The organism is Methylocystis sp. (assembly GCF_051061225.1).
In the GTDB taxonomy this organism is placed as follows: domain Bacteria; phylum Pseudomonadota; class Alphaproteobacteria; order Rhizobiales; family Beijerinckiaceae; genus Methylocystis.
Genome location: NZ_JBPFEB010000021.1, coordinates 1 through 194,333 on the forward strand (window position 1 = coordinate 1; position 194,333 = coordinate 194,333).

The 194,333-nt window shown below is 66.5% G+C and carries 171 protein-coding genes, 1 tRNA gene, 1 other RNA gene and 2 pseudogenes; 85 read left to right on the plus strand and 90 right to left on the minus strand.

The annotated features are described in order from the left end of the window. The 11 genes from ACR652_RS04020 to ACR652_RS04070 all read right to left on the minus strand — a co-directional run. Positions 1 to 2,229, minus strand: a 2,229-nt coding sequence (locus ACR652_RS04020; RefSeq protein ID WP_434505233.1) for an efflux RND transporter permease subunit, incomplete at its 3' end; no start/stop codon positions are given. Further along, on the minus strand, positions 2,226 to 5,360 hold the full coding sequence (locus tag ACR652_RS04025) for an efflux RND transporter permease subunit (RefSeq protein WP_434505234.1): 3,135 nt from the start codon (positions 5,358 to 5,360) through the stop codon (positions 2,226 to 2,228). The genes ACR652_RS04025 and ACR652_RS04020, both read right to left, overlap by 4 nt. 11 nt (positions 5,361 to 5,371) lie before the next feature. Continuing rightward, a complete protein-coding gene (locus ACR652_RS04030) occupies positions 5,372 to 6,640 on the minus strand; it encodes an efflux RND transporter periplasmic adaptor subunit (RefSeq protein ID WP_434505235.1) in 1,269 nt (422 codons plus the stop codon). After that, complete coding sequence (locus ACR652_RS04035) at positions 6,637 to 8,202, minus strand: efflux transporter outer membrane subunit (RefSeq protein ID WP_434505236.1); 1,566 nt, start codon at positions 8,200 to 8,202, stop codon at positions 6,637 to 6,639. The genes ACR652_RS04030 and ACR652_RS04035 overlap by 4 nt, the downstream gene beginning before the upstream one ends. 202 nt (positions 8,203 to 8,404) lie before the next feature. Next, a complete protein-coding gene (locus ACR652_RS04040; protein ID WP_434505237.1) occupies positions 8,405 to 9,058 on the minus strand; it encodes a DUF2147 domain-containing protein in 654 nt (217 codons plus the stop codon). A gap of 76 nt (positions 9,059 to 9,134) precedes the next feature. Further along, positions 9,135 to 11,714, minus strand: coding sequence for an MMPL family transporter (locus tag ACR652_RS04045; RefSeq protein ID WP_434505238.1), 2,580 nt, complete (start codon positions 11,712 to 11,714; stop codon positions 9,135 to 9,137). 145 nt (positions 11,715 to 11,859) lie between these two features. Beyond that, positions 11,860 to 13,038 carry a DUF1624 domain-containing protein gene (locus tag ACR652_RS04050; protein ID WP_434505239.1) on the minus strand — a complete coding sequence of 393 codons (1,179 nt, stop codon included), beginning with the start codon at positions 13,036 to 13,038 and terminating at the stop codon, positions 11,860 to 11,862. Next, positions 13,035 to 13,766: a cytochrome c biogenesis CcdA family protein gene (locus tag ACR652_RS04055; RefSeq protein WP_434505240.1), complete on the minus strand. Its 732-nt coding sequence runs from the start codon at positions 13,764 to 13,766 to the stop codon at positions 13,035 to 13,037. Before ACR652_RS04055 ends, ACR652_RS04050 begins: the two co-directional genes overlap by 4 nt. Before the next feature lie 400 nt (positions 13,767 to 14,166). Continuing rightward, positions 14,167 to 15,279, minus strand: a complete 1,113-nt coding sequence (locus tag ACR652_RS04060) for an acyltransferase family protein (RefSeq protein ID WP_434505241.1) — start codon at positions 15,277 to 15,279, stop codon at positions 14,167 to 14,169. A gap of 84 nt (positions 15,280 to 15,363) precedes the next feature. Then, complete coding sequence (locus ACR652_RS04065) at positions 15,364 to 16,605, minus strand: NAD(P)/FAD-dependent oxidoreductase (RefSeq protein ID WP_434505242.1); 1,242 nt, start codon at positions 16,603 to 16,605, stop codon at positions 15,364 to 15,366. A 39-nt stretch (positions 16,606 to 16,644) separates the two neighbouring features. After that, positions 16,645 to 17,364, minus strand: a complete 720-nt coding sequence (locus tag ACR652_RS04070; RefSeq protein WP_434505395.1) for a VIT1/CCC1 transporter family protein — start codon at positions 17,362 to 17,364, stop codon at positions 16,645 to 16,647. 678 nt (positions 17,365 to 18,042) lie between these two features. On the opposite strand from ACR652_RS04070, the gene purB reads away from it, so the two are divergent. Next, entirely contained in the window at positions 18,043 to 19,347 is a 1,305-nt protein-coding gene (gene purB / locus ACR652_RS04075) for an adenylosuccinate lyase (RefSeq protein WP_434505243.1), read from the plus strand. On the opposite strand, the gene ACR652_RS04080 is transcribed toward purB, so the two are convergent. Further along, entirely contained in the window at positions 19,304 to 19,777 is a 474-nt protein-coding gene (locus tag ACR652_RS04080; protein ID WP_434505244.1) for a DUF2721 domain-containing protein, read from the minus strand. The genes purB and ACR652_RS04080 overlap by 44 nt on opposite strands. Before the next feature lie 142 nt (positions 19,778 to 19,919). Here ACR652_RS04080 and ccmI point away from each other — a divergent pair, with 142 nt between their 5' ends. From ccmI to ACR652_RS04125, 9 genes are all read left to right on the plus strand, one after another. Beyond that, entirely contained in the window at positions 19,920 to 21,041 is a 1,122-nt protein-coding gene (gene ccmI, locus ACR652_RS04085) for a c-type cytochrome biogenesis protein CcmI (RefSeq protein ID WP_434505245.1), read from the plus strand. Positions 21,042 to 21,173: 132 nt separating this feature from the next. Then, positions 21,174 to 21,611 carry a cytochrome c maturation protein CcmE gene (ccmE, locus tag ACR652_RS04090; RefSeq protein ID WP_434505246.1) on the plus strand — a complete coding sequence of 146 codons (438 nt, stop codon included), beginning with the start codon at positions 21,174 to 21,176 and terminating at the stop codon, positions 21,609 to 21,611. Beyond that, positions 21,608 to 23,578, plus strand: a complete 1,971-nt coding sequence (locus ACR652_RS04095) for a heme lyase CcmF/NrfE family subunit (RefSeq protein ID WP_434505247.1) — start codon at positions 21,608 to 21,610, stop codon at positions 23,576 to 23,578. Before ccmE ends, ACR652_RS04095 begins: the two co-directional genes overlap by 4 nt. A 158-nt stretch (positions 23,579 to 23,736) precedes the next feature. Continuing rightward, positions 23,737 to 24,198, plus strand: a complete 462-nt coding sequence (locus tag ACR652_RS04100) for a cytochrome c-type biogenesis protein (RefSeq protein ID WP_434505248.1) — start codon at positions 23,737 to 23,739, stop codon at positions 24,196 to 24,198. Positions 24,199 to 24,310: 112 nt separating this feature from the next. Next, positions 24,311 to 24,556: a zinc-finger domain-containing protein gene (locus ACR652_RS04105; protein ID WP_434505249.1), complete on the plus strand. Its 246-nt coding sequence runs from the start codon at positions 24,311 to 24,313 to the stop codon at positions 24,554 to 24,556. Positions 24,557 to 24,572: 16 nt separating this feature from the next. Beyond that, the gene (locus ACR652_RS04110) at positions 24,573 to 25,757 is read left to right on the plus strand and encodes an FAD-dependent monooxygenase (RefSeq protein WP_434505250.1); all 1,185 of its coding nucleotides are present in this window, start codon (positions 24,573 to 24,575) and stop codon (positions 25,755 to 25,757) included. A 147-nt stretch (positions 25,758 to 25,904) separates the two neighbouring features. Further along, entirely contained in the window at positions 25,905 to 26,729 is an 825-nt protein-coding gene (locus ACR652_RS04115; protein WP_434505251.1) for a MipA/OmpV family protein, read from the plus strand. A 345-nt stretch (positions 26,730 to 27,074) separates the two neighbouring features. Further along, a complete protein-coding gene (locus tag ACR652_RS04120; protein ID WP_434505252.1) occupies positions 27,075 to 27,698 on the plus strand; it encodes a transglutaminase-like cysteine peptidase in 624 nt (207 codons plus the stop codon). Between the two features lie 189 nt (positions 27,699 to 27,887). After that, a complete protein-coding gene (locus ACR652_RS04125; protein ID WP_434505253.1) occupies positions 27,888 to 28,514 on the plus strand; it encodes a transglutaminase-like cysteine peptidase in 627 nt (208 codons plus the stop codon). A gap of 25 nt (positions 28,515 to 28,539) precedes the next feature. Here the strand turns inward: ACR652_RS04125 and ACR652_RS04130 are convergent, their stop codons facing one another. Beyond that, complete coding sequence (locus ACR652_RS04130; RefSeq protein WP_434505254.1) at positions 28,540 to 29,067, minus strand: gamma carbonic anhydrase family protein; 528 nt, start codon at positions 29,065 to 29,067, stop codon at positions 28,540 to 28,542. 224 nt (positions 29,068 to 29,291) lie between these two features. Between ACR652_RS04130 and ACR652_RS04135 the strand changes: the two genes are divergently transcribed. The 6 genes from ACR652_RS04135 to ACR652_RS04160 all read left to right on the plus strand — a co-directional run bounded on the left by ACR652_RS04135 (position 29,292) and on the right by ACR652_RS04160 (position 37,924). Further along, positions 29,292 to 30,962: a heparinase II/III family protein gene (locus ACR652_RS04135; RefSeq protein WP_434505255.1), complete on the plus strand. Its 1,671-nt coding sequence runs from the start codon at positions 29,292 to 29,294 to the stop codon at positions 30,960 to 30,962. Positions 30,963 to 31,029: 67 nt separating this feature from the next. After that, positions 31,030 to 32,622 (plus strand): bifunctional phosphoribosylaminoimidazolecarboxamide formyltransferase/IMP cyclohydrolase, encoded by a 1,593-nt coding sequence (purH, locus tag ACR652_RS04140; protein WP_434505256.1) that lies wholly within the window; start codon positions 31,030 to 31,032, stop codon positions 32,620 to 32,622. Between the two features lie 58 nt (positions 32,623 to 32,680). Next, complete coding sequence (locus ACR652_RS04145; protein ID WP_434505257.1) at positions 32,681 to 32,989, plus strand: cellulose-binding protein; 309 nt, start codon at positions 32,681 to 32,683, stop codon at positions 32,987 to 32,989. Between the two features lie 78 nt (positions 32,990 to 33,067). After that, positions 33,068 to 34,336: an N-acetylmuramoyl-L-alanine amidase gene (locus tag ACR652_RS04150; protein ID WP_434505258.1), complete on the plus strand. Its 1,269-nt coding sequence runs from the start codon at positions 33,068 to 33,070 to the stop codon at positions 34,334 to 34,336. 322 nt (positions 34,337 to 34,658) lie between these two features. Beyond that, positions 34,659 to 37,058, plus strand: a complete 2,400-nt coding sequence (locus ACR652_RS04155; RefSeq protein WP_434505259.1) for a penicillin-binding protein 1A — start codon at positions 34,659 to 34,661, stop codon at positions 37,056 to 37,058. Positions 37,059 to 37,126: 68 nt separating this feature from the next. Then, positions 37,127 to 37,924 (plus strand): enoyl-CoA hydratase, encoded by a 798-nt coding sequence (locus tag ACR652_RS04160; protein ID WP_434505260.1) that lies wholly within the window; start codon positions 37,127 to 37,129, stop codon positions 37,922 to 37,924. A 207-nt stretch (positions 37,925 to 38,131) separates the two neighbouring features. Here ACR652_RS04160 and ccmB read toward each other — a convergent pair whose 3' ends face one another. Both ccmB and ccmA read right to left on the minus strand, forming a co-directional pair. Beyond that, entirely contained in the window at positions 38,132 to 38,803 is a 672-nt protein-coding gene (gene ccmB / locus ACR652_RS04165; protein ID WP_434505261.1) for a heme exporter protein CcmB, read from the minus strand. Then, positions 38,800 to 39,468, minus strand: coding sequence for a heme ABC exporter ATP-binding protein CcmA (gene ccmA / locus ACR652_RS04170; RefSeq protein ID WP_434505396.1), 669 nt, complete (start codon positions 39,466 to 39,468; stop codon positions 38,800 to 38,802). Before ccmA ends, ccmB begins: the two co-directional genes overlap by 4 nt. Before the next feature lie 227 nt (positions 39,469 to 39,695). Here ccmA and ACR652_RS04175 point away from each other — a divergent pair, with 227 nt between their 5' ends. The 4 genes from ACR652_RS04175 (at position 39,696) to ACR652_RS04190 (ending at position 43,809) form a co-directional block, all read left to right on the plus strand. Beyond that, positions 39,696 to 40,940: an aminotransferase class I/II-fold pyridoxal phosphate-dependent enzyme gene (locus tag ACR652_RS04175; protein ID WP_434505262.1), complete on the plus strand. Its 1,245-nt coding sequence runs from the start codon at positions 39,696 to 39,698 to the stop codon at positions 40,938 to 40,940. Positions 40,941 to 41,013: 73 nt separating this feature from the next. Then, the gene (locus ACR652_RS04180; protein WP_434505263.1) at positions 41,014 to 42,162 is read left to right on the plus strand and encodes a hypothetical protein; all 1,149 of its coding nucleotides are present in this window, start codon (positions 41,014 to 41,016) and stop codon (positions 42,160 to 42,162) included. Then, complete coding sequence (locus ACR652_RS04185) at positions 42,162 to 43,157, plus strand: fatty acid desaturase (RefSeq protein ID WP_434505264.1); 996 nt, start codon at positions 42,162 to 42,164, stop codon at positions 43,155 to 43,157. The genes ACR652_RS04180 and ACR652_RS04185 overlap by 1 nt, the downstream gene beginning before the upstream one ends. A 4-nt stretch (positions 43,158 to 43,161) precedes the next feature. Next, positions 43,162 to 43,809, plus strand: coding sequence for a sterol desaturase family protein (locus tag ACR652_RS04190; protein ID WP_434505265.1), 648 nt, complete (start codon positions 43,162 to 43,164; stop codon positions 43,807 to 43,809). Positions 43,810 to 43,873: 64 nt separating this feature from the next. On the opposite strand, the gene ligA is transcribed toward ACR652_RS04190, so the two are convergent. Next, complete coding sequence (ligA, locus tag ACR652_RS04195) at positions 43,874 to 45,985, minus strand: NAD-dependent DNA ligase LigA (protein ID WP_434505266.1); 2,112 nt, start codon at positions 45,983 to 45,985, stop codon at positions 43,874 to 43,876. Positions 45,986 to 46,245: 260 nt separating this feature from the next. Continuing rightward, complete coding sequence (locus tag ACR652_RS04200) at positions 46,246 to 49,116, minus strand: EAL domain-containing protein (protein ID WP_434505267.1); 2,871 nt, start codon at positions 49,114 to 49,116, stop codon at positions 46,246 to 46,248. A gap of 421 nt (positions 49,117 to 49,537) precedes the next feature. Between ACR652_RS04200 and ptsP the strand changes: the two genes are divergently transcribed. The 4 genes from ptsP to ACR652_RS04220 all read left to right on the plus strand — a co-directional run bounded on the left by ptsP (position 49,538) and on the right by ACR652_RS04220 (position 57,024). Further along, positions 49,538 to 51,802, plus strand: a complete 2,265-nt coding sequence (ptsP, locus tag ACR652_RS04205; RefSeq protein WP_434505268.1) for a phosphoenolpyruvate--protein phosphotransferase — start codon at positions 49,538 to 49,540, stop codon at positions 51,800 to 51,802. Between the two features lie 81 nt (positions 51,803 to 51,883). Then, a complete protein-coding gene (gene prfA / locus ACR652_RS04210) occupies positions 51,884 to 52,954 on the plus strand; it encodes a peptide chain release factor 1 (protein ID WP_434505269.1) in 1,071 nt (356 codons plus the stop codon). Between the two features lie 122 nt (positions 52,955 to 53,076). Continuing rightward, positions 53,077 to 53,349 carry a hypothetical protein gene (locus ACR652_RS04215; RefSeq protein WP_434505270.1) on the plus strand — a complete coding sequence of 91 codons (273 nt, stop codon included), beginning with the start codon at positions 53,077 to 53,079 and terminating at the stop codon, positions 53,347 to 53,349. Between the two features lie 639 nt (positions 53,350 to 53,988). Beyond that, on the plus strand, positions 53,989 to 57,024 hold the full coding sequence (locus tag ACR652_RS04220) for an Rne/Rng family ribonuclease (protein ID WP_434505271.1): 3,036 nt from the start codon (positions 53,989 to 53,991) through the stop codon (positions 57,022 to 57,024). A 125-nt stretch (positions 57,025 to 57,149) separates the two neighbouring features. Here ACR652_RS04220 and ACR652_RS04225 read toward each other — a convergent pair whose 3' ends face one another. Continuing rightward, entirely contained in the window at positions 57,150 to 58,322 is a 1,173-nt protein-coding gene (locus ACR652_RS04225) for a pyridoxal phosphate-dependent aminotransferase (RefSeq protein WP_434505272.1), read from the minus strand. Between the two features lie 117 nt (positions 58,323 to 58,439). Here ACR652_RS04225 and ACR652_RS04230 point away from each other — a divergent pair, with 117 nt between their 5' ends. Further along, positions 58,440 to 59,738 carry an MgtC/SapB family protein gene (locus ACR652_RS04230; protein WP_434505273.1) on the plus strand — a complete coding sequence of 433 codons (1,299 nt, stop codon included), beginning with the start codon at positions 58,440 to 58,442 and terminating at the stop codon, positions 59,736 to 59,738. A gap of 310 nt (positions 59,739 to 60,048) precedes the next feature. On the opposite strand, the gene ACR652_RS04235 is transcribed toward ACR652_RS04230, so the two are convergent. The 13 genes from ACR652_RS04235 to ACR652_RS04295 form a co-directional block, all read right to left on the minus strand. Beyond that, positions 60,049 to 60,915, minus strand: a complete 867-nt coding sequence (locus ACR652_RS04235) for a hypothetical protein (protein WP_434505274.1) — start codon at positions 60,913 to 60,915, stop codon at positions 60,049 to 60,051. 178 nt (positions 60,916 to 61,093) lie between these two features. Beyond that, the gene (locus ACR652_RS04240; RefSeq protein ID WP_434505275.1) at positions 61,094 to 61,426 is read right to left on the minus strand and encodes a hypothetical protein; all 333 of its coding nucleotides are present in this window, start codon (positions 61,424 to 61,426) and stop codon (positions 61,094 to 61,096) included. A 108-nt stretch (positions 61,427 to 61,534) separates the two neighbouring features. After that, complete coding sequence (gene modC / locus ACR652_RS04245) at positions 61,535 to 62,614, minus strand: molybdenum ABC transporter ATP-binding protein (protein ID WP_434505276.1); 1,080 nt, start codon at positions 62,612 to 62,614, stop codon at positions 61,535 to 61,537. Next, on the minus strand, positions 62,611 to 63,297 hold the full coding sequence (modB, locus tag ACR652_RS04250) for a molybdate ABC transporter permease subunit (protein WP_434505277.1): 687 nt from the start codon (positions 63,295 to 63,297) through the stop codon (positions 62,611 to 62,613). The genes modC and modB overlap by 4 nt, the downstream gene beginning before the upstream one ends. 60 nt (positions 63,298 to 63,357) lie before the next feature. Then, positions 63,358 to 63,678: a thioredoxin gene (trxA, locus tag ACR652_RS04255; protein ID WP_434505278.1), complete on the minus strand. Its 321-nt coding sequence runs from the start codon at positions 63,676 to 63,678 to the stop codon at positions 63,358 to 63,360. Between the two features lie 693 nt (positions 63,679 to 64,371). Next, the gene (locus tag ACR652_RS04260; protein ID WP_434505279.1) at positions 64,372 to 65,907 is read right to left on the minus strand and encodes an acyl-CoA carboxylase subunit beta; all 1,536 of its coding nucleotides are present in this window, start codon (positions 65,905 to 65,907) and stop codon (positions 64,372 to 64,374) included. A gap of 73 nt (positions 65,908 to 65,980) precedes the next feature. Beyond that, complete coding sequence (locus ACR652_RS04265) at positions 65,981 to 66,658, minus strand: hypothetical protein (protein WP_434505280.1); 678 nt, start codon at positions 66,656 to 66,658, stop codon at positions 65,981 to 65,983. 89 nt (positions 66,659 to 66,747) lie between these two features. Next, positions 66,748 to 66,823, minus strand: a tRNA-Val gene (locus ACR652_RS04270). Between the two features lie 202 nt (positions 66,824 to 67,025). Further along, a complete protein-coding gene (locus ACR652_RS04275; RefSeq protein WP_434505281.1) occupies positions 67,026 to 67,307 on the minus strand; it encodes an HU family DNA-binding protein in 282 nt (93 codons plus the stop codon). Positions 67,308 to 67,644: 337 nt separating this feature from the next. After that, on the minus strand, positions 67,645 to 70,071 hold the full coding sequence (lon, locus tag ACR652_RS04280) for an endopeptidase La (RefSeq protein WP_434505282.1): 2,427 nt from the start codon (positions 70,069 to 70,071) through the stop codon (positions 67,645 to 67,647). Between the two features lie 303 nt (positions 70,072 to 70,374). Continuing rightward, on the minus strand, positions 70,375 to 71,640 hold the full coding sequence (gene clpX / locus ACR652_RS04285; RefSeq protein ID WP_434505283.1) for an ATP-dependent Clp protease ATP-binding subunit ClpX: 1,266 nt from the start codon (positions 71,638 to 71,640) through the stop codon (positions 70,375 to 70,377). A gap of 300 nt (positions 71,641 to 71,940) precedes the next feature. Continuing rightward, positions 71,941 to 73,158, minus strand: a complete 1,218-nt coding sequence (locus ACR652_RS04290) for a 6-phosphofructokinase (protein ID WP_434505284.1) — start codon at positions 73,156 to 73,158, stop codon at positions 71,941 to 71,943. A 226-nt stretch (positions 73,159 to 73,384) separates the two neighbouring features. After that, positions 73,385 to 73,858 (minus strand): helix-turn-helix domain-containing protein, encoded by a 474-nt coding sequence (locus ACR652_RS04295; protein ID WP_434505285.1) that lies wholly within the window; start codon positions 73,856 to 73,858, stop codon positions 73,385 to 73,387. A gap of 263 nt (positions 73,859 to 74,121) precedes the next feature. Here ACR652_RS04295 and ACR652_RS04300 point away from each other — a divergent pair, with 263 nt between their 5' ends. Then, positions 74,122 to 75,648 carry a malonate--CoA ligase gene (locus tag ACR652_RS04300; RefSeq protein ID WP_434505286.1) on the plus strand — a complete coding sequence of 509 codons (1,527 nt, stop codon included), beginning with the start codon at positions 74,122 to 74,124 and terminating at the stop codon, positions 75,646 to 75,648. Between the two features lie 83 nt (positions 75,649 to 75,731). Here ACR652_RS04300 and secA read toward each other — a convergent pair whose 3' ends face one another. Both secA and ACR652_RS04310 read right to left on the minus strand, forming a co-directional pair. Then, positions 75,732 to 78,563: a preprotein translocase subunit SecA gene (gene secA, locus ACR652_RS04305; protein WP_434505287.1), complete on the minus strand. Its 2,832-nt coding sequence runs from the start codon at positions 78,561 to 78,563 to the stop codon at positions 75,732 to 75,734. A gap of 214 nt (positions 78,564 to 78,777) precedes the next feature. Beyond that, positions 78,778 to 79,746: a polysaccharide deacetylase family protein gene (locus ACR652_RS04310; RefSeq protein ID WP_434505288.1), complete on the minus strand. Its 969-nt coding sequence runs from the start codon at positions 79,744 to 79,746 to the stop codon at positions 78,778 to 78,780. A 7-nt stretch (positions 79,747 to 79,753) separates the two neighbouring features. Here ACR652_RS04310 and ACR652_RS04315 point away from each other — a divergent pair, with 7 nt between their 5' ends. Both ACR652_RS04315 and ACR652_RS04320 read left to right on the plus strand, forming a co-directional pair. Beyond that, the gene (locus ACR652_RS04315) at positions 79,754 to 80,203 is read left to right on the plus strand and encodes a GNAT family N-acetyltransferase (RefSeq protein ID WP_434505289.1); all 450 of its coding nucleotides are present in this window, start codon (positions 79,754 to 79,756) and stop codon (positions 80,201 to 80,203) included. A gap of 63 nt (positions 80,204 to 80,266) precedes the next feature. Next, the gene (locus ACR652_RS04320) at positions 80,267 to 81,250 is read left to right on the plus strand and encodes a zinc-dependent alcohol dehydrogenase family protein (protein WP_434505397.1); all 984 of its coding nucleotides are present in this window, start codon (positions 80,267 to 80,269) and stop codon (positions 81,248 to 81,250) included. Here the strand turns inward: ACR652_RS04320 and ACR652_RS04325 are convergent. Further along, positions 81,240 to 82,760, minus strand: a complete 1,521-nt coding sequence (locus tag ACR652_RS04325; RefSeq protein ID WP_434505290.1) for an AAA family ATPase — start codon at positions 82,758 to 82,760, stop codon at positions 81,240 to 81,242. The two genes, ACR652_RS04320 and ACR652_RS04325, sit on opposite strands and share 11 nt — an antisense overlap. Next, on the minus strand, positions 82,757 to 85,345 hold the full coding sequence (gene mgtA, locus ACR652_RS04330) for a magnesium-translocating P-type ATPase (RefSeq protein ID WP_434505291.1): 2,589 nt from the start codon (positions 85,343 to 85,345) through the stop codon (positions 82,757 to 82,759). The genes ACR652_RS04325 and mgtA overlap by 4 nt, the downstream gene beginning before the upstream one ends. An 80-nt stretch (positions 85,346 to 85,425) precedes the next feature. On the opposite strand from mgtA, the gene ACR652_RS04335 reads away from it, so the two are divergent. The 3 genes from ACR652_RS04335 to ACR652_RS04345 are packed head-to-tail and all read left to right on the plus strand — an operon-like array spanning position 85,426 to position 88,296. Continuing rightward, positions 85,426 to 86,208 carry a class I SAM-dependent methyltransferase gene (locus ACR652_RS04335; RefSeq protein ID WP_434505292.1) on the plus strand — a complete coding sequence of 261 codons (783 nt, stop codon included), beginning with the start codon at positions 85,426 to 85,428 and terminating at the stop codon, positions 86,206 to 86,208. Between the two features lies 1 nt (position 86,209). Further along, the gene (locus ACR652_RS04340; RefSeq protein ID WP_434505293.1) at positions 86,210 to 87,439 is read left to right on the plus strand and encodes a glycosyltransferase family 4 protein; all 1,230 of its coding nucleotides are present in this window, start codon (positions 86,210 to 86,212) and stop codon (positions 87,437 to 87,439) included. Next, complete coding sequence (locus ACR652_RS04345; RefSeq protein WP_434505294.1) at positions 87,436 to 88,296, plus strand: glycosyltransferase family 2 protein; 861 nt, start codon at positions 87,436 to 87,438, stop codon at positions 88,294 to 88,296. Before ACR652_RS04340 ends, ACR652_RS04345 begins: the two co-directional genes overlap by 4 nt. On the opposite strand, the gene ACR652_RS04350 is transcribed toward ACR652_RS04345, so the two are convergent. The 3 genes from ACR652_RS04350 to ACR652_RS04360 all read right to left on the minus strand — a co-directional run bounded on the left by ACR652_RS04350 (position 88,293) and on the right by ACR652_RS04360 (position 91,771). Continuing rightward, a complete protein-coding gene (locus ACR652_RS04350) occupies positions 88,293 to 89,729 on the minus strand; it encodes a lipopolysaccharide biosynthesis protein (RefSeq protein WP_434505295.1) in 1,437 nt (478 codons plus the stop codon). The two genes, ACR652_RS04345 and ACR652_RS04350, sit on opposite strands and share 4 nt — an antisense overlap. 34 nt (positions 89,730 to 89,763) lie before the next feature. Beyond that, entirely contained in the window at positions 89,764 to 91,440 is a 1,677-nt protein-coding gene (locus ACR652_RS04355; protein ID WP_434505296.1) for an outer membrane beta-barrel protein, read from the minus strand. Positions 91,441 to 91,528: 88 nt separating this feature from the next. Then, the gene (locus ACR652_RS04360) at positions 91,529 to 91,771 is read right to left on the minus strand and encodes a DUF2312 domain-containing protein (protein ID WP_434505297.1); all 243 of its coding nucleotides are present in this window, start codon (positions 91,769 to 91,771) and stop codon (positions 91,529 to 91,531) included. Between the two features lie 242 nt (positions 91,772 to 92,013). Between ACR652_RS04360 and ACR652_RS04365 the strand changes: the two genes are divergently transcribed. The 4 genes from ACR652_RS04365 (at position 92,014) to ACR652_RS04380 (ending at position 95,453) form a co-directional block, all read left to right on the plus strand. Further along, the gene (locus ACR652_RS04365; protein WP_434505298.1) at positions 92,014 to 92,502 is read left to right on the plus strand and encodes an RDD family protein; all 489 of its coding nucleotides are present in this window, start codon (positions 92,014 to 92,016) and stop codon (positions 92,500 to 92,502) included. Between the two features lie 71 nt (positions 92,503 to 92,573). Further along, positions 92,574 to 93,311 (plus strand): arginyltransferase, encoded by a 738-nt coding sequence (locus ACR652_RS04370; RefSeq protein ID WP_434505299.1) that lies wholly within the window; start codon positions 92,574 to 92,576, stop codon positions 93,309 to 93,311. A 101-nt stretch (positions 93,312 to 93,412) separates the two neighbouring features. Continuing rightward, the gene (locus ACR652_RS04375; RefSeq protein ID WP_434505300.1) at positions 93,413 to 93,961 is read left to right on the plus strand and encodes a LemA family protein; all 549 of its coding nucleotides are present in this window, start codon (positions 93,413 to 93,415) and stop codon (positions 93,959 to 93,961) included. Positions 93,962 to 94,109: 148 nt separating this feature from the next. Beyond that, on the plus strand, positions 94,110 to 95,453 hold the full coding sequence (locus tag ACR652_RS04380; protein WP_434505301.1) for a L,D-transpeptidase family protein: 1,344 nt from the start codon (positions 94,110 to 94,112) through the stop codon (positions 95,451 to 95,453). A gap of 72 nt (positions 95,454 to 95,525) precedes the next feature. On the opposite strand, the gene ACR652_RS04385 is transcribed toward ACR652_RS04380, so the two are convergent. The 3 genes and pseudogenes from ACR652_RS04385 to ACR652_RS04395 all read right to left on the minus strand — a co-directional run bounded on the left by ACR652_RS04385 (position 95,526) and on the right by ACR652_RS04395 (position 100,309). After that, on the minus strand, positions 95,526 to 97,715 hold the full coding sequence (locus ACR652_RS04385) for a TonB-dependent receptor (RefSeq protein WP_434505398.1): 2,190 nt from the start codon (positions 97,713 to 97,715) through the stop codon (positions 95,526 to 95,528). 271 nt (positions 97,716 to 97,986) lie between these two features. Then, positions 97,987 to 98,712, minus strand: a complete 726-nt coding sequence (queC, locus tag ACR652_RS04390) for a 7-cyano-7-deazaguanine synthase QueC (RefSeq protein ID WP_434505302.1) — start codon at positions 98,710 to 98,712, stop codon at positions 97,987 to 97,989. A 55-nt stretch (positions 98,713 to 98,767) separates the two neighbouring features. Continuing rightward, positions 98,768 to 100,309 (minus strand): annotated as a pseudogene (locus ACR652_RS04395) (sensor histidine kinase). A gap of 125 nt (positions 100,310 to 100,434) precedes the next feature. On the opposite strand from ACR652_RS04395, the gene ACR652_RS04400 reads away from it, so the two are divergent. The 3 genes from ACR652_RS04400 (at position 100,435) to ACR652_RS04410 (ending at position 102,222) form a co-directional block, all read left to right on the plus strand. After that, complete coding sequence (locus tag ACR652_RS04400; RefSeq protein WP_434505303.1) at positions 100,435 to 101,052, plus strand: glutathione S-transferase family protein; 618 nt, start codon at positions 100,435 to 100,437, stop codon at positions 101,050 to 101,052. Next, on the plus strand, positions 101,049 to 101,678 hold the full coding sequence (locus ACR652_RS04405; protein WP_434505304.1) for a uracil-DNA glycosylase family protein: 630 nt from the start codon (positions 101,049 to 101,051) through the stop codon (positions 101,676 to 101,678). The genes ACR652_RS04400 and ACR652_RS04405 overlap by 4 nt, the downstream gene beginning before the upstream one ends. A gap of 70 nt (positions 101,679 to 101,748) precedes the next feature. Next, the gene (locus tag ACR652_RS04410; RefSeq protein WP_434505305.1) at positions 101,749 to 102,222 is read left to right on the plus strand and encodes an adenylyl-sulfate kinase; all 474 of its coding nucleotides are present in this window, start codon (positions 101,749 to 101,751) and stop codon (positions 102,220 to 102,222) included. Here the strand turns inward: ACR652_RS04410 and ACR652_RS04415 are convergent, their stop codons facing one another. The 3 genes from ACR652_RS04415 to ACR652_RS04425 all read right to left on the minus strand — a co-directional run bounded on the left by ACR652_RS04415 (position 102,223) and on the right by ACR652_RS04425 (position 103,963). Beyond that, the gene (locus ACR652_RS04415; protein WP_434505306.1) at positions 102,223 to 102,444 is read right to left on the minus strand and encodes a hypothetical protein; all 222 of its coding nucleotides are present in this window, start codon (positions 102,442 to 102,444) and stop codon (positions 102,223 to 102,225) included. A 246-nt stretch (positions 102,445 to 102,690) separates the two neighbouring features. Beyond that, on the minus strand, positions 102,691 to 103,152 hold the full coding sequence (gene queF / locus ACR652_RS04420; RefSeq protein WP_434505307.1) for a preQ(1) synthase: 462 nt from the start codon (positions 103,150 to 103,152) through the stop codon (positions 102,691 to 102,693). A gap of 40 nt (positions 103,153 to 103,192) precedes the next feature. Beyond that, the gene (locus tag ACR652_RS04425) at positions 103,193 to 103,963 is read right to left on the minus strand and encodes a hypothetical protein (RefSeq protein ID WP_434505308.1); all 771 of its coding nucleotides are present in this window, start codon (positions 103,961 to 103,963) and stop codon (positions 103,193 to 103,195) included. A 232-nt stretch (positions 103,964 to 104,195) separates the two neighbouring features. Between ACR652_RS04425 and eno the strand changes: the two genes are divergently transcribed. After that, complete coding sequence (gene eno, locus ACR652_RS04430) at positions 104,196 to 105,479, plus strand: phosphopyruvate hydratase (protein WP_434505309.1); 1,284 nt, start codon at positions 104,196 to 104,198, stop codon at positions 105,477 to 105,479. Between the two features lie 187 nt (positions 105,480 to 105,666). Continuing rightward, positions 105,667 to 108,378 (plus strand): valine--tRNA ligase, encoded by a 2,712-nt coding sequence (locus ACR652_RS04435; RefSeq protein WP_434505310.1) that lies wholly within the window; start codon positions 105,667 to 105,669, stop codon positions 108,376 to 108,378. Positions 108,379 to 108,473: 95 nt separating this feature from the next. Here the strand turns inward: ACR652_RS04435 and ACR652_RS04440 are convergent, their stop codons facing one another. Continuing rightward, positions 108,474 to 109,280 carry a protein-disulfide reductase DsbD domain-containing protein gene (locus tag ACR652_RS04440; protein ID WP_434505311.1) on the minus strand — a complete coding sequence of 269 codons (807 nt, stop codon included), beginning with the start codon at positions 109,278 to 109,280 and terminating at the stop codon, positions 108,474 to 108,476. A gap of 86 nt (positions 109,281 to 109,366) precedes the next feature. On the opposite strand from ACR652_RS04440, the gene ACR652_RS04445 reads away from it, so the two are divergent. Beyond that, positions 109,367 to 110,008 carry a YqgE/AlgH family protein gene (locus ACR652_RS04445; protein ID WP_434505312.1) on the plus strand — a complete coding sequence of 214 codons (642 nt, stop codon included), beginning with the start codon at positions 109,367 to 109,369 and terminating at the stop codon, positions 110,006 to 110,008. Positions 110,009 to 110,033: 25 nt separating this feature from the next. On the opposite strand, the gene polA is transcribed toward ACR652_RS04445, so the two are convergent. From polA to ACR652_RS04485, 8 genes are all read right to left on the minus strand, one after another. Then, positions 110,034 to 113,033, minus strand: coding sequence for a DNA polymerase I (gene polA, locus ACR652_RS04450; protein ID WP_434505313.1), 3,000 nt, complete (start codon positions 113,031 to 113,033; stop codon positions 110,034 to 110,036). Between the two features lie 96 nt (positions 113,034 to 113,129). Further along, positions 113,130 to 114,440, minus strand: a complete 1,311-nt coding sequence (locus ACR652_RS04455; protein ID WP_434505314.1) for a glycosyltransferase family 2 protein — start codon at positions 114,438 to 114,440, stop codon at positions 113,130 to 113,132. 5 nt (positions 114,441 to 114,445) lie between these two features. Further along, positions 114,446 to 115,606 carry a glycosyltransferase gene (locus ACR652_RS04460; RefSeq protein ID WP_434505315.1) on the minus strand — a complete coding sequence of 387 codons (1,161 nt, stop codon included), beginning with the start codon at positions 115,604 to 115,606 and terminating at the stop codon, positions 114,446 to 114,448. Next, positions 115,603 to 116,394: an SDR family NAD(P)-dependent oxidoreductase gene (locus ACR652_RS04465; protein WP_434505316.1), complete on the minus strand. Its 792-nt coding sequence runs from the start codon at positions 116,392 to 116,394 to the stop codon at positions 115,603 to 115,605. The genes ACR652_RS04460 and ACR652_RS04465 overlap by 4 nt, the downstream gene beginning before the upstream one ends. A 157-nt stretch (positions 116,395 to 116,551) precedes the next feature. Next, the gene (locus tag ACR652_RS04470) at positions 116,552 to 116,956 is read right to left on the minus strand and encodes a MaoC family dehydratase (RefSeq protein WP_434505317.1); all 405 of its coding nucleotides are present in this window, start codon (positions 116,954 to 116,956) and stop codon (positions 116,552 to 116,554) included. Further along, a complete protein-coding gene (locus ACR652_RS04475) occupies positions 116,953 to 117,342 on the minus strand; it encodes a hypothetical protein (RefSeq protein WP_434505318.1) in 390 nt (129 codons plus the stop codon). The genes ACR652_RS04470 and ACR652_RS04475 overlap by 4 nt, the downstream gene beginning before the upstream one ends. Then, the gene (locus ACR652_RS04480; RefSeq protein WP_434505319.1) at positions 117,335 to 118,564 is read right to left on the minus strand and encodes a beta-ketoacyl-[acyl-carrier-protein] synthase family protein; all 1,230 of its coding nucleotides are present in this window, start codon (positions 118,562 to 118,564) and stop codon (positions 117,335 to 117,337) included. Before ACR652_RS04480 ends, ACR652_RS04475 begins: the two co-directional genes overlap by 8 nt. Then, entirely contained in the window at positions 118,565 to 118,840 is a 276-nt protein-coding gene (locus tag ACR652_RS04485) for an acyl carrier protein (protein ID WP_434505320.1), read from the minus strand. Positions 118,841 to 119,091: 251 nt separating this feature from the next. On the opposite strand from ACR652_RS04485, the gene ACR652_RS04490 reads away from it, so the two are divergent. From ACR652_RS04490 to ykgO, 4 genes are all read left to right on the plus strand, one after another. Further along, entirely contained in the window at positions 119,092 to 120,975 is a 1,884-nt protein-coding gene (locus ACR652_RS04490) for a methylmalonyl-CoA mutase family protein (RefSeq protein ID WP_434505321.1), read from the plus strand. Further along, positions 120,972 to 121,382 carry a hypothetical protein gene (locus ACR652_RS04495; RefSeq protein WP_434505322.1) on the plus strand — a complete coding sequence of 137 codons (411 nt, stop codon included), beginning with the start codon at positions 120,972 to 120,974 and terminating at the stop codon, positions 121,380 to 121,382. Before ACR652_RS04490 ends, ACR652_RS04495 begins: the two co-directional genes overlap by 4 nt. Positions 121,383 to 121,469: 87 nt before the next feature. Beyond that, complete coding sequence (locus ACR652_RS04500) at positions 121,470 to 122,732, plus strand: NAD(P)/FAD-dependent oxidoreductase (RefSeq protein ID WP_434505323.1); 1,263 nt, start codon at positions 121,470 to 121,472, stop codon at positions 122,730 to 122,732. Positions 122,733 to 122,874: 142 nt separating this feature from the next. Further along, positions 122,875 to 123,000, plus strand: coding sequence for a type B 50S ribosomal protein L36 (gene ykgO, locus ACR652_RS04505; protein ID WP_036283477.1), 126 nt, complete (start codon positions 122,875 to 122,877; stop codon positions 122,998 to 123,000). An 81-nt stretch (positions 123,001 to 123,081) separates the two neighbouring features. Here ykgO and ACR652_RS04510 read toward each other — a convergent pair whose 3' ends face one another. After that, positions 123,082 to 124,011 carry a histone deacetylase family protein gene (locus ACR652_RS04510; protein WP_434505324.1) on the minus strand — a complete coding sequence of 310 codons (930 nt, stop codon included), beginning with the start codon at positions 124,009 to 124,011 and terminating at the stop codon, positions 123,082 to 123,084. A 256-nt stretch (positions 124,012 to 124,267) separates the two neighbouring features. Here ACR652_RS04510 and ACR652_RS04515 point away from each other — a divergent pair, with 256 nt between their 5' ends. Together ACR652_RS04515 and ACR652_RS04520 are read left to right on the plus strand one after the other, a co-directional pair. After that, a complete protein-coding gene (locus ACR652_RS04515) occupies positions 124,268 to 124,873 on the plus strand; it encodes a L,D-transpeptidase (RefSeq protein ID WP_434505325.1) in 606 nt (201 codons plus the stop codon). Positions 124,874 to 125,089: 216 nt separating this feature from the next. After that, positions 125,090 to 125,218: a hypothetical protein gene (locus ACR652_RS04520; RefSeq protein WP_434505326.1), complete on the plus strand. Its 129-nt coding sequence runs from the start codon at positions 125,090 to 125,092 to the stop codon at positions 125,216 to 125,218. A gap of 102 nt (positions 125,219 to 125,320) precedes the next feature. Here the strand turns inward: ACR652_RS04520 and cysN are convergent, their stop codons facing one another. The 7 genes from cysN to ACR652_RS04555 are packed head-to-tail and all read right to left on the minus strand — an operon-like array spanning position 125,321 to position 131,510. Continuing rightward, positions 125,321 to 126,946: a sulfate adenylyltransferase subunit CysN gene (gene cysN, locus ACR652_RS04525; RefSeq protein WP_434505327.1), complete on the minus strand. Its 1,626-nt coding sequence runs from the start codon at positions 126,944 to 126,946 to the stop codon at positions 125,321 to 125,323. A 1-nt stretch (position 126,947) separates the two neighbouring features. After that, a complete protein-coding gene (gene cysD / locus ACR652_RS04530) occupies positions 126,948 to 127,865 on the minus strand; it encodes a sulfate adenylyltransferase subunit CysD (protein WP_434505328.1) in 918 nt (305 codons plus the stop codon). Next, positions 127,862 to 128,620 carry a phosphoadenylyl-sulfate reductase gene (locus tag ACR652_RS04535; protein WP_434505329.1) on the minus strand — a complete coding sequence of 253 codons (759 nt, stop codon included), beginning with the start codon at positions 128,618 to 128,620 and terminating at the stop codon, positions 127,862 to 127,864. The genes cysD and ACR652_RS04535 overlap by 4 nt, the downstream gene beginning before the upstream one ends. Continuing rightward, positions 128,617 to 129,123, minus strand: coding sequence for a DUF934 domain-containing protein (locus ACR652_RS04540; RefSeq protein WP_434505330.1), 507 nt, complete (start codon positions 129,121 to 129,123; stop codon positions 128,617 to 128,619). Before ACR652_RS04540 ends, ACR652_RS04535 begins: the two co-directional genes overlap by 4 nt. Continuing rightward, positions 129,107 to 130,828: a nitrite/sulfite reductase gene (locus ACR652_RS04545; protein ID WP_434505399.1), complete on the minus strand. Its 1,722-nt coding sequence runs from the start codon at positions 130,826 to 130,828 to the stop codon at positions 129,107 to 129,109. Before ACR652_RS04545 ends, ACR652_RS04540 begins: the two co-directional genes overlap by 17 nt. Beyond that, positions 130,828 to 131,142 (minus strand): DUF2849 domain-containing protein, encoded by a 315-nt coding sequence (locus tag ACR652_RS04550; RefSeq protein WP_434505331.1) that lies wholly within the window; start codon positions 131,140 to 131,142, stop codon positions 130,828 to 130,830. The genes ACR652_RS04545 and ACR652_RS04550 overlap by 1 nt, the downstream gene beginning before the upstream one ends. After that, on the minus strand, positions 131,142 to 131,510 hold the full coding sequence (locus ACR652_RS04555) for a 2Fe-2S iron-sulfur cluster-binding protein (RefSeq protein ID WP_434505332.1): 369 nt from the start codon (positions 131,508 to 131,510) through the stop codon (positions 131,142 to 131,144). The genes ACR652_RS04550 and ACR652_RS04555 overlap by 1 nt, the downstream gene beginning before the upstream one ends. A 258-nt stretch (positions 131,511 to 131,768) precedes the next feature. Between ACR652_RS04555 and ACR652_RS04560 the strand changes: the two genes are divergently transcribed. Genes ACR652_RS04560 through ACR652_RS04570 form a run of 3 tightly spaced genes read left to right on the plus strand, consistent with a single transcriptional unit; the run spans position 131,769 to position 134,415 of the window. Beyond that, the gene (locus ACR652_RS04560; RefSeq protein ID WP_434505333.1) at positions 131,769 to 132,608 is read left to right on the plus strand and encodes a hypothetical protein; all 840 of its coding nucleotides are present in this window, start codon (positions 131,769 to 131,771) and stop codon (positions 132,606 to 132,608) included. 32 nt (positions 132,609 to 132,640) lie between these two features. Further along, on the plus strand, positions 132,641 to 133,354 hold the full coding sequence (locus tag ACR652_RS04565) for a hypothetical protein (protein WP_434505334.1): 714 nt from the start codon (positions 132,641 to 132,643) through the stop codon (positions 133,352 to 133,354). An 11-nt stretch (positions 133,355 to 133,365) separates the two neighbouring features. Then, the gene (locus ACR652_RS04570) at positions 133,366 to 134,415 is read left to right on the plus strand and encodes an aldo/keto reductase (RefSeq protein WP_434505335.1); all 1,050 of its coding nucleotides are present in this window, start codon (positions 133,366 to 133,368) and stop codon (positions 134,413 to 134,415) included. Positions 134,416 to 134,460: 45 nt separating this feature from the next. Here ACR652_RS04570 and lpdA read toward each other — a convergent pair whose 3' ends face one another. The 3 genes from lpdA to ACR652_RS04585 form a co-directional block, all read right to left on the minus strand. After that, complete coding sequence (lpdA, locus tag ACR652_RS04575) at positions 134,461 to 135,873, minus strand: dihydrolipoyl dehydrogenase (RefSeq protein ID WP_434505336.1); 1,413 nt, start codon at positions 135,871 to 135,873, stop codon at positions 134,461 to 134,463. 100 nt (positions 135,874 to 135,973) lie between these two features. Next, the gene (locus ACR652_RS04580) at positions 135,974 to 136,402 is read right to left on the minus strand and encodes a DUF1772 domain-containing protein (protein WP_434505337.1); all 429 of its coding nucleotides are present in this window, start codon (positions 136,400 to 136,402) and stop codon (positions 135,974 to 135,976) included. A gap of 50 nt (positions 136,403 to 136,452) precedes the next feature. Next, a complete protein-coding gene (locus ACR652_RS04585; protein WP_434505338.1) occupies positions 136,453 to 137,517 on the minus strand; it encodes a GSCFA domain-containing protein in 1,065 nt (354 codons plus the stop codon). 164 nt (positions 137,518 to 137,681) lie between these two features. Here ACR652_RS04585 and ACR652_RS04590 point away from each other — a divergent pair, with 164 nt between their 5' ends. Next, positions 137,682 to 138,740, plus strand: coding sequence for a WcbI family polysaccharide biosynthesis putative acetyltransferase (locus ACR652_RS04590; RefSeq protein ID WP_434505339.1), 1,059 nt, complete (start codon positions 137,682 to 137,684; stop codon positions 138,738 to 138,740). Between the two features lie 160 nt (positions 138,741 to 138,900). Here ACR652_RS04590 and ACR652_RS04595 read toward each other — a convergent pair whose 3' ends face one another. The 3 genes from ACR652_RS04595 to ACR652_RS04605 form a co-directional block, all read right to left on the minus strand. Further along, entirely contained in the window at positions 138,901 to 140,157 is a 1,257-nt protein-coding gene (locus ACR652_RS04595; protein WP_434505340.1) for a polyhydroxyalkanoate depolymerase, read from the minus strand. A gap of 173 nt (positions 140,158 to 140,330) precedes the next feature. Beyond that, entirely contained in the window at positions 140,331 to 141,290 is a 960-nt protein-coding gene (cbiB, locus tag ACR652_RS04600; RefSeq protein WP_434505341.1) for an adenosylcobinamide-phosphate synthase CbiB, read from the minus strand. Between the two features lie 250 nt (positions 141,291 to 141,540). Beyond that, a complete protein-coding gene (locus tag ACR652_RS04605) occupies positions 141,541 to 142,098 on the minus strand; it encodes a YbhB/YbcL family Raf kinase inhibitor-like protein (protein ID WP_434505342.1) in 558 nt (185 codons plus the stop codon). 90 nt (positions 142,099 to 142,188) lie between these two features. Between ACR652_RS04605 and ACR652_RS04610 the strand changes: the two genes are divergently transcribed. Then, on the plus strand, positions 142,189 to 143,301 hold the full coding sequence (locus tag ACR652_RS04610) for a cobalt-precorrin-5B (C(1))-methyltransferase (protein ID WP_434505343.1): 1,113 nt from the start codon (positions 142,189 to 142,191) through the stop codon (positions 143,299 to 143,301). Next, positions 143,298 to 143,813, plus strand: coding sequence for a bifunctional adenosylcobinamide kinase/adenosylcobinamide-phosphate guanylyltransferase (gene cobU, locus ACR652_RS04615; RefSeq protein ID WP_434505344.1), 516 nt, complete (start codon positions 143,298 to 143,300; stop codon positions 143,811 to 143,813). Before ACR652_RS04610 ends, cobU begins: the two co-directional genes overlap by 4 nt. Positions 143,814 to 143,939: 126 nt before the next feature. Here cobU and ACR652_RS04620 read toward each other — a convergent pair whose 3' ends face one another. After that, complete coding sequence (locus tag ACR652_RS04620; protein WP_434505345.1) at positions 143,940 to 145,238, minus strand: O-acetylhomoserine aminocarboxypropyltransferase/cysteine synthase family protein; 1,299 nt, start codon at positions 145,236 to 145,238, stop codon at positions 143,940 to 143,942. 200 nt (positions 145,239 to 145,438) lie between these two features. Between ACR652_RS04620 and ACR652_RS04625 the strand changes: the two genes are divergently transcribed. Then, positions 145,439 to 145,915 carry a hypothetical protein gene (locus tag ACR652_RS04625; RefSeq protein ID WP_434505346.1) on the plus strand — a complete coding sequence of 159 codons (477 nt, stop codon included), beginning with the start codon at positions 145,439 to 145,441 and terminating at the stop codon, positions 145,913 to 145,915. A 236-nt stretch (positions 145,916 to 146,151) separates the two neighbouring features. Then, the gene (locus tag ACR652_RS04630; RefSeq protein ID WP_434505347.1) at positions 146,152 to 146,601 is read left to right on the plus strand and encodes a hypothetical protein; all 450 of its coding nucleotides are present in this window, start codon (positions 146,152 to 146,154) and stop codon (positions 146,599 to 146,601) included. Positions 146,602 to 146,736: 135 nt separating this feature from the next. On the opposite strand, the gene ACR652_RS04635 is transcribed toward ACR652_RS04630, so the two are convergent. From ACR652_RS04635 to ACR652_RS04645, 3 genes are all read right to left on the minus strand, one after another. Beyond that, the gene (locus ACR652_RS04635) at positions 146,737 to 147,912 is read right to left on the minus strand and encodes a hypothetical protein (RefSeq protein ID WP_434505348.1); all 1,176 of its coding nucleotides are present in this window, start codon (positions 147,910 to 147,912) and stop codon (positions 146,737 to 146,739) included. Between the two features lie 17 nt (positions 147,913 to 147,929). Beyond that, the gene (locus ACR652_RS04640) at positions 147,930 to 148,817 is read right to left on the minus strand and encodes a hypothetical protein (RefSeq protein WP_434505349.1); all 888 of its coding nucleotides are present in this window, start codon (positions 148,815 to 148,817) and stop codon (positions 147,930 to 147,932) included. A 110-nt stretch (positions 148,818 to 148,927) separates the two neighbouring features. After that, positions 148,928 to 151,048, minus strand: a complete 2,121-nt coding sequence (locus ACR652_RS04645) for a S9 family peptidase (protein WP_434505350.1) — start codon at positions 151,046 to 151,048, stop codon at positions 148,928 to 148,930. 112 nt (positions 151,049 to 151,160) lie between these two features. On the opposite strand from ACR652_RS04645, the gene ACR652_RS04650 reads away from it, so the two are divergent. Together ACR652_RS04650 and ACR652_RS04655 are read left to right on the plus strand one after the other, a co-directional pair. Then, positions 151,161 to 151,340, plus strand: a complete 180-nt coding sequence (locus ACR652_RS04650; protein WP_434505351.1) for a hypothetical protein — start codon at positions 151,161 to 151,163, stop codon at positions 151,338 to 151,340. Positions 151,341 to 151,495: 155 nt separating this feature from the next. Continuing rightward, positions 151,496 to 151,792 (plus strand): PsiF family protein, encoded by a 297-nt coding sequence (locus ACR652_RS04655; RefSeq protein WP_434505352.1) that lies wholly within the window; start codon positions 151,496 to 151,498, stop codon positions 151,790 to 151,792. Positions 151,793 to 151,898: 106 nt separating this feature from the next. Here ACR652_RS04655 and ACR652_RS04660 read toward each other — a convergent pair whose 3' ends face one another. Next, positions 151,899 to 152,909 (minus strand): polyprenyl synthetase family protein, encoded by a 1,011-nt coding sequence (locus ACR652_RS04660; RefSeq protein WP_434505353.1) that lies wholly within the window; start codon positions 152,907 to 152,909, stop codon positions 151,899 to 151,901. 193 nt (positions 152,910 to 153,102) lie between these two features. Between ACR652_RS04660 and ACR652_RS04665 the strand changes: the two genes are divergently transcribed. Together ACR652_RS04665 and ACR652_RS04670 are read left to right on the plus strand one after the other, a co-directional pair. After that, positions 153,103 to 153,798: a tRNA1(Val) (adenine(37)-N6)-methyltransferase gene (locus ACR652_RS04665; RefSeq protein WP_434505354.1), complete on the plus strand. Its 696-nt coding sequence runs from the start codon at positions 153,103 to 153,105 to the stop codon at positions 153,796 to 153,798. A gap of 386 nt (positions 153,799 to 154,184) precedes the next feature. Further along, the gene (locus ACR652_RS04670; protein WP_434505355.1) at positions 154,185 to 154,907 is read left to right on the plus strand and encodes a response regulator transcription factor; all 723 of its coding nucleotides are present in this window, start codon (positions 154,185 to 154,187) and stop codon (positions 154,905 to 154,907) included. 78 nt (positions 154,908 to 154,985) lie between these two features. Here the strand turns inward: ACR652_RS04670 and ACR652_RS04675 are convergent, their stop codons facing one another. From ACR652_RS04675 to ACR652_RS04685, 3 genes are all read right to left on the minus strand, one after another. Next, complete coding sequence (locus ACR652_RS04675) at positions 154,986 to 155,405, minus strand: L,D-transpeptidase (protein WP_434505356.1); 420 nt, start codon at positions 155,403 to 155,405, stop codon at positions 154,986 to 154,988. Between the two features lie 99 nt (positions 155,406 to 155,504). Further along, positions 155,505 to 156,593 carry a tlde1 domain-containing protein gene (locus ACR652_RS04680; protein ID WP_434505357.1) on the minus strand — a complete coding sequence of 363 codons (1,089 nt, stop codon included), beginning with the start codon at positions 156,591 to 156,593 and terminating at the stop codon, positions 155,505 to 155,507. 339 nt (positions 156,594 to 156,932) lie between these two features. Continuing rightward, positions 156,933 to 158,072, minus strand: coding sequence for a DUF2778 domain-containing protein (locus ACR652_RS04685; RefSeq protein WP_434505358.1), 1,140 nt, complete (start codon positions 158,070 to 158,072; stop codon positions 156,933 to 156,935). 149 nt (positions 158,073 to 158,221) lie between these two features. Here ACR652_RS04685 and ACR652_RS04690 point away from each other — a divergent pair, with 149 nt between their 5' ends. Together ACR652_RS04690 and ACR652_RS04695 are read left to right on the plus strand one after the other, a co-directional pair. Then, positions 158,222 to 159,154 (plus strand): glycine--tRNA ligase subunit alpha, encoded by a 933-nt coding sequence (locus tag ACR652_RS04690; protein WP_434505359.1) that lies wholly within the window; start codon positions 158,222 to 158,224, stop codon positions 159,152 to 159,154. A gap of 356 nt (positions 159,155 to 159,510) precedes the next feature. Further along, a complete protein-coding gene (locus ACR652_RS04695; RefSeq protein WP_434505360.1) occupies positions 159,511 to 159,894 on the plus strand; it encodes a hypothetical protein in 384 nt (127 codons plus the stop codon). Positions 159,895 to 160,103: 209 nt separating this feature from the next. Here the strand turns inward: ACR652_RS04695 and ACR652_RS04700 are convergent, their stop codons facing one another. After that, positions 160,104 to 160,667, minus strand: coding sequence for a gamma-glutamylcyclotransferase (locus ACR652_RS04700; protein WP_434505400.1), 564 nt, complete (start codon positions 160,665 to 160,667; stop codon positions 160,104 to 160,106). A gap of 206 nt (positions 160,668 to 160,873) precedes the next feature. Here ACR652_RS04700 and smc point away from each other — a divergent pair, with 206 nt between their 5' ends. Further along, positions 160,874 to 164,329 (plus strand): chromosome segregation protein SMC, encoded by a 3,456-nt coding sequence (smc, locus tag ACR652_RS04705; RefSeq protein ID WP_434505361.1) that lies wholly within the window; start codon positions 160,874 to 160,876, stop codon positions 164,327 to 164,329. Here the strand turns inward: smc and ACR652_RS04710 are convergent, their stop codons facing one another. Then, the gene (locus tag ACR652_RS04710; protein WP_434505362.1) at positions 164,330 to 164,839 is read right to left on the minus strand and encodes a DUF305 domain-containing protein; all 510 of its coding nucleotides are present in this window, start codon (positions 164,837 to 164,839) and stop codon (positions 164,330 to 164,332) included. A 376-nt stretch (positions 164,840 to 165,215) separates the two neighbouring features. Here ACR652_RS04710 and ACR652_RS04715 point away from each other — a divergent pair, with 376 nt between their 5' ends. From ACR652_RS04715 to ACR652_RS04735, 5 genes are all read left to right on the plus strand, one after another. Beyond that, positions 165,216 to 165,539, plus strand: a complete 324-nt coding sequence (locus ACR652_RS04715) for an AtpZ/AtpI family protein (protein WP_434505363.1) — start codon at positions 165,216 to 165,218, stop codon at positions 165,537 to 165,539. Between the two features lie 80 nt (positions 165,540 to 165,619). After that, the gene (locus ACR652_RS04720) at positions 165,620 to 166,387 is read left to right on the plus strand and encodes a F0F1 ATP synthase subunit A (protein ID WP_434505364.1); all 768 of its coding nucleotides are present in this window, start codon (positions 165,620 to 165,622) and stop codon (positions 166,385 to 166,387) included. 62 nt (positions 166,388 to 166,449) lie between these two features. Next, entirely contained in the window at positions 166,450 to 166,662 is a 213-nt protein-coding gene (locus ACR652_RS04725; RefSeq protein WP_434505365.1) for a F0F1 ATP synthase subunit C, read from the plus strand. Positions 166,663 to 166,781: 119 nt separating this feature from the next. Continuing rightward, positions 166,782 to 167,360 (plus strand): F0F1 ATP synthase subunit B family protein, encoded by a 579-nt coding sequence (locus tag ACR652_RS04730; protein WP_434505366.1) that lies wholly within the window; start codon positions 166,782 to 166,784, stop codon positions 167,358 to 167,360. A 13-nt stretch (positions 167,361 to 167,373) separates the two neighbouring features. Next, positions 167,374 to 167,871: a F0F1 ATP synthase subunit B family protein gene (locus ACR652_RS04735; RefSeq protein WP_434505367.1), complete on the plus strand. Its 498-nt coding sequence runs from the start codon at positions 167,374 to 167,376 to the stop codon at positions 167,869 to 167,871. Between the two features lie 36 nt (positions 167,872 to 167,907). Here ACR652_RS04735 and ACR652_RS04740 read toward each other — a convergent pair whose 3' ends face one another. Together ACR652_RS04740 and ACR652_RS04745 are read right to left on the minus strand one after the other, a co-directional pair. Continuing rightward, positions 167,908 to 168,507 carry a hypothetical protein gene (locus ACR652_RS04740; RefSeq protein WP_434505368.1) on the minus strand — a complete coding sequence of 200 codons (600 nt, stop codon included), beginning with the start codon at positions 168,505 to 168,507 and terminating at the stop codon, positions 167,908 to 167,910. 115 nt (positions 168,508 to 168,622) lie between these two features. Continuing rightward, on the minus strand, positions 168,623 to 169,153 hold the full coding sequence (locus ACR652_RS04745; RefSeq protein ID WP_434505369.1) for an invasion associated locus B family protein: 531 nt from the start codon (positions 169,151 to 169,153) through the stop codon (positions 168,623 to 168,625). Positions 169,154 to 169,519: 366 nt separating this feature from the next. On the opposite strand from ACR652_RS04745, the gene coxB reads away from it, so the two are divergent. The 12 genes from coxB (at position 169,520) to ACR652_RS04805 (ending at position 179,339) form a co-directional block, all read left to right on the plus strand. Next, positions 169,520 to 170,389, plus strand: a complete 870-nt coding sequence (gene coxB / locus ACR652_RS04750; protein WP_434505370.1) for a cytochrome c oxidase subunit II — start codon at positions 169,520 to 169,522, stop codon at positions 170,387 to 170,389. Between the two features lie 39 nt (positions 170,390 to 170,428). Next, the gene (gene ctaD / locus ACR652_RS04755) at positions 170,429 to 172,090 is read left to right on the plus strand and encodes a cytochrome c oxidase subunit I (RefSeq protein WP_434505371.1); all 1,662 of its coding nucleotides are present in this window, start codon (positions 170,429 to 170,431) and stop codon (positions 172,088 to 172,090) included. Between the two features lie 79 nt (positions 172,091 to 172,169). Beyond that, positions 172,170 to 173,102, plus strand: a complete 933-nt coding sequence (locus ACR652_RS04760) for a heme o synthase (RefSeq protein WP_434505372.1) — start codon at positions 172,170 to 172,172, stop codon at positions 173,100 to 173,102. A 22-nt stretch (positions 173,103 to 173,124) separates the two neighbouring features. Further along, the gene (locus ACR652_RS04765) at positions 173,125 to 173,316 is read left to right on the plus strand and encodes a hypothetical protein (protein ID WP_434505373.1); all 192 of its coding nucleotides are present in this window, start codon (positions 173,125 to 173,127) and stop codon (positions 173,314 to 173,316) included. A gap of 1 nt (position 173,317) precedes the next feature. Beyond that, positions 173,318 to 173,911, plus strand: a complete 594-nt coding sequence (locus tag ACR652_RS04770; protein WP_434505374.1) for a cytochrome c oxidase assembly protein — start codon at positions 173,318 to 173,320, stop codon at positions 173,909 to 173,911. 74 nt (positions 173,912 to 173,985) lie between these two features. After that, complete coding sequence (locus ACR652_RS04775; RefSeq protein ID WP_434505375.1) at positions 173,986 to 174,876, plus strand: cytochrome c oxidase subunit 3; 891 nt, start codon at positions 173,986 to 173,988, stop codon at positions 174,874 to 174,876. Positions 174,877 to 174,957: 81 nt separating this feature from the next. Next, positions 174,958 to 175,335: a DUF983 domain-containing protein gene (locus ACR652_RS04780; RefSeq protein ID WP_434505376.1), complete on the plus strand. Its 378-nt coding sequence runs from the start codon at positions 174,958 to 174,960 to the stop codon at positions 175,333 to 175,335. Then, a complete protein-coding gene (locus ACR652_RS04785) occupies positions 175,332 to 176,069 on the plus strand; it encodes an SURF1 family protein (RefSeq protein WP_434505377.1) in 738 nt (245 codons plus the stop codon). The genes ACR652_RS04780 and ACR652_RS04785 overlap by 4 nt, the downstream gene beginning before the upstream one ends. Positions 176,070 to 176,162: 93 nt before the next feature. After that, positions 176,163 to 177,569, plus strand: coding sequence for a threonine synthase (thrC, locus tag ACR652_RS04790; RefSeq protein WP_434505378.1), 1,407 nt, complete (start codon positions 176,163 to 176,165; stop codon positions 177,567 to 177,569). A gap of 14 nt (positions 177,570 to 177,583) precedes the next feature. After that, positions 177,584 to 178,192, plus strand: a complete 609-nt coding sequence (locus ACR652_RS04795; RefSeq protein WP_434505401.1) for a GNAT family N-acetyltransferase — start codon at positions 177,584 to 177,586, stop codon at positions 178,190 to 178,192. A 78-nt stretch (positions 178,193 to 178,270) separates the two neighbouring features. Further along, a complete protein-coding gene (locus ACR652_RS04800) occupies positions 178,271 to 179,032 on the plus strand; it encodes a WecB/TagA/CpsF family glycosyltransferase (RefSeq protein ID WP_434505379.1) in 762 nt (253 codons plus the stop codon). Between the two features lies 1 nt (position 179,033). Beyond that, positions 179,034 to 179,339, plus strand: coding sequence for a hypothetical protein (locus tag ACR652_RS04805; RefSeq protein ID WP_434505380.1), 306 nt, complete (start codon positions 179,034 to 179,036; stop codon positions 179,337 to 179,339). Between the two features lie 21 nt (positions 179,340 to 179,360). Here the strand turns inward: ACR652_RS04805 and hisG are convergent, their stop codons facing one another. From hisG to ACR652_RS04835, 6 genes and pseudogenes are all read right to left on the minus strand, one after another. Continuing rightward, positions 179,361 to 180,323: an ATP phosphoribosyltransferase gene (hisG, locus tag ACR652_RS04810; RefSeq protein WP_434505381.1), complete on the minus strand. Its 963-nt coding sequence runs from the start codon at positions 180,321 to 180,323 to the stop codon at positions 179,361 to 179,363. After that, positions 180,320 to 181,480 carry an ATP phosphoribosyltransferase regulatory subunit gene (locus ACR652_RS04815; RefSeq protein WP_434505402.1) on the minus strand — a complete coding sequence of 387 codons (1,161 nt, stop codon included), beginning with the start codon at positions 181,478 to 181,480 and terminating at the stop codon, positions 180,320 to 180,322. The genes hisG and ACR652_RS04815 overlap by 4 nt, the downstream gene beginning before the upstream one ends. Positions 181,481 to 181,644: 164 nt before the next feature. Next, the gene (locus tag ACR652_RS04820; RefSeq protein ID WP_434505382.1) at positions 181,645 to 182,658 is read right to left on the minus strand and encodes a hemerythrin domain-containing protein; all 1,014 of its coding nucleotides are present in this window, start codon (positions 182,656 to 182,658) and stop codon (positions 181,645 to 181,647) included. A 134-nt stretch (positions 182,659 to 182,792) separates the two neighbouring features. Beyond that, entirely contained in the window at positions 182,793 to 183,575 is a 783-nt protein-coding gene (locus ACR652_RS04825) for a hypothetical protein (RefSeq protein WP_434505383.1), read from the minus strand. Between the two features lie 133 nt (positions 183,576 to 183,708). Further along, a complete protein-coding gene (locus ACR652_RS04830) occupies positions 183,709 to 184,242 on the minus strand; it encodes an FkbM family methyltransferase (protein ID WP_434505384.1) in 534 nt (177 codons plus the stop codon). Then, positions 184,136 to 184,888: pseudogene (locus ACR652_RS04835) on the minus strand (FkbM family methyltransferase); the annotation flags it as partial. The gene ACR652_RS04830 and the pseudogene ACR652_RS04835, both read right to left, overlap by 107 nt. A 7-nt stretch (positions 184,889 to 184,895) precedes the next feature. On the opposite strand from ACR652_RS04835, the gene ffs reads away from it, so the two are divergent. The 4 genes from ffs to recR all read left to right on the plus strand — a co-directional run bounded on the left by ffs (position 184,896) and on the right by recR (position 187,932). Next, an RNA gene (gene ffs, locus ACR652_RS04840) (signal recognition particle sRNA small type) lies at positions 184,896 to 184,992 on the plus strand. 104 nt (positions 184,993 to 185,096) lie between these two features. Next, positions 185,097 to 186,935 (plus strand): DNA polymerase III subunit gamma/tau, encoded by a 1,839-nt coding sequence (locus tag ACR652_RS04845; RefSeq protein WP_434505385.1) that lies wholly within the window; start codon positions 185,097 to 185,099, stop codon positions 186,933 to 186,935. 12 nt (positions 186,936 to 186,947) lie between these two features. After that, positions 186,948 to 187,271 (plus strand): YbaB/EbfC family nucleoid-associated protein, encoded by a 324-nt coding sequence (locus ACR652_RS04850; protein WP_434505386.1) that lies wholly within the window; start codon positions 186,948 to 186,950, stop codon positions 187,269 to 187,271. A gap of 55 nt (positions 187,272 to 187,326) precedes the next feature. After that, positions 187,327 to 187,932: a recombination mediator RecR gene (gene recR, locus ACR652_RS04855; protein ID WP_434505387.1), complete on the plus strand. Its 606-nt coding sequence runs from the start codon at positions 187,327 to 187,329 to the stop codon at positions 187,930 to 187,932. A gap of 177 nt (positions 187,933 to 188,109) precedes the next feature. Here recR and ACR652_RS04860 read toward each other — a convergent pair whose 3' ends face one another. The 5 genes from ACR652_RS04860 to ACR652_RS04880 all read right to left on the minus strand — a co-directional run bounded on the left by ACR652_RS04860 (position 188,110) and on the right by ACR652_RS04880 (position 191,606). Then, positions 188,110 to 188,766, minus strand: coding sequence for a DsbA family protein (locus ACR652_RS04860; protein WP_434505388.1), 657 nt, complete (start codon positions 188,764 to 188,766; stop codon positions 188,110 to 188,112). Positions 188,767 to 188,846: 80 nt separating this feature from the next. Then, on the minus strand, positions 188,847 to 189,071 hold the full coding sequence (locus tag ACR652_RS04865; RefSeq protein WP_434505389.1) for a hypothetical protein: 225 nt from the start codon (positions 189,069 to 189,071) through the stop codon (positions 188,847 to 188,849). A 74-nt stretch (positions 189,072 to 189,145) separates the two neighbouring features. Continuing rightward, positions 189,146 to 189,961: a hypothetical protein gene (locus ACR652_RS04870; RefSeq protein ID WP_434505390.1), complete on the minus strand. Its 816-nt coding sequence runs from the start codon at positions 189,959 to 189,961 to the stop codon at positions 189,146 to 189,148. Positions 189,962 to 190,001: 40 nt separating this feature from the next. Beyond that, positions 190,002 to 190,211 (minus strand): hypothetical protein, encoded by a 210-nt coding sequence (locus ACR652_RS04875; RefSeq protein ID WP_434505391.1) that lies wholly within the window; start codon positions 190,209 to 190,211, stop codon positions 190,002 to 190,004. Between the two features lie 126 nt (positions 190,212 to 190,337). Further along, positions 190,338 to 191,606, minus strand: coding sequence for a NupC/NupG family nucleoside CNT transporter (locus ACR652_RS04880; RefSeq protein WP_434505392.1), 1,269 nt, complete (start codon positions 191,604 to 191,606; stop codon positions 190,338 to 190,340). Positions 191,607 to 191,777: 171 nt separating this feature from the next. Here ACR652_RS04880 and ACR652_RS04885 point away from each other — a divergent pair, with 171 nt between their 5' ends. Beyond that, positions 191,778 to 193,418, plus strand: a complete 1,641-nt coding sequence (locus tag ACR652_RS04885) for a formylmethanofuran dehydrogenase subunit A (protein WP_434505393.1) — start codon at positions 191,778 to 191,780, stop codon at positions 193,416 to 193,418. 570 nt (positions 193,419 to 193,988) lie between these two features. Further along, complete coding sequence (locus ACR652_RS04890; protein ID WP_434505394.1) at positions 193,989 to 194,198, plus strand: hypothetical protein; 210 nt, start codon at positions 193,989 to 193,991, stop codon at positions 194,196 to 194,198. Positions 194,199 to 194,333 lie beyond the last annotated feature (135 nt).

Sequence of the window (194,333 nt, forward strand, 5' to 3'; positions counted from 1 at the left end):
CCGGAACTCGCGGGTCCCGGCTACGAAGGCGCTGTTGAGCGCGTTGTCGATGGCCGAAATCGGCACATTCATGCGGGAGGCGGCGTTGCGATCGATGATGAGCTGGGCGCGCAGCCCGCCCTGCTCCTTGTCGGAGGACACGTCGACGAGCTGCGGAAGCCGCTTGAGGCGATCGAAAATCTTGCCGCGCCATTCCTCCAGCTCGTCGAGCGAAGCGTCGGACAAGGTGAACTGGTATTGCGCCTTGCTCACGCGCCCGCCGGAGCGCAGGTCCTGAGACGGCACCATGATGACGCTTACGCCCGGTATCTTCGTAAAGGACTTGCGCAATCTGGCGATGACTTCCTTGCTCGTGGCCTTTCGCTCGCCCATGGGTTTGAGCGCGACGAAGACGCGTCCCTGATTGCCCGAGGCGGTCAGGTTGCCTGCGCCGATGAAGGAGCCGACATTGACGACGTCGGGATCGGCCAAAAGAGCGTCGTTCACCAGCCTTTGCAGCCGCAACATTTCTTCGAACGAGACGTCGGTGGCGGCCTCCGTCGTGCCGTTGATGAGCCCGATGTCGTCCTGAGGCAGATTTCCCTTCGGGATCGTGGTGTAGAGCTGCACCGTCCAAACCACGACGCCGAGGATGGCGGCGAGCGTGATCCAGGGATGATCCACCACGGGCCGCAGCGTGCGCGCGTAAAAGGAGACGATAGCGTCGAGCCCGCTCTCCACCACGCGATCGAAACGCGTCTCTCCCCGCGCCTTTGGCGCCGGCAGCCATGCGCAGACCATTGGCGTGACGGTGAGCGAAACGACGGTCGAAATCAGGATGGCGAAGGTGAGGGTGAGCGAAAATTCACGCAGCAAGCGCCCCATCACGCCCTCCATAAAGAGCAGCGGGATGAAAACGGCGATGAGCGACAGGCTGATAGAGAGGACCGTGAAGCTGATTTGCTTTGAGCCTTCGAGCGCCGCCTGCATTCGGCTCAGACCGCGCTCCCTGTAGCTCTCGATATTTTCAATCATCACGATTGCGTCGTCGACGACGAAGCCCACGGCGATCGTCAGCGCCATGAGCGAAAGGTTGTCGATCGAGAAACCGGCGAGCCACATGGCTGCGCAGGTGCCGACGAGCGAGAGGGGCACTGTGACGCCGGCCGCGATGACAGGCGTCGCGCGGCGGAGAAAGACGAACACCACCATCATCACCAGCGCCACCGAGATGATGAGCGTGATTTGAATGTCGTGGATGCTGGCGCGGATCGTCTGTGTGCGGTCCGCGAGGACGCTGATCTTGATGCCCGAAGGAATCCATTGGCGCAATTGCGGCAGCAACGCCTTTACGTGATCGACGGTCTCGATCACATTGGCGTCGGGTTGCTTGGTGACGATGACGAGCACCGCGGGCTTGCCATTGAACCAACCGGCAGACCGGCGATTGCGCACCCCTTGATCCACCGTCGCCACGTCGCCGAGCTTCACCACGGCGCCGTTGCGGGAGGTGACGACGATGTTGCGATAATCCTCCGGCGTCGAAAGCTCATCGGTCGTATCGAGCGTGATTTCCTGCGTCGTTCCGGAGAGCGCGCCGACCGCGGCATGAGCGTTGGCCAAGAAAAGCGCGCGGCCGACTTCGTTGACGCCGAGATTCATCGCGGCGAGTCGCGCCGTGTCGACCTGCACGTGGATCGCCGGCTGCTCGGCGCCGGCAATGCGCGCTTCTGCAACGCCGGGCACTTGGGAGATGCGCTGTGCGATGACGGTGTCGGTCGCGTCGAAAATGGCGCTGGTCGGCATCGTGTCCGAGGTCATGGCCAGCACGAGAACCGGCATGGTCGATTGGCTGGCCTTGCGGAAGCTCGGAGCGGCTGGAAGATCGGTCGGGAGATCGACAAGCGAAGCGTTGATCGCGGCCTGAACGTCGCGCGCGGCCGAGTCGATATTCTTGTTGATGTCGAACTGGGTGATGATCTGCGTCGAGCCGAGCGAGCTCGTCGACGTGAGCTCGTTCAGTCCCGAAATGCCCGAAAGGCGCCGTTCCAGCGGCGCGGCGACGGAGGCCGCCATGGTTTCGGGATCGGCTCCCGGGCGTGAGGCGCTGATGCCGATGGCCGGAAAATCGACCGCCGGCAGGCTTGCAACGGGGAGGAAGAAATAGGCGACCGCGCCGATCAGAAAAAGGGCTGCGGCGAGAAGCGTCGTCCCGACCGGCCGGCGGATGAAAAGAGCGGAGACGTTCATTCGGCCGCTTCTCGCCTTGGCGGCGGTTCCTCGGCCGTTTCCTCCGGAATTTCTTCTTCCTCCTGGCTCAGCGGCTTCAGAAAGCGCCGGCGCAGGCGGTCGACCTGAAGATAGATCACGGGCGTCGTGTAGAGCGTCAGCGCCTGGCTCAAGAGGAGGCCGCCGATGATCGAGACGCCGAGCGGAATGCGCAGCTCGCTTCCCGCCCCATGCGCGAGCGCGAGCGGCAAGGCGCCAAAGAGCGCGGCCAGGGTCGTCATCATGATTGGGCGAAAACGCAAATGCGCGGCGCGCACGATGGAATCGCGCGGCGAAAGCCCCTCGTCGCGCTCCGCCTCGAGCGCGAAATCGATCATCATGATCGCGTTTTTCTTCACGATGCCCATGAGCAGCACAACGCCGATGAGCGCGACGACCGACATGTCGATGCCCAGCAGCATCAGCGCAAGGAACGCGCCGACGCCCGCCGAGGGCAGCGTCGTGAGCACGGTGAAGGGGTGGGCGAAGCTCTCATAGAGCACGCCGAGCACCACATAGATGGCGATGACGGCTGCGAGGATGAGCCAGGGCTCGCTCGCCAGCGATTTGTTGAATTCCGCCGCGTCGGCGCTGAAGACGCCGATGATGGATGACGGCATGCCGATGGCGGTCTGCGCCTGCGCGACCAGCTTGACGGCGTCGCCGAGCGCGAAGCCGTCGGCAAGATCGAAGCTGATGGTCGAGGCCGGGAACTGATCTTGATGCGCAACGGAGAGCGGCGCCGCTTTGTTCTCGATGCGCACGAAGGTGGCGAGCGGCGTCTGCGGTCCGCCTCCCACCGGGGCCACATAGAGCTTTTCGAGCGCCGACATATCCCGCAAATATTGCGGCGCGGCTTCCAGGATCACGCGGTATTGGTTCGATTGCGTGTAAATCGTCGAAATCTGCCGCTGCCCGAAGGCGTCGTTGAGCACATTGTCGACGTCCTGGGCCGAGATGCCGAGACGGCCGATCTTGTCGCGGTCGATTCTCATCTGCGCGCGCAGGCCGCCGTCCTGCGTCTCGGCGGCGACGTTTTTCAGCCCGGTCGTGCGGCGCAATTCGTCGAGGAGGCGATTTGACCAGTTGAGCAGCTCGCCCGCATCGGCGGCTGTGAGCGTATATTGATATTGCGAGCGGCTTGGCCGGGTCGTGATCTGAATATCCTGCACCGGCTCGATGAAGAGCGAGGCGCCGGCGACCTTCTCGCCGGCGATCTTCAGCCGGTCGGCGATCTTGTCCGCGCTCGTGTCGCGCACATCGTGGCTGCGAAGCGTCACGGTGAGCCGGCCGACATTGGTCGTCGCGTTGAGCGGGCCGACGCCCAGCACGGAAGTGACGCCCGTCACCTCGGGGTCCTTGCGAAACACCTCTGTCACCTGGGCCTGCAACGCTTTCATGCGCTCAAAGGAGGCGTCGGGCGAGGCCTCCATCACGACGCTCAGCACGCCGGTGTCCTGACGCGGCAGAAAACCCTTGGGGATGAAGATAAAGAGCGCGACCGTCAGCGCGAGCGCGCCTGCGGTCAGGAAGAGCATGAAGGGCTCGCGCTTCAGCGCCCAATCGAGCGAGCGGTAGTAAAGGCGGTCGAGCCAAAGCGACACGGCCTCCCATGCCGTGTGCTCGTTCGTCGGCGCGCTTTTGAGCAGCACGGCGCAGAGCATCGGCGTCAGCGTCAGCGAAATGACGGCTGAAATCACGACGGCGATGGAAAGCGTCAGCGCGAATTCGCGGAACATGCGCCCCACGATGCCGGTCATGAACAGGAGTGGAATGAAAACGGCGATGAGCGAGACCGTCAGCGAGATGACGGTGAAGCCGATCTCGCGGGCGCCGTCGAGCGCAGCTTGAACCGGTTTCTTGCCGAGCTCGATATTGCGGACGATGTTCTCGATCATCACGATGGCGTCGTCGACGATAAAGCCCGTGCCGATGGTGAGCGCCATCAGCGAGAGATTGTCGAGCGAGAAGCCCATTCCCCACATCGCGAAAAAAGTGGCGATGATCGAGAGGGGGAGGCTGACGCCGGCGATGAGCGTGGCGCGCCAGCTGCGCAGGAACATCAACACCACCGCGATCACGAGCCCCGCCGCGATGATGAGCGTCATCTGCACCTCGAAAATCGAGGCGCGGATCGTTTCGGTGCGATCATTGACGATGTCGAGGCCCACGCCAGCCGGCAGCTCGCCGCGCAGCTTCGGCAGCGCCTGCTTGATGAGCTCGACCGTCGAGATGATGTTGGCGCCGGGCTGGCGCATCACGTCGAGCACGACGGACTGTTCGCCATTGTACCAGCCGCCGACGCGGGCGTTCTCGAGCCCGTCCGTCACCGTGGCGACGTCGCGCAGCATGACGGGCGCATTATTCCGCCAGGCGACGATGATCGTCTCATATTGCTTGGCTTGCAGAATCTGGTCGTTGGCGTCGATCGTGTAGGCTTGACGCTTTCCGTCGAGCGAGCCCTTGGCGCCGGCGTTGTTGGCGGCGACGACGGCTTGCCGCAAATCCTCCATGCCGATCCGATTCGCGGCCAGACGCGCGAGATCCGCCTCGATGCGCACCGCTGGCCGCACGCCGCCTTGCACGGACACGCGGCCGACGCCGGAAATCTGCGCCAGCTGCGGCGCGATAAGCGTATCGGCAAGATCGCTCATGTCCCGCAACCCCGCGCTTTTCGAACGCAGGGTCAGCGTCAGCACCGGCGTATCGGCCGGATTCACCTTGGCGTAGACCGGCGGATAAGGGAGGTCGCGCGGCAGCGTCGACGCGGCGGCGTTGATCGCCGCCTGCACGTCTTGAGCTGCGGCGTCGATGTCGCGGCCGAGGTCGAACTGCAGCGTAATCTGGGACAGACCGAACGAACTCTGCGACGACATGCTGGTAAGCGAGGGAATTTGCCCGAACTGACGTTCGAGCGACGCCGTCACCAGGGAGGCGATCGTATCGGGATTGGCGCCGGGAAGCTGCGTCGTGACCTGAATGGTGGGGAAGTCGACCTGCGGCAGCGGCGAGATCGAGAGACGCACATAGCCCAGCAGGCCGAACAGCAGCACGGCGAAGGCCATGAGCGAGGTCGCCACCGGCCTCTTGATGAAGGGCGCCGAAACATTCATGCCGCGTCTGTTTACCTTCTGGGAGAGCCCTCTCCCCTTGCGCCGCGCTCGCGGCTGTTGGTCTTCGCTTTATTGACTTCCGCGGGAGCCGCCGCTTGGGGAGCCGCCGCTTGAAGAGGCTCCTCGACGTTGCTCACGCGCACCTTGCCGCCATCCGAGAGGCGCGAGAAGCCGCTTGTCACGATGCTCGTTCCCGGCTCCAGCCCCGACGTGATGACGACAATATTCTCGTCCTGGCGGCCGGTGACGACGCTTCTCATATGGGCGCGGCCGTCCTCCCCGAGAATATAGACGAAGGCGCCGTTCGGCCCGCGCTGCACGGCGGGGCTCGGCGTCACAATGGCGTTTCGGATCGTGTCGAGCATCAGCCGGACGTTGACGAACTGGCCGGGCCACAACCCGAGATCATTGTTGGGGAAAGTGGCTTTCAGCTTCAGCGTGCCGGTGAGCTGGTCGATCTGGTTGTCGAACACGCTGAGCTCGCCCGTCGCCAGCACCGTCGCATTGTCTGCGCCAAGCGCCCGGACCGTCGCGGGGCCGCGCGCCTGCGCCTTTTGAACCGAGGCGAGCGCCTGCTGAGGCAGGGTGAAAACGACATAGATCGGCTTAAGCTGGGTCACGACCACGATGCCAATCTGGTCCGAGGAATGGAGAATATTGCCGATGTCGACGAGGCGGATGCCGACGCGTCCCTCGATCGGCGAGCGGATCGTCGCATAGTCGAGCGTTGTCTTCGTGTTGTCGATCGCCGCCTGATCGGCGCGCACCTGCGCCTCCAGCTGCGAGACCTGCGCCTTCTGCGTCGAATATTGCTGCGCGGAGAGAAACTTCCCGGCGACGAGCTTCTCATAGCGGGTCAGGTCGACGCGGGCGTTGGCGAGATTGGCCTCGTCCTGCGCCTTCTTGGCGACCGCCTGATCATAAAGGGCCTTGTAGAGAGACGGGTCGATTTCGGCGAGAACGTCGCCCTTCTTGACGTCCTGGCCTTCGGTGAAGGCCAGGTTGAGCAGCCGGCCGTCGACCTGGGTGCGGATCGTCACGGTATTGAGCGCCTGCACCGTGCCCACCGCGTCGATGGTCACGGGCATGTCCTGCACGCGCGTCTGCGCGGCCGCCACGCTGACGGCCTCGTCGCGCCGCTTGCCGTCCGGGCCAGCCGCTTCAGCGGCGGGCTTGTCGCCCGAGCCGAAGCGCAGCCCGCTCTGCCACGCCCAGCCGCCGGCGAGCGCCAACGCGAGCGCGCCGATCGCCATGAGGATGCGCCGGTCGGGGCGGATCATGGAAAGATGCCTTTGTCGGCCTCGTAGGCCGCGTTTGCCGATGCGATTTCGGCGTCTCTGGTGGTGGGAGACCAGCCGCCGCCGAGCGCCTGATATAGGCTCGTCGCAGCCTGAAAGTAAGTGAGCCGTGTCACCGCAAGCTGATCCTGCGCCTGAAAAAGCGTCGTCTGGGTCGTGGACAGGGTGATGATGTCGATCGTGCCCTCCTGAAGCCGCATCTCGGCCGCCGTCAGCGCCCGCTGCGCCGCCGCCGCCGCCGTCGTCTTCGCCTTGAGCGCCGCCTCGGTCTCCCTGAGCGCGATCAGCGCATTCTCCGTGTCCGACAGGGCGGTCAGGATCTGCTTGCGATAGAGCGCCGCAAGCTCCGCGAAGCGACCCTTTTGCTGTTCGTAATTGCCCTGGATGTTGAAGCCGTCGAAGATCGGCTGGGCAAGATTGGCCGCGGCTTGCCAGGCGATGGCCTCGGGGCGCAGGAGATTATGCAGCAGCGCGCTTTGCACGCCATACTGGCCGGTGAGCGTGAGAGACGGGAAGAAGGCGGCGCGCGCCTGCAAGACCGAGAATTCCTGAGAGGCGAGCCGCGCCTCGGCTTCGGCCACGTCGGGGCGGCGCAGCAGCACTTCCGACGGCAGGCCGGGCGCGACGCTCGGACGGGTCAGCTTCGTCAGCGAGCCGCCCTTGACGTCCACGCTTTCGGGCGTCTCTCCGATCAGCACGGCAAGCTGGTTCCTGGTCTGGCGCAGCGTTTGCTCCAGCGGCGGGATGGTGGCGCGCGCCTGCGCGAGCACGCTCTCCTGCTGAGCGATGTCGAGCGCGCTTGCGATGCCGACATCGAAGCGCGCCTGCACGGCGCGGAACACGCGTTCGGCGATGGCGACGTTGTTATGGGCGATGCGCAGCCGGTCCTGCGCCGTGAGCACCTGAAAATAGGCGTTCAGCACCGAGGCGACGGTCGAAATCTCCACCGTGTCGCGGTTGAAGCGGCTGGCGTTGGCGAGAAGGCGCGCCGCATAGGAGGCGTCCTCGTTCTTGCCCCAGAAGTCGATCTCGTAGCTTGCGGTGAGACCGAGCTGGAAGAAGCCGAATTCACGGGCGCGAAAGCCGGTGGCCGGCGTCTGCTGGGAGGAGCCGGTCGAGGTCGAGGCCGGCGTGATGTTGGAGCCCGCCGAGGCGACATTGGTGGTCGTGCCCGGCACACGGTTGGTGCGGGCGATGTCCTGCATCGCGATGTTCGGCCACAGCGCGGCGCTGGAGACGCGCGCCTGCGCGTCGGCCTGGGTGATGCGGGCGGCGGCGGCGGCGATGTCAAGATTCTCGCCAATCGCCGATTCGACGAGCTTGGTCAGCTCCTTCGAGCCGAATTTGACCGCGAAGTCCGGTCCGCGCGGAATGGGCCTGGCCGACGCGGGCTTGGCCTCGCGCAGTCGCTCCGGCGGCGGAACCGCGAGATCGGGCTTGTCCCATTCGAGATCGCAGCCGGACAGCAGCGCGGCCGTCCCCAGCAGCAGGCCAAGGCGCCGGCGAGGGCGGGAAAGAGTGGGAATTGCCACGCCGGCGGTCAACAGAAGCTCACTCCACTTTTGCCAGCGCGCCAGCCGCCCGCAAGGGGGTCGAAGAGCCTACAATGCCAATAGGGGTGGCCTGCCAGGCTGGCGCAGGCAGAGAGGCGGTCGCGCGCTTTGCACCTGAATCGTCGCCGACACGCTCGCCCGCCGTGCGGCAGGCGTCAAGTTACCTATCAGTAACTTTGCCGCCCAAATCGGGTCAGTTGGCCTCTTCCTCCACCGCTTTCGCGCGCGGGCGGGCGGCGGGCTTGCCTTCGGCGGGCCTGGCTTCCGTCGCCTTGCCTTCGGCGGCCTTGCCCTCGGCAGGCTTGGCGGGTTTGGCTCTGGCCTCGCCGGTCTTGGCCGGCGCTTTTTCGCCGCCCTTCTCGGTCGCCTTCGTCTCCGGGGGCTTGCCCTCGGCGTGCGCCTTTTCCTGAGACTTCTCCGTCGCCTTGTCCTCGGCCTTTGCCTCCGGCTTCGTTTCCGCCTTGGGCTTGGTGGGGCCGGAGATGCGCGTCCAGGTTTCGCTCTGGCACAGGAAGGCGACGAGGCAGCCCGAAAGCGTCAACTGGGTCGGCGAATCATATGTGATCTTGCCCGTGTAGGTCTTGCCGTCCTCGGGATTGAAGAGATCGCCCTTCCAACTGTTCGGCCCGGTCTTGGCGGCGGAGCGCAGCACGATCGGCGGCGGGCTGCCGTCGAGCATCGGGAGCACGCCCCTGGCGCAGAGCTTCCCCGAGCAGTCGTAGAATTCCAGCTTGTCCGTCGGATGGCCCTCGCGCACCCAGACGCCATAGATCGCGTCCGCCGCAAAGCTCGCGGCCGGCGCGCAGAGGGCCGTCGCGGCGACAATGCCCAGCAATGATCTCTTCATGACGCCGGATTCCCGATTTTTTGGCGTGAGGCCGCCGGTTTAGATGAAAACAGCGAAATGCGAACGCTTCTTTTCGTCAAGTCGCGTCCGGCTCCTGAGACGGATGGCGCGGCGGTCCGAGGAAGGCCGGAACGATGATGAAGGCGGCAAGCAGCGTGAAAAACAACGAGATGGTCAAAAGCTCGCCCATGCTCGCCGTTCCCGGATGGCTTGACAGGAACAGGCTGCCGAAGGCCGTGCCGGTGGTCAGCGAGCTGAAGAAGATCGCGCGCGTGAGGCTTGAGGCCAGCATGTCGACCACGCCCTTTCGCCAGGCGATCACATAATAGATGTGAAAGGCCACGCCCACGGCGAACATCAGCGGCAGGGCGATGATATTGGCGAAGTTCAAGGACACTCCCAGCAGTTCCGCCGCCTGAAGGCTCATGACGCCGGCGAGCAGGAGCGGCCCCAGCGTGAGCGCGACGTCGATTGCATTGCGCAAAGCTACGGCAAGAATAAGGAAGATCGCCACAAAGGCGAAAAGTCCGGCCTGCAGGAAGGCGCGGGTGACGGTCTTGCCCGCTTCCGAGATGATGATCGGCGCGCCGCTGGAGTCGGGCGCGACCGCCAGCATCGCGTCCGCGAAGGTGCGCATGACGACGCGGTCGTTGGGGTCGCCCTTCGGCGACGTTTCGAGCCGCACGAGGCCGTCCGACGAAATCCAGTCGGCGCGCAATTCCTCCGGCAGCGTGTCGGGCGTGACCTGCTGGGCCTGGAGCGCGTCCCGCAACTGGGCGATCAGCTTGTCGAAGCCGCCGAAAGCGGCGACACGCGCCTTTTCGCGAAGCTGAGGCGTCGCATTGGCGAGGTCGTCGAGCGTCGCCGCGAAACGCAGCACCGGCGGCGACAGTTTCTTGCCCATGCTGGCGCGCAGCGCCTTCGCCGCGGCTTTGAGCGCCTTGACGGTTTCGGCGTCGGTCGGCGCGGCTTTCACTCTGGGGGAGAGCGCGCCATGCAATTCGGTCGACGCGCGCTGGATGAGCGCCAGCTTCTCGTCCTGATCATTGGGGATGAGCGAGAACACCGAGTCGACGAGGTCGACCTCCGGCAAGGCGAGAATCTTCTCCTTGAGCGCCTTGGCCGCGTCGAGCGAAGGCGCGAGCGTCTCGATCTTGTTGGGGGCGGTCCTGGAGTCTTTGGAGAGGTCCAGGAACGTCGCGACCGACTCGACCTTCTGGTCGCGCAGGTTCATCGGATTGGAGTCGAAATGCAGGCGCATCAGCGCCGGCGTGCCGGCGAGCACGATGGCCGCCGTGCCCACCAGAACCAGCGGGCGATGATGCGCGATCCAGTGATCGATCGCGGCGAGCGAATGAGTCGCGATCGGCACATGCTCGGCCGGCGGATGCAGCAGCTTGATCGCGGCCGGCAGGAAGGTCAGCGTCGCAAAATAGGCGATGATCATGCCGACGCCGGCGATGAGCCCCAGCTCCGCGACCCCGAGGAAGGAGGTCGGCAGGAAGCAGAAGAAGCCGGCGAGCAGCGAGATCGCCGCGAGCGTCAGCGAGAAGCCGATGCCCTTCGTCGCATGCAGAAGCGCCCGCTCCAGATCGCCATGGCCATGGCGCTCCTCGCGGTAGCGCGTCGCGAACTGGATGCCGAAATCCACGCCCAGACCGATGAACAGGGCGGCGAAGGCGACGGAGATCAGGTTGAAGCGGCCGATGAGCAGAATGCCCGCGCCGGAGGTGACGCCCAGACCCGCGAGCAGCGTCACCAGCACGGCCAGAATGAGCTTGGGCGAGCGCAGCGCGGCGAAGAGAATGAAGGCGACGATGACGAGCGTGCCAACCGTATTGAACGCCATGTTCTCGGAGAGCGTGGCGAATTCCTCGTCCGCCAGGGGCACGTCGCCGGTGAGGCGGAAGGCGTAGCCGTTTTCCTTCGTGACGCCCAGTTCGGCGGCGGTCTTGCGAATGAGGTCGATGGCGTGGGCGCCGGGCTGCAACTCCGTGAAGTCGAGCACCGGATTGATCAGCACGATGCGGCGCTTGTCGAGCGGCGGACCGGGCGGCGCCTCCTCCTTGCCGCCCGACAGCAGCTTTTCCCAATTGACCTGGGTTGAATGGCCGGCGAGCGTGTCCTCGAAGGCCTGCGAGAACTGGTCGAGGCCGGCAAGATACATCTCCGTGGCGCGCGGGCTGCCGGCGGCGCGCTTCTGATTGGCCACCAGAACGCTGGAGAGCCCGCGCAGGGTCGGGTCTTCCGCCAGCGGGGTCAGAACGTCGCGCTGGCCGATCATCATGCCGACCGTATGCTCGACCTCGGGCAGGTCGAGATAGAGCAGCCCATTCTTCGTGAAATAGGCCGGATCGTCTGGGCGCCAGACCCGAAGCATCAGCGGCTTGCCCTTCAGCTCGGCGGTCAGCCGGGCGGCGGCGTCGTCCGCCGCCTGCCCATTGGGCGCGTCGATGACCGCGACGACCGAATTTTCGAGCTGCGGGAAGGCGCGGTAGAGCGCCATCTGGTTCTTGCGCCAGCTCATGTCCGGCGAGAACAGGTTTTGCGTGTCGGTGTCGATCGCGAAACGCTCGACGGTGAGGTAAACGCCGCCCCCGGTCAGCGCGAGGGTGAGAAGAACCACGGTCCAGGGCCAACGAAGACAGAAGGCCACCAGTTTTTCCAACATGTATCGAACCCCGGACCAGCGTTGAGACGTATCCCGACCAAAAATTGGTTCCTCTATACGCGGGGAGGCGGCGCGCACCAAGCCGCCGCAGGCCGGGGACCCCTTACAAATTGCAGGAATGCGTTAAGCGTTACAGGTAACTGAGCCACCACAGATCGGGGCGCCGGCGTTTCACCCCGGCAAACCAGCGGCAGACGGGATACAGAGCGGCGACCGCCGCGACCCAGGCGGCATAGGCCCCGGCGAGGCCGACGCCGAAGTCCGCCGGCGGCTGCTGGGACCTCAAAAATACCGAAATATCCGCAAAGCTGTAGCCCTGCGCCGCCGCCAGCGCCAGCGCCGCCGCGACGCCCAGATAGAGATGCGAGACATAAAACAGCAGCGGCGTGCGGCCGAAGACCGCCAGCACGCGCGCCGCCGCGCCCCGCAGCCGCTCCAGCGCCGGCAGGGCCAGCGCCGCGACGCCGAGCGTCAGCAGAAGATAGAGCGCGGAGGGCGGATATTTTGTGACATTGAGGAAGGAGAGCAGCGTCAGCAGGCCGTCCCGCTGCGTGGCCCAGGGATGGGGATCGCCATAGATCTGCGTCGCCCGCAGGAGAAGGAAGGCGGCGAGGGCGGCGAGGCCCACCCGGCGCAGGATGGGATCGCGCCGCGCCGGGTCCGCCTGAAGCAGGGGACCGAGGCCGAAGCCGAGCGCAACCACGCCGATCCAGGGCAGGGCGGGATAAAGCACGTCGCCCGCAATCCCGAAGGGCAGCGGCCCCTTTTCGTGCAGGAGCCGCCACAGCGGGCCGAAGACGCCGAGATCGGCGGAGCGGACGCCGTCCAGAAGATCATGCCCAAGAATGATGGCGGCCCCGACCACGAGGACGGCGCGCGCCGGGAGGCGGGAGAGAAGCGACAGCGAAACCAGGCCGCAGCCGATCGCCCAGAGCGTTCCGAGTTCGACATGGCCCGGCCCGCCCCAGACCGGGCTGATCGCCACCACGTCCAGCAGAATGAGCCAGAGGCCGCGCGTCGCCAGAAACAGGCTGAGCGTCCCGGGGCTGCGTCCGCGCGCGCCGTAGAACCAGGCGCCGGCCCCGGCCAGCAGCGCGAAGGTGGGCGCGCAAAAATGGGTGACGAAACGCGTCAGGAAGAGAAAGGGATAGGTGCGGTCGAGATCGGTCGGACTGAAGCGCAGGGCGTCGGCGTCGAAGAAGTCCCGCATATGGTCGAGCGCCATGAGGATCATCACGAGGCCGCGCAACCGGTCGATTTCCGGCAGGCGGGGATCCCTTTGCGGCGCCCAGCCATCCGCCGCGCTCATCCGAGCGTCGCCAGTCCGGGGAACATTTCGAGCAGCCAGAAGGACATTTCCTGCACCCCGCCGGTGAGGAAGGCGACGCCGGTAAAGATCAGCAGCACGCCGACGATCTTCTCCACCTTGCCGAAATGCTTGCGGAAACGCGCGACGAAGGCGAGGAACCGGCCGAGCGCGAAGCCGGCGCCGATGAAGGGCAGGCCGAGGCCGAGGGAATAGGTCGCGAGCAATGCGGCGCCCCGGGTGACGGTGTCCTGCGTCCCGGCGACGGCGAGGATGGCGGCGAGAATCGGTCCGATGCAGGGCGTCCAGCCGAAGGCGAAGGCGAGCCCCATCACATAGGAGCCGAAAAGGCCCATGGGTTTGGCGATCTCCGCGCGCTTCTCGCGATACATCAGCTCGAATTTGAGCAGGCCCACGAAGTGCAGGCCCATCAGGATGATCACCGCGCCCGCCACCCAGGAGAGGATGTGCAGATTGGCGCGAATCACCCCGCCGAAGGCGCTCGCCGTCGCTCCCAGCGCCACGAAGACGGTGGTGAAGCCCAGAACGAAGAGAATGGCGGAGAGCAGAACGTCGCGACGCGCCCGCGAGCGGGACTCGAATTCGAGGTCCTCCATCGAGACGCCGGCGAGATAGGTCAGATAGGGCGGCACCAGCGGCAGCACGCAGGGAGAAAGAAAGGACAGGAGTCCCGCCGCCGCCGCAGCCGGAAAGGTGACGTCCGCCGCCATGGTTGATCCTCTTTGGAATGCTTGACGCGGTTTCTGCCACAGGCCGGGCTGCGGCGCAAAGGAGCCGCTCCCCACATCACCGGGGAGACCAGGTCGCGCGAGATGCGTCGGACCAGTATTTGCCAAGCTTTTCGGTTCAAAATGAACGCGGTTGGACCGTCATCATTCGCCTGTACTGGTGCTTCAAATGAAGAAAACGCGCTTTAAGCTGCAAAGCCGACAGGGGAGAAACTGAGGAGCCCGAGCATGATCCAGCATAGCCGCGCGTCTATGGTCAAGGCGTCCATGTTTATTGCCGGAGGTCTGGCGTTTTTTCTTGTCGTCATGCATCAGGCGTCGCAACTCTTCCGATAGGGACGCCCATCCCCGGCGGACGCCCTCTCCCCGCCGCCGGGGATTTTCAGCACGCCGCCGGGTTTGCCGCGAGTTCGGCCCCGGGCGCTTGCGCCCCTTCCGCCGAACGGCGCCGGGCCGCCGCCCGCCCAAAGCCGACGAGCCGCTGTTCCAGCGGGAAGAGACACAGGCAGAACAGCAGCATGGCGCCCATCAGGGCGAATTGCGGGAGGACGTCGAGGTCGTTGAAGACCGGCCCGTTGCAGAGTTGCTGCCAGAGATAGACCGAATAGCTGGCGCGGCCGAGCCAGGCGAGAACGCCGTTCGACAGCAGACCGTGAAGGATGGTCCCCGGCGCGCCGGTGAGCAGCACCAGGGTTGGGATGGCGCCGATATAGGCGAGCCTGTACCAGGCGATGAGCGCGCCCTTCATCTCCTCATCCGCGCCGAAGGAGGCGACCACGCTGCGCGGCATGAAGACGATCAGCGCGGCCCCCGCCAGCGCCGGATACCGCCAGCCGCCGAGGCGGGGCCAGCCGGCGCCGGCGCGCCTTGCGGCCAGATAGCCCAGAAAAAACAATGAATAGGCGATCAGGCAGCCGATCTTGCCGATCCACCAGATGGTGAAGACGAAGGGAACGGCGGCGAAAGCCAGGGCGGCCGAGGCGGGCCAGAGGCGGGGCGTCTTGCCCAGGGCCAGCCAGGAAAAGACCGCCGGAAACAGCCAGTAGAACTGCGTCTCGAAGGCGAGGCTCCAAGTGTGGCCGACATACCATTTGCAGGCGACGCCGGGCGCGGTCGAATTGCACAGATACAGCGCGCCGCTGAGGAAATCGTCCCAGCCGAACTCGATGGCGCCGCCGAGCCCGAGCGCCAGCAGCGCCGTGAGATAGAGCATCAAGGGCGGGACGATGCGAAAGAAGCGGCGGATATAGAAGGCTCTGGCCGAGAAGCCGCCGGTCCGCTCCGCCTCCTTCAGGCAGCCCAGGCTCACGACATAGCCGCTGATGAAGAAGAAGATGAAGACCCCGGTCTCGCCATATTGGGCGACGACGCCGAGCGGGCTTTTCTCGTAGAAGGCCGCGATGGCGTGGTTCATGCTGAAATGGTCCGCGAAAACCATGAGGATCGCGGCCACGCGCCATCCATCCAGATAGTCGAGTCGTTTCGGCGCGGGCATGATCGGTCCACTGGCGCCGTGCGGCGCGATTCGGGCTCAAGCCCGACAGTTTCAGATCATGAAGCTTTTGTGAAGCTTGCCGGCTCAGAAACGTGTGGCCGCATAGGGGCTTGGATCGGTGAAGGGCGTTTCGCCCGTCATCATCTCCGCCAGCAGCCGCCCGCTGACCGGCCCGAGCGTCAACCCGTGGTGGGCGTGGCCGAAGTCGAACCACAACCCCTTGTGGCGCGGCGCCTCGCCCAACACGGGCAACATGTCGGGAAAACAAGGCCGCGCGCCTTTCCACGGCTGCGCGTCGAGCGCCGCGCCGAGCGGGAACAGCAGGCGCGCGATCGGCTCGCAGCGCTCGATCTGCACCGGGGTGGGCGGCGCGTCGCGGGGGGCGAACTCCGCCCCGCTGGTAAGCCGGACGCCGCGCGCCATGGGCGCCAGCAGATAGCCATTGTCGGCGTCGAGGATCGGATGATGCAGCGTCGCGCCGGACTGGGGCGCGTAATGCATGTGATAGCCGCGCTTGAAGCCGAGCGGCATGTCATATCCATAGCGGCGGTAGATGAGGTCCGACCAGGGGCCGAGCGCGACAACCGCCGCGCGCGCGGCGATCCGGCCCTGCGGCCCCGCGACGCTCCAGCGGCCGTCCGGCTCCTGTTCGAGGGTCAGCGCGTCGGCGGCGACGAAGCGCCCGCCGCGCGCGGAAAACAGATCGGCGTAGGCCCTGGCGAGGGCGCCGGGGTCGTTGACGAAGGCCGTGTCGCGGTAATGGACGCCCCCCGCGACGCTCGCCAGATTGGGCTCGCGCTCGAACACCGCCCTGGCGTCGAGAATGTCGATGTGGAGATCATAGGCGCGCAGCTTCTCGGCGTCGGCGACGCCGGCGGCGAGCGTCTCCTCGCGGCGGAAGAGCTTGATCCAGCCGGGGCGACGCAGGAGCGCCCCGGCGCCGGCCTGCCGGATCAGCTCTTCGTGTTCGATGAGGCTGTGCTCGATGAGCGGGCGCCGCGCGGCGATGCTTCGTTTCACGCGCTCGGGCGCGCTCTCGCGCCAGTAGCGCATCAGCCAGGGGGCCACGGACGGCAGGGCGCCCAGGTGATAATGCGCCTCCGGGAGGAGGTTCAGCGCATATTTGACGAGCTTCGCCGGGTCGCGCGGGAACAGATAGGGGAAGATCGACGAGCGCTCGATCAGGCCGGCGTTGCCGAAGCTCGTTTCGAGCCCCGCCCCGCGCCGGTCGACGAGAACGACCTCGCGCCCGCGCGCCTGAAGATGCAGGGCGGCGGAGACGCCGACCATGCCCGCCCCGAGAACGATCACATCCGCCGTCCGCATGCCGCCTCCCATGATCGCTACATATGGCCCCGCAAAGCCTCATCCGAAAAGCGACGCCAGATAATAGGCCGCCCCCGCCGCCAGCCCGCCGACGAACAGGGTCTGCGCGCCGGATTTCAGCGGATCGACCCCCGTCATCCGCCCCTTCACGGCGCCGAACACCAGCAGCGCGACGCCCGTGAAGATCGCTGAATGCGCAAGCGCGCGCTTCACGTCGTCTTCGAGAATGTAGGGCGCGAGCGGGATCAGCCCGCCGACCGCATAGGCCGCCGCGATGGTCGCGGCGCTGACGGGCGCGCGCTTGGGGTCGGGCCGCTCCAGCCCCAGTTCGAAGCGCATCATGAAATCGACCCAGCGCGTCTTGTCGGCCGAGAGCGCGGCGACGACCGAGTCGAGCTCGGGCTTTTCAAGCCCGTATTGCGAGAAGATTTCCCTCAGCTCGTGCCGCTCCTGCTCGGGAAGCTTCTCGACTTCCAGATATTCGCGCTTTTCCTCGGAGTGGAAATGCTCCTGATCGCTGCGTGCGGCGAGATAGCCGCCGAGGCCCATGGCGGTGGCGCCCGCGACGATTTCCGCGAGCCCCGCCGTCACCACGACCCGGCTCGACGCGATCGCCGCCGAAATGCCCGCGGCCAGCGCAAACGGGACGGTGAGCCCGTCGGCCATGCCGATCACCACGTCGCGCACCGTCTCCGTGTTGAGAAAATGCCGCTCCACATGGTCGCCGGACCCGCCTTTCGGACGCCGGCCCCAGAGCAGGGCGTTCACCTCCTGGGGCCCGAGCACGCGTTCGAGCTCGACGAAGGCGAAGAAGGGGATCAGCCCGACGAAGACGATGATCGCCGTCATCAGGATCGCCTGGAGCGAGCCGTCGCCGATCGTGGGAACCGCCTCGGCGACCGTCTTGCCCCGCCAGACGCCGATCAGCGTCTCCTCTGCGATATGGAACAGGATGAGCAGCAGGGCGAAGAGCGCGGATTTGATCAGCGCCGGGCCAGCGACGGGAGCGTCGGCTCGGCTGTCGCCCAGCCTGAGCTGCTGGCCGATCAGCACCGCCTTGGCCAGGGCGAGCGCGTTCAACAGCGCGAAGCCCTGATGGTAAGTGAAGAGATCCTCGTTGAAAATGAAGGCCCTGTGGAGGGAGAACAGGGTGAGCAGCACCCAGAGATAAAGAAAGATCCCCAGAAAGCGCCGGCCTTCCTCGGCGGCGCCGGCCTTGAGGCGCGAGAGTTTGTCCTTGTCCATCGTCCAGCCTTCCCGGCGCGCTGCGCGCGATCGCGTTTTTTACCCCGCGTCGGCCTAAAGGAACATGACCGCAAGCAAGACCCGTGCGCCCGGTCGCTTTCGGCCCGGATTGACCGCGGCCTGCGAATTTGCGAACCGAAGACCCGAACCCCGGCGGCGTCCGGCCCGACCCTTAGCTTTTCCAGAGGCGCCATGATCCCCCGTTACTCCCGATCCGAGATGACGACCATCTGGGAGCCGCAGACGCGCTTTCGCATCTGGTTCGAGATCGAGGCCTATGCCTGCGACGCGCTCGCCGAACTCGGGGTGATCCCCAAGGAAAGCGCCAGGAACATATGGGACAAGGCGGATTTCGTGAAATTCGACGTCGCCCGCATCGACGAGATCGAGCGCGTCACCAAGCATGACGTCATCGCCTTTCTCACCCATCTCGCGGAATTTATCGGGCCGGACTCCCGCTTCGTGCATCAGGGCATGACGTCCTCGGACGTGCTCGACACCTGCCTCGCCGTGCAGCTTTCGCGCGCCGCCGACCTCCTGATCGCCGACGTCGACGCCTTGCTGGCCGCGATCCGGAAGCGCGCCCATGAGCACAAATTCACGCCGACCATCGGCCGCTCGCATGGCATTCACGCCGAGCCCGTGACCTTCGGCCTCAAGATGGCGCAGGCCTATGCGGAGTTCACCCGCGCCCGCGAGCGGCTGGTGACGGCCCGCAAGGAGGTCGCGACCTGCGCCATCTCCGGCGCCGTGGGGACCTTCGCCAACATCGACCCGCGCGTCGAGGAATATGTCGCCCACAAGATGGGCCTCGTTCCGGAGCCCGTCTCGACCCAGGTCATTCCGCGCGACCGCCATGCCGCCTTCTTCGCGACGCTGGGCGTCGTGGCGTCGTCGGTCGAGCGGCTGGCTGTCGAAATCCGTCATCTCCAGCGCACGGAAGTCCTGGAGGCGGAGGAATATTTCTCGGCCGGGCAGAAGGGCTCTTCCGCCATGCCGCACAAGCGCAATCCGGTGCTGACCGAAAATCTCACCGGCCTCGCCCGCCTCGTGCGCGGCATGGCGATCCCGGCGATGGAGAATGTGGCGCTCTGGCACGAGCGCGATATTTCCCACTCCTCGGTCGAGCGCATGATCGGCCCCGACGCCACGGTGACTCTGGATTTCGCGCTGGCGCGGCTGACCAACGTCATCGAAAATCTCGTCGTCTATCCCGAGAACATGAAGAAGAACCTCGACCGGCTCGGGGGGCTCGTCCATTCGCAGCGCGTGCTGCTGGCGCTCACCCAGAAGGGCGTGTCACGCGAGGACGCCTATGCGATGGTGCAGCGCAACGCCATGCCGGTCTGGCGGGGAGAAGGCGAGTTCCGCGCGCTTCTGGGCGCCGATCCCGACGTCAGCGCGAAGCTGTCGCCGGCGGAACTCGACGAATTGTTCGACCTTTCGTACCACTTCAAACATGTGGACACGATCTTTCGGCGCGTTTTCGGAGAATGAGCGTCGCGCGGTCGATTTCATAGGCGTTGAGGCGGACTTCCCGGCCGAAGGCGACCAGGGCGGCGGTGAAGAGCGCCATCGCCACGGCGAACAGGAAGCCGGCCCCATATTCGTGCCGGATGTGAAAGAAGGCGGCGAGGAAGCTGATGATGACGAGCATGCTCGTCACCACGCAGCTCGCCACGCCCCAATAGATCGCCTTGTGCATCAGCCGCGCGCGCTTCTCCAGAACCGGCAGCTCGTCGCTCAACTGCGCGCGGACGTCCTCGCTCTCCAGCGAGTCGAAGAGACGGGAGCGGTCGACGATGCGATCCAGCCGCGACACCAGCACGCTGAGAAGCTGCGCCTCCGCCGCGAGGAGGAAGGCGGGGCCTGTCACGAGCGAAATCACATTGGAAAGCTGCTGGACGGTGGGAGTTTCGAGGAGCATCGCAAGGTCGTCTCCGGGGCTGGTTGGCCATGATCTGCCCGGCCCCACCCCTTCGCGCAAATTCGCACGGAACTGGTCCGGCGTCCTGCGGCGATTCGCATTTTTCTTCCAAACCGCCCGCTAACGCCTTAAACAGCGGGCCATGATCTGGCTCATCTTCGCTCTTCTCACCGGCGCCGCCGTCATGGCGGTCCTCGCGCCGCTCGCCCTTCGTGGCGAGGCCAGGGACGCCAAGGCCGCCGACATCGCCTTTTTCGAGGAGCAGATCGCCGAGATCGACCGCGAGAAGGCGGAGGGCCGCCTCGACCCCGCCGAGGCCGAGGCCGCGAAAACGGAGGCCGCGCGCCGGCTGCTGCGGGCCGAGGCCGCGCCGGGAGCCGCCGCCGGCGGTTCGCGCAAGGCGGCGCTCGTCACCGCGCTTGCGGCGATCGTGATCGTCCCGGCGGTGTCCCTGCCGCTCTATCTGCGGCTGGGCAAGATGGAAATGCCCGACATGCCGCTGACGGCGCGGCTCGAATCCGCGCCGGAGCGGGGCGACCTCGCCGGCGCCGTCGCCCGCATCGAACAGCATTTGCGCGAGCACCCGGAGGACGGGCAGGGGTTCGAGGTCGTCGCGCCCTATTATCTGCGCACGGGGCGCAGCGAAGACGCGATCAACGCCTATGAGAAGGCGCTGAAGCTTCTCGGCCCCACCCCCCAGCGCCATGCGGCGCTCGGACAGGCGCGCATGATGGTCGCGCGCGGCCAGGTGACGGCGGAGGCGAAGAAGGAGTTCGAGGCCGCCCTGACCCTGGACCCCAGGGACGCCATGGCGCGATATTATCTCGCGCTCGCCGCCGAGCAGGCCGGCGAGAAGCAGACGGCCATCGGGATGTTCAGCGCGCTTGAAGCCGACACGCCCGCCGACGCGCCCTATCTCTCGGCCGTGAAGCAGCGGCTCGCTGAGCTGCGCGGCGAACCCGCGCCGGCGCCGCCCGTGGCGGAGAGGGGTCCGGGAAGCGAGCAGGGCAAGGCCATCGCCGCCATGCCGGCGCAGCAGCGCGACGCGGCGATCCGGGGCATGGTAGGCCGGCTCGCCGAGCGGCTCCAGTCCCAGGGCGACGACGTCGAGGGATGGCTGAAGCTCATTCGCGCCTATAGCGTGCTCGCCGAGCCCGATAAGGCCAAAAAGGCCGTGGGGGACGCCCGCAAGGCGCTCGCCGGCAAGGATGGCGAGGTCGCCCGCATCGAGGCGCTGGCGAAGGAATTGGATATCGGGGGGTGACCCCCTCCCTGTCCCTCCCCCGATTCTCGGGAGAGGCGACGCTCACGATCAGCTTTGCTGATGAAGGCCCGCACCTACTCCCTCTCCCGCGAAGCGGGGGAGGGTTGGGGAGGGGGTAAACCGGCGGAAGACATGACGCGCAAAGGCAAGAGACTCACGCTCATCATCGGCGCCCTCGCGGTTCTCGGCCTCGCAGCGGGGCTGATGCTGTTCGCGCTGCGCGATAATATCGTCTTCTTCTACACGCCGTCCGAACTGGCGCAGAAACAGGTCGCGCCCGGCGCGCGGCTGCGCATCGGCGGCCTCGTGAAGGAAGGCAGCGTGGTCAAGAGCGGCAAGGACGTGACATTCGCCGTCACCGACCGGACGAAGGACCTCCCGATCGCCTATACCGGCCTGCTCCCGGACCTCTTCCGCGAAGGGCAGGGCGTCGTGGTCGACGGCCAGCTCGGGACGGATGGAACGTTCAAGGCCGACAGCGTGCTCGCCAAGCACGACGAGCGTTACATGCCCAAGGATGTCGCCGACGCGCTCAAGAAACAGGGCGTGTGGCAGGGAGAGCAGAAGTGATCGTCGAAACCGGACATTACGCGCTCGTTCTCGCGCTCGCTCTGGCGCTGCTGCAATTCGCCATCCCCTTCGCCGGCGCGCGGATCAACGATCCGGCGCTGATGCGCGTCGCGCGGCCGACGGCTTTCGCGCAATTCCTGTTCGTCGCGCTGGCCTATGGCGCGCTGACCTACGCCCATGTCGTTTCCGACTTCTCGCTGGTCAACGTCATCGAGAATTCGCATTCGCTGAAGCCCTTCATCTATAAAATCTCCGGCGTGTGGGGAAACCACGAGGGCTCCATGCTGCTGTGGGTCCTCGTGCTGTCGCTGTGCGGCGCGCTGATCGCGGTCTTCTCGTCGACCATGCCGGACAGGCTGCGCGCTGACGCGCTCGCCGTTCAGGGCCTGCTCGGCGCGGCCTTCCTGCTGTTCATCCTGCTGACGTCGAACCCCTTCGCCCGCGTCGATCAGCCGCCGTGGGAAGGGCGCGACCTCAACCCGATCCTTCAGGACCCCGGCCTCGCGATCCATCCGCCGCTGCTCTATCTCGGCTATGTCGGCTTCTCGATCGTCTTTTCCTTCGCGGCGGCGGCGCTGATCGGCGGCCGCATCGACGCCGCCTGGGCGCGTTTCGCGCGGCCGTGGACGCTCTTCGCCTGGGTGGCGCTGACGCTCGGCATCGCCATGGGCCCCTACTGGGCCTATTACACGCTCGGCTGGGGCGGCTTCTGGTTCTGGGACCCGGTCGAAAACGCCTCGCTCATGCCCTGGCTCGCCGGCACGGCGCTGCTGCACAGCGCGGCGGTGATGGAGAAGCGCGAGGCGCTCAAGGTCTGGACGATCTTCCTCGCGATCCTCGCCTTCTCGCTGTCGCTGCTGGGAACCTTCCTCGTGCGCTCGGGCGTGCTCACCTCCGTGCACGCCTTCGCGAGCGACCCGGAGCGCGGCGTCTTCATCCTCGGCATTCTGATCTTCTTCATCGGCGGAGCGCTGGCGCTCTTCGCGATCCGCGCCGGGGCCTTGCCCGTCGGCGGCCTGTTCTCGCCCATTTCGCGCGAGGGCGCGCTGGTCGTGAACAACCTGCTGCTCTCGGTAAGCTGCGCGACCGTCGTCATCGGCACGCTCTATCCGCTGGCGCTGGTGGCGTTGACCGGGGTAAAGATCTCGGTCGGGGCGCCCTTCTTCAACACGGTGCTGATCCCCATCGCCCTGCCGCTCGCCCTGCTCATGCCCGTCGGCCAGATGCTGCCCTGGAAGCGGGGCGATCTCGGCGCGGCCCTGCAACGCCTGCGCGTCGCTTTCGGGGCGGGCGTGCTCGGCGCGGCGGCGCTCGGCGTGCTCTATGGAGCGCCCTTTCTCTCCATCGTCTCGGGCGGCGTCGCGGTCTATCTCGTGGTCGGCGCGGTGAGCGACATCGCCCAGCGGGCCGCCTTCCGCGCCTCGTCCGCGTCCACGATTCTCGCGCGCCTGCGCGGCCTGCCGCTGTCGACCTGGGGCACGTCCATTTCGCACGCCGGCATGGGGCTGACCCTGCTCGGCCTCGCGGCGACCGGCTGGGGCGTCGAGAGCATCCTCGCCATGAAGCCCGGCGATTTCTACGACGTCGGCCCCTATCGCATCGGCATCGAGGCGATCGACGCGCGCGAGGGGCCGAATTATTCGGAAATCTACGCTGTGATGGCGGTGCGTTCGGGCGGCGAGACGCTCGCGACCATCGAGCCCGCCAAGCGCAACTATCCCGCGCGGCGCATGCAGCGTTCCGAGGCCGGCATTGTGACGCTGGGTCTGGGGCAAGTCTATGCGGCCATCGGCGAGTCGCATCCCGAGGGAACCATCGACGCGCGTCTCTACTGGAAACCTTTCGTGACGCTGATCTGGATCGGCGCGCTGGTCATGGCCTTCGGCGGCGCCTGCTCGCTCGCCGATCGGCGGTTGAGGATCGGCGTCGCCCGCCGGGCGGCGGCTGTGCCGGAGGCCGCGGAATGAATTGGAAGACCCCCACCCCAACCCTCCCCCGCCAGAGGGTGTCCGTAAGGACGCCCGTCTCTCGACGGGCTTTGGCGGGAGAGGGGACGCCCACGAGCCGCACGGCCGATGAAGGCTCGCGCCTGACTCCCTCTCCCGCGAAGCGGGGGAGGGTTGGGGTGGGGGCCTTCGCCATCGTCGCCACCCTTCTGATATTTCCCGCCCACGCCGTCACCCCGGAGGAAAAGCTCCCCGACCCGGCGATGGAGGCGCGCGCGCGCGCCATCACCAGCGAATTGCGCTGCCTCGTCTGTCAGAATCAGTCGGTCGACGATTCCGACGCGTCGCTGGCGAAGGACCTGCGCGTGCTGGTGCGCGAGAAGCTCAAGGCCGGGCTCAGCGACGCGGAGGTGAAGGACTATGTCCACGCCCGCTACGGCGATTTTGTTCTGCTGCGGCCGCCGGTGAAGCTCGACACCCTTCTGCTGTGGACGGCGCCGCTGCTGGCGCTGCTGGCGGGGGCGGCCGCCGTCTGGACCGCCGCCCGCCGCCGCGCCGCCCCGGCCGGCCCGGCCGCTCTCACCGAGGACGAGCGGGCGCGGCTGAAGGCGCTGGGAGTCGGCAAGGACCTCGAGTCGTAAGGGCGCCCGCCCGTCCCGAAACGCCGCCCCCTGTTCAACCGCGACGCGCTGCAATATAGGGGGCGGGAGCGTTTTTGAGCCGCCCGCGCGGCGCAGCGAAGAGAAGCGGACCATGGCCGAGCATTCCACGCCCCATTTCCACAACACCTCCGGCGTCCCAGAGATTCGCGTGGGGGCGAAGGAGTTCATGTGCATCGGCGCGCTGCCGCCCTTCGATCACCCCCATGTCTATATCGACATGGGCGCGGAGTCGCAGGCGGTCTGCCCCTATTGCTCGACGCTCTATGTCTACGACGCGACGCTGCACGGCGGCGCCGAGCCCAAGGACTGCGTCTACCACGCCGAAGAACCGGCCTGACCCGGACCTGACCGGCGTGAGCGCGCCCATCGCCATTGCGGGCGCCGGAATCGGCGGCCTGACAGCGGCCCTCGCCATCGCCGGGGCGGGACGGCGCGTCCTGCTGCTGGAGCGCGCCCAGCGGATCGAGGAGGTCGGCGCGGGCTTCCAGATCGCCCCGAACGCCGGGCGGGCGCTCGCGCGGCTCGGGCTCGAAGAGGCGCTCGCGGCCGTCGCCCTTGAGCCGCGGGCGATCAACGTCCGGCGCGGTCGCGACGGCCAGGTGCTGGCGCGCCTCGACATTTCCGACTCCCGCGCGCAATGGGGCGCGCCGTTCCGCGTCTTTCACCGCGCCGACCTCCAGCAGGCGCTGTTGCAGGCGGCGCAGGCCAATCCCGAGATCGAGATCCGGACGGGGGCGCGCGTCGGCGAGTTCGACGACGCTGGCGGTCTCCTGCGCCTCTCCGTCCATGGCGCCGAGGGCGTCGCCGAAATCGAGGCGGCGGGGCTCGTCGGCGCCGACGGCCAGCGTTCGACCGTGCGCGCCCATCTGCTGCCGACCGAGCGCGACCTGCCGTTCTACTCTGGCCGCACCGCCTGGCGCGCGCTCGTCCCGGCCGAGCTGGCGCCGCCCGCGCTCCGCGCCCGCGAAAGCAATCTGTGGCTGATGCCGGGCGCCCATGTGGTTCATTATCCGCTGCGCGACGGGGCGATCATCAATGTCGTCGTCATCGTCTCGGAGCCGCCGCGCCACGCCGAGGGCGCGGCCATCCTCTCGCTCGACGGCTCCGAGCTGGCGCGCCTGCTCGACCGCCAGCGTCCGGCCCGGGATCTGGCCGCGCTGATCGAGGCGGGGGCGTCCTGGCGGCACTGGCCGCTCTTCGCCCGCCCGCCGCTCAAGCGCTGGAGCCGAGGCGCCGTCACGCTGCTGGGCGACGCCGCGCATCCCATGATGCCCTTTCTCGCGCAGGGGGCGGCGCAGGCGATCGAGGACGCAGAGGCGCTCGGCCGCGCCTTCGGGCAGCTCGGCGCGACCGTCGAGAGCGTTTTCGCCGCCTATGAGGCCGCCCGAATCGGTCGCGCCGCGCGTGTCGTGCGCGCGTCATGGCGGCAGGGTGAATATTTCCACATGGGCGGGCTCGGCGCCACGGCGCGCGATCTCGCGATCCGCACGCTGGGCGGGCGCGGAATGCTCGCGCGCAACGCCTGGCTGTATCGTTAACGGCGCGCTTGCGCCTGATATTGTGTCGAATACGCAACAAGCGTCGAGTTGCGAGGGATATGCGCGCGTCGACAGTGGCCAAGGCCCTTACGGCTTGTTAAGAAACCGTCAATATTGGCTAAGGGGTGGATTTCCTTGAGGCATGGCGTGACGAAACTTCTGCTGACTAGCGCCGCCGCGGCTTGCCTCGCAAACGCCTGCGCCGCAGCGGATCTGACGCCGCCGCCCAAGACGGACGCCAAGGGCTGGATCGTGACGGTCAGCGTCATCGGCGCCGTCAGGCCGAGCTTCCCCGGCTCGTCGCAGATGCGGCCCTATCCCTTTCCGGCGGTCTCGTTTCGCCGCGTGGGCGAGCCCGAAACCTTCTCCACGCCAGACGAGGGCTTCGGCCTCGACGTCCTGGACGTGGGCTATGTGAAGGCCGGGCCGGTCGCCAACTTCGTCTTTGAGCGCGGCCGCCGCCCGGAGCTCTTCGGCCTGCACACTGTCGGCCTGACGCATGAGATCGGCGGCTTCGTCGAAGCCTATCCGTTGGATCACTTCCGCGTGCGCGCCGAGATGCGTCAGGGCATCGACGGCCACAAGGGGTTCGTCGCGGCCTTCTACGCCGACGCCTACGAGACCCTGGGGGCGTTCCGGCTCTCGGTCGGCCCGAGGCTCAATTTCGGCGACAACACCTACGCCAACTCCTTTTTCTCGGTCACGCCGTTCGAGGCGCTGCTGAACGGCCGCCTCACGCCGTATCAGGCCACGGGCGGCTTCACCGCCGCCGGCGGCATGGCGACCGCGCGCTACGACATCAACGATCTGACCAGCGTGTCGGTCTATGGCGGCGGGCAGCGCCTGCTGGGCAGCGTCGGCTCCAGCCCGATTCCCAACATCGTCGGCTCTCGCAACCAGTTCAACGCCGGCCTTGCCGTTTCGCGCTCCTTCGTCGTGAACCCGGCGGCGTTCCTCCCCAACCTGTTCTGATCCGGCGACGGCTCCGCTGGCGCCATTTCGCCGCGCCCTCGCCACAGGAGTTGCGCTCGGGGCCGCCCGTTAACCCCATCGTCCCGCTTGCGTTAACCTTTGCCGCGCCCCTGCGCCTTCTGGCGGAAAAGGGCGGCTCTCACGCATGCCGGCGGTCCTGAAAAACGATCAGAAAATCAACCTCTTGCAGGCGATGCGTCGCATTTTACGCGATTTGGTCCAGAAGAATTATACTTACCACTGTTCAGACGAATTCTGAACGCATTCGCATAAAATGCCGCTGAATTACTTTGAGTGACTTCAAAACAAGAAACCTATTCTCGTCTCATCAGATGGAGACGGGACATGTTCGGGTTGATCGTCAAAACGGCTGCCACACTCGCTCTGGCGGGGGCGGCCCTGGCCGCATCGGCGACGGCGGGCGTCGCGGCGCCGGACACGGGGCGTTATGCGGTGGTCGGGGCGGAAACCAGCGTGCCGTACGGCTGGGTCGATTTCTGCCAGCGCTATGCGGGCGAGTGCCGCGATGAGACGAGCGCGCCGCGTGAGGTCGAGCTGACTCCGGCGGCCCAGCGCAAGATCGCCCGCATCAACGCCTGGGTGAACAAGAGCATCCAGCCCGTGACCGATCAGGAGCATTGGGCGGCGGTCGACGCCTGGGATTATCCCACGGACGGCAAGGGCGACTGCGAGGATTTCGCGCTGCTGAAGCGCCGCATGCTGATCGAGGAAGGCTTTCCGCGCGAGGCGCTGCTCATGACGGTCGTGAAGGAAAAGAACGGCGACGGCCATTCGATCCTGACCCTGCGCACCAACCGTGGCGATTACGTTCTGGACAATCTCACCGACGAGATGAAGCCCTGGACTCAGACCCCCTATCGCTTCGTGAAGCGCCAGTCCCAGGAGAATCAGAACGTCTGGGTGGCGATCGCCGAGCCGGCGGCGCGCCTCGCCTACGCCGGACAGTGAGGGCGCGCAGGCGGCGCTCAGGAACGAAGCCCTCGGGGCGCGGGTCTCCCGCGCTCCGGGGGCTTCGCGCGCGGGCAGGCGCGCCTGCGGTAACCATAAGTTAAAGAGACCTTAACGCCCATCTTGGCAAAGCCGCCACATTCGTTAAAGATTTGTTAACGGTGAGTTGCGGGTTAGGGTTGCGTTAAGATGTGTGTCACGCGTCGGATTTTGAAAGCTCTCGTGTTCGGCTTCGCCGCCCTGAGCCTGTCCAGTCTTCCCGCTGACGCGGGCGTGCGCCTTCCCGACTCCTCCCTGTCGCCGCTTGGTCCGGAAACCAGCGTCCCCTTTGGCTGGGTGGATTTCTGCCAGCGCTACGGCGGCGAATGCGACGAGGCGCCGGCCACGCCCGAGGCCATCGTGCTGACGCCCGCCGCCTTCCGCAAGATCGAGACCATCAACGTCGCCGTGAACGCCAAGGTCGATCCGGTCACCGACGCCGAACATGTCGGCGCGCCGGACGCCTGGGATATTCCGGCCGACGGCAAGGGCGACTGCGAGGATTATGCGCTGCTGAAGCGCCGCCTGCTGGTGGAGGCGGGCTTCCCGCGCGCGGCCCTGCTCATGACGGTGGTGAAGGACCAGCATGGCGACGGCCATTCCGTGCTGATGGTGCGCACGAGCCGCGGCGATTTCGTGCTCGACAATCTGATCGACGAGGTGAAGCCCTGGTCGCGCACGCCCTACCGTTTCGTGAAGCGCCAGTCGCAGGAAAACCAGAATGTGTGGGTGTCGATCGGCGCACCCACCAGCGCGCCGATGTATGTGGCGAAATGAGCGGATCGGCGGGCGCCGCTGGTTCCTAGATTTCCTTGAGGCCGTTCAGATAGCGGCGTCCGTTCTCGACATAGTGTCTGGCGGATTCGAGATGCGCCGCGCGCGAGTCCGCGCCGAGCTCCCGCACGACCTTCGCCGGCGAGCCGACGATCAGTGAATTGTCCGGATATTCCTTGCCGCCGGTCACCAGCGCATTGGCGCCGACCAGGCAGTTGCGGCCGATCTTCGCGCCGTTGAGAATGGTCGCGCCCATGCCGATCAGGCTGCCGTCGCCGATCGTGCAGCCATGCAGGATCACATTGTGGCCGATGGTGCAGTCCTCCCCGATCACGAGCGGATAGCCCATGTCCGTGTGCAGGACGCTGTTGTCCTGAATATTGGTGCGCGCGCCGATGGTGATCCATTCATTGTCGCCGCGCAGGACGCAGTTGAACCAGACATTGGCGTCCTCCATCAGCTCGACGCGGCCGATGAGCTGCGCGCCCGGCGCCACGAAACAGCGGCCTTCGGCCGGCAGGCGCGGCGCGACGCCGTCGAGCGTGTAAAGCGGCATGCGTGAATCTCCTTCCCTCGATGTGGTCGCGACTTTGCCATTTCGGCGCTGCGCCGCAAAGCGGCGCCTCGGCGCTGCGCCCCCTCCATTCGGCGCGGGCCGAAAAACGTGTATAAACAGTTGCAAGCGCTTCGCGTCGCGACGCGCGGCCTGTAAAACGCCGCGCACATCGGGGGATGTTGCGGATTCGCGGGCGAATCGGAGGACGGGATCTGAACGGCCAATTGCGCGACCGGATGCGGCTGGCGAGCGCCTTCGCGGCGAAGGCCTTGGCGCGGCGCGCGGCGGCTCCCTATCACCTCGTGAAATCCATGGCGATCGCGCCGCCGGAGCGGCTGAAGATCGCGCCGCCGGACATTCGCACGACCGATCCGACGGTCGCAGACGAAATCTACTCCGGTTATTTTTCTTTCGCCGGCAAGACGATGCAATGCCATGGCGGGTCGCCTTTCCTGCTGACGGCGCCGTCTCCCGGCTGGCGGCGCGCGCTCGCCGGCTTTTCCTGGCTGCGTCATTTGCGCGCCGCCGACAAGGCGCTGGGACAGGCCAATGCGCGCGCGCTCGTCGCCGATTTTCTTTCGCTCGGGAAACTGAGCCCGGACGATCCGGCGATGGAGCCGGCGGTGGCGGCGCGGCGCATGCTCTCCTTTTTCGCGCAGTCGCCGGCGCTGCTCGACGGCGCCGAGGCGGAGTTCTACGACGCCTTCATGTTCGCCCTCGCGCAGGGCGCCCGGTTCTTGTGGCGCGCGCTCGCGACGGGTCAGGCCGAGGGCGCCGATCGCCTGTTCTGCGCCATCGCGCTGGCCGAATTCGCGGTCTGCGCGGACACCGGGCGCAAGATCGCGCCGCAGGTGTCGCGCACCCTGTCGATGGAGCTCGACCGCCAGATTCTCCCCGATGGCGGCCACGTCAGCCGCAATCCACAGGTCGCGGTCGATCTGCTGCTCGATCTTTTGCCGCTGCGGCAGGTGCTGGCCGCGCGCGGTCTACAGACGCCGTCGGCGCTGATGCGCGCCTCCGACCGCATGATGCCGACCTTGCGCATGATGCAGCATGGCGACGGCTCGCTGGCGCTCTTCAACGGCATGGGCGCGACCGAGCTGGACCGCGTCGCCAATGTGCTCGCCAATGAGGACGCGCGCGGCGCGCCGCCGCTCAAGGCCCCTTATTTCGGTTATCAGCGGCTGTCGGCGGCGGAGGCGACCGTCATCGTGGACGCGGGCCCGCCGCCGCCGCCGGAATTTTCGCGCGGCGCCCATGCCGGCTGCCTGGCCTTCGAATTTTCGCTCGGCGTCGAGCGCGTCGTCGTCAATTGCGGCGCGCCGTCGCCGCCGCATGAGGAGCTGCGCGAGATGGCGCGGGCGACCGCCGCCCATTCCACCCTCGTCGTCGACGACCGCTCCTCGGCGCGGATTTCCGCGAGGGACTCCGGCGGCTGGCGCGCGGGGCTGGTGACCGAGGGGCCGCGCGCCGTCGCCGTCGAGCGGCGCGAGACCCCGGCCGAGACGACCCTGATCCTGTCCCACGACGGCTATGCCCGCGATTACGGCCTGATCCACGCCCGCGAGCTGGCGCTCGCCGCGGATGGCGCGTCGCTCTCGGGCGTCGACCGCCTGCTGGTCGTGGAGGGCGCGGCCAAGGCGCCGCCCGAGGTCGACTTCGCGCTGCGCTTTCACCTTCACCCTCGGGTGCGGGCGGCTCCGCTGGGCGACTCCATCGCCCTGGCGCTCGCCAATGGCGAGACGCTGTTGTTCGCCGCGGAGGGCGGCTTTCCGGAGGTCGAGGACAGCATATTTTTCGCGGGGCCGGCCGGGGCGCGCAAATGCGTCCAGCTCGTGCTGCGCGGAAAGGCCGCGCCCGGGGTGGAGCTGCGCTGGTCCTTCCAGCGGGTCTGAGCGGTTCCGCCGCTCCTTCAGGTATGATAAGCGCGGCGCGAATTTCAAAAAACAGGGATCAGCAATCATGCCGGTGGATCAGCGTAAAATCGCGCGGGCGCTCCTGTCCGTCTCCGACAAGACGGGGCTCGTGGACTTCGCGCGCGCGCTCGCCGGCCATGGCGTGGAGCTGGTCTCGACCGGCGGCACGCGCAAGGCGCTGGCGGACGCCGGGCTGCCGGTGCGCGACATCTCCGATCTGACGCAGTTCCCGGAGATGATGGACGGGCGGCTGAAGACGCTGCATCCCAAGGTGCATGGCGGCCTGCTCGCCATTCGCGAGAATCCCGAGCACGAAGCCGCGATGCTCGCCCACGATATCCGGCCGATCGATCTGCTCGTCGTCAACCTCTATCCCTTCGAGGCGACGCTGGCCAAGGGCGCGCCCTATGAGGAATGCGTCGAGAACATCGACATTGGCGGCCCCGCCATGATCCGCGCCGCCTCCAAGAATCACGACGACGTGGCCGTGGTGGTCGATCCGTCCGACTATGCCGCGCTCGTCGACGAGATGGCGGCGACGGGCGGCGCGACGCGGCTCGCCACGCGCCGGCGCCTCGCGCAAAAGGCCTTCGCCCGCACGGCGGCCTATGACGCGGCGATCTCCAACTGGCTGGCGGTCGAGCAGGGCGAGGCCGCGCCGCCGGTCCGCGCCTTCGGCGGCCGCCTCGCCGAGCCCATGCGCTACGGCGAGAATCCGCACCAGTCGGCGGGCTTCTATCTGACGGGAGAGAGGCGCCCCGGCGTCGCCACCGCGCGGCAGGCGCAGGGCAAGCAGCTCTCCTACAACAATGTCAACGACACCGACGCCGCTTTCGAATGCGTGGCCGAGTTCGACCCGGCGCGCACGGCGGCGGTCGTCATCGTCAAGCACGCCAATCCTTGCGGGGTCGCCGAGGGCGCCTCGCTGGAAGACGCCTATCGCAAGGCGCTGCGCTGCGATCCTGTGTCGGCCTTCGGCGGGATCGTCGCGCTGAACCGCAGACTCGACGCGCACGCGGCGCGCGAGATCGTCAAGGTCTTCACCGAAGTGATCATCGCGCCCGAGGCGGACGACGAGGCGATCGAGATCGTCGCCGCCAAGAAGAATCTGCGGCTGCTGTTGACCGGGGGGCTCCCGGACCCCCGCGCGAAGGGCCTCGCCTTTCGCAGCGTCGCCGGCGGATTTCTGGCCCAGTCCCGCGACAATGCGGTCGTCGACGACATGGACTTGAAAGTCGTGACGCAGCGCGCCCCGACGGCGCAGGAGCTCGCCGATCTGCAATTCGCCTATCGGGTCGTCAAGCATGTGAAGTCCAACGCCATCGTCTATGCGAAGGATCTGGCGACCGTCGGCATCGGCGCCGGGCAGATGTCGCGCGTCGACAGTTCGCGCACCGCCGCCCACAAGGCCGGCGAGGCGGCGCAGGCGGCCGGGCTGGCGGAAAGCCTCGCCAGGGGCTCGGTCGTGGCCTCGGACGCCTTCTTCCCCTTCCCCGACGGGCTCCTCGCGGCGGCGGCGGCGGGCGCCACGGCGGTGATCCAGCCGGGAGGCTCGATCAACGACAAGGACGTGATCGCCGCCGCCGACGAACAGGGACTCGCCATGGTCTTCACCGGCGTGCGGCACTTCCGGCACTAGCTTTGCCTGCTCCGCTTCTCTAGAGTCGCCCCCAAGCTTGTTTTTCGGGGAGTCTGACATGCGCCGCGCGTTATATCTGTCGCTGGGCCTCGCCCTTGCCCTGGGCCTCGTTTCCGGGGAGGCGCTGGCGAAGGCGCGCAAGCAGGCGCCGGCGGCTCAGGGGGCCGTGGCGCAGGACCCCAATGCGGTTCCGCTGCCCTCCAATCTGAAGACGAACAAGGACTGGCTCGACGACGGCGCCGGCAATCCGGCGACCGGCAACCTTCAGCCGGACGCGCAGAACAACGACAATTATTTCATTCAGCAGAGAGGCGGCTACGATCCGACCTGGTACACGGAGGCGGGCAGCATCTTCGACGGACGCTGAGGGGAAGGCGAGAGCCCGCCCGGCAAGCTGTGGAGCTTAACCTTGCGTTAAGGGACAGGCCGGGAGAATCGCATATATGTGTTGCGATCACCCATCGGCGGGCTTCCCGGCATGACGCACAAGTTTTCCAGCAGGAGAAAGGCCCGGCGGGGCCTGGTTCTGAGCGCGGCCGCCGTTCTGTCCAGCGCCGGCCTCGCCTGCGCGGGCGAGCCGGTCTCGGCCGTCTCGAGCCGCGTCGAAGCGACCCCGGACCGCTCGCGGCTGGTGTTCACCCTGACGGGCGGCGAGGTTTCGCCGCAGGCGCATGTGGCGGCCAATCCCCCGCGCGTCATCGTTGACCTGCCGGAGGTCGCGTTTCGAATCGACCCCAAGGAGGGGCGTTCGTCCGCAGGTTCGAAGCTCATCAAATCCTACCGCTACGGCCAGTTCGCGCCGGGCCGCTCCCGCGTCGTCGTCGATCTTCTGGCCCCCGCCCGCATCGTGAAGACGGCCTGCGCGGGGGGCCTCCTCGAGATCGAGCTGGCGCCGACGTCCGACGCCAGTTTCAGCGCCGCCGTCGCCACAAACGCGGCCGTCGCGCCTCCCGAGCCCGCCGCCGCGCCTGCGTCGCCTGCTGCGTCGCCTTCCGACAAGCCCGTGGTGGTCATCGACCCCGGTCACGGCGGCGTCGACATGGGCGCGACCGGGAAGCATGGCGAGCAGGAGAAGGCGATCGTCTTCGAATTCGCCCGCGCTCTGGCCGCGAAGATCGAGCAGGGCGGCCGTCTGAAGGCGGTGCTGACCCGCAACGAGGACGTGTTCCTGCCGCTCAGCGAGCGGGTGCGCATCGCCCATGCGGCCAACGCCGCGCTGTTTCTCTCGATCCACGCCGACACGCTGGCCGAGGGCCATGTGGCCGGCGCCACGGTCTATACGGTGTCCGCCAAGGCGTCCGACGCGGAGGCCGCGCGCATCGCCGAGAAGGAGAATCTCGCCGATCAGGCCGCGGGTCTCGAAAGCAAGGAGGCGGTCGAGGAGGTTGGAGACATTCTCTACGACCTCACCAAGCGTGAAACCCGCGCCTTCAGCGCGCAGTTTTCGCAGGCGCTGATCGCGCGCTGGAAGGAGGCGGGCAGCCTCAACAAGAACCCCGCCCGTTCGGCGGGCTTCGTCGTGCTGAAGTCCTACGACATCCCCTCCGCGCTGCTCGAGCTTGGCTATCTGTCGAGCGAGAAGGACCTCGCGCGGCTCATGTCGTCGGAGTGGCGCGATCAGGCCGCCGGCAAGACGGCGGAGGCGATCGACGCCTTTTTCACCGCCAGGTCGCGAGAGGCGCGGGCGCCGGAAAAGACCCAGCGCCCACAATAAAACACAAAAATTAGACATTCGGAGACGGCCGGAGTCAGGACGGGGGTCCTGGACCACGGCGCGAGCCGGCTTGCGGCGGGGGGCCAGAAGCCACTGGATTGGCGGGCGCGTGCAATGCTAAAGCATGGCGGCCCCGTTGAGAATGGACGGCGTTCGCCATTATTGCGCGTCACCAATCCAGACACGAGAGACCATGTGCGTGACGCGGAGCGGCGCGCGGCTGGCCCGCCGCCTGGCGACAGCTCCCTGAAAAAGGGAGCGGCCGACGCCATATAGGGGCGGCAGGCAAGGGCCCGACCGGCCCGCTGAGAGGAAGATTTTGATGCGACTTCTCGCAAGATTTCTGGGGTTTGTCTTCGCGACCGGCGCGATCGTCTTCCTGATCGGCGCCGTCGGCGCCGCCGGTCTGATCTACTACTACTCCAAGGATCTCCCGGACACGGCGGCGTTGCAGAACTACGAGCCCCCGGTCACGACGCGCCTGCACGCCAACGACGGCTCCATCCTCGCCGAATATTCGCGCGAGCGGCGCCTGTTCCTGCCGGGCTCGGCCATTCCGCCGCTCGTCAAGCAGGCCTTCATCTCGGCCGAAGACAAGAATTTCTACACGCACAACGGCGTGGACCCGGAAGGCGTGCTGCGCGCCGTCGGCGTGCTGCTCGAGGGCGGCCGCCACGTGCAGGGCGCCTCGACCATCACCCAGCAGGTCGCCAAGAACTTCCTCGTCGGCAATGAGCGCTCCATCGACCGCAAGGTTCGCGAGGCGATCATCTCCTTCCGCATCGAGGCGGCCTATTCCAAGGAGCGCATTCTCGAGCTCTATCTCAACGAGATCTATCTCGGGCTCGGCAATTATGGCGTCGCCGCCGCCGCGCTCAACTATTTCAACAAGTCGGTCAACGAGCTGACGCTGGCGGAGGCCGCCTATCTGGCGGCGCTGCCGAAGGGGCCGAACAACTACCATCCGTTCCAGCATCGCGAGCGCGCCATCGAACGCCGCAACTATGTCATCGACCGCATGGAGGCCGATGGCGTGGTGACGCACGAGGAGGCGACCAAGGCCAAGGCCGAGCCGCTGGGCGTCAACCCGCGCGCGCTATCGCCCAACACTTATGTGGCCGGCTATTTCGCCGAGGACGTGCGCCGCGAGCTGCTCGACCGCTACAAGGAAAAGGGCCTCTACGAGGGCGGCCTGTCGGTGCGCACCACGCTCGATCCGAAGATGCAGGCCTGGACCCGCAAGGCGCTGGCCGACGGCCTGGTGCGCTTCGACGAGGCGCATGGCTTCCGCGGTCCGATCAACCACATCGACGTGTCCTCGGACTGGGGCGCGCCGCTCGCCAATATTCCCGCGCTCGGCGACATCAAGCCGTGGCGCCTCGCCGTGGTGCTCGACCTGAACGACGCCGGCGCCCGCCTCGGCCTGCAACCGGGCCGCGAGGCGTCCGGCGAGGTCGCGCGCGAGCGCGAGACCGGCATGCTCACCGCCGAGGGCATGCGCTGGACGGGCCGCAGCCCGAAGAGCGCGCTCACCGTCGGCGACGTGGTCTATGCCGAACCCATGGCCGGCCAGCCCGGCCGCTACCGTCTGCGCCAGATTCCGGAAATCTCCGGCGCCATGGTGGCGATGGACCCCTATACGGGCCGCGTCTTCTCCATGGTCGGCGGCTTCTCCTTCGACCAATCGGAGTTCAACCGCGCGACTCAGGCGTTGCGCCAGCCGGGCTCGTCCTTCAAGCCCTTCGTCTATGCGACGGCGCTCGACAACGGCTACACGCCCTCGTCCTCCATCCTCGACGAGCCGATTTCGATTCAGCAGGCGGACGGCAGCTACTGGACGCCCGAAAACTTCGAGGGCGGCCACGGCACCGGCGCGCATCCGCTCGACTACGGCGTCGCGCATTCGAAGAACATGATGACCGTGCGTCTGGCCAAGGACGTCGGAATGCCGCTCATCGCCGAATACGCCAAGCGCTTCGGCATCTATGACGACATGGGCCCCTATCTGTCCCTGTCGCTCGGGGCGGGCGAGACCACGCTGCTCAAGATGGTCACCGGCTATTCGATGTTCGCTAATGGCGGCAAGCGCATCAAGCCGACGCTCATCGACCGCGTGCAGGACCGGTGGGGCAAGACCATCTTCCGCCACGACGAGCGCCAATGCCTCGGCTGTGACGCCGACAAATGGGACAATCAGAACGAGCCCAAGCTGATCGACAAGCGCGAGCAGGTGCTCGATCCGCTCACCGCCTATCAGATCACCACCATCATGGAGCATGTGGTCCAGCGCGGCACGGGCGTCTCGATCAAGGCCGTCGGCAAACATCTCGCGGGCAAGACCGGCACCACCAACGAGGCCAAGGACCTCTGGTTCGTCGGCTATTCGCCGGACCTCTGCGTCGGCGTCTATATCGGCTACGACCGGCCGCGCTCCATGGGCAGCCACGCCCAGGCCGCGCTCTTCGCCGCGCCGATCTTCCGCGACTTCATGATGGTCGCGCTGAAAGACAAGCCGGACACGCCGTTCCGCGTGCCGCCGGGCATCAAGCTCATCTCGGTCAATCCGGGCTCGGGCCTGCGCACGGCGAGCGGCGGCGAGCTCTGGCCGTTCAAGCCCGGCACGGCGCCGCCCGACTCCTATTCCGGCGGCGACGGCCCGCGCCAGGTGAATACGCAGGACGTCGATCAGCGCGTCGGCACCGGGACCGGCGGCCTTTACTGAATCACGGCGGCGGACGGAGCTCGTGCTCCGTCCGCCGTTGGTTTGGAAGCCTTTTCCGAAAGGCGAAGATGACAGACACCGCCCCGCCCGTTCACATCGAAACCGCCGATCACGTCGCCACTCTCACGCTGAGCCGGCCGAAGAGCCGCAACGCTTTGTCCCTGTCGATGATCGCCGCCTTGTCGGAGGCGCTGGACGTGATCGCCGCGCAGGAGGAGACCCGCGTCGTCATCCTGCAGGCCGAGGGTCCCGCCTTCTGCGCGGGTCACGACCTGAAGGAGCTGACCGCCCGGCGCAATGACTCCGACCGTGGAGAGGCCTTCTTCGACGAGACCATGCGCGCCTGCTCGGCGCTGATGGAGAAGATCGTCTCGCTCCACAAGCCGGTGATCGCCGCCGTCGATGAAATGGCTACCGCCGCCGGCTGCCAGCTCGTCGCCAGCTGCGATCTGGCGGTCGCCGGACCGCGCGCGCGGTTCTGCACGCCGGGCGTCGATATCGGCCTGTTCTGCTCGACTCCGGCCGTGGCGTTGTCCCGCGCCGTCGCGCCCAAACATGCGATGGAAATGCTGCTGACCGGCGCGCCGATCGACGCCGGGGCGGCGCTGCGCATCGGCCTCGTCAACCGCGTCTCCGTGGACGGCGCCCGGACCGGCGCGCGCGCCCTCGCCGCCCTCATCGCCGAAAAATCGCCGCAGGCCATCAGCTTCGGCAAACAGACCTTTTACGCCCAGCGCGAGCGGAACCTGACGGACGCCTATGTCCTTGCCAGCAGGGTGATGGTGGAGAATATGCTCGCGGCCGACGCCGTGGAGGGGATCGACGCCTTCCTGGGCAAGCGCCCGGCGGTCTGGCCGACGCCCTGAGCCGCCAGCCTTGGGGGGCGGCGCCCGGATGTTTTGGCCGGGGGGTCCGCACGCATAGGGGCACAAGCGCCGATATGTGAGGGCAGTCAACGCTTTCGGACGCCCCCCAGCGCCCGGGACAAGCTAACCTGTTTACAGTAGCACGCCGCATCCCCTTTGCAACGGCCCAAGGCGGCCAATTTGGCCTGGCCGGCGGATGGCGCGCGTCTACTCGCCGAGGTTGCGCAGCGCCGCCGCCGCGGCGAAGGGACAAAGCGCCAGCGCCGTCAAAGTGATGGCGCAAAGGATGGAGAAAGGCGACAGGAACGGCACGGTCCCGCCGGCCGCCGCCTCCGAGGCCGAGACGCCGAAGATCAGAACCGGGATCGTCAGCGGCAGGACCAGAAGCGCCATGAGCAATCCGCCGCGCCGCACGGTCACCGTGGCGGCGGCGCCGATGGCGCCGATCAGCGTCAGGGCCGGCGTTCCGACGAGGAGCGTCGCCACCACCCCGGCAAGCGCCGCCGCGTCCTGTTGCAGCATGAGCCCCAGAAACGGGGCGGCGACGATGAGCGGCAGGCCGGTCGCGGCCCAATGGGCGGCGCATTTGGTGAGCACCGCCAGCTCCAGAGGCGTGTCGCCGAGATGCAGCAGATCGAGAGAGCCGTCTTCGGCGTCGGCCTGAAACAGCCGGTCGAAGGCGAGAAGGCTCGCCAGCAGCGCGGCGATCCACAGGATCGCCGGGCCGATCCGGGACAGGAGATTGGGGTCCGGCCCGACCGCGAAGGGCACGATGGCGACGAGCGTGAGGAAGAACACCACGCCCATGGCGCCCGAGCCGCCGACGCGGCGGGCGATGCGCCATTCGCGCAGGAAAAGGGCCGACAGCGGCGTGTTCATTGCGGGGCCCCCAGCGCCAGTTCGCCGGCCTCTTCGAGGCCGAGCGGCTCGTGGGTGGCGGCGACGATCATGCCGCCCAGCGCGCAATGGTCGCGCATGGCGGCCGCGAATTTTTCGCGCGAGGCGCGATCCAGCGCCGTCAACGGCTCGTCGAGCAGCCAGACGGGGCGATGGGCGACCAGGAGCCGCGCCAGCGCCGCGCGCCGCTTCTGTCCGGCCGAGAGTGCGCCAAAGGGCGCCCTGAGGGCGTGGCCGAGGCCGACCACGGCGAGGGCGTCGGCGACCGGGCGGCTGCGCCGGTCCTCCGCCTCCGCCTGGCCGAGCCAGGCGGCCCAGAAGGCGAGGTTTTCCTCGACAGTCAGCGCCGCTTTCATGCCGTCGGCGTGGGCGAGGTAATGGGCCGCCTGGGCGAGGTCCGGGAGGTCTGGCGCGCCCTCGAGCGTCACGCTCCCGCCGGCGCGCGGCAGCAGCCCGGCCATCGCGCGCAGCAGGGTGGATTTGCCGACGCCATTGCGCCCGGTCACCACCAGCGCCTCCCCGCCGCGCAGGGTGAAGCTGACGCCGGTCAGCACGGGCCGGCCGCCGCGCGCGACGGCAAGCGCGTCGACGCTCAGCCGCAAGGCGGCGCGCAGATCGGCATGGGGGCGGTGCGGGCTGGTCTCCATGCGCACTGCCAATAGAGAAAGCCGCGTCAAAGCGCCATAGGCCCCGGCCGCCTGCGGCGCGACGGGCCGCAAGCGACCCTCTTGCGCGCCCCACAGGCGCACTGGCGCACGGGGGCCTTTCGGTGATAAGGGACGCGATCAATCTTCGGGCGCCGGCAGAGGCGCGCACAGATTCTTCGTGAAACAGTGCGCGCCGCGCGCCAGACCATTCAGGGACTGAGAATTCAGTGACGAGACACAGAAGCCTCCCGGATTATGCGTCGCGGCGATTCCGCCTCGCCGGCAACGCCCTCCTCGAATTCAACAACCCGTTCTTCGCCCAGATCGACAAGCTGAAAACGGAGTTCGAGGCGCAGGGAACACATTTCGTCAGCTTCGCGAACTACGATTATCTCGGCCTCGCCAACCATCCGCGCATCCGCGAGGAGGCCAAGCGCGAGGTCGACAATCTGGGCATCGGCGCGCTGGCCTCGCGGCTCGTGGGCGGCGAGCGCACCACGCACAAGCAGTTCGAGGCGGAAATCGCCCGATTCATCGGCATGGAGAGCGCGCTGGCGCTCGTCTCCGGCTATCTCGCCAATGTGACGACCATCGCCTATCTGATGAACGGCAAGCGCGACGCCATCTTCATCGACGAACTGGCCCACAACAGCATCGTCTACGGCGCCGAGGGCGCCCCGGCCCATGTGGTGAAGTTCCGCCACAACGACATGGACCATCTGGAGCATCTCCTGGCGCGGCATCGCGAGGAGTATCGCAATGTCCTCGTCGTGGTCGAAGGCGTCTACAGCATGGACGGCGACACGGCCGATCTGCCGCGCCTTCTGGACATCAAGGACAAGCACAAGATCTGGCTGATGGTCGACGAAGCTCATTCGCTGGGCGTGCTCGGCGAGACCGGCCGCGGCCTGGCCGAGCATCAGGGCGTCGATCCGCAGCGCATCGACCTGATCGTCGGCACGCTGTCAAAGAGCCTGGCCTCCTGCGGCGGCTATATCTGCGCGCGCAAGGAAGTGATCGAGTGGTTCCGCTTCACGCTGCCCGGTTTCGTCTATAGCGTGGGCTTCTCGCCCGTGGTGCTGGCGGCGGCGCGCACCGCCCTGCAGCTCATGCAGGAGGAGACCTGGCGCATCGACAAGCTCGCGAAAAACGCCGAGCTGTTCCGTCAGGTCGCGCATGAGAACGGCTTCTCGACCGGCCCCGCCATCGGGCGCGGCGTGGTGCCGATCCTCTTCGAGAGCGATCTCGAAACCATGTGGGCGGCGCGCCACCTGCTTGAAAAAGGCTATTACGTGCCGCCGGTGGTGCGCATCGGCGTGCCCAAGGACGGGCCGCGCCTGCGCTTCTTCTTCTCCGCCAATCACACCGAGGCGGAAATCCGCGGCGTCGTCGCGGCGCTGCGCGAGATTCCGCCGGTGTCCGAGGAGGCCCAGCGCATCGTCGCGGCGGCCATGTCGGGCGCGGCGGCCTGATCATCTTCCCACGCGCGGCCGCGTCACTGTGACGCTTTCCGCGCGTCTCATTTGCAGAATAGGAATTTAGGACATGGCGCGAATCGAAGTCGTACCGGTCGAAGGCCTCTCGCGTTTTACGACCTTTTGCAAACTGCCGCGCCTTCTCTACAAGGGCGCGCCGGGCTTCGCGCCGCCGCTCGACGTCGAGCGCTGGACCCTCTTCGCCCATCTGCTCAATCCGCATTACAAGCTGGTCGAGGACCAGAAATTTCTCGCCCGCCGGGACGGGGAATGGGTTGGGCGCATTTCCGCCCATGTCTACAAGCCGGGCGTCACCCCCGTCGGCGCGAGCCCGGCGCAGTTCGGCGCGCTCGACGCCGTCGACGACATCGAGGTGGTGCGGGCGCTGACGCAGGCCGCCGAGGAGTGGCTGAAGGCCAAGGGCGCGACGCGAATCAATGGCCCCTTCTCGCCGACGATCAACGGCGAATGCGGCATGCTGGTCGAGGGCTTCACGGCGACGCCGATGATCTTCATGCCCTGGCATCCGCCCTATCTGTCGCGCCATCTCGAGGCGCTCGGCTATGGCAAGGCGAAGGACCTCATCTCCTACCGCTTCGCCATCGATTCGGGGCTGCTCGGCGAGAAGCCGCGAATCACCAGCCGCACGGAATGGCAGGCGCGCCTCAAGCTGCGCCAGCTCGACATGGCGACGCTGAAGACCGGCGAGACGGCGCTGATGGAGGATCTGTTCAACGACGGCTGGCGCGACAACTGGGGCTTCGTGCCCTTCACCAAGGCCGAGTTCGACTCCACCGCCGATGCGCTGAAACTCGTCATGCCGCCCGAGTTCGGCGTGGTCGCCGAGCTCGACGGCAAGCCGGTGTCCTTCGTGATCGCGCTGCCGAACCTCTTCGAGATCGTCTCCGATTTCGACGGGCGCCTGTTCCCCTTCGGCCTGCCGAAGCTCATCTCGCGCATGCGCAATCACAAGTTCGACGCGGCGCGCATCGTGCTGCTCGGCACGCGCAAGGCGCTCCAGAACAGCGCCACGGGCGGCGCGGTGCTGCTCGGCATGATCGAGGAAATGCGCCGGCGCGGCGCCTCCGCCTCGGTCAAGCATCTCGAAGCAGGCTGGGTGCTGGAAGACAATATCGCCATGCGCCGGCCGATCGAAATGTTCGGCGGGCAGGTCGACAAGATTCACCGCATTTACGAAAAGCATCTCGGAGCATCGTGATGAACGGCATTTCGGTCACCGCCCAGGGCGCCGACCGCTCGCATGTCGAGCGGCGCCAGCAAATCCTCGAAAAATATCCGCAGGTGCGCGAGCTGTTCGGGAAAGACCCCGTCACCTTCAAGATCACGGCGGGGATTTTTGTCGGGCAGTTTCTGATCGCCGCCTGGCTCGGCTGGCTCGGGCTCTCTTACTGGTGGCTGTCGCTGCTCCTCGCCATTTGCGTGGGCGCCTTCGCCAACCACGCCAATTTCGTCATCATTCATGACGCGATTCACAATTGCGTGTTCGAGAATCCGCTGGCCAACAAATGGACGGCGATTCTGGCGGACCTGCCCAACGCCTTCCCGACCGCGATGGGCTTTCGCTGCTATCACATCAAGCACCATTCGCATCTCTCGGCCTATGATTACGACGCCGATATTCCGAGCGAGTGGGAAGTCGAGTGGGTCGGCAACAGCACGTGGCGCAAGGCGGCCTGGCTCTTCGGCTTCCCCGCGATCCAGCTTGCGCGTCTGGCGCGGCTGAAGGGGACCGTGCCGATCATGGGCAAATGGACCTATATCAACATCGCCGTCATCATCGCCTTCGATCTCTTCATGCTCTGGGCCTTCGGCCCCAACGCGCTGCTGTATCTCTTCTTCTCCTTCTGGTTTTCGGTGGGGGGGCTGCATCCGCTGAGCGCGCGCTGGCTTCAGGAGCATTTCGCCTTCGGACCCGATCAGGGCACCTTCGATTATTACGGGCCGCTCAACACGGTGGCGCTCAACATCGGCTATCACAACGAGCATCACGACTTTCACGAAATTCCGTGGTCCCGGCTGCCGCAACTGAAGGCCATGGCGCCGGAGTTCTACGATGATCTGCGCTGCCACCGCTCCTGGCTGGCGCTGCTCGTCACATTCGTGTTCGATCCCACCTGGTCGCTGGGGACGCGTTCGGAGAATGTCGTGCAGGCGGCCGGCAAAGGCGCGCCTGTCGCGGCGGCGGCGGAGTAGGGACATGACGCAGGAAAGCAGAACCGAAACGCTCGACGCCTCGCCGCGCCTCTTCGAGAGCGATCTTCTCGATAAGATGTCGCGCGTGCATCATCTCACGCCGGTGATCGTCTATACGCCGATCATTCTGGGGCTCATCTTCTATTCGCTGTCCCTCAACGGCGCGGCGCTGGCGCTGCTCGGCCTCGTGATCGGCTATCTCGCCTGGACGCTGACCGAATATTTCGGCCACCGCTATCTGTTCCACACGGTGTTTCCGCTGCCGTTCGGACTTGGGCCGCGCTTCCAGTTCCTGATCCACGGCGTGCATCACATCTACCCCAACGATCCGCTGCGGCTCGTCATGCCGCCGCTGCTCTCGGGTCCGATCATGCTGATCGCGCTGAGCATCATCCGGCTGATCTTCGGCGCGAGCTTCGCCTGGCCGGTGCTGGCGGGTTTCATGGCGGGCTATGTCATTTACGATTGCGTGCATTACTGGACCCATCACGGCCAGCCGACCTCCGAGCTGGGCAAGCTGGTGAAGCGCCTGCACATGCTCCACCACTTCCGCGACGCCGAGAAGGGCTTTGGCGTGCACGCCATCTGGTGGGATTACGTGTTCGGCACGGCCTATCAGAAGGGCGAGACGCCCGGCTCCAGGGCGGTGTGATCAGAGGCCCGGCCCCGCGCCGGGCTTTTTTTTCGCCCAATGCGCCGCGCCCGAGGGGGCAGGGCTATCCCTGCCCGGTTCGCCTGAACCACTCGTCTTCGCTGATCACCTCGATTCCGAGCTCCTGCGCCTTGGCGAGCTTCGAGCCGGCGCCGGGACCGGCCACCACAAGGTCGGTCTTCTTCGAGACAGACGCGGCCACTTTCGCGCCGAACCGATCGGCCTGCGCCTTGGCTTCGTCGCGTGTCAGACGCTCCAGCGAACCCGTGAAGACGACAGTCTTGCCGGCGACTGGCGAAGTTGACGCGATCTCGGGCATGGGCTCCAGGGTGACCTGCGCCAGAAGCGCGTCGAGTTCCTTCTCATTGTGCGGCTCGGCGAAGAAATCATGCAGCGCCTCGGCGACCGCCGGGCCGATCCCGTCGATGCAGTCGATGCGCGCGCGCGCTTCCGTGCCCGGCGCAGCCTCGCGCGCGGTCTCGCGCAATTGCTCGAAATCACCGAAATGGCGGGCGAGGCGGCGGGCGTTGGTCTCTCCGATATGGCGAATGCCGAGCGCGAACAGGAAACGGTTGATCGCGATGACCCGCCGCGCCTCGATCGCCGCGAAGAGATTGCGCGTCGAGGTTTCCCCGAAACCCTCGCGGTTCTTGATCTTTGTCAGGCTCTTGCGGTCGCGTTCCTCGAGCGTGAAAATATCCGAGGGGGTGCGGATCAGGCCCTGTTCGTAGAAATATTCGATCTGCTTATCGCCAAGCCCCTCGATGTCGAGGGCGTTGCGCGAGGCGAAATGCTTCAGCCGCTCCACCGCCTGCGCCGGGCAGATGAGCGAGCCGGTGCAGCGGCGCACGACATCGGCTTCGCCGGTCTTCTCGTCGATCTCGCGCAGCGCCGCCGAGCCGCAGACCGGGCAGACATGCGGGAACGAATAGGGCTTCGCGTGGGCGGGCCGCTTCCCGGCCACGACCTCCACGACCTGCGGAATGACGTCGCCCGCCCGCTGCACCACGACCGTGTCGCCGATGCGAATGTCCTTGCGCGCGATCTCGTCTTCGTTGTGCAGGGTGGCGTTGGAGACCACGACGCCGCCGACCGTCACCGGCTCCAGCCGCGCCACCGGCGTCAGCGCCCCGGTGCGGCCGACCTGAATCTCGATGTCGCGCAATATGGTCGTCGCGCGTTCGGCGGGGAATTTATGCGCCACCGCCCAGCGCGGCGCGCGCGAGACGAAGCCCAGCCGCTCCTGAAGGGCGATGTCGTCCACCTTGTAGACGACGCCGTCGATGTCATAGCCCAGCGTCGCGCGGTCGGCCTCGATGGCGTGATAATGCGCGAGCATCTCCGCGACGCTCGCGCAGAGCTTCGTGCGCGGATTTACCTTGAGCCCATAGGCCCTGAACGCCTCCAGCACGCCCCATTGCGTTTTCGCGGGCAAGGCGCTGACCTCGCCCCAGCCATAGGCGAAGAAATGCAGCGGCCGCGACGCCGTGATCGACGGATCGAGCTGGCGCAGCGAGCCGGCGGCGGCGTTGCGCGGATTGGCGAAGACCGGCTTGCCCGCCTCCTGCTGGCGCAGGTTGAGCGCGGCGAAATCGGCGTGGGTCATATAGACTTCGCCGCGCACCTCGAGCACGTCGGGCGCGCCGTCGTGCAGCCTTTGCGGAACTTCCTTCAGCGTGCGGATGTTGGCGGTGACGTCCTCGCCCTCGAACCCGTCGCCGCGCGTCGCCGCCTGCGCGAGCCGGCCCCTCTCATAGCGCAGCGAACAGGAGAGGCCGTCGATTTTCGGTTCGGCGGTGCAGGCGACAACCACGCTTTCGGAGAGTCCCAGAAACCGGCGCACGCGGCCGACGAAATCCTCGACCTCCTCCTCGTCAAAGACGTTGCCGAGCGAGAGCATCGGCACGGCGTGCCTGACCTTGGCGAATTTCTCGCTGGGCTTGGCCCCGACCTTTTTGGTGAGCGACTCAGGCGTCGCCAGTTCGGGGAAGGACTTTTCCAGCGCCTCGTAGCGGCGGCGCAGGGCGTCGTAGTCCGCGTCTGAGATGACGGGCGCGTCGTCCTGATAATAGCGACGGTCGTGGCTGGCGATCTCCTCGCCGAGCCGTGCATGTTCGGCGCGGGCGTCGGCGGGCGACAGGTCTTCAAGAGGGAGGGTTTTGGATCTTTTGGTCATGCGACAAGGAAGGCCCGAGCCGTCATGGAGAGAGCAAGCGCAATCTCGAAAGCCTGCGGCGGCTTGCCCCTCACCCCAGCCCTCTCCCCGCGCGCGGGGAGAGGGGGAAGCGGTTCATTCCCTCTCCCCGCTTGCGGGGAGAGGGTCAGGGTGAGGGGCAAGGCCGCGTCCATGACCTTCCGATCGGCTTGTCTCGCAAGTGACGACACAAAGAAAGCGAGGCGCGCAGCCTATCGCGTTCCGCCTGTCTCCGCGAGACCTCAGGCGGCCTCTGGCGCGGCTCCGACGAGTCTGCGGGCTTCCTGCGCGCTGATCGGCCGGCCGAAGGCGTAGCCCTGCGCATAGCTGCAACCGAGCTGATAGAGCTCGATGGCGTCGGCCTCCGTCTCGGCGCCCTCGGCGACGACGTCCATGCCGAGGTCCTGGGCCAAAGCGATCAGCGAGCGCAGGATCACCGGGCGCGCGCCCTTGCCGCTCTGCTTCACGAAAGCGCGGTCGATCTTGATCGTGTCGAAGGGGAAGCGCTGGAGATAGGCGAGCGAGGAATAGCCCGTGCCGAAATTGTCGATCACGAGGCCGGCGCCGAGCTCCTTCACGCGCGCCAGCATCTGCGCCGCATATTCCGGGTTCTCCATCACCAGCCCCTCGGACAGCTCCAGCTTGAGGCTGCCCTTGGTGACATTGTGGCGCAGCAGCACGCTCTTCACGTCGCGCAGCAGATCATGCCGCAGCAATTGCCGCGACGAGACATTGACCGAGGCGAAGATCGGCGGATCGACGGCGAGCGCCCGCTGCCAGGCGGCGAGTTCGCGGGCGGTGCGCTCCAGCGCCAGCAGGCCGAAATCGATGACGAGCCCCGTCTGCTCGGCGACCGGCATGAACTGCGCCGGCTCCAGACGGCCGAGACGCGGGTGATCCCAGCGCAGCAGCGACTCGAAGCCGGCGATGGTGCGATCCTCCAGCCGCACGATCGGCTGGAAGAAGACCTTCACCTCGCCGCGCTCCAGCGCCCGGCGCATGTCCGCCTCCAGCGTCACCCGGTCGGAGCGCTGCACGCGCATGGAGGGACGGAAGACCTCGATGCGGTTGCCGCCGGTGCGCTTGGCGAAACGCATGGCGATTTCGGCGTCCTCCAGCATGTCGGTCGCGCCGGGGTGCATCTGCTGGTCGTGGAGCGCGATGCCGATGGAGGCGAAGAGCGCGATTTCCCGGTCGGTGAAGCGTACGGGCGTCGCCAGCGAGCGGCGCACGGAATCCGCCAGCGAGATCACGTGATCGGGATGCGTTTCGGAAACAAGAATGATCGCGAAGGTGTCGCCGTTGAGCCGCGCCAGCGTGTCCTGCGGCTGCAGGAGGCGGGTGAGGCGGTGCGCCACCGTGAGCAGAATGCTGTCGCCCATGGCGATGCCGACCTGCTCGTTGATCTGCTTGAAGCGGTCGATGTCGATGACGAGCACGGTCGGGCGCACGTCCTTTTCCGTGCGCGCGAACACCAGAGCCGCCTCCAGCCGGTCGAAGAACAGCTCCCGGTTCGGCAGGCCGGTCAGATTGTCGTGGACGGCGTCATGCAGCAGCCGCTCCTGCGCGTTGCGCTCGTCGGTGACGTCGGTGAGCGTGCCGACGACGCGGATCACCTCGCCGTCCGGCCCCACCACAGGCCGCGCCCGAAGCCGGTAGCAGAGGTAATGCCCATCCGCGCCGCGCAGGCGGAACTCCTGATTGATCCGGCCCCGGCGCTGCTCGAGCAGCGCGTCGAGACAGGCGCGGTAGCGGTCCTGCTCGAAGGGATGAAGCAGGTCGAGCCAGGAGGAGGCCGCGCCCTCCAGCCCGCCGCGATCGAGTCCCAGCGCCGCCTCCGCCTCCGGGCTCACATAGATATGGTCGGCCGGAACGTCCCAGTCGAAAACGATCTCATTGGCGCCGGTCATGGCCAGCGCCTTGCGCTCCACGTCGCTGATCGCCCCATGTGACAGGCCGCCCGTCGCAAAGGCGTTCTGCATCACGGTAAAGCCGATCAGCATGACGATGAGCACCAGGCCGCCGACCAGCGCCGGCGAGACGAGATCGTTCGTCATCCAGCCCGCCACCGCGAAGCCCGCCGTCGCCACCCAGACGACCAGCAGGAACCAGGTGGGGATCAGCATGATCGCCCGCTCGAAGCCGTGCGAGGCGAGATAGAGCACCAGCACGAAGCCCACGACCGCGATGGTCGCGAGCGAGATGCGAGCGACGCCCGCCGCCACCGGGGCGTCGAACATGGCGAGGCCGATCAGATCGGCCAGAATGAACAGCCACAGCGCCGCCACATGCCAGGCGCGCACATGCCAGCGGTTGAGATTGAGATAGGCGAAGAGGAAGACGACCAGCGTCGCCGACAGAACGGTCTCGGCCCCCGCGCGCCAGATGCGGTCGGTATTGGCGTCCGAGCCGAAGATCTTGTCCCAGAAGCCGAAGTCGATGCAGACATAGGCGAGCACCGCCCAGGCCAGGGCGGCGGCGGCGGGGAAGATCACCGCCCCCTTGACCACGAAGACGATGGTGAGGAACAGCGCCAGCAGGCCGGCGATGCCGATGACGATGCCCTTGTAGAGGGTCAGGCTCGTCACCTTGTCCTTGTAGGCCTCCGGCTCCCACAGATAGAGCTGGGGGAGGTTCGGCGTGCGCAGCTCGGCGACATAGGTGACGGTCGTGCCGGGATCGAGGGTGAGGCGGAAGACGTCGGCGTCGGCGGAATCCTCCGCCTCGGGCGGAAAGCCCTGGCTGGCGGTGATGGCCGAGATGCGGGTGGAGCCGAGATCGGGCCAGATCACGCCCGAGCCCTGGAGCCGGAAATGCGGGGCGACGAGCAGACGCTCGATCTGTTCGTCGGTGTCGTTGGTGAGCGCGAAGACGATCCAGTTCGGGCGGCTGCCGGCCTCGCGGGCGCCGACTTCGATGCGCCGCACAATGCCGTCCGACCCCGGCGCCGTGGAGACCTGCAGCCTGTCGCTCTGGGACGAGTGGTTTTCGACGACATGGGTCAGATCGATCGCCCGGGCGCCCTGCGGCACGCGCACCGACTCCACGGAAAGCGCCGCGGTCGTCGAGACCAGAAGGGCGAAAAGGGCGATCAGAAGCTTCAGGAGACGCACATTCTCTTCTCGGCTGCGGGCCCAAACGGCGAGCGCTCTTCTCGGTCGAGCGGCTGTTCTCTATTGTCTGATCGCGGCCAGGGCGCGACGATCGCGGGGCAAAAAGTAAGCCCAAGGCGGGCCCGGAACCGGAACTCCTTGGTTATTCAGGCGAAACCCTGCCCATCAGGCGCGACGCCGGGCGAGCGGCGCTCTAGATCACTAGAGCTTCCCGGCCTGTTCTGCAAGCCGATTCAACTCGAGGCAAAATGCGGTATGGTCTTTGCGTCCGAAGGTCCGCAGCGCTTGCGAAGGGCAGGGGCCGCCAATATACGCTCTGGGATGTCAGTAGCGCGGCGCGCGCGGATTTCCGATAAGGGTGAACAGCGATTCTCGCGACGGCCCGATCGCGGGCGTCGCGGCGTGGATGGGAATGGATCGGATGCGTAGCGCCCTCGGCGGCCCCCGCCTTTTGCTGCGCCGCCTGCGCGAAATCAGCGCGGAGTCGGTGAGCGCGCAGGGGCGTCTCGACAAGATCGTGGTGCAGATCGCCGCCAATATGGTCGCGGAGGTCTGTTCGGTTTACGTTTTGCGCGCCGATCAGCGGCTCGAGCTCTACGCCACCGAAGGCCTCAACCGCGAGGCCGTCCATCAGACCACCATGCACGCCGGCGAGGGCCTCGTCGGCCTCATCGCCCGCAGCGCGGAGCCGCTCGCCCTCTCCGAGGCGCAGGACCACCCCGCCTTCGCCTACAAGCCGGAGACGGGCGAAGAGGCCTATCACTCCTTCCTCGGCGTGCCGATCCTGCGCGGCGGCTCGACGCTCGGCGTCCTCGTCGTTCAGAACAAGGTGCGCCGCGTCTATTCCGAGGAGGAGGTCGAGGCGCTCCAGACGACGGCGATGCTCCTCGCCGAACTCATCGCCTCGGGCGAATTGCAGGCGATCCAGGACCCGCGCGACCTCGCCCTCTACCGGCCCGCGATCCTCAAGGGGGCGCCCATGTGCGACGGCGTCGGGCTCGGCCATGTGCTGCTGCACGAGCCGCGCGTCGTCGTGAAGCAGCTCGTCGCCGAGGATCTCTCGCGCGAACTCACCCGCCTGGAGCAGGCGGTCGACGCCATGCGCGCCTCCATCGACGAGCTGGTCGCCCATGGCGACCGCATGGGCGCGGGCGAGCATCGCGACGTGCTCGAAACCGTCCGCATGGTCGCCTATGACCGGGGCTGGGTGCGCCGGCTGCGGGAGGCGGTGAAATCGGGTCTCACCGCCGAGGCCGCGGTGGAGCGCGTGCAGAGCGACGCCCGCGCGCGCATGCAGCGCCAGACCGACCCCTATCTGCGCGACCGGCTGCATGATCTCGACGACATCGCCAACCGGCTGCTGCATCAGCTCACTGGCCAGAGCTACGTGGCCGACCGCGACAGCGTGCCGGACAACGCCATCATCGTGGCCCGCACCATGGGTCCGGCGGCGCTGCTCGATTACGACCGCGCGCGGCTGCGCGGGCTGGTGCTGGAGGAAGGCGGGCCGTCGAGCCATGTCGCCATCGTGGCGCGCGCGCTCGGCATCGCCACGGTCGGCCTCGTGCCGGGCCTCATCGACGTCGTGGAGACGGGCGATCCGATCATCATCGACGGCTCGACCGGCGAGGTGCATGTGCGCCCGCAGCCGGACGTGCAGAACGCCTATGCCGAGAAGGCGCGGCTGCGCGCCCGCCGGCAGGAGCAATACGCAAGCCTGAAGGATGTGCCCGCCGTCACCAGGGACGGCGTCGAGATCGCATTGCACATGAACGCGGGGCTCGCCATCGACGTGCCGCATGTGCACGACACGGGCGCGGCGTCGATCGGCCTGTTCCGCACCGAGCTGCAATTCATGCTGGCGCCGCGCTTTCCGCGCATGGACGAGCAGTTTCGCTTCTACAGGGGCGTGTTCGACGCCGTGCCCAACCGGCCGGTGACCTTCCGCACGCTCGACATCGGCTCCGACAAGATCCTCCCCTACATGGCGAAGATCGACGAGGAAAATCCCGCGCTGGGCTGGCGCGCGATTCGCATCGGCCTCGACCGGCCGGGGCTGCTGCGCATGCAGCTTCGCGCCATGTTGAAGGCGGGCGCCGGGCGCGATTTGCGCATCATGTTCCCCATGATCGCCAATGTGTCGGAGTTCGAGGCGGCCAAGGCCATCGCCCTGCGCGAGCTGGAGCATCTGCGCCGGCACGCCTACGAGGAGCCGAAGACCCTGAAGCTCGGCGCGATGGTGGAGGTGCCGTCGCTCCTGTGGGAACTCGACCTCATCGCCGAGCGCGCGGACTTCCTCTCGGTCGGCTCCAACGACCTCGTGCAATACATGTATGCCGCGGACCGCGACAATACGCGCGTCTCCAAGCGCTACGACAATCTCTCTCCGCCCGTGCTGCGCGCGCTGCAGCGCGTCGCCGCCGCCGGCCGGCGCGCCGGCACGCCGGTCACGCTGTGCGGCGAGATGGGCGGTCGCCCGCTCGAGGCGCTCGGCCTGCTCGCCGTCGGCTATCGCTCGCTGTCGATGTCGCCCTCGTCGATCGGCCCTGTGAAGTCGATGATCCTCGGTCTCGATCTCGACGAAACGCAGGATTACATGGCCGAGCTGCTCGGGGCCAATGACGGCGCGCCGTCCATTCGCGAGAAGCTGCGCGACTTCGCGCTGGCGCGCGGCGTGCCGCTGTAGCGACGCCCTGCAAGAAATGCCCTGCAAGAAATCGCCTGCAAGAAACGCGCGCTCCCCCATCAGATTCCGACGAAGTCCACGATGTTCGCACAAGACAAGCTCGATCTCATTTTGCGTCGCTATGACGAAATCGGCGACAGGCTGTCGAGCGGCGCCGATGGGCAATCCTTCGTCGCGCTGTCGCGCGAACGCGCGACGCTCGACGAGGTGGTGGAGGCGATCCGCGCCTGGCGCCACGCCGAGCGCGAGGCGACGGACATCGACGCCATGCTCGCCGACGCCTCGCTCGACGCCGAGATGCGCGCGCTGGCCGAAGCCGAGGTCGGCGCGGCGCGGGAGCGGCTCGGCGCCGCTGAACAGGCGCTGCGGCTGGCCCTGCTGCCGAAGGACGAGGCCGACGAAAAGGGCGTCATTCTCGAAGTGCGCGCCGGGACGGGCGGCGACGAGGCGGCGCTGTTCGCGGGCGATCTCTTCCGCGCCTACCAGAAATACGCCGCGCTGAAAGGCTGGCGCGTCGAACTCGTCTCCGAGAGCCCCGGCGCGCTCGGCGGATTCAAGGAAATCGTCGCGGAAATTCAGGGGCGCGGCGTCTATGGGCGGCTCAAGTTCGAATCCGGCGTGCATCGCGTCCAGCGCGTGCCCGAGACGGAGACGCAGGGGCGCATTCACACCTCCGCCGCCACGGTCGCCGTGCTGCCGCAGGCCGAGGAGGTGGACGTCGACATCGACGACAAGGACCTCAACATCGAAACCATGCGCGCGGGCGGCGCGGGCGGGCAGCACGTCAACAAGACGGAATCGGCCATCCGCATCACCCATATTCCGTCCGGCATCGTCGTGATGATGCAGGAGGAGCGCTCCCAGCACCGCAACCGCGCGAAGGCGATGGCCGTGCTGCGCTCGCGCCTCTACGACGCCGAGCGCCAGCGTCTCGATCAGGAGCGCTCGGCCGACCGCAAGAGCCAGGTCGGCTCGGGCGACCGCTCGGAACGCATCCGCACCTATAATTTCCCGCAGGGGCGCGTCACGGATCACCGCATCAATCTGACGCTCTACAAGCTCGACCGCGTGATGGAGGGCGAATTCGACGAAATCATCGACGGCCTCCTCACCGACCATCAGCAGAAGCTGCTGGCGCAGAGCGACGCCTGACGCGCGCCCGGCCCGGACGCCGCAATGTGTCCGGGCGCACAAACAGCGTAGCTTAAGATCGGTAGTCTCTCCTCATTCGCTCACGGGCTGCCCGGGCGAACACACCAAAAGGAGAGACTGTCATGTCGAAGAAGATCGCCGCCGCCGCCGCTTTCGCCGCCGCCCTGTCGGGCGCCACGATCCTCGGCGCCGCCCCTGCCGCCGCCATGAGCGATGGCGAGACCGCCGCAATTGGCCTCGGCGCCTTCGCCGTGGGGGCGGTCGCGAGCGGCGCCATGTCGGGGGGCTACCACCAGCACGAGGTCGTTTACCGCGACTGCTATTCCGCCCGCCGTCCGGTCTATAACCACTGGGGCGATGTCGTCGGCTTCCGCCGTGTCCGCTATTGCGACTGACGCCGGCCATCGGGCGCCGCCGACGAACGGGCAGCGGCGGCGCTTGCGTGTTTCATGAGCGACCGCTATGAAGGAGCAGCGCTCCGTGGGAGTCCGCTGGCGCAGCCCCGTTCGGGGGCGCCACGCCAGTCGGGCCAGCGGCTTTCCAGGATGGGCTGACGTCTCTCACGTCGCCAGCGGCCCCAGGCCGGCTGCGACGCATACTCGCCGCCGCAAGGCGTCGCGAAAGGTTTTTTGACGATCTCATGGCCAAGCCCATGATCAGCGTAGCAACGACGGCCCCCGTCGCCCGGCGCCCCCGCGCGATGTGGTCCCGATTCGTCGCCGCGCGTCCGGGCGCGCGCCTTGGCGTTCGCGCCATTGGCGATCATCGCGTCACCGGCGATCATCGTTCCATGGACCGTCATCGTATCGGGCTCTCCACCCCGGCGTCGGGCTTCGGCCCGTCTCCGGCGTCAAGCCCAGCCTCTCTGTGGGCCGGCCCGCGCGCCGGCCAGAGCGTTACAGGCCTCCGGCCTTTCCCACTTTCTCCGACAACACGCGTTTGCGCCCCCAGGCCATGCCGATCCGCCGCCGCGTCCCCATGGGGACGGCGGCGCGCCCCGCCGGCCGCCGAGCGCACGCTCCAAAGAGTCCCACATGGCCAACAAAATGCTCATCGACGCCTCCCACCCGGAGGAAACCCGGGTGGTGGTGCTTCGCGGTAACCGCGTCCAGGAATTCGACTTCGAGGCGGCCGACAAGAAACCCCTGCGCGGCAATATCTATCTGGCCAAGGTCACGCGGGTGGAGCCCTCGTTGCAGGCCGCCTTCGTCGACTATGGCGGCAATCGCCACGGGTTTCTGGCCTTCGCCGAAATTCATCCCGATTACTATCAGATCCCCGTCGCCGACCGGCAGGCGCTGCTCGAGGAAGAGAGCCGCGCCCATCGTCAGGACGAGGAGGAGGAGCATCGTCCGCACGGCGGCCGCCGCCGCTCCCGCCGCCGCCAGCAGGAGGCCGCGGAAAAGCGCGCCAGCGGCGACGAGACGCTGACGAGCGAGGCGGTCGACATCGAGGCGCTGATCGAGGCCGCCGAGGGCATTCTGAGCGGCGAGGCTGAAGCCGCCGAAGCGCAGGCCGCCGAGGCGGTTGCGCCCGAGGACCTCGCGCCGACGGACGTCGAGGTGGAGGCCGAAGCGGTCGAGTCCGTCGCGGCCGACGAGGCGGAGGAACTCGGGACGCCGGCCGGGGAGGAGCCTCACCACACGATTTCGGTCGATCCCTCGGGCTTCGGCTCGGTGGAGGAGGGCGCGCCCGCGGAATTCGAGGATGAGACGCCCGCTCCCGACCATGAGCTGAAAGCGCGCCGTCAGGACGAGCGCGACGAGGAGCGCGAGCGCGCCCGCGAGGAGGCGGAAGAGGGGGCCGAGGCCGGCGCCCAGGACGCCGTCGAGGGCGAGGCCCTGGAGGCCCGCGCGCCGCGCGAGGAAAATGGCGAAGACGACCACGACGACGAAGAGCACGACGAGGAAGAGCACGTCGAGCACATCGGCGGCGACGCCATGGACGAGGCGCCCTTCCGCGTCTCCCGCCCGCGCCGTCAGTACAAGATTCAGGAAGTCATCAAGCGCCGTCAGGTTCTGCTGGTTCAGGTCGTCAAGGAGGAGCGCGGCAACAAGGGCGCGGCGCTGACCACCTATCTGTCCCTCGCCGGCCGCTATTCGGTGCTCATGCCCAATACGGCGCGCGGCGGGGGCATCTCCCGCAAGATCACCGACGGCGCCGATCGCAAGCGCCTCAAGGAGATCGTCCACGACCTCGAAGTGCCGGAGGGGATGGGCGTCATCCTGCGCACGGCGGGCGCGACGCGCACCAAGGCCGAGGTCAAGCGCGATTTCGAATATCTGCTGCGCCTGTGGGAGAGCGTGCGCGAGCTGACGCTGCGCTCCAGCGCGCCGATGCTCGTCTATGAAGAGGGCTCGCTGATCAAGCGCGCCATCCGCGATCTCTACGGCCGCGACGTGGAGGAGATCGTCGTTTCGGGCGACGACGCCTATCGCGAGGCCAAGGACTTCATGCGCATGCTCATGCCGAGCCATGCGAAAAACGTGAAGCTGCACCGCGAAGAGGCGCCGATCTTCGCTGAGTCCGGGGTCGAGGCCCAGCTCGACGCGATGTTCTCCAATCACGTCACGCTGAAGTCGGGCGGCTATCTCGTCATCAACCAGACCGAGGCGCTGGTCGCCATCGACGTGAACTCGGGCCGCTCCACCCGCGAGCACAATATCGAGGACACGGCGCTGCGCACCAATCTGGAGGCGGCGGACGAAGTCGCCCGCCAGTTGCGCCTGCGCGATCTCGCCGGCCTCATCGTGGTCGATTTCATCGACATGGAGGAGAGCCGCAACAATCGCGCCGTCGAGCGCCGGCTGAAGGACGCGCTGAAGAACGACCGCGCCCGCATCCAGGTTGGCCGCATCTCGCACTTCGGCCTGCTGGAAATGTCGCGTCAGCGCATCCGCGCCGGCGTCGTCGAAGGGTCGACCGTGCCCTGCCCGCATTGCGCGGGCGCCGGCCATGTGCGCTCCACCGCCTCCATCGCGCTGCATGTGCTGCGCGTGCTGGAGGAGGCGCTGATCAAGAGCGCGGCGCATGACGTCACCCTGCGCACGCGGGGCGTCGTCGCGCTCTACATCCTCAACCAGAAGCGCGCGCATCTCCATTCGCTGGAGACCCGCTTCGGCGTCCACATCACGGTGGCCGCCGACGACACGCTGACCGGCGCCAATTATCACGCGCTGGAGCGCGGCGAGCTGGCGAGCGGGCCGCGCGTGGCCACGGCCCCGGCGCCGCTGCGCGTCGATTCCATCCGCGCCGAGCCGCTCGACGAGGAGATCCTCGAAGAGGAGGCGCTGGAGGAGGAAGAGGCCGCCGCCGGCGGGGAGGAGCCGCGGGCCGAGAGGCGCCGCGAAGGCCGGGAGCCCCGCGAAGGCCGCGAGAGCCGCGAAGGCAGGGAGAGCCGCGAGCGCGCGGCCACGGCCGATGATGGCGATGAGGGCGCGTCGCGCTCGCGTCGCCGGCGTCGTCGGCGCGGCAGGGGCGGTTCGAATGGCGAGACGATTTTCGCGCCGGGCGCGGAGCAGCCCTCCGACGAGGGGCTCGCGCTGATGGCGGCGATCGAAGGGTCGCCCGCCCCCGTCGAGGGGCGCGAGGAGCGTCCGCCGCGCGGCCGTGGACGCGGACCCGGACGCTGGCGGCGTTCGGCGCCGCTGCCGGAGGAGTTCCGCGATCCGACCGCGCTGTTCCCGCTCGACGAGGGCGCCCAGGACGCGGCGGCGCATGTCTCGCCGCAGGAGGCGCATATGCCCGAGCCGGCGAGCCCCGCGCCCGCCGCCGAGGCTGGCGCGCCGGAGACGGCGCCTGAAGCGACCCCTGCGTTGCCCTTCGTCGTGACGGCGGAAGCGACGGCGCCGGAAGCCGCCGCGCCGGCCGAAGCGGCGCCCGCGCCGGTCGTCAGCGAGACGCCGGTGAGCGCCGAAGCAGCCATCGTCGCGCTGGAGCCCGACGTCGCCGAGCCCGAGGCCGCGACCGAGCCGCCGCAGGACTCGAGCGAGGTCGTCATCACCCGCGCCGATCCGGCCGCGCCGAAAAAGGGCGGCTGGTGGCAGCGCCGGGCGCCGTCGGGGGAGTGACCCCCTCCCCAACCCTCCCCCGCTTCGCGGGAGAGGGGACAGGCCACCGCCTTCATCCAGAGCGCTGATCGTGAACGTCCCCTCTCCCGCGCGAGCGGGGGAGGGACAGGGAGGGGCTGATTGGCTTACAGCCAGCGTCGAGAGGCGAGCCACGCCGCAAGCCGCGCCACGCCCTCCGCGACCTCTGACTCCGCGCCAGCGTAGGAGAAACGCACGGCGGTCCCGCCGCGCCGCGGGTCGAAATCCAGTCCCGGCGTCGCCGCGACGCCGGCCTCCGTCAGCAGCCTCTTGCAGAAATCCATCGAGTCCGCCGTGAAGGCCGAGACGTCCACATAAAAGTAAAACGCGCCGTCCGGCGGCGCGAAACGCTCCAGCCCCATCGCCGGCAACCGCTCGATCAGCAAGGCCCGGTTGCGCGCATAGGCCGCGCGGTTCTCTTCCAGTTCGTCGGTCGCGTCGAAGGCGGCGAGCGCCGCGCGCTGCGAAATCGTCGGGGCGCAGATGGCGAGCGACTGTTGCAGCCGTTCGAGCGGCCGCATCAACTCCTCGGGCGCGACGAGCCAGCCGAGCCGCCAGCCGGTCATGGCGTAATATTTCGAGAAGGAGTTCACCACGATCGCGTGCGGGGTGAAGGAGAGCGCCGTCTGCGCCGGCTCCGCATATTCGAGCCCGTGGTAAATCTCATCCGAGATGAAAACGACGCCCGTATCCTCGCAAAAGGCGCAGATGCGCGCGAATTCCTGCGCCCCGATCATCGCCCCGGTCGGATTGGCCGGGCTCATCAGCAGCGCGCCGTCGAGCGGTTTCTCGCGGTGGGCGGCTTCGAGCATGGCGGCGGTCGGGGCGAAGCGCGTCGCCTCGCCGATCGGCAGGGGCACGGCTTCGAGGCCCAGCGAGGAGAGGATATTGGCGTAGGCCGGATAGCCCGGCGCGGTGACTGCGATGCGCGCGCCGGGATCGAAGGCCACGATCAGCGCCAGCATGAAGCCGCCGGAGGAGCCGGTCGTGACGATCACGCGGTCGGGCGCGACGTCGACGCCATATCGCGCGCGGTAATGGCCGGCGATGCGCGCGCGCAGGGCGTGGTCGCCCAGCGCCTCGCCATAGCCGAGCGCGCCCGAGTCGAGCGCCGCCTCGGCGGCCTCCCGCACCCGCCGGGGAACAGGCGCGCCGGGCTCACCAAGCTCCATGTGCACGATATGGCGCCCGGCGCGCTCCAGCGCCCGCGCCTCGCGCAGAGCCTCCATGGCCATGAAGGGAGCGACGCCGGATCGGCGGGACGGGCGCAGGCGCGACATTTTGTGCCTTTCGGTTGCGGGACGCCGGATTGATAAGAGCGCGGCGTTCGCGCATGTCTCTACTGCGCCGCGCCGCTTTGCGCGAGCAGCGCATTTTTTTCGGGAAGGCCTTTCAACATGTTCGAAATGGGCGCGGCCGAACTGATCCGGCGCCTCGCTTACGCGCTGGCCATCGGCCTGCTGATCGGTCTCGAACGCGGCTGGGGCGCCCGCGCCGAGCAGGAGGGCGAGCGCACCGCGGGCGTGCGCACCCATGGGCTCGCCGCTCTGCTCGGCGGCGTCTGGGGCGCCGTCGCCGTGCAATATGCGCATGACGCCGGGGCGGTGGCGCTGGGGCTGTCCTTCGTGTTGTTCGGCGCGGTCATGTCGGCCTACCGCTACAGGGAGATCGAGCACGAGAAGACATTCGGCGCGACCTCGGTGGTCGCCATGATGCTCGCCTATGCGCTGGGGGCTTTCGCGGTCGCCGGCGACGAGGTCGCGGCGGCGGCGGCGGCCGTGGCCACGACGGCGCTGCTCGCCGCGAAGGGCTTCATGCACGACTGGGTGCAGAAGCTCACCTGGGACGAGTTGCGCTCCGGCCTCGTGCTGCTGGTCATGAGCTTCATCCTGCTGCCGATCCTGCCGGACCACCCGGTGGATCGCTGGGACTCGGTCAACCCTCACGAACTGTGGCTGCTGACGGTGCTGATCGCGACGATTTCCTTCGCCGGCCATGTGGCGGTGAAGACGGTCGGATACAGGCGCGGCGTCGCCGTCGCCGGCCTTGCCGGCGGCCTTGCCTCCTCCACCGCGACGACGGCGGCCATGTCGCGTCTGGCTTGCGAGCAGCCGGGGGATGTCGGCGTGCTCGCGGCGGGGGCGCTCTTCGCCAACGCCGTGATGGGTCCGCGCGTCCTCGCCGTGCTCGTCGTCGTCAATCCGGAATTCGGCCTTCGCCTCGCGGCGCCGCTGATCGCGGTCGGCGTCGTCTATCTGCTTGCCGGCTGGCTGGTCATCCGCCGCAGCGAGGCGCACAGCGACGACGACAGCAATCCGGCGACGGCGGGCAATCCGCTGGACCTCCCCGCCGTGCTGAAATTCGGCGCGCTGCTTGCGGCGGTGATGATCCTCTCCCGGATCCTCACCAGGATCGCCGGAAGCGCTGGCGTCTTCGCGCTCGCGGCGCTGTCCGGCCTCGCCGACGTCGACGCGATCTCCCTGTCCATGGCGCGGCATGGCGCGGCCGAGATTGGCGCGGCTGGCGCGGCGGTCGCGGTGCTCATCGCCATCGTCTCCAACACCATCGTCAAGGTGGCCATGGGGTGGGTCATGGCCGGCGCGGGGATGGGCGCGCGGCTCGCCATCGCCTCGGTTCTGGCGCTTGGCGCCGGCGTCGCGGCGCTTGCCTTGCTGCCGCTTCCGTCGGGATTCTAGCTGTCGCTTCTGATCAGGTTTTGCAATGTGGCCCGTCGCACTCTTCGCAGAGTTTGCCATGCTGCGGCTAAGCATTTTCGTATGGTAGGGCGCTAAAGCAAACCCCCCAGCGGCGCAGCTGGGGGGTCAATTACACATCAAGGACCCTGTATTCTTGATGCGACGTCACATCGCAATAACGATTGCGCCCGTGGTGCGAAAAGGGTCACGAGTGCGTTGCGCGCAATTTCGTGGACCCTTTGCGGTTAGCGGGCGCCATAGCAGCAGAGCGCCGTCACGCTGATAAAGCGAACGGCGCTCCGCGCTCTGATTAGTGACCGAGCTTGTTGCCATTGGCAGTGAGGGCCAGCGCGGTCGAGTCACCGACCGCAACGGCGTTGCCGTTGAACGAGTCGTTGATCTTGGTCACGTCAACGTTCGTGAAGTCCGCCGTGTTGAAGGAGCCCTCGACCAGTTTTCCGCCAGCGACGCCACCCTTGTCAGCAACGTTGACGGTCGAGTTGATGTCAATCTTGGAGACCGAGGTGTTGGAGATGTTGGTGTTGTTGGAGCCGATCGTGACGATGAAGGCCGCGCCATTGCCGCCATTGGCGTCGATGCCGTTGCCGATGCCAGACTGAGCGGCGCCCGCGACGGTGATGGACTTCTGGGAGGCGAGATTCCCCTGCACAGCGACAGCCGTTCCGGTCGCGTCGGCCGAGTTCCTGCCGACGCCAACGCCGGCGTTAACCGGAATGAAGTTGTGATTCGCGTCCTGCAGAGCAACGCCCTGGCCCGCAACCGCGACCGGGATCGCCACAGCCGCGGCGACGCCGCCCTGGTCGATGGAGTTATCCGACAGAGCCACGGCCGCGTTCACGGCAATCACGTGAACATCGCCGCCCGTGCCGCCGTTGCCGGAGCCCACGAGGCTGCCGATCGTGAAGGCGCCCGGGGCGATGTCAACGTGCGCATGCTCCTGGTTGATCGCACCCTGGTCGAGATGGACAGCGCCGCCGCCGACGACGCCAACGTTCTGGACGACCGCGCCGAGGTTGTTGATGCCGATGTTGGTGACGCTGCCAATATTCACGCCGTTGGCCTGGGAAAAGTTCGGGCCAACCGAAACGCCGACGTCGCCAGCAAAGGCCGGGGCCGCGAGGACCGTGACAATCGCAACAAGAGAGAGCTTTTTCATGGACAGATTCCCATCTGAAGATCGTATTTCGCTGGATGCGAAACCGATGGCGATTCGCGCCCGCCATCTACCGTGACAATTGGCTGGATAGGACCAGGCAAGTCCAGTGACAGAATGTTTCCGTTCCGTCTCTGGATAGGGCCGTGGTAAATTTGTCACTGCGCCAAAGGCTTGGATTTCACTTGAGGTTTTGCCAATGAGGATGCTCATTTTTCGTGAGACTCTGTGCTTTGACTTGTATCAAAATATCGCGCTTTCGCCTGTGACATCGATGCAAAAAGAGGAGTCGCCGCGCAAAAAGCCCGCGATCCGAGAAGTGATCAACGGGTGGTCTCTTGCGCTCAATGTTCAATCGTAACGCGCTGTGGCGGCGTAACTGGCGCTCTTCGGCGAGGGCAGGAAGCCCGAGGCGTTTATTCCAATGAACGATGGGCGCACAGGCCCCCTGACGATGAAAGCGCCGCCGCAGTCGGGTGCGAAGATCACGATGTCCGCGCGCATTGATGCGCATAAATGCCTGATCCTCTCGCTCATCGACGAGACTTGCGACATCACCCTGAAGGAGCTTCGCGGACACACCCCGGGAGCCATAAGGGCGCGGGAGTGCGCGCCGCGAGCCCTACACCGCCCGCTCATCCATCGCCACGGATTTGACCAGCGCAAAGGCCTCCGCGCCTGTCGTCAGGCCGAGTTCGTCGAGGGCCAGTCTGGTGACGGCGGCGACGAGCCGATCGCCGCCTGCGAGCGCGAGCGTGACAAAGGCCAGCGCGCCGCCATTGGTCTCGATCCTCTCGATGCGCCCGCGCAGGATCGTGCGCACGCTGGTGTCGGCCGGATATGACCGGGCGAGCGCCACATCGGTGGCCCGGATCGCCACGCGCGCCTCGCGCATGTCGGGAAAGCGCGCGGCGACGAGAATGTCGCCCGCCGGATGGGCGAGCCGCGTGACCCCATAGGACGCGTCAACCGAGGCGACGCGGGCGGTGAGCGAGCTGATGAGGCCGAAGCGGCCGCCCTCGATCAGCCGGCTGGCGCCCGGCAGGACGTCGAGCGGCGCCCCCTGTGCGGCGACCCGCCCGTGATCGATGACTACCGCCTCGTCAGCCAGCCGGGCGATTTCCCCGGCGGAATGGGACACCAGGATGATGGGCGTCCTGAACTCGTCGCGCAGCCGTTCGATCAGCGACATGATTTCCTGCCGCCGCGCATGATCCAGGGCGGCCATGGGCTCGTCCATGAGCAGCAGGCGCGGCGAGGAGAACAGGGCGCGGGCCAGCCCCACGCGCTGGCGCTCGCCGCCGGAAAGCGTCGCCGGGCGCCGCTCCAGCAGATGGCCGACGCCGAGCGTGTCGATGATCGCGTCATAGGGCGCGCGGCGCTCCCCCCGCGGCGTGAAGAAGCGGCCGAAGACAATATTCTGCCGCACGCTCAGATGCGGAAACAGCAGCGCGTCCTGAAAGACGACGCCGATGCGCCTCTTCTCCGGCGGCAGAAAAATCCCGCGCGCGGTATCGACGAGGTCGACGCCGTCGACGGCGATGCGGCCGGAGTCGGGGCGGGCCACGCCGGCGATGAGATTGGCCAGCGTCGATTTGCCGGCGCCGGAAGGGCCGTGCAGCGCCAGCACGCGCGCGTCGCTCGCGAAGGCGCAGGCGAGCGTGAAACCCTCGCGGGCGAGCCGCACGTCGAGCGCAATCATCGCGCCGCGCCCAGCCTGGATTGCAGCGCCTCGGAGGCGACCAGCGCGACGACGGCGATCGAGGCGGCGATCGCGGCGAGCCGCAGCGCCGAGGCGTCGCCGTCCGGCGCCTGCAACAGCGCGTAGATGGCGGCGGGAATGGTGCGGGTTTCGCCCGGGATGCTGGAGACGAAGGTGATGGTCGCGCCGAATTCTCCCAGCGCCTTGGCGAAGCCGAGGATCGCGCCGACGAGCACGCCATTGCCGGCCAGCGGCAGTTCAATGAGCGCGAAGGCCCAGAGGCGGCTGGCGCCGAGCGATCTGGCGGCGGCGGCGAGTCGGGGATCGACGCTTTCGAAGGCCAGCCGCACCGGACGCACCATGAGCGGAAAACTCATGACCGCCGCCGCGAGCGCAGCGCCGGTCCAGCGAAAGGCGAAGACGAGTCCGAAATGCTGCGCGAGGAAGGCGCCGATCGGTCCGTGCCGTCCGAACAGGAGCAGCAGGGCGAAGCCGGTGACGACCGGCGGAAGCACGAGGGGAAGGTGAACGGCGGCGTTGATCGCCGCATGGCCCGGAAAGCGCCAGCGCGCCAAGGCGTAACCCACGACGACCGCGACAGGGAGAGAGGCCGCGACCGCGACGGTCGCGACTTTCACGCTGAGCGCGATGGCGACGATGTCGTCCGTCGTCAGGTCGAGCACGTCGACGCCATCCGATTCGAGGGGCCTGCCATGTGCGTCAGGCCGCTCGCAAGAGTCATGTCAGACCGCGGCGGAGATCCAGCGCGACAGTTCGCCCTTGGGGGCGGCGCCGACCTTCTGCGCGGCGGCCTTGCCGTCCTTGAAGATGATCAGCGTGGGAATCGAGCGGATGCCGAGCTTGCTGGCGACGGTCGGATTCTCGTCGATGTTCAGCTTCACGACCTTGACCTTGCCCTGCATCTCCGCGGCGATCTCCTCCAGCGCCGGGGCGATCATGCGGCAGGGGCCACACCATTCGGCCCAGAAGTCGACGACGACCGGCTCGGCGGATTTCAGGACTTCCTGCTCGAAGGTGGCGTCGGTAATTTTTTGCGTGGACATGAGAGGCCTTTCGTTGCGGGCCGATGGAGGAATTCGGTCAGAACGTAGGAACGGGCCTTGCGGGCGTCAAGCAGCGCGTCCGGCTTCGATCTGGCTGCCGGCGTGTGCGATATGACCCGAGAGAGAACGTCTATAATGCCCCCTCAAACACAAAGAGCGGGGACGGCCGGGCCGTACCCCACTCTTTGGCACCCTGTCCTTTAACCGGATAAAACGCCTGGTCTCGAAGTCTTAAGCGCTCCGATAACCGCTCGCATCGGCTCGTTCTTCGAGCCAGTCGCGCGCTGCGTTCTCTCCGGCGTCCTCCCCGACTTGGACCGTTGCTGGGAATTAGAAAGCTAAACGCATTCAACGCTTAGACTTACCCAACCAACTTGGCGAGACGGACATTATGCGAAAACCGGGGGGCTGTCATCCCCAATTGTGCACTTTGCTGAAATTTCAGATGCTGCGCTCACTGGTAAGGCATGACGTATCAGAACGAAACAAAATAGGGCGCGACTTGTCGTCGCGCCCTTGGTTTCGTGACACATGTCAAAGGATGCCGCGCCCGTCGAGGGCGCGGCATCCTGCATTGTTCAGACGTCGTCCTGTTCGCTGCGACGGATGCAGAAAGCCCCCCATGCCGGAGCGGCGCCGAGGGCGGCGTTCGCGAGCAAGAGGGGCGATGCGTCTCGGTCCAAAAGAAGCGGATTACAACGGAATGTTGTCGTGCTTCTTCCAGGGATTTTCGAGTTCCTTGTGACGCAGCAGCGCAAGGGCGCGCGCGATTCGCCGGCGCGTCGAATGCGGCATGATCACTTCGTCGATATAGCCGCGCTCGGCGGCGACGAAGGGCGACAGGAAGCGATCCTCATATTCCTTCGTGCGCTGCGCGATCTTTCCTGGATCGCCAATGTCGGCGCGGAAGATGATCTCGACGGCGCCCTTGGCGCCCATGACAGCGATCTGCGCCGTCGGCCAGGCGTAATTGACGTCGCCGCGCAGATGCTTGGAGGACATGACGTCATAGGCGCCGCCGAAGGCCTTGCGCGTGATCACCGTCACCTTCGGCACCGTCGCTTCGGCATAGGCGAACAGCAGCTTCGCGCCATGCTTGATCAGGCCGCCATATTCCTGCGCCGTGCCGGGCAGGAAGCCCGGAACGTCCACGAAGGTGACGATCGGAATATTGAAGCAATCACAGAAGCGGACGAATCGCGCGGCTTTCTTCGAGGCGTCGATATCGAGCACGCCCGCGAGCACCATCGGCTGATTCGCGACGATGCCGACCGTGCGGCCCTCGACGCGGCCGAAGCCGACGACGATGTTCTTGGCGTGCGCCTCCTGAATCTCGAAGAAGTCGCCCTCGTCGACGATCTTCAGGATCATTTCCTTGATGTCGTACGGCTTGTTGGGATTGTCCGGGATGATCGTGTCGAGCGACATGTCGATACGGTCGACGTGGTCGAAGCTCGGCCACTCCGGCGCCTCTTCCGTATTGTTGGAAGGCAGGAAGTCGATGAGACGGCGCATCTGGAGCAGCGCCTCGACGTCATTGTCATAGGCGCGGTCGGCGATGGAGCTCTTGGTGGTATGCACCGAGGCGCCGCCGAGTTCTTCCGCCGTCACCGTCTCATTGGTGACGGTCTTCACCACATCCGGGCCGGTGACGAACATGTAGCTCGTGTCGCGCACCATGAAGATGAAGTCGGTCATCGACGGCGAATAGACGTCGCCGCCGGCGCAGGGGCCCATGATGACGGAGATCTGCGGGATGACGCCCGACGCCAGCACATTGCGCTGGAAGACTTCGCCATAGCCGCCGAGCGCCGCGACGCCCTCCTGGATGCGCGCGCCGCCGGCGTCGAAAATGCCGATGATCGGCGCGCGATTCTTCAGCGCCATGTCCTGAAGCTTGATGATCTTCTGCGCGTGGGTCTCGGAGAGCGAGCCGCCGAAGACGGTGAAGTCCTTGGCGAAGACGAAGACGGCGCGGCCGTTGACCGTGCCCCAGCCGGTGACGACGCCGTCGCCGGACGTTTTCTCGCCCTGGTCCATGCCGAAGTCCGTGCAGCGATGCGTCACGAACATGTCGAATTCCTCGAACGAGCCCTGATCGAGCAGCAGCTCGATGCGCTCGCGCGCCGTGAGCTTGCCGCGCGCATGTTGCGCGTCGATGCGCTTGTGACCGCCGCCGAGGCGAGCCGAGGCGCGGCGCTGTTCGAGCCCGTCGAGAATATGTTTCATGTCCAGCCCTGCTTCTTATGTGTTCTTTGCGCTCGTCGCGCTGCCTTGATCTTTCAGCCGCGCGAAAAGCGCGTCAAAGTTTGCGTGTGCCCAGCCGCCAGCGCGCAATATCCGCGCCGGTGAGCATGTAAAGCTGATCCGGCGAGGTGCGCTCGGCGAGAGTCACGAGATCCGAACTCACGCCCATGCCGCTGGCGTAACGCGCGAGCATCTGCCGCATGCCGCCGTCGTCGTAGTTTCGCTCCCGGACCAGCCCTTCGGAGAAGTCGAAGCTCGTTGAATAATTGAACATGCGGTGGATGCCAACGCGGCTTTGCGCCGGGATGACCCGCTTCTTGCCACCCATCAGCGCATAGACGCAGGCCGAATAGCAGCGTCCCGAGACCAGCGCCATGCCATCGCCGCCCGATTGCGCCGCCGGGCGGGCGACGATCACCGCCATGCCGAGCCGGCGGATCGCCTGGCCAAGCTCCATCGAGGCCACGACCTTACCGCCCGGCGAGTCGAGCAGCACGACCCCGTGCAGATTGCCGCTGCCCACGTTCTGGGCGATGAAGCTGACGAAAGCGTCCGGGGTGGCTTCGCCGATCTCGCCCTCGGCCGCGATCATCTGCGGGCAGCGCGCGCCGCAATTGCCGTTGACGCCGACGAGGCGGAAACTCATCTCCTCGGCGCGGACGGCGCCGAATGCCAGGGCCGCCTGCGCCGCGAGCCCGAGAGCGCATAAAACCCGTATCGTCCGTTTTCGCATCGTCGCCCGCACCTCGTGAATCCGACCAAAACAGCCTAATTCCTAATCAGCGAGCGGCAAAGGACTTTCGCACCGAAGCCGCAGGGATCTGGTGGGCGGTGACGGGATCGAACCGCCGACCCTCTCGGTGTAAACGAGATGCTCTGCCAGCTGAGCTAACCGCCCGGACCACCCGTGACGCGATCCGTGCGCGGCAGGGTTGTGAAGCCCCTGCCGCCCGCATGCGCACATGCGGGCCGAATGCGCCTGAAGGCGGCGGCAGGGTTTTAAAGACGGCCGTTGGCCGTGGCAAGCGTGAGGCGTCCCAAAAACTGGAACGGCCGCCGGATCGCCGGCGGCCGTGCCCGGAAAGGCGTCGCGGGGCGGCCTATTTGGTCTCGTTCAGCGCGTTCTTCAGCGAGGCGCCGGGCTTGAAGCGGGCGTTGGTCGAGGCGGGGATGGTGATCTCCTCGCCGGTGGCCGGATTGCGGCCCTTGCCCTCGGCGCGCTTCTTGATCGAGAAGGTGCCAAAGCCCACGAGACGCACTTCGTCCCCGCTCTTGAGCGCCTGGGTGATGGCGTCGAGCACCGCGTCGACCGCCGCCGCCGCCGCCGCCTTGGAGGTCTCCGTCTCGGACGCGACCTGCTCGACCAGTTCCAACTTATTCATGGCCTTTTCCTTTTTAGAAACGCACAAGGCCGGCGATCGAACGCTCTGGAGCGGCGGTCTCGAATCGTCAGCGCGAAGCGATGGGGAGTGTTGGTGCCGAATTGCCCTAAAAGCAAGGCAATGACGCCGGGGACATCGAAAATATCCCGGAAAACCGGGCGAAATTCGATGGTGCGATGCGCAGGGCCTTAAAAATGCGAGCTTTCTGTCAATTTCACGGCGCGCGCGCCGCGGAAACGCCTCGCTTCTCGTCTCTGGCCGAGCCGCTCCCGCCGCCCATGAAAAGAGCCCCGTCCGGCGGACGGGGCTCGCTAAAGTCATCCTGCCGCGTTCAGGCTCAATGCGCCCGAACGCCCGTGTCGTCCTCCGCCAGCGCGCCGGCGTGCTTGGCCAGCGCGGACGTGTCCTCCTCCCAGACGATGGGGGTCGGCTGCGAGATGAGCGCGTGCTGGAGAACCTCCTCCATGCGCGCCACCGGCACGATTTCGAGACCGTTCTTCACGGCGTCCGGAATCTCGGCCAGATCCTTGGCGTTTTCCTCCGGGATCAGCACCTTCTTGATGCCGCCGCGCAGCGCCGCGAGGAGCTTCTCCTTGAGGCCGCCGATCGGCAGCACCCGGCCGCGCAGCGTGATCTCGCCGGTCATGGCGATGTCCTTGCGCACCGGAATGCCGGTGACGATCGAGACGATGGCGGTCGCCATCGCCACGCCCGCCGAGGGGCCATCCTTCGGCGTCGCGCCTTCCGGCACGTGCACATGGATGTCGCGGCGGTCGAAGATCGGCGGCTCGACGCCGAAGTCCACCGCGCGCGAGCGCACATAGGACGCCGCCGCCGAAATCGACTCCTTCATCACGTCGCGCAGATTGCCCGTGACCGTCATCTTGCCCTTGCCGGGCATCATGACGCCTTCGATCGTCAGCAGCTCGCCGCCAACCTCTGTCCAGGCCAGGCCCGTGACGACGCCCACCTGATCCTCGAGCTCGGCCTGGCCGTAGCGGAACTTGGGCACGCCCAGATAGTCGGAGATGTTCTCGGCGGTGACGACGATCTTCTGCGTCTTCTTCAGCAGGATCTCCTTGACCGCCTTGCGGGCGAGATTGGAGACCTCGCGCTCGAGATTGCGGACGCCCGCCTCCCGCGTGTAGCGGCGGATGAGCTCCAGCAGGCCGTCATCCATCACCATCCACTCGTCCGGCGCCAGGCCGTGCTTGTGAACGGCGCTGGGAATCAGATGCTTGCGGGCGATCTCCAGCTTCTCGGCCTCGGTGTAGCCGGCGATGCGGATGATCTCCATGCGGTCCATCAGCGGCGCAGGGATATTCAGCGTGTTGGCCGTGGTGACGAACATCACATTCGACAGGTCGTAGTCGACCTCGAGGTAATGGTCGTTGAAGGTCTGGTTCTGCTCGGGGTCGAGCACCTCCAGCAGCGCCGAAGAGGGGTCGCCGCGGAAATCCATGCCCATCTTGTCGATCTCGTCGAGCAGGAAGAGCGGGTTCGACGACTTCGCCTTGCGCATCGACTGGATGATCTTGCCGGGCATCGAGCCGATATAGGTGCGCCGGTGGCCGCGGATCTCCGCCTCGTCGCGCACGCCGCCCAGCGACATGCGCACGAATTCGCGTCCCGTCGCCTTGGCGATGGACTTGCCGAGCGAGGTCTTGCCGACGCCGGGCGGGCCGACGAGGCACAGGATCGGGCCGGTCAGCTTGTTGGCGCGGCTCTGCACGGCGAGATATTCAAGGATGCGCTCCTTGACCTTCTCCAGGCCGAAATGCTCGGCGTCGAGCACGTCCTGGGCCTGCTGGAGATCGCGCTTCACCCGCGACCGCTTGCCCCACGGGATCGAGAGAATCCAGTCGAGGTAATTGCGCACGACAGTGGCTTCCGCCGACATGGGCGACATCTGGCGCAGCTTCTTGAATTCGGCGACCGCCTTGTCGCGGGCCTCCTTCGAGAGCTTGGTGTTCTTGATGCGCTCCTCCAGCTCGGCGAGATCGTCCTTGCCGTCCTCGTCGCCCAGCTCCTTCTGGATCGCCTTCATCTGTTCGTTGAGATAGTACTCGCGCTGGGTCTTCTCCATCTGGCGCTTGACGCGCGTGCGGATGCGCTTCTCGACCTGGAGGACCGAGATTTCGCTTTCCATCAGCGAGAGGCACTTTTCGAGGCGCCGCGCGATGTTCAGCGTCTCCAGCACATCCTGCTTGTCGGCGATCTTCACCGAGAGATGCGAGGCGACCGTGTCGGCGAGTTTCGACGGATCGTCGATCTGCGTCACCGCGCCGACGATCTCGGACGACACGCGCTTGTTGAGCTTCACATAGCTCTCGAATTCCGAAACGACCGAACGGCCCAGCGCTTCGACCTCGACGGGCGAGCCGGCGTCGTCGGCCAGCGCCTCGGCGTCGGCCTCGTAGAAATCGTCCGTGCGGGTGTAATTGCGCACGGCGGCGCGCGCGACGCCCTCGACCAGCACCTTCACGGAGCCGTCGGGCAACTTGAGAAGCTGCAGCACGGAGGCGAGCGAGCCGATCGGATAAATTGCGTCGGTCGCCGGATCGTCGTCGCCGGCGTTTTTCTGCGTGGCGAGCAGGATCAGGCGGTCGCTCTTGGTCACTTCCTCGAGCGCGCGGATCGATTTCTCACGCGCGACATAGAGCGGCACGATCATGTGCGGAAACACGACGATGTCGCGCAAGGGAAGGACGGGGTAGCTCTCGACAACGCCCGGCGTAATGGCTTCGCGCTTTTCGTTACTCATCTTCGTGTCCTGCTTTCGTTTGCGCATCCCGCCCGGCGGCAATGCGAAAATGCGAGCGATCCGTATTCGTCGAAACTAGCAAGACTTGGGCCTTTCAATAAATGCCCGGAACTCCCTAGCCAGACTTGGCCGCGCGGACGTTCGCTCATTTGTCCACACGCCAGACGAGAGGGCAGCGGCGTTCAAGCCCGAACGGCCCCGTTAACGCAGGAAATGGGATACACGAACGATCGATTCAAGGACGGCCAAATGTCGCCAGGCGTGTCGCCCGGTCCGTCCCGACAGTGCGCCGGCGCGCGCCGATCAGGCGCTGGCGCCGCTTTTCTCGTTGCGCTCCGCGTAGATATACAGAGGACGCGCTTTCCCTTCAACGACTTCCGGCCCGATGACGACCTGCTCGACCCCCTCGAGGCCCGGCAGTTCGAACATGGTGTCGAGGAGAATCCCCTCCATGATGGAGCGCAGGCCGCGCGCGCCGGTATGGCGCTCGATCGCCTTGCGGGCGACGGCGGTGAGCGCCTCGTCCTGGAAGGTCAGCTCGACATTCTCCATCTCGAACAGGCGCTGATACTGCTTGACCAGAGCGTTCTTGGGCTCGGTCAGAATCCTCTTGAGCGCTTCCTCGTCGAGATCCTCGAGCGTCGCCAGAACCGGCAGACGGCCGACGAATTCCGGGATCAGGCCGAATTTCAGCAGATCCTCGGGCTGCACCTGACGGAAAATGTCGCCGGTGCGGCGCTCGTCCGGCGCCTGAACGCTGGCGCCGAAGCCGATGGAGGTGCTGCGACCCCGCGCGGAAATGATCTTCTCGAGGCCGGCGAAGGCACCGCCGCAGATGAAGAGGATATTGGTCGTGTCGACCTGGAGGAACTCCTGCTGCGGATGCTTGCGCCCGCCCTGCGGCGGCACCGAAGCGACCGTGCCCTCCATGATCTTGAGCAGCGCCTGCTGGACGCCCTCGCCCGACACGTCCCGGGTGATGGAGGGATTGTCGCTTTTGCGCGAAATCTTGTCGATTTCGTCGACGTAGACGATGCCGCGCTGGGCGCGCTCGACATTGTAGTCGGACGCCTGCAACAGCTTCAGGATGATGTTCTCGACGTCCTCGCCGACATAGCCCGCCTCGGTCAGCGTGGTGGCGTCGGCCATGGTGAAGGGCACGTCCAGAATGCGCGCCAGCGTCTGCGCCAGCATGGTCTTGCCGACGCCGGTCGGGCCGATCAGCAGGATGTTGGATTTCGCCAGCTCGACGTCGCCGTGCTTCGTGGCGTGGTTGAGGCGCTTGTAATGATTGTGGACCGCGACCGACAGGACGCGCTTCGCCTGCGCCTGGCCGATGACGTAATCGTCCAGAACCTTGCAGATCTCCCGGGGCGTCGGAATGCCGTCGCGCTGCTTCACCAGCGAGGATTTGTTCTCCTCGCGGATAATATCCATGCAGAGTTCGACGCACTCGTCGCAAATGAAGACCGTGGGGCCGGCGATCAGCTTGCGGACTTCATGCTGGCTCTTGCCGCAAAACGAGCAGTAAAGCGTATTCTTGGAATCGCCGCCGCCGACTTTGCTCATGATTTTCTCCCGATGAATCAACCCGCCACGCGAATCGACTCAAACATGTGATACCGGCTCGGGCCTAACAAAAGGTGGAAGCCGCCCCTCGCTGGCCTCCGTCCCCTGCCGGTCCGGATATGGGCGGCTCCCCTGCGGGAGCCCCCGAATGCCGCGGTCGGCCCAGGCCGCCGCGATCGCCTACTTTATTTTAGGCATGCCGCGGATTGCAACCTGCCCGCAATTTTCGGCGGTTGCAAGTTTTGCGCCGTGGTTACGGCGGCGCTGGGCGGGGCCCAGTCGCCGCCGGCGCCCGTCCGCTCAGGTCAGAATCTTCGGCACGCGATTGAGCCGGAGCCGGAAGGCGTCCGGCATGCCGCTGCCCAGCAGGGGCCGAAGATACATTCTGAAAGCGTCCGTGACGTCCGTGCCGCCGGGCGCGATGAACTCATCCGGCATCACTTTTGTTTTCGCCGCGATTTGTTCAAGGGGCGTAAGCTGATAGTCGACGGAATAAAAACCCGTGCGGTGGATCGTCACGGAGCCGTCGCGGTCGCCCCAGATGGCGTATTGCACGGCTTTCTCGCCAACTTCGCGGGCCTCGCGCTGGTCCACGTCCGAGACGCAGCCGACGAAGCTGCGCTGCACATAGCCGAAGGTGTCGGCGCGCACGCGCTTGTAGCCAAGCTTGTTCTTGACCAGCTGGGTCAGCTCGTCAGCCAGACCGCCGCCGCCGAGATGCACATTGCCATGCGCGTCGCGTTCGACCTGCTCGGCGAGCTTTTCGGCGATCGGCACGTGGTTCTCGTCGCTGACGCCCTCCGAGACGGCGACGACGCAGCGGCCGTATTTGTCCATCGTCGCCTTCACGTCGGCGAGGAACTTGTCGATGAAGAAGGCGCGCTCCGGCACATAGATGAGGTGGGGGCCGTCGTCCGGGAATTTCTTGCCCAGCGCCGAGGCGGCGGTGAGAAAGCCGGCGTGGCGGCCCATGACGACCGCAATATAGACGCCCGGCAGCGCCCAATTGTCGAGATTGGCGCCGGCGAAGGCCTGGGCGACCCAGCGCGCGGCCGAGGGGAAGCCCGGCGTATGGTCGTTGACCATCAGATCATTGTCGATGGTCTTGGGGATGTGGATGGCGCGCAGCGGATAGCCGGCGTTGCGGGCCTCCTCGGAGACGATGCGGACCGTATCCGACGAATCATTACCGCCGATATAGAAGAAGCAGCCGACGCCATGGGCGCGCAGGACCTTGAAAATCTCCTGGCAATATTTCAGGTCCGGCTTGTCGCGGGTGGAGCCGAGCGCCGAGGACGGTGTATTCGCCACCATTTCAAGGTTGTGGGTCGTCTCCTGGGTGAGGTCGACGAAATCCTCGTTGACGATGCCGCGCACGCCGTGGAACGCGCCATAGACTCGCTCGACCTCGCGGAACTTGCGCGATTCCAGCACGGCTCCGACGAGCGATTGGTTGATGACGGCGGTCGGTCCGCCGCCCTGAGCGACGAGGACCTTGGAAAAATCGATGGACGACACGCATAAGCTCCTGTCGAGGGCCGTTCCCCGCCCGGATCGGGCAGGGCGCCGGCGAAGATGAGTGGCCGGGCGGCGCAGGCCCGGCCCGGCAAGACGCCGCGCCGTCCCGGGGGGAGGACGCGCCGTCCCCGCCGCGCGGCGCACTCATATTACCAAAGATGCGTCATTTCCATCCAAACGGGAGGGGCCTGTGGCCGTCCCGCGCGAAGGCCGGCGCAGGACCGGCTCAAACGATCGGCTTGAGCGCGCGGGTGAAGCGGATGACGCGCCGCGCCTCCCGTCTGAGAAAATCCTCCAGCCCGAGCCGGGCGGTGGCCTGGCCGTCGGTGACGGCGATTCGCCACTCGGCGCGCCCGGTCTTCTCGACCCAGCCGCGCGCCTGCAGGGCCTGGAGCTTTCGGCGCACGGTTTCGCGCGGCATGCCGGTCTGCGCGGCGATGCGCGTGGCGGAAATGACGCGCCGTTCCTCCGGCTGCGCCTCCGCCTCGTCATGCAGGCGCGCGACCTGATCACGAAGGTAACGCTGCGCGAGGATCGTGAAGACCAGCATCTCGTGCAGATCGCCGTCGAACACGCTGCAGCAATCCGTCAGATGAGAGGCCATGAATTCGGTCAAATGATAGTGAAAGACCGTCTCATGCTCGCGAGACATGCGATCGAGAGCGGAGTCGAGATCGTCTGCCGTGACGCGGTTATCCATTTCGGCGCCCCCTTAATCAGCCTCGCGCTTTCCTGGAAGATTGCTGGCGCAGGCCAGTCCCGGCCCGAAGAGGCGGAGACTAGCACGCGCCGATGTTTCCTAATTGATTTTCGCCGCAGCGCGGTCGGGAATTTTTCCCAATGTGAGCGGGATTTTCTCGCAAATGACCAGATTTGTCGCACGCATGTGACGCCGCCGCGCATCCGGTCTAAAAAATATGCGCTCCGACTGCGCGCGCGCAGTCGCGTCAGGTGGAGGCGGGCGTGGCGGCAAACGACTTCTGGGATCTGATCGAATCCAACATGCCGGACGGAGCGCGGCGCTTCGCCGATGCGTCCGGCCGCGCTCCCGTGTCCTATGACGACGTCCGCGCTCGGTCGGCGCGCTTCGCACATGCGCTCACGCGGCTCGGCGTCGCGCCGGGCGACAGGGTCGCCGCGCAGGTCGACAAGAGCATTGAAGCGCTGATGCTCTATCTCGCCTGTCTGCGCTGCGGGGCGGCCTTCGTTCCGCTCAACACCGCCTATACGGCGGCGGAGATCGGCTATTTCATCGAGGATGCGCAGCCCGCCCTGTTCATCTGCGAGCCCGGCCGGCTGGAGGATGTTCGAAAGCTTCCGCAATCCGCCGCGACTCGAGTCGAAACGCTCGACGCCGACGGCGGCGGGTCACTGGCGGCGCGCATGGCCGACATGCCGTCGGATTTTGACAACGCCGCGCGCGGCGGCGGCGATCTTGCCGCCATTCTTTACACATCGGGAACGACAGGCCGCTCGAAAGGCGCGATGCTCAGTCACGCCAACCTCGCGTCGAACGCTCTCGCCCTGCGCGACGAATGGCGGTTCTCTGCCGACGACGTGCTCATTCACGCGCTCCCCATCTATCACGCGCATGGATTGTTCGTCGCAACGCATGTGACGCTCCTTGCCGGCGCCTCGCTCATCTTTCAGCGGCAGTTTCGTCCCGCGGACGTTCTGGCCGCGATGGAGAAGGCGACCGTGCTGATGGGCGTGCCGACCTTCTACACGCGACTGTTGCAGGAGCCGGGCCTCGATTGCGAAAGCGTGCGACGCATGCGGCTGTTCATCTCCGGTTCGGCGCCGCTGCTTGCGGAGACGCACCAGGCCTGGCAGGCGCGCACCGGCCACGCCATCCTCGAAAGATACGGCATGACCGAAACCGGCATGAATACGTCGAACCCCTATGAAGGCGACAGACGCGCCGGAACGGTCGGCTTTCCCCTGTGGGGAGTCGAGATTCGCATCGCCGATGCGGAAACTGGCGCGGCGCTCGCCGTCGACGAGGTGGGCATGATCGAGGTGCGCGGGCCGAACGTCTTCAGCGGCTATTGGCGCCAGCCTGAAAAGACCGCCGCGGAGTTTCGCCCGGACGGCTTCTTCATCACGGGCGACATCGGGACGATCGACGCGCGCGGTTACGTGCGGATCGTCGGGCGCGCGAAGGATTTGATCATCACCGGCGGGCTCAATGTCTATCCGAAGGAGGTGGAGACAGAGATCGACCTTGTCGCGGGCGTCAGGGAGTCGGCCGTCATCGGCGTGGCGCACCCGGATTTCGGCGAGGCGGTGACGGCCATTGTCGTTGCGGAGGAGGGAGCCGCCCTGTCGGAGAGCGCCATTCTGGCGGCGCTGGAAAATCGCCTCGCCAGATTCAAGACCCCGAAGCGGGTGATGTTTGCGCCGGAGCTGCCGCGCAACGCCATGGGCAAGGTGCAGAAGAACGTTCTGCGGCAGGCTTATTCCGAACTTTACCTGAAACGGGAGCGCTAAAGGCCGCGATGAAAAGCAAAGGCTCCCGACATCCGTTGCGGAGATCGGGAGCCTTGCCGTGTGCGGGATGGTTTCGCCGGGGCTTACGCTTCCGTCAGCTTGCCGTGGCAATGCTTGTATTTCTTGCCCGAGCCGCAGGGGCAGGCCTCGTTGCGGCCGACCTTGCCCCAGGTCGCCGGATCGCCGGGATCGCGTTTCGCCTCCGTCGCGTCCGCCGCCGTCTGCGCGGCGAAATCGATGCCGGCCAAGCGGGCGTTGAGATCTTCCAGCGCGTTCTGCTCGACGCTGACGCCGGCGGCGAGCGCGACCGGGTCGGGATGCGACATTTCCATCGGCGGCAGCTCCGGCGGCGCGGAGGGCGGCGCCTCGAAGCTGACTTCAACGCGCATCAGTTGCGCGATCACCTGTTCGTCCCAATGGTTCATCAGGCTGCGGAACAGCTCGAGCGCCTCGGATTTGTATTCGTTTAGCGGATCGCGCTGCGCCATGCCGCGCCAGCCGATCACCTGACGCAGATGGTCGAGCGCCACCAGATGCTCGCGCCACAGCATATCCAGGGATTGCAGCACCACCTGCTTCTCGATCATGCGCATCAGCGGCGCCGTGTTGCGCTCGACGCGCGCCTCGTAGGACTCGTCCGCCGCCTCGAGCAGACGCTCCTTGATCTCTTCGTCGGCGATGCCCTCTTCCTTCGCCCAGTCAGTGACCGGAACATCCAGATTGAGCTTCGCCCTCACGTCCTCCGCAAGGCCCGCGACGTCCCAGGCTTCCGCATAGGCGTCGTGCGGAATGTGACGCGACACCAGCGTGTCGACCACTTCCGCGCGCATGTCGGAAACCTGCTCCTCGACGCTCTCCTCGCCCATGATCTCGCGCCGGCGCTCGAAGATGACCTTGCGCTGGTCGTTCATCACATTGTCGAACTTGAGGATGTTTTTGCGGATGTCGAAGTTGCGCGCCTCGACCTTGTGCTGCGCCTTCTCGATCGCCTTGTTGATCCAGGGATGGACGATCGCCTCGCCCTCCTGCAGACCGAGCTTCACCAGCATGGAGTCCATGCGCTCGGAGCCGAAGATGCGCATCAGGTCGTCCTGCAGCGACAGGAAGAACTTGGAGCGGCCCGGATCGCCCTGACGCCCCGAGCGGCCGCGCAGCTGATTGTCGATGCGGCGGCTCTCATGGCGTTCGGTGCCGATGATGTAAAGACCGCCGGCGGCGAGCGCCTTTTCCTTGAAGTCGGCGACTTCGGCGCGGATCTCGGCTTCCCGCGCCTCGCGCTCGGCGCCTTCCAGCCCCTCGCATTCCTGCATGACGCGCATTTCGACGTTGCCGCCGAGCTGAATGTCGGTGCCGCGGCCGGCCATGTTGGTGGCGATGGTGATGGCGCCGGGGACGCCCGCTTCCGCGACGATATAGGCTTCCTGCTCATGGAAGCGCGCGTTCAGCACCGCGAACATCTTCGACTGGGTTCCGGCGCGCGCGGCCTCATAGAGCTTCGACAACCCTTTTGGATCGGCGAAGTCGATCATCTTGTAGCCCTGCGAAACCAGAAACTCCGCAAGCTGCTCGGACTTCTCGATGGAGGTCGTGCCGACGAGAAGCGGCTGGAGGCGGGAACTCGCGTCTTTGACCTCTTCCAGGATGGCGTTGAGCTTCTCTTTCGCCGTGCGATAGACCTCGTCGTCGTCGTCGCGGCGCTGCACCGGGCGGTTCGTCGGGATTTCAACGACGTCCAGCTTGTAGATCTCGGCGAATTCATTGGCCTCGGTCGCCGCCGTGCCGGTCATGCCGGCGAGCTTGTCGTAGAGGCGGAAATAATTCTGGAAGGTGATCGACGCGAGCGTGACGTTCTCGGGCTGAACCTGAACGCGCTCCTTGGCCTCCAGCGCCTGATGCAGGCCTTCCGAATAACGGCGGCCCGGCATCATGCGGCCGGTGAACTCGTCGATGATGACGACTTCGCCGTTGCGGACGATATAGTCCTTGTCGCGCTGGAACAGCTTGTGGGCGCGGAGCGCCTGATTGACGTGGTGCACGAGGGTGACGTTGTGCGCCTCGTAGAGCGCGCCGTCGGTCAGCGCGCCGACCTCGATGAGCAGCTCTTCCATATGCTCATTGCCCGCGTCGGTGAGATGGATCGTGCGCTGCTTCTCGTCGAGCTCGTAATCTTCGGAGGCCAGCTTGGGCATCAGCCGGTCGATGGTGTTGTAGAGGTCCGACTTGTCGTCGACGGCGCCCGAAATGATGAGCGGCGTGCGCGCCTCGTCGATGAGGATCGAGTCGACCTCGTCGACGATCGCGTAATTGTGGCCGCGCTGCACCATCTGCGCGAACTCATATTTCATGTTGTCGCGCAGATAGTCGAAGCCGAATTCGTTGTTGGTGCCGTAGGTGATGTCGGAGCCGTAGGCGATGGCGCGCTGCTCGTCGGAAAGCTCGTGGACCACGCAGCCGACCGTCATGCCCAGGAAGCGGTAGATCTGGCCCATCCACTCGCTGTCGCGCTTGGCGAGGTAGTCGTTGACGGTGACGACATGCACGCCCTTGCCGGCCAGCGCGTTGAGATAGACCGCGAGCGTGGCGACGAGGGTCTTGCCTTCACCCGTGCGCATTTCGGCGATGGCGCCTTCGTGCAGCACCATGCCGCCGATGAGCTGGACGTCGAAATGGCGCTGGCCGAGCGTGCGCTTGGCCGCCTCGCGGACGGTGGCGAAGGCCGGAATCAGAAGGTCGTCCAGCGACACGCCGGCGGCGAGCTGCTCGCGAAACTCGACCGTGCGGTTCTTGAGCTCCTCGTCGGTCAGCGCCGCGAGCTGCGGCTCGAGCGCATTGATGGCATTGACTTTCGGCGCATAGGTCTTGAGGCGGCGGTCATTTGCCGTGCCGAAAATCTTCTTGGCGAGGGCGCCGAGCATTCCCCAAACCTTTCTCCACAGGGCGCGCCGCCAGTCGCGTGCGCCAGAGAGAGGCGGCCGGGGCGGAGCGTCGCAATTCCTCGGAAAAGCAACCGCTTGCGACAGCGTCCGGGAGTCCGGGCGTTCAGGCCGACGCGGCATTTCCGCCGGACAGATAAGAGGCGGGGCAACCCTTGTCAATGTAAGGGAATTGTCGGCCGCGCCCCCGCCGGCCTCAGGGCGCGTCGGTGATCCGCCGGAAGGGCAGGGGCAGTTTGCCGCTTTTCAGCAGCCGCGAGAAAATCCTCAGCCCGCCGGGCTCATTGCCGTTGGGGTGGACCAGAAGGATCGAGCCCGCGCGCGGCGGCGGCCCCAGCGCCAGCCAGCTATCAGCCCCGAGCGCCACGAGATGGCGCTCCCTCAGCTTCTCCAGCAGGGCGGCGTCGGCGACGAGGCCGGGAAAGCGGAAGAAGACCGAGGGCGTCTCGCCATGGGCGATCAGCAGCTTCTCTGTTTCGAAAATCTCGCGGTCGAGATCGACGCCGGGACGCAGCATGTAATTCTGCGCGTCCTTCAGCCCCGGCGCATAGGGGTGCGAGTAGGAGTGATCCGCCCAGGTGATGGCCAGCGCCCCCGAGCGGCGCTTTTCCTGAAGCCAGGCGAAATCCACGGGGTGCCGGGCGATCCAGGCACCCGAAACGGCGAGGGTCAGCGGCGCGCCCGGACCCTGCGCGGCCACTTCCTCGATGAAATCCCGATCGAGCGGCTTCTGGCTCGGGCAGAGATCGCCGGTGACGAAGCTCCCCGCGCCCCTGCCGTGAATGAGGCCGGCGTTGACGAGGGCGGCCGGACGGCTCGCATCGGGCGGCGGGCGCACGGCCTGGAGAAAGCGGGTCCCCGCCTGCTCATCGTCGCTGGCGGCTTCACAGCGCCAGCAGGCGGCGCGGGCCAGCGTGGTTTCCAGCGTCTGGGGATCGACGGTGAGCAGCAGCTCATCGCCGTCGATCCGGAAGCGGCGGGTGGCGAGGCGCCTTGCGTCACCCCTCGCGCAGCTCTCGAACACCGCCGCATAATCCTCGACGCGCGCGCCCGTGGCGCCGGCGAGCGGCGCGACGAGGGCGGGGCCGCAGTCTTCCTCCGCCTGCGCCATTGCGGCCGCGACGAGCGTTGCGCAGAATAGGAAGGAGGCGAGGGCAAGCTTCACGGGCGGGATGTTTAGCAGAAACTCTTCTCCTGAAAAGCCGAGCTTCGAAATCTGCGCGGCGGAGTCGCAAGAGCTCGCCGAACGGCTCGGCGCCGAGATCGCCGCGCGTTTCGGCGCCCGCGAAGAGACGCCGCTCAATCTTGTGTTGCGCGATGAGAATGGGGCGCTCATTTGCGGCCTCAACGGAGTCATCCACTGGCGCTGGCTTTATATAAGGCAGCTGTGGGTGGCGCCGACGCGGCGGGGGCAAGGTCTGGCGACAGACGTGATGGCGGCGGCCCAAGAGGCCGCCCGCGCCCGTGGGGCGGTCGGGGCCTATATCGATACGTTCGACGCCGGCGTCGCCGCGTTTTACGAGCGGCTGGGGTTTGCGAGGGTGGGCGAGATCGCGGATTTTCCACCGGGTGGGCGACGCATCTTTCTCAGCAAGCGGCTGGCCCCCTCTGTGCCGCGCTGACGCGGGAGAGGGGACGCCTGCGAGAGCGGGGATGTTTGGAAGGGGGAACGCAAATTGGCACAGATGTCCGCCATGGTCCTTCGCCGCCCCGGAACGCCGCTCGTCCCGGAGCAGCGCCCGATCCCGGCGCCCGGTCCCGGCGAGCTGCTGCTGCGCATCGAGGCCTGCGGAGTCTGCCGCACCGATCTGCACGTCGTCGACGGCGAGCTGACACAGACAAAGCTTCCGGTCATTCCGGGCCATGAGATCGTCGCCCGCGTGGAGGCGGCGGGGGCGGATGTCGCCGGCTTCGCGCCGGGCGCGCGCGTCGGCGCGCCGTGGCTCGGCCACACCTGCGGCCATTGCCCCTATTGCCTCAGCGCGCGCGAAAATCTCTGCGACGATCCGCTGTTCACCGGCTACACGGGCGACGGCGGCTACGCCACGCATATGGTCGCCGACGCCTCCTACTGTTTTCCCCTGCCGGAGAGCGCCGACGCCGCCACGCTGGCGCCGCTGCTCTGCGCCGGGCTCATCGGCTGGCGGACGTTGAAGATGGCGGGCGAGGCCCAGACCATCGGCATTTACGGGTTTGGCGCCGCCGCGCATATCATCGCGCAGGTCGCGATCCTGCAAGGCAGGCGCGTGCACGCCTTCGTGCGGCCGGGCGACGACGCGGCGGCGCAATTCGCCTTGTCGCTCGGCGCGGCGAGCGCGCAGGGGTCGGACGCGCCGTCGCCTGAAAAACTCGACGCGGCTCTGATCTTCGCCCCCGTCGGCGGGCTCGTGCCGACGGCGCTCGCGGCGGTGAAGAAAGGCGGCGCGGTGGTCTGTGGCGGCATCCATATGAGCGACATCCCGAGCTTTCCCTATGCGCGCCTGTGGGAGGAGCGCCGTCTCGTCTCGGTCGCCAATCTCACGCGTCAGGACGCGCGGGAATTTCTCTCGTTGGCGCCGACCCTGCCGCTGAGGATGCACAGCGTCTGCTACGCGCTCTCGCAGGCCAATGAGGCGCTGAGCGATCTGCGTGACGGCCGCCTGCAAGGCGCGGCGGTGCTCATTCCGTAACGACTCGCGGTAGCCCAGCGGCCAATTCGTCGACCGTCTCGAACACCGTCCGTGTCGCGTCGACGCGCCGCCATGACATCTCGCCCGTGTCTTTCGTCGCCTGCGCCTTCAGCACGTCGCCTGTCGCGTCCGATGCGTCATTGACGCGGCGGTCGACGCGGGCGAGCCGTTGCGCGAGATCGGCGTCGAGCCAGAAGCCTGTGAAGAGAGCCCCAGCGGCCCGCGCAGCCGCTTCGATGGCCGCGCGATCCGGCGCCCTGTCGAACACCGCCTCGGCGATCACCGGCCACCCCGCCCGCGCTGCGCGCGTGGCGGCGCCGACGAGTTCCTCATAGACCCGTGCGGACACCTCGCCGCGATAGGCGTCGGCCGGCAGCCGCTCGGTCGGCTGCGCGCCGAACAGGCGTTTGCGTATCCGGTCGCTGTTCAGGATGCGTGCGCCTGGCGCGGGCGCGTCGAGGCGGGGCGCCAGCGCCGCGGCGACGCTGGATTTGCCCGAGCCGCTGAAGCCGCCGATCGCGACGATCGCGCCATGCGGCTCTCGCAGCAAGGCGCGCGAGGCGTCGAAAAAGGCCCGCGCCGTGTCGTCATGGCCCTGCGACGCCTCGACATGCGCGCGGATCGTCGCGCGCAAGGACATGAAGACGGGCAGCAGGCGAAGCCCCTCGGCCTCATCTTCCGCGCGGGCGTCGAGATAGCGGTTGAAGGCGACATTGGCGTAGTCGGAAAGCCCCACGCGCCAAAGGTCCATCAGCAGAAACGCAATGTCGTACAGAACGTCGATTGTGGAAATATCGTCGGAAAATTCGATGCCGTCGAAGGGCGTCGGCTCGCCCTCATAGAGGCAGATATTGCGCAGATTGAGATCGCCATGGCAGGGCCGCACCTTGCCGTCGGCGCGCCGCGCCTCGATGAGCGGCGCGAGAGCGTCGAATGCGCGCCTCAGCGACGCGAGATGCGCCTCGATCTCCGCGATCGGCGCCGGCGGCGCCTGCCGCAGGCTCGCCTCCATGCTGTCGACGATGGCGCGCATCGCCGCCGCGCCGCCATGGGAGAAATCCGGCGCCGCCGCGTCATGCGCCCTGGCGACGCGACGCGCGAGGCGCTCGATGATGTCTTTCGTCAGCCGCCCCTTGCGCGCCATGTCGTCGAACAGCGCGTCGTCCGGAAAACGCCGCATCTCTACGATTGCGTCGACAAACGCGCCGGCGCCGTCGAGCGCGAGAGAGCCATCCGCCTCGCGGGTGATCCGCCGCACGCCGAGATATAGCGACGGGGCGAAGCGGCTGTTCAGTTGGACCTCCCGCTCGCACAAGGCGAGGCGACGCGCCGGCGTCGAGAAATCGAGATACGGCAGGCGCACGGCGCGCTTGAGCTTGTAAACGCGGTCCGCTCCGCGCAGCACGACGGAAATGTGAGTCGTGATCCGGTCCGTCACGCCAAGGCGGGTCGTCAGGAAGTCGACGACCTCCGATTGCGGCGCGGCCTGCGGGTTTGGGCGCTCGCTCATTCTTCGAAACGGTCGAAATAGGCGGTCTTGGCGAGATGCGCCAGGACCGCGTAGCTGATGAGGAACAGCCCGAGGGCCGGCCAATAGGTCGTCGGCAGCGGCGTGAAGCCGAAGACCGGCGCCAGCGACGAAAATGGCAGCGCGGCGCCGATCAGGCAGACGATGATCGTCGTCGCCAGCAGCGCGCCGCTGGCGCGGCTCTGGATGAAAGGAACTTTTCGCGTGCGGATGATGTGGATGATGAGCGTCTGGGTGAAGAGCGATTCCACGAACCAGCCGGTCTGAAACAGCTCCGGCTTGTTCCAGGCGCCGAAGGCGACGAGCATGAGCATGAAGGTCGCATAGTCGAAGATCGAGCTCACCGGCCCGAGATAGAGCATGAAACGCGCGATCCCGCCGATATTCCACTTGCGCGGCTCCTCCAGAAACTCCTCATCGACATTGTCGGTCGGGATGGCGGTCTGCGAGAAATCATAGAGGAGGCTGTTGGTAAGAATCTGGATGGGCGTCATCGGCAGAAACGGAAGGAACACGCTGGCGCCGAGCAGGCTGAACATGTTGCCGAAGTTGGAGCTGGCGCCCATGCGGATATATTTGAGGATGTTGGCGAAGACCTTGCGGCCTTCGATCACCCCGTCGTTCAGCACGGCCAGGCTTTTTTCGAGCAGGATCAGATCGGCGGACTCGCGCGCGATGTCGGTCGCCGTGTCGACCGAAATGCCGACGTCGCCCGCCTTGAGCGCCGGCCCGTCATTGATGCCGTCGCCGAGATAGCCGACGACATGGCCGCGCCGGCGCAGCGCCGAGACGACGCGCGCCTTCTGCGGCGGCGACAGTTTGGCGAAAACGGTGACGCCCGAGACGCGGGCGGCGAGCGTTTCGTCGTCCATGGCGTCGATCTCGGCGCCGAGCGCAAGGCCCTCGATGTTCAGGCCCACGTCGGCGCACACCTTGCGGGTGACGATCTCATTGTCGCCGGTCAGGATCTTGACCGATATGCCGGCCTTGCGAAGATCGGCGATGGCGCTCGCGGCGCTGTCCTTCGGCGGATCGAGAAAGGCGATGTAGCCCAGAAGCGTCAGCCCGATTTCGTCGGCGGCGGAGAAAACCTGCTGATCGCCGGAGACCTGCTTGTAGGCCACGGCGATGACGCGGAATCCGTCCGCGTTGAGCAGCGCCGTTTCACGTTTCGCCGTTTCGAGATGCGACAGATCGAGCAGCCCGCTGGAGTCGGCCGCTTCATAGCGGGTCGAGACCTCGAAAATCTCTTCGACGGCGCCCTTGCAGATCAGCAGGCGCGCGCCATCGTCGCCTTCGACGACGACGGAGAGACGGCGGCGCTCGAAGTCGAAGGGGATTTCGTCGATTTTCGTGAAATGATGCTGCGGCGCCAGTCTTTCCTCGATCTCCGCGTGCTGAAGCACGGCGATGTCGAGAAGATTGCGCAAGCCGGACTGAAAATGGCTGTTGATATAGGCGAATTCGAGAACGCGCGCCGAGTCCTCGCCATAGATGTCGAGATGCCGCTTGAGAATGATGCGGTCCTGCGTCAGCGTGCCGGTCTTGTCGGTGCACAGCACGTCCATGGCGCCAAAGTTCTGGATGGCGGAGAGGCGCTTGACGATCACCTTCTCTCGCGACAGGGCCATGGCCCCCTTGGCGAGATTGACCGTCACGATCATCGGCAGCATTTCCGGCGTGAGCCCCACGGCGACTGAAATGGCGAAGAGAAAGGCCGACAGCCAGTCGCCCTTGAACCAGCCGTTGATGAAGAACACGGCGGGCGCCATGACGGCCATGAAGGCGATCATCAGCCAGGTGAATTTTTTCACGCTTGCGTCGAAGGCGGTGGAGTCGTCCGCTTCGGTGATGCGGTCGGCGATCTGGCCGAAGATCGTGCTCGCGCCCGTCGCGACCACAACGGCCTCGCCATAGCCGCTGACGACATTCGAGCCCATGAAGGCAAGCGAGTCCGCCTCCAGCGGCTCGGCCGTTCGCGCGGGCGCGGCGAATTTCTCGACGGGCATGGACTCGCCGGTGAGCGTCGACTGATTGATGAACAGGTCCTTCGTCGCGAGGAGCCGCACGTCGGCCGGAATCATGTCGCCGGCGGTCAGGCGCACGATGTCGCCGGGCGCGAGGTCCTCGAGCGAGGTCTCGACAAAGGGATCGGCGCCGGCGTCCGGCCTGCGCACGGAGGCATGGGTGCGCACCATGGCGCGCAGCTTAGCGGCGGCGGCGTTGGCGCGATGCTCCTGCACGAAGGCGAGCAGCACGCTCAACACGACAATCGCCGAAATGACGATGGCCGAGCGCTGGTCGCTCAGCGCGAACGAGGCGGCGGCGAGCGTCAGCAGCAGGCCGTTGAGCGGATTGAAGACGTGGCGCGTGAGTTCGCGCAGGACGCCGGCGCCGTTTTCCTGCGCGACGCGGTTCGGCCCGAAGCGCCGCCGCCGCCGGGCCGCCTCGTCCTCCGTCAATCCCTCGCGCGTGGCGTCGAGCTCGCGCAGCAAGGCGTCGATCGGGGACGCGGCGGCGCGAGCGAGCGTCTGGCGCGCCGCATCGTCGCCGGGGATGAAGTTCATGGCTGGCCTCCCGAGCGTTCATCTTCGCGTAACGGCCTCAAGCTTAAGATCAAGTTTGCACGTGAACGAAAGCCGGGCATATGGTTCTTCAGCCGCACTCTTGTGATCCTGTCCCGGACCCCGGGACGCGGGAGATTATCACGGCTCTCGATTACAATCCCGATTTCAACTGGGCATGGGACAATTACAAGCGGGCCATCGTCGAGATCGCGAAGCGAAAGGGGTTGAATCGGCATTTGGAGATCGGCGGCGGTCGCGATCCGCTCTTCCTGCCGCAGGAAGTCGCAGCGCATGGTTTCGACGTGGCGCTCAACGATATTTCAGCCCGCGAGCTGTCTCTCGCTCCGCCAGGCTATAAGACCGTTCTCTGCGACATCGCGAGCCCGGAGGCGCCTGCCGTGCTGGGAGAAGGACTCTACGATCTCGCCTACTGCCGCATGGTCATGGAGCATGTTCCCGACGTCGCGCGCATGTGGGAGAACATCGCCCATGCTCTGGCGCCGGGCGGCGTCGCCTTCGCTTTTTTCCCGACGCTCTATGCGCCGCCCTATGTGCTCAATCGGCTTATCCCCGAGACGCTCTCCCGCTGGCTGGTCGAAACCGTTTTTCCCGACCGAAAGGAGGAGGGCGACAACCCTAAGTTTCCCGCCTATTACGATTGTTGCTTCAGCTCGGAAGAAAAGATCGTTCCGCTGCTGAAGCGGGCGGGCTTCTCTGACATCGTGGTTTTGCCCTTCTGGGGGTACGGCTACTTCCAAAAATTTCCGCTTGTGCGGCGCATTGACGCCGCCTTCACGAAACTGGCCCGTGCGCGGGGCTGGAGGGCGGTTTCAAGTTTCGCCTATGTCATCGCCGTCAAGTGACATGCGCATCATCATCCTGAACGACCACGCCCATATCAATGGCGGCGCCGCCAGGGTCGCCATCGACAGCGCGAAAGGGTTCGCGCGGCGCGGGCGCAGGGTCACTTTCTTTGCGGCCGTCGGTCCGGTCGAGCCGAGCCTGATCGAGGCGGGCGTCGAGGGCGTGCTGCTGGATCAGCCCGATGTCCTCACCGCCGCCTCGCTTGCGCGCTTTGGCGCGCAATGGCTGTGGAATCGCGCGGCTGCGTCGCGACTCGCCGCGCTTCTGTCCGGCTGCGACCCGAGGGGCACGATCGTCCATGTGCATGGCTGGGCGAAGGCGCTGTCGCCCTCGATCGGGATGGCCCTGCGCCAAGCCCCGCTTCCGGTCGTGCAAACGCTGCACGACTATTCTCTCGCCTGCCCCAATGGCGGCTTCTACGATCACGGCGCCGCGCGCAATTGCGGCCGCGCGGCCATGTCGACGGGTTGCGTCCTGCATAATTGCGATTCACGCGGCTACCATCGCAAACTCATGCGGGTCGGCCGCCATGCTCTCATGCGCCACGCCTCCGGGCTGCCGCAGACGGCGCGCCATGTCATCGTCCTGTCGCGGCTTCAGGAAGACGCGATCGCGCCCTATCTGCCGCGCGCTGTGTTTCACAGGGTCAACAATCCGATCGACGTGACGGACGCCGGCCCCAGAGGCGCGGCGGCGCCGGGCGATTTCCTCTTCGTGGGGCGGCTCTCCGCCGAGAAAGGCGCGCGCTATTTCGCCCAGGCCGCGCGGCTTGCCGGCGTCGCGCCGGTTTTCATCGGCGACGGGCCGGAGCGCGAGGCGCTTGCGCGAGACTTTCCCGAGGCGCGTTTTCTCGGCTGGCTCCCGCCCGAGGCCGTGCGGGCGCACATGCGTGGCGCGCGGGCGCTGGTGTTTCCCTCGGTCTGGTACGAAGGCCAGCCGCTCACCATCTATGAATCGCTCGCGCTCGGCGCGCCCGTCATCGTCAGCGACATTTGCGCCGGGCGCGAGGCGGTGAAGGACGGGGAGACTGGTTTCTGGTTCGAATCCGGCGATGCGGCGTCTCTTGCGGAAAAGATGAATGCACTGAAGGACGACGCCCGCGCGCGGCGCATGTCGGACGCGGCCCATGCCGCCTATTGGGCCAATCCATTGACGCTCGACCGGCATCTCGACGCCGTGGCGTCCGTTTACGAGGCGGTCCGCGCCGACGTCACCTGGGCGCGCGCATGAAAATCGCCGTCGCCATCGCCACGACGGGGCGGCCAACAGTCGTTGGGGAGGCGCTGTCGCGTCTGATGCGCCTCTCCCCCGCGCCCGATCCTGCGCTGGTGGTAGGGGCCTCGTCCGAGGATGCGCCGCCCCAACTCCACGGCGCCAGTTTTGTCGTCTGTCCGGTAAAAGGCTTGTGCGCGCAGCGCAACCACGCGCTCGATCTCATCGGCGACGATGCGGATGTGGTCGTCTTCGTCGACGACGATTACGCGCCCGCGCCGGGCTTTGTCGAAGGCGTCGAACGTCTTTTTTCCGGTCATGCCGATATTGTCGCCGCCTCCGGCGAACTCATCGCCGACGGCGTGACGCGCGGCGGCTTCACGTTCGAGCAAGCGGACGCGCTCATCGCCGCCTGGCGCGCGCCTCACACGCCATACATCCGGGAGTCGACCGGCGCATATGGCTGCAACATGGCGTACCGCCTCGCGGCGGCGCCGCATCTGCGGTTCGATGAGGCTCTGCCGCTCTACGGCTGGCTCGAGGACACCGATTTCTCGGCGCGCTACGCGCGCTTCGGCCGCGTCGTGCGCAGCAACCTGTTCGCGGGCGTCCATCTCGGCGTGCGGTCGGGGCGGGTGTCCGGCCTGCGGCTGGGCTATTCGCAGATCGCCAATCCTCTCTATCTGCTGCGCAAGGGCACGGCGACGCCCGCCTTCGCGCTGACGCTCGCCGCGCGCAACATGTCCGCCAATGTGCTCAAATCCATCCGGCCCGAGCCGGAGATCGACAGGCGCGGGCGGCTTCGCGGCAATCTGCTGGCGTTGGCGGACGTCCTGCGCGGCCGCGCCGACCCCAGACGAATTTTTACTCTCTAGACGTTTTCCAGCCGCGATTGCTCCTCGCTCAGACGCGCGCGCGCGACGCCGCGCAGGCCCGCCACGTCGAGCGCATAGGCGAGCGCGGCGTATATGGCCGCGCCCATCCCGATCTGAAGCGCAAGGGTCGTCGCGCCGGGGGGCAATCCGCGCAGCACGAGCCCCGTCGCAAGCATGGCGCCTGTCGCCGCCGCGGCGCCGAGAATGTCGCGCGCGCGCGGCCACATGGGCTCGAGAAGAAAGAGCATCGCGACGAGGGCGACAAGGCCGCTCATGCTCGAAATCGATTGCGCCAGAGCGAAGCGCGTTGCGTCGGCGGTCGGCGGCAGAAGCGCGAGCGCCAGGAAATCGGCGAAGAACGCGATGAAGGCCGCAAGGACGAGCGGCGTGAGCCGATGGGCGAGCTGAAAGGCAGTGTTGACGCCGTAATTCATCATCGCGAAGGCGAACAGGCCGGGCGTCATCAGCGTGAAATACCGCCCATAGGCGCCGCGAAAGCTTTCCGGCACGAATAGCGCCTCGAAGCTCGGCAGGATCAGCCAGGCGCCCGCCACCGCCGGCAGAACGATGGCGAAGACGGCGCCGAGGTTGCGCGAGATCTGCGCGCGCGCCGCCTCGGCGCCGTCTGTCTGTTCCGCGCGCACGGCGATCTGGAACAGGACGACGTCGATCGCCGAACCAATGGCGCCGACGATGCGCACGCCGGTCTCGAAGGCGAGCGAGAGAAGCCCGACCTGAGCGAATCCATCCACGTGCGAGAGCAGCGTGCGATTGGCGAGCGGCACGAGCTGATAGAGAACGGCGGCGAAGATGATCGGCAGGCCATAGGCGAGAAAGCGGCGCATCAACGCGCCTTCGCTCCGCCCGAAGCCGGTGTCGGGTTCCATGAGCGTCCTGCGTCCGGCGACAAGGCATCCCGCGACGGAAATCATCATGCCGACGAGCGCCACTTTGGCCGAATGGAACAGGAAGGCGCCGCCGACCGTCAGCAACAGCGCCAGACTGTTCTTGGCGATGACCAGCACCGCATAGGCGCGGTCCTGAAAGCGCGCCCTGACGATCGCCGTGGCGAAGTCGAACAGCGCATTGGCGAGCGAGACGCCGATTGCGAGCGCCGCGAGATCGGAGGCGATCGGCAAGGCGGGCCGCAGCGTCCAGATCGCCAGCGCGAGAACAACCGCGACAGCGGCCAGCGCGGCGAAGGCAGAGTCGAGTGTGGCGCGGATCTGGGGGCGCTCGCGCCGGTCGCGCTCGGAATAAAAGCGCGTGGCGGCGAGGCGGAGCCAGTCGAAGACCAGCGTCTGCACGACCACGGCGATGGCGAGCGCCAGCATGAAGCGGCCATATTCCGACGGCCCCAGCGCCTTCGCGACGAGCAGGCCGACGGCGAAGTTCAGCAGGCTGTTGAGCAGGAACGGCAGGATCAGGCGCATGACGCGCCTCCGCCGCCAGCGCGGCTTGCGCGCCTCAAAGCTGGAACCTCAGGCCGACGAGATAGACATTGGCTGTGTAATCGGCGTTCGCATAGGAGGAGTCGAGCCGCTCGTGCATGTAGCTCGCGCGCAGGGAGACGGAGCGGGTGACCTTGTATTCGAGCTTGACGCCCAGATTGGCGCCGCGCTCGCGCACATTCGCGCCCTGGTAGTCGTTGGTGAAATAGCTGCCGGTGAGCGTCACGTTGAGATTGCGCATCAGGTCGTGTGACAGCGTGGCGGTGACGGCGCGGCTGAGCGCGCCGGCGGCGTTGGCGAGCGTCGTTTCATTCAGCGCCGTGGAGCCGCGCAGCGTCACGGTCGTCAGCGGCGAGGGCGTGTAGATCAGCGCGGCGTCGACGACGGGGCCGCGCAACGCCGGCAGGCGCGGGTCCTGATAGTCGCGCTGCCCATAGCCGCCCGAAACCTCGCCCTTCACCAAAGCCGTGACATTGATTTCGCCGCCGCCGCGCACGATGAAGCCCGTGCTGTCGCGGTAGAAGCCGTTGAAGTCGGTCGGCGAGTCGTGCACGCGCCGGTCGATCGTTCCCTCGATGAAGGGCTTGAGATCCGGCGTCGCCTCATAGGACGCGCGCAACAGCGCGCCAAAGTCATTGTAGCTCGTGCGCGCCAGTTCGAGCGTCGTTCCGTCGGAATAGGCGGCGTTCTGATACCAGACGCGGTCATAGGTTCCACGCAGGGAGACCGCGAGGCGGCCGAATTTCTGCGTCGCGCCCGCCTGTGTCCCCACGCCGAGCGTCACCGGCCGGCTGGTGACATAGACATTCTGCTGGCCCGACGACAGGGAGGGCGCGCCGGGACGCAGCGTGTCGAGCGCCATCTTGCCCAGGAGATCGAGCGATGTGTCGCGTGTCACGTCGTAACGGGCGGCCATCTGGCCGCTGGCGTCGGGCCGGCTCGCCTTCTGGTAGTCGAAATATTCCGAATAGCCGCCGCGCAACTCGCCTTCGAGATTGTGCCGCGACCAGTCGGACTTCACCTTCACCCCGCCCTCGCCGCGAAAGAAGGAGGAAGGGCGCGGATTGAAATCGGGCGCGAGGCGGTTCGGATTGTCGTCATAGCCGCCGCTCGCCTGCACATAAGGCGAGAAGATCACGGAGCCGAGCGAGACGCCGGGGGGATCATAGGGGTTCTGTTCGACTTTCGGTTTCGGCTTCGGCTTCGGATCGGGCGCAGGCTGTACGGCGACGGTCACGGGCGGCGGCGGGACGAAGGCGTCGACGCGCGCAGGGCGCCGCCGGACGGCCGTCTTCGACACGAAGGACGTGGCGTAGGGCTCGAGCGGCGGCAGCGCGGTCTTGGGCGAAAAGGGCCGCGGATAGGGAAGGCGCGCGGGCGGATAGGGCTTCGGCTGTCGCGTCCCGGGCGGGCCGTAACTGGCGGCGGTGGAGACCGGCGGGTCCGTCTCGCGGAGCGGGCCGCGCATCAGCGGCGCGTCATCGGCAGGGATGGCGAGATCGAGGTCGCCCGGCGCGGCGCTGGCGCGGTGGGGCGCGGCGGATGGCGACGGCGACGCAAGGGGGCGAAGAGCGCCTTGCGGGGAGGCGGGGGACTTCGGGCGGGCGGATTGCGCGCCCGCCGGGGTCATGGCCTGCGCCGTCAGGACCGCGCCGAGCGCGGCGAGAGCAACCCGCAGTTTTCCAGACGGCACGACATCCCTCGCCAAGGCGCCGGGCCGGGCGGGGCCAGCGTCGTCTCAAGCGTTAGGGCGGCATGGTTAACGTCAGCTTAGCAGTCGCTCACTCCATGCCCAGCGCGGCGAGGTAGAGACCGAGAATCTCCTCTTCTTCCTGACGCTTGTGCTTGTCCTGCTTGCGCAGCGACACGATTTTGCGCATGACCTTGGGGTCGAAGCCCGTGCCCTTCGCCTCGGCGTAGACATCCTTGATGTCGTCGGCGATGGCCTTCTTTTCTTCTTCGAGCTTCTCGATTCGCTCGATGAAAGCCGTCAGATGGCCGCCGTCGACGCCGTTCGTGTCCATGGTGCTGTCCTGTGAGGGTTGCGCCGGGCAGGTTTGTTCACCGGCTGTTTCCTGCGAGGCTTGCGACAGCTTCGTGACCTCGTCAAGGCGCGTCCCGGCCTAATCCCCGCAATCCAAGGGCCGCAAAAAACGGCCGGGAGGCGGCCAGCGTCTTGAAAGCCCCGCCTGCGCGTCCGACATTGCCGGAACCGGGCCGCTGGGTCCGGCCTCGGGGCCAAAGGCCTCGGATCTGGAGCAGGCATATGGACGGCGAGCGCGATTTTCGGAGCGGTGATCAGGGCGGGACGCCCTATGCGCGGGCGCCGCAACAGCCCCCCTATATTCCCGCCGCGGCGCTCGACGGCGTGCGGACGCGGCGGATCATGGCGGTCGGCCTCGACTTCATCCTCGTCTCGATCCTGGCGGCGGCGCTGTTCTTCGCGCTGTTCATTCTGAGCTTCGGCATGTCGGCGCTGCTGCTGCCGCCGCTCTTCCCGCTCGTCGCCTTCTTCTACAACGGCCTCACCGTCTCGGGCTGGCGCATGGCGACGCCGGGGATGGCCTTCATGGATCTGGAGATGCGCACCATGCAGGGCGCGCCCGTGCCGTTCCTCCAGGCGGCCGTCCACGCGGTGCTGTTTTATGTCACCTGGATGTTTCCGCCGCTCTTCCTCGTCAGTTTCGTCACGAGCGACAAGCGCTGTCTTCACGACATGTTGGCGGATGTGATCGTGCTGCGCCGCGCCTATTGAAAAAGAGAGGTTGGCCCGTCGCCGCCTGACGCCCTATTCTCGAAAGATATGAGCCACAGAACGAGACGAGCGTGACCAGAGAGCCTCGCGACGCGCCGCAGTTCTACCTGACCTCGCCGGCGCCTTGCCCGTATCTTCCGGGGCGGGCGGAGCGCAAGGTGTTCACCCATCTGATCGGCCTGCGCGCGCCCGCGCTGAACGATTCCCTGACGCAGGCCGGCTTCCGCCGGTCGCAGACGATCGCCTACCGGCCAGCCTGCGAGCAGTGCCGGGCCTGCGTTTCGGTGCGCGTCAAGATCGCGGAATTCGTTCCGACGCGCGGCTTGCGGCGAATCCTGCGCCGCAATGCGGGCGTCTCCGGCGAGGCGCGCCCCGCCCGCGCCACTCCCGAGCAATATGCGCTGTTTCGACGCTACGTCGGCGCGCGTCACGCCGACGGCGGCATGGCCGACATGAGCATGGTCGACTATCAGATGATGGTCGAGGACAGCCATGTGGACACGCGGCTGATCGAATACCGGCTGCCCGCCGACGCGCCGGGCAATGACGCCGACCGCCTCGTCGCCTGTTGCCTGACCGACCGGCTCGCGGACGGCCTGTCGATGGTCTATTCCTTCTACGAGCCCGAGATGGAGGCGCGCTCGCTCGGCGCCTTCATGATTCTCGACCATATGGATCGCGCGAGAGCGGCGGGGCTGCCGCATCTCTACCTCGGCTACTGGGTCGAGGGCTCGCGCAAGATGGCCTACAAGGCCCGCTTTCTGCCGCAGGAGCGGCTCGGCCCCGAGGGCTGGATACGGGTGGGGTAAGCCGCGCGTTCACATTTGCGTAACCATGTTTAAAAAGGCCCCGGTAAGGTAACTTTTTCGCAACGCGCGGCGGGCGATGGTTGCCGCCGAAGAGGCCCGCCATGATTGTCGCCTGCGTCGCTCTTGTCCTGTTCGCGCTCGCCGCCGCGCTGCTCCTGGGCAGCCGCCGCCGCCTGCTCGCGCTCGACGCGCAGTGCGACGCCGCCGCCGCGGAGGTCGAGGCGGAGCTTTCTCGCCTGCACGCGTTTCTGCCGCCGCTCGTTGGTCTCATGCGGGCGTTCGCCCCCGCCGAGCGCGAGGCGGTCGAGATCGTCGCCAGGGCCCATGTGGCCGCGCAGCGCGCGCCGTCGCCGCAGGCCCGGCTTCTGGCGGAGACCCGGCTGGCCGATGGCGTCCATGAGCTGATCGCCCGGGCGCAGGGCGTCGGGCCGATCAGAAGTCTTCAGGATTTCAGCGCCCTGCGCGTCGAGATGGAGGAGGCGGAGCGCCGGCTCCTGGCCGCCCGCCGCAGGCTGAGCGCCGCGACCCACGCCTATAATGAGGCGCTCGGCCGTTTTCCTGAAAGCCTGTTCGCCATGCGGCTGGGCCTCGCGCCGCGTGCCTTTTACGACATTGGCGTGGAACGCATGTCCGGGGAGGAAATGGCCTGACTGGCCTGGGCTTGGCGGCTTCGCCATAAAATGGCCGGTTGTTTGAGCCTTGTTAAGGTTAAAGCAGACAATATCTGGTAAGCGCCGAGCGGCGTGGCTGTCAGCCGCGCCCCCAGACCTTTTCCCACCGAGGCCGCGGCGGCCGCGCATGGAGCGACTGGTGCAAAAAATCGCGATCCTACCGCTTTCCTTGACGCTTGCGCTTGGCGCGGCGACGCCCGGGCGCGCAGAGACCGGGCAGGCCGAATGGGCCCAGCGCTATGACGCCGACGCCCGTCTCACGGTCGCGCGCTCGACGACCCCGATTCTCTCCGAGGGGACAGTCGCGGCGACCGAGGCGGCGATCGAGCGCTACCGCCAGATCGTCGACGGCGGCGGCTGGCCGGTTGTTCCCAATCAGCAATTGCGGCTCGGCTCCAACAGCCCGGCCGTGTCGGCGCTGCGACGCCGCCTGATCGTCTCTGGCGATATCGGCCACGAGACCGGCACCAGCCCGATCTTCGATTCCTATGTCGAGGCGGCGGTGCGCCGCTTTCAGGCCCGCCATGGCATCATCGAGACCGGCGTCGTCAACCAGCAGACGCTCAATGCGCTGAACGTTCCGGCCGACACCCGCCTGCGCCAACTCGAGACGAATCTCGTGCGCCTGCGCAGCTTCTCGCACGATCTCGGCAATCGTTACGTCACCGCCAACATCCCGGCCGCACAGGTCGAGACGGTCGAAAACGGGCAGGTCGTCACCCATCACATCGCCGGCGTCGGCAAGATCGACCGCCAGTCGCCGGTGATGCAGACCAAGGCCTATCAGATCAATTTCAACCCGTTCTGGACGGTGCCCGCCTCGGTGATCCGCAAGGATCTGATCCCCAAGATGCAGGCGGACTCCAATTACCTGCGCGACAATCACATCCGCGTCTATGACAAGGATGGTCAGGAGTTGCAGCCGGAGCAGATCAACTGGCGCTCTCTCGACGCGCTCAATTACAAGTTCCGGCAGGACATCGGCGGCGACTTCAATTCGCTCGGCGTGGTGCGCATCGACATCGCCAACCCTTATGGCGTCTATATGCACGATACGCCGGCCAAGGGCGTCTTCGGCGACGACTTCCGCTTCGTCTCCTCGGGCTGCATCCGCCTTCAGAACGTGCGCGACTATGTCGCCTTCCTGCTGCGCGACACGCCCGGCTGGGATCGCGACGCCATCGACCGCGCCATCGCCTCGGGCGAACGCATCGACGTGAAGATCAATCCCGCCGTGCCGGTCTACTGGGTTTACATCACCGCCTGGGGCACGCCCGACGGCATCACCCAGTTCCGCGAGGACATTTATCAGCGCGACGGCCTGAATGCGCCGCGTCTGGCGGATGCGCCGGATTTCTCCCAGACGCCCGTGACGCAACAGGCGTCGGCGCCGCAGGCCTCCGGTCCCCAGCCCGCCGGTCCGCATTCGGTGCGCAGCGAGCCTCTGCTGCCGCGCGACGACGAGAATTGATGACGCGCGGGCGCTGATTCGCGAGGTTCCCCACTCCCGCAGGGCTCCGCCTTGCGGGCGAGGGGGCGGCGCCTAAAACAGGATGTTCGCGAACAGTCTCAGATTGCGGCCGGGCAGCAGCACCTCGTCCTTGCGGAACGACACGCTGTTGCGCATGTCCGCATTGAGCAGATTATTGCCGGACAGGCCGAGCGTCATTTCGCGCCCCAGCGGCGAGTCCTTGCCGAAGGTCACCCGGTAGGACAGTTCGGCCTTGAGCAGATCATATCCCCGCGTTGGCGTTTCTCCCGTTGCGGCGATGGCGTTTTGCGCAAAGGCGTGGAGCAGGGTGGCCCGCGCCAGCCAATTGGCGTCGCGCCAGAACAGGCCCCCGCCCAGCCGCGCCGGCGGCATGCGGGGCACATTGCCCCCGCCTGTAAAGCTCGCCCTCACGACATCTGCCTGCGTCTCGACCCCGAAGGTCCCGCCCCAAAGCGGCGCGACGTCGAGCTGGCTTTGGAATTCGCCGCCCCGGAACACGGCGTTGCGCTGGGCGTAGAAGGCCTGCGCGAGGTCGCCCCCCGCCCCGAAGGGCGTGCAGGTGATGAAGCCCGATCCGCAGCTCTCTCCCGTCAGGTTGCGGAAGATGAAATTATCGAAGGCCGTGTAGAACAGGCTGGCCTCGAATCGCAGCGGCCCCGGCGCGCGGCGCAGGGCGATCTCGACCGTCCTGGCGCCCTCGATCTTCAACCGGGGATCGCCGATGTCGAAGGTTCCCGTCGCGTCATGCGCGCCGCGAGAAAACAGCTCGGCGGCGCGCGGGGCGCGCTGGACATATTGCGCCGTGAGGCTCGCCACCATGTCCTGCGGCAGGTTCTGGAGAAAGCCCAACGCGCCGCTGACGGGCAGGAAGCCACGGTCGCGGGGAATCGAGAAACCCGGATTGATCTGGATGTCCGGCATGGAGCCGGTGATTTGCGCATGTTCCAGACGACCCGCGAACTCCATGCGCTGCGTGGCGTTGAAGGTCAGTTCGTTGAAGAGAAATCCCGCCACGCCGCGCGTGCGGTTGGGATCGAACAGCCCGCCTTCCAGCCCTGGCGCGGTCAGGATCTGATGCGTCCCCTGAAAGCCGAAAGAGGTTTTCAGCGTCCCGATCGGCAGAACGACCGGCTTGAGCAGCGTCTCGACCCGCGTCTCCAACTCCTGATTGGTGAAAATCTGCTGGACCCCGTCGACGCCGTCGACATTGCCGAGTTCATTGTGCTTGTAATCGCCGATCCCCATCCAGAAGCGGATCAGGTCCACCGTGTCGGATCGTGGGCGGAATTCGCCCCGGCCGGCGATGCGCGTCTGACGCATGTCGATGCGCGTGTTCGTGGCCGTCGGCTCGATTCCGGGAATATGATAGCGGCTGTCGAACTGGGTGATTGAAACGCCGATGAAGCCGCCGCTCTCCAGCAGCCAGCTTCCGCCGAGCGAGGCCGCCCCCATGCGCATGGCCGAATTGGGCTGGCGGCCGTAGACGGGCGGCGGCGGATCGGGCGGCGCGAGATAGGGATAGGCGGGAATGGCGTAGTCGCCGGCGCGGCGGCCGGTCACATCGGCGTGCAGGAGGACGTTCCCGCGACCCGCGTCGAGAAGCGTCGCGTTCTCCAGCGCGCCGTCGACCGTCGATGCGGCCGCGCGGGTTTCGAGCGCCGCGCAACCCGCATCGCGAAACAGCGCGGCGTCGGCGCAGGGCGGCCGGTCGGGGATGCGATTGTTTTCGACGCTCACCACGCCGCCCATGGCCGCCGCGCCCCAGCGCAGGGTCGCAGGCCCGCGGATCACCTCGACGCGGTTGGCGCCGAGCGGATCGAGCGGGACGCCATGGTCCTCGCCCAGTTCCGAGGCGCCGCTCGCGCCGAGGCCGTTCTCCTGAACGCGCACGCGATAATTATCGAGGCCGCGCACGATGGGACGGCTGGCGGCGCCCGGCGCATAGCTCGACCCGGTGACGCCCGGCTTGTCGAAAAGCAGATCGCCCAGCGTCGAACCGGGCAATCGCCGCAGCTCTTCTTTCGGCATGACCAGCACGGTTCCGAACCGGTCCGCGACAATGGGAAGCTCGCCGCGCGCCGGCGCCTGCGCGATGGGCGAGGACGGCGGCGGGGCGACGGCGGGCCTCGGCGGGGAGGGGGCGGGTCGGCGGGTCTGAGCGGCGACTTTCGCGGCGCGGCGCGGGGCGCCGCCCACGCTGATCGTCGGCAGGGACTGCTGCGCCTGGGCGAAGAGGGGGATGAGAACGAGCGCGGCGGCTCCCGGGAGCGCCCGGCGCCGGGGCGCGCCGGCCCATGGCGTCGTCGCGCGGGCGGCCGGGCGTGTGGGGACCGACGGTAAGCTGAAGAGGCGCAAGACGTCCACCAAACGTTATATTATAACGTTTCACATATAGCATGGCGTCGGGCCTGCCGGTCAAGCCTGCGCAGCCGGTTTCCGCACAAGACAAGACCGCCCGGGGCGCGTCGCCGCCCGGACAGTCTGTTCTCGGAGGTGGGGGCGTTCCCCGGGCTCAGGGGGAAGCGGAGAATTTTTCCCATCCGGCCGCCCGCAATGTGCAGGCGGGGCACTCGCCGCAGCCGTAACCCCAGTCGAAGCGCTTGCCGCGCTCCCCGAGGTAGCAGGTGTGGCTTTCCTCGACGATGAGCGTCACGAGCGCCGGGCCGCCGAGGTCTCTGGCGAGCCGCCAGGTCGCCGCCTTGTCCAGCCACATCAGCGGCGTGTGGACCTCGAGCGGCGTGGCCATGCCGAGTTGCAGCGCCTGCGTCATGGCGCGGATCGTCTCGTCGCGGCAGTCGGGATAGCCGGAATAATCGGTCTCGCACATGCCGCCGACGAGATCGGGGATGGCGCGGCGATAGCCCAGCGCGGCCGCGAAAGTGAGGAAGATGAGGTTGCGCCCCGGCACGAAGGTGTTGGGCAGGCCGTCATCGCGCAGGATGATTTCCGCCTCGCGGGTCAGCGCCGTGTCGGAAATGGCGCCGAGGGCTTGCAGGGGGAGGGTGTGATCCTCCCCGAGCCGCGCGCCCCATTCGGGCGACATGCCGGCGAGCCCCGCGCGCAGCGCCCGGCGCTGATCGAGCTCGATGCGATGGCGCTGGCCATAGTCGAAGCCGACGGTCTCGACGCGGGCGAAGTGAGTGAGCGCCCAGGCGAGGCAGGTCGTCGAGTCCTGCCCGCCCGAAAACAGCACGAGCGCGGCGGAATCGGGCGAAGGGGGCGCGGCGGGGATGGTCATGGCGACGACCCTATCGCGAATTTCGCGAAAACGTCAGAGGCCTTGCGCAAATCCCTCACGCCGCCGGCCGGCGCGCCGGGTCGTCGTCGGGGGTGTCGAATTTCGGCAGGGCGTTCATAACCCTCTGGGGCGGGAAGACCACGATCGCCTGCGTGCCCTCGCGCACCTTCGATTTCAGCGTGAACTGCCCGCCATGGAGCTCGATCAGCCCCTTGACGATCGGCAGGCCAAGTCCCGAGCCCTCGTCGGCGTTTTTCTGCGCGACGGAGCCGCGCCCGAAGGGCGACATGACCACTGCAATTTCCGCCTCCGGAATGCCGGGGCCCGTGTCCGTGATCGCGATATACTGGCCGCCGGCGTTGGTCCAGCCGACCTTCAGCGTCACCTGCCCGCCCTGCGGCGTGAACTTGATGGCGTTGGTGAGCAGATTGAGAAGGATCTGGCGAATGGCGCGCTCGTCGGCCCAGATGCGCGGCAGGCTCGGTTCGAGCGACTCCACGAGGCGAATGTCGCGCTTCTCGGCGCGGATCTTCAGCAAATGCCGGCAATCCTGCGCAAGGTTCACGAGCGAGACGCTTTCCTCCTTGAGCTCATAGCGCCCCGCCTCGACGCGCGAGAGATCGAGGATCTCGTTGATGAGCATGAGGAGATGCTGGCCGCTCGAATGGATGTCGTTGGAATAGTCGCGATAGGCCGCGACGGCGTGGGGGCCGAACAGCTCGCCCTTCAGCACTTCGGAAAAGCCCAGGATCGCATTGAGCGGCGTGCGCAATTCGTGGCTCATCGTCGCGAGGAAACGCGACTTGGCGAGATTGGCTTCCTCGGCGCGCCGCCGGGCTTCGTCGGAATTGGCCTTGGCCTGTTCGAGTTCGGCGATCAGCTCATTCTTCTCGGCGCGGAAGAACAGGCTCTCCGAGGCAAGCTCGTGGAAGCGCCGGGCCAGCGCGAAGAAGAAGAGCTGCGCGGCCGCGACCATGGCGAGCTGCGTGATCAGCGTCTCGCCGCCGCCGCGGCCGACATAGGCGATGTAGGCGATGGCGGTGAGCGAGCTCGGCGCGATGGCCGCATACACGGCCGCGGGTATGGTCGCCGTCACCATGGTGTTGAAGGCGGAGGAGACGAGCAGCATGACAATGATCAGCGTGCGCGCGTCCGGGTCCCTCGCGCCCGCGAGCATCGCCGCGAATCCCGCCCAGACGACGCCATGCGCCAGCTCCGTGCCCATGAATTTCGTGCGCTAGTCCTTGACGGTCACCCGTGCGTCGGCGAGCGCGTCGAGGCCCCCGGCGGTCCTGTAGCACAGCAGCAGACTTGCGATGGCGAGAGCCGACCAGACGGCGATCTGGTCGTAAGGAACCCAGTAAAGGGCGAGAAGCGACATGGTCCCAATGAGCAGCATCGCCGCCGGCGCCGAGCGGCGGCGCGTTTCCGCATAGCCGCGCAGCAACTGGAGATCGGCGCCCCTGTGGCCCGTGTCGGAAGTGGTGAGGCGCTCGCGCGCCTGACGCACGCGCGCGCCCATCCGGCGCTTCTGCGTCGCGGTTCGCGGATCGAGGCCGCGGCCGCGTTCGATCATCTCGGCGGTGACTTCGCTCATGACTGTCGGCGCATCAGGTTTTGGGGCAAAAGCCGGGGTTGCGCATCATTCCCCGGAAATCTTAACAGCGCCCTGATTATTGCGTTTGATTTGAAGGGCCTGTGCAGGGCGTGATAAAGTGCGACATGCTCCTCTACGACACGCCTCTGGCGCCTAACCCCAGACGGGTTCGCATCTTTCTGGCCGAGAAGGGCGTGGTGATCCCAACCCGCGAGGTCAATCTCATCGCCCTCGAACACAAGCGCGCCGACTTCGCCGCGATCAATCCGCTTCAGGGCGTGCCGGCGCTGGTTCTGGAGGATGGCGCGGTGTTGACGGAATCCGTCGCCATCTGCCGCTATATCGAAAGCCTCCACCCGGAGCCGCCGCTGTTCGGGCGCGACGCGCGCGAGGCGGCCTTCGTCGAGATGTGGCAGCGGCGCATGGAGTTTCAGGTCTTCATGCCGATCGCCCATGCGTTCCGCCACAGCCACCCGCGCATGGCGGTTCTGGAGCAGCCTCAGATTCCCCAGTTCGCGGAATCGCAGCGCGCCCGCGCCGTGGAGGCGTTGAAGTGGCTCGACGGCGAACTCGCCTCACGCCGCCACGTCGCCGGAGAGGCGTTCACCATCGCCGACATCACCGCGTTCGTGGCGCTGGAGCTGGCCCCGCGCGCCCGCGTTCCGGTTGCGCCAGACCTCTCCCATCTCGCGCGCTGGCGGGCCGATGTCGCCGCCCGTCCCTCCGTCCCGGCGGCCGCATGACGGCCAAGAAGCAGCGACTCGAGGAGCTTGCGGCGGACATCCGCGCCTGCCGGGCCTGCGCGGACGGCCCCCGGCCGCTGCCCCATGCCCCGCGCCCGGTGCTGCGGGTGTCGCCGACGGCCCGGCTGCTCATCGCCAGCCAGGCGCCCGGCAATCTGGTCCATCAGACCGGCATTCCCTTCAACGACCCTTCCGGCGACAGGCTTCGCGGCTGGATGGGGATCGACCGCGACACCTTCTACGACGCCTCCCGCATCGCGATTGCGCCGATGGGCTTCTGCTTCCCCGGCAACGACGCGGCGGGGGGCGATCTGCCGCCCCGCCCGGAATGCCGGAAACTCTGGCACGACAGGCTTTTTTCCGCCTTGCCGCAAATCGAGACGGTGCTCGCCATCGGCCGCTACGCACAGGACTATCACTTCGCGCGGCTTGGCCACGAGCTGCCGAAAGGCGCCAGCGTCTCCGACACCGTCGCCCGCTGGCGGGAGTTTCAGGAGGCAAGGCCGCGCGTCTTCCCGCTGCCGCATCCCTCGTGGCGCAATACGGGCTGGCTGAAGAAGAATCCGTGGTTCGAGGCGGAGGTGCTCCCGGCGCTGCGCGCGGAAGTCGCGCGGCTGGTCGCCTGAATCTGGAGCTTAACCTTCCGGCAAACTTAATGTATCAATCTTGGCTGAAGCTTAGCTTTCGAGAGCCCCGATGCCGCTTTCCCGCAAGATTCTGGTCATGGGCCTTCCCGGCGCGGGGAAGACGACGCTTGCGCGCGCCCTGGCGCCCAAGCTCGGGGCGGTCTGGTTCAACGCCGACGCCGTCCGGCAGAATATCAACCGGGATTTGGGCTATGGCGTCGACGACCGGATCGAGCACGCCCGCCGCATGGGCTGGCTGTGCGATCAGGTGCTCGCCGCCGGCCATTCGGCCCTCGCGGATTTCATCTGCCCGACACCCGAGACCCGCGCGGCCTTCGGCGACGCTTTCGTGATCTGGCTCGACCGGATCTCGGAAGGCCGTTTCGCGGACACAAACCGTCTCTTTGTGCCGCCCGAGCGCTGGGACGTCCGCATCGGCGCGGAGGGCGCGCCAGAGGTCTGGGCCGGGCGGATCGCGCGTCATCTGCGCGGGGAGGAGACGCCCGCCATGACCAGACTGCTCCGGGACATCTGCCCCGCCTGATCAGTCCTGATAGCCGGACGTCATGGCCGGCTGTTTGTTCATCTCCACAATTCCGTAGGACAGGAATACGCAGACGACAAAGGAGAAGAAAGCATAAAAGAACCAGACGCGAGCCGCGACAAGCAATCCTGCCTGTGAATACGCGAATCGCAGCTCCCCGGAGAAGACGAAGAGCGGAAACAGCAATCCGAGCAGCAACGAAAGCTCCAAAAGATAGATCATGGGGCTCACCGCTTCGCGTATGTATCGAGTTATGACCTTTACGCGGCGCGAGCGTGACGGCAAAAAATCGCGTTGTCAATCGGGTGAATATTTTCCAAATATTTTCGTGGCATAAAGGATTTGCTGCGAATCGGCGCTCTCGCGGGGCGGCCGAGTCTATCGGTGCGCAGACGCCTTCGCCCGGACGTCGCAACCGCGGTCTCGTCAGATCAAAGGCTGGCAGGCTTTCGGTTTCCCGGCGCGCGCTTATCCGCGCCCGCGATAGGGGGGCACGCCCTGATCCGGCAGCCACAAGCCGTCGGGGGCCGCGCCGGTCTGCCAGAACACGTCGATCGGAATGCCGCCGCGCGGATACCAGTAGCCGCCGATGCGCAGCCATTTCGGCTTCATGGCCGCGACGAGGTCGCGCCCGATGCGCACCGTGCAGTCCTCATGAAAGGCGCCATGGTTGCGGAAGCTTCCGAGATAGAGCTTCAGCGCCTTGGATTCGACCAGCCAGTCGGCGGGAACGTAGTCGATCACGATATGGGCGAAATCCGGCTGGCCGGTCACGGGGCAGAGCGACGTGAATTCCGGCGCGGTGAAGCGCACCAGATAGGTCGCGTCCCTGTGCGGATTGGGCACGAGATCGAGTTCGGCGACGTCGGGCGAGGCGGGCAGCGCGGTCTGCTTGCCGAGAAGCGCCGCGCCCTCATGGATTTTGGTCATGAGGGCTAAAGATAACGCCCGGCTCCGCCCGTCAAGCTCGTCAGGGGTCCCGGTCGTCGGCGCATTCGCCGGTCCGCAGCGTGATCGGGTGCGCGGTCATCCAGCCCGACAGGAAGCGATTGCCGTCGGTCTTCAGCGCCGCCTGCATTTCCGTGCGGATGATTTCCAGCCATTTCTGCCGGCGGTCGGGCGTGTTCATCTCGGCCGGCACGCCGAGGTCGATGGCCTTCACCGCGAATTGATGCGGCATCGTGTGCCAGAAGGCGACCGGGCCGCCGCCGGGCATCGCCTCGACGCCGCCCTCGGGCAGGCGCGCGAGCTTCTCCTGCTCCTCGACCGGGACCGGGTCGGCCTTGCCGTTCTGCGGCGCGGCGACGACCACGCCGTTGCGGTAGAACAAATTGGTCACCGCGCCCTTGCGGGGCGCCGCGAGATTCCCGCCGATCACAAAGGTCGCGTTGGACTTCTCGACCGCGCATTTGAGCATGCGGTCGAAACAGGCGCCGACCCCGGACATATGCGCCGCGCACCCGGTCTCGATCCATTTCGCCATGATCTCGGGCTTGACGTCGAGCACATAGGCGACGCCCTGCGGATAGTCGCAGCGCTGCGTCAGCGCCGCCGGCCAGCCGTCGAAATCTTCCGTGACCGGCGCACAGGCCCCCGCCCGGACCGGCGATTTGTCGAAAACGGCCTTGACCGCCGCGACATGCTCCGCGGTCTGGGCCGCCGCGCCGTTGCATGCCGCGCCCTGGCACGCCGCGACGAGCGCCGCCGCGGCGAGCGCCAGCTCCCTGCTGCTGAAAGCCATGTTTCCTCTCCCGCATTTGTTCTTATGTTCGTCGCGAGAGGACTTTCCGAGAGCGTTCTCTTCGCGTCTGGACTTGATAAAGCTCAAGGTAACGGGCCGCCTTCGCCAGTCAACCGCTTCCCCGGCCGCTCGCCGGCGGGAGCGGGAAATGATAACGCCAAGGCTTTCCCATGTCGCCTAATAAGGCTAAAAGGCGGCGCTGCTCCGCGCCGCGTTCAAAAGAGGCCTCTATATGACCGAGATCATCGACATCCACGCCCGTGAAATTCTCGACTCGCGCGGGAATCCGACCGTCGAGGTCGATGTGACGCTCGAGGACGGCTCCTCCGGCCGCGCGGCGGTTCCCTCCGGCGCTTCGACCGGCGCCCATGAGGCGGTCGAAAAGCGCGACGGCGATCCCAAGCGCTACCTCGGCAAGGGTGTGCTTCAGGCGGTCGACAATGTGAACGACGAGATCGCCGGCGCTCTGCTCGGCCTCGACGCAGAGGATCAGGTCAGCATCGACCAGGCGATGATCAAGCTCGACGGCACGCCGAACAAGGCGCGTCTCGGCGCCAACGCCATTCTGGGCGTCTCGCTCGCCGTCGCCAAGGCCGCCGCTGAGGCTTCCGCCCTGCCGCTCTATCGCTATATCGGCGGCACGCAGGCGCGCGTCCTGCCGACGCCGATGATGAACATCGTCAATGGCGGCGTCCATGCGGACAACCCCATCGACTTCCAGGAATTCATGATCATGCCGACGGGCGCGGACAATGTCCGCGACGCGATCCGCTGGGGCGCCGAAATCTTCCACACGCTGAAGAGCGCGCTGAAGAAGGCGGGTCACTCCACCTCGGTCGGCGACGAGGGCGGCTTCGCGCCGAATCTTCCGTCCGCCGAAGCCGCGCTCGATTTCGTCATGAAGGCGATCGAGACGGCGGGCTTCAAGCCGGGCGTCGACGTGCATCTCGCCGCCGACTGCGCCGCGACGGAGTTCTTCAAGGACGGCAAATATGTCTATGAAGGCGAGGGCGTGACGCGCACGATCGACGAGCAGGTCGCCTATCTCAAGAAGCTGTCGGAGACCTATCCGATCGTCTCCATCGAGGACGGCATGTCCGAGGACGATTGGGAAGGCTGGAAGAAGCTCACCGACGCCATCGGCAAGAAGGTGCAGATCGTCGGCGACGATCTTTTCGTCACCAATGTCACGCGCCTGTCGCAGGGCGTCAAGACCGGCACGGCCAATTCGATCCTTGTGAAGGTGAATCAGATCGGCTCGCTCACCGAGACGATTTCGGCGGTGGATATGGCGCATCGCGCCGGCTACACGACCGTGATGTCGCATCGCTCGGGCGAGACGGAGGATTCGACCATCGCCGATCTGGCCGTCGCGCTGAACTGCGGTCAGATCAAGACCGGCTCGCTCGCCCGCTCCGACCGCACCGCCAAATACAACCAGCTCATCCGCATCGAGGAAGAGCTGGGCGACGCCGCCGTCTACGCCGGCAAGAGCGCGCTGAAGGCGCTGGCGTAACAAGCCGCGATCTTTTTGCTCCAATCCCTCCCCTTTACGGGGAGGGTGGCGAGCGCAGCGAGCCGGGTGGGGTCCGGCCTCGTTTTCGCTCAAGCGGCTACCCCACCCGACCCGGCTTCGCCGGGCCACCCTCCCCGTAAAGGGGAGGAATTTTTGTGACCAAGCCCGCGGCCTTGAAGTTATGACAATGGAAAAAACCTTCGATCCCCGCTCCATCGAGAGCCGCATCCGCCAGACATGGGAGGACGCCCACGCGTTTCGCGCCGGGCGCCCCGAGCGCGCGAAAGCCGCGCCCTATTCCATTGTCATCCCGCCGCCGAACGTCACCGGCAGCCTGCACATGGGCCATGCGCTCAACAATACGTTGCAGGACATTCTCGTGCGCTATCACCGCATGAAGGGCGAGGACGTGCTCTGGCAGCCGGGTACGGATCACGCCGGCATCGCCACGCAGATGGTGGTCGAGCGCCAGCTCATGGAGCGTCAGGAGCCCGGCCGCCGCGACATGGGCCGCGAGAGGTTTCTCGAACGCGTCTGGGCGTGGAAGGCCGAATCCGGCGGCAAGATCGTCGAGCAGCTCAAGCGCCTCGGCGCGTCCTGCGACTGGTCGCGCGAGCGTTTCACCCTTGATGAGGGTCTGTCGCGCGCCGTCGTGAAAGTCTTCGTGCAGCTTTATCGCGATGGTCTGCTCTACAAGGACAAGCGCCTCGTCAACTGGGACCCCGTGCTGCATACGGCGATCTCCGATCTCGAAGTGCTCCAGCAGGAGGTGAAGGGCCATCTGTGGCGCTTCAAATATCCGGTCGTCGACGACGCCGGGAAGGAGACGGGCGAGTTCATCGTCGTCGCCACGACGCGCCCCGAGACCATGCTCGGCGACACGGCGGTGGCCGTGCATCCCGAAGATGAACGCTACAATGCGCTTGTCGGCAAGCGCCTGCGCCTGCCGCTCGTCGGGCGCTTCATTCCGGTTGTCGCCGATGAGTATTCCGATCCCGAGAAGGGCACGGGCGCGGTGAAGATCACCCCCGCGCATGACTTCAACGATTTCGAGGTCGGCAAGCGGCATGGCCTGCGGCTCGTGAACGTGCTCGACTCGCAGGCGCGCATGACGCTCGGCGCCAACGCCGAATTCCACGAGGGCGTGGAGCCTTCGGAAGAGCTGGCGGCCACGGTCGCCGCGCTCGACGGGCTGGATCGTTTCGCCGCGCGCAAGCGCGTTGTCGAAATGATGGAGGCGCGCGAGCTTCTCGACGGCATCGACGACCACAAGCACATGGTCCCGCATGGCGACCGTTCGCAGGCGGTGCTGGAGCCGCGCCTCACCGACCAGTGGTATGTCGACGCGAAGACGCTCGCCCAGCCGGCGCTCGCCGCCGTGCGGGAGGGCGCCACGACATTCGTGCCGAAGAACTGGGAAAAGACCTATTTCGAATGGCTCGAAAACATCCAGCCCTGGTGCGTGTCGCGCCAGCTCTGGTGGGGCCATCGCATTCCGGCGTGGTACGACGCCGACGGCAATGTCTATGTCGAGGAGAGCGAGGAGGCGGCGCACGCCGCCGCGCGTTATCGCACCGGCGCCGATGTGGCGCTGACTCGCGACGAGGACGTGCTCGACACCTGGTTTTCCTCCGCGCTCTGGCCCTTCTCGACGCTCGGCTGGCCGGACGAGACGCCGGAGCTCGCGCGCTTCTATCCCACAAATGTGCTGGTCACGGGCTTCGACATCATCTTCTTCTGGGTCGCCCGCATGATGATGATGGGGCTGCACTTCAGGAAGGAGATTCCCTTCCGCGACGTCTACATCCACGCCCTCGTCCGCGACGAGAAGGGCGCCAAGATGTCGAAGTCGAAGGGCAATGTTATCGACCCGCTGCATCTCATCGACGACTATGGCGCGGACGCCTTGCGCTTCACGCTCGCGGCGATGGCGGCGCAGGGGCGCGACATCAAGCTCTCGACCCAGCGCGTCGAAGGCTATCGCAATTTCGCGACGAAGCTCTGGAACGCCTCGCGCTTCGCCGAGATGAACGGCTGCGCGCGCGTCTCCGGCTATAATCCGCGCGCCAATCAGGTCACGCTCAACCGCTGGATCGTCGGCGAGGCGGCGCGCACCGTGCACGACGTGAGCGCGGCGATCGACGCCTATCGCTTCAACGACGCGGCCGCCGCCGCCTACCGCTTCGTCTGGAACGTGTTCTGCGACTGGTATGTGGAGCTGACCAAGCCGCTGCTCATGGGCGCGGACGGTCCCGAGAAGGACGAGACGCGCGCGACGACCGCCTTCGTGCTCGACCAGATCTATGCGCTGCTGCATCCCTTCATGCCCTTCATCACGGAAGAGCTGTGGGCGATCAAGGGCGCCGAAGGCCCGGCGCGCGAGAGCCTCCTCGCGCTCGCCGAATGGCCGGAGCTGCACGGTCTCGAAGATTCCGAGGCCGAGAGCGAAATCGGCTGGGTGGTCGATCTGGTCTCGGAAATCCGCTCGCTGCGCGCCGAAATGAATCTGACGAGCGAGACGGAGCTGCTGCTGATCGGCGCCGATGTGGGCGTGACGTCGCGCGCCGCGCGCTGGGACGAGACGCTGCGCAAGCTCGCGCGCCTGTCGCGCATCGGCTTCGCGGAAACCGCGCCGAAGTCGTCCGCGCAGATCATCGTGCGTGGAAGCGTGGTCGCCATTCCGCTCGAGGGCGTGATCGACCTGTCGGCGGAAAAGGCCCGCCTCGCCAAGGAGATCGGCAAGCTCGAAGGCGAGGTGAAGAAGGTCGAGGCGAAGCTCGGCAACCCCGGCTTCATGGCCAAGGCCGACGACGACGTGATCGAGGAACACAAGGAGCGCCGCGACGAGGCGCTGGCGCGCATCGAGAAGCTGACGGCGGCGCTGGGGCGGCTGGGGTAGAGCCCCCGCGCCCGATCAGCATTCTCGATGAAGGCCACGATCCGCCCCCTCTCCCGCGAAGCGGGGGAGGGTCGGGGAGGGGGCCATGCCGCTCTCTACTCCAGACGCACGGGCGCCTCGAAGGCGCCCTTGTCGGTGACGACCGTCAACGTCGCGTCGGCGGACTTCGGCTGCTCGCCGGTCGAGAACAGCGTCAGCGCGAAATCGGCGCCCTCGCGCTTGCTCTCGATGAAGAGCGGCTCGGCAACCTCCGCAAAGACGTCCTGCGCCGCGCCGGCCTTCAGGCGCCAGGCGCCGTCCCCGGTTTTCGTCAGCTTGAAACGCTTCTTCGCCTCGGCCGCGCCGAGCCGGACCGGCACGCGCTTTTCAGCGGCGGCGATGGCGACGGCGAAGGGGGAGGCGCCCGACTGCGGCAGGGCGAGCGAGAGGTCCGCTTTCGCCGGCAGGCAGATTTTGCCGCAGGCGGCGTAATCGAGATGCATTTCCAGCGTCACAGGCGCGCCCGGGTCCTTCGGCGTGACTTTCAGCGGGAAGATGACCGTCTCGTCATAGCCCGCCACGACCGTGCCGGCCTCGTCGATGCGCTTGGGGGCCGGGTACTGAGTCTCGACCTTCGCGACATTGACGGATTTGGAGAAATCGAAGACGGGCGGCGAGCCGGCCTCGCCGGGCTGACGCCAATAGGTGACCGTCTTCGGCGTCAGGCTGATCTCGACCCCCGCGCGATAGGCGCCCTCCGCGAGCGGCCCGGCGGAAAGCAGCCGGACCTGCGAGACGCTGCCGCTGGCGGGCGCGGTCGCGAATTCGGCGGAGGCGGCGCGTGACGGCGAGAGCGCGCAAGCGGCGATGAGCGCGGCAAGCGCGACCGCGGGGGCGCGTTGGGGGAATTTCAATATCGACATGGACGTTGCGGTTTTCTGCGAGGGGACGAACCGGATGTTTTCGCACGCCTCTTGTGAAGGGGGCGTAGCGGGCGTAGCATGACCCTATGAGCGCGGTGCACAGGAAGCAAGAAGCGGCGAGGCCGGGGCGCTTTGCGGGAGGCGGCGAACGACGCTTTCTCGACGGGCAGCTTTTGGTCGCCATGCCGAGCATGATGGACGAGCGCTTCGCCCGCTCCGTCATCTATCTCTGCGCGCATTCGGAAGAAGGCGCGATGGGCATCGTCGTCAATCAGCCGGCGCGGGTGAAGAACTTCCCCGATCTTCTGGTGCAGTTGCAGGTGATCGCGCCGCAGGAGCGCATCAGCCTGCCGCGCGGCGCCGAGGAGATTCAGGTCCTCTCCGGCGGTCCGGTGCAGACCGACCGCGGCTTCGTGCTGCATTCGCCGGACTTCTTTCTCGACAACTCCACTCTGCCGATCGACGACGGCGTGTCGCTGACCGCGACCGTCGACATTCTGCGCGCCATCGCCGCCGGGGAAGGCCCCAACCGCGCCGTGCTGGCGCTCGGTTACGCTGGCTGGGACGCCGGCCAGCTCGAGGATGAAATCCAGCGCAACGGCTGGCTGCATTGCCCCGCCGATCCGTCCCTGCTCTTCGACCGCGACCTTGCGGGCAAATACACGCGCGCGCTGCGCTCCATGGGCATTGATCTGGAGCGCCTGTCCTCGACCGCCGGGCACGCCTGACCCCTGACGCCCTGGCGCGGGCGGCTCAGTGCGCCTCATCCCAATTCTGCGCCGCGCGTGCGTCGACCTTCAGCGGCACGGACAGCGCGATGGCCGGCAGCGGCGCCTGCTCCATGATCCGGCGCGCGACGGCGATCGTCGCGTCGGCCTGCTCCGCCGGCGCCTCGAACACCAGTTCGTCATGCACCTGCAACAGCATTTGCGCGGAGAGCCCGGCCTGAAACAAAGCGGCGTCCATGCGCCCCATGGCGCGGCGGATGATGTCGGCGGCCGCGCCCTGGATGGGCGCGTTGATCGCGGCGCGCTCATAAAAGGCGCGGTCCGACGCATTGGCGGACGCCATGCGCGGGAAATGCAGCGAGCGGCCGAAGATGGTGGTTACGCAATTTTTCTCGCGCACCAGCTTCTTCGTCGCGTCCATATAGTCGCGAATGCCGGGGAAGCGCTCGAAATAGCGCTTGATATAGGCGCCGGCTTCCTCGCGCGGAATGGACAGCTGATTGGCGAGGCCGAAGGCTGATATGCCATAGATGATGCCGAAATTGATCGCCTTGGCGCGGCGGCGGACCTCCGGCGGCATTTCCTTCACCGGCACGCCGAACATCTCGGAGGCGGTCATGGCGTGAATGTCGATATCGTCGGCGAAGGCCTTCTTGAGCTGCGGAATGTCGGCGATATGCGCCAGCAGGCGCAGTTCGATCTGCGAGTAATCGGCGCTGATCAGCACATGCCCGGGCGTGGCGACGAAGGCCTTGCGAATCTTGCGCCCCGCCTCGTTGCGCACGGGGATGTTCTGCAGATTGGGTTCGGAGGACGACAGCCGTCCCGTCGTCGTCGCGGCCAGCGAATAGCAGGTGTGGACGCGCCCGGTCTCCTTGTTCACGAAACCGGGCAGGGCGTCGGCATAGGTGCTCTTGAGCTTGGAAAGCTGGCGCCAGTCGAGAATGCGGCGGGCGAACGCATTGCCCTCGGCGGCGAGATCCTCGAGGACGCTCGCCGAGGTCGACCAGGCGCCCGTCGCGGTCTTCTTCGCGCCCGGCAGGCCCATCTTGCCGAAGAGAATGTCGCCCAGCTGCTTGGGCGAGCCGAGATTGAAGCTCTCGCCCGCGAGCTCGAAAATATCCGCCTCCAGCCGCGCCATGTCCTGCGCGAATTCGCCGGAGAGGCGCGACAGCATCTGGCGGTCGATGGTGATCCCGCGCCGCTCCATGCGCGCGAGCGTCTCCACCATCGGCCGTTCGAGCGTTTCGTAGACGCTTGTCTTCTGCTCCGCCGCAAGTCGCGGCTTCAGCACGCGCCACAGACGCAGGGACACATCCGCGTCCTCGGCCGCATATTCCGTCGCCCGGTCGAGCGGCACGCGCGCAAAGCCGATGAAAGTGCGGCCCGAGCCGGCGACCTGCGCGAAGGTGATGTTTTCGTGGCCGAGATGTTTTTTCGCCAGCTCGTCGAGGCCGTGATTGTTGCGCCCCGTATCGAGCGCGTAGGACATCAGCATCGTGTCTTCGATCGGCGCGACGGCGACGCCGTAGCGCGCGAGCACGAGCAAATCATATTTCATGTTCTGCGCGACCTTGAGGACCGCGTCGTTTTCGAAGAGCGGCTTCAGCCTTTCGAGCACCGTCGCGAGCGGCAACTGCCCGGCGAGGAGATCGGCGCCGCCGAAGAGATCGCCGTTTCCGCCCTCGCGATGCTGGAGGGGGATATAGCAGGCGCGGCCCGGCTCCAGCGCCAGCGACACGCCGACAAGGTCGCAGCTCATCGGGTCGAGCGAGGTCGTCTCGGTGTCGAGCGCGACCACGCCCGCCGCGAAGGCGTCCGCGATCCATTGGTCGAGACGCTCCGCGCTGGTGACCGTCTCATAGGCCGCGCGGTCGATCGTCGAGGACAGCGCCAGCGCCTTGCGGGCGGCGGCGAGCGTCGAGGGCGCGAAGCCCTCCGCAGCCGCAGTCGGGGCGGTGGGCGCCGGGGCCGTTGGCGCCGGGGCGGGACGCGCCTCCGACGCCTCGCCATTGCGCCCGCGCCAGCCGGCGGCGCCGACGAAGTCGGGGTCCGGCTCCACCTCGCTGGCGTCGACGCCATAGAGTTCGCCGACGCGGCGGGTGATCGTCGTGAATTCCATCGCGTGCAGGAAGGCGACGAGCTTCTTCGCGTCGGGGTCGTGCAGGCCAAGATCGTCGAGGCTTGTTTCGACCGGCGCGTCGCGCACCAGCTCCACCAGCCTTTTGGACAGGCGGATGAGCTTCACCGACTCGGGGTCGGTCAGCGTCTCACGGCGCTTGGGCTGCTTGATCGCGTGAGCCTTTTCCAGCAGCGTGTCGAGGTCGCCATATTCGTTGATGAGCTGGGCGGCGGTCTTCACGCCAATGCCCCTGGCGCCCGGCACATTGTCCGTGGAATCGCCCGCGAGCGCCTGCACGTCCACGACCTTGCCGGGCGGGACGCCGAAATAATCCACGACCTCGGCCTCGGTGATCAGCCGCTCCTCGCGCGCGCCCTTCGCGCCGGCGGTTCCCGAGGCGGGGTCGTACATGGTCACGCCGGGGCCGACGAGCTGCATCAGATCCTTGTCGGCCGACACGATGAGCACATCCGCGCCCTTGCGGCGCGCCTGCTCGGCGTAGGTCGCGATGAGGTCGTCCGCCTCATAGACATCCTGCTCGATCGGCGTGAGGCCGAAGGCGCGCACGGCGGCGCGCATGAGCGGAAATTGCGGCACGAGGTCTTCCGGCGGCTCGGTGCGATGCGCCTTGTAGTCGGGATAGATGTCCTTGCGGAAGGAATTCTCGCTCTTGTCGAAAATGATGGCGAGATGCGTGGGCTTCACCCCCGCCGCGCCTTCGCGGACAAATTGCAGGATCTTGGTGCAAAACAGCCGAACCGCCCCCGTCGGGAGGCGGTCGGAGCGATAGTTGTATTTCGCGTCCTGCCGGATGGACTGGAAATAGGCGCGAAAGACAAAGGACGAGCCGTCGACGAGAAAGACGTGGCTTCCGGGGCCGACCTGTTTGTGCGTGAGGGTCATGGCCGCATTGTAGCGGGAAAGCCCCCGCCCTGTCGCTCCCCGTGATGGGAAGAAACGGCCGTCGGGGGCGGGCGCCGGCTCCGCGCCGCGCGCCCCTTACTCCGAGGCTTCGGCGTCGGCGGGCGCCCCATCGCTCACGGGCGCGGTCTCCTGCTTGGGCGTGCGCTTGAACGTCGATTTGCGGCCGCGGATGGTTTGCAGGATTTTCGCGCCATTGGCGAAAGCCAGATAGATGAACAGCGGCGGAACCGACCCCACGGTTTTGGCGTAATCGACGACCGTGCCGCGCTTCAGCGCCAGATAGGGCGCCAGCGTGATGCCCAGCGCCACCAGCAGCGTCATGAACAGCACGAGCTCCATCAGCCCGTAATAGGGCGCCAGCGACCCATGCAGCAGCGCGCCGACAAGGAAGGCGATGAGGCCGATCGCCGCCGCCGGGAAGAAAATCTGATGAGCGATGAGCGAAATCGCCATCACGCGTTTCACCAGCGGCCAATCCGACTCCCAGATCGGCAGAATGGTCTTCTGCGCCACCTGCACGAAGCCGTTGGACCAGCGTCGCTGCTGGCGGCGGAAGTCGCGGATGCCGTCCGGCACCTGGCCGGGGATCGGCGGCTCGGAGACGAAGAGCCCGTGCCAGCCTTGCAATTCCGCGCGGACCGTCAGGTCCAGGTCTTCGCAAAGAGAATAATCCGACCAGCCGCCAGCGTCCTCGACAGTGGCGCGGCGCCAGATTCCGCCGGTGCCGTTAAACTGGAACAGCCATCCGGCGAGCGCCCGCGAGCGCTGCTCGACCATGTAATGGCCGTCCTGGATCAGGCCCTGGGCGCGTGTCAGCCAATTCGTCTCGTAATTCTGGAACTCGCAGCGCGACTGCACGAAGCCGGCCCGGGCGTCGCTGAGGAACAGCGGCACGGTGCGCCTCAGCCAATCCGCCGGCGGACGGAAATCCGCGTCCAGCATGGCGATGAACGGCTCGTTCGTCAGCGTGAGGCCATGGGCGCAGGCGCCGGCCTTGAAGCCGGACCGATCCGTGCGGCGCACATGGTCGATGATCGTTCCATTGGCGCGCAGCTCCTCCGCGACCGCCGCGGCGCGGGGCGTCGTCTCGTCGGTCGAGTCGTCGAGAAGCTGGATGCGCAGCCTGTCCTTCGGCCAGTCGAGCTGGGCCACGCAGCGCAGCGACTGCTCGGTGACCAGCGGCTCGTTGAAGACCGGGATCTGAAGCAGGACATGCGGGAGGTCGGCGTCGGGGATGGCGGGGGCCTCGGGATCGCGCGCGCCGCGCGCCCAGTCATAGAGGAAGCGCCCGATGACCACGAGATAGCCCGCGCCGATCGCCACGAGGATCAGCACGCACACATAGGCGACAGCGTCGACCAGGAACTGGAGAAGTCCGAGCAGCAAAAAGGTTATCCTTCTTCTTGCGCGGGAGGCGCCGGCTGCGCCGCGACGCGCGCATGGACTTTGTCCTTCGCCCAGACCACCCTGTCGGTCATCCAGGCGTTCACCCAGACCGCGAGCATCATCGCCTCGCGGACAACGAAAACCGTGGGCGCCGCGTAGGATAACTGCCATCCTTTGGTCATGGAAAGCAACGTCTCCAGCGCGAACCAGGCCAGAAACGTGGCCGCAAATCCACAGAACGGAGTCCAGCCGATGAGCGGCGCCGCCAGCGCTCCAGCAATAACTGCCGGAAAAGCCTGGCAAATCGGCTCAAGCAGAAAGGACAGGAGTTCGTCGTTGCGCCGGATGACGCTCCAGCGCAATTGTCGTTGATAAACGTCCTTGAACGCACGCGAACCGAGTTCCTGACGCACCGGCCTGTGCGAAAAAACCGGGCGCCGGCCGATTCGCCGCATCGCCTTTGCGAGGGCGTTGTCCTCGCCCACCGTGTGCGAAATGGCGTCGAAGCCGCCCGCCCGCAGGAAGTCGGAGCGGCGGAAGAGCATGATTTTCCCCACGCCATGCCCCTGTCCCAGACAGGAGGCGAGAAACAGCATGCGCGCATGCGGACCGTTGATGACCGCCGCCTCGACATGGGCCGCGAAATTGTCGAGCCGCGCGCAATAGGGAATGGCGCAGACGAGGCCCACCTCGTCGGTGAGCTGGCGTAGATGTTCGGCGAGCGCGTCGGGTTCGAGCAGAACATTGGCGTCCTTCATCAGGATCACGTCATGTCTCGCCTGCATGAAGGGCGCATAGAGATTGTCGACCTTGGGGCTCGCGGCGAAGCGGGCGGTCGACAGCAGGATTCGCGACGGCCGCTCGGGGTGGCGGGCGAAAAGCTCGCGCATTTTCGCCACCGCCGGCGACTCCGGCTCCGTCGCAGAGACGGTCACGTCGAATTCCGGATAGTCCTGCGCGAAGGCCGAGACCTGCGTGCGCTCGAATCCCTCTTCGAGGAGCTTCACCGGCAGGATGATCGAGACCGGCGGCCGATCCCGCCGCGTCCCCCGCCGCGCCGTGATCCTCGGCTGGAGAATCGTCCCGCCGATCGACAGCAGGAGAAGCGCCATGGCGACGGACCAGTAAACGGCGGCGGCCCAGCTCAGGATCTCATCGACGTTCACGAAGCCTCGCGTTCGCTTGTTTCCGGCACTTCGACGTGGAAGCGCCGCATGACGCCGTCGACGAGGCCGGACGGCAGGAGCGTGAAGAAGCGCATGGCGTAATACATGTATTGTGGAAAGGCGATGACAGGCCGCCGGCGCTCCAGCCCCCGCTTGATGATCCGCGCCGCCTGCTGATCCGACATGGCGCCGGGCTGCCAGGATTTGGTGCGCGCCGCCATGGGGGTTTCCACAAATCCCGGCACGATGAGGCTCACCCTGACCCCATGCGCGGCGAGCCGCCCGCGCAGGCAATCGGCCCACATGTGCACGCTCGCCTTGGCGGCGCAGTAAGCGGGCGAATAGGGCAGGCTGCGCACGCCGGCCATGGAGCCGACGATAGCGATGTGGCCGGCGCCGCGCGCGCACATGGCGGTGATGGCCGGCTCGACCGTGTTGAAGACGCCGTTCACATTGATGGCCATCATGGCGCGCACGGCTTCCGGGGTTTCGAGAACCTGGCCCGGCGAGAGGCCGGTCGCGACTCCGGCGTTGGCGACCAGAATGTCGATCGGCCGCGTCTCGTTGGCGGATTCGACCAGCCGCGCCATCGCGTCGCGGTCGCGGACGTCGGCGACAGCCGTCGCGACATCCGCCGCGCCGGCGGCGCGGCAGGCGTCGGCGCTCGCGTCCAGACGGGTTTGGTCACGGCCGAGCAGAAAGAGGCTTGCGCCATCGGCCGCATAGGCCAGCGCCACGGCCCTGCCGATGCCCGATGACGCGCCGGTGATGAAGAGGCGTGCGGTCATGACGAACGGCCCCGCGTCGATACGGCCTCGCCCCTCACCCGGCCTCTCCCCGCAAGCGGGGAGAGGAGAGACGTCGCCGGCAAGACGGGTCGTGAGCCAAACTCCCTCTTCCCGCAAGGCGGGGAGAGGGTTGGGGTGAGGGGCAAGGCCGCATCACTCATTTCGGCTGCTCCCGCCGCAGCGTCGCCTCGCCGATGACGCCCGGCGCGCGCGCGGCCCCATGCGCGAAGAGGCGCAGGAAAATCTCGCTGTCCGAGACCCGCAGCACCCGCCCCGACAGCGTCACCGTCTCGCCGCGCAGGATCGGCTGGATGAATTTGGCCGACAGACCGACCAGCGTCAGATCCGCGCGCCAGCCCTTGAGCATCGGCTCGAAGGCGGCGAGCAGCTTCATGCCATGGACCGGCGGCGCCGACAGGCCGATTTTCGCCGCGAGAGCGTCGTCGAGATGCAGCGGATTGTCGTCGCCCGACACCGCCGCGTAACGCGTCAGCGCCGCTGCGTCGAAGGGGCCGATGGTCGTTTCGGGCAGCTTGTCGCCGATCCTGATCTCGCTGCTCATGGCGCGGCCCCAAACCCCGCGCGCGGCACAAGGCGCAGCACGGTCTCGCTTTTCGCCACCGTCTCGCCGCCGGCGGCGATAGTCGCGTCGAGGATGAGGCGGGGCGGGGCGTCCTCGCGGCGCAACGCGACCATCACGTCATAGGCCGCGCCCGCCTGTAACGGCGCCCAAAAGGAGAAGCTCTGCGACTCATGCACGGGCACGACGCCCTCCGCCGCGCAGAGGTCGCGCACCGGCTCGAACAGTTTCGGATCGGCGATCCACACCGCCGGATAGGAGAGCGGGACGCTCGCGTCGTCGGCGCCGATCTCGCGCGCGAAAGCCGCCGCGCGCTCCGGATCGACGCGGAAACGGAACGGTCCCAGGATCGAGAGCGCGTCAGGCATGGCGCACGACCAGCACCGCATTGATGCCGCCGAAGGCGAAGGAATTGGAAATCGCCGCCTCGATCCTGTGCGGGCGCGCCTCATTGGGCACGGCGTTGATCGGGCAGCTCGGGTCGAATTCCAGGAAGTTGATCGTCGGCGGCGCGATCTGCTCCCGCAGCGCGGAAATGGTGATGGCGAGCTCCAGCCCGCCGCTCGCGCCCAGCGCATGGCCGTGAATCGGCTTGGTGGAGGAGACGGGGACCTCGCGCCCATAGTCGCCGAAGACGCGCAGGATGGCTTCCGACTCGGTGATGTCGTTGGCGTGGGTCGCCGTGCCATGGGCGTTGACGTAATGCACGTCGCGCGGCGCGAGCCCGGCGTCTTCGAGGGCCATGGCGACGCAGCTCGACGCGCCGTCGAGATCGGGGCGCACGGGGTCCTTGGCGTCGCTCGTCGTGCCGTAGCCGGCGAGCTCGCAGAGCGGCGCGTGGCCGCGCGCGCGGGCGGCCTCGGCCGTCTCCAGCACGAAGACCGCCGCGCCTTCGCCCAGCGACATGCCGTTGCGGCCCTTGGAAAAGGGGCGGCAGAGGTTGGGGGTCATCACCCGCAGCCCTTCCCAGGCGCGGATGGTGGCGTTGATCACGCAGGCCTCGGCGCCGCCGACGATGGCGCGGTCGACCATGCCGGAGCGGATCATCTGCATCCCGAGGCCGACCGATTGGCTCGCCGACGAACAGGCGCTGCCGACGGCGAAGGTCGGCCCCAGCGCCGAGAATCGGGCGCTGAGCGTCGTCGGCATGGCGCTGGGGATGAGCTTGGGCACGCTCAGCGTCTCGGGCCGGGTGCGCTCGACGTAATATTTGTAGATGCCGTCCTCGATGGTGGTCATCCCGCCGATGCCGGTGCCCATGATGACGGCGGTGCGCGGCCCGGCGATGTCCTTGCGGCCGAATCCGGCCTGCGCCATCGCCTCGTCGGGCGCGACCACGGCGAATTGGGTGAAGGGATCGCAGAAGGGGAGCACGTTCGGCTCGATGTGATCGGCCGGATCGAAATCCGGAACCTGCGCGGCGATCCTGATGCGCCCGTCATAGGGGCGCTCGGTCTTCAGCTCACGAATCTGGGACGCCCCGCCGCGCGCGGCCTCCCACAAGCGGCGCGCCCCGACGCCGGAGGCGCAGACCGCGCCCATCCCCGAGACCACCACCCGGCGGCCCCGGTCCCCTCGCGATACGGCCATTTACTGGGTCTCGCGCTCTTTCTGGATGTGCTCGGCGATCGCGCTGATCAGGCTTTCGACCGTCTTCGCTTCCTGCAGCGAGCCGTCCATGGGGATGTAGACGTTGAACTTTTCCTCGAGCGCGGTGAGGATCATCACGATGTCGACGGACTTGAGGTCGAGGCTCTCGATGGTGGCGTCCGGCGTCACCTTGCTGCGGTCGACCATGCCCTCGGAGGCGATGACCTCGATGATCTCTTCCTTGAGCTTGGCAATGTCCTGCGCAGTATCAGTCACGAAATCCCTCCGTTTATAGGGGCTCAACGGTCCCGCCCAGGGACGCGGGCCACGCGCGGCGCGATACGCTGGAGCGCCGCGCGCGGCGCATTGACGCAGATCGGGGGCTCTCACGCCGGCGCTTCCCCGCCCGGCGCGGGCGATAAGCCTTGGTTACGGGTTTTGGCGGGGAAAATAAAGCCCGCCGGGGTCGCTGCGGCGCGGCGCCCGCTTCCCTGAGCCGGCGCTTCATGGCAAAAGGCGCGCAAAACATGAGGGGTCAGGTCCAAATGAGCGCCAATGAGACAGCCATCGCCGGAGTTTTTCCACAGCCGACAGAGGACCAGTGGCGCAAACTCGTCGACAAGGCGCTGAAGGGCGGCTCCTTCGATCAGCTCGTCTCCAAAACCTGTGACGGCGCGGCCATCGCTCCGCTCTACCCCCGCGCCCGGGCGGAGGCGCCGCGCGCCCTGCGCCGCACGCCCGGCCGCTGGTCGATCCTCGGCCGCGTCGATCTCGCCGACGCCGAGGCCGCCAATGGCTTCGCGCTCGAGGACCTCGAGGGCGGCGCGGACGGCCTGCATGTCGTCTTCGCCGGATCGCAGGGCGCCTATGGCGCCGGCCTGACCAGCGACAGCGACGAGACCATCGCCCATCTCCTGGCGAACGTTCGGCTCGATTACGGCATCCCCGTGCTGATCGAGGCGTCCCCGCGCGCGCCCAACGCGGCGGCGGCGATCATGCGTCACGTCGACGGCCATCATATCGACCCCTCGATCACGCGCATTTCCTTCGGCCTCGATCCGCTCGGCCTGCAGGCGCTGCACGGCTTTGCCGCCGCCCCCTGGGCGCAGGGCGCGAAGACCTTCGCGGACAGCGTGACGACCATTGCAAAGGCCGGCTACGCCGCCGGCGCCGCCGTTGCGGACGCCCGGGTGGTTCACGCCGCCGGCGGCTCGGAGACGCAGGAGCTCGCCTTCGCGATCGCCGCCGCCGTCGCCTATCTGCGCGCGCTGACCGACAATGGCCTCGATATCGAAACCGCCCGGTCGCTGATTGCATTGCGGTTCGCGGCCGACGCCGATGAATTCATGGGCGTCGCCAAGTTCCGCGCGGCGCGCCGCCTGTGGGCGCGCGTCGAGGAGGCCTGCGGCCTTGCGCCGAAGCCCGCCCTGATCTTCGCCGAAACCGCGTGGCGGATGATGTCGCGCCGCGATCCCTGGAACAATATTCTGCGCGGCACGCTCGCGACCTTCTCGGCGGCGGTCGGCGGCGCCGACACGATCACCGTCCTGCCCTTCACGCAGGCCAGCGGCGCTGCCGACGGCTTCGCCCGCCGCCTCGCGCGCGACACGCAGCTCGTGTTGCAGGACGAATCCCACATCGACGTGGTCGACGATCCGACGAGCGGCGCCGGCGGGTTCGAGGCGCTGACCCAGGATCTCTGCGACCGCGCCTGGGCGGCCTTTCAGGAGATCGAGGCCGAGGGCGGGCTCCCGGCGGCGCTCGAAAAGGGAAGCTTCCAGGGCCGCGTCGCCGCGACCGCTGGCGAACGCGCCAAACGGGTGGCGCGCGCGAAGGAAAAGGTCATCGGGGCCAACGAGTTCCCGGACATTCACGAGAAGCCGCTGGATGTCGTCGCGCCCTTCGACGCCTCGCGGCAGGGCGCCCAGGCGCCCGCCGGCGCGACCAAGAGCGCGGCGCTGACGCCGCATCGCCTGTCCGAGCCCTTCGAGCGGCTGCGGGACGACTCCGACGCCTTTGCCCAGAAAAGCGGCGCCCGCCCAAAGGTGTTTCTGGCCAATCTCGGCACGGTCGCGGCCTTCACCGCCCGCGCCAATTTCGCCAAGAACTTCTTCGAAGCGGGCGGAATCGAAGCCGTTTTCGGCCCCGAGACCCAGTCGACCGGCGACCTCGCGGCGGCGTTCCGCGCCTCTGGCGCGAAACTCGCTTGTCTGTGCTCGTCCGACAAGATCTACGCCGACGCGGCCGAGCCGGCCGCCGTCGCCCTGAAGGGCGCGGGCGCAACCCTCTATTCGGCGGGTCGTCCGGGCGATCTGGAGGAGATGCTGCGGAAGGCTGGCGTCACCGGATTCATCTATGTCGGCTGCGACATGTTTGACGTGTTGCGGCGGGCGCTCGAGGAGGCGAAATGAGGTTATGGGCGTTGGCGCTCGCCGCGAGTCTGGCGGCGAGCGGGGCTCTGGCGAAACCGCAGCATCGCATGCACCGGAAAGCGGCGACGGCCCAGCCGCGCCAGACTGTCGAGGCCCGCGACGCCAACGGCTCCTGGGCCGTGGAGGCGTCCACCACCGTCGGCAGTTGTCCGGCGTTGATCCCGACCAGCCTCACCATCGCGGAGAACAAGCTCGCGGGCGTCGCGGGCTCCGCCGTTCAGGCCTGGGGCTATCTCGACGAGAACGGCAATATCGTCGCCCGCTTCACCGGCGAGGGCGAGCATGTCGCCCGCTTCCACGGGACGCTGAAGGCGGGCAGGGGCGCCGGCGCCTGGTCCTCCTCCACCGACATGTGCGGCGGAACCTGGCGCGCGGCGCAGGAATAATCCCCCCGCAATAATCCCGCCGCCGCGCTTTCCATCGAGTCCCCTTGGGCCAGGTGACCGGAAGTCGAAACATCCGGACGCCTGACCATGCCCGCGCCCCAGTCGCCGCCAAACGGCCGCCCCCGCGTCGTCATCATCGGCGGCGGTTTCGCCGGCATTGCGGCGGCGCAGGCGCTGAAGGGAAGCGGCGCGCAAATCCTGCTCCTCGATGGCGCCAACCACCATTGTTTCCAGCCGCTGCTCTATCAGGTGGCGACGGCGGCGCTGGCGGGTCCCGACGTCGCCTGGCCGATCCGCTATGTGATGCGCGGGCGGGACGACGTGACGGTGCTGATGCTCGCCGTCGACGGCGTGGACACGACCCGCCGGGTGGTGAAAGCCGGCGCGGGGGAGTTTCCCTACGACCATCTCGTGGTCGCCACCGGCGCGACCCACTCCTACTTCGGCCACGAGAGCTGGGCGCGTCTGGCGCCGGGGCTGAAATCCGTCGAGGACGCGACGCACATCCGTCGCCGTCTGCTCACCGCCTTCGAGCAGGCCGAGGCGACTTGCGACGAAAACGAGCGGGCGCGTTTGTTGACCTTCGTCATCGTCGGCGGCGGGCCGACCGGGGTCGAGCTCGCGGGCGCCATCGCGGAGCTGGCGCGGCGCACCCTGCCGCCAGAATTTCACCGGGCCGACCCGCGCCGGGCGCGCATCCTGCTGCTGGAGGCGGGGCCGCGCATCCTGTCGGCCTTTCCCGAGCGGCTCTCCGGCTACGCCCGCGACGCTCTCGCCGGCATGGGCGTCGATGTGCGGACAGGAACGCCGGTTGAAGGCATTTCGGAAACGATGGTGGTCGCCGGCGGCGCGCCGATCGGGGCCGGCGTCATTCTCTGGGCGGCGGGGGTGCGCGCCTCGCCCGCGGCAAACTGGTTCAGCCTCCCGTCCGACCGCAGCGGACGCATTCCGGTCGGACCGGAGCTGACCGCGCCCGGCCTGCCGGGCGTCCATATCGTTGGCGACCTCGCGCTGGCGACAGGCCCGGATGGCGCGCCGGTTCCGGCGCTGGCGGCCTCGGCGAAACAGATGGGCTGGTACGCCGGCCGCGCGATCCGCAGGTGCCTCGCCGGCCAGCCGCCGCGAAAGCCGTTCCGCTACCGCGACCACGGCAGCCTCGCCACCATCGGCCGAAAGGCGGCCATCGTGAAGCTTGGGCGACTGGAGCTCACGGGTTTTCCCGGCTGGCTCTTCTGGAGCGTCGTCCATGTCTATTTTCTGGTCAATCTCCGCAGCCGGCTCTTCGTCGCAATCAGCTGGATCGCCGCTTATTTCACCTCTCACCGGGGCGCGCGGCTGATCACGCGGTGAGCGCAATCGGATCGAGGCCCGCCATTCCCCACGCCTTTTTACGCTTCAAGGCTTGATCGGGGAGCGGAAATTTGGCATAGGCGTCGCCAACGAATGCGCTGGGCGTCATCCCGGCCAGTGTTCTATTGCCGAGGATCGACAGATGAAAGTCCGCAACTCCCTGAAGTCCCTGCGTTCGCGCCACCGCGCCAACCAGATCGTGCGCCGCAAGGGCCGCGTCTATGTGATCAACAAGGTTCAGAAGCGCTACAAGGCCCGTCAGGGCTGAGCGCGTTCCGCCAAACGGCGGAGCCTGTTTTCAAAAGCCGCGAGACCCGCTCTCGCGGCTTTTGTCTTTCGTACGCCCTCGTCAGGCGCCCATCAGCGCCTTCACATGGGCGGCGACGCTCGTGCCCAGACCTTCGAGATCGTAGCCGCCCTCCAGCAGCGACACGACGCGCCCGCCGCATTTGCGGTCGGCGACGTCCATCAGCCGCTTGGTCGCCTCGCTGAAATCCTGCGCGTTGAACCGCAGGCCGCCGAGCGGATCGCGCTCATGCGCGTCGAAGCCCGCCGAGATCAGGATGAGATCGGGTCCGAAGTCGCGCAGCCGGGGGAGGATTCTGTCGACGAGCGCTTCCTGGAAGGCGTCGCCGGCGGCGCCGGCCCGCAACGGCGCGTTGACGATCGTGTCGTGCTCGCCGGTCTCATTGGGTCCGCCGGTGCCGGGATAGAACGGCGCCTGATGGGTCGAACAGAACATCACGCTGCCGTCGGCCCAGAAAATATCCTGCGTGCCATTGCCGTGATGAACGTCGAAATCGACGATGGCGACGCGCTCGGCGCCATGCGCGGCCTGGGCGTGGCGCGCGGCGATGGCGACATTGTTGACGAAGCAGAAGCCCATCGGATTGCGCACGCCGGCATGATGGCCCGGCGGCCGCGTCGCCACGAACGCCGTATCGGCCTCGCCCCGCATCACCTCGTCGACGGCCGCGACGGCGCCGCCGGCGGCGCGCCAAATGGCTTCGAGGGTCTTGGGGCACATCACCGTGTCGCTGTCGAGCGCGGCGTAGGCCTCGCGGGGCTGAGCCTCCTCCAGCGCGGCGAGATAGCTCTCCGGATGCACGCGCAGAAGCGCCGTGGCGGCCGCGCGAGGCGCATCGAGGCGGGTGAGATATTGAAACGTCTCCGCTTCGAGCTCGCGCTCGATCGCGCGCAGCCGGTCCGGGCGCTCCGGATGCCCCGGACCCATCTCGTGTTCGAGGCCGCTCGCATGCGTGAAGAGAAGGGTTTTCACCAGCCCGCCGCTTTATCGGCCGCGACTCGCGGCTTGCATTTTTATTGGGCCGATTTTGGTCGATGTCTATGAAAAATGAAAGACGAAGGCGGCTTTCGACGCAAAAAGGCGGTGCAGGCCGCGCCTCCATTTTCCGTGGCGCCCCCGCAACACCGGGAGAAATTCGGCCTCCGCGCGGCGATGAGGCGGATTGTCTCGGGCAAGATCGTGGTAAGCAAATTTAAATCTCTCGTCTGGCGGCGGAAAGGAGCTCGTAATGAAGCTGAGGAATATGCTTGCAGTGTCGCTATCGGCGCTTGCGGTCGCAGGCTGCTATGGCGCGCGTCTGCCGGATCCCAGGCTTTCCGCCCGCGACGCTGAATTTCTCGCGCTTGCCCCGAAGGCTCAGGTCAGCTCGGAATTCGAACGCTATCTTGTTGATTACAGGACCAGCGAGCCGGTCGGGTCGATCGTCGTCGATTCCCGCGCGCATTACCTTTACTACGTCATGCCCGGCGGCAAGGCGGTGCGCTACGGCGTGGCCACCGGCCAGGACGCCATGGGGTGGACCGGGCGCGCCTATGTCGGCGGCATGCAGGAGTGGCCGCGCTGGATCCCGCCCAAGGACATGCTCGAGCGCTGGCCGCATCTTCAGCCGACCGCCGACGCCGGCGGTCTTCCCGGCGGCCCGGACAACCCGCTCGGCTCGCGCGCCCTCTATCTCTATCAGGACGGCAAGGATACGATGTATCGCATCCATGGCACGAATGAGCCGGAGAAGATCGGGCAGGGCGTTTCGTCGGGCTGCATCCGCATGCGCGACATCGACGCCATCGATCTCTACGGCCGCGTGAAGGTCGGCACCAAGGTCGTCGTGATCTAAACGACGGATTTCACGATCAGCGAGCCCTTTCCCCGGCTTCGGGGGAAGGGCTCTTTATTTTCGGCCGGCCATATTTCCACCAAAATTTTTCAAGCTTGGCGATTATTTACGGAACGGCCGCGAGAGACGGGCGTTATCCGGCGTGACGTCCAGGGGGTGGTCGTCACAAAGTTCATGAAAGTTCATTGCAAGGAACGCGAGGGGCAGGAGAGCGGGATGCGAAAGTCGACACTCATTGGATTCATCGTTTTATTGCTCGCGGCAAGTTTCGCGAGCGCGTCCTCGGTGATGAAGCCCGCGGACAGCGACGAGGATTTCTGCTTCGGCTACGCGATCTGCGAATAAGCCGTGAATTGGCGCCGGACGCGGCCCGAAGCTGTGTCCGCCGCCCGTCCGGGCGCCGCGCGGTGGAGATGGATGTCTCCGCCCTGGATGCGCGCCGCGCCGTCAGAGTCCCGGATCGTTCCCGCTCTCCTGCCTGTGGCTTTCGAGCCCGTAGGAATAACGAGTCCAGAAGCGCTCGTGCAGATAATAGAGCGCGAAGATCACACCCATTTCCACGCCGGTGATCTCCGCCGCCATCCCCGCGTCCCGGACAAAGGCGTGGACCACGAGGAAGGTCGACACGCTCGCCGGCAGAAGCCATGAGAAGGCCTTTGCGAGGCTGCGCTTCGGCGCGGGGCGATAGCTCGCCGGCTCGATTTCGACGCCTTCCATCGAGGCGTAGCTGAGATCGGTCAGCGGCGCCTCGACGCGGCGCGTGGAGGCGGCGACCGTCTTCACCATGCCGACCGCCACCGTCTCATTGGTGATGCGGTCGATGAGGATGAAGCCGCCGGTCTCGCGGTTCTCGACATAGGGGTCGCAGGCGACGATGGTTTCGAGCGAGAGCTTCGCCTCGCCGATCTCGTTGAAGGCAAGCGTTTCGCCTGCACGGATCGGCGCGGCGAGCCCCGACTCGATCTCGATGCGCGCGTCGACGCCGGTCACATTCGCCGGCGTGGTCTTCGTCCCGATCTTGAGAAGATAATTCTTGCCGACCGCGAGCGGCTCGCGCACCAGCCACAAGAGCTTCGCATCCAGCCGGTCGCCGATTTTCGCGGGCGAGACCGGCGAACTCAGAAGATCGCCGCGCGAGCAATCCACTTCTTCGTTGAAGGTGACTGTCACAGACTGGCCGGACACGCCGCTGTCGAGATCGCCGTCATAGGTGACGACGCGCGAAATGCGGGTGTCACGCCCGTCCGGCAGGATGCGGACGATGTCGCCGGGGCGGATGTTGCCGCCGCTGATGAAGCCCGAGAAGCCGCGGAAGTCCAGGTTGGGACGGTTGACCCATTGCACCGGCATGCGAAACGGCGCGATGCGCATCACATCCTCGACCGCCACGCCTTCGAGATAGGTCAAAAGCGGCGGGCCGTCGTGCCAGGGCATGGTCGTCGCGCCATGCACGAGATTGTCGCCGTCCTTGGCGACCAGCGGCAGCACATAGACCGACGCAAAGCGCAGATGTTTGGCGAATTCGCGGAAATCCGCCTCGATCTTGCGGAAGGTCTCCTCGCTGTAGTCGACGAGGTCCATCTTGTTGACGGCCACGACCACATGGCGCACGCCGAACATGGAGGTGATGACGCTGTGACGGCGCGTCTGCGGCAGAATGCCCTTGCGCGCGTCGACGAGCAGGATCGCGAGATCGGCAGTCGAGGCGCCGACCGCCATGTTGCGCGTATATTGCTCGTGGCCGGGCGTGTCGGCGACGATGAACTTGCGCTTGTCGGTCGCGAAATAGCGATAGGCGACGTCGATGGTGATGCCCTGCTCGCGCTCCGCCGCGAGGCCGTCGACCAGCAGCGCGAAATCGAGATCGTCGCCCTGCGTGCCGTGCTTCTTCGAATCCGCCTCGAGCGCCGCGATGAGATCGTCGGGGGCGAGGTCGGCGTCGTAGAGCAGGCGCCCGATCAGCGTGGATTTGCCGTCGTCCACCGAGCCGCAGGTGATGAAACGCAGGAGCGGCTTGTCGGCGCGCACGGCGACGGCCGGGGCAGCAGCTTCGATGAGCTCCACGCCGTGCATGTCAGAAATATCCTTCCTGCTTCTTCTGCTCCATGGAGCTGGAGCCGTCGTGATCGATCAGGCGCCCCTGCCGCTCGGAGGAGCGGCTCTCGCGCATTTCGGTGATGATTTCGTCGAGCGTCGCCGCGTCGCTTTCGATGCCGCCGGTGAGCGGATAGCAGCCGAGCGTGCGGAAGCGCACCATCCTGTGCTCGACCGTCTCGCCCGGCTGGAGCTTCATGCGGTCGTCATCGACCATGATCAGCGTGCCGCTGCGGCGCACGACCGGGCGCTCTTTCGCGAAATAAAGCGGCACGACAGGAATGTTCTCGCGCGCGATATAGTCCCAGATGTCCGCTTCCGTCCAGTTGGACATGGGGAAGATGCGCAGGCTTTCGCCCGGCGCCTTGCGCGTATTGTAAAGGCGCCAGAATTCCGGGCGCTGATTTTTCGGGTCCCAGCGATGCTGCGCCGTGCGGAAGGAGAGCACGCGCTCCTTGGCGCGCGACTTTTCCTCGTCGCGCCGGGCGCCGCCGAAGGCCGCGTCGAACTTGTATGTGTCGAGCGCCTGTTTCAGCGCCTCGGTCTTCATGATCTCGGTGTGGAGCTTCGAGCCGTGATCGAAGGGGCTGATGTTCATCTCAACCCCCTTGGGATTGATGTATTCGATCAGCTCCAGCCCCAGCTCCTTCACGATGCGGTCGCGAAACTCGATCATCTCGCGGAACTTCCATGTCGTGTTGACATGAAGCAGCGGGAAGGGCGGCTTCGACGGATAGAAGGCTTTCAGGGCGACATGCAGCATCGCCATGGAGTCCTTGCCGATCGAGAACAGCATCACCGGGTTTTCACATTCCGCGACGGACTCGCGCAGGATGTGAATGCTCTCGGCTTCCAGCCGGTCGAGATGGCCGAGCGAGCGCGTGGGCAGCGCGGTCATTGAAAAGCCTCCGGCTCCTTGGGCGCCGGGCCGCGGCGCAGCACGCCGTCCTCGCCCACATGCAGCCCGCATTCCTTTTTGTCGTCCTGCTCCCACCACCAGCGGCCGGCGCGTTCGTCCTCGCCGGGCTCGATGGCGCGCGTGCAGGGCGCGCAGCCGATCGAGAGAAAGCCTTTCGCGTGAAGCGTGTTCACGGGAAAGGAGAACTCCCCGCACGCGGCGACAATGGCGTCGCGGGTGTAGTCGAGAACGGGATTGATCTTGATCGTATGGTACGCGGCGTCGAACGCGATCATCGGCGCCTCGGCGCGCGCCGCGGACTGATCGGCGCGCAGGCCGGTGATCCAGCCGGAGACGCCATGCAGCAGCCGGCCGAGCGGCTCCACCTTGCGCACATGACAACAGGCCTTACGCGCGTCGACGGATCTGTAGAAGCCGTTGACGCCCTGCTCTTCGACGAGCTTTTCGAGTGGTTCGGCCTGCGGGTAGGCGGCGCGAATGCGGCGGGCGTAGCGCGCCTCCGTCTCCTCCCAGAGCGTGTAGGTCTCGGGAAAGAGGCGGCCGGTGTCGATGGTCACGACGTCGATGTCGAGACCCTGCGTGAAGATGGAGTGCGTGACAAACTGATCCTCGACGCCAAAGCTCGTCGTGAAGACGATGCGGCCGGGGATGAGTTCGCGCACGAGCTGAAGCCTGTGATCGAGATCCAGCGGAAGCAGGCGCGGCGCGAGGATTTCAGGGATGGACGCGCTCATTGCCCCGCCGCCTTCCGCCGCGCGTCGAGAATGGAGCCGGACGCGACATAGCCGCGCTGATAGGTGCGCGCATGGGCGTCGCGCGCCGCGCGCCATTGAGGCTCGTCCTGACGCTCGGCAATGTCGTCGGGAATTTCGACCGTGTCGAAGCCGCAGCCCAGCGCATGGGCGTATTGATCGGCGAGCAGCCGCCCGCTCGCGCGCAATTCGCCGGCAAAGCCCGCGCGGCGAATGAGGCGGGCCAGCGAAAAGCCACGTCCGTCGGCGAAGGCCGGGAAGGCGATTTCGACAAGTTCGAGACGCGGCAGCGCGGCGGCCAGCGTGGCGGGATCGGTGGTGTTGGGGACGTGGACCCCAAGGCTGACGCCCGCCGGAAGATGGGCGAGGGCGTGCTCCATCCGAGCGAGCGACACAACCGCCTTGCCGCCCTTCGGCAGCGCCTCTTCATCCGCCAGACGGCGCCAGCCGTCTTCGATGAAACGCCCGTCAGATATCAGCGCCATCTTCGCCCTCCCGCCGCAGCACGTCCTTGAAGCGCGCGTGACCGATGCGGCGCCATGTTTCGATGAAGCTTTCGCCCTCCTGGCGCTCGGCCAGATAGAAGTCGACGATATGCTCGATCACATCCGGAACCTGCTCCGCCGTGACGCCGGGTCCGAGAATCTCGCCGATGTTGGCCGAGAAGGTCGGGTCGCCGCCAAGCGTGATCTGGTAGGATTCCTGCCCCTTCTTCTCCAGGCCGAGAATGCCGATCGCGCCGACATGGTGATGGCCGCAGGCGTTGATGCAGCCGGAAATCTTGATTCCAAGCTTGCCGATGCGGCGCTGGCGGGAGAGATCGGAGAACCGCTTCGAAATCGCCTGCGCGATGGGAATGGAGCGCGCCGTCGCCAGCGAGCAGTAATCGAGACCGGGGCAGGAGATGATGTCGGAGACGAGGCCGGCGTTCGCCGTGGCGAGGCCGGCGGCGTCGAGCAGCGTCCACAGATCGAAGAGATCGTCCAGCTTCACATGCGGCAGGATGACGTTCTGCTCATGCGAAATGCGCAGTTCGCCGAAGCCGAAGCGTTCGCTGGCGTCGGCGAGAAGGCGCATCTGCGCCGAGGTCGCGTCGCCCGGAATGCCGCCGATGGGCTTCAGCGAGACGGTGACCACCCCATAGCCGGGGATTTTGTGGGGTCCGACGTTCACCTCGGCGAAATTGCCGAAGGCGGGATGCTCCACCCGGGCCGCGCGCAGTTTTTCGGACGCGGGCGGCAGCGTCTCATAGGGCGGCGGCGCGAAATGCGCGGCGATGCGCTCGAACTCCGCCGGATCACAGGAGAACACCGAACGGTCCATGGCGGCGAATTCCGCCTCGACGGCCGCGCGCACCTCGTCGATCCCCTTCTCGTGAACGAGGATCTTGATGCGCGCCTTGTATTTGTTGTCGCGTCGGCCGAAGCGGTTGTAGACGCGCATGATCGCTTCGAGATAGGCGAGGAGATCGGCGCGCGGCACAAAGTCGCGAATGACCTTGGCGACGAAGGGCGAGCGGCCGAGGCCGCCGCCGACGAAGACCTGATAGCCGATCTCGCCCGCGTCGTTCGTCACGATGGCGAGACCGATGTCGTGAACCTTGACCGCGGCGCGGTCCTGCGCGGCGCCGGTCACCGCGATCTTGAACTTGCGCGGCAGGAACGAGAACTCGGGATGCGCGCTCGACCACTGACGCAGGAACTCCGCCGTCGGGCGCGGGTCCTCGATCTCGTCCGGGGCCACGCCCGCGAATTGGTCCGCCGTCACATTGCGAATGCAGTTGCCGGAGGTCTGGATGGCGTGCATCTCGACCTCGGCCAGCGCTTCCAGAATGTCGGGCGTGTCGACGAGCTTCGGCCAGTTGTACTGGAGATTTTGCCGCGTCGTGAAATGGCCGTAGCCGCGGTCATATTTGTCGGCGATGTCGGCGAGACGGCGCATCTGGCGCGCGGTGAGCGTTCCATAGGGAATGGCGACGCGCAGCATATAGGCGTGAAGCTGGAGATAGAGCCCGTTCATCAGGCGGAACGGACGGAATTCATCCTCGCTCAGACTGCCGGCGAGACGCCGGCGCACCTGTTCGCGAAACTCGGCCACGCGCTCCTTCACGAAGGCCGCGTCGAAGGCGTCGTAGCGATAGGTCGTGACGGGAGCGTTGGGACGCGTGAGAATGGTGTCGTGGGCGGTCATCATGCGCCTCCGGAAGCCTGCTTGCCGAGATCGAGGCGCACGCTCGGTCCCTTGATCCGCATTTTCTCGCGATAGTGCAGCGGCGTCGGAACGCCGTTCGAGCCGACCTCCACATCCGCGAGATAAACGTCGACGACGCGATTGGCGGCGATTTCGGCCTTGCCGAAAGCCTCCATGGCGCTCGCCTCGTCCTTGTCGCGGGCGACGCGGGCCCCGGCGTGGTCGCGCTCCCAGCCCGCCGCGCCCAGAAACAGCACTTCGCCGTCCGCGAGACTGGAGGCGAGCAAGATCTGCGGATGTTTCAGCGCCGTCATCACGTCTCCTGCGGCAGTTTGAGCGTGAGCCCGCTCATCTCGTCGGACCAGATGATCTGGCAGCTCAGACGCGAATGGTCGTAGAGCATCGGCAATTCGTCGAGTTTCTCAAGCTCCTCCTCGCGCGGCGCGGGCACGCGCGCGGCCGATTCGGGATCGAGAACGACGTGACATTCCGCGCAGGCGAGCGCGCCGCCGCAGGTGTTGTCCATACCCATGCCGTAATCGCGGAGGATTTCCATGAGCCTCCAGCCTTCCACGGCCGCGAGCGCATGCACCACGCCGTTCCGGTCCTCGACACGCAGAAAGGGCGTCTCGGGCTCCAGCGGCGACACGGAGTTGTCGGCGATGTCCAAAGCAATACTCATTCGACCGTTTTCGTTATGCGGAGGCGTTCGCGCAGAGGCGATGGCGTTCTGTATTTCGAACGGGTAGATACCTTAAATCGCACGTAAGTCAATTCACCCTTTCGAACTGCCTAATTTTTAAATCCACACTGGCAACACGTAAAACCGGATTTGCAAGCAATTTGAAAGCTGGGGCATGACAAGCATGCGCAATGTATGTTTGTTAGGAAACGGGGAACCACACGGAGCGGCGGACGCTCAAGCGCCATAGGAGACCGCATGGTAAAAAGGCCCACGAAACCCATCAAGCAGGCGCCGCCTCCCAAGAAGGAGCCAGAGCCCCGGCGCGAGACCCGCGCCGCCCCGCCGCCGGCCGCGGCTGTCCGGCCGACCGTCATCGCCGTGGGCGCGGACAAGGGCGGCGTCGGCAAGACGACGATCGCGCGCGCCGTGCTGAACTTTCTCACCCTCAACGACATCGAGGCGCGCGCCTTCGATACGGAGGCGCCGCGCGGCACGCTGCATCGCTTCCATCCCGACGAGACGTCGATCGTCGATCTGACCTCCACCGCGGATCAGATGAAGATAATCGACACGCTCAATTCGGCGGAGCACAATGTCAGCATCATCGACGTGCGGGCCGGCGGTCTCAGCCCGGCGTTGCGGGCGCTCGAGGAAATCGGCTTTTTCGACGCCGTGAAGGCGGGCGAGTTCCGTTTCATCCTGCTCCACGTCATCGGCCCGTCGATCGCCTCGCTGGACGAGATCGCCGAAATCGCGCCCTATATGGCCGATGCGACCTATTTCATGGTGAAGAACCATGTCAACGACACCACCTTCTTCGAGTGGGACCCGCAAACCCATGCTAAATATTTCGAAGACGTGGTCACGACTGGCGAAATCACCATACCCAAGCTCGACTCGCTGGCTTATGAGCAGGTGGAGCTCGCGGGGGCGCCGTTCCTGACCTTCATCGAGAACCAGACGGCCGAGGGCGATCCCGCGAACTACTCCTTCGTGTTGCGCGGCAAGGTCAGAAGCTGGCTGGCGCGGGTGGCGGACGAGTTTGATCGGGTCGGACTTCTCGACCTCGTCAACGGAGCCGGCAAGGGACGCTGAGACGAAGGCGGCGCCTGGTCCGCGGGGGTCTAATGAGTCGCCGCACGCTCGTCTACTTCGTCTGTTCGCCGCATTCGCGCACGGGGGTGACCACCACCGCGCGGCTGCTGACGGACTACTATCTGTGGCGCGGCGTCCCGGTCGAAGGTTTCGACACGGACGCCCGCGAGCCCACCTATGCGCTGCGCTTTCCGCGAACCTCGACCGTCGTCGACATTTTCGACGTGCGCGGCCAGATCGCGCTCTTCGACCGTCTGCTGATTTCAGATGAAACGCCCAAGGTCGTGGATGTCTGGAGCCGCTCCTTCGATCAGCTTTTTTCCATCATCGCGGAAATCGGCTTCCTCGAAGAGGCCGCGCGCATGGATGTGGAGCCGATCGTGCTCTATCAGGCGGACGCCTCGCAGATGGCCGCGAGCAATGCGCGGCTCCTGACGACGACCTGGCCCAATCTCTGGCTCACCGCCGTCAATAATGAGGGCGCGGCGCCGCTCGGCCCGGACGCGCGGGCGATCCTGGAAACATATGGGGCGCGCGCCAAGCTTGTCCTGCCGAGGCTCGAGCGCCCCATTGCGCGGGCGCTTGACGAGCCGCATTTGTGCCTGTCTGATTTCCTGCTCGAGTCGCCGGTTTCCATGTCGCTTGTCATTCGCGCGGCGCTGAAGAACTGGCTTCTGCCCATCTTCACCCAATTTCGCAGCCACGAACTCCGCATCGCGCTGCAATCGAGCCAATTCCTGCGCTAGGTTTCATTGACATGGATAAAAGACCGCTCGGCCGCTCCGGCCTCTTCGTCTCCGCGATCTGCCTCGGCTCCATGACATGGGGGGAGCAGAACACCGAAGCCGAAGGCCATGCGCAGCTCGACTACGCCCTCGATCGGGGCGTGAACTTCATCGACACGGCCGAGATCTACTCCATTCCCCCGCGCCCCGGGACGCAAGGGTCCACGGAGCGGATCATCGGCTCGTGGCTCGCCGCCCGCAGGAACCGCGACAAGGTGATCATCGCCACCAAGGTCGCGGGACGCGGGGAGGCGCACTGGCTGCGGGAGGAGGGCGGCGGCACGGTCCTCGACCGCAAGAACATCCAGGAGGCCATCGACGGCTCGCTGAAACGGTTGCAGACGGATTACGTCGACCTCTATCAGCTTCACTGGCCGGACCGCTCGCTGCCGCTGTGGGGCGCCGGCGGCACGACCTACCGGCGGCCGTCGAAACGCGCCGAAGTCCCGGTCGAGGAAACGCTGGCCGCGCTCGACGAACTGGTGAAGGCGGGCAAGGTTCGTCACATCGGCCTGTCCAACGAGACGCCCTGGGGCGTGGCGCGCTTCCTGCGCGGCGCCGAGCTCGGCCTCGGGCCGCGCGTCGTGTCCATCCAGAACGCCTATAATCTCATCAATCGCACTTTCGAGATGGGGCTCGCGGAATTCGCCGAGCGCGATCAGGTGGGGCTGCTCGCCTATTCGCCGCTGGCGCAGGGCTATCTCACCGGCAAATATCGGCGCGGCGCCCGCCCGCCGGGCGCGCGCACGACGCTGTTCCAGCGTGGCCAGCGCTATGAGAAACCGGGAGTTGAAGCGGCGATCGACGCCTATCTGGCGCTCGCCCGCGATCTCGGCGTCGATCCGGCGCAGCTCGCCATCGCTTTTGTCACGTCCCGCCCCTTCGTGACCGCCAACATCATCGGCGCCACGAGCATGGCCCAGCTGAAGACCGATCTCGACTCGCTCAATGTGACGATCACGCCCGAAATCGAGCAGCGAATCGACGAGATTCACCAGCGCCACAGCAACCCGGCGCCCTGAGGCGCCGTTCGCCGTTCATCGACTCCCCGGCGCTGGCGCGCTGCGTCAGATGTGGATCGGCCGCTTGAGCACGGCGAGCGCCGCCTCTTTCATCGCCTCGGACATGGTCGGATGCGCGTGGCAGGTTCGGGCGAGATCTTCGGAAGAGCCGGAGAACTCCATCAGCACGGCCGCCTCCGCGATGAGCTCGCCCGCGCCGGCGCCGAGGATGTGAACGCCGAGAACGCGGTCGGTCGCGGCGTCCGCGATGAATTTCACGAAGCCGTCGGTCTCGCGCATCGAACGCGCGCGCCCGTTCGCCGAGAAGGGGAATTTGCCGATGGCGACGTTCAGGCCCTTCGCCTTCGCCTCGTCCTCGGTGAGTCCCACCGAGGCCACTTCCGGCGAGGTGTAAACGACGCCGGGGATGACGTTGTAGTTCACATGTCCGGCTTCGCCCGCGAGGATTTCGGCGACGGCGACGCCTTCGTCCTCGGCCTTGTGGGCGAGCATCGGCCCGCGCACCACGTCGCCGATCGCATAGACGCCGGGAACATTCGTGGCGAAATGGTCGTCGATGACGATGCGGCCGCGCTCCAGCGCCACGCCCGCCGCTTCGAGCCCGAGACCCTGCGTATAGGGAATGCGGCCGGTGGCGATCAGCACGACATCAGCGGAGATCGCGGCCGACGCCGCGCCGTCGACGGACGAAAAGGAGACCGTCAGGCCGTCGCCCTCGCGCGCCACCCCCGTGACCTTTGACGACAGCTTGAACGCGAAGCCCTGTTTTTCCAGTATTTTCTGGAAGCGCGTGGCCACTTCGAGATCAAAGCCCGGCAACACGCGGTCGAGATATTCGATCGCCGTCACCTGCGCGCCGAGCCGGCGCCAGACCGAGCCGAGTTCGAGGCCGATCACCCCCGCGCCAATGACCACGAGCCTTTGCGGAACCTTCTCCAGCGACAAGGCGCCGGTGGAGGAAACGACTGTCTTCTCGTCAATGGGAATTTCCGCGCCCGAGGCGTCCCTCAGCGGCGCGACGGCGGAGCCCGTCGCAATGACGATGTTCTTCGTTTCGAGGGTCTGAACGCCGCCGTCCGTGCCGGTCACCTCGACCTTGCCGGGGCCGGCGAGCCGCCCGACGCCCCGAAAGCCGTCGATCTTGTTCTTCTTGAACAAAAAGGCAACGCCGTTGACATTCGCGCCGACGGTGTCCGCCTTGTGCTTCATCATCGCCGTGAGATCCAGCCGCGGCGGATCGACAATGACGCCGAGCGGCGCGAGGCCGTGGCCGGCCTCGTCGAACATGTGCGAGGCGTGGAGCAGGGCCTTCGAGGGGATGCAGCCGACGTTCAGGCAGGTTCCGCCATAGGTCGGGTCTTTCTCGACGACGGCGGTCTTCAGGCCCAGTTGCGCGGCCCGGATCGCGCAGACATAGCCGCCCGGCCCGGAGCCGATCACGATGAGATCATAGGTCATGAACGCCGCTCTTCAAAAATGGCGCCGAAGTCCTTCGATCCCGCCCGACTGGCGCGCGGGACCGAGGCTCGGCTGGTTTGCGCTTCGGCGAAACGCGTCTTCAGCCCGCCGCCCAGATGAAGATCAGCAGGCCGGCGACGCCGATGGCCGTCAGGCCGATCTCGAGCTTGCCCCAGAGATCAATGACCTTGCGCGCCTCATGCGCCGCGTCGGCCCCGATCAGGCCGAGGATGCGGTTGTTGAGCGGCACGATCGCCAGATAGGTGTAGGGCCAGGACGCCAGCATGACGAGGGCGCCGAGCGCCCAGCGCAGATCATTGAGCTCGCGATAGGCGATGAAGCCGAACAAAGCGGCAATCGCCGCCAATCCGGCGAGCACGATGAAGCCGCGATGGTCCGAGGGCTCCCATTCCTTGATGAGCGCGTCGTCGGAGAGCGCAAGGCGCGCCGGCTGCTCGACGAAGTTGACGTAAAGAGACGCGCCGGCAAAAGCCCCGGCCGCCGCGAGCGCAAGCGATCCAATGATCATTGACTGTTTCCCATGATGAAAATGTCCCCTCCCTGCCGCGCGGGGAGAGGCTATGCGGACTCGATGGCCTCCTCGTCGCAGACGACGCGGGCGCTTTCTTCCGCCTCCGCCGCGACATCCACCTTGAGCGAGCGCACCGCCGCTTCCTCGCGCGCGCGATCCGTGAAGTGGTCGAAGAACATCTTCATGGTGCGGTCGATGCCATGCGGATTGATGCGCCGCGTATCGTCCCGATAGAAGCGCGCCGCATTGGGCGACACATTCACGAGATCGTAGGAGGGGAAATACGCAATATTCGGCCGCGCCCGCACCACCTCGTCGGCGGCCGCGCGCAGGATCGATTTCACCGCCACATTGGATACGACGACATGGCGGTCCTCATAGGTCGCGATGATGCCGACCGGCGACACGCTGAGCACGATGCGCACCTTGGGATTGACGGCCCGCATGCGGTCGACCGCGGCGAGGAAGTCGCCAACCACCTCGCTCACCGTCATATTGTAGAATTCATAGACATTCTCGTCCCATTCGCCGCCGGCGACGCCGGGGGCGAGCTGGAGGATCGCGCCGTCTGCCTTGTGGCGCCAGGTCTCGGTGTGGCCGAAGGTGAAGACGAAGACGTCCATCGTCTCCAGCATGTGGCGGACGGCGGCGAGATGGCTCTCGCGGTCGGCCCGCATGGCCTCGAGGGTCTCATAGCCCTCCGGTTCGATTCGCGGGCGGAAGGGGTCGACGAAGCGGCCGTCCTCGGGCCGGTTCCAGTAATCGAGGGCCGGCTTGAAGTCGCCATAGGCGCGCTCGATCAACTGCCGGAACTGCGCCGTCGTGTAGATATTGCCGTAACGGCAGGAGTACATGGAATAATTGCGCTGCAACGCCTCTTCCGCCGACATGCCCTGCGGCGGTTTTTCAGCGAGGTAATAGGTGTAGCCGCTGGTTTGCAGGCGATGGGCGATCTCCTGCGCGAAGCAGCTTCCGCCCGTGGCGACACGGTCCTCGCGGGCGATCTTGAAGGGCGTGGACAGCAGCGGATCAATGGCGAAGGGCGGCAGTCCGGTCACAGCCTTGCGCCAGAAGCGATGGTCGGGTAGGGAGCTATAGGGATTGTCCGCCACGGGGCAAACTCCTCATCGATTTGAATCGACAGTCGCGGTCGGCGCTTAGCAACACTGTGGCGCGCCGCCGCATGTGAGCGGACCATAGACGGGGCGCCGCCGCTTGTCACCAGCCGGGGGCCGGCCAACGCCGCAAGCCCGCGGCTCAGCCGGTGGAAGACCGAATGCTTTCCCAGATCGAGAAACAGATTTTCAAGTCCTGGATTGGGTATGCGGTCGAACCGCGGATCGCCAAGTTCACCGGACGCCAAATTCGCACGACGGGCCCGCGCATCGCGGTCGTCGGCAACTGCCAGGCTTTCGGCGTCGCCTATTCCATGAAGCTCATGGACCCGAGCGCGACGGTCCATCATTATTCGACGATCGGGCAGTCGCGATTCGCCGATCTGGACCTGCTGGTCAGGACGCTCCAGACCTATGACTACGTCTTCTCGCACGACTTCCTTTCGGGGCATCTGCGCGGACCCGGCGATTCGGCCGAACTGCGCAGCCGGCTGCCGAAAGTCACGCGCCTGCCGGCGATCACCTTCGCGGCCTTCCACCCGGACCTGATCTATATTTCCGATCCGGCGCAGCCGCTGCACGGCTTCATCTTCGGGCCGCTCGGCCCCTATCATTCCGCCATCGCCGTCTTCGCCTTCCGCGCGGGCCTCACGCTCGACGAGACGCGGGCGATGTTCAACGAAAATGTCTTCACGACGCTGGGCTATCTCAACATGTGGGACGAGGCCGCCAGCGGCTTCCTCGCCACGGTGCAGAAAGACTGCGGGGTCGATCTCTCGACCGATCTGATGAAATGGGCGCGCAAGGGCGTGTTCATGTACAGCCTCGTGCATCCGATGGGCTTCGTGCTGTTCGATGTGGCCAGGCGCATGTGGGAAAAGGTGGGGCTGACGCCGCCAGCGACGGATTTCAGCTATTATCAGATCCACGATCTCGCCCGCGCCGAGATTTTCCCCGTCTATCCGCCGATCGCGAAGCATTTCGGCGTGCAGGGCGGCTATCTGTTCAAATTGCAGAACCACCATCTGGCCAACGACGTCGGCGATTTCCTGACGCTGCCGCAATATCTCGCGGCGTGCTTCAAGACCTATGAGAAAGAGGGCGCGGCGCGTCTCGGCAACAAGCGTGTCGACGGCTGGCTTGCCGATGAGGAAACGAAAAATCTTCTCATCAGCCTTGCTCGGGAAAACCTGCGCAAGGGCCTGACGCCCGTGAGTTGAGGGCGAGGCCGAGGATTCCGGCGGGGTAAGGCCGCAACGGCCCCATAGCGGCGCGGACCCCCACCCGTCGCGCTTCGCGCGCCACCGTCCCCGCAAGGGGGAGGGATGCGAACACGCCGATTGCCGTTTCTTCCGAAACGCCTGATGCAGCCTTCGCCGATCAGGCCTCGATCCGCTCCATCGCCCGTGTGAAGTCGACGATGCGGGGGGCGATGTCGCGGCGGAAGCGCGAGCCGTTGAAGACGCCGTAATGGCCGACGCCCGCCTGCAGGTGATGCGCCTTGCGGGCCGAGGGAATGCCGGCGCAGAGATCCTGCGCCGCGAGCGTCTGACCGACGCCGGAGATATCGTCCTTCTCGCCCTCGACGGTCAGCAGCGCGGTGCGGCGAATCGCCTTGAGATCGATCAGCTCTCCGCGATGGCGCAGGAGGCCGAGCGGCACCTCGTGGCGGATGAAGACGCGCTCGACGGTCTGGAGATAGAACTCCGCGGTGAGGTCCATGACCGCGAGATATTCGTCGTAGAAGTCGCGATGCTTCTCGGCCGAATCGCCGTCGCCTTCAACGAGATGGTTGAACATCTCCATGTGCGCCGTCACGTGGCGCTCGATGTTCATGGACATGAAGCCGGACAATTGCAGAAAGCCCGGATAGACGTCGCGCCCCATGCCGGCGTGCGGGAACGGCACCGTATGGATGCAGTGGCGGCGGAACCAATCGATGCCGCGCTTTTCGGCGAGCTTGTTGACCGCGGTCGGATTGACGCGCGTGTCGATCGGGCCGCCCATCAGGATCATTGACTCCGGCGCGGCCGGATCATTGGCCGCCTCCATGGCGGCGATGGAGCAGATCAGCGGCACCGAGGCCTGGCAGACGCCGAGCGTATGGACGGGAATGCCGTCCTGCGCGAGAAAGCCCATGATCTCTTCGAGATAGTCGATGTAGTCGTCGAGGTCGAAATGCCCCTCGACCAGCGGCACGGTGCGGGCGTCGACCCAGTCGGTGATGTAAACGTCATGGCTCGGCAGGAAGGCTTCGACCGTGCCGCGCAGCAGCGTGGCGTAATGGCCCGACATGGGGGCGACGATCAGCAGCTTCGATTGCCGCGGGGCCGCGTCCTCGAATTGCCGCTTGAAATGCAGCAGGCCGCAGAAGGGCTTCAACCACACATGCTCCTCGGCGACCTCGACCTCCACGCCGTCCACCGTCGTCGTGTTCAACCCGAACATCGGCTTGCCGTAGCGGCGGGTCATCCGCTCGAAGAGTTCCGCCGAAGCCGCGATGTTGCGGCCGAGCGAGGTATGATAGAGCGGGTTCAGCGGGCTCTTGAGCGTGTGGAGCAGGGCGTCGGTGGCCGCGCGCGCGGGCGCGAAAGCCAGATGCAACATCTCGTAAACATGGTACGACATCCGATCCATTGCCACGCTTCTCCCGCACTCCTGCCCGATGTTGCATTGCACAATGTTGTAGCCGACCTTTGGAAGAATTCAAAGGCGGCGCGCCGACGACCCCCGAGGGGAGCGTCACTGCGAAGTCGACAACAGCGCGCCCCGAGGGGCGCGCCCTGGCCGAGCGCCTGCAAGAAAGACAATTAACTAACGCTCGCAGCCGCCCCGACGAGCGTCACAAGCCAAAGCACGGCGAGAGCGCCTTTGTAAATCGTTAATGCGCGGAAAATATCCGCCGGCCCCGCGTCGCGGCGACCGTCGCCCAGCGTCGCGCCCGCGAGCATGGCCCCGTGATAGGCGCGCGGGCCGCCGAGCGCGAGGCCGAGGGCCCCGGCCATGGCCGCTTCCGGCCATCCCGCGTTGGGAGAGGCATGTTTGGCGGCGTCCGCAAGCGCTGCGCCGAGGGCGGCGCGGGCCGAGCCGCCCGGAACCGCGCTCGCCGCTGCGACAATTAGCGCCGCCGCCAGCCGCGCCGGGATCAGGTTGAGAAGATCGTCCGCGCGCGCAGCCGCCCAGCCGAAGGCGAGGTGGCGATCGGATTTGTGTCCGATCATGCTGTCGGCGGTGTTGATCGCCTTGTAGAGCAGCGCGCCGGGCAGGCCGAAGACGGCGAGGAACAGAACCGGCGCGACGACGCCGTCGGAAAAATTCTCCGCCAGACTCTCGATCGCCGCGCGGGCGACGCCGGCTTCGTCGAGCAGGGCCACGTCCCGGCCGACGATCTTGCCGACCTCCCGGCGCCCCTCGTCAAGGCTGCGCGACAGCCCGCGCGCGACCGCCGCCACATGGGCGTAGAGGCTCCGTTGCGCGATGAGGCTCGACGACAGCAGGGCGAGCAACAGCGCCCCCAGCGGCAAGGCGCTCGACAGCCGCTCGATCGCCACGCCCGCCGGCAGGGCGATAGCGGCGAGAAGGATGAGCGCGCCGGCGCCCTTCGCGCGGCGCAGGGCAAAGGACTCGGAGTCGCGGTTGAGCCGGGCGTCGAGCCCGGCGATCAAGCCGCCGAGCCAGGTGACGGGATGGCCGATTCGCTCAAACAGCGAGTCCGGATAGCCGGCGCCGGCTTCGATCGCCAGCGCGGCGAGGGCGACGCCGAAGCTCATGTCGGCGCGCGGTTCAGAGGAGCCGACATCACGCCTCGCGGGGAGGGCGCCGGGCGCAGCGCGACGGGTGGGGTGCGCGCCGCCATGGAGCTGTCGCGGCTGATCCCACCCGACCCCGCTTCGCGGGGCCACCCTCCCCGTAAAGGGGAGGGATGGGCGCCCGGGTTGCAAGAGCGAGGGCGCAAGGTCCGCGCCGCCGCGAGGCGGCCGGGGCTTGCCCCGTCCGACTCCGCCACGCCGCAACCGCGCATCACCGCCCGAAGACGCCCGTGAGGCTCGCCTTGGCGAGCGCATTGGCGTTGATGGTGAAGCCGGCGATGGCCGTGCGGCCCTTGCCGGCGTCGCCGATCTTGTCGGTCTTCAACGCATAGACGGTGATGACATAGCGGTGCGGCTTGCCGGGCGGCGGGCAGGGGCCGCCGTAGGACTTGTCGCCAAAGTCGTTTTCGAGATGGTGCGCGCCCGCCGGGAGATTCTTGCTGGAGGCGTCGCCCGCGCCCCGTTTCAGCCCCCGCGCATCCGCCGGAATATCCACGACGAGCCAGTGCCAGAAGCCGGCGCCGCCGGTCGGCGCGTCGGGGTCGTGCATCAGCACGGCGAAGCTCTTCGTGCCTGCCGGCGGGTCGGTCCAGACCAGCTCGGGCGAGATGTTCGCGCCGGTGCAGCCAAAGGAGTCGTAGACATGCTTCATGTCGATCTTCTGGCCCTCGGCAATGTCGGGGCTCTTCAATTCGAAGGCCTGCGCGCCGGCGGCCTCTGCCGTCGCGAGCGTCATCATGGCGAAAAAGGATGTCAGGCTGCGTTTCATGGCCAGTGTCCTTCCTTTGAAATCGGACGATCCTTCTAGCGGATCGTCGCGCCTGTGTCGCGCGGCGCGGCGACTTGCTAAACATGGGGCATGACGGATGCGCCCAAAGATCGCCCGCTGCGTCGAGGCTGGACCACCGGCGCCTGCGCGACCGCCGCCACGCGGGCCGCGTTCGAGGCGCTGGTCACCGGCGCGCCGCCGCCGGACCCGGTGGAGATCGCGCTGCCCTCCGGCAGGCGCGTCGCCTTCGCGCTCGCCGAATTCGCGCGCGCCGACAGGGAAACGCGCGCGGGCGTCGTGAAAGACGCGGGCGACGACCCCGACGTGACCCATGGCGCGCTGGTGCGCGCGCTGGTGCGGCGCGCGGCGCCGGGGGCGGGCGTGTCGTTTCTGGCGGGCGAGGGCGTCGGCACGATCACGCGCCCCGGCCTGCCGCTGCCGCCCGGCGAACCCGCGATCAATCCCGTGCCGCGCCAGATGATGCGCGCGACCATCGCCGAAGCCGCCGCACGGCTCGGCGTCGACGCGGACGCCGAGGTGGAGATTTCCATTCCCGGCGGCGAAGAAATGGCGAAACATACGCTCAATGGGCGCCTCGGGATCGTCGGCGGCCTGTCCATTCTCGGCACCACCGGGATCGTCACGCCCTTTTCCTGCGCCGCCTGGATCGACAGCATCCATCGCGGCGTCGACGTGGCGCGGGCGACGGGGCTGTCGCATGTCGCGGGAACGACCGGTTCGACTTCGGAGGCGGCGGTGCGGGCGCTTTACGGCCTGCCCGAGACGGCGCTGATCGAAATGGGCGACTTCGTCGGGGGCCTGCTGAAATATCTGCGCAACCATCCTGTCGCGCGCGTCACCATCGGCGGCGGTTTCGCCAAGATGACCAAGCTTGCGCAGGGCCGGCTCGACCTGCATTCGGGACGCTCGCGGCTCGATCTCGCGCAGCTTGCCGAGACCGCGCGCGCGGTCGGCGCGGACGAAGAGGCCGCGGGCAGGGTGCGCCACGCGAACAGCGCGCTCGACGCCTTGCTGATCGCGGGCGCCGAGGGCGTCGATCTCGCGGCGCCCGTCGCGCAGGCCGCATGGCGAACGGCGGCGCAGGCGCTGGGCGACAGTGAGACCGAAATCGAAATCATCGTGTTCGACCGCGACGGACGCCTGCTGGCGCGCGCGCCGTTCAGGAAGGCCTGCGAGGCATGACGGAATCTCCTCATCTGACCTTCATCCTCGGCGGCGCGCGCTCGGGCAAGAGCGCCTATGCCGAGGGCTTGATCATGGCCTATGCGCCGCCCTGGACCTATGTCGCCACGGCGCAGGCGTTCGACGACGAGATGCGCGCGCGCATCGATCTGCATCTTGCGCGTCGCGGCTCCGGCTGGCGCACCATCGAGGCTCCGCAGGACTTGCCAGGCGCAATCGCGGACGCGCCGCCGGAGGCGCCGCTGCTGATCGACTGTCTGGGAATCTGGCTCTCGAACCGAATGCATGTCGAGGCGGACCTCGTCGCCGACCGCGCGGCGCTGATCGCCGCTCTTGTGGCGCGCAGGGCGCCAACGGTCGTCGTGTCGCCGGAAGTGGGGCTGTCGATCGTGCCGGAGAATGCGCTGGCGCGACGCTTCCGCGACGCCGCCGGGCTCCTGCATCAGGAGGTCGCGCGCATTGCTGCGCATGTGGCGCTGGTGGTCGCGGGCTATCCGGTGAAAGTGAAGTAGCGGTGCCGCCCCCTCCCTGTCCCTCCCCCGCTCTCGCGGGAGAGGGGACGCTCATGTTCAGCGCTCTCGGTGAAGCCCGGCTCTGCTCCCTCTCCCGCGAAGCGGGGGAGGGGTGGGGAGGGGGACTTACGCCCCCGCCGCCTTCAGCCCCTTCTCCAGATCGGCGAGAATATCGTCGATATGCTCCAAGCCGATTGAGAGACGCACATAGCCCGGCGTCACGCCGCTCGCGAGCTGCGCTTCTTCCGCGAGTTGCGAATGCGTCGTTGTCGCCGGATGGATGGCGAGGCTGCGGGCGTCGCCAATATTGGCGACGTGGTAGAACATCTCCAGCGCGTCGATGAAGCGGCGCCCGGCCTCCAGCCCGCCCTTCAGCTCGAAGCCGATGAGCGCGCCATAACCGCCCTTCAGATAGGCGTCGGCGCGGCGGCGCGCTTCGCCGCTCTGCTGCGAGGGATGGATCACCTTCGTGACTTCGCCGCGCTTGGCGAGAAAGTCCGCGACCTTCTGCGCGTTCTGAACATGGCGCTCCATGCGCAGCGTCACCGTCTCGATGCCCTGCAGGGTGAGGAAAGCGTTGAAAGGCGAGGGCGCGGAGCCCAGATCGCGCAGCAGCGTCGTGCGCGCCTTGATGATGTAGGCGACAGGCCCGAGCGGCTTCACCGCCTCGACCCACACCGCGCCGTGATAGCTCGGGTCGGGCGTGTTCAGCGCGGGCTGACGCGCGGGGAATTTCTCCCAGTCGAAATTGCCGCCGTCGATGATGGCGCCGCCAATCGACGTGCCATGGCCGCCGAGATATTTGGTCGTCGAATAGACAACGATGGCCGCGCCGTGATCGAGCGGGCGCGCGATGATCGGCGCCGCCGTATTATCGACGATGAGCGGAACGCCATATTCGCGTCCGATCGCCGCGACTTCCGAAATCGGAAACACGGTCAGCTTCGGATTGGGCAGCGTTTCGGCGTAATAGGCGCGCGTGCGGTCGTCGGTGGCGCGGCGGAAGTTTTCGGGGTCCGAGGGATCGACGAAACGAACCTCTATGCCCTGGTCCTTCAGCGTATTGGCGAAGAGATTCCAGGTGCCGCCGTAAAGATCCGTGGAGGAGACGACATTGTCGCCGACCTTTGCAAGGTTTTGCAGCGCAAAGGCCGAGGCCGCCTGTCCGGACGAGAGCGCCAGCGCCGCGACGCCGCCTTCGAGCGCGGCGAGTCTCGCCTCCAGCACGCCCGTCGTCGGATTGCCGATGCGCGTGTAGATGTGTCCGAGCTCTTTCAGTGCGAAGAGATTGGCGGCGTGCTCCGTGTCGCGGAACTGGTAGGAGGTGGTCTGAAAGATCGGCACGGCGACGGCGCCGGTCGCCTCATCCGCGCGCCAGCCTGCGTGCAAGGCGATGGTTTCAGGATTTTTGCTCTCGATGGCCATTTGCGTTTTCCTCGAAGACGCCACTGGATTAGCTCAAAAACAGCCTTCGCGCCACAGCGCCCGTCCGCGCGTCCAGCTCGCCTTGTGACTCCATTCGCACACATGCGCCGATTCGCGCCGGTTTCCCGGCCGCGCGCCTGCAACCGTTTCCGAAAGCATCGGGAACGGAACGCACTCTCCATTCCTGCAAAGGACAGATCATGAGATATCGTCAGATTTCCCTCGCCATGCTCATCGCCTCATTGCCTGCTGTTTCGGGCGCGGTTGCGCATGAAAGCCGGACGATCACGGATGGCTCGGGCGGCGCGATCGGCGTCACCATCGGCTTTCATGTCGAGCCCGCTTTCGAGGACAGTTTCAACGCCGTGGACGTCATCCTGAAATCCGCTGACGTGAATGCGTGCGCCGGCAAGACCATCAGCGCGCCGATCGACACCGGCGCGGCGACGGCGCCCGATACGGTCGATCTGCGCGTCGACGCGCTCTATCTGAGGGAGTCGGGCCGGCCCGGCGGTTCGGCCGCCAGCAGCGTGAACACGCCGCCGGCCGGGATCGTGAAAAAGCTGACGCTCACGGACAAGTCGCCTCTGAAGCCCGTGTTCGGAACGCCCGGCTCTACGCCTATTTTGTTTGCGGCTCCGCTGGAACTCTCTCAACCGGCACCTTTGGCTGCGTGACCGCCATCCAGCCTTTCCCAAGCAAATCGGATGACGGCTACGAGGCGACGCCCGTGCGCGGGCGCTAGGCCAGGGTTCGGCGCGTCATGGGCTCCATGGCGGCTCCATGGCGCGCCGATCCATGTTCAAGGAGGAATGGCGCGCCGACATGTTCTTGTCGGCGCGAGGGCTCCACCCATCTAGCTCGTTGGGGGCAAACCGGTCCGCCGCGAAGGCGGCGGTCAGGAGCGAGAGCCATGAAGACATTTCTCGTGATCTCCGCTGTTCTGTCGGCCGGCGCCTTTGCGCCCGCGCTGGCGGACGATCAAGGAGATCCCAATCCGCCGCGCTTCGAGCAGAATGGACCGCCTGTCTTGCCCGTGCCGTCGACCGCGGAACGCGGCGGGATCAAGCAGGCCGAGGCGCAGACCGCCGCGCCCGTGCAGGAATCGGGCGTGGTGCCGAAGGCGACCAATATGCCGTCGCAGGGCGAAACCTCCGGGCCGGCGGCCGGAAAGCCCGTCGATCCGCCCACCGTCGTGCAGAAAGAAAACCCCATGGCCCAGCAATATGCGTCGCCGACCGGCCTCGCCGGCCCGAGCGGCACGGCGGCGGGATCGCCCGGCGTCGAGCACAAGGCTGGCACGCAGGGCGGCAGGGAATGGCAGCCGCCTCAGGAAGTTCGCGGCAAGAAGCCTAGCAGCTGAGGGCGTTCCCGAATTCGGAGGGCGGTCGGCGCGCCAGTTTCGTGACGAGGCGGTCGCCCACCCGGGTCTATACCTGCTTCGCCGCCCGCGTGGAGAGGAGGCCTCGGAAATTTTTTCGCCGCCGCGGGCGGTGCGTCACTGGTGGTGTTTCTTCGGGTCGGATCCCTCTCCCGGCTCTGTCCCGGATGCGGGACGTTTGCGTGAGGGCGCTTTCGGAAAGAAGCCCAATTCGTCCAAAATGCCGAATGTTTTAGGATGCAGCGTCTGCTCCACGTTCTCGGGAGCCGACGTTTCGCGGTCTTTTATAAGCGCAAGCGCGTTTGTACAAATTTGGATTTTCTCGGGGCCGTCATCACTGCCGTCATCGCAGGCGCCGTCCAGCATCGTTATGAGCGAGTCGCGAAAATCAGCCCACTCGTCCACTCTAAGATCGGGGGCTCTGGCGCATTGAATTTTTACAATCCATTCGGCTTCCGCCTTGCTTGCCTGCTTGACCCAAGTTCGCAATTGCGGTTGCAGACGTTGTTGGAGGAGGTTCAATTTGTCATTTCTGCGTGCTTCGTTACGGTCAGCAACCGTAATCGAGAACATCTTACTCAAGAGCTTAAAAACACTTCCCGTTTCTTCGCCAGGCCTCAATTGGCTGAGCTTCGGGAATCCGCTCACAAAAACCCCGATCTCGGCCGGGTCCGCGGTCATCATAAAGGACAGGTTTGCGATCAAAGAGCAGATATAGTCGATTTTCTTCTCTCGTTCTGAGGGGTCCGGGTCTTTGTCTGCTGACTCCAGCATGCAAGCTATGAAAATGTGGCTGAGGTTGAAATTGTCCGCATAGACCGCGTCGAGAAATGGATCGTCTCCGTTAACGTAGGCTTCAATATCACTGACGGAAGCAAAGTTGGCCCGCAAACGGCCGATATATAAGACGTCCTCAAAAAACTTCACGCTGCTAAGCTGGTGCAGGGACGAAAATCGGAGATGCCGAAAAATCTGTTTTTGCTCCTCCGGGGCGAGAAGCTGAAAAGCCTTCTTTTTACTATTTATGAGATCAAGAAGGGGTTTTAATCGGGACGTCGTTTCTTCAGCTTCGTCATCCTCACCTGAAGAAAGGAGATGCAGGATGAAGAGGTGTGAATCGTTCCAGACGTCACGTTCGAAACTTTGCCAAAAAACCCTATCGGATTTCAGCGCCTCGACTAATTTGGCTCCATCTGGGGCGCGATCCGCCTTTCGCATCAAAACCCGGACCCGCTGTTTCTCGATGCCAATCTGCGGGTCCTCTGATTGCGATCGCTTCCCGAGCTCCGTCACGGCGTCGCGCAGCTTTGCTAGCGAAGCTTCACCGGCGGATAATTCCGGCTTTTTTTTGCATCGAGCGGTTTCTCTCCAGTTTGCGAAATCTTGTTTTCCTCTTTCACCTGGGACGCAGCTTCGCTCGATGGGTCGGATGGTCCTTCTCTCGAGGCAAGGCGGCTTTCGATGTCGCGCATCAGTCCCCCGAGTCCAAATTGGCTTTCGTCTTTCGGGGCGTGCCGGATCGTCGGGTCCATATTGGGTACGATCATGGTGATGCAGTCTGATTGATAGGTTGCCATCCGCGCGAGGATAAGGTGTGGTGAAGGAGGCTGCCCGCTGCTCAGATTTGTATAAGCGAGCTCGTCGCACATGGCGTTTATTTCATTATGATAGGCGCTTTCGATGACCTTCTTCTTGCCCGACAAAAGGAAACAGGCCCCGACGGGGCGCTGGTTATGCAGCTCCTGTAGCTGTTTGCGGAGCTCCGCATCACCCGCGTTGCACGAGGCGATATAGACATTCGCGGCGCAGGCTTTACCGTTCGGCGATTTACGCACAGCTTCCACGACGTCACAGGTCGCGACGGAGTCATGAAGTTCATGCCGGGCGCCGATTGAGCCATGCATATTGATGATGATCTGCGTGCCGTCTCCGATCTTTCCCTCTTGGTGAAGAGCGGCGATTTTCTGCAGCAGCTCCGAACCCGGAACCATCACATGTTCAGCCGAGAGCCCGTTGGCTGCGCATCTGGAAACGACGGATGTCGCAAAGTCCGAATGCGCGCTTTCGTTCGGCTCCGTGAATATGATCAGGCTATTCGCGTTGGAATTGCGCTCGGCCTTTTGCTTATCCCCAATTGAAGCCGATCGGGTGACGCTATTGACTGAGCTTCCGATGCTGCGCGCGTCTTGGAAAGACATGGGCAAGGCTCCCGGCTGAACCGTACAGCTCAGGCTGCGCGATCAACTGATGTCTGTCAACGAAGCCGCCGGTGTGCAGGCTGCGGTTTCCACTTTGGCGGGAAAGCGCTCTAGCAGCTGAGGCGCGCCGCGCAGGCGAGCGCGAAGGCGTATTCCAGAGCCGTGTCCTCCAGGGCCTCGAATCGACCCGAGGCGCCGGAGTGGCCGGCGCCCATGTGCGTGTGCAGCAGAACCGGCCCGCCGCCGGTCATCGTCGCGCGCAGGCGGGCTGCCCATTTGAGCGGCTCCCAATAGGTCACGCGCGGGTCGGTCACCCCGGCGATCGACAGAATGGGCGGGTATGCGCAGGCGCGAATGTTGTCGTAGGGCGAATAGCCGGCGAGCCGGTCGTATGCCGTCTCGTCGGCGAGCGGATTGCCCCATTCGAGCCATTCCGGCGGCGTCAGCGGCAGGTCGTCGCGCATCATGGTGTTGAGCACGTCGACAAAGGGCACGCCTGCGATGATCCCGGCGAAAAGCTCGGGCGCCGCATTGGCCACGGCGCCCATCAGCAGTCCGCCCGCCGAGGCGCCCTGCGCCACGATGGCGCCTTCACGCGTGTAGCCGGCCTCGATGAGGCGGCGCGCGCAGGCGATGAAATCCGAAAATGTGTTGGCCTTGTTTTCGAGCTTGCCGCCCTCGTACCAGCGCCAGCCCTTGTCGGCCCCGCCGCGCACATGGGCGAGGGCGTAGACGAAGCCGCGGTCGACCAGCGAGAGCGCGTCTTCGTCGAAATCCGCCGCCAGCGAATGCCCATAGGCGCCATAGCCGTAGAGCAGCAGCGGCGCGCCCGCGCCGCCGGGCGTGAAATCCGCGCGATGCAGCAGCGTGACGGGAATGGTCTCGCCATCCGCCGCCGGAGCGAAGAGCCGCCGCGTCACATAGTTTTTCGGATCGTGGCCGGAGGGAATCTCCTGCCGTTTACGCAGCACGCGGGCGCGCGTCTTCATGTCGTAGTCGTAGGTCTCCTCGGGCGTCGTCATGGACGAATAGGTGAAGCGCAGCCTGTCGACGTCGAATTCCAGCCCAGCGTCGAGGCCGAGCGCATAGGCTTCCTCCTCGAAGGCGATGGCGTGGTCGGCGCCGCTTTCGAGATCGCGGATGACGATGCGCGGCAGTGAATTCTCGCGAATCATCCACACGAGATAGCGCTGGAAGACGGTGAAGGTGACGACCATGGAGCCGAGGCTGTGGGGGACGACGTCCCGCCAGTTCGCGCGCTCGGGGGCGTCGAGCGGCGCGACGGAAATGCGGAAGTCGTCGGCGCCGTCGGCGTTGTTGTGGATGTAGATCAGCTCGCCATGCGGCTCGACGTCGTAGCGCAGCTTGGGCTCGCGCCTGGCGACGAGACGCGGCGGCAGCGACGCGTCGCGCAGATCGACCAGCCAGCATTCCGAGGCGTCATGGCCGCGCACCGAGATGATCGCGAAGCGGCGGCAGCGGCTTTCTTCCAGTCCGATGAACCAGGCGCCGTCAGGCTCCTCCAGGATGAGCTGGTCGGTCGCGGGGTCGGCGCCGACACTGTGGCGGAACACCTGCGCGGTGCGGTGATTTTCATCGACGCGCACGTAATAGAAGGCGCTCGAGTCCGCGCTCCAGACGATCGAGCCTTCCGTATCGACGACCACATCCGCGCGGTCTCGCCCATCGGCGAGCGCGCGCGTGCGGATTTCATAGAGCTCCGAACCCATGTCGTCGACGCTCCAGGCGAGCTGGGCGTGATCCGGCGAATGGGCGGTGTCGCCGATGTCGAAAAACGCATGCCCGGCCGCCAGCGCCTCGCCGTCGAGCAGCACGGTCTCCGCGCCGCCGTCGCGCGGCGTGCGGCAGTAGAGGGGATGTTCCGCGCCGTCGCGGAAGCGGCCGTAATAGGCGAAGGGGCCGTCGGGGTCGGGCACGTCGGAATCATCTTCCTTGATGCGGCCGCGCATTTCCCGCACCAGCGTCTTGCGCAGCTCCTTCAGCGGCGCGACGACCGTGGCGCAGTAATCGTTCTCCGCCTTCACAAGCGCGGCGATGTCCTTGGGCAGCGTCTTCGGGTCGCGCAGCACGTCGCGCCAGTTCTCGGCCGCGAGCCAGGCGTAGGGATCGTCGAGAACGCGGCCATGCGTCGTCTTGCTGTGGGGCCGGCGCTCCGCAACCGGAGGCGTCGCGCTCAGATCGAAGGCCGCCCGCTCGATTTTCTGTTCCACCTTGACTCGGTCTCCCTGCCGCGCGCCCGGCTGGGACGGGCGCAAGCATTTCTCAATATTTTCGTCGTTAGCCTTACCACTCGGGGCGTCGGTTGTTCGAGCGGAAACCACGATGAGCAGCCTCCATTTCGATCTGACAGGCGGGCGCGGGCGCAGGGCGCGGCGTCGGCCTTATCTCGCGCGTCTCATTGAAAAGACGGGCGTTGCGCCCAGCCGCCTGGCGGCGCGGCTGTTCCTCTCCGTCCTCGCGGGGGTCCTCGCCATCCATTTCTGGCGGGACGGCGCGCGCTAGGGGGCAGTGCGGGAGCGGGCGCCGCTGGGCTGCGCCCGGCCCCAAGACAACCTCTTAAAAATGTCATAATGTCCGCTCCGGCAGCGTTCGAGTAGCGTTTCGCCAAGGGAGAGTTGAAGCCGCGCGGCCGGCTTCCTAGAACAAAAAGAGACGTTATGTACAAGAGCATCAAGATCCTTTCCATCGCCGGCGCTTGCGCCGCCGCGCTCGTGGCCTCGGCCTTTGCCCAGACGAGCTGGAAGCCGCCGGCCGAGATCGCCCAGAAGGCCGCCGCCGAGTCCGGCGCCGCTCCTGCCGACGCCGCCGCCACGCCCGCCGCTGCGTCGACCGCCACGACCGGCGCCCCGCAGTCCGCGGCTGACAAGGAAAAGAGCTGCGCCGACCAGGCCAAGGCCAAGGGGCTCAAGGGCAAGGCCAAGAAGCAGTTCAAGGCCGACTGTGTGAAGTCCTGACAATAAAAAAACGCCGGCCGCGGCATCCGCGCGGCCGGCGTTTTTCATGTGCCTCCAACCCCGCTCGCGGCCTCGCGTCGCGGAGTTGGGGAGAGCGGCGACCCGCTCAGTATACGCGCTCGATGCAGAAATCGACGACTTCGAGCAGGGCGTCCTTCCACGGCGAGGCCGGGAAAATCTCCATGGCGTCGCGGGCGATGGCGCCGTAATGCGCGGCGCGCTCGATCGTGTCGTCCAGCGCCTTGTGTTTCTTCATCAGGCCGCAGGCGGTCTCGACGTCGCCGTCGTTGATCTCGCCCTTCTCCAGCGTGCGGCGCCAGAACTCGCGCTCCTTTTCGCTGCCCCGGCGGAAGGCGAGGACGACCGGCAAGGTGATCTTGCCCTCGCGGAAGTCGTCGCCGACATTCTTGCCCAGCTTGGCGGAGGAGCCGCCGTAATCCAGCGCGTCGTCGATGAGCTGGAAGGCGACGCCCAGATTCATGCCGTAGCTGCGCGCCGCCGCCTCATCCGCCCTGGGCTTGCCGGCCAGCATGACGCCGACCTCGGCCGCCGCCGCGAAGAGCTCGGCGGTCTTGCGGCGGATCACCGCCATATAGGCGTCTTCGGTGGTGGTCGTGTCCTTGGCGGCGTTGAGCTGGAGGATTTCGCCCTCGGCGATGACCGCCGCCGCTTGCGAGACCACGGTGAGCGGCGGGATCATGCCCGGCTCCACCATCATCTTGAAGGCGTGGCCGAGCAGGAAGTCGCCGACCAGGACGCAGGTCTGGTTGCCCCACAGCATGCGCGCCGCGATCTTTCCGCGCCGCATGTTCGACTCGTCGACGACGTCGTCGTGGAGCAGGGTCGCGGTATGCATGAATTCGATGCCGGCCGCGAATTTGAGATGGCCGTCGCCCTTGTAGCCGCACATGCCGGCGGTCGCGAGCACGAGCATCGGCCGCAGGCGCTTGCCGCCGGCGGAGATCAGGTGATTGGCCACCTCGGGAATGGTGGTCACGTCCGAGCCGGTGCGCTGGATGATGAGCTGATTGGTGCGCTCGAGGTCCGGGCGGATGAGGTCGAGCAGGCTGTCGAGGCCCGCGGCCTTTTTCTCTTCGAGCGGAATAACGATACCCACGGACCCCCCTACGGCCTTACTGCATATTGGCGGCGCAATTTACGGCCTTGCGCCCTTACCGGCAAGTCGACGCCCCGGTTTTGCGGGGGCTTGTCTGTGGGTGTTGCAGAAACAGCGCCATTCCCGAGGCTTAGACTATGCGCGGCGCCCCCGTCTTGCCGCCGGAGGGGTCTCCGTGTGACTGTCGCGCGCGATGAGCGGCGACGACGCGGACGGGTTTCTGAACGGACGGCTGAGCCTTCGGCAGGGCCGGGGGCACCGCGCGGGGCATGACGCCGTGCTTCTGGCGGCGACCGTTTCGCCCGCGCAGAGCGGACTTGTGCTCGATATTGGCGCAGGCGCGGGGGCGGTCGGGCTGATGGCCGCCGTTCATGCGCCACAGGCGACGGTCGGCCTCGTCGAGATTGATCCCGAGAGCTGCGCCCTGGCGCGTGAAAATGTCGCAAGCAACGGTTTCGCGGAACGCGTCAGCGTCCATGAGGCGGATGTCGTCGACGCCCGGTCGCGCCGCGCGGCCGGGCTTGTCGACGGGGCCGCGGCGCTCGTCCTCACCAATCCGCCCTTCCACGCGCCCGGGCGCGTGCGCGTGACGCCGGACGCGCGCAGGGCGCGCGCGCATGTCGCCGCCGTCCCGCTTGCCGAATGGGTGCGCGGCGCGCTGGCGCTGCTGGCGCCGGGGGGAGCCTTCGTCATGATCCACCGGGCGGACGCCCTCGCGGAATGTCTCGCCGCGGTCGCGGGGCGGCTCGGCGGCGTCTCCATCGAGCCCCTCCACGCGCGCCCGGACGCGCCGGCGATCCGCATTCTCCTGCGCGGCGTGAAAGGCTCGAAGGCGCCGCTCTCCCTGGCGCCCTCGCGCCTCATCGGAGATCCCGCGCGGACGCCTTAAAAGATCATTAACCATAAATGGATCGCTCTTTCACAGCGCGTCTGCGCCCGCAAGACGCGGCCGCACGAATGTACAAGCGGTTGCAATAGAAAAATGAACCAATCTTATTTGGTCAATGTCATCATTACTTTCTGCGTGTTTACAATCCAGAGTTGTTCCGCATTTTTTCTCGCGGCTCTTGCCTCTCACGATTAATTGTGTAAGTTCGTTACTTGTAACTTGGTCTGCCAGCGGCGGTATCTGCCGGTCAGGCGAAGTGAAATGGACGCCTTTATCCGACGAAACAAGCACAGCGGTCGCTAAACTATTATCCAGCGCAGTATTTCCAAAATGATTTCGCGTCGGGCGCGCGGCCGCGAAAAGCCCAGAAAGTCGGGAAAGGCCGGGTGGTGGCCACGATCGAGACGATTGAGATGACGAACGGCGCAGCAAAAAGAATTCTTCTGGTGGAGGGCGATCCCGATTTGCGCCAGACGCTGGCGGGCGCGCTGGCGTCCGGCGCCCGCGACGTCACGAGCGCCGGGAGCGCGCGTGAATTTCGCGAGCTCAACGGCGCGGCGCCGTTCGACCTCGCCATTCTCGACCTCAATCTTCCGGACGACAGCGGTTTCGCGATCGTCAGGCTGCTGCGGCAAACCTCGCCGACCCGAATTATCGTGCACACGCGGCGGGATACGCTGACCGACAGGGTGGAGGCCTATACCCAGGGCGCCGACATCTACATGGTCAAGCCGACCCCGGAGGCGGAGCTTCTCGCCGCCGTCGACTCGCTGCTCAGCCGTGGCGTCGCGCCGCTCAAGGCCGATCTGTCGGGCTGGCGCCTGGATCAGGCCGGCAGTCTGTTCGCGCCGGGAGGCGAGAGGGTCAATCTGAGCACGCGGCAGACCGCTTTCATGAAATGCCTGATGCGCGCGCCGGGGAAAGCCATCGCCCGGGACGAGTTGCGCAAGGCGATCGGCATCGAGGAGACGGATGAAAGCGGCCGCGCGCTCGACATGTTCGTGCGCCGATTGAGAACGACCATCGAAGGTCAGGTCGGCCAGCGCGGCCCGATCAAAACCGTCTATCGCCTCGGCTTCGCCTTCGACGCGAGAGCCTTCGATTCCTGAGCGGGCGGCGCGCGCCGGCGTTACAGCCGGCGCCCGGCGCGCGGCTCATTCGCGCTTTTCGCCCGCGAGGGGCTGTTTCTAGCCCCCGCCGCCGATCGAGATGCGTGCGCCCTCCCGGCGGACCAGATTGTACAGCAGCGCGGCGTGACCGGGAGAGAGCCGGACGCAGCCATGCGACGCCGGCCGGCCGAGTGAGCGCGTGGCGTACGTGCCGTGGATCGCGTAGCCGCCGCTGAAGAAGATGGAATGCGGCATGGGCGCGTTGTCGTATTTGGTGGAGTAATGGATCGGCTGAAGCGCCGTGGCGGCGAAGACGCCGCGCGGCGTCCGGTAGCCGGGGCGGGCGGTGGAGACCGCCCAGCTGAAATCCCCGTCCGCAGAGGTCACATGCATCCGCTGGCTCGCGAGATTGATATGGATCAGGACTCTCGCCTCGGCGGTCGTGGAACCGAGAAAGGCGACGGCCGCAAGGGCCAAAACACAGTTACTCGCACGCAAGGCGACCTCCCGCGCGTTACTCGAGGACGTTGCTCTCCAGATAGATAGGCGCGCCCCCGGCGCTTCGTCCAACGTCGCCGTAGAAAAAGACGCGCGCGGCTACATGCCTGCAACGACGACAAGCCGGCGCACGTCGCCGCGCTTGAAGGCCTGCAGGAAGGCGTTGTAGTCCCGGAAGGATACACAGCCGTTCGAGTCGCCGTTCGGGCCGAGCATGAAGGTGTGGGCGAGCAGACCCGCGCGGCCGAAGATCGAATTGCCGCCGATCGGCGTCAGCCGCAGCGCTTCGACGCCATGGAACAGCGCCTCGCGGGGCGTGAGGGCGTAGACGCTCGGCGGCGTCGGACCCCGCATGCGGACATGCACGTAGTGCGGGTTGTCGAGATATTCGCGCAAGCCGGAATGCGCCTCGAGACGGCTTCCGTCCGGCATGTAAACCGTGTGCGTCGCGATGTTGTAGACCGCCGTTCCGGCGCTCGGCTGGGCGGTGGCGCCAATCGTGGTTTGGGTCGGCGCGGCGGGCGCGGCCGGATTGGTGAGGCCGCCGAAGAGACCCCCGGTCGACTCCTGCGGGGCATAGGCGAGCGCCTGCGTCGGCTGCGATTGCGGCCGGCGTCCGGCGCGCCCGGCGGCGGGAGCCGGCTCGGTTTGCGCGCTCTGCGGGGGCTCTGCGCCCGCGCCGCCAAAAATCTTCTCGAAGAAACTGCGGTTGTCCGCCGGCGTGGGCGCGGGACCCGGCTCGGCGGGGAGCGCCGCCTGGCGGATCGGGGCGGGCGCGGCGTTGCGCCCGGCAAGCGTCCTGAGTTCGGCGGGCTTGCGCGGGGGCAAGGGAACATCGGCGCCTGCGTCGGCTGAAGCCTCGTCGGGCCCGGGCTCCGGCGCCGCCTCTTCGGGAAGGGACGGCCGGATCTCGGCCTCGAGCGACGCCGTCTGCTCCGGCGCCGCGGCGGGCGCGTTGGCGGCGGCGGTGCGGGCCCAGGGTCCGAGGCCGACGATCATCGGCCCATGCGCGGGGGTGGACTGGTCGGCGACAGCGGGGAGCGCCGATGGTTCAGCCTGTCGGTGAAGCCCATGCCAGCCGGCCAGAAGGCTCAGCGACAGCGCGCCGGCTCCGAGCACCGTATAGGCGAGGAGGCGGCCGCGGTCATGAGACAGGAAGCCATTCACGGTCTTGGGTTTCGTCAACATCCGCCCTCGAATGAGTGTTGGCGTCGCATACTCGGCGACGGAGCGCCGGTCGCGCGAATCGCGGACTGACCGGCTGAAAGCGGGCGCGCAATCACGTCCCAGCAACACAGTGGAAAAGCATCGGGGCCTTGCTTGGGCCTGAATCAGGCGAATTCTTGGCTGTCTGCAGACGCGCCAGAAAGGGCCGCGCCAGCCTGTGTCTCTGTAAAAATCCAAGAAAATCAACTATATAACGTTGAAGCCGCAGCGCAAGAATTAAGGCGCGCGACAAAAAATCGCGCCAATCCCAAGGGACTGGCGCGATCTCATTGGGGGACGCCCGGCGCCTGCGCGCCCGCGTCAGAGATGGGCGACGACCGCCAGCTTGCGGACCTCGCCGCGCTTGTAGGCCTGGAGGAAGGCGCTGTAGTCGCGGAAGGAGACGCAGCCGTTCGAGTCGCCGTTGGGGCCCAGCATGAAGGTGTGGGCGAGGAGCCCGGCGCGGCCATAGATCGCGCCGCCGCCCCCGATCGGATTGAGCCGGAGCGCCTCCACGCCATGGAACAGCGCCTCGCGGGGCGTCAGCGTGTAGAGATGCGGCGGGGTGGGCCCACGCATGCGCAGATGGACGGCCTGCGGATTGTCGAGATGCTCGCGCAGGCCGGAATGAGCCTCGAGCCGCGAGCCGTCCGGCATGTAGACCACGTGCGCGCCAATATCATAGACGGCGGTGTAGCGGTCGAAGCGCGCGCCAGGATTGACCGGGGCGACGGCGCTGCGCAGCCCGCCGAAGAGCCCGCCGGCGTCGCTCGCCGGCGCATAGGCCATCGCCTCGCGGTTTGCCTGCGCCTGCGGCGCGGCGGCCTGCGGCGCGCCTCCGAACAGGCGCTCGAAGAAGCCGCGATTGTCCGCCTGCCCCCCTGGAACGATGGTGGTGCGCGCCGCGCGCGTCGTCTGGCGGGCGGGCAGGGGCGCCGCCGCCGCCGGCTCCGTGCGGGCGACGGGCGCCGTCTCTTCCTTCGGGTCCTTCGGGGGCTCCGGACGCAGGGCGATGGTCAGCTCCGCCGGCCGACGCGGCGGCGTCGGCGCGCTGGCGGTCAGCACGGCCTCGGCCGGAGGCTGCGCCAGCGCGGTCTTCTCGGGCTGGATGTCGGCCGGCCGCGCCGGCGGCGCGGGCGCCTCGGCCAGCCGGGGGCCGGCCTGCGCGCGCGAGATGAAGAGTCCTTGCGCGCGGACCGCCCGGCGGGGCGCAAATCCCTGCGGCTCATAGGGGCCGAGGTCGGCGAGCAGCGAGCCGCGCAGCCCGACGGCGGCGGCGGCGGCTTGCGATCCGGCCGCATCGACGGCGACGGGGCCGACGCTGGCTGTCAGATCGGCGGGGGCCATCGGGAGGAGCAGCCCGGCGGTCGTCAGACAGATGGCGACGCCGCCGAGAGCCAGGAGAATCTGATGCGCCCGACGCGGGGCTCGAACGCGAGGATACGAGACTGGGTTACGCATGGGTCAACGCTAGCGCCCATGGCTTTCGGAATGGTTTACAAGGGCTTTCCCGCGCCCCTCGACCTTGCCCCGAAATGGGACGCGCTATCCGCCATTGACCGCGGGCCGCTCGTGACCCTAACAGGGGTCGCCGCCACAGGATGCACCGCATGACCGCTCTCGCCGACGATCTCTCGCCCACGCGCTCCTTTCAGGGCCTGATTCTCACGCTGCAGCATTTCTGGGCCGCGCAGGGTTGCGTCATCCTGCAGCCCTACGACATGGAGATGGGGGCGGGCACCTTTCATCCGGCGACGACGCTGCGGGCCCTCGGGCCAAGGCCCTGGCGCGCCGCCTATGCGCAGCCCTGCCGCCGCCCCAAGGACGGGCGCTACGGCGAGAACCCCAACCGGCTTCAGCACTATTATCAGTTCCAGGTGATCCTGAAGCCGTCGCCGCCGAATTTGCAGGAGCTCTATCTCGGTTCGCTGGCGGCGATCGGAATCGACCCGAAAGTTCATGACATCCGTTTCGTCGAGGACGACTGGGAGAGCCCGACGCTGGGCGCCTGGGGACTTGGCTGGGAGTGCTGGTGCGACGGGATGGAAGTCTCGCAATTCACCTATTTTCAGCAGGTCGCGGGCTTCGAATGCGCGCCGGTGGCGGGCGAACTGACCTATGGGCTGGAGCGCCTCGCCTGCTATCTGCAGGGCGTCGACAGCATCATGGCGCTGAATTTCAACGGCCGCGAGGGCTCCGAGAAAGTCACCTACGGCGACGTCTTCCTGCAGGCCGAGCAGGAATATTCGCGGCACAATTTCGAGGCGGCCGACACGGCGAAGCTGTTCGAGGACTTCCGCGACGCCGAGGCCGAGTGCCGGCGCCTGCTCGACTTTGGCGCGGGCTCGGGGGATGAACGCCATCTCATGGCGCTCCCCGCCTATGACCAATGCATCAAGGCGAGCCACGCCTTCAATCTGCTCGACGCGCGCGGCGTGATCTCCGTCACGGAGCGGCAAAGCTACATTCTGCGCGTGCGCGAACTGGCCAAGGCCTGTGGCGCCGCCTGGCTGCGCACGGCGGGGGGCGGGGCCAACGCCTGACTCCAGGCTTGCACGAAGCTGCAAAAATTTGCGCCCGCCTGCGAACAACTGTCGCAGGCGGGCGTTTTATCGTCGAGCTTGCGCTTGTGGGGGCGGGGGGCGTCCCCATGTCAGAGGGCAGTCAGCGTTGCGTGTCGCGTGCGTTGGCGCACATCGGGACCGATGCGCGCCTGGCAGAACGCCAGTCGAGGCGTCGTCAATCGCCTTGCGCCGCCGGGAGTGCGGCGCGGCGCGGCCCGTCGGCTTCTGTTGGAACCCGGGAGCCGACGGGAGCGCCAGCAGGGGCCGTCGCCGGTTGACTGTGTGCCTGCTTTGTTCTAAATGTGTTCATGTTTCGCTCTATGGAGCAGGTTGTCATGCAACGGGACAACGCGTTTTCACTGTTCTCTCGGCGCTCCGGCGCCCGCCTGTCGCCGCGCGGTCAGGAGCTGGACTCGCTCGCGGAGGCGAACGTCCTGCGGGGCCGCTTCTTTTCATGGCGCGGCGTCTCGGGTCAGCGTTACGTGTGCTCGGTGTTCCAGCGGGGGGAAGAAGGCTTCGTCTCCGATGTCGAAAGCGGCGTGATCATCGGCGTGACGCGTGACGGAGTCGGCCTGCGTCCCGTGTGCGTCCTTGCGGCCCGCGAGGGCCGTCAGTCGCTCCGCCATCTCGCGCGGGAGCTGGGCGTCGCCGAGTGGCACGTCCACTTCTGTGAAGGGAACAAGGCGGCGCGCGACCTGTCGACGTCGCTGCTGAGTTGAGCTCAGGGGTTCAGTGCGCGTGGCGTTTGTGGCGCGCCGGCGTAACGGCGAGTCGCGCGTTTTAGCCAATAAGAAAAGCTCGAAAGCTTGCGCCCGCCGAGGGCGGCGAAGCAATCCGGGGCGCGTAACGTGGCTCCGGGTTGCTTCGTTTGGCTCGTGCGACTCGCGCAGGCGATCGCAGGTTTCGCGCAGTCGTCTGTCCGGTCGTGTCAGGCGGGCGCGGTCCGGCAGGAGCACTGATCGAGACGGCGAACGATTTCCGCCAGCTCGGCGTCGTGAATGTCGAGCTGCAGCAGATGCTCATAGGTGTTGCGGACATAGGCCGGATTGTCGCCTGCCGCGCCGACGCCCTCCGCGACGAGCCGCGTCATCTCCTCGAAGGGGAGCCGCCCGGCATATTGGCAATGGCTGCGGTCGACGACATAGGTCAGCGCATTGACGCAGCCGCCTTCCGCGAAGCGCACGCCGATGGTCTTCTCGAGATAGACGGAGGTGACGAGTTCGCGTTCACGCAGATACTCGATCGTCTTTTCGCGGTCCCGTCCCGCGACGCGAAAGGCGACGCCCTGGCAGGAGCCGCCGCGGTCGAGGCCGAGCACGAGGCCCGGACGCTCCGGCGTGCCGCGATGGACATGGGAAAAGATGCAGAGGGACCGGTGATAGCCATGGACCCAGGCGAGCGCGCTTTCGACAAAATCGAAGCCCGGCCGCCACATGAGGGAGCCATAGCCGAAAACCCAGAGATCCTCGTCGCAGGAAGCCTTCGCCAGCAAGCCGTCGTCCCGAACCCTTGCCGCGCCGATCCGGCGCGGCGGCGTCTCCACGCACGCCCATTCTTTCCGGCGCCGCCGGCGAGGGCAACAAAAAAAGCCTCGGCGCGCCCTGATCTTTCGGGCGGAATTCGCGCCTGCGGGCGCTTCCACAAGATATTGTATGGGTTTTCTTGCTTTCGCCGGTCTTTTGTGGCGCTCTTTCAAGTATGAAATTCGAACGCCTGAGACTTCTGGGGTTCAAGAGCTTCTGCGAACCGACCGATTTCCTGATCCAGCCGGGCCTGACCGGCGTGGTCGGGCCGAACGGCTGCGGCAAGTCGAATCTCATCGAAGCCCTGCGCTGGGTCATGGGCGAGAATTCCTATAAAAACATGCGCGCGTCCGCCATGGACGACGTGATTTTCTCCGGCGGCGGCTCGCGGCCTGCCCGAAATGTCGCCGAAGTGGGCCTTGTTCTCGACAATTCCGCGCGCCTGGCGCCCGCCGCCTTCAACGACGTCGACCAGATCGAGGTGACCCGCCGCATCGAGCGCGAACAGGGCTCGACCTATCGTGTCAACGGGAAGGAAGTGCGCGCCCGCGACGTGCAGCTTCTGTTCGCCGACGCGGCGACGGGCGCACGGTCGCCCTCGCTGGTGCGTCAGGGGCAGATCGGCGAGATCATCTCCGCGAAGCCGCAGGCTCGCCGCCGCATCCTCGAAGACGCGGCGGGCGTCGCGGGGCTCCATTCCCGCCGCCACGAGGCGGAGCTGCGGCTCAACGCGGCGTCCGAAAATCTCACCCGTCTCGAAGACGTGCTCAAGCAGGTGGAGAGCCAGGGCGACAGTCTGCGCCGGCAGGCCCGGCAGGCCTCCCGCTATCGGGAGCTGGCCGCGAAAATCCGGCAGAACGAGGCGCTGGTCGCGCTGGTCTCCTATCAGATCGCCGCCGATTCGCTGCGCGACGCGGCCGTCAAGCTCGAAGCCGACATCGCCAATGTCCAGGCGCGCACGCTGGAGCAGGCCGAATCCGCGAAGCTTCAGGCCATCGCCGCGCATGAGCTGCCCAAACTGCGCGAAAAGGAGGCCGAGGCCGGCGCCGCCGTGCATCGCCTTGTCGCGGCGCGTCAGGCGCTGGAGGCCGACGAGCAGCGCGCCAAACAGCGCATCTCGGAGCTCGCCCGCCAGATCGAGCAGTTCATGCGCGATCTCGAGCGCGAGCGGGCGCTGATCGAGGACGCGGCGCAGGTCGCCGAACGCCTCGAGGAAGAGCGCGCCGAGCTTCTGGGCGCCGATGTGTCCGACGACGGCCGCGAGGCGGAAGCGCGCGAGCGCCTCGCCGAGATCGAGGCCGCGCTGGCCGAGACCGAATCGGCGCTGGGCGACGCGCAGCAGCAGCTCGCGGGGGTCAACGCCCGGCGCGCCGCCATCGAATCGGCGCTGCGCGACGAGACGAACCGCGTCGCCCGTTTCGAGGCCGAGCTGACCCGTCTGGACACGGAATTCGCGCTGATCGCCGGGCAGGGCGGCGGCGCCGAGGAGGCTGCGCGCCTCGCCGAGGCCTTCGACATGGCGGCCGAGGAGGCCCGCGCCGCCGATGAAGCGGCGCAAATGGCCGAAGAGGCGCAGCACGAGGCGCGCGAGGCCGAGGCTGCCGCGCGCCACCCCGTCGAGCAGGCGGCGCTGAAGGCGCAGCGGCTCGAAACCGAAGTGCGCACGCTCGAAAATCTGTTGTCGTCGAACTCGGGCGGCCTGTGGGCGCCGGTCGTGGAAAGCATGACCGTCGAAAAGGGATATGAGACCGCGCTGGGCGCCGCGCTCGGCGACGATCTCGACGCCTCCGCCGACGACTCCGCGCCCGCCCATTGGGCGCTGACCTCCAACGCGGGCGATCCGTCCCTGCCGCCGGGCGTGCGGCCGCTCGCGGAAATGGTGCAGGCGCCGCCGGCCTTGCGCCGCCGCCTCGCCCAGATCGGCGTCGTGTTGCGCGCCGAGGGCGAACATCTGCGCAAGCTGTTGAAGCCCGGCCAGCGTCTCGTCTCGAAGGAAGGCGACCTGTGGCGCTGGGATGGGTTCACGCAGGCCGCCGAGGCGCCGACCCCTGCGGCGCGCCGCCTCGCCGAGAAGAATCGCCTCGCCGATCTGCGCAATGAGGCGAAGCTGGCCCGCGCCCAAGCCGACGCCCTCGCCGAGGAACTGGAGGCCGCGCGCGAGGCGACGCGGCTCGCGGCCATGGCCGACGCCCAGGCCCGCGACGGCCAACGCCGCGCCCGCGCCCGGCTCGAGGAAGCGCGCGAGCGCCACGCCGCTGCCGAACGCCGTCTGGCGCAGATCGGCCAGCGCCTGTCCGCGCTGGAGGAGGCCAAGGCCCAGACCCTCGCCAATCGCGACGAGGCCGCGCAGAAACGCGCCAGTCTCGCCGCCGAGCTGGACGCCCTGGAGGAGCCGGCCTCGCTGGCCGGGGCGCTGGAGAGCCTGCGCGCCCGCGCCATGGTGGAGCGCGCTCAGGCGAGCGAGGCGCGCGCCGCTCTCGCCACGCTGCGCAACGAGGCCAACGCCCGCGCCTCGCGCATTTCGGCCATCACCCGTGAGGTCGCCTCCTGGGCCGAGCGCCGCGACCGCGCGCAGGACCGGCTGGGCGAATTGGAAGAGCGGCTCGACTCGGCGCGCGAGGAGCAGGAGCGTCTGGCCGAGGCGCCCGACGCCTTCATCGAACAGCGCCGCGCGCTGATGAACGCCTTCGAGGACGCCGAAGCCGCCCGCCGCGACGCCTCCGACGCCCGCGCCGAGGCGGAGACCCGTCTCGCCGAGGCCGACCGCGCCGCCCGCGCCGCGCTGGACACGATGAGCGCCGCGCGCGAGGAAAAGGCCCGCAGCGAAGCACAGCTCGAGGCGGCCAGACAGCGCGTCGCCGACATCGAGCGCGCCATTCAGCACGATCTCGAAACGACCCCGCTGGCGCTGGCCGAGCTCGCCGGCGTGCGGGAAGGGGACGAACTGCCGGACATCGCCGAGGTCGAACGGCGCCTCGAGGGGCTGCGCGCCGACCGCGAGCGCCTCGGCGCCGTGAATCTGCGCGCCGAGGAGGAGCTGACCGAAATTGATTCGCAGCGCGAGAAGATGATCGCCGAGCGCGACGATCTCGCCGAGGCGATCAAGAAGCTGCGCGCCGCCATCGCCAGCCTCAACAAGGAGGGCCGCGAGCGCCTCCTCGCCGCCTTCGACAAGGTGAACGCCCATTTCAGGGAGCTGTTCACCCTGCTCTTCGACGGCGGCTCGGCGGAGCTTCAGCTCGTCGAAAGCGACGACCCGCTGGAGGCCGGCCTCGACATTCTCGCCCGCCCGCCCGGCAAGAAGCCCCAGACCATGACGCTGCTCTCCGGCGGCGAGCAGGCGCTGACCGCCATGTCGCTGATTTTCGCAGTGTTTCTGACGAATCCCTCGCCGATCTGCGTGCTCGACGAGGTCGACGCGCCGCTGGATGATTCGAACGTCGAACGTTTCTGCGACCTCCTCGACGAGATGCGCAAGAAGACCGACACGCGCTTCGTCACGATCACCCACAATCCGATCACCATGGCGCGCATGGACCGGCTGTTCGGCGTGACCCAGGCCGAGCGCGGCATTTCCCAGCTCGTCTCGGTCGATCTGGAGCAGGCGGAGAAGTTCGCGCTGGCGAGCTGATCATCTCATCGCCGTATGCGCCTGCGGCGGCCGCGCCGGAAGCACCGGCGCGTCGGCGGGCGGATGAGTCTTGTCCAGATCCGCGATCAGCCGTTCCATCTCCCCGATCTCCTTTTGCTGCGCGGCGATGATTCGGTCCGCGAGCGCCCGTACGCGGGGGTCGCGAATCTGGGCGCGCTCGGCAGACAGAATGGCGGCCGAATGATGGGGAATCATGCCGCGCAGAAAGCCGATGTCGCCGGTTCCTTCCTGATTGCGGATGAGCCACGCCGAGGCGGCGAAGGCCGCGAGCGCCGCCGCCAGAACGACCGAATTCGCCGCCCAGTCGCCAAAACTGCGGCCCATGGCCAGGATGACCACGACCGCGACCGCCGCGCCCATGGCGACGGCCATCCAGACGCGGCCCATGCTGAACCAGAGGTGGTCCGTCTCGAAGACGTTGAGATAGCTGATCGCGAAGATCAGCGCGGTCGCCACCGCGATGATGACGGCGAAACGCACATATTGCATGGATGTCTCCTGTCCCGCGCCGCGCCCGTGGGAGGTAACGACTGGTCGGCGACGAAGGTCCCCGGCCGGGACGGTCGGAGGGGCGCCGGCGTCCCGAGGCGTCTTTGTCGACGGCGCTTTCGCAAATGCACAAATTTTCGTCGCGGACGAATCGTCGCAAGCCGCGTTTTTTCTTGGAAAACAGGGGAGTTGAGGAAAACGCGCGCGCCTTGACTTCACCGTGACCCCTCAATATGTTTCGCGCGGCCACGGAAAGGCCCGACCGTAAGGCCGGGATTTTTCGGCTGGCCGCTCCCGGAAACCGGATCATCCCCTGAACCCAACCGTCCCGGCCATCGTTGAATTTTGCGCGCCTCAAGCGTGAAGGAGAAAGACGATGATCGACGACGACAAGCGGGACGCCGAACAGGACGCGCTCAATGCGCGACTCGAGAAGCTCAACGAGGCGCTGCGTCAGCGCGACGACGAGCGACTCGCCAGAGAGGCGCCTCCGCCGGAGCGAAAGGGTCTGACACGGGCGCTGAGCGTCGGGCTCAACGCGTTCTCCGAATTTGTGGGGGCGGTGCTGGTCGGCGGCGTTCTCGGCTGGAAGCTCGACGAATGGCTGGGCACGACGCCCTGGCTGATGATCGTCCTGCTCGGCCTCGGCGTCGCGGCGGGCTTTTGGAACATTTATCGCGTCGCCAAGCCTCAGGCTTGACCGGCGCATCTGGCGAGACCTAGGGCGCGCTTTCCGCGCCCTCTAATCGAGGGCCGGGCGGCGACGTCCGGGCAGGGACGATGAGCACTGAAGTAGCGGCCGCGCCGAACCCGATCGAACAATTCGAACTGCACCGCTACTTCCCGCATCAGATGGCGGGCGTCGAGACCTCCTTCACCAACGCGTCGCTGTACATGCTGCTCGCGGCGCTGGGCGTTGTGCTGCTGATGGTCATTGCGACCTCGCGCAAGGCGGTGGTGCCGGGCCGGTTCCAGGCGCTGGCCGAAATGCTCTACGAATTCGTGGCGAACACCGTGCGCAGCACGGCGGGCAACGAAGGGATGAAATTCTTTCCCTTCGTCTTCAGCCTGTTCTCCTTCATCCTGATCTCCAACCTGATCGGGCTCATTCCCTACACCTATTCGGTGACGAGCCAGATCGTGGTGACCTTCGCCTTCGCGCTTCTGGTCATCCTGCTGGTCGTGGCCTACGGCCTCTATCGCCACGGCCTCGGCTTCATGAATCTCTTCGTGCCGCATGGCGTGCCGCTGCCGGTGCTGGTGATCCTCGTGCCGATCGAGATCATCTCCTTCCTGTCGCGCCCCGTGTCGCTGTCCATTCGTCTTTTCGCCAACATCCTCGCCGGCCACGTGACGCTGGCGGTGTTCGGCGGCTTCGTCGTGCTGCTGCTCGCGGCCGGCGGCGTCTACTCGGCGCTCGCGCCGGTGCCGCTGCTCGCGATCGTGGCGCTCTATGCGCTGGAGCTTCTCGTGGCCTGTCTGCAGGCTTTCGTGTTCAGCGTCCTCACTTGCGTCTATCTCAACGACGCAATTCATCCGGGCCACTGATAAACATCCAACAATAAACGTCGCCCCTACAAAGAAAGCAGGAGAATACCATGGCTTCTGAAATGCAACTGGTTGGCGCGGGCCTCGCCGCGATCGGCACCGGCGCTGCGGCGATCGGCGTCGGCCTCATCTTCGGCAACTTCGTCAACGGCGCGCTGCGCAATCCGTCGGCGGCCGCCGGCCAGTTCACCAACGCGATCATCGGCGCGGCGCTCGCCGAAGGCCTGGGCATCTTCGCCTTCGTCATCGCGCTGCTGCTGTATCTGAAGGCCTAACGTCTTCTCCTGATCTTTTGCGCGGCGCGCCTCCTGCGCGCCGCGCAGCCCGTTACGCCCCTCGCAGAGGCGCCCCGCGTTCACGTCGCGCGCCGCGTCGAAGACTTCGGATCATGTCCATGGCGATCATCTCTTCCGCCTACGCCGCCGAGACCGAGCAGGAGACCCACGAGTCCGTGGGCGCGCCGGGCGGCGAAGCTCATCACGAGGGCGCCTTTCCGCCCTTCCAGACCGAGAATTTCGCGCCGCAGCTGTTCTGGCTCGTTCTGATCTTCGGCTTCCTCTACGTCCTGATGTCCCGCATCGCGCTGCCGCGCGTCGGCGGCATCATCGAGACTCGCGAGGCCAGGATCGCCGCCGACCTCGACGCGTCCCGCGACATGCAGGCCAAGGCGGAAGCCGCCGCGGCCGCCAATGACGAGAATCTGCGTCTGCGCCGCGAGGAGGCCCAGGCCATCGGCCGCGAGGCGCAGCAGAAGATCGCCAACGAGACCGCCGCGCAGCGCACCCGCGCCGAATCCGAGGCGGCCGAGAAAATCCGCGCCGCCGAAGAGCGCATCGCCAGCGCCAAGACTTCGGCGCTCGCCAATGTCGAGCAGATCGCGCTCGACGCCGCCGCCTCGATCGTCGAGAAGCTGACCGGCGCCCCCGCCGACCGCAGCCGTCTCGCCGACGAATATCGCGCCGCGAAGAACTGAGGAGACGCGTTCCATGCACTTCGACGCGGAATTTTACGTCGCCGTCGGCTTCACGATCTTCGTGCTCGTGCTGCTGTGGGCCGGCGCCCATTCCAAATTCACCGCGCTGATCGACGCGCGCATCAACCGGATCAAGAGCGATCTCGCGGAGGCCGAGCGTCTGCGCGCGGAAGCCGAATCGCTGCTCGCCTCCTTCGAGAAGAAGCGTGAGGAAGCCGAGGCGGAGGCCCGCGCCATCGTCACCCAGGCGAAGGAAGAGGCGGAGATGATCGCCGCCGAGGGCAAGCGCCGCCTCGATGAATTCATGGCGCGCAGCGTCAAGCAGGTCGAGCAGAAGATCGCCCAGGCCGAAGCTCAGGCCGCTCTGGAAGTGCGCGCCGCCGCTGCCGACGCGGCCGTGAAGGTCGCCGAGCGGGTTCTCGCCAAGGGCGCGCCCGGCAAGGATTTCGTCGCCGCCGGCATCAATGAGGTCAAGGCGCTGGGCGAAAACGCGCGTTATGTCTCCACCTGAGACCGGCGCGTTTCGACAGGGATTTGGGGGCCGGCCTTAGCGCCGGCCCTTTTTCTTTTTGCCGACCGGTTTTTCGACGCTGTCAGCCTGGCCGTCGGCGAAGCCGACGAGGATTTCGTAGTCCTCATGCGCCTTCTGGCTCGGCGGCGCCGCGATCGGATCGGCCAGCAGACGGAAATCGGCGCGCGACGCGCCGGCAGGGATCGCGGCGTTGACGCGATAGGTTTTCGAACTGACGATCGAGTCATCGTGGGTCTTGCGCAGCGCGACGCGAATCGCGCCGCCAAAGTCGCCGGGCGCGCCCGCCGGCCCCAGCATGGCGTCGCCCTCTATGCCCACGCGAATGACGACATGGTCGCCCTCGACGATGCATTCCCGCGCAATGTTCTTGATCGACACCTGATGATGCACGGCCGCCCCCTCGGCGCCCGCGGGCGCGCGCAACATCTGCGCGCCATCCTCCGCGACGATCACGGGGCAGTCGGCCGTCGCCCCCGGCGCGAGCGGCTGCTCCTTTTCGCCGCCGCCGAGAATCTGCGGCACGCCGATTTTCGGGAATTCGAAGGCCGCGGCCTTCTGAACGCCGCACCCCGCCACGAGAGCCAGCGCCGCCCATCCAGCAAAACGCATCTTCATTCTTCCCTTCGCTCCCCTTCGCTCACAGCCTCGACCGGACCGGACACGCCCTCCGGTTCCTGCCCTTGTCGCTCTTGCCGCCGAACGCTTTCGGCGGAAAGCGCGGTCGTTGTCCTTACGGCAACTTTGCGAAGCCTTCCTTGAAGCCCTGCAATGTCAGGGGCAGGCCGATGCCTTCTTCCGGCACCTGGTGAATGATGAATGTCGCCATGCGGCCGTTCTTCATCTGATCGATCAGCTTGTCGTCCATCACCACTTCGGCGACGCAGCCGGTTGGCAGGCATTTGACAAAACCCGCGCGGCCAATGTCCGTTTGGTCGATTTTCAGACCCAGCCCGTTGGGAAGCAGCACGCCGAGCGGCGCGATGACGCGCAGCAGACGGCTCTTGCCGTCGCTCGTCCTGAGGACGATGACGACGAGATTCACATTGTTCTTGTCTTCCGCGACCACGCTCTGAATCAGCGCGCACTGCTCGGAGGACGCCCCGGCAGGCGTCTCGCAGCGAATTTCCCAGTCGCCATATTTGGATTTCACCACACCCTGCGCCTCCGCGCCGCTTCCGGCCGTGGCCAATGCGGCGCCGAGGGCGCCCGCGACGAGATGTCGCAAGGGGACGAAGGACGTCGCAGCGCGCAACAGAGTCATGCGGTCTCCAGCAAGCAAGGGGCCTCTCATGCACCGAACATAATCTGAAAAGCGGCCGCTTCGGGGCGGCGCGACGGCGCGGCTGGGCCTTCGTTGCCTAACAAATCGTCCCGCTCTGTCAAGCCGCGCCCATGTTTTCCGGCGCGCGTCGCGCTCGTGTTTGTCAGCAGGCGTCGAACCTTGTCGATTCCTTGCCGGCGCGACCATTTGTCTGGCGGAATATGGCGTCGCAGCAATTGCGCGAGGACTGCGTTTGTGGTTGAACCGGGCCTTGGTCGGGCGAAAGCTTACGGCGGCGAAAGCGCGCCCGAAAATTGCATAAAAAAACTGAAACTGTCTGACGAAAAGGTGCGAAAGGCGACCTGCATGTCCACGGGCAATCGAAACTTCCTTTCTGGCGGAGCACTTGCGGCCGCAGTCGCGCTTCCGGTCGTCCTCTTCGCGGGCTTCGCCTATGCCCAGGTCGAGGGTCAGCCGACTCCTGGCGGCATCGGCCTTCCGGCGACAGTGACCGACGTCGGCCGCGAGACCCAGTTCTTCTACAACGGCATCCTGCTGCCGATCATCACCTTCATCGCCCTGTCGGTTCTGGGGCTGCTCCTCTACGTCTCCTGGCGATTCAACGAGCAGACCAATCCGGTGCCGTCGAAGCTGACGCATCACACGGGCCTCGAGATCGTCTGGACGCTCGTCCCGATCCTGATTCTCGTCGTCATCGCGATCCCGTCCTTCCGCATCCTTGCGCATCAGGTCGAGATTCCGGAATCGAAGATCACCATCAAGGTCACCGGCAACCAGTGGTACTGGTCGTATAAATATCCGGAGGATCAGGGCGGCGGCTTCGGCTTCGATCAGCTCATGAAGCCCGAGGCCGATCTGAAGGACGGCGAGCCGCGCCTTCTCGCCGTGGACAATGAAGCCTATGTGCCGGTCAACGAGGTCGTGAAGCTTCAGATCACGGCCGCGGACGTCATCCATTCCTTCGTCATCCCGGCTTTCGGCGTCCGCATGGACGCGGTGCCGGGCCGTCTGAACGAGACCTGGTTCAGGGCCGAGAAGGAAGGCGTCTATTACGGCCAGTGCTCGAAGATCTGCGGCAAGGACCACGCCTTCATGCCGATGGCGATCCGCGTCGTGAGCCGCGAGAAATATGACGCGTGGCTCGCGGATTCGAAGAAGAAGTTCTCCGCCGCCGAGTCGCGCACGCGCCTCGCCTCGAGCGAGCAGGCTCGCTGAACCAGACGCAAGACAACATAAGACATCGAGGACAAAACGATGGCGAGTTCGACTGCCGGAGCGCATGACCATCCGAGAGGCCTGCGCCGCTTTCTCTTCTCCACGAATCACAAGGACATCGGCACGCTCTATCTGATCCTCGCCGTGATCGGCGGCGTGGTCGGCGCGCTCATGTCGGTCGCGATTCGCGCCGAGCTGATGTATCCGGGCATCGGGGTGTTCCCGGGCCTCGCGCAGCTCATCAATCACGCCGACCCCTCGATGGGTGCCGACGCCGGCAAGAATCTCTACAACGTCTTCATCACCGCGCACGGCGTGCTCATGATCTTCTTCATGGTCATGCCGGCGCTGATGGGCGGTTTCGCCAACTGGTTCGTGCCGATCATGATCGGCGCGCCGGACATGGCCTTCCCGCGCCTCAACAATATTTCCTTCTGGTTCCTCGCGGTGTCGCTGATCCTTCTGGTGCTGTCGATGTTCGTCGAGGGCGCGCCGGGCATGATGGGCTTCGGCGGCGGCTGGGTGTTCTATCCGCCGCTGTCGTCGAACATCGGCCACCCCGGGCCGGCGATGGATTTCGTCATCCTGTCGCTGCATCTCGCGGGCGCCTCGTCGATCCTCGGCTCAATCAACTTCATCACCACGATCTTCAACATGCGCGCCCCCGGCATGACGCTGCACAAGATGCCGCTGTTCGCCTGGGCCATGCTGGTGACGGCCTTCCTGCTGGTGCTGACGCTTCCGGTCCTCGCCGGCGCGATCACCATGCTGCTGACCGACCGCAACTTCGGCACAATGTTCTACGATCCGGCCGGCGGCGGCGACCCGCTGCTGTTCCAGCATCTGTTCTGGTTCTTCGGCCATCCGGAAGTGTATGTGCTGATCCTGCCGGCCTTCGGCCTGATCAGCCACATCGTGTCGACCTTCTCCAAGAAGCCGGTGTTCGGCTATCTCGGCATGGCCTACGCCATGGTCGCCATCGGCTTCCTCGGCTGCATCGTGTGGGCGCACCACATGTATACGGTCGGCCTGTCGCTGAACGCGCAGCGTTACTTCGTCTTCGCCACCATGGTGATCGCGGTGCCCACGGGCATCAAGGTCTTCTCCTGGGTCGCGACGATGTGGGGCGGCTCGATCACCTTCCGCGCGCCGATGATCTGGGCGATCGGCTTCATCTTCGTCTTCGTGATGGGCGGCGTCACCGGCGTCGTTCTGGCGAATGCGAGCGCCGACCGTCAGCTCCACGAAACCTATTTCGTGGTCGCGCATTTCCACTACACCATGTCGCTCGGCGCCGTGTTCGCCGTCTTCGCGGGCTTCTATTACTGGTTCCCGAAGATGACGGGCTATCTCTACAACGAGACCCTGTCGAAGCTGCACTTCGTGGTGTTCTTCATCGGCATCAACCTGACGTTCTTCCCGCAGCACTTCCTCGGCCTCGCCGGCATGCCGCGCCGCTACATCGACTATCCGGACGCCTTCGCGCTCTGGAACTATGTCTCGTCGATCGGCGCGTTCATCGGCGCGCTGAGCATGCTGATCTTCTTCTATGCGGTGATCGAGGCCTTCCTGCGCAAGCGTGAGGCCGGCGCGAATCCGTGGGGTCCGGGGGCCACGACGCTGGAGTGGACGTTGCCTTCGCCGCCGCCGTTCCACCAGTTCGAGGTTCTGCCGCGCATCTCCGGCCCCGGCCATCAGTAAGAGACATCGACCGGCGCGGGTTCGCCTGCGCCGGTCGCCCCGGTTTCCTTTCGTTTCTGTCAGGTCAAGAGCGACGGCGATGAGCGACGCATCCTATCTCGACGACAGCCAGACCCCGCGCATTCCGGTCGCCGCGCCGTCGGACTATGTCTGGCTGCTGAAGCCGCGCGTCATGTCGCTGGTCGTGCTCACCGCGCTCGCCGGGCTTCTGCTCGCGCCCACGCCGCCGCATCCGCTCATCGCCTTCACCGCGCTTCTCTCCATCGCCGTCGGCGCCGGCGCCTCTGGGGCGCTGAACATGTGGTACGACTCGGACATTGACGCGGTGATGACCCGCACGCAGTTGCGTCCGATTCCGTCCGGCCGCATGGAGCGCGACTCGGCGCTGGCCTTCGGCCTTGTGCTGGCGCTGCTCTCGATCTTCACGCTTGGTTTCGCGACCAACTGGCTGGCGGCCTCGCTGCTCGCCTTCACCATCTTCTTCTATGTCGTCGTCTATACGATGTGGCTGAAGCGCTCCCCGCCGCAGAACATTGTCATCGGAGGCGCGGCCGGCGCCCTGCCTCCCATGGTCGGCTATGCCGCGGCGACAGGCGACATCAGCCTCGCGAGCGTCATTCTCTTCGCCATCATCTTCGTGTGGACGCCGCCGCATTTCTGGGCGCTGGCGCTCAACAAGCACGACGACTACGCCCGGGCCGGCGTGCCGATGATGCCGAACGTGCACGGCGCCGATCGCACCCGTCTGGAAATTCTGGTCTATTCGCTGCTGCTCGCGCCGCTCGGCGTGCTGCCGTGGCTGATGGGCTTCGCAACCGCCGTCTATGGCGCCGTGTCGATTGTCTCGGGTCTTTATCTCGTTTGGCTTGCGGCGAATGTCTATCGCCGCCGGGAGGGCGACGCCGCGCGCCGGGCCGCGCTGAAGCTCTTCCTCTTCTCGATTTCCTATCTCTTCATGCTGTTCCTCATCCTCGTCGCGGAGCGCGTCGCCCATATCGCCGGGTACATCTGAGCGCGCGGAAAAGGGAAAAGACATGAGCAGCCAGCCGAACGAGCAGAAGACCCACCCGGACGCGGCCGAGGGAATCGTGCTCACGCCCGAACAGGAGCGCAGCCGCCGCGCGCGCAATCTCGCGATCGGCGTCACGGTCGCGCTGCTGGCCGTGCTGTTTTACGCGATCACGGTCGTCCGGCTGGGCGGCGCCGTCGCAAACCGGGCGTTCTGAGATGACCGCGTCCGACCAAAAGCCCGCACGCAGACCAGGCGCCATCGCGGCGGCGCTCGTCGTGGGGTCGCTCGGGATGCTCGGCCTGTCCTTCGCGTCGGTCCCGCTCTATCGGGCCTTTTGCGCCGCGACGGGTTTCGGCGGCACGCCGCAGATCGGCAAGACAGCCGCCGCCAGACAGGGCGAGCGCCATCTGATCGTCCGCTTCGACGCCAATGTGGCCCGCGACCTTCCGTGGAAATTCGAACCGGAAGTTCCCAAGGTGTCGCTGCGCACCGGCGAGACGACGACGGTCTATTACAAGGTCGCCAATCTCTCCGACAAGGAGACGAGCGGGCAGGCGGCCTACAACGTCAGCCCGGACCAGGCCGGCGCCTTTTTCGTGAAGGTGAAGTGCTTCTGCTTCGACGAGCAGAAGCTCGCGCCGGGCGAGACCGCCGAATGGCCGGTCGTCTTCTATCTCGACCCCGCGCTCGAATCCGACGAGGCGATGCGGCGGATCGAGGAGATCACTTTGTCCTATTCCTTCTACCCGACCAAGGGGCCGTCCAAGCCCAGGACCAGCGACCTGACAGGGCAGAAGCCAAAGTCCTGACCGCGGCGACGCCGGGGGAAGCGCATAACCTAAGAACACGCCGGGCGACCGGCGCATGACGAGGAAAAGTAGAAATGGCCGACGGACACGCGAAACCTCAACACGACTATCATCTCGTAGATCCGAGTCCGTGGCCGATCGCCGGCGCCTTCTCCGCGCTTGCGACCGCCATCGGCGCCATCATGTGGATGGCCCAGCACAAGGGTTCGCCGATCTATGGCCAGACCTGGGGCGGCACGCTGTTCTTCGCCGGCTTTGCCGCGATCCTCGCGGTCATGTACGCCTGGTGGAGCGACATCGTCCGCGAGGCGGAGGTGGAGGGCCATCACACGCCGGTGGTGCAGCTTCATCACCGCTACGGGATGATCCTGTTCATCCTGTCCGAAGTGATGTTCTTCGTGGCCTGGTTCTGGGCGTTCTTCAACTCCAGCATCTTCCCCAACGACATCTGGCAGGTGACGCGCACGGAGCTCTTCCAGGGCGTCTGGCCGCCGAAGGGCGTCGAGGTTCTGAGCCCCTGGAAACTGCCGCTGCTCAACACGGTGATCCTGCTCACCTCTGGCGCGACGCTGACCTGGGCGCATCACGGCCTGCTGCACAATGACCGCGACCAGCTCAAGAAGGGGCTGCTGGCGACGATCGGGCTCGGCCTGCTGTTCACCATGATTCAGGGCTATGAATACGCTCATGCGCCCTTCGCCTTCTCCTTCGATCCGGCGCATCCGGCGGCGACCAATTACGGCTCGACCTTCTTCATGGCGACCGGCTTCCACGGGTTCCACGTCATCGTGGGCACGCTGTTCCTGATCGTCTGCCTTGTCCGCGTCTATAAGGGGCACTTCAAGCCGGACCAGCATCTCGGCTTCGAATTCGCGGCGTGGTACTGGCACTTCGTCGACGTGGTCTGGCTGTTCCTGTTCTGCTGCATATATGTGTGGGGGAACTGGGGCGGCGCGATGGAGTAAGCGCAGCCGCGCCACCTTCACGACCGAATCTCAACGGTCACGGCGCCGCCGTGGCCGTTTTCTTTAGGAAGCGAGCACAGAATGGCTGAAGAGCAGGTTTACCCTCCGGCGCAGATTTATATCGACGGGCTGCTCGGCAAATGCCCCCGTTGCAGCAAGGGCCACATGATCAAGGGCCTGCTGGCGGTCGCGCCGAAATGTGAGGTCTGCGGTCTCGATTTCTCTTTCGCCGACACCGGAGACGGTCCGGCGATCTTCGTGATGACCATCGCGGGCTTCATCATCGTCGGCCTCGCCTGGTACATCGAGGTGGTCTATCAGCCCGCCTACTGGATTCATGCGGCGATCTTCCTGCCGCTGTCCGTGATCGTCTGCATCGGGCTGCTGCGCCCGGCCAAGGGGCTGCTGATCGCCCTGCAATATTTCAACAAGGCCGAAGAGGGCCGGCGCGAATCATGACGTCCGGCCAGCGGGCGCTCCTCTGGCCGGGGGTCGCGACGGCTGTCGTCTTCGCGCTGCTCATGAGCCTTGGCGTCTGGCAGGTCAGGCGCCTCGGCGAGAAAGAGGCGCTCATCGCCCGCGTGGAGGCGCGCGCCCACGCCGCGCCGGCGGCCGCGCCGCCGCAGGCGGGCTGGGCCGCCCTGTCGCCCGCGTATTACGACTTCACCCATGTCGCCGCCCGGGGCCATTATGTCGCCGGGCGCGACGCGTTGATCTTCATGAAGCCGCCGGAGGGGTTCGGTCTGGAGCCGGGCTATATGGTGGTCACGCCCTTCGCGCTGGCGGACGGCGGGGAGATTTTCGTTGAACGCGGCTTCGTGCCCGTCTCCAGGACGGATGACGTCGCCGGACGCGCGCCGCCTGCGGGCGAGACGGAAATCACCGGCCTGATGCGCGCGCCGCAGAGCCGCAACGCCTTCACGCCGGCCGACGCGCCGCAGCGCCTCATCTGGTATACGCGCGATCCGGTCGCCATGGCGGCGGCGCTGGGGCTCGCGGGCGCGGCGCCCTTCACCATCGCTCTCGAGGCGCCGTCGAGCCAGGGCGCGAACGGCTATCCCCGGCTGGTTTCCCCGGCCCCGGAGTTCCCCAACAACCATCTCAGCTATGCGCTGACATGGTTCTCGCTCGCGGCGGCGCTGCTCGTCGTGTTCGGCCTCTTCGCGCGTGGACGGCTGCGGCCGGGCGCTTGACCATCGCAAGAGGTTGCGCCCCGCTTGAATGTGATATGAGAGGTTTCCGGCGCGCTGTTCGAGCGCGCGTCCCAAGCCTCGACGGACCGACACTTGCGCTATCTCTCGACGCGTGGCGAAGCCGCGCAGCTTGCTTTTGACGACGTTCTGCTCGCCGGCCTCGCGACGGACGGCGGCCTTTATACGCCGCTGGCCTATCCGCATGTCTCGCCGGGCAATATCGCCGCGCTGGCCGGCCTTCCCTATGCCGAGGCGGCGGCCCGGCTGATCGGCCCCTTCCTCACCGACGCGGCCGCGCAGGCGGCGTTGCGCGGCCAGACCGAGGCCGCCTATGCGAGCTTCCGCCACCGCGCCATCGCGCCAATGACGCAGATCGCCGACAATCTCTTCGTGCTGGAGTTGTTCCACGGCCCAACTCTCGCCTTCAAGGACCTGGCGATGCAGTTGCTTGGCCGTATGATGAACGATGTGCTTGAGAAGCGGAACTTGCGCGCGACGATCGTCGGCGCGACATCGGGCGATACGGGCGCGGCCGCCATCGAGGCGTTTCGCGGCCTGCCGCGCGTCGACGTCTTCATCCTTTATCCGCATGGGCGCGTCTCCGACGTGCAGCGAAAGCAGATGACGACCGTGGCGGACGACAATATCCACACGATCGCCCTGCAGGGCACCTTCGACGACGCGCAGAACATCTTGAAGCGGCTCTTTCGTAACAGGCCGTTCCGCGAGCGCGTGGGCCTCGCCGGTGTCAATTCGATCAACTGGGCGCGCGTCGTCGCCCAGATGGTCTATTACTTCACGAGCGGCGTGGCGCTGGGGACGCCGCACCGGCGGATTTCCTACGCGGTGCCGACCGGCAATTTCGGCGACGTGCTGGCCGGCTATATCGCCAAGCGCATGGGGCTGCCGGTCGACCGGCTCATTGTCGCGACCAACGCCAATGACATTCTCGCGCGTGCGCTCGCGACGGGGCGCTATGAGCCGCGTGGCGTGACTCCGACCCAGTCCCCCTCCATGGACATTCAGGTCTCCTCCAATTTCGAGCGGCTGCTGTTCGACGCCGCCGGGCGCGATCACGCGACGGTGCGCGCCGCTTTCGCGTCGCTGGACCAATCGGGCGCCTTCGAGATTCCGCCCGCGGCGCAGGAAATCATCCGCGCCGAATTCGACGCGCTCTCGGTCGGCGAGGCGCAGACGACGGCGGAAATCGCGCGCACCTGGCGCGAGGCCGGCTATGTGCTCGATCCGCATACGGCGACCGGCGTCAGGGCCGCGCGCGTGCGCCTCGAGGCCGATCCGGCGACTCCGGTGGTCGCGCTGTCGACGGCCCATCCCGCCAAATTCCCCGAGGCGATCGAGCGCGCCATCGGCCATCGGCCGAGATTGCCGGACGCCATCGCGGCGCGGCTGGGAGGTCCGGAGCGCTTCACCGTTCTTGAAAATGACGAGGCGCGCGTAACCTCCTTCATCACGGAACGCGCGCGCGCGGCGCAGGTCTGATGGAGAGCAGCAATATGGCGATCTTCGGCGTTCTGGGCCGCCGCGACATGCCGATACAGGGCGAGGGCGTCTATCTGCGCCCCTCGGAAATGCGCGATTACGTGGAATGGGCCACGTTGCGCGAGCAGAGCCGTGGCTTTCTCACGCCCTGGGAGCCGATCTGGCCGGTGGATGACCTGACCCGCGCGAGCTTCCGCTATCGCGTGCGCCGGCATGCGGAGGAGATGGCGCGCGACGAGGCCTATTCCTTTTTCCTGTTCCGCGAGGAGGACGACGTGCTGCTCGGGGGCCTGTCCTTCGGCTATGTGCGCCGTGGCGTCTCGCAGGCCGCCACCCTCGGCTACTGGATGGGCGAGCCCCACGCCGGCAAGGGCTATATGACGCGCGCCGTGCGCGCCGCCTGCGCCTATATTTTCGAAAAGCAGGGGCTGCATCGCATCGAGGCCGCCTGCCTGCCGAACAACGAGCCCTCCAAGCGGCTTCTCGAACGCGTCGGCTTCAAGCAGGAGGGCTATGCGCGATCCTATCTCGCGATCAACGGCCAGTGGCGCGACCACCTGCTGTTCGCGCTGCTCGAATCCGACCGCATGCCGCCCGGCAAGCCGGGGAAAACCGATCCTTGACCATCACCCGACTTTATAGCTGCGCTTAAGGCAGTTTTCTCCTAATTTGCGACATTGGTCGCAAATGGGAGGAGCCGCTTGGCCATCGACGGGATTGAGACGAGCTGCGTTGGCGGCGCCGCCATTGCGCAGCTCGACCTCATGCAGACCGCTCAGCTCATTCTGGATCTGGCCGCCGCGCCGGCGCGGGCGGAGGGGCCATATTATCTGACCTCCGCCAATGGCGAAGTGCTGGCGCGTCGCTTTCTGGACAGGGAGTTCGCCGCGCTCCTCGACTGCGCCGACTCCATCGCCGCCGACGGACAGCCCCTGGTGACGGCGTCGCATCTCTTTTCAAGCAAGCCTTTGCCCGAACGCGTCGCCACCACCGATCTCTACCCGCTCGTGGCCCTGATGGCGCAGCGGACGGGCGCGAGCTTTTATCTGCTCGGCGCAAGCGAGGAGGTCAATCGCGCCGCCTGCGAGGCGACGCGGCGCGCGGCGCCGGGGCTGACGATCGTGGGGCGCAGTCACGGCTATCTGAAGGGCGCGCAACTCGCCGCGAAGCTCGACGAGATCAATGCGCTCGCGCCCGACATTCTCTGGCTGGCCATGGGCGTGCCGCTCGAACAGGCCTTCGTGGCCGAGCATCGGCGCCGGCTGAGAAATGTGAAAGTCATCAAGACCTCCGGCGGGCTCTTCGACTTCGTCGCGGGCGCCAGGCGACGCGCGCCGTCGTGGATGCAGAGCGCGGGGCTGGAATGGGCCTTTCGTCTCGGGCTGGAGCCACGGCGGCTTCTGCTGCGCTATCTGACGACCAACCCCCTTGCGGCCTATCTGCTGCTGACGCAGACTCGCTGATGTGACGCCGGAACGGAAAAAGACTTTCGGAGTTCGGGCGGGCGCGCTGATCGCGCTTGGCCTGTTATCGCTGATTGTGGGGCTCGCGGCCCGCGACGACATCCTTCAGCGCGCCGCATTCGGCGCGCCGCCCGCGCCGGCAGGCCGCACGGCCCCGAGCGATATTCTGGATGGAGACGAGGGGCCGACGGACCCGCGCGTCGGGACCGTTCCCACCCTGCCGGGGGCCTGTCCGATTCTCGGCGACTGCGCCCCGCCCGTCGAAGCGCCTGAAACCCCTGACAAGGCTGTTTCAACGCCGCATTGACGGCTGCGGCGCCCCGCGCCGCTACCCGAGCCGCGCCGCGAGCCGCGACCACAGCGCGTTGCCGGCATGGAAGACGTAATCGAGCCTTGCGGTCGTCACGCTTTTCGCGCCTTTGCCGATCAACCAGTCGGCGAGCGAGGCGACCTGTTTGGTCGGACAGACGAAGGTCGCCGCATCGCCGTGGCGGGCGGAAAGGGCCGCGCCGAACGCCGCCTGCGCCTCGGCGAGGGTCGCGTCGTCGAGGGGCAGGGACGCGCGCACCTCGCGCGTCGTGCGGGCGGCTTCCTCGGCGGCGATGCGGGAGAGGATGACGCGGGCGGCCTCGCGCGCCGTGTCGCTCCAGGGCGCGGTCAGCGAGGCGACGAGATTGGCCTGCGAACGCAGGATCACGCCGTCGTCGAGCACCTTCAGCGCATTGGCGGCGAGCGTCGCGCCGGTGGTGGTGATGTCGACGATGAGATCGGCCGAGCCGGCGGCGGGCGCGCCTTCCGTGGCGCCGGAGCTTTCGACGATGCGATAGTCGCTGACGCCATTCCGCGCAAAGAAGCGGCGCGTCGTGTTGACATATTTCGTCGCCACGCGCAGCCCGCGCCCGTGACGCGCGCGGAACCCGTCGGCCACGTCGGCGAGATCGGCCATGGTCCGCACATCGATCCACGCCTGCGGCACGGCGACCACGACATTGGCGTGGCCGAATCCGAGCGGCGCGAGCAGCTCCACCTTGCTCTCGGGGTCGGCGATTTCCTCGCGCACGAGGTCTTCGCCGGTGATGCCGAAATGCGCCTCGCCGAGCGCGAGGCGGCGCGTGATCTCGGAGGCGGAGAGATAGCCCACTTCCGCGCCCTCGAGCCCGGCGATGGCGCCGCGATAGTCGCGAGCGCCGCGCCCCTGCGTCAGCTCGAGGCCGGCGCGGGCGAAGAAGGCGTTGGCGTTCTCCTGAAGGCGGCCCTTGGAGGGCGTCGCGAGGATGAGTTTCTGCGTCATGCCGCGCCTCCCGACGCCGCGTCTCGCGCGCGCGCGGCGCTCTCAAGCCGGTCGATCCAGATGGCGGCGCCCACCGCCGGAATGTCGGCGGTCGCGCCGAGCGTCCGGAGCATCCGGTCGTAACGGCCGCCGCCGATGACCGGCTCGCCCATCGCCGGGTGGCGCGCCTCGAAAACGAAGCCCGAGTAGTAATCCAGGTGGCGGGCGAAGCCTGCCGAGAAGAGCATCTGGTCGAGATCGAGACCGCGCGCGGCGATGAAACTCGCGCGCGTGTCGAAGCGGTCGAGCGCCGCCGTCAGGTCGAGCTTCGCGTCTTCGGCCAGTTGGCGCAGGGCCGCGGAGGCGATGTCCGGCGCGCCCTCGATGAGGAAGAAGGCTTCCGCCAGCGCGCGCTTCTCGGGCGAAACGCCGGCGCCTTCGGCGAGCGTCGCCTGATCGAGAAAGCGCTCGGCGATCTCGGCGGCGCTGCGGCCGCCGACCGCCGTGATGCCCGCGATGGAAAGCAGATCTTCCACGAGCCTGCGGGCGTCGGCGGGATCGGCCCTGGTCAGCGCCGCGAGCACGCCGGCCTTTTCGGCGCCGTGACGCTGCGGGGCCGAGAAAATCTCCGCGAGCGGAAGGCCGCGCGCATGTCCCGTCTCGACGCGCCGGCGCCAGACCGGCGGCAGGTCCAGACAGTCGAGAAAGGCGGCGACGAGCCCGGCGTCGCCCAGCCGCACCGAGAGGCCGGCCGCGCCCGCCGCACGGGCGGCGTCGAGCGCCGCGCCCAGGATTTCCGCGTCGGCGGCCTCGCGATCCTCGCGGCCGAAGCTTTCCACGCCTGCCTGGAGGAATTCGCCGTCGCCCGTTTCGCCATGCGTGGGCGCGCGGAAGATCGAGCCGCCGTATGCAAAGGCGGCGGGCTGTCCGGCGCGGGACGAGGCGAGATAATCCCGGCAGACGGGAATGGTGTATTCCGGACGCAGGCAGAGTTCGGCGCCCGAGGCGTCGGTCGTCAGATAGAGATGGCCGCGAAAATCCTCGCCGGAGCGATCGAGAAAGACGCCGGCGGGCTGAAGGAGCCTGGGCTCATGGCGTGCAAATCCCGCGTGCTCGAAATAGGCGAGGATGGCGGCGAGCGTCTCGGCTCCGTGTCTGTCCGGGGCTGCGGTCACGATATTCCTTCCGATGTCGACGCTTCTTTAGCAACTGCGTCAGGGCGGCGCACCCGCTTTCCGGCGGAAAGGTGAACGCCGGGCGGGTTTTTCCGCGTCTGGCCAAAAGAAAAAGCCGCGCCCGGCGGGGCGCGGCCCTGATCTCACGTCAATATGACCGCCGGGCGTCAGCGCCGGTGTTCCCACCCCCGCCGCGCCGCCTCGGAATGGCGCTTGGGATCGCCCGCCCATCCCCTGTGCTCCTGTCCGCCGCGCTGGCCTTCGCCGCTCCGGCAGCCCCGCTCCTCCTCGCGGCCGCGCGAATGGCGCGATTCGCCCTCGCGCTCGTCCCATCCGCGCCGGGCCGCCTGGGCGTGTCCTTCAGGGTCGCCATGCCAGCCGCGCTCGCTCTGGCGGCCCTCCTCGCGCCCGCCGGCGCGCTCCTCCCAGCCGCCGCCCCGCGCGGAGCGCCGTTCGTCATAGCCGCCTTCCTCGCGCTCGTCCCTGCCGCGGCTTTCGCTGCGGGCGCCCCAACCTTCCTGGCGCCCGCGTCCCTGCGCCTCGCGGCCGCGGCCGCCCCGCATCTCGCCGCGCGCCGGCTCCGACCAGACTTCTTCTTCCTGCGCCAGCGTCACATGCAGGGCCTTCGGCTGCGGCAGCAGCAGCTCCTCGTCGAACCGGTCCATCAGCTCCTCGCGCCGCGCCATGAGGCGCCGCCCGAGCGCCGCCGTATCGACGCCGCCCTCGATCGCCTTGGCGAAGATGCTTTCGGGACCCTGTTCCTCCTCGCGGATGTGGTGGCGCATATATTCGCCCAAGACTTTCACCTTGGCGTCGAAGAGCGGATCGGCGGTCGGCGTCCCCATGGCCACCTCTGTGATGAGGATCTTGGCCGTGTCGTGCTCGATCTGGGCTTCGTCGAGTAGCGGATCGTCCACATGCTCGCGGCAGGCGGGGTAGAAGATTTCCTCCTCCAGTTGCGCGTGAATCGTCAGCTCGAGGCAAATCTGCTGCGCGAGCTTTGATTTTTCCGCGCGCCGGCGCGCCTGCTCATATTTGTCGAAAAGCTGCTCGACCCGGCGATGGTCCGACTTGAGCATTTCGATGGCGTCCGTCTTTTGCCTTTCGCCGTTGCCCGCCGCCCTGTCCTGCGCGCCTTTGGCGGAGATGTCCGCATCGCGTTCGTCGCTTTGCCTCGCCATGGGGTTTCCTCGGTCTTCTGGTCGCAACGCCCCGGCCAGCCGTTACGCGCCTAACGCCGCGGGCGATTGGGCTGTTCCGAGACGGCGCTCCCCGGCGAAGCGGGGGAGAGCGGGCGAGGGGCTGCCTTGCGCGCTCACCCGGCCGGGAGTTTCTCCAGCAGACTTTCCAGCGGATCGGAGCTCACGGCCTTGGGCGGCGCATAGGGCTCCTCCACCGCGGCGACGAGCGAGATGGCGACGATGGCCGCCGCGCAGAAGATCGCCTGCGACAAAAGCTGCGGCCCGACCCGATCGAGATGCACCACGGCGAGGCTGATCTGGGTGATGAAGGCGATGAGGAGAACCGCCGCCCATTTCCGGTCGTCAGGATAGGCGCCGCTAATGGCGAGCCGCTGCTCGCGCGCCGAGCGCAGTTTCAGCACCGTGTCGACGAGCGCGCGCTGAAAGGCCGGTTCGATCTTCGCGCTGCTGACGGCGCGGGTCAGCGTATTGAGCGCGGCTTCGGCCTCGGGCGACTCCTCGCCGGTCTCCATGGTCTTCCATTCGAGGCCGACGGCGGCCTCCACATAGCCGCGAATGGCGCGCGGCACGCCGGCGACGTCCGTTCCGTGGTCGGTCAGCGCGATGAGCGTGGAAAGCTGCTCGCGCTCGAGGGCGACGGCGCGATAGGCGCGGCGGTTGGCGTCCCACACATCCTGCGACATGAAGGTCATCAGCAGGCCGAAGAGCACCGCCGGGACTCCGACAAACGGCGGGACCACCCCGCGCCCGTGCTGAACCATCGCCGAAAAGGGCGAGGCGAAGCTCAGCCAGGCGAGGAACAGCGCCAGCCCGCCCATCGCCATGGCCAGCGTCAGCGCCATGACCGGCGTCGATTGCTCCATCCAGAGATGCAATATGCCGATGTGAACGAGCACCTGACGCCCCCCTCGCGTTTTCGCGGGCGCCAGTATGGGCCACGGAACGGGCTGCCGCGCCAGAGGTTTTTTGAGGCGGCCGCGCGATCCCGGTGCGGGCGCGGCCCTTGGCGGACTCGCTTCCTTCAGAAATTCAGCCCGGCAGCTTCTCCGTAAGGAGAAGATCGGTATGAGGAGAACTCTCGCGAGATTCCTGTTTCAGCCAGGAGTCGTAAAGAAGGTCCAGTTCTACGATCGTTGTTGCTGCGAGGCGTCCCTCCTCGATGGATTTCCTCAAATCATAAATCTCCCTCTGGGAGCTGACGAGAGCGTCGCGCAGGAGCCCCCAGCCGCCGCTCCTGTCCAGTCCATAGGGCCAGAACTCCGCGACGAACGGAATCGAGGCAGCCAGAAACGCCTTGCCTCCCGCCAGAACATGCCCCTCGTGTCCCTGTGTGTCGATCCAGGCGAAACCAATCTCGTCCAGGGATAGGTTGGCGTTTTCGACCATTCTGTCGATCGTCTCCGTTCTGATCCTCTGCTTGTCCCAGAAGGTTTCGCCGTGAACGCTTTTCTGGAACCGAGATCCGATGGTCGCCGTAGTTCGTCGGAGACAGCTCGATGTCCGCGTCGCCTGCGTCGACAGACGCGGCGGCGCAAATATTGGCGCAACGGGCGTCAACGCCATTCAAGATCTGGTTGATCTTCAGCAGACGAAAATTTTCCCGGTCCGCCTCGACGCACATCGCTCTCTGAAAGCCGTACTGCAGGGCGTAGACGGTATGGGTGCCGATATTTGCGCCAATATCGAGAAACACGTCGCGCTTGACCCTGTAATTCTTCTGTTCGAGCAAGCTGACGGCTTTGCGAATGTCTTCTTCCTGAAAATGGCCCTGATCTCGAAGGCTTCGGCCGATGACCATGTCGTCGGAGAATGTGAGCATGTAGCCGTCTTTCGTCGCGGCGAGGCTGTACCGCTCAGGCTTCACGGGCGGCGGCGGAGGAGGAGGCGGCGGCTCGATTGCCGGCGTCGCGAGCTTTTGCTCGATCCTGTTCAGATGGGCCCTGATTTCATTCGAGCGCCAGTCGAGATCATTCTTGGACGCAGGGACCAGCTTGCGCCGCAGAGCATTGTATTCATCCAGAATGCGCCTCATTTCGCTCCCCCTGCGACGCTGAAAATGCTTTCCGCCCGATCCACGAAATGCACAGCTATAGCTTTCGTCAAAATTTGCAAGGAGTTGGCGCGCCGTCGAGCCGGCGAGGGGCTCCGGCCTTGCGTGGCGCCCGCGCGTCGCCGCCCCTCTTGCATCGCGCCGCGTCCTCTGCCACATAAGGCGCGGGAGGTTGGCGTTGGACGTTTCACTCGCCAACCGGGTCAGGTCCGGAAGGAAGCAGCCCTAACGAGCTTGAGCGGGTCTTCGTCCAGCCTCCTACCGATCCGACAGGCGCGGAGCCCAGTGCTTTCGCGCCTTTCGTTTTTGGAGCGCGCTTTCCGTCGCCAAACCGGCCGCCACGGGAAAGCGCTTTAGCGGATATGAGATGGACCACGAGCAGACCCAGCCGAGGCCATCGCTGGAGGATGGCGGGCCGTCGCTGTTCGGCGCCGAGGCCGCGCCTGCGGCCTACCGCGTTCTCGCGCGCAAATACCGGCCTACGACCTTCGCGGACCTCATCGGCCAGGAGCCGATGGTCCGCACGCTCGAAAACGCCTTCGATCTCGGCCGCATCCATCAGGCCTATCTGCTGACCGGCGTGCGCGGCGTCGGCAAGACCACGACCGCCCGCATCCTGGCGCGCGCCTTCAATTACGAGCTGCCGGCGGCGGACGGCCGGGAGGCCATGAATCAGCCGACCATCCACATGCCCGCGCTCGGCGTGCACTGTCAGGCGATCATCGATTCCCGCCATGTCGACGTGCTGGAGATGGACGCCGCCTCGCACACCGGCATCGACGACGTTCGCGAGATCATCGACAATGCGCGCTATCGCCCGGTGATGGCGCGCACCAAGGTCTATATTATCGACGAAGTGCACATGCTCTCCAAGGCCGCCTTCAACGGCCTGCTGAAGACGCTGGAAGAGCCGCCGGAGCATGTGAAGTTCATCTTCGCCACCACCGAAATCGACAAGGTGCCGGTGACGGTGCGCTCGCGCTGTCAGCGCTTCGACCTGCGCCGCATCGACGCCGGGCTGCTGGCGGAGCATCTGCGCGGCATCTGCGCAAAGGAGAAGGTGGAGATCGAGCCCGACGCGCTCGCCATGATCGCGCGGGCGGCGGAGGGCTCGGTGCGCGATTCGCTCTCGCTTCTTGATCAGGCGATCGCCTATGGCTCGGCGCATGGCGCATCGGGCGCCATCGCCGCCGACGATCTGCGCCTCATGCTGGGCGTCGCCGACAAGTCGCGCGTCATCGATCTGTTCGAGGCGGTCATGGCGGGCGACGTCGCCAGCGCCATCGCGCAGCTCGAAGATCAATACAATGGCGGCGCCGATCCGGCGCAGGTGCTGCTGGAGATGGCGGAGTTCACGCATCTCGCCACGCGATTGAAACTCGCGCCGGACACCGCGCACTCCGCGGCGCTGACCCCCGAGGAGCAGCGGCGCGGGCAGGACGCGGCCGGGCGGCTCTCCGTTCCGGCGCTCACCCGCGCCTGGCAGATTCTCATGAAGGGCGTCGACGAGCTGCGCGGCTCGCAACGCCCGCTTCAGGCGGCCGACATGGTGCTGGTGCGGCTCGCTTACGTCGCCGACATGCCGACGCCCGGAGACGTGCTGAAACAATTGGGCCATGGCGCGCCCGGCGGTGCGCCGGCGGCCGCGCCTGCGGCAAGTCCGCCGCGTGGCGCGCCGCTCGCGAGCGTCGCCGCCCCGGCCCCGCGCGCGAGCGCCGTCGCCAGACCCGCTGTCGCGCCGCCGGCGCCCGCGGCGCCGGGCGCCGCCCTCGCGAGTTTCGAGGCGCTCGTCGCGCTCGCGGAGGAAAAGCGCGACATTCGCCTGAAGATCGCACTGGACTCCGAGGTCCGGCTGGTGCGCTTCGAGCATGGCCGCATCGAGTTCGAGCTTGCGCCCGGCGGCGCGCGCGAGCTCGCCTCCCTGCTGACGCAGCGGTTGCAGCAGTGGACCAACGAGCGCTGGATGGTGTCGGTCGTCTCCTCCGGCGGCGCGCCGACGCTGAGGGAGAAGCGCGAGGCGGCCGAACGGGAGCGCCGCTCGGGGCTCGAGGCGGACCCCGTGGTGGCGAGCGTGCTCGCGCATTTCCCCGGCGCCCAGATCATCGCCGTGCGCGGCCGGGACGAGGCCGTCGCGGCCGCCCCTTCCGAGGCCGGCGAGGCGCCCGAGGTTCAATACGACGACATGTCGCCGCCCGAGGACGATTGAGGAGAAGCATCGATGATGGACTTCATGGGCCTGATGAAGCAGGCGCAGCAGTTTCAGGCCAAGATGGCCGAGGCGCAGCTCGAACTCGAAAACACCGAGGTCGAGGGCGAGGCGGGCGGCGGGCTCGTGAAGGTGCGGCTCTCCGCCAAGGGCGCGATGAAGTCGATTTTCATCGATCCGAGCCTGGTGAAGCCCGAGGAAAAGGAAATTCTGGAGGACCTCATCCTGACCGCCCATATGCAGGCCCGCAACAAGGCGGATGAGGTGATGGCCGAGAAGATGAAGGCGATGACGGGCGGCATCCAGTTGCCGCCGGGCTTCAAGCTGCCGTTCTGATTTTTTCCCCCTCTCCCCGTCAACGGGGAGAGGGAGTCGATTGGATATCCACGCAATGGCGGAACGGGTCGCAGGACCGGAAATCGAGCGTCTCGTGCAATTGCTGGCGCGGTTGCCGGGCCTCGGGCCGCGCTCGGCGCGGCGGGCCGTGCTGCATCTCATCCGCAAGCGTGAGGAGCTGCTTGCGCCGCTGGCTGAGGCCATGCGCGTCGCGCAGGAGCGCATCGTCGTCTGCCCGGTCTGCGGCAATATCGACACCAGCGACCCGTGCGCGATCTGCCGCGATCCGCGCCGCGATCCCTCGATCCTCGTCGTGGTCGAGACCGTCTCCGATCTCTGGGCGCTGGAGCGGGCGGGGCTGCTCAACGCGCGGTACCATGTCCTCGGCGGAGTCCTTTCTCCGCTGGATGGCGTGGGCCCGGAAGACCTCGCCATCCCCAGCCTCGTCGAGCGCCTGCGCGGCGGAGAGATTCGGGAAATCGTGCTGGCGGTGAACGCCACCGTCGACGGACAGACCACCGCGCATTACATCGCGGACGTGCTCCAGCCCTTCGGCGTCAAGGTGACCCGGCTCGCCCATGGCGTGCCCGTGGGCGGCGAACTGGACTATCTGGACGAGGGCACGCTTGCCGCCGCGCTGGAGCGCCGGACGGTTTTTTAGAGCGTCCTCTCAGGAGGTGCGGCAACCTGCGTGTTCTCATCCCTCCCCCTTGCGGGGAGGGTGGCGCGCGCAGCGCGACGGGTGGGGTCAATGCCGCTACACCGCCGATGGGGCTGACCCCACCCGACCCCGCTTCGCGGGGCCACCCTCCCCGTAAAGGGGAGGGATTCAGCGAACTCACTTCGCGGGCGTCTTGGCGGCGATGATCTTTTCGAGATCGGCGACGGTCATCTCGCCCGTATATTTCTCGCCGTTGATGAAGAAGGTCGGCGTCGAATTGACCCCGAACTTGTCGGTGGCGCGGGCGCGCACGTCGGTCACCTTCTTGTAGAGATCCTGATCCTTGAGGACCGCCTCGAACCTTTCCTGACCGAGTCCCGCCTGCTTGAGCACATTGGCCAGACCATCCAGCGGCTTGTCGACGAAGGCCCAGTTCTTCTGCTGGGCGAACAGCAGATCGACCACGGCGTCGCGCTTGTCGCCCATCTCGCGCGCCAGCATGAAGGCGGCCGTCGCGAGCGGATCGAGTGGGAATTCTCGCAGGATGAATTTCGCCTTGCCGGTGTCGACGTAGTTTTTCTTGAGCGTCGGATAGACCTCCTGATGGAAGGCGGCGCAATGGCTGCACGTCATGGAGGCGTATTCGACGATGGTGACCGGGGCGTTGGCGTCGCCCTCCACGATGTCGGGCAGGGCGTTCGGCGCCATCAGCTCCATGACCGACACCGAGCCGGAGCCGGATTTGTCGGCCATGGCCGGCGAAACGGCGAAGGCGAGAACGCCGGCGGCGGCGAGGAGGCGGCGGCGGGTGAGCGCAGGAAGCGGGAAGGACATGTCAGGCCCATGGCTGGAATGATCGGCGGGCCGAACATAGTCGTTCAACCCGCCAAGGCAAACCCCTCGCGGCGGGGGCGCTAGCGCCGGCCGGTCGGCAATCCGTGCGTCGGCTGGAAGATGTAATAGACCAGCGCGATGGCGGCGAAGACGCCCCCGGCCCAGAACACCACGTCGCCGATCATCAGATCCTGCAGGCTGAAGCTGGCGAGGCTGATGACCAGGCCGCCAATGGCGAACCACAGCGGCGTCTGGCTGCGCTCCTGCGGCTCCTGCGGACCGCGCCGGTTTTGTAATTGAGACATATATCCTCCCCTGGCCTATTTTTGATGCAACATAAGGCGCCGGCCGCGCTGAATGAAGGGGAGGGGCCGTCGAGCTACCTGTTTTGCGGCTCGTCGGGCGTGTCGGTGGTGCTTTCGGCGCCCTTGCAGTGCTTCTGAAAACCGGCCGTGTTCAGATTCTCCTGCTGGCGCGTCAGGCAGACGCCGCCATCCTGGACATGCACGAGCCAGAGCGAGTCGAAGTCGCATTGCTCCCAGACGGCGGGGCTTTCGCATTTATAGGCGGCGCCGTCGACCGAGACCGTCGCCCCCTCTCGCGGCGCCAGCCGGCCGAGCCGTCCCAGCGCCTCGTACAACTTGCGGATATTCTTGCGCTCCCAGGCGATGAAAACGACGCGCGCCTTGCCGTTCTCGCGCGGCGCCAGCGCCTTGTCGGCGAGGAGATCGCGGGCAAGCAGATCGTTCTGATTGTAGCCGTAGGGCGTCCAGACGGGGAATTCGATCGTCTCCGCGAGGGGAGCGATGGTCGCAAGCGGCCGGATGTAATTGAAATAGTCGCCCGTGACCTTGTTGTGCATCTTGACCGCGGGGTTTGGCGCGACGAGCAGATCCGGACAGCCGAACTGCGCGAGCAGCCGATCCGGCAGGCGGGCGAGCCGGTCCAGCGCCTGCCGGCCCAGATTGCCGTCCTCGATCATCACACCATCCGCGCGCATGGGCTTTTCGGCGTGACGCAACAGAACGAGCGTCAGAGGGTTGAGCGCCTTCGGGTCGTCGGGAACGGTCGCGGGGATCGCGGCGCCCTCCGCCCGCCAGGAGGCGGGCGCCGGCGCGGGCGTGCAATCGGCCGCGACGGCCGGCCCGGCAGCGGCGGCAAATGTGACCGCGACGAGAAACCAGGCGGTTCGCATCGTAAGACCCCTCTTCCTGACCCTCGACGAGGCTGCCCGCCTATTTCGCCGCAGATGAGGCCGCTGCCGATGTTTGTTCGGCGCGTTCGCGCAGCTCCGCCTCGTCACAATCGAAACAATAGGCCCTCGCCTCGCCATTCACCCAGCCGGCGCAAAACAGATTTCCCTCAGGAAAGATCGTGCTCTTGATGACTTCGACGCAGACATGCGCGCCGCCACAGCGCGGGCAACGGATCGTCGTGGTAAACATGGTGGGGGTGACCTCTATCGTGGCTGGAATCAAGGAGATCGGCAGGGGAGGGCCGTTGCTGTCCTTTGTGCACAGCGCGGGCCGGTTCTCAACCGCCCGCAAGGTTATCCACAAACTCCCTTCAACTCAGGGGAGCAGCAGCCCGGCGATGGTCGCGCTCATGCAGGTCGCGATGGTTCCCGAGAGAATCGAACGCAGGCCGAGACGGGCGATCTCCCCGCGCCGCTCGGGAAGCATTGCGTTGAGCCCGCCGACAAGAATGCCCATGCTGCCGAAATTGGCGAAGCCGCAAAGCGCGTAAGTGAGAATCAAGCGCGTTTTCTGAGACAGCGCTTCCGGCGGCAGCGCGCTCATGTTGCGATAGGCGACGAATTCGTTGACGACGGTCTTCGTCGCCATCAGCGACGCCGCGGTTCGCGTTTCCTCCCAGGGCGCGCCGATGAGCCACATGACCGGGCGGAAGAGCAGGGCGAAAAGGCTTTGCAGGCTGACCGGCTCGCCGCCAACCGGCGGCAGATTGGCCAGAGCCATGTTCACCAGCGTGACGAGCGCAATGGTGACGATGAGAACGCTGACGACGCCGACCAGTGGACCTACGCCGTCGGCCACGCCCTTGATGATGGCGTCGAAAGCGTTGGCGGGCTTCTCCTCCGTCAGGAGATGCGCTTCGCCGCAATCCGCGCCGGGCTCCCAGGGCGACATGATCGCCGCGATCGCCAGCGCCGCGGGCGTGGCGATGATGGACGCGACCAGAATGTGTCCCAGCGCGTCGGGAATGAGAGGCGACAGAAAGCTGGCGTAGATCACCATGACCGTGCCGGCGACGCCGGCCATTCCGCAGGACATCAGCGCGAATAATTCACCGCTTTGCATGCGCCGCAGATAGGGACGAATGAGCAGCGGCGCCTCGATCATGCCGACGAAAACATGCACGGCGGCGCCGAGCGCGAGCGGACCGCTCACCCCCATGGCCCGCTCCAGGAGCCACGCGAAGGCGCCCGCCGCCTTCTGCAACAGGCCCCAGTAAAACAAGAGCGACGCAAGCGCTGAAATCGTCAGCGCCATCGGCAGCGCCTTGAACGCCAGAATGAAACTCGCGGCCGGGTTCTTTTCCTCGAACGGAGGCGCGCCGCCGCCGAGATAGCCGAAGACGAAACCCGAGCCCGCGTCCGTCGCCGTCTGAATGGCGTGCGCCGCCTTGTTCGCCAGCAGCAGCGCGTGTCGTGCGGGCGGAACATAAATAAGCAACAGCGCGACGGCGACCGCCAGCGCCAGCCCGCCAAGAACGACGCGCCACGGGATGGCGCGGCGATCGTCGCTTGCGAGGAAGGCGACGCCAATGAAAAAGGCGATGGCGAGCGCCGCGCGCAAAAATTCTGGAAGCGGGCTTGTCATGCTAAACGACTCTCCGGGCGCACGCGCGGCGGGGGTGCGCGGCTGATTTCAGCATATTGGAATTGGAGAGGAAAGACTGAAGCTCGAGGTCTTCGCCCGTGAACGGATGGCGCCCGCGTTGCCTCAACCTCAAAACAAGCTTAGAAGACATTCAGTTCATGGGAATGCGACATGCTGACTCGTCTTCACGGTGGTCACGTTGTCGATCCGGTCAATGGCGTCGATCGGGTCGAGGATGTCTGGTTCGAAAATGGACGCATCGTCGCGCGTCCCGATCACCGAAAGGCCGACGTCGAATATGATGCCGCGGGTCATGTGATCATGGCAGGCGCGATTGATATTCATTCGCACATCGCTGGCGGCGGAGTGAACACCGCCCGCCTTCTGCTTCCCGAGACGCATCATGCCCATCGCGCCCGTCCCGGGAGCACGCCGCTGTCCGAGGCGGGATGGACCGCTTTCGAGACCGGGCGCTTGTACGCACAGCTTGGTTTCACCGTCGTCATCGAGCCGGCGGTGCTGCCGCATCATGCGCTGCACGCGCATCTCGAGATGGCGGACATTCCGATCATCGACAAGGGCTTTCTGACCGTTCTCGGAAACGACGACTTCTTGCTCAGCGCCTTGCGCGACCGCGAAAGCGACGCCGCGCTCACGGATTATGTGGGGGCAACGCTTCATTCGACCCGCGCCATCGGTATCAAATGCGCCAACCCCGGCGGCGTGTGCGGCTGCAAGCAAAACCTGCGCTCCTTCGCGCTCGACGACGCGCTTCCCGAATATGGGATCTCCGCGCGGGAGATCGTCGCGCGACTTCAGCGCGCCGTCTCCGCGACAGGAATTGCGCATCCGCTGCATCTTCACATGAGCAATCTGGGGCTCGCCGGCAATGTGGAGACGGCGCTGGCGACGATCGACGCCATGCAGGGCGCGCCGCTGCACCTCGCGCATGCGCAGTTCTACGCCTACGGCAAGGACGGCAAGCACGGGTTCTCCTCCGCGGCCGCGCGCTTCGCGGAGAAGGTGAACGCCAACAAAAACATCACGCTGGACGTCGGGCAGGTGATGTTCGCGGACACGGTGACCATCTCCACCGACGTTATGAAGCAGTTGAACAGTCTTCCCAGCGCGCGGCCCAAAAAGGGATTCATCCACGACGGCGACGCCAATGGTCTCGGCGTCGTTCCCTATTCCTATCGCATCTCGGATTATTACAATGCGGTGCAATGGGCGGCGGGACTCGAGCTGTTCCTGCTGACGGAGGACCCGATGCGGGTCTTCTTCACGACAGACCATCCCAATGGCGCGCCCTTCACGACCTATCCCGAAGTGTTCGCTCTGCTGATGAGCGCCGACCGGCGCGCGCAATGGATGTCGCGGCTGCCGGCGGACGTGCTGGAAATGACCACCCTGCCGTCCATCAAGCGCGAATATACGCTCTCTGAAATCGCCACGATGACGCGCGCCGCGCCTCGCAAGCTTTACGGGCTCGACGATCGCGGGCAGTTGGGCGCGGGCGCAATTGCGGATATCGCCGTCTACAAGGTCCACAAGGACAAGGCCGAGATGTTCCGGCGCACGGCCTATGTTTTCAAGGACGGCGAACTGGTCGTGCGCGACGGCGAGGCGCAACGCTTCACGCGGGGGAAGACCCTGTTCGTGCGGCCGGATTACAATAGCCAGATGAATACGCGTCTCGACGCCTATTACGAAGAGTCGTACGGGCTTGGGCGCCAGATGTTCTGCGTCGAGGATGGCGCTCTGCCCAACAGGGATTTCTTCGAAGAGACCTCGTCGCGCCGACGCATGTGAGGCGGATGTTACAAGCGAAACGGCGGGTCTCGGGGAGAGCCGCGAGGGCGCGGCGATTTTGGCGCGTAGCGCGGGTTTGCCGCCCAGATTGGGTGATGATCGCGGCGCAGGCTGAGTTGCGCCTTGAATTTTGTGCGCCGCACAATATAATCGGAGTCGCTCTGACAGGGTTGCCTAGCAACGATCGTTGAGCGTTTCCTCCCTGACTTGGGCCGCTGGTCACTCGGCGGCCCATTTTTTTTGCAAAAAAACGGACGCACCGGGTGCGTCCGTTTTTCTTTCCTCCCCGACTTGGGCGCGCTTCGGTTCGTGTCCGAAAATCTTCTTCCCCAGAAGGGCAAGACAGTTCCTACACGAAGCCCTCTGCTTTGAACAGGTCTAAAAATAGCCCTATGCAAAAAATCTATCAGACGCGATAAAGCGCCTTTCAATCAATCATTTGTCGACGGCAATCCGCCCGGATTCCTGGACGGGGCGGCCTCTCGGGGGCGGCCCCCGCCGGGACAATTGACGGAGCCGCTATGGACCCGGGAGAAGGCGTGCTAAAGCGCCCGCGAAACGGAGAAGCAGATGACCGACACATTCAACGTTCCGCTCGCGAGAAACGAAATCGCCGTTATCCACAAAGCCCTCGGCGAGCATTTGAGCGTTCTGCTCAAGGAGTGGGAGCGTCAGGAGCGCGCCGGCGCGCGGGACGCCGCGACGAGCCTGTTCGAGCAGGCGGACGAGGTTCGCACGCTCATGAACAAGGTCGGGGCCGCGCCGCTCAATCTGCGCTAGTGTCCTGACTCTCAATTGCCGCCCAAAAACTCAAGCGGCGTGGGCTTTGTCGAGCGCCGCGCGGGCCCGATGGATTTTTTCGAGGATAGCCTCGCCTTTCGCCTTCCATTTATAGGGACGCGGATTGGCGTTGCG

Coding starts and splice junctions, on each gene's coding strand:
- lpdA (WP_434505336.1), bottom strand. CDS start 135,873: ATGACCTATGATCTCATCGTGATCGGCTCCGGGCCGGGCGGCTATGTC.
- ACR652_RS04870 (WP_434505390.1), bottom strand. CDS start 189,961: ATGCGAACCGCCTGGTTTCTCGTCGCGGTCACATTTGCCGCCGCTGCC.
- ACR652_RS04720 (WP_434505364.1), top strand. CDS start 165,620: ATGAGCACTGAAGTAGCGGCCGCGCCGAACCCGATCGAACAATTCGAA.
- ACR652_RS04690 (WP_434505359.1), top strand. CDS start 158,222: ATGACCGCTCTCGCCGACGATCTCTCGCCCACGCGCTCCTTTCAGGGC.
- ACR652_RS04865 (WP_434505389.1), bottom strand. CDS start 189,071: ATGTCTCAATTACAAAACCGGCGCGGTCCGCAGGAGCCGCAGGAGCGC.
- ACR652_RS04080 (WP_434505244.1), bottom strand. CDS start 19,777: ATGCTCCTCGAAACTCCCACCGTCCAGCAGCTTTCCAATGTGATTTCG.
- ACR652_RS04610 (WP_434505343.1), top strand. CDS start 142,189: ATGACGGATGCGCCCAAAGATCGCCCGCTGCGTCGAGGCTGGACCACC.
- cobU (WP_434505344.1), top strand. CDS start 143,298: ATGACGGAATCTCCTCATCTGACCTTCATCCTCGGCGGCGCGCGCTCG.
- ligA (WP_434505266.1), bottom strand. CDS start 45,985: ATGACCAAAAGATCCAAAACCCTCCCTCTTGAAGACCTGTCGCCCGCC.
- polA (WP_434505313.1), bottom strand. CDS start 113,033: ATGACCCTCACGCACAAACAGGTCGGCCCCGGAAGCCACGTCTTTCTC.
- ACR652_RS04320 (WP_434505397.1), top strand. CDS start 80,267: ATGTCCGCCATGGTCCTTCGCCGCCCCGGAACGCCGCTCGTCCCGGAG.
- ACR652_RS04065 (WP_434505242.1), bottom strand. CDS start 16,605: ATGCGGACGGCGGATGTGATCGTTCTCGGGGCGGGCATGGTCGGCGTC.
- ACR652_RS04820 (WP_434505382.1), bottom strand. CDS start 182,658: ATGGCGAGGCAAAGCGACGAACGCGATGCGGACATCTCCGCCAAAGGC.
- ACR652_RS04845 (WP_434505385.1), top strand. CDS start 185,097: ATGGACCACGAGCAGACCCAGCCGAGGCCATCGCTGGAGGATGGCGGG.
- ACR652_RS04780 (WP_434505376.1), top strand. CDS start 174,958: ATGGCTGAAGAGCAGGTTTACCCTCCGGCGCAGATTTATATCGACGGG.
- ACR652_RS04335 (WP_434505292.1), top strand. CDS start 85,426: ATGGTTCTTCAGCCGCACTCTTGTGATCCTGTCCCGGACCCCGGGACG.
- ACR652_RS04040 (WP_434505237.1), bottom strand. CDS start 9,058: ATGAAGAGATCATTGCTGGGCATTGTCGCCGCGACGGCCCTCTGCGCG.
- ACR652_RS04060 (WP_434505241.1), bottom strand. CDS start 15,279: ATGCCCGCGCCGAAACGACTCGACTATCTGGATGGATGGCGCGTGGCC.
- ACR652_RS04665 (WP_434505354.1), top strand. CDS start 153,103: ATGAGCGGCGACGACGCGGACGGGTTTCTGAACGGACGGCTGAGCCTT.
- clpX (WP_434505283.1), bottom strand. CDS start 71,640: ATGAGCAAAGTCGGCGGCGGCGATTCCAAGAATACGCTTTACTGCTCG.
- ACR652_RS04515 (WP_434505325.1), top strand. CDS start 124,268: ATGAAGCTGAGGAATATGCTTGCAGTGTCGCTATCGGCGCTTGCGGTC.
- ACR652_RS04235 (WP_434505274.1), bottom strand. CDS start 60,915: ATGAAAAAGCTCTCTCTTGTTGCGATTGTCACGGTCCTCGCGGCCCCG.
- ACR652_RS04595 (WP_434505340.1), bottom strand. CDS start 140,157: ATGGATCGGATGTCGTACCATGTTTACGAGATGTTGCATCTGGCTTTC.
- ACR652_RS04410 (WP_434505305.1), top strand. CDS start 101,749: ATGCCGCTTTCCCGCAAGATTCTGGTCATGGGCCTTCCCGGCGCGGGG.
- ACR652_RS04025 (WP_434505234.1), bottom strand. CDS start 5,360: ATGAATGTTTCGGCGCCCTTCATCAAGAGGCCGGTGGCGACCTCGCTC.
- ACR652_RS04230 (WP_434505273.1), top strand. CDS start 58,440: ATGTTCGAAATGGGCGCGGCCGAACTGATCCGGCGCCTCGCTTACGCG.
- trxA (WP_434505278.1), bottom strand. CDS start 63,678: ATGTCCACGCAAAAAATTACCGACGCCACCTTCGAGCAGGAAGTCCTG.
- purH (WP_434505256.1), top strand. CDS start 31,030: ATGCCGGTGGATCAGCGTAAAATCGCGCGGGCGCTCCTGTCCGTCTCC.
- ACR652_RS04580 (WP_434505337.1), bottom strand. CDS start 136,402: ATGATCATTGGATCGCTTGCGCTCGCGGCGGCCGGGGCTTTTGCCGGC.
- eno (WP_434505309.1), top strand. CDS start 104,196: ATGACCGAGATCATCGACATCCACGCCCGTGAAATTCTCGACTCGCGC.
- ACR652_RS04710 (WP_434505362.1), bottom strand. CDS start 164,839: ATGCAATATGTGCGTTTCGCCGTCATCATCGCGGTGGCGACCGCGCTG.
- ccmE (WP_434505246.1), top strand. CDS start 21,174: ATGACGCGCAAAGGCAAGAGACTCACGCTCATCATCGGCGCCCTCGCG.
- ACR652_RS04565 (WP_434505334.1), top strand. CDS start 132,641: ATGAGTCGCCGCACGCTCGTCTACTTCGTCTGTTCGCCGCATTCGCGC.
- ACR652_RS04570 (WP_434505335.1), top strand. CDS start 133,366: ATGGATAAAAGACCGCTCGGCCGCTCCGGCCTCTTCGTCTCCGCGATC.
- ACR652_RS04540 (WP_434505330.1), bottom strand. CDS start 129,123: ATGGCGCTGATATCTGACGGGCGTTTCATCGAAGACGGCTGGCGCCGT.
- ACR652_RS04860 (WP_434505388.1), bottom strand. CDS start 188,766: ATGTCCTTCCCGCTTCCTGCGCTCACCCGCCGCCGCCTCCTCGCCGCC.
- ACR652_RS04405 (WP_434505304.1), top strand. CDS start 101,049: ATGACGGCCAAGAAGCAGCGACTCGAGGAGCTTGCGGCGGACATCCGC.
- ACR652_RS04345 (WP_434505294.1), top strand. CDS start 87,436: ATGAAAATCGCCGTCGCCATCGCCACGACGGGGCGGCCAACAGTCGTT.
- ptsP (WP_434505268.1), top strand. CDS start 49,538: ATGCGTAGCGCCCTCGGCGGCCCCCGCCTTTTGCTGCGCCGCCTGCGC.
- ACR652_RS04590 (WP_434505339.1), top strand. CDS start 137,682: ATGCTTTCCCAGATCGAGAAACAGATTTTCAAGTCCTGGATTGGGTAT.
- hisG (WP_434505381.1), bottom strand. CDS start 180,323: ATGACGCAGAAACTCATCCTCGCGACGCCCTCCAAGGGCCGCCTTCAG.
- ACR652_RS04315 (WP_434505289.1), top strand. CDS start 79,754: ATGTTTAGCAGAAACTCTTCTCCTGAAAAGCCGAGCTTCGAAATCTGC.
- ACR652_RS04875 (WP_434505391.1), bottom strand. CDS start 190,211: ATGTTTACCACGACGATCCGTTGCCCGCGCTGTGGCGGCGCGCATGTC.
- secA (WP_434505287.1), bottom strand. CDS start 78,563: ATGCTCGGCGCCCTCGCCAAGAAGATTTTCGGCACGGCAAATGACCGC.
- ACR652_RS04545 (WP_434505399.1), bottom strand. CDS start 130,828: ATGACCGCCCACGACACCATTCTCACGCGTCCCAACGCTCCCGTCACG.
- ACR652_RS04105 (WP_434505249.1), top strand. CDS start 24,311: ATGGCCGAGCATTCCACGCCCCATTTCCACAACACCTCCGGCGTCCCA.
- ACR652_RS04890 (WP_434505394.1), top strand. CDS start 193,989: ATGACCGACACATTCAACGTTCCGCTCGCGAGAAACGAAATCGCCGTT.
- ACR652_RS04495 (WP_434505322.1), top strand. CDS start 120,972: ATGAGGTTATGGGCGTTGGCGCTCGCCGCGAGTCTGGCGGCGAGCGGG.
- ACR652_RS04360 (WP_434505297.1), bottom strand. CDS start 91,771: ATGGACACGAACGGCGTCGACGGCGGCCATCTGACGGCTTTCATCGAG.
- ACR652_RS04605 (WP_434505342.1), bottom strand. CDS start 142,098: ATGAAACGCAGCCTGACATCCTTTTTCGCCATGATGACGCTCGCGACG.
- ACR652_RS04375 (WP_434505300.1), top strand. CDS start 93,413: ATGATTGTCGCCTGCGTCGCTCTTGTCCTGTTCGCGCTCGCCGCCGCG.
- ACR652_RS04620 (WP_434505345.1), bottom strand. CDS start 145,238: ATGGCCATCGAGAGCAAAAATCCTGAAACCATCGCCTTGCACGCAGGC.
- ACR652_RS04880 (WP_434505392.1), bottom strand. CDS start 191,606: ATGACAAGCCCGCTTCCAGAATTTTTGCGCGCGGCGCTCGCCATCGCC.
- ACR652_RS04155 (WP_434505259.1), top strand. CDS start 34,659: ATGCGACTTCTCGCAAGATTTCTGGGGTTTGTCTTCGCGACCGGCGCG.
- ACR652_RS04830 (WP_434505384.1), bottom strand. CDS start 184,242: ATGGCGTTGACGCCCGTTGCGCCAATATTTGCGCCGCCGCGTCTGTCG.
- ACR652_RS04185 (WP_434505264.1), top strand. CDS start 42,162: ATGAACGGCATTTCGGTCACCGCCCAGGGCGCCGACCGCTCGCATGTC.
- ACR652_RS04775 (WP_434505375.1), top strand. CDS start 173,986: ATGGCCGACGGACACGCGAAACCTCAACACGACTATCATCTCGTAGAT.
- ACR652_RS04295 (WP_434505285.1), bottom strand. CDS start 73,858: ATGGATAACCGCGTCACGGCAGACGATCTCGACTCCGCTCTCGATCGC.
- ACR652_RS04465 (WP_434505316.1), bottom strand. CDS start 116,394: ATGACCGCACGCCTCTTCATCACCGGCGCGTCATCGGGCATCGGCAGG.
- ACR652_RS04470 (WP_434505317.1), bottom strand. CDS start 116,956: ATGAGCAGCGAGATCAGGATCGGCGACAAGCTGCCCGAAACGACCATC.
- ACR652_RS04850 (WP_434505386.1), top strand. CDS start 186,948: ATGATGGACTTCATGGGCCTGATGAAGCAGGCGCAGCAGTTTCAGGCC.
- ACR652_RS04265 (WP_434505280.1), bottom strand. CDS start 66,658: ATGCGAAAACGGACGATACGGGTTTTATGCGCTCTCGGGCTCGCGGCG.
- ACR652_RS04215 (WP_434505270.1), top strand. CDS start 53,077: ATGTCGAAGAAGATCGCCGCCGCCGCCGCTTTCGCCGCCGCCCTGTCG.
- ACR652_RS04765 (WP_434505373.1), top strand. CDS start 173,125: ATGAGCAGCCAGCCGAACGAGCAGAAGACCCACCCGGACGCGGCCGAG.
- ACR652_RS04630 (WP_434505347.1), top strand. CDS start 146,152: ATGAAGACATTTCTCGTGATCTCCGCTGTTCTGTCGGCCGGCGCCTTT.
- ACR652_RS04625 (WP_434505346.1), top strand. CDS start 145,439: ATGAGATATCGTCAGATTTCCCTCGCCATGCTCATCGCCTCATTGCCT.
- ccmB (WP_434505261.1), bottom strand. CDS start 38,803: ATGAACACGCCGCTGTCGGCCCTTTTCCTGCGCGAATGGCGCATCGCC.
- ACR652_RS04055 (WP_434505240.1), bottom strand. CDS start 13,766: ATGGCGGCGGACGTCACCTTTCCGGCTGCGGCGGCGGCGGGACTCCTG.
- ACR652_RS04190 (WP_434505265.1), top strand. CDS start 43,162: ATGACGCAGGAAAGCAGAACCGAAACGCTCGACGCCTCGCCGCGCCTC.
- ACR652_RS04795 (WP_434505401.1), top strand. CDS start 177,584: ATGGCGATCTTCGGCGTTCTGGGCCGCCGCGACATGCCGATACAGGGC.
- ACR652_RS04735 (WP_434505367.1), top strand. CDS start 167,374: ATGCACTTCGACGCGGAATTTTACGTCGCCGTCGGCTTCACGATCTTC.
- ACR652_RS04325 (WP_434505290.1), bottom strand. CDS start 82,760: ATGAGCGAGCGCCCAAACCCGCAGGCCGCGCCGCAATCGGAGGTCGTC.
- ccmA (WP_434505396.1), bottom strand. CDS start 39,468: ATGGAGACCAGCCCGCACCGCCCCCATGCCGATCTGCGCGCCGCCTTG.
- purB (WP_434505243.1), top strand. CDS start 18,043: ATGATCCCCCGTTACTCCCGATCCGAGATGACGACCATCTGGGAGCCG.
- ACR652_RS04030 (WP_434505235.1), bottom strand. CDS start 6,640: ATGATCCGCCCCGACCGGCGCATCCTCATGGCGATCGGCGCGCTCGCG.
- recR (WP_434505387.1), top strand. CDS start 187,327: ATGGCGGAACGGGTCGCAGGACCGGAAATCGAGCGTCTCGTGCAATTG.
- prfA (WP_434505269.1), top strand. CDS start 51,884: ATGTTCGCACAAGACAAGCTCGATCTCATTTTGCGTCGCTATGACGAA.
- ACR652_RS04445 (WP_434505312.1), top strand. CDS start 109,367: ATGAGCGCGGTGCACAGGAAGCAAGAAGCGGCGAGGCCGGGGCGCTTT.
- ACR652_RS04730 (WP_434505366.1), top strand. CDS start 166,782: ATGGCGATCATCTCTTCCGCCTACGCCGCCGAGACCGAGCAGGAGACC.
- ACR652_RS04435 (WP_434505310.1), top strand. CDS start 105,667: ATGGAAAAAACCTTCGATCCCCGCTCCATCGAGAGCCGCATCCGCCAG.
- ACR652_RS04550 (WP_434505331.1), bottom strand. CDS start 131,142: ATGACGGCGCTGAAACATCCGCAGATCTTGCTCGCCTCCAGTCTCGCG.
- ACR652_RS04725 (WP_434505365.1), top strand. CDS start 166,450: ATGCAACTGGTTGGCGCGGGCCTCGCCGCGATCGGCACCGGCGCTGCG.
- smc (WP_434505361.1), top strand. CDS start 160,874: ATGAAATTCGAACGCCTGAGACTTCTGGGGTTCAAGAGCTTCTGCGAA.
- ACR652_RS04365 (WP_434505298.1), top strand. CDS start 92,014: ATGGACGGCGAGCGCGATTTTCGGAGCGGTGATCAGGGCGGGACGCCC.
- ACR652_RS04475 (WP_434505318.1), bottom strand. CDS start 117,342: ATGCCTGACGCGCTCTCGATCCTGGGACCGTTCCGTTTCCGCGTCGAT.
- ACR652_RS04440 (WP_434505311.1), bottom strand. CDS start 109,280: ATGTCGATATTGAAATTCCCCCAACGCGCCCCCGCGGTCGCGCTTGCC.
- modC (WP_434505276.1), bottom strand. CDS start 62,614: ATGATTGCGCTCGACGTGCGGCTCGCCCGCGAGGGTTTCACGCTCGCC.
- ACR652_RS04225 (WP_434505272.1), bottom strand. CDS start 58,322: ATGTCGCGCCTGCGCCCGTCCCGCCGATCCGGCGTCGCTCCCTTCATG.
- queF (WP_434505307.1), bottom strand. CDS start 103,152: ATGACCAAAATCCATGAGGGCGCGGCGCTTCTCGGCAAGCAGACCGCG.
- ACR652_RS04415 (WP_434505306.1), bottom strand. CDS start 102,444: ATGATCTATCTTTTGGAGCTTTCGTTGCTGCTCGGATTGCTGTTTCCG.
- ACR652_RS04180 (WP_434505263.1), top strand. CDS start 41,014: ATGGCGCGAATCGAAGTCGTACCGGTCGAAGGCCTCTCGCGTTTTACG.
- ACR652_RS04220 (WP_434505271.1), top strand. CDS start 53,989: ATGGCCAACAAAATGCTCATCGACGCCTCCCACCCGGAGGAAACCCGG.
- coxB (WP_434505370.1), top strand. CDS start 169,520: ATGTCCACGGGCAATCGAAACTTCCTTTCTGGCGGAGCACTTGCGGCC.
- ccmI (WP_434505245.1), top strand. CDS start 19,920: ATGATCTGGCTCATCTTCGCTCTTCTCACCGGCGCCGCCGTCATGGCG.
- ACR652_RS04380 (WP_434505301.1), top strand. CDS start 94,110: ATGGAGCGACTGGTGCAAAAAATCGCGATCCTACCGCTTTCCTTGACG.
- ACR652_RS04340 (WP_434505293.1), top strand. CDS start 86,210: ATGCGCATCATCATCCTGAACGACCACGCCCATATCAATGGCGGCGCC.
- queC (WP_434505302.1), bottom strand. CDS start 98,712: ATGACCATCCCCGCCGCGCCCCCTTCGCCCGATTCCGCCGCGCTCGTG.
- ACR652_RS04490 (WP_434505321.1), top strand. CDS start 119,092: ATGAGGGGTCAGGTCCAAATGAGCGCCAATGAGACAGCCATCGCCGGA.
- ACR652_RS04760 (WP_434505372.1), top strand. CDS start 172,170: ATGAGCGACGCATCCTATCTCGACGACAGCCAGACCCCGCGCATTCCG.
- ACR652_RS04640 (WP_434505349.1), bottom strand. CDS start 148,817: ATGTCTTTCCAAGACGCGCGCAGCATCGGAAGCTCAGTCAATAGCGTC.
- ACR652_RS04425 (WP_434505308.1), bottom strand. CDS start 103,963: ATGGCTTTCAGCAGCAGGGAGCTGGCGCTCGCCGCGGCGGCGCTCGTC.
- cysN (WP_434505327.1), bottom strand. CDS start 126,946: ATGCACGGCGTGGAGCTCATCGAAGCTGCTGCCCCGGCCGTCGCCGTG.
- ACR652_RS04480 (WP_434505319.1), bottom strand. CDS start 118,564: ATGGCCGTATCGCGAGGGGACCGGGGCCGCCGGGTGGTGGTCTCGGGG.
- ACR652_RS04560 (WP_434505333.1), top strand. CDS start 131,769: ATGGTAAAAAGGCCCACGAAACCCATCAAGCAGGCGCCGCCTCCCAAG.
- ctaD (WP_434505371.1), top strand. CDS start 170,429: ATGGCGAGTTCGACTGCCGGAGCGCATGACCATCCGAGAGGCCTGCGC.
- ACR652_RS04555 (WP_434505332.1), bottom strand. CDS start 131,510: ATGAGTATTGCTTTGGACATCGCCGACAACTCCGTGTCGCCGCTGGAG.
- ACR652_RS04685 (WP_434505358.1), bottom strand. CDS start 158,072: ATGCGTAACCCAGTCTCGTATCCTCGCGTTCGAGCCCCGCGTCGGGCG.
- lon (WP_434505282.1), bottom strand. CDS start 70,071: ATGAGTAACGAAAAGCGCGAAGCCATTACGCCGGGCGTTGTCGAGAGC.
- cysD (WP_434505328.1), bottom strand. CDS start 127,865: ATGACCGCGCTGCCCACGCGCTCGCTCGGCCATCTCGACCGGCTGGAA.
- ACR652_RS04050 (WP_434505239.1), bottom strand. CDS start 13,038: ATGAGCGCGGCGGATGGCTGGGCGCCGCAAAGGGATCCCCGCCTGCCG.
- ACR652_RS04535 (WP_434505329.1), bottom strand. CDS start 128,620: ATGAGCGCGTCCATCCCTGAAATCCTCGCGCCGCGCCTGCTTCCGCTG.
- ACR652_RS04740 (WP_434505368.1), bottom strand. CDS start 168,507: ATGAAGATGCGTTTTGCTGGATGGGCGGCGCTGGCTCTCGTGGCGGGG.
- mgtA (WP_434505291.1), bottom strand. CDS start 85,345: ATGAACTTCATCCCCGGCGACGATGCGGCGCGCCAGACGCTCGCTCGC.
- ACR652_RS04350 (WP_434505295.1), bottom strand. CDS start 89,729: ATGCGCCTGATCCTGCCGTTCCTGCTCAACAGCCTGCTGAACTTCGCC.
- ACR652_RS04145 (WP_434505257.1), top strand. CDS start 32,681: ATGCGCCGCGCGTTATATCTGTCGCTGGGCCTCGCCCTTGCCCTGGGC.
- ACR652_RS04160 (WP_434505260.1), top strand. CDS start 37,127: ATGACAGACACCGCCCCGCCCGTTCACATCGAAACCGCCGATCACGTC.
- ACR652_RS04650 (WP_434505351.1), top strand. CDS start 151,161: ATGAGCAGCCTCCATTTCGATCTGACAGGCGGGCGCGGGCGCAGGGCG.
- ACR652_RS04745 (WP_434505369.1), bottom strand. CDS start 169,153: ATGACTCTGTTGCGCGCTGCGACGTCCTTCGTCCCCTTGCGACATCTC.
- ACR652_RS04120 (WP_434505252.1), top strand. CDS start 27,075: ATGTTCGGGTTGATCGTCAAAACGGCTGCCACACTCGCTCTGGCGGGG.
- ACR652_RS04130 (WP_434505254.1), bottom strand. CDS start 29,067: ATGCCGCTTTACACGCTCGACGGCGTCGCGCCGCGCCTGCCGGCCGAA.
- ACR652_RS04655 (WP_434505352.1), top strand. CDS start 151,496: ATGTACAAGAGCATCAAGATCCTTTCCATCGCCGGCGCTTGCGCCGCC.
- ACR652_RS04785 (WP_434505377.1), top strand. CDS start 175,332: ATGACGTCCGGCCAGCGGGCGCTCCTCTGGCCGGGGGTCGCGACGGCT.
- ACR652_RS04770 (WP_434505374.1), top strand. CDS start 173,318: ATGACCGCGTCCGACCAAAAGCCCGCACGCAGACCAGGCGCCATCGCG.
- ACR652_RS04695 (WP_434505360.1), top strand. CDS start 159,511: ATGCAACGGGACAACGCGTTTTCACTGTTCTCTCGGCGCTCCGGCGCC.
- ACR652_RS04400 (WP_434505303.1), top strand. CDS start 100,435: ATGCTCCTCTACGACACGCCTCTGGCGCCTAACCCCAGACGGGTTCGC.
- ACR652_RS04240 (WP_434505275.1), bottom strand. CDS start 61,426: ATGCGCATCAATGCGCGCGGACATCGTGATCTTCGCACCCGACTGCGG.
- ACR652_RS04715 (WP_434505363.1), top strand. CDS start 165,216: ATGATCGACGACGACAAGCGGGACGCCGAACAGGACGCGCTCAATGCG.
- ACR652_RS04885 (WP_434505393.1), top strand. CDS start 191,778: ATGCTGACTCGTCTTCACGGTGGTCACGTTGTCGATCCGGTCAATGGC.
- ACR652_RS04260 (WP_434505279.1), bottom strand. CDS start 65,907: ATGAAACATATTCTCGACGGGCTCGAACAGCGCCGCGCCTCGGCTCGC.
- ykgO (WP_036283477.1), top strand. CDS start 122,875: ATGAAAGTCCGCAACTCCCTGAAGTCCCTGCGTTCGCGCCACCGCGCC.
- ACR652_RS04500 (WP_434505323.1), top strand. CDS start 121,470: ATGCCCGCGCCCCAGTCGCCGCCAAACGGCCGCCCCCGCGTCGTCATC.
- ACR652_RS04520 (WP_434505326.1), top strand. CDS start 125,090: ATGCGAAAGTCGACACTCATTGGATTCATCGTTTTATTGCTCGCGGCA.
- ACR652_RS04125 (WP_434505253.1), top strand. CDS start 27,888: ATGTGTGTCACGCGTCGGATTTTGAAAGCTCTCGTGTTCGGCTTCGCC.
- cbiB (WP_434505341.1), bottom strand. CDS start 141,290: ATGAGCTTCGGCGTCGCCCTCGCCGCGCTGGCGATCGAAGCCGGCGCC.
- ACR652_RS04680 (WP_434505357.1), bottom strand. CDS start 156,593: ATGTTGACGAAACCCAAGACCGTGAATGGCTTCCTGTCTCATGACCGC.
- ACR652_RS04275 (WP_434505281.1), bottom strand. CDS start 67,307: ATGAATAAGTTGGAACTGGTCGAGCAGGTCGCGTCCGAGACGGAGACC.